Here is a 230,686-nt window from a genome sequence, read left to right on the forward strand (position 1 = left end):
CAAAGAGAAAGAACAGCGTGGTCAACAACCGAATAACCCTGAAACAGAGCAAGCAGAGCGTCGCAACCAAGCGTTTGATCGCTTCCTGCGCTGTGGTTTTGGTGAACTGACTGCTGAAGAGCGTCAAGCGGTAAAAGAAATCCGCGCTCAAGGCACCTCACCTGATGAAAAAGGGGGTTACACTGTTCCTACTCAGATGTTAAATAAGATTGTTGATCAAATGAAAGCCTATGGTGGTATCGCAAGTGTGGCTCAAATTTTATCAACTGCCACAGGTCAAGATATTACGTGGTCAACATCTGATGGTACTAATGAAGAAGGTGAATTACTGGGCGAAAATACCGCAGCAGGTGAGCAAGATGTTGAGTTTGGCACCGCCATTTTAGGAGCCAAAAAATTAACATCGAAAATCATCCGTGTATCCAATGAGCTACTGCAAGATAGTGGTGTGGATATTCAAGCGTATCTGGCTTCACGTATTGCTCAACGCATTGGTCGTGGGGAAGCAAAATACTTAATTAAAGGTACTGGCACAGGAACACCTCAACAACCTTCAGGTTTGGAAACTGCGGTGACAGGTACGGTTGAGGCATCAGGTGCGTCATTAAGCTGGAAAGATATTGCCGAATTAGAACATGCTATTGATCCTGCTTACCGCAATAGCCCTAAATTCCGTCTTGCCTTTAATGATGATACGTTGAAAAATCTAAAATTAATGGAAGATGCGCAAAAGCGTCCTTTATGGCTTCCGTCTATTTCAGGTGTTGCACCTGCTCAAATTTTAGGTATGCAGTATGTTGTGGATCAGGCCATCGACAAAATGGAAGCCGGTAAAAAATTTATCTTCTGTGGTGACTTTGACCGCTTCATTTTACGCCGTGTGACCTACATGACGTTAAAACGTTTGGTTGAACGTTATGCTGATTATGACCAAACTGCGTTCTTAGCCTTCCATCGTTTTGACTGTGTTCTTGAAGATACTTCTGCAATTAAAGCGCTGGTGGGTAAAAGCGCGACAAAATAGTTTTAAATAACACCGAGTCAATCAAGTACCGCTTAATTGCGGTTTTTTTGTGCCTGCGATCTGGATGGTCGCAGGTATTGGGGGATTTATGCCACTACCCACACTAGAAAAATTGAAGCGACAATGCCGCATTGATGATGATTACACGTTAGAAGATGAGTTATTAATACAATATCTTGGGGCATCGAAAAAACGCGCGGAAACCTATATCAATCGTACATTATACGAAAAAGATGTACCTGCAAATGATCCTGACGGTCTAATTATTACTTCTGATATTGAATTGGCATTAATGATTGCAGTGAGCTATTTCTATGAATACAGAGAAAGCGCATCGATACCTTCCGCATTCTATGCACTACTCGATCCTTACCGTTATATCAATTTATAAGGTGTGTTATGAAAATAGGTAAGCTTCGACATCGTATTACTTTTCAAAGATATGTATCAGAGCGATTACCATCAGGCCAACCTCACAATAAATGGATTGATATTGCGACAACGTGGTGCGAAGTAAAACATCTTTCTGGTCGTGAGCTGATATCCGCTAATGCTGAAATGTCAGAGGTTACTGTTAGAGTGTGGATGCGTTATCGACCCGACATTAACAGTACCTGCAGAATGGTTTGGCGTGAGCAAATTTATGACATTCAGTCAGTCATCCCTGATGAGAAATTGACTCGATTAGAATTGCTATGCAAACAAGGAGTTAAACAATCATGACTTTGGATTTCTCCGATCTACTCGACTTATCAAGAGAGTTAGATGTTTTAAGCCGAGCTGAAAGTCATCAAGCGATGCGAAAAGCAACCAATGCGGCCGCAACGTTATTACGTGATGAAATCAGAACGTCCGCACCACGAAATACGGGAAAATTAGCACGAAATATAGTGACCCGTAATCACAGAATGCGCAATAAAGGCGAGGTTTCTTCGGGCGTTTATGTTCGAGGAAGTAACGCATCAGGCACAAACAGTGATACCTCGATGAAAAGTGATCATCCTAACAATGCCTTTTATTGGCGCTTTCTTGAAGAGGGCACTTCTAAAATGGCGCCGAGGCCTTTTATACGTCCCACTTTTGATCGTGAATCGGATAAGGCAGCCAATTTAGCCATTAGCGAATTAAATAGAGCGATTGATGAGGCGCTAGGAAAATGACAGAGGCGGATATCTACGCAATTTTATCACCTGTTGTATTACCTGATAAAGTTTTTCCGTATGTTGCTCCACAATCAAACCCTGCAATAACAGCGCCTTGGTGTGTCTTCTCTTTGTACGATGTCAAAGGCGATGTACTGAAGGGGCAAGCCGAAACGATGACGAATATTCAGGTTGATGTTTATGCCGATACGATTGATGAGGCGAGAACGCTTCGCTTGTTATTTGCTAATTCATTAACAAAATTAAGCCCTGTTGAAATTTCAGAAAAACAAGGCTACGAGCCAGATACAGGATTGTTTAGAGCAACATTTGAATGCCAAGTTTGGCAATAGCATCGCCTTATTATTCACACTAAAGCCACCTTCGGGTGGTTTTTTTATGCCAATAGGAAATGATCATGTCTAGTAAATATGAAAAAACACAAGGCACTAAAATCAGTGTCTCGAAATTACCCGCAACAGAAGTTAACCCAGCTGATGCGGTATTTTTAGGGATTTCTTGTTCAACAAAAGAGATCAGTTATACCGGTGGGCAGAAATCAGATATTGATGTCACCACGCTCTGTTCTGAGGAGCAAGAAGTTACCAATGGATTATCTGCACCTGCAGAGCTCACCATTAATGGTAATTTCACCGATGATGAAGGCCAAGAAACATTACGTACCGCGTATGAAAATGATGAAGTTCATGCCTTTAAAGTGGAGTTCCCTTCGGGTATTGGCTATGCCTTTTTAGCCGAAGTGCGTCAAAACAGTTGGAGTGTTTCTACTTCGGGTGTGGTTTCCGCTTCATTTACCCTACGTTTAAAAGGTAAATCTAAGCCGATTAAAAACGGGACTGTTAATTTAAATAAAGGTAGCGAATAACCATGAAAAAACCGTCATTAAAGTCACTGGCTTTAAGTGAAAAGAATGCCTTTCGCACAAAGAAAGTGAATGTTGCTGAATGGGAAAATGCGGTCGTCATGCTTCGTGAGCCGTCATCACCTGCGTGGATGAAATGGCGTGAAATTATTCATCATGATAATGCAGAGGATGAACATTCGTTATCTGACATTGAAATTGCACAACGTAATTTACGTGCCGATGTTGTGATGTTTATTGATGTGTTGCGTGATGAAAACGGGGAGGTCGTTTTTGATGAATCAGACATCAACGATGTGATGGCTATTTATGGTCCAGTACATTCTCGTTTATTAAAACAAGCGCTCGATTTAACTATTTCGGTTGATGATGCAGAAAAAAAGTAGCCCAGCCTGATACTTTCTTTTTAATGACATTGGCGCTCCGCATGGGGCGCACTCTTGATGAACTCACTCGCCAAATGAGCTTGAGTGAACTTCGGATGTGGATGGCTTTTGATCGCATTAATCCCATCGGTGATATTCGTAGTGATATTCAAACAGCACATATCGTTTCTTCTATTTATCACTCTCAAGGCGGTAAATGCACGCTTTCTGATGTGCTTTTACGGTGGGATCCCAAAGCAACCCAAGAAAGTGATGATAGTTCTAATGGGTTAGAGAATTTCTTTCAGTCTATTTCAGAAAATTAATTATTTTTGCGAGGATAAAATGGCAAAACTGCGTGAACTGATTATTAAAATTTCTGCTAATTCTTCCTCGTTTCAATCTGAAATAGCGCGGGCTTCGCGTATGGGAGAAAACTATTATCGGATCATTGAGCAAGGCGGACGACGCGCCAGTGGCGCATCTCGTGAAATGCAACGCGCTATCCATGATCTAAATGGTGAATTATCGTCCATTAAAAATACCGTATCAGGCGTTGCGGGTGCATTTGCAGGGGCTTTTGCAACACAGCAACTTATCAATTATGCAGACACATGGAGTCAACTCAGCGGTCGATTAAAATTAGCGTCTACGTCGATGGAAGATTTTAAGCAAGCACAGCAAGAGTTAATGACGCTGAGCCAAAGAACGGGCACATCGATTGCAGCGAATACGAATCTATACAGCCGTGTTGCACAATCCATGCGTGATGCGGGGTATGCTTCAAGTGATGTTGCGAAAGTCACCGAAACCATTGCAACTTCATTAAAACTCTCTGGCGCCAGCGCTGAAGAAACCAGCTCTGTTATTACACAGCTAAGCCAAGCATTAGGTTCGGGTGTTCTTCGTGGTGAAGAGTTTAATGCTGTCATGGAGAATGGTGGTCGATTAGCAAAAATGCTGGCTGATGGTATGGGAACAACGATTGGTGGTCTGCGTGAAATGTCGCAAAGCGGACTACTCACGATGGATAAAATTGTTCCTATCCTGACGAATACGCAACAGTTACGAGCTGAGTTTGATCAATTACCAGCCACGGTAAGTGGGTCTGCACAGAAGATTGAAAATGCGTTCATAGCATGGATTGGCAATGTTAATGAAACATCAGGTGCTACTCGCACACTATCAACCGCAATGGAAGGGATCGCGAACAATATTGATGGTATAGCCTCTGTTTCTGGTGTGTTAATTGGTCTAGGTCTGGCGCGTTATTTTGGCGGGCTGACAACGAGTGTGGCGAATGCAACCATTGGGGTTGCGCGTGCAACAAAAAATGAAATCGCCTTAGCTCAAGCTCAGTTACAAGGTATTAAAATATCAACGGCTCGAGCAAGGGTAGCAGTCTATCGAGCACAGCAAGCTAGAGCTTCAGCACAAAGTGCCGAGCAACAAGCATTAGCTGAACGTCGATTAGCTTCCGCGCAGGCAACATTAAATCGAAATATATCAGCAAGGCGCACTGCTCAAGAGAATCTTAATCGAATCACCTCGACAGGATCTCGATTAATGAGTGGTGCCATGGGGCTAATAGGTGGGATACCCGGACTCGTGATGGCAGGTGCTTCTGCTTGGTACATTATGTATCAGAATCAAGAGGAAGCGAGGCGTTCTGCTCGTGAATATGCTGAAACTATTAATCAGGTACAAGAGAATTTAAGAAAGATGTCTCTTCCTGATGTATCTGACAATTACGATAAAACGAACGATTCACTCACTGAACAAAATAGGCTGGTTACAGAGCAAAAAGGTAAAGTTGATGATCTAGAGAAACAAATTAGAGGTTACCAGCAGATACTTGCATCACCTGGTCCTAAGATGGGTGATTTCATGATAAATCATTTAACTAGTGAAGCTGATGTTGTTAATCAATTAGCTGAAGCTGAAAAAGATCTTGCAGCAGAAAAAGAACGCCTCATTCAAATGCAAGAGAAATCGACAGGAATTCAGTCAGCATTAAAAAACATTGAAGAACAACGAGTATTTTTAATTCGACAACAGGCTTCAGAGCAAAATAAAGCCCATCAAGCCTTGTTGTTCATGAATGCTGAACAAACTAAATTCAATCAGATCATGAATATTGGTAACAACATGCTCGCTACTCGGCAGGCACTAGTCAATTTTCCTATGCGTATTCCTAATGCACCATTAGATGATAAACAGCAGACGCTAATAAATAACTCTGAGCGAGATAAAATTCTCTCTTCATTAACGGGTGAAGCTAGAGTTATTAAACAGGCCGAATTTTCTGCCGATGATGTGGGGTTAACCAACACGCCAGAACATGCCGAAAATCGCCAGAAATATATTAATAACCTAGTGACAGCTTTTCAAAATCGAGAAAAGCTAAATGAATCTCTTAAAACAGGAAAGGCAACACAAAGCGCCTATGAAAAAGCGCAAAAAGAAGCTGAAAGAACCGCAGAACAATATGAGCGGAAGATAGCAGATTTAAGTGTGGCAACAGAGGTTCAGAAGGTTAGGGCTTCACAAGGCGAAAAAGCCGCTTCTCTTTATGCAGCATCACATGAAAATGGGGCTAAATGGACTGATAAGCAAAGAGAAGCGATTGAACGTTCATCTGTCGCTCTCGCAGAATGGACGCAAAAAGCTGATGATGCCGTGAAAAAGCATCGTGATATGGAAGAGGCTCGTAAAAAACTGCAAGAAGCCACAGTCAAATTTAACGATGAAGCTACGTTAGCGACTCAAACCAATAGCATGAGTTCAAGAGAAAAAAGCTACTTTGAAGAAAGCCAGCAAATAGACCGTATCTACAATGAATCTGCGAAGAAAACAGAAGATATTGAAGCCAGATCTAAAGCATTAGATGCATTAGATCTTAAGTATCGAAATATAGCGCTCGCTGAATCTGACTGGACCGCAGGTATAACGCGAGGAATGAAAGATTGGGTTCAAGAAAGCGGTAACTACGCTGCTCAAACAGCCTCTGTCGTGCAAAATGCGATGGGAGGAATGGTTGACACAATCAGCGATAAATTAAATGGCAATAAAGCCAGTTGGAAAGATTGGTCTGTTAGCGTGTTGAATTCTATTCAGAATGTACTCATTAATGCGGCAATAGTGAATAGCCTGAATACAATGGCCGGTGCTGGTGGTTGGATGGGCGCTGTTGGTGGATTTTTAGGTGGTGTTGCTCATGCTAAAGGTGGGGTACATAGTTCAGAAAGTCTAGGTTCTTATAGTAATCAGATCGTTAGCTCACCCACTTATTTTGCCTTTGCTAAGGGGGGCGCGCCTAATCTCGGACTCATGGGTGAGGCAGGGAGTGAGGCTATAATGCCATTAACTCGAACTGCAGATGGCAACTTAGGGGTTAGAGTTGTTGGTGGTAATAATCAGGGCGCTCCTTCAGCACCTCAGGTTTACATTACCATTGATGGTAACGGTAATTCAGAAACTCAATCAACGAATGGATTCGAGCAGTTTGGTGCGGAGATTGGCCGATTTGTTGATAGCCGTTACCGAGAGTTAATGTCTAAAGATATTAGGCCGGGTGGTTTAATTTGGAATGCAACTCGAGGAGGCCGTTAAAAATGGAAACATTCACTTGGTGTCCACGTATAAACCCGACTGAAGATGTCTCTTACAACACAAGGAAAGTCAAGTTTGGGGATGGTTATGAACAAGTTTCTGGTAATGGTTTAAATTCACGCAGTCAGAAATGGTCAATGGAGTTTGTGGGGGATGAAGACTACATTTCAGTTATCCGTCACTTTATTGATAAACATGCAGGAATAAAGTCATTTTTCTGGAAACCGCCTCTTGAGCCACTTGGATTGTATCGTTGTGATGAACACAAACTCATTCCGAACGGTGCAGGAAATTACACCCTTTCTTTGGTTTTTATTCAGGCATTTAAATCATGATCACAGCCGATTATCAAAAATTAGAGCCGGGCAATACTGTCCGGCTTTTTGAAGTTGATGGTACAGAATTTGGTGTTCCTAATATTCTGAGATTCCATGCATACAATATTCCTATCACGGAAGAGGAAATGCAAAAAGCTAAAGGAGAAATAGAGGCTAAGTCCATTTGGTGGCAAGGGAATGAATATGGGGCATGGCCAGTTAAAATAGAAGGGTTAGAGTCCTCTACAACGGGATCTAGTGCTAATCCTAAACTATCAGTGGCTAATTTAGATAGCTCAATAACCGCATTATGTCTGCATTATGATGATATGTTGAAAGCAAAAGTGATTATTCACGATACCCTTTCTCATTATCTCGATGCGGAGAATTTTAGTGATGGGAATGCTTATGCAGATCCCACCCAAGAGCGAGTATCTGTCTTTTATATTGATAGTAAAAGTGCAGAAACAAATGAATTTGTTGAGTTTATACTGGCAAGTCCAATGGATTTACAAGGTGTAATGATACCTACTCGGCAACTACATTCAATGTGTACGTGGTGTTTACGAGGGCAATATAAATCGGGAGATGGGTGTGATTATGCAGGGCAAAATGGTTATTTTGATAAACAGGGTAATCCTGTTGACGATCCATCACTAGATAAGTGCAGTGGTTTATTGAAAACGGGGTGTGTGCCTCGATTCGGTAAAAATAATCCTCTTCCTTTTGGTGGTTTTGTCGGAACCTCGTTGTTACGGAAATAATAATGATGCAAAAGAAAATACGAGAGGCGATATTTTCTCATGCAAAAAAGGAATATCCCAAAGAAGCATGTGGCGTTATCGTACAAAAATCCAGAGTAAAGACGTATTTACCTTGTGTAAATGTAGCTACAACACCTCAAGAACACTTCGTTATTTCTCCTCAAGACTATGCATTATGTGAAGACCAAGGCGTCGTTATTGGTATTGTTCATAGTCATCCAGATGCCACAACTCAACCTTCTGAGTTAGATCAGGCTCAATGTGATGCACTGGGTATCCCTTGGTATATTGTCAGTTACCCCGAAGGGGATTTTCGTGAAATTCTTCCTAGAGGCGAACTTCCTCTTATTGGCCGTCCATTTGTGCTTGGTTTTACGGATTGTTGGGGGCTAATAATGAGTTATTTTAAGCAAACACATAATATTGTATTACCTGATTATCGTGTTGATTATCCATGGTGGGAGCAAGGTGAAGATCGCTATATGGATAATTGGCAAGAAGCGGGGTTTGTGAAAGTAGAAGGTGAACCACAAGCAGGCGATATGGTTGTTATGCAGGTTCAATCCAATGTTGCAAATCATGCCGGTATTATTCTGGATGATGGTATGTTGTTGCATCACCTTTATGGGCGATTAAGCCAACGAGTTCCTTATGGTGGTTATTGGCGAGATAGAACGGTTATTATTTTAAGAATTAATAAAAGTCTACATGAAGAGGGTTTATCGTGAAAAATCTATTATCATTTTTAATTATGACATTATTGGCACTACCTAGTTTTGTGTATGCACAAAAACAATCTGATGATAAAAAAATTGACTATCGTCCATTAACTCAAGAAGAAGAAATAACAATCAAAGCATGGGTATCCAATGGGTTAAAAGATGGGGAAAGCGCGAAATTCAAATTAAGCGAAAGAGTCATCTCTATTAATAATGAGCCTGAATATATATATTGCGGGTTAGTTAACGCAAAAAATTCTTATGGAGCATATTCTGGTTGGGTTGTTTTTAAAAGTTTTGTAACTAAAAATGCTTACAATAAATTAATTGCACTTACGGACGTAGGGCAAAAAATGGGCGTAGATCCAGCTATGCAAATAGGTGATGGTAAATTTTATGAACAGGTATTATTTGACACCTGTACATCTAAAGGATATTTCAAAGGAAACTATTTAAACGAAGATTTAATAGGAAGAAAGTAAGGAAGATATAACCTTATATTTCTTATGCCTACCCGCCAAGTGCGGGTTTTTTTGTGGAGTTTTTATGCAAGAAGAAAAGATGGTAACAATAGAGTTAAGCGGAATATTAGGAAAAACATTTGGTAAAACTCATCAGCGCATAATTACGACAACATCAGAAGCAATCAGAGCACTTTGTTGTACCTTAAATGGATTTGAACAGTATTTAAATACCAGTAAATCACGAGGATTAACATACGCCGTATTTAAAGGGAAAAAGAATATCGGTGTTGATGATCTTAATTTCCCAATATCAGAAGAAATTATTCGTATCGTTCCCATTGTGATGGGGAGCAAAAGAGGTGGTGTTTTTCAGACTATTTTTGGTGCCGTCCTTGTTGCTGCCGCTATATGGCTACCTTGGGGTTCCGCATTATGGGCCAGTAACCTTTTATTTGCTGTTGGCGCATCAGTAGCTATCGGCGGTGTTATCCAAATGCTTTCACCTCAGCCAAAAGGCCTTGCAATGCAAGATCAGGGTGAAAACAAACCTTCGTATGCATTTGGCTCTCCTACTAATACCGTTTCTCAAGGTTACCCTGTGCCAGTGCTTTATGGCGAAAGAACTATTGGTGGCGCCATCATTTCTGCAGGTATTTATGTAGAAGATCAGCAATAAATCTATTTGGAATAATCTAATGAGAAAAACAATTCACGGTCAAAAAGGGGGCGGTGGTAGTCCTCGTGTGCCTGTTGAGCAACCTGATGATTTGCAATCTATTGCTAAAGCAAAGTTACTCATTGCCTTGGGTGAGGGAGAATTTGCCGGAGAGTTAACGGCACAAAATATCTTCCTTGATGGCACACCGTTAGAAGACACTGAAGGAAATGCAAATTTTAGTGGTGTGACGTGGGATTTTAGACCAGGCACACAAGCACAGACTTATATTCAAGGATTACCTAGCGCTGAAAATGAGATCAATGTTGGCTCTACGATTTCGAGTAAAACACCATGGGTTCACACATTTACCAATTCACAATTATCGGCTATTCGAGTTCGTCTAAAGTGGCCCTCATTATTCAAGCAAGAAGATAATGGGGATTTGGTGGGTAATGAAGTTAAATACGCTATTGATTTACAAACCGACGGTGGTAGCTGGAAAACCGTTATTGACAGTGCTGTGAAAGGAAAAACGACATCAGGTTATGAGAGAGCGCACAGAATTGATTTACCTGAATCGACAACATCATGGTCACTACGTGTTAGAAAAGTCTCTAATGATGCTAATAGCAGTAAAATCGGTGATACGGTTGTTTTGCAAAGCTACACTGAAGTCATTGATGCTAAATTTACCTATCCTCATACAGCGTTACTTTATATTGAGTTCGACTCTAAACAATTCAACGGCTCTATTCCGCAAATAACGTGCAAACCGAAAGGGCGCATAATCCGAATACCCTCAAATTACAATCCTATTGATCGCACCTATACGGGTGTATGGGATGGTTCCTTTAAATGGGCATGGACCAATAACCCCGCATGGGTTTTCTACGATATTGTTATCTCTGATAGATTTGGTCTTGGACAACAAATAAATCAACAACAGATTGATAAATGGGAGTTATACCGTATAGCGCAGTATTGCGATCAATTGGTACCCGATGGGAAAGGTGGTGATGGCACAGAACCGCGTTATGTCTGTGATGTTTATGTGCAAGATAGAAATGAAGCATATAACGTGTTACGTGACTTTGCAGCCATCTTTCGAGGAATGACCTATTGGGGTGGCGGTCAGATTGTGACATTAGCGGATATGCCTCGTGATATTGATTATAGCTATACCAGAGCTAATGTGATTGATGGCAAATTTATTTATTCAAGCAGTAGCAGTAAAGAAAAGTATTCCACGGCATTGGTTTCGTATTCAGATCCGCAAAATGGATATGCTGATGCAATGGAGCCAGTGTTTGAACCTGATTTAGTTTCTCGGTTTGGGTTTAATCAATTAGAAGTTACCGCAATTGGTTGCACCCGACAAAGTGAAGCCAATAGAAAAGGGCGCTGGGGAATACTGACAAACAATAAAGACAGAATGGTGACATTCTCTGTCGGGTTAGATGGGAACATTCCGCAACCTGGTTATATTATTGCTGTTGCTGATGAACTATTGTCAGGAAAAGTCACTGGTGGTCGAGTAAGTGCCATCGATGGCAGAAATATCACGTTAGACCGTGTTTCAAGTGCTGTGAGTGGTGATCGATTAATTCTCAATCTTCCTTCAGGGCAATCGCAAGCAAGAACGATACAAACAGTATCAGGGAAGGTGATCACGGTTACAACGGAATACAGTGAGACACCAGAGACAGAATGTGTGTGGGTTGTTGAATCAGAAGAACTGTATGCACAACAATATCGCGTTGTTAGTGTCACTGAAAATGAATCGAATCAATTTACTATTACCGCCATTCAGCATGATCCCAATAAATATGAACATGTTGATTCTGGTGCGTTGATTGATGAAAGGCCCATTAGCGTTATTCCTCCTAATAATCAGCAAGCTCCGAAAAACATTGTCATTGATTCTTACTCAATCGTCAGTCAAGGCGTTAGCTTTGAAACAATGCGAGCACAGTGGCCACAAGTTGAAAACGCAATCTCTTATGAGGCGCAATGGCGTAGAAACGAAGGCAATTGGGTCAATATGCCTCGAAGCTCCATTAACTCTATTGAGGTTCCTAATGTTTATGCCGGTCGATATTTAGTCCGTGTTCGAGCTATTAATGCTTCTGAGATCTCAAGCGGATGGGGATATTCTGACGAAAAAACGTTAACCGGAAAAATGGGTAACCCACCCAAACCGGTTAACTTTAGAGCGTCGCCCTTAGTATTTGGCATTAAGCTAGACTGGGGGTTTGGTGAAAACACCAGTGATACGTTAAAAACTGAAATCCAGCACAGCAAAACCAATGATGGTGAAGGTCTGATGCTGTTATCTGATGTTCCTTATCCATCTAAAACCTATGAAATGGCAGGTTTATCCGCAGGCGTAGCATTTTATTTTAGAGCAAGGCTGGTGGATAAAACAGGTAATCAATCCGAGTGGACTGAGTTTATTCGGGGAGAATCTGAGTTTGATGTAGGTACGATATTACCAGAGCTTGATGGACACTTCATGTCATCAGAAGCTGGCCAGCAACTCGGTGAACGCTTGAATTGGAATGCTGAAACAGCGCTTCTTCTTAGTAACGCTGATTCTCAACTATCACGTAGTTTGTTAGTGAAACACGGTCAATCACAAGCTGGAATCAAAGAGCTATGGCAAGTACGTGCAACGGATAACGAAGCATGGGCACAGGAAGTTAAAGAAATTTACTCCGCGGTTGGTGACAACAAATCTGCAATTAAAGAGACCCAAACTTCAATTACTGAGTTAAATAAGGCGTTCGGTCAAACAACTACGGAGATCCGCACAGAGTTAAAAACAACTAACCAAAATTTAGCCGACACCAATCAGAAGTTAGGCAATACAGATAAGGAGCTTGTTCGTGTTGCTGCGGACGTGGTAACAAACAAAGAGGCGATATCTAAAACAGATAAAGCGCTCGCTAAATCAGAGGAACAAATTCAGGTTAAATTTGGCGAACAAGAAGGTTTGATTAAGCAGAAAATGCAGGCTGAATTTAGTCAGACCGGTGACGGTGTTGTCACGCACTCAATTAATATCACGATTGTTCATGACAAAGTTAAATATAACGCAGCAGGGCAAGTGATTAGTGCTCAAGTTAAGAATGGCAAGCTTGAATCATTCTTTGGTTACAATGCGAATAACTTCGCTTGGTATAACCCTGCAAATGGCAAGATGGAATTATTCATGTATGCCAAGAACGGGCAATTTTTTGTTCGAGATTTATTTATCGAAGACGGCTCGATTACAAATGCAAAAATAGGGAATGTTATTCAATCAAATAATTATGTGGCTGGAAAATCAGGCTGGATAATTAATAAAAATGGATATGCTGAATTTGAGAATGCAAAATTTAGAGGAGAAATTAAAGCCACTAAAGGCACAATGAATAATGTGATTATTGACAAGGATTGTGAAATTAAGGGCACTTTAAAAGTGGAGAATATCGAAGGTGACATAGTTAAGTTTTATTCTCTTGGTAATGGAGAAACAATTACGATACCGGCACAATCTTTTGACCGCATTATTCAAGTTGTCACCATAGCGACGACACATAATAGTAAGTGGTGTCGATTATGGCTAAATGATGATAAGTTCTTTGAAATTAAAAATGGTGGAAGTTATGAAGAATTTACTTATTGGAATTCTCCATCAACAACGTTAAAAGCGAATACACCAGGCGTATTTAGATATGACAGCGAAGATAGATATTTCAAAATAACACTATTAGCCTGCAAGCAATAAGGAAATAAATCATGATATACACAACAGGCACAGTTTCTACTGTGTCAGGGTCTGCTATTGTCCGCGGAACTGGCACTAAATTTAAAAATAATAATCCAGCCATTAATGTCGGAATGACTATTTTAATTAAATCAGGAAATACTAATATTCCGTATATGATTAAATCTGTTAATTCCAACACTGAATTAGTATTAGCACAGCCTGCATTAGCCACCACAACTAACACCATATTTTCAATTCATATTACTGAGCCAGATAATAATAGTGATGCAGCTAGAACCATGGTCGCCATAAATGCGTACACGCAATATTTTCTCGATGCGATGAATACATGGATGAGTGAAACAGGGCAAACAAAAATTGAAATGCCAAATGGTGAAGTTATCACACTCGATAGCATTAAGAAGATGCAAGGGGATATTGCTAATCGAGCTGATAAATCAACAAATACAGTTCAATTATTTTCTGGTGGCATCAAGGCTCAATTCGCTGATGCAGTAAGAGGAAATGATTATTTTGGTATTCGAGTGCATACAAATGGCACATCAGCTCTATATGGTTTTAAGAATGGCTCTGGATTTGATTATACATTTCCTACTTATACAGGGGAGGTTGTTTTAAAACAAGGAAGTTACATAGTTAATTATGCGACGAATGACTGGCCGGGGATAAGGCTTTATAAAGCCAGTGGTGAGTATGTCACTTTGGAAGGTAGCTCTTCTTCATCAACACTCGCTCAACTTGTTTATAGAAACTCTGGTGGTAACAACGTTGCTGTTGTAGATATACCCAAGAAAGCTGGCACAGTCATGCTTGTTGGGGATTATGGATTAGGTGGTAATCATTTATCTGGGGTGGGAAGACCAGCAAAATTATTAGGGGATTTACCATCTGGCTTTTATGGATACGTTACTCCACAAGATATTCCTGCTAATACAACTGTGTATGGAGATTTCATTCGTCTTAATTATAATTCGGGAAACTATCAAAATATATTAATGCCTAATTATGGCAATGACTTTATGGTAATACAAAGGGTCTCAGATTCTAGTGTTTCAAATGTTAAGGTAATGACGTCTAATATGTGGACTGTTGATAGCAATGGATTTTATAAACGTGCATCTCCTGTTATCAACATCAATACAGATGGCGCATTTACAACTAACGACGAATCAGAAGGCTCTACGGTTACTCGAGTAGCTCAGGGTGCATATCTCATTAAAGGGGTACTGGGCTTTAATGCCGATGCAGGCTGGGGCGGTGTCGATGGCGGTATTGAAATTCCACTCGATGTCAATAAACAGCCACTTATTTGGGTAGACTCTGAAATTAACAAAGACGGTTCTATTCTCGTCAAAACCTATCATCGCACTCATCCTAATGCACCTAAGTTCGCCCGTAATGATATTGACGGCTTCAACGATGGCGACCCGATTGATATCCCAGCCGGCCGTTTTATTTCCGTGCGTGTACAGATGCCAGAAGGCTCAATCTATAACGTGAGAATGCGTGAGATGGAAGAGGCGCAGAAAGCGGAAGAAGATTAGTAATCTACTAAATTAACTAAAATCGCTTACTATTCTAATAAAAAATAGAGCTCAATTATTTTTTAGTTCTGCATCATTTGTATTTTTAAGTAATTCATGATGCTCTATTTTTTCTGCATTATACCCAACAGTTATTTTGATTTTCTAACTTTAAGAAATAAATACCAAGGCGTTATGTTTAGGTTTATGTGTTTTAATAAACCTGATGGGCTGAGGATTAAGCGAATTCAATATACGGTGATTGACGATGCTACACAGGTTAGGTCTCATAAAACTTATGAGAGACATAATCAGGTTCATGCTATTGATTTTATCGATTATGTTATTAGTAAATTTTCCTTTAGGATTAAAACGGTTAGAACGGATATAGCACGAATTTCATCAATTAATTGATGAAAAAGATGATGTTGATTTACATGAAAATTTAGCTGAATGAGAGGCATTTTATAATTTTCATTGCCCCCCACTCAGTTCATGTTGGTAAAACACTGACGAAGTGTTAAAATAAGCTTGGTCTTTAAAATTAAACGTCAGCCAAGGTTTTGGATAACACAAATAAAAGTATCAATATTATAAATATTCTAACCAATTTTACTATGTATTTCGATTAACTTATTAATTAATGTTGAATGAAATGTAGATATATCAGAAATTCTTTTTTCCCGAGATTCTTCAGTGTGATTAAATACCCTCTCTTCTAAATCATCACAGATTTCTTCAAGCGTTTCAATACTATCATTCAGTAATTTAAAGCTATTAAATAAATATAATGAATCTCGTAACTCTCCTAGTTTAGGTAACAGAGAGTTACTTAAAGCGTCCTCAAACATATCAGAAGGCATTGATATTGACTCTTTAAATGTTTTAACGACATCAAATGCTAATCCATTTATTTTTGGCATAATAACTTCTCTTACCCAGTATCCTTCATTAATTGCTTCTTTACGTTCATTTTTATGTTGAATGTACGGAATACCAAAAGAAGAAGCTAATGCCACAATAGAAATGATGATTGAAAACCATTCAGGGCCATTTTCTGGCACTTTTATTACATTAAATATCTTTTGGGTTGTTGAGGGGAAATGATAAGAATTATCATTTTTCGATGAACTTTCATTTTCTAATAAAAATGATTTATCAAAGCGTATTTTTTCAAGTTCAGCTTTTGTCGAACTTTCATTTGAATTTAGCGTTATCACAATTGGATGTGATATCCTTTCGATTGTTGTATCTAATAACGGGAACTCATTATTAAATGGAGTATTGTTCGGATAATGGATAGATTCATTTTGAGAATCTGCTATAACGGAACATGCGTTTGAAAAAAAAAGAATGACAGATAGCACTGCCATTCTTAATGGAGAACTCATTTTAAAAGAAAGGTTCATTTTTATGCAAACCTCTCCTTACAGCACGATCTAATTCTGAAAGCATACCTTCTTTATATTCATTCCCATCTAGAAATATTTTACTATAAAATTCACTAGGAGAAGAATAATTCGGTAAAATAGTTTCAAGCATTCCTAAAAAATATGAACTTGAAATCACAATTCCCTTAGGGATTGATAGATAAAATTTGTCATACTGTGGTGATTTAAAGTTGTTGACACCAAAAAAATTAAATGCTTCGCGTCCATTCGAACGGCCTGCAAAGAGTTTTTTATTGCTATTTTTAACCAACTTATTGAAGTCTATAATGATATCTGACATTTTCATATACCTATTCCTCAAGTTCTCTGAGTCGCATTTTCTGGTAGAGGGAAGCGAATATTGATCATTACACCAGGGAATCGAGCGTTCTTCATACGCTTAAGATAGGTGCGATCAGGTTCAGATTCAAGTCCTATGTTGTTAAATGGATAAGTAAATATATCACTCTCATCATTATTTGCTAATTTTTGCTTTAATTTGTATGAGCCATCGAAGTTAATGTGAGTATTACCCGATACTAAGGTCATTCTTATACAACCTTTGATATCTTTTTTCATTTTTTTTAGACTATCGTGCATATCTTGGAATAGTTTAAGTAATTCTATAGTTCCAGTTCCCGAACTATCTGTTTCTTTTTCATTTTGACAACTTACTCGTCCCTGTAGTGCAGCAATAGTAACTAATCCTTCTCTAAACATTCCTTTTTTGTTTAAATGTTTGTTTACATATGGATTTACTTGTTTATTTAACGAATAATGCTCTTCTGGTAGCTCATCGAATGTTTCATCAATAGTTTTTCCAAAATTAAAAACAGCTATTTCACAGATAGGGCTGCGAAGATTATTGTTTACAAACCCTCTCAGATACCATCGAGGACGTTGTTTTAAAGCACAGTGTCTTTCGGCATTATCGAGTAGTTCCCCCATACATGAGGTTAAGTGTTTTTCGGCATCAAGAGTAAGCTTTAAGCTATGATCATTTAAGCATCTATTAATATATTTAGTGAATTTTTCTGCTGTAATATTCTTTGTATCCAGCGCAAACGCAGAAGCATTTTCTTTCCCAATACTATCAGCTGAAAAAATTCTTTGCTTGGGGTTGATTTTTTTTGATGATTCAGTTGCATCTAAGACTTTTCCGGGGTTCGTATTATTTATCTCTTTAACAAGACCAATATCTCTAATAATTTCAAGATACTGTTCATCTTTAGGGTAAACACCATTAATTAAGATCATAGAGTCTCTATAGTTAATGTTGTTATGGCGAGCAGCTGTTAATGCTACTCCAAGCAAGCATTCAAGTCCTAAACAGTGCGTTTTATTTCTTCTATAATTAAATAAATAGGATTTCTTTTCACCTCTTGCAACTAATTTTGTTGCTGCACTAATGAAAAGCAAAGAATTTTCTGGATTATCATATAGGTCAAAATATTTAGGAATTACTATTTTTTCTGCATTTTGACGCAAAATAGAGGAATCATATTCTTTAATGGTAGATATATCCTCAATGAATGATACGACCTGATTCTGAATAGGAATAGATTCATTTGCAAAACGTAGTTTCTTATTTTCACATGTTCTCGATTTTTTTTTATTCTTTCTTTTTACGCTAAAAATAAATCGTAGCCATCCACGCAAGAAGGCATCCCTTGAATTTTTTCTATTTTTTTTCTGCATTTTACAGTCTCAATATGATAGTCGGTATTTCGCTGATAGTATTAGTATACTTTCAGTTATTTTTTTTTCATCATAGAAATGAATAAAATAAAAGTCTTATCTGTCTTTTTATTAAAGATTTATATTGTGGCTGAAATATTTCTCATTTCCATCATGTTTTTAAAATAATCACACAATATATTAATAACTTTTCAGGATTTTATGCGTGTTTAATTTAAATACCTCAGTGGATTTATGTCTCGTTTGATATATCTAATAGCAAATATATTCTTTATCTCTTATACGAGCTTATATATTTAATCTATGGTTATCAAAACCAATAAAAGTATTATGGTAATCAACTAGTTATAAAAATGCATAATCACTGTCTTTTAAGTCTATTAAGAGTGAATATACCTTAATAAACAAATAGTTAATAATAGCGGTTTTATATAATGCTACGCCACATGGGCTGGACAGAAGCCGCTGATTTAATCATTAAAGGTATGGAAGGCGCAATTGCCGCTAAGACTGTAACTTATGATTTCGAACGTCAGTTAGAAGGTGCTAAACTGCTGAAATGTAGCGAGTTTGGTGACGCGATTATCAAACACATGTAATATAATTAGTGTTGTGAATTGATTACGGGAACTTAAGGGTTCCCGTTTTTGTTACAGGATTTTTTATGAGTGCGTGTAACGTGTTGATGCGTATTTTTGTATTAAAAGTAGCCTAATGTAGCAAAACCAAACAAACAATGAATAAAACGTAAGTGTTAAAATCAACACGTTAAAAGAGGCGATAAGGTTTTGTTTATGGCGAAATGGAAAAGAAAGAAAATAATCTGCAAACCGCATGATAAACGTGGCGAAAATTATCATTTGCAGATTATCTGATGAATTAAAATAAGGTCAGAAATAAGATTAACACGCGATGGTTATCCATTCTTTTCCACGAACATCATTATAACGGTCTGTCTGTGCTCGAGTGGCATGTCCTAATAACGCTTGCGTATCGATACCCTGTTTTCGATATAAACGTTCTGATAATGAACGTTGCTCATGAAAGGAAGCTGGCATTCCTTCACCCCAATCAATATTGGTTTTATTTCTTGCTTTGGTGAAATTCGTTGTCATCGTATTTGCGGTGACAGGGCCTCCTCGTTGCCCTTGTGATGTAGTCCGAAAATAGTGAATTAAATAGTGGCTTACCACGCGATCACGACAGCGGTCAACGATTTCTTTAAGTGAAACATTGATGGCTTGATTGCGTAAAGAAAGGGGAATGGCCACTTTAGCCCCCGTTTTTCCTTGAACAACATGTAAATGGTCATCCCAAATATCTTGAAAACGCATTCGTGAGATATCGCTAATGCGCTGACCTGTTACGAGAGCAAGGAGCATCGCATTACCCATATAACGATGTTGCTTGTCCGCTAAATCATAAATCTGATGCCACTCATCTAAAGTCAATCTTTGACGTTTTATCCGAGTTTTTGGCCTTTTGGTTGCCAATGCGGGGTTATAACCTGGTGGAACTTCACCCGCATGTTGTGCTTCTTTAAAAATATCACTAAAAACGGATCTAACGACCTGTGCCATTCTGTGCTGACCATTAGATTTATATTCATCCAGAATTTCAGCAATATCTCTGGCATCAACAGCGGGTAATGGTTTCATGGATAAGGCTTGCCTCATTAAATCTACCGGCTTCCTTTTTTGTTTATATGTATTCGGTTTTATATCACCTTCCTTTAAACGCTCTTCTTGAATAATCCAGTATTTATCCAACCAAGGAGCTTCGCTTTTTGCGGGGTTTTATTTTTTAATATATATTTTTAATTATTAATTAAAAAATTTGTTGGAAGTTTTTTGTTTTCATTGATTGTTTGTTTATATTTAAGATGAAATTTATTGTTATCCTATAAGAATAAATCTGCAGTATTTAACTAATAATTAAAATAATAAACAGGTATTCTTATCTCTACTATACTCATAATATTCAATTTATAGAGCGAGTATATATAATGATTGATTTGTTTAAATTAACGAAAAAAAGTTCTAGGCATATTGGTATAGCAATATACGTTGGTATTATAGCAGGTATCTTTTCAGCTTTAGTAAAATCTGGTTTTGAAGACCTAATTCCACCGAGAACACTTGAAACGACACCACCTCCGGTCGTCTTATTAGAAAAGCTAGGATTAAATATAGATACTATGACGTATCATTGGATGGGGTATAGTATTAATTGGGGCGGTAATGGTGTTCATATATTATTCTCAATAGTTATCGCTGTGATATATTGTGTTATTGCTGAATACTTACCAAAGGTTAAATTATTACACGGTATTTGTTTTGGTATTGGTGTTTCTGTTTTTGCTCATGGTTTAGTTGTACCATTATTAGGGTTATCTAGCTGGCTTTGGACAGCAGGTTATCAAGCATTAGTTTCTGAGTTTGTCGGAACCGCTTTTTGGATCTGGTCAATTGAAGCGATTAGACAAAATTTGCGTTATTGTTTAACTAAAGAAAAAGATGCTGAATAGATAAGGAAGTTCAACCTTAATCTGTTATAAATTTCTTAAAGATCGCCTAGGCGGTCTTTTTTATTATCTGCAACCTGTAAAGATTGCTTACGGGGTCACATGCTTGGTTATTCCGAATAAATCACAATCAATGCTAGTAGTTTAATGTTCATTTGAATTACTTATGTACATGACACAAATATGATAAAGATATTTGTAAAAAACTGGTTGTATATCCAGATGTTAGATATATCTATGGAGTATGTATGAATAGCCGAGTATCACTATCGAAAAAAAATGCTAAGGCATATAGTCAATTAATTACCATGAGTAATAATATTGATGAGCAAGCAATATTGGCTGGACTAGAAGAAGGCTTTATTCATCTGTTAAAGTTAAGGCTTTCACAAATAAATGGTTGTGCTTTCTGTGTAAGGCTTCATACACAGGATGCACAAAAATGTGGTGTAAGTATTGATAAAATAGCATTGGTTGCTACATGGAAGGAAACTGAGTATTTTTCAGAAAAAGAGAAATCTGCTTTGTCTTTAGCCGAGTCTGTGAACCTTATTCATAACGAGTATGTGCCTGATGATATCTATCAAGAATCTGCTAAATATTGGGATGAGGCACAATTAGCTTCAATTGAATGGATTTCAATAATTATAGGTGCGTTTAATAGAGTGGCGATTACTAGTCGTTATAGCGTTAAACCATAATCAATAAAATTACTTTCTAGATCTAAAGGCCACTTCTGTGGTCTTTTCTGTATATGCCGACTAACAGAATTAATCACAACACCTGACTTTCACAAGATCTGTGAGTCGGTACCTTTTAATAGGGTTTTATTTTCGATAGTATACAAGTGGTTTCATCGTTAAAAAATAAAGTTTGCTATCTGCATTTTTCTATGGCTTAATAGCGTCACTGGTTTGGAAGTACAGACCTATTTATGTTAGTAAGTTTAAAGTTGTTCCCGTTTAGCGTTATCCTCGATACCTCTTCATTGTGAATTCCTTCTAATTAATACCCATAAGTAAAAATACAAAACAAACCGCATATGCCTTATGGCAAATTAAATAAATTAAAGGAAATTCTATGTCTAATACAATGACTGGCACAGTAAAATGGTTCGATGAAGGTAAAGGTTTTGGTTTTATTACTCCAGCTGATGGTAGCAAAGATGTCTTCGTACATTTCTCTGCAATCCAAAGTGATAGCTTCAAAACATTAGCGGAAGGCCAACAAGTTTCATTCACCATGGAAAATGGTATGAAAGGCCCAGCAGCAGGCAACGTGGTGGCTCTCTAAAGGCGCTATTACTATTCGCCTCTATTTTAAATGCCCTTGTTGTAGTGGTTCACAATATAGAACATCACAATTTGATGTCACAGTGAACAATCCACACGGCGCAAAATGTATCTTTTGCAAAAGTGTGATGACAGCTCAAATGAGTTAAGCATTAAATAGTTGAATATACAAAACCTCGCTTCGGCGGGGTTTTTTGCTATCTACAATCTCATATTGGCTAAAGATAAAAAATTTAGGTTTTAAGGCTTGAAAAATACTTGCTCGTTCATATTTATATTTTGGGTAAATAAGATACCACCCATAATTCACTAAATACTGAAGGAGGAGTTATATGCCTAACATTAAACCTTTTTCATTATTCCCAACATTATCTGACAACTTACTTTCAAATCGTTTTGATCAGATAGATCGCCTGTTTAGTCAGTTAACAGGCAGTAAGCCAATTGCATCACCTGTACAGACTTATAACCTGAAACAGATTGATGATAACCACTATGAACTGACAGTGAGTGTGCCTGGATATCAAGAAAATGACTTATCGGTTTCATTAAAAGGAAGTCGTTTATTGATTGAAGGGAAAAAAGAAGAAAAATCAGAAGAAGACAATGATAAATGGATCCACCGAGGCATATCTCAAGGACAATTTACGTTGCAATTTGACCTCGGTAAAAATGTTAAAATAGAAAAAGCTGATTTATCAAGTGGACTTCTGACTATTGCTATTGAATATGAATTACCTGAAGAAGAAAAACGGCAAACAATAGCGATAGAAAATAAAGATAAAAAATAATTGGGTTAGATAACGTGAATAAGATTAAGGCTACGCATAATGTGTAGCCTTAATTGTTTTTGTCGGGGAATAATTGTATTTGGCCAGACTTGATTTAATGGGGTTAGTAGGTAAAACACAATTAGTTTTGAGCGAAGGCGGACACGTCAAGTATTAATACGAGTAGTAATATTCTTCGACTCTTGTCATATCGCTTGTCATAATAGCTTCACGAAATCCAACAATTTAGGGTTCGAAATATTTCAATGTTATTAGATTTCATTATTTAAAGGACAAGTTATGCTAATCATTTTCAGTGGTTTGCCTGGAAGCGGGAAAAGTACTATCGCTCAGGCTTTGGCAAAGCGGTTAAACGCTTTTTACTTGCGAATCGACACGATTGAGCAAGCCATACGCAAAGCCGATGAAGATGATCGCGAAATGGGGCCTGCTGGTTATTTTGTCGCTTACTCACTCGCCAGAGAGAATCTGCAATTAGGGGCAACAGTAATTGCTGACTCAGTGAATCCATTGGCGTTAACCCGTGATGCCTATCGAGATATAGCTTTATTCGCAAAAACTGGTTTTTTAGAAATTGAGATTGTGTGTTCCGATATAATTGAGCATCGTAAACGAGTTGAAACCAGAGTATCTGAAGTTGAGGGATTAACCTTGCCTGACTGGAAAGATGTCACAAACTTGACTTATGAACCATGGAACAGAGAACACCTTATTTTAGACTCATACAGTTTATCCAGTGATGAATGTGTCTCGCGGATCATTGACGTTCTTTCCCAATATTCGACACTTGAAAAAACTTCAAATGGAGGAAGTTAGTAAAGTCCGCTTCTGGCACTGAGCGGAATATCTAAATTGTAGGTATGAAAGAATTACCTAACACAAAATAAAAAAATGCCGATACGCTAGGAGTCATATCGGCATATAAAATAAACACAAGAAGCAATGTAAGTCATGTCGTATTAATTCGTATCAGCTCTGTCAAATTTGATACATGTGTAATGATAATTATTCTTATTTATATGTTCAACCCTAAATTAAATAAGGTTACTTTGTAGACTTTCCATCTGCGCCGACCACAGAATCAACACCCAATTATACCATTCATACAAGAGCTATGAGTCGGAACCTTATTAACTAAAATAAATCGGTAAATATTTATGTCAAAAGAGATAAGTGAATTACAGTTTAGTCTTCACTATGCTTCAGAAACAGACAGTGAAAAGAACACCTCTATCATTTTAACGGCCAATATCCATACGGCTGATGGTGAAACCCAACAACTGACGCAATTAATTTGCATGACATCTCCCGCAGGTAAAAAGCAATATCGAATCGGCTTGCAAAAAATTAGTGATGCTGGTGCTCCATTGCTGGTGGCGATGGAATCCTATTGGCGTAAAAACACACAGGAGAGTTGTGTTTATTTGTCAGAGAAAACGAAGCAATTTATTCAAGGGTACTTATAACAAACGAATACATGGATATGTATGGTCTTGTAATTGTTTCTAATGCGTCACTTAAAGAGTAGTTGCTTGAAGGTTTATTGAAGACACTTAAAAGTATCAATACCTACCTAATTTTTATCGTTTCACTTTTCACTCGCTCTCACTAATCATCAACGGACACTCCTCTGGGAGACTATGCATATGGATAAATTAACCAATGTTAGAACGGTATCGTAATTTAGGCATTAAAGATGGTTAGGTTCCGAATAATATTGAAGAGGTTTGTAATAATACTCATACAGCGATGCTAGAAGATTATAATATCAACGAAGGGACACAGCCTTTATATACACCAGAGGCTATCGAAGCATATGATAAATCTCAGGAGATAAGATAATGATTGATGTTGAAAGTATTTATAAAAACGAAAGCGTAGAGGATGTGCTTCTATATTTTTCCTCAAAAACGACGTACCCAAGCATTACTTGATTTTATTCTGAAGGACAAAAAGATCTCGTAAGTTATTTATCTTGTTATCTGCTCTAGATTATTATCCGACTCAAATATACTGAATGTAATTATCATTGTTTTATTGCTCTTAGTTGCATTCGTGATAGTTCATTGGTTCAGATAAATTCATTCCGCTATTAGCTTAACTGGGAGAGTATTGGGTTTTATTTAAATTAAAAATTGAGGTTCGATGCCTTGATTGCGACCTAATTAAATGTAAAGCCTCTCATCTATTTTTTATTTTGAATTTATTGCATTAATTATTAAATATTTTCAGTATAATTATCATTTTCCATTGTAATATTTTATTTACATCGCAATAACTGCGATAATTAGGTTAATTGTTGTTGAATATAAAAATACTCAGTTACTTATTGTTTACTCAGGAACGATACTGCTACTAGTTATTGAATTATATATTTCTAGTGCTGAAAGATTGAAACCTAATTAAAATTATAAAAGTAGTAAAAAAAGCATAATCTTACTAATATGAATACAGTTATGATCTACTATAATCAGATTATATGAATGTTTCATATGAGGTAGTAAGAATGTTTAACTCTGTTACAGATATTCACAAAAATAATTTTGTTGGTAAAAAAATTTTTGTAGGGATTAGCACTTGTTTATTAGGGAATAATGTTAGGTTTGATGGTGGTCATAAGCGCTTTCTTCTTGCCGTAGATGAACTATCTGATTATTTTGAATATCAATCGGCTTGTCCTGAGATGGCTATTGGTTTACCTACACCAAGGCCCGCACTAAGATTAGTTAAATCAAATTCAGGAGAAATTGCATTAAAATTTAGTAACGGGAGTGAAGGTGATTTAACTGAAAAGATGAATCGGTATTCTGTTGAGTATTTAGAGAAATTTAATCAGTTTAGTGGGTATATTGTTTGTGCAAAATCACCAAGTTGTGGATTAGAGCGTGTTCGTGTATATGATCCTATTGGTAATGGTAATCGGAAAGCAGGGACGGGTATTTTTACAGAAAATCTGAAAAAAATGATGCCTTGGTTACCAATAGAGGAAGATGGGCGATTGAATGATCCTCATATAAGAGAAAATTTTGTTATACGTGTATTTGCACTGGATGAGTTGAATGAATTGAGAATGGACGCATTTACTCGTCAGTCTTTAATCGATTTTCATACAAGATATAAACTGCTCTTATTGGCTCATTCTCAACCTCTTTATAGAGAGTTAGGTCGCTTTGTTGCTAATAATAAAGAATGGCATTCATTGGAAGCTTTTTTTGATGAATATCGAAATAGATTTATGACATTATTACAGCACCAAGCAACACGACGTAATCATACCAATGTTCTTATGCATATACAGGGGTATTTTAAGCGCTATTTAACACCAAATCAGCGACAAGCATTAAGTCAATTGATTTTAGAATATCGTCAAGGAATACAGCCTTTATTAGCACCTTTAACATTAATTAATCATTATCTATCAGAGTATCCTGATAATTATTTGAGTAAACAGAGATATTTTCATCCTTATCCTCAATCCTTAAGATTACGTTATGGATTATAATAAACTTATTGATAGGAGGAAAATATGATACGTTCTTTTGTCACTTTTTTAAGTTCATTTATTCTTACTGGATGCAATGTTATTCCTCCGAGTGATATTGAGCCTATTAATAATTTTGAACTATCACGTTATCTTGGGCAGTGGTATGAGGTCGCTAGAATAGATAATCGTTTTGAAAAAGGCTTAACGAAAGTTACCGCAAATTATTCATTACGAGATGATGGTGGTGTTAAGGTTATTAATCGAGGTTGGAGTCAAAATAAACATCGCTGGAAAGAAAGTATCGGTAAGGCTTATTTTGTTGGTTCATCTAATAAAGGTGCATTAAGAGTATCATTTTTTGGTCCGTTCTATGGTGGATATAATATCATCAAATTGGATAAAAATTATCAATATTCTTTGGTTGTAGGGCCAGATAAAGATTATTTATGGATATTATCACGTACACCGACCATGCCATCAAATTTGTTGAATGAATATATTAATTTTGCAACATCATATGGATTTGATAGTAACAGGATCATAGTATTTTAATAAAAAAGTATATAGCTGAATTTAAATACTATCTAATTTAATTATTATTTGAAGATGCTCATTAATATTATCCATTGTAATAACACTGGAAATAGTTATTTATACCTAAGAGCATGGGATTTATGAATTAGCGTTATCCAGACCAGTCATTTTGTTCTTATATGAGTAAATATGGTGTATTATTTTTTAATCAGGGTATTACCGAAGAATTAACACCTTATGAATCAGCCGTATTTTTAAAGAAGATAAAAACTAAGCCGGGATTAATTAAAGTTATCGAAGGTAATAATAACGCAGTGCCACTTATTTTTATTCGAGTTCTTGATTCCTCGAATCCATCATTAAGTGGGTTATCTGAAGTAATTTATGAGAACAATGCGTGGTGTGTGAATTTAATCGATACGATTCAAGGTAATTCAGCAGAATATGAACTCTATGTATTTGTGAAGTCTTCTTATCATATTTCACTTCATCCTCAAAAATGGGGAATTCAAATCTATCATAAAGGTGTTATTACACATGCCTCAAGCCAAAGACCACTTAATTTATTAGAGGGAAATAACTTTGTGCTCACAGGAAATAATTGGAGTGGCGTGGATGTTAGGTTTCCTTGTGCGGTATTAATCACAACAATAGGGCATATTGGGATGATGGATTCGATGGGAGGAAAAACAATTAGGGTAACTCTTTGTGGCCGAGGTAACCGTATTATCCCTCATTCCATGATAGTTTCAGGACAGATGTCAACAACCTCACTAGGAAAGCAGTGTTTTTATATTGATGTGAGGGAGTATGGTGGGTGATAGAAAACCACCATAACGAGTTGGGTATGTAAGGTCGCTAAAGCAAAAGTATAAATTTATTATCTATACAGTCTTTTTACTAATGGTTCTATGGATGATGAATAACAAAATTCTCTATTAATATTATCTATCAATTCAAAAACTTGATCTTCAACCTCATAGTAATCATTTCTGGGTAATCGTGGATGAGTAATTCCAAAATCTCGAAGCAAAGTCGTGATGTTTATTTGGTGCTTTACGTAAGAGAATGAACCTGATTTTGCATGTGAGCATGCATTATTTGACTCAGTAATAGCGCTATTTATTTTGATAATCAGATCGCGGTAGTCTTGAGAGATGGATGTAGAGCCAGAGCGGGACTTATTAAAAATAATGTTATACCATTTAAATATATCAAACGAAGATGGGGATAGACGATCTCTTTTATTGATTTCGTATGATAAGTACTCTTGAAATATCTTAAAGTGCGAAATATGGTTACCGAGAGCTGACACGCTAACACTATTAGTATACCCAAGTAAAGCAACAACTATACCACCGATGCTTGCTACTAATCCCAATAATATGAAAGTTGCTTGTAGTATTAATATGGACTGTGAATAACCTTTAGTGAAGTTTGAAATACAGGTATTATGGAAACAAAAATTTCGACTAAAAAAGCCTTCTTGTATCCCAGTAAAAAATAATGAAGTTATAAAAAGAATAATGCCTAGAGAAATAATAGTAATCAAACATAGGAGCAAGTATCTAAGAGGAGGAGAGTCTATTCTTTCTAGAAGGAAATATCTTTTAAAAAATTTTTTCATTACCTTAACCTAAAGATTATTGTATATAGCTTGGTTTTATAACTTTTGTTTTATCGCGAAATATAATAGCTTCTCGCACAAAGGTTCGTTGTAAGATGTTTATACGCTCATGCACTCTATGATATCTTTTCCAATACCAATAAGTATCATGCTTACCTTTATTAAAATCATCCTCAAGGTTGGCTAAGGAAATAGAAACTCTTTCAAGATCTTTTTTTGATGGTAAAGGAAGTAATTTCAACAGTCGATTTACTAAGTTCTTATATTGAGAGTGATTTACTCGCTTAAGCTTATTGACTCGGCCCATACATCTATTGAAGTCTTTTCTATACGCATGTGTTGTTCGATAATTTCTTTCCGAGGCTAAGCTTTCAATGTTGCGTACGGATGCTCTAATTAGTTTTGCCTCGTATGAAGGGAGCCTCGGTTCAGAAAATGAAACTCGCAACCCGTGAACTGTTAATGGAGTAGTCGATGTATAATACTGCTGAGTTTTTTTCAAGTTAACAGGTAAATCTTTTTCATGCAGCATATTGATAATTATATCTTTCGCATATGAAAAGTCATAATTAGATATAGTTGATGATACTGTGATATCGTCGACTAAACGAGTGTACCTTAAATTTTTTCGAGATAACCTATCAACAATTTTCCATTCAACGTCATATAAACATAAGCAAGATAAATAGCTTGACGTTAAAGCACCTTGTACTAAATGCCCTTCATAACAGCAGATATTCGTCAAAGCCTTTGATACATCATCACTAAAAAAGAAGAAATTGGAGAATATATTTTCAACATGTATTGCTTGAACATTATCGAAAAAGTTTTTAATGTCTACTTTTAGAAGACTTTTCGATTGGCAATGAACTCGTGCGCATGCAATGTAATCTTTTTGTTCAATATCTTCATCCAGAAATTGATTTGGAATTGAGCCAAAAAGATATGATGCCCAAATAATAGGAGGATTCTTTTTTTCTCGTCCTGTCGGAGTATATATATTAAATATTCTCCTGTTTATTCGACGTTGAATTTTTCTAATCGATGATTTTGGATTATAAACATTTCTTATACTACCATCACTTTTCTCAACTGCAGAAGGAGTGTATCTTTCTTTATCAGGAGTTGTTAAAACTGTTTCAAGTTCAGTTCTTGTTATACTCAGAGTAGAACATAATGAATCAATAGAGTTTATTGCGGAGACAGTATTCTTTTTGGTATGGCGTATTTGGAGAGACATAATAATCCTTTATACAATATAAGCTTGATCACCTCAAATAAAGAGGGCTGGAGGGTATGTTGCTTTTATCGGCTATAACTGACAACTGCCATACACCCCCATGATCAAGCTTACCGTCCAACTCTACTCTGCGTAGCCGAGAGAGGGGCCTGTGTGGGGCTTCTCCCGAATAGCTTAGTTAAACTAAGCGCCTTACGGCATTAGTCAATTGAAGATAAGTAATCTCAGCCGATTGTTGCAAAAAAGCGATTCGCTAATGCAAGTTTATATATACACTCATTTGATATAATTGTCAAAATATATCAAATGAGTGTATATAATAGTATCGTGAAAATTAATCTAATTCTTAATAGAAAAAAATCCCTAACTATTCCATTAAACCAGCGTGTTGCTTAAAGCTGACAATCAAACTTGAGATATTGCATAATAAATTGTTATTTTGTTTTTTTTAATATTCACTACATTAGTATAGTGAAAAATATTCAAATTAAATAAAAATCCCTAATTTATTTCCAGTATGAATTATTTTAATTAAATTTTCACTTTCTATTATTTAATATAAATACTAGGTTAGTATACTTGATAGTAAATTTAATAAGCTTTCGAACACTTTAAATTACTTCCACAAAACCACTCCAACCCGAACTAAAAATCAACCAGTTACATACAAACCAAGATCACATAAAAAATAAATTATCTCCTCAATAATTATAATTTATTTAATAAGTTACTTAATTATTATGGGTATAATGCTACGCTATATGGGTTGGACAGAAGCTGCTGATTTAATCATTAAAGGTATGGAAGGCGCAATTATCAAATATAGGTAATTGTTAATTTGATAAATAGTTAACGGGAGCTTATTAGTTTCCGGTTTTTATTGTGGGCATTAAAGCACAAATCTCAGCACATACAAAGTGGCTGTGTAAATACCATATCGTCTTTTCGCCGAAATATAGACGGAAAGTAATTTTTAATAAAATTCGTTCAAGTATAGGTGAGATCCTTCGAGACCTTTGTAAGTATAAAGGTGTGGAAATAATCGAAGGGCATCTTATGCCAAATAATGTTCATATGTTAGTGAGTATTCCATCGAAGATATGCGTATCAAGTTTCATGGGATATTTGAAAGGTAAAAGTTCGTTGATGATCTTTGATAGACATGCCAATCTCAAATATAAATTTGGCAACAGAAAGTTTTGGGCGGAAAGGTTCTATGACACAACAGTTGGACTCAATGAAGCCTCTATTCAAAAGTATATCAGAGAGCAAGAAAAGTCGGATTTAATCTTGGATAAATTGAGTAGTAAGAATATGAAAACCTCTTCAAGGGGTAAGTCAAAGTAGCAAAGACACTTAGCTTGAACGAAGAGAAAGCAGCGTCATTAAGGCGCAGTCGATAACAAACCCTTATAGGGCGAGAGCAAACCACCCGTTTTACGGGTGGTTATGATTACCTAAAAATATCATCGTTGATTAACTTTATGTAAAATAATTATTATATATCTTAAAGTGAAAAAGCTTTTCACTCCATATATCAAGTGTTTCTCGTTTGAGGGGGAGTCAATAAGTTTATCCACTCTGTTTTTAGAAAATAGTTTACATAAGTTAAATGAGGTTTAATAAGGTGGTAAGTAATATTATTAGCTTTAATCATAATTCATTTTACCTGTCCAATAACTTACTTTACCTTTGCATTCTTTGTCGCTTCCCCAGCCATCATTTACAAAGCTATTTGTTGTTAAATCAAAGATATTTATTATTCCTAAATTGTCGTCATATAAATCATAGTCATGACCTTCTTTAGGTATAAATCTATGTCGGTATGTTGTAATTGTTTGTGTGTATTGAGAACGGAATGTTACTGCTTTATATTCTAATTCAATCCGCTGATTAGCTTTTATTTTATATTCTAGAGCATCTAATCCTTGCATTTCTTTTGATGCGGGTAACATTCCAGGTATTTTTTTGTTATATGTTGATTTTATACCAAAAATATTAAATCCAGGCCCCAAACTTTTTGTATCAGTGTGTTTATAGCAGTCCCCGTCTTTCTCATAAATATTCATCGTAAGTGGGTATGCGTAATTTTTAGCCCTAATTCTTGAAAAATCAGATCCTTGGTAATCTTCTGGTGAGGATGCTAATCTAACTGCACAGCCAGAAAGTAAACATATTGATGTTGCTATAGTAATGATTAATTTCTTAGACATAAAAACTTTTCCTTTTTAAATATCTTAGAGAAAATAGCAATGGTGAGTTGTATATATAAATATGGAACTCTATGTATGTAACTTTGTGTTAGCATTTATTTAATCTTTTAAAAAAGATCAAAATATTCATATCGGTTTTTAATAAAAAAACCCCAAGTGAGTTGGGGGAAGTGAGTTATATAATGACATAGGAAAAAATATTGTAGGTATCATTTATAATAAAATAATTGTTAATTGCAATGCTTTTTTGGGGGATTTATTATTTTGAGATAAAAAAATACTAATTTAGTATCAGTTTTAATAGTAAGGTTTTTCTTCTTTTTGAAAGGAAGGTAAAAAAAATCCATCTTTTTAGATGGATTAAAGAAATGTATATATCAATCGTATAATGAAAATGACGAAATTTATCGAATAAAGCAAATTTAAATAAACGGATAATGTCTAATAACGTTGCTATTATTAATTAATATAATATAAAATAGCAATGATTATTTTTCATAAATGCATTTTTATTGTATAAAAATATCAAAAAAATATATTTTTCATGGTGAGAGTTGTTGTTAATTATTTGATGGTTAATATTTTTCTAAAAAATATTAAAATGAAACATTTAATATCGAATACTATATTTATATTATGAAAGAAATTGCAATTAGTACATCTGCTAGATCATATCGAGCAACAGAAGACCTTGTTTAAATGCCCTTGTTATCGCGGTTCACAATATAGAACATCACAATTCGATGTCTCAGTGAACAACCCGGGCGGCGCAAAATGTATCTTTTGCAAAAATGTGATGACAGCTCAAATGAGTTAAGCATTAAATAGTTGAATATACAAAACCTCGCTTCGGCGGGGTTTTTTGCTATCTACAATCTCATATTGGTTACAGATAAAAAAATTTAGGTTTTAGGGCTTGAAAAACTCTCGTTCGTTCATATTTATATTTAGGGTCAATAAGATACCGCCCATAATTTACTAAATACTGAAGGAGGAATTATGCCTAACATTAAACCTTTTTCATTATTCCCAACATTATCTGACAACTTAGTTTCAAATCGTTTTGATCAGATAGATCGCCTGTTTAGTCAGTTAACAGGCAGTAAGCCAATAGCATCACCTGTACAGACTTATAACCTGAAACAGATTGATGATAACCATTATGAACTGACAGTGAGTGTGCCTGGATATCAAGAAAATGACCTATCGGTTTCATTAAAAGGAAGTCGTTTATTGATTGAAGGGAAAAAAGAAGAAAAATCAGAAGAAGACAATGATAAATGGATCCACCGAGGTATATCTCAAGGACAATTTACATTGCAGTTTGACCTCGGTAAAAATGTTAAAATAGAAAAAGCCGATTTATCAAGTGGGCTTCTGACTATTGCTATTGAATATGAGTTGCCGGAAGAAGAAAAACGGCAAACAATAGCGATAGAAAACAAAGATAAAAGCTAATTGAGTTAGGTAACGTGAATAAGATTAAGGCTACGCATTATGTGTAGCCTTAATTGTTTTTGTCAGGGTTTTAAATTGGATTAATTTAAAACCGAGTTGATTGGTTTTATCGGTAGAAAACAGTTATTTTTTATTTTACTGTCCAAGCCTCTGAGAAATGGCGCTTTGAAAATAATTCAGCTAATCCACAGATTTGTTTTAAGCGTAATACTTCATCTTGTGACATACCTAGTTCATCACCAATTCGTTTATCGCTCCATCCTAATCGAGATAGATCTCTAACTATATCTGACATCGCTGCGACTTGATGTTGTCCTCTTGCTCGATTATGCCGAATAGTAGTTGCTATTTGATCTGACATTGTGTTGTTTTTAATATCAAGGATGGTGACGGGCAAATAATTATTAATCCGTTTTTTTAAGGCATTTTCTTTGCTTAATAAATAACGATGATAGCCATCAATGATTTGCCATTGCAATTGTTTAGTTTTATTTTGTTGTGCAGACAATACTACAACGGGTTGAGTATAACCGTCTTTTATTAATGAGGTTTTGAGTAATCTCTTTTCTGTAGGAGACATAACATTAGGATTGTAGTCATTTGCTACGACTTGATTTTGCTTTACCCAAAGAACACAATCTATAGGTTCATTTTTGAACGGGCTAATTTGATGAAGAAATAATTTAATTTTGTTTATCGCTTCGATTTTTTGTTCATCATTTAGTTTTAGCAAATAATCTTTTAGTGAAGAAAACACTGTTTCAATAGTCATATTTACCTCTTGTTAAATCAACTGCCAATTTTTACGTTTTTCCTGTATCCGTTTGCAATATCGGTCATAACAGTGTGATTTGGTAGGACTAAATGCTAATGTTCTACACCAAAAATCATTACGTAAAATAGTTTTACAGATCCGTCGCCAAGACGGGATTTGTTTACTGCTAGTATCACCGTCTTGTTCATCAGGTATTCCATTTGGGTAATCCCGTTCAGCATACCAATGAAGATAAACTGCGATTTTATTTCGGTAATGTTCGGCTGTTTGTTTTGGTAAGCTCGCTAGTAAAAAGTGGGCGTAAGATTTCCATGTATGATGGGTAGGTTTACTAATTTTACGTTGCCCAAAAAAACCTGATTTATTATGAGGGTGAGTGTATAACATACCTGCATCAGCACCGCTCACTCGTTCACAGGCGAGACTCCACGTCTCAGGTTCTAAAACATGGTATAACCATAGTCCTTTACGTTGTTCAGGACCAAATGGCTCACAAATGCGCATCTGACTTAAACTAACCCCAGCTTGGTGCATTAGATCATAAATAGAATTATAGGGGAGGTTAAAACGTGAAATGTATGTCCAAATATCTTTTACATGCCAGTCATAAATAGGATAGGCCATATAATAAAAACCTTCGGGTGATGCCGTTGTCCATGGTATATCATCAGCATAACGTAGTTTTTTGTTGTTATTGATAGCAATAAAGCGATTTAATGATTCATCGGCTCTGATCCCTAATAAAATAACTGAACTACGATGATTTCCTGTGATCCATTGATTAAATGCGGGTGTAAAGTCTTCAAAAATCATATTCGAATGATAAAAAGGGAAAAAGTTTGGATCAGTGATTGCATCTTCTGGAGGTTGTCTTACCCATTTTTTTTCAGGTTCCCAAGCCGTCCAAGTTGGTTCATATTGTGAGATCCCACTTTCTGTCGTTATAGGTAATGCTATCCAGTAAAATCGTTCCGTACAATCTGCATACAAAAGCTTCATTTTTGCAACATGGCTAATGGTAGCGGAGTATTGGACTTCCCAGTCAAGAAACATAACATTGAATTTTCGATGTCGCTTTCTTGCTTCTGCAGCAACAAGATGAAACAGAACAGTAGAATCTTTACCTCCAGAAAAGGAGAGAGAGATTTGTTCAAAAGTATCAAACAACCATTCAATTCGTGTTTGAGTAGCATCTAGCACATTAATTCCAAGAGGAATTTTGTATTTGCAAGACATAACTATCACCAGAATAAGTTAGTTAATAGTGATTATTACTTAATCATATTTAGATTATAAAGGTAAGTAATGGTTGCTGATTGTTACTGAAATTTACTTAAAATATAGAATAATAAATCATATGTCATTGTTATTATTGATAATTTTTAGTAATGAAAGCTTTCATTTATAATTAATAGAAATGAAGTAAGTGATTTAGTTAGTAGATGATATTTTAAAAATATTTCCTGATTTACTATTCGGTATTTCCAACTATTCATTCAAGAAATAAAAAATAAAATAGTCATTTTTTGATAGGGTATTGTATGACATTAAGTACACATGATGGAGCTAAAGTATATACACCAGTGTCATTGAAGCTATATGATTGGTGGGTGCTTAATATTTCTAATAGCTATGCATGGCAGTGTGATACGAATAAATATTTAATACCACATTTTAAAAATCATCTCGGCGATCGCCATATGGATATTGGTGTTGGAACGGGATTTTATTTAAAAAAATCTTTAAATTATATAAAAGAAATCTCATTGACTGATCTTAATTTACACAGTCTGAAACATACTAAAAAGTATGTACCTGATGATAAATTAATAAATTGTCTCCAGCATGATGTTTTTCAGCCTTTTTCTAATAAATTAAATGCATCTTATAATTCTATCTCCTTGTTTTATTTACTACATTGTTTACCAGGAACGATGGTTGATAAGAAAAAAGCGATAGAAAATATAAGTTATTTACTGACAGAAAAAGGGGTTTTATATGGCACAACGATTTTAGGGCAAGGAGTAAAACATAATATTTTTGGTAAAAAATTAATGTCTATTTACAACAAAAAAGGTATTTTTTGCAATTATTCTGATTCAGCGGACTCTTTGGAAGGAATGCTTTCCTCTTTATTCCATGACATCTCTATACATGTACAAGGTACTGTAGCTTTGTTCACAGCAAAGAATAAAAAATAATAAGAAATATTATTCTAATTAGAGGCTTTTTATCTTTATTTTATTAAGGAATAGTATGTTAGTGCGTAGTCTATTTTTTGCCTTTTCATTATTAACGCCAGCGGCATTTGCCACAGATACATTAAGTCATAATATTGAATATTATTCTAATGTTACGTTAACGGATTTTAATTCGGGAAAAATTGAAGATGGTCGGTATTTTTGTGTTAAAGCCATGAATCATGGTGGTGAAGTTATCGCCTGTGCAGTGTCTAACAAGTCAGATTGGGCTTCTTCTTATGAGCACTTTTTTCAGCAAGCACATTATTACTACACAACAGGTAAAAGCTTTAGATTATACGTTCAGCCCAATGTTTGGACTCATCCCAAATTTACTCGAGTATATTCAAATAAAGCGATAGCTGGATTCGCTAGTTGCCATAATAGTCGTTGCATGGGGCCAACAAAAGATAACTAATTGATTAATATTAAATGGTATAAATCCCATTAGAGTTTCAGATAGTTTTTTTAATGAGTGAAGAGTAAAAGAATACTCTATAAATGCTAACGTAATGGCATTTAGGAGGCTATATGAGATTTTTATTTAAAAGTATTTTTCTTGCCGTAGGTATTTTGTCTTCTAGTTTTGTTATGGCAGATAATGCTGAACTACATTAATCGTGTAGCTAAAGATATCGACGTTAGTGTAAACGCCCCCGAAGGGGGCGTTAAAGAATGGCTTGCAAAAAATGGTACGTCTTGATTTAAAAAGATTAATTATTGCTTTTTTAAGTTAACAGAGGCCTTTTAATGGGGGTTTTTATACGTTTAAAGCTATTATGTTGGATACAGATAAAGTGTTACTCATCTTTTAGTAACGAAAAATTTTTACACCACACATTACGTGAACCCTATTTTTTCTTAAATAATCATATCTGTCTTAATCCTTTTGAAAAAAAACAACTCTTTTAGGCTCAATAAACCAGTGAATGGTAGAGTTAAAAGTTAATAAAATAGAGAGGCAAATAGTTGATAGTGTCAGTAATATTATTACTAATGAATTATATTCTACATGGAAATAAGCTAGGATTTGTAAAAAAATAAAACAAATAATAGGATGGATTAAATAAACACCTAAAGCATTGTTTGATACTCTAGCATATTTATCAGTTGATAAAGCGAAATAAATTATACTAGAACCTAAAACGATACTTATAAAGAATTTTAAAATATACATAACAAAAAAAGGCGATAAAAAATCAACTTTGGTCATGTTTATAATTAAGCTTGTGATACTTTCCTTATGATAGAGTGCGACTATAGCTAAAGTTGTCGTGATTACAATTATCAAACAAGGCTTTTTTCTAAGTGAGGATATTTTTTCAGCACTAATAAAATAAGCAATTATAAAGAATGGGAAATATATAATAATAGAGAAAAATTTTGACGAGTTAATTAAATGATTTTGGGCTAAATAAGAAAGGAATAATGATCCTATCAAAATACAAAACAATATTAAGCTATTAGATTTTAATTTTTTTGGTAATAATAAGAAAAAAGCTTGCCAAACAGGAGTGGCTAAGAAAAACCATACTCCATTTTGAGGTTCAAAGATATAAGTATTTAAACTTAATTCGCCTGAGAAGTATAGCGGAATTGCATCAACTGTTTGAAATGTTAAGTAAATGATAAAAGATGAAAGTAAACTAAGTTTTAAAGATTTCCACGTGGTATTCTTCGTTACGAATGCAACTATAAATACAAACATAGGAATTAATGTTAAGTCAAAAATATCAATAAAAAATGAGACTTTATTTTTATCAGCTAAATTTAAGTAGAAATTAAAAACAATAAAAGAACTCAATATCAGCTTTAAAGTAGGCCAATATGGTTGGGTAATTTGATTTGATTCAGGCTTAATTTGTTGTTTCATATGGGCGCCCTATATAGAAATTAATTCATTGTACTGTATTGATATACTTATTTGAAATGAATTTATTGGAATTAACTAAGAAACAGTTTCAATTTACCTTGAATAAATGGTAGTTCTATAAATTTAGTTCAAATATATTATAACTGATTGTTTTATATTAATTAAATGATAAGTGGCATCAATAATGCAGGAGAAGAAAATAGTGTACCCATTCCTGATTAAATAGCAGATAAATTGTGTGATCAAAAATTTAAGAATTTCGATAAAGTTAGACAAAAATTATGGGAAGAAGTATTAAAATTCTGAGTGAAGCAAGAATTTTATACAAAGTAACAGAACTTGAATGCGAAATAGTTTGGCGCCTATACTAGGTAGAAATACAGTGTTGGTGGATAATTCGTTTGAGCTTAATTCTGATAAACTGATTAGTTAAGGTAGGGAGAGGGGATTATAATATAGGGAGTATTCTATATTCAAAGCTCGTTATGTTGGGTGTAGATAAAATGTCACTAATCTTGAAGTGAAGATGGCTTTTCACTCTACATATCAAGTGTTTTTCTCTTAAATAATTATATTTGTCATAATGCTTTTAATAAACGCCTAGTCTTTTGTGATTTTGTTCCATATCTCTTAACTTAGAACCAACTCCTATTTCGCCAGCTAATATTTTGAATACTTACCTAATCATGTTTATATCTCCAATATAAATTAAGAAAAGCTTAAAATAATCTCTTTATTATTCAATAAATCAATGGCGTTTTTTACAATTGGATAAATCTCATGGAAAAAAATATAAATTTTGATTAATTATATTAAATTAGTTAGTGATGTATTAGACGTATTTACCAAATAGTATTAGGAGATTATATGAAACTATTATTAAAAAGTTTTGCTTTTACGGTTAGCCTTTTATCTGCGGGTTTTGTTATGGCTGATAATGCAGATGAGGTAACGAAAGTATCTTATACATGTGAAAACAATAAAATAATGGAAGTTATTTATATAAATACAGAAAAGGATAGCTATGCAATTATTAATCAAATGAACGAAATGATACCAATGAAAATTATGAAAATGGCTTCTGGAGCAAACTATGAGGCAATAAATAAAAATTACACCTATAAGCTTTATACTAAAGGTGATAATGCCGATTTAGTTGAAGGAACAGACAAACCAGTATTGAGTGGTTGCAAAGCTAGCTAATAATTATTAGTTTTATTAAAAATTATTTAGCATTCTTATAAAGGTCACTTCGGTGACCTTTTTTGTTATTTTGTATTAAATTATTCAATAAAAAACCCCCAAGGTGAATTGGGGGAAATGGGTTATATTGTTATAATAAGAAAAAGATTATGAGTTTTCTTTATATTATAAAATAATTTAAATCTCCATGTTTTTTATTTAATTTTATTAATATGAGATAAAAAAATATTGTTTTTTTATAAAAATTAAATATTTTTATGGGTAAGGGAAAAGGTAAAAAAAATCCATCTGAGTGAGATGGATTAAAAAAGTAATAAAATATGCAGTAGGAAGGAATTAGAACACTTATTTGAAATAAGTATTCTAGAAATTAATCATTACACATTTGTATAAAAATTAATTCCGTTATTATTAATAAATTATTTTTTTATAACGGTCAATGTTTATGGTCGATAATTTTATTGATTCTGATCACAAAGTTTAATTTTTAATTTTTAATTTTCTAAATTAAAAGAATACTAAGAAAGGTTGTTTGAGTGAAAATTATCATTTAGAATTACAAAATTATCATTTTGATATTTATTTAATAAACAGAATTTTAAATCTAATGATATAGTTCACGCAATTTTACTTAATTGAAGTATCCTATTTTTTATATGGCTCTTCTTATTATTCAAATTATTCAAAGACAAAAAAAATCCATCTGGGGAAGATGGATTAAAAGGAAAATACTCATATCGTATAATGATGAGAACAGCATGTTAACTAAATGAACAACTTAGAATCTATAACCCTACAGCGTTAATGACATTATTATTAATAAACAAAATAAAATAAAAACTCAATAGCTATATCGCAATAATGATCTTTTGTAATATAAAAATATCAATATGTTTTATCTTGGGTGTTGTGAATCAGTTTATTACTAACTCAATATGCTTGGAATAATCTAACAGCAGAAAAATTCTGGCAGTGCAGAGTATGAATCAGTCACTTATTATAATAATTGGTTTAGTGAGACTTTTGTCAGTGCTGACTACAGAATCAACCCTATGATATTGTTAATTATTCTTTTTCTAGGAGTATTACTTATGGTAGTCGTGTAACTTGAAGGATATTCTGTGAAAAATTAATTGTTGAGGTCATAGATATGAGAACGCTTTCTAGAATAAGTAAATCGTTGCTGATAATTATAGGATTGTCAATGATATCTGTTTCTTCTTATGCTGATCCAAATAATGGGCATGGAAGAGGTCAAAATAAAGGATATCAAGGAGAGAAACCAAACAAATGGCATAATAAATCACAAAATAACCACTTTGATAATGAAACATCTTTCTCAATTTCGTTATCTTACAATGAGGCTAGAGCAATTGCTCTGAATGGTGGATTTACTGGATACTCATCGCTACCGCCAGGTATTGCTAAAAATTTAGTAAGAGGAAAGCCATTGCCTCCTGGTATTGCGAAGAAAATGGTTCCTGAAAAAATGCTTAGCCAATTACCTTACTATCCTGGCTACGAATGGCGCATTGTTGGAAATGATTTGGTGTTAATTGCATTAAGCACAGCAATAGTGGTTTCAATCATTAATAATGTTTTTGATTAAAATATTATAATGAATTAAATATAGTTGAACAATTGCTGAGTTTTAATCTATAACCATAACCTTGTGGGTTTAAGAGCCTTAAGAGTTGAACCTTCCTTTTTTCTTGCGAGAAAGGGGTTTCTGCTTCCGAAGCAGATTGTGCGGATATAGATTAAATGGCTAGTGTGATTTGATGCTGGTTTGCTAGTTACGCGACAACTTAACATAATACTTTTCCGCATATTTGTAATTTCTTTTAACTCTTTTACCTTTATTTATATTTGTATGGTTCTTATTATTAATGATGATCCATCTTAAATAAAACATCTATATAAAAATTAGAATGATTAAGCCAAGTTAAATAAATCCACCATAATGTATTGCTCGTCATCGTTAAATGATGATTTTGTAAAACAGTGTAAGTCAGACCGTTCTGTTACTGTTTTGTGTCAATATTTTCTTTTTACAAATGGGGAAATATTATGTCTACAATGAAAACAGAAGTTATTGTTATTCGTTTAACAAAAAAAGAACGTGCATTATTGGATTCAATAAAAACAGCACCATTACTTGCAGATTGGATGAAAGAATTAGCGCTTTCTAAATTACGAGAGCAAGATATTTCATCTAATAAATAGTAACTAATGCCGACAAGAGGGAATTAAGTCGGCATCTCTATTTTTATGATTTTTGTCGTAGGAGTTTATTGTTTTACCTGTTTTTTATTGTTTTACCTGTTTTTTATTGTATTAAATGAACGGTTGTAAAATTAGGCACGTTAATATAGTGAGATAAAAAATAGAGAAAAAATAAAAATATTGCTTAATGTAGTCGTTTGCATTGATTAAGTTACATTAAATCAAATGGTTTTAGTTTTTTAAAAAGTATTAGAGTAAAGTGAAAGAGATGTAATCTAGCTATAATCAGACATGCTACTAATACTAACCATTGCTAATAAAAAAGCCCAATGTGGCGGCATTGGGCTTAGTGACTCGAATAGATGGGTATAAAAAACTATTAGAGATCGATATAAATGTAGTGAATTTTCATTTTATAAATTAACAATAAATGCTTTTTTTTAGTAAAAAAGTGTTTTTATGCTTTATGTTGTCTAGTTTTAAGGCAAATTGGTGTTTTTTCATTCCCTATGAGCATCTGGTGTTACGTGGGTTTACTTGTTTTTACTTTTTGCTATGTGAATAGATGGCTCTATGTTCTCTTTTGGCGGTACTTAGTTGATAGCGATAAGTTGATTTTCCTATTGTGAGGAATATCGTGTGCAAAAGACAACTTTTATCAACTCTGTTTACAGAATATCTGGAAAGATGGCTACCTAAAGTAATAAATTATCTTTATCTACCAAAAGGATATAATTTATTATTGGTAGGGATGGATATGTTTGGTTTGAAGAGATAAATAAACACGTATTTTTCATTACGTTATGATTTTTAGATTAATTATATTTACATTTTTTATACGCTCTTGTGCATTGAATTTTATAACTATGTTGAAAGTGCACAATATAAGAATAATAGGTTATTTTAAAAAATAAAAATATTAATTGATATTGGTCTTGTTTTTAACATAAAGGCAATGACAGTCTACTCGGTTTGGGTAAATATTATAAGAGTATTTAATTCACAATTAATAAGGAAGGTAACTATTTATGTTTCCAGAATATCGTGATTTAATTTCAAAACTTCGCCAGACTGATCCCGATTTTCGTGCTCTTTTTGAACAACATAACGAACTTGACCATAGAATTGTTAGATTAGAGCATAAAGATAGAAGAGGGTATGGTGAAGAAGTTGTTGAGCTAAAAAAACAAAAATTGAAACTGAAAGAAAAAATTCATCAGATCCTCAAAAATCCACCGGAAGAAGAGTAAGTAGTAAAAATAATTACTCCATAAATTTATAAAGATACAAAACCATCTAACTAAAAAAGGATGGTTTTTGATTTTTAGAAAAATAATTTATTTTTGATTAAAAATCGTATAAATCACACCGTTTATTTATAAAGAAAAGGCTACTGATGTAGCCTTTTTACTGCCTAGGTTCTAAAAATGGTAATTTAGTTATGTACTATGTTAAAATTCATCTTTCCAAAGTACATCAAAATGATTTGAATTTATTTTATAAACAGCTCTAACATTATCATTAATATACTGTTTATAATTTTCATCGTCAGAAAAATAAATAGATATGGCTAGCTCACATTCTGATGATATTTTTCGCGGAGCATCAATAATTTTTGAGGAAAAATTATTTTGCTGGAGTTGTTGTTGAAGTTTTTTTACAGCGTATTGTTCATGAAAAAGAAATAAATAGTTATGCGTCATTTTTTCTAGTTCCATTATTATTTGCTTTACTTATATTAAGGGTATAAATGGTCGCAACAATGACAGCAAACAATAAACCAATAATAATAACTAGCTTACCATTATCCGTGACACCGGCTGGGCTCGAGGCATAATTGAAGTTATGAGCAAATGCAGCCCCGACTAACATCCCCATCACGCTTATTGCAGCGTCTGAGTTACCTTGACCAGCATTAGCTAGTTGTCGTAATGGGCAACCTGTAATGAGTACACCGCATAAGCCTACCAGTGTCATAGAGAGAAAATTCCATAATCCATCGCTGTGGGCTATGGGTTGATTTTCAAAACTAAAATTAAACTTGCCTAAATAGAGATTACCCATAAAAACAACGAGTGTTAATGCGATTACACCAAGCGCCATATTATAATTGCGTGATAGAAATACATGTTTGGCCATTCCAATAAAGCAGAATCTTGTTCGTTGAATAATAAAACCAATAATAAGCCCTGCAATGATAGACATCCATACTGGTGCATGACTTGATCCAGGTCCTTTTACACTGGCATTGAATATATCACTCTTCCATAAGAATAAAGCAAATAGGAATATACATATAGTAGGTAAAATAAAACCTTCTATAGGTGATTGGCTGTAATTTCTTGGGAGAGAAAATCCTTTTTTAACAAATAAACTGCCAATACCAATTCCTATAATTAATCCAATTAATCCTATTACAGCATTTAAATCACCGGCACCGATACGAAGTACCATTCTTAATGGACAACCTAAAAATACTAAGCAACCAACCATCATTAGAAAGCCCAGTGTAAAACGAATAATAGGTGCAGAACCTGCTTTTGATTGAAATTCTTTAAAGATAAGTGCGGCAATAAAAGAACCAAGAATAAAACCAAATATTTCAGGACGAAGATATTGTACCGTTTCGGTGTGATGTAAGCCCATACTTCCTGAGCTATCACGAATAAAGCAAGCTACACAAATCCCCATATTAGGTGGATTTCCGTTAATACCAAGAAGTAACGCAATAGCACCAATAATAAATCCAGATAAGATTAAAACCCATTTTATAGACATCAAATGCCTCCGTTGATGGGGGAGCCCCCCTGACTAATAGAACCTATTAAGTACGGAGCAACTATATATAAGAATAAAGCATGATTCTTTTAAATAGATCACGTCAAAATTAATAAACTAAAATTAATCATCATATTTTGATTGTGTTTGTAATAATAATCATTATTAGATTAGGCTTTGTTTTTTTAATTAAGATAATGCTTATCCTTATTTTATTATTATTTGAGATAATGCTGACGTAAGAAAATAATGGAAGTTACTTTTTAATGGTTAATAACACTTAAAGGATATTTATGAGAAAGCTTATTTTAGCATTGGGTTTGTTGTCAATTTCATCTATCGCTGTTTCTGCTGATTTATCTAAAGCATGTGAAGACTATTTTAAAGAAACTGACTCTTATGTTGAGTTAATGGCAAAAAATGATTCAACTAAAGCTCAAGCAGAAGCAATGAAAGCGCAATATGATCAAGCTAAAGAACAATTTGCAGCATTACCTAAAGATGTTCAGGAAAGTACTTGTAAGCAAGCTTTAGATTCTTTAGAGCAAATGAAAAAAATGTCAGCAGGCCAATAAATTTTATTCTATTACGATAAGCCTTATAATAATTAAAGTTATAAGGCTTTTTTTCTCATTATTTAAGTTAAGTTATTCTCTTATTTTGTATTACTAACCAGTTTATAGCTTAAATTATCTCTTATTATCATTTTATAAGTTGATTTTTTTATTTTTATATAAATGAAGAAATTTATTTTGTTGATGAAACGATTTTATGAAATAATTATTTTCTCCTATTTCTTATTGACATTCAGTTTATGCATTATTTTTTATTTTTATTACTTTCTGTATTTATAAGCACTGGTTGTACTACTAATAAAATAACTCAGGTTAAGTTAACGGAAACACGCTCAAATAATCCCAATATTGATAGTCACTTGATTAATAATAACTTGGCTTTTATGTTAGGAAAACAGTCTCGTTTTGAAGTGGAAGCCCAAGAAGAAAAACAAAGATTTGGACAAGTCTTTAAAGTTGGTTTAAACGATAAAAAACCATCAATAAATAATCAGTATTTAAATAATAATTCAACATTAAAGCCTATTCAAAAAATAAGCTTTACCATGCCTGTTCCTGAACCTATTTGGAATGAAGAAAAACAAACAGTTGAATTCAAATGGAAACAAAAGCCACATTATACTTTTGATGCCTATTAATATTTTAATATCAAATTAAAATTTATTTTATATGGAAAAATATGCGTATAGTAATCTTCTTATTATCTGTTCTTTTACTGGGTTGTACTACTGATAATGTTACTTTTAGTGCGGGTAATTCAGGGAGCCATAGAATAGGCAGCCCAGTGTGTTCTACATTAGTTTGTGGTAAGAATACTCGAACCCCCGGAGAACAAAAAGCAATTAATGAAGCCGTTCATGAACAACAACGGGCAATTATGCGAGGCGAAAAACCTGATTTGCAGATCATGGCTTCTTATTAAAATTTAACACTATTATCTATGCCAGTAATGACTACTGGCTGATAATAAATTTTTATATTTTATTAATAATAAAATTAGCTCTATCAGTTATACTTATTTTAGGTAGCTCTATTAAATTATAATTATATCTTTTATAAATAGCTACCATAGCTAAATAGGTTTCTTTTGCTTCTTTTTCTGTTTGTTTTCTTTCTTGATCTTGAGTATAAATTTCGGCCCATGGTGGTGCTATAAACACATTTGTGGAATAACGAAATAAGTTAATTGCCTTATCAATGTGTTTGGGAATAGCTAAACCACATAGTAGTAAATACCCTGCAATATCAGGGAGGCCTCTATCATAGAAATAAAGTTTTTTATTGTTGTTTGCTTCATGCCATGACCGTAACTCCCAAATTAGCATTGCTTGTGCAAAAACGTTAGGTTCTTCCCATGGTAATGCATTTCCTTCAATCACACTTTGGTCTTGAATAATGGCTCTTCCTGCTTCTAAAAAACAAGGATAACCTCTATTTTTAAGTTCATTTATTAGTGTGGTTTTTCCAGAGCCGGGGCCTCCAGTTAATATAATACGATCTGATTTTGCAGGCATGATAACTCCTATAAGTTTATATAATTAATTAAGAGAATGGTGATGATGTATAGAAGGCGTTAAGACTAAAGTTGTTAGAGGTTAAGTATACTTAAAAAGGAAACTAGAAAAGTGTATTAGCATTAAATGCTAATATAAATCTTAAGTGGCTTTATTTCACGAAGCTCAAAAAATAGCGTAATGATTACATTATTTTAGAATAAACGCAATGAATAAACATTAAGGAATGCAAGGCTCTAGGGCATCGTTGCTATTTTGGAAAGGATTTAGTAAATAACTACATTTTTTAATAAAGAACTTTTATTTTGATAAGAGTTGATAGTTTAAAATCAAATAGTATGAATTTATAAACACAGATAATTAACTATATAAAAATAAAAAGGTAATCTCATTATATTGAGTTTTATTTCCTCTTGTTCTTCTTATTTTTTATTTCGGCATTTTATGCCTATAACGATATCGAATAGCAATTGAAAGAAGATGAATTTAATTCTATTATAGAACGTATATGTTTTATAATGATATGTATATAAGGATTGACGTGGGTATTGTAAAAATTTCTGATGAGTTACATGAGTACTTGCGAAAAGCAAGTAGTGTGATGTCACGCTCTGTTAATGCTCAAGCAGAGTTTTGGATAAAAATTGGCATTCAAGCTGAATTAAATCCAGATAAAACGTTTCCAATGATTATCAATGAGATGCTGGAAAAAGAAGCCATCAAGCAAGAAGTAGAATAAGAGGAAAGAAGAGTGGATAAAATAACGATTAAAACAGCTGATGAAATTGAATTAATGCGTGAGTCAGGACGTTTATTGGCGAAAGTTTTTACAATGCTTGATGATTTTATTGTACCGGGTGTTTCTACACTAGAGATTAACGATAAAGTTGATGATTTTATTGTCAATGAACTCCAATCGAGACCAGCAAGTAAAGGTCAATATGGTTATGAGTATGTGCTAAATACATCTATCAACGAAGTTGTTTGTCATGGTGTGCCAAAAGCAGATGAACGCCTTAAAAGCAAAGATATTGTTAATGTTGATATTACACTAGAAAAAAATGGATTTATTGCTGACTCTAGTAAAATGTATATTATGCCAGAGGCATCTCCTATTGCGCGCAAATTAGCAAAAATAACGTATCAAGCAATGTGGGAAGGTATCAAGGAAGTAAAACCAGGTGCGACATTAGGTGATATTGGTCATGCTATTCAAAGTTTTGCACAAAGTCATGGGTATAGTGTAGTGAGAGAATACTGTGGACATGGAATAGGAAGAGAAATGCATGAAGCACCACAAGTGCTACATTATGGCATTAAAGGACAAGGTGTTGAATTAAAAGAAGGTATGACTTTTACGATTGAGCCAATGATAAATCAAGGTGGCGCTAAAATAAAAACCAAAAAAGATGGTTGGACAGTTGTGACAAGAGATAAAAAATTATCTGCTCAATCAGAGCATACTATTTTAGTAACAGCAACAGGATATGAAGTACTCACTTTGCGTCCTGAAGAAGTATTACCATAATTGCTACTCTTTTATATTTATAGCCATTTTAAGAGAAAATACTCTTTATAGTTTCAAAATGATTGAGTTTTTAATTAAAGTGGCTACTTATATCTTCTTTATTTTTCATTAGTATCAATGAATTAAGTTAAAAACTTAGTATATTTATAATCTTAGTTGTAAATTACACGTTATTTACTATATTAATATCAATGTTTATTAAGTTTTAATAAAGTTTTATTAAATGATTGTAGGACGCAATTATGACTTTATGGATAAATAAGGATGTTAATATGGAAAATATTTCAAAAGTTTTAGAAATGTGGGGAGCATGGATGGCTAATGATCAAAAAGCCATTAATCTATTGAATAATAAAAAAGAAATCATACCAGAACGCATAAGATTAAGAAAAAAATGTACGCATCATGATGCTAATATTATCAATGATTTAATGAAAAGATTGATGGTGAACAATAAAAAGGATTATCAGTTACTTATTAATTATTATGTTTTTGGTAAGACATTTATTCAGCTTGCAAAATATGAAAAATGTTCGGATACATATATTGGAAAAAAATTGAAAAAAGCGGAAGGTATAATTGAAGGTATGCTGATTTTTTCGGGGGTTAATTAAGATTATAAATAAATTAAAATAATGCTTTACGATCGTAAAATAGAGATTATGCTAATAATACTTAGAATAATTAAGGCATTGAAACACGATGTTTACTATAATTTTTGCGCTTCAAATATTGTGTTTTGATTTTTGTGCTCTAAATATTGTTCTAGAAATTGCTAATAGGATGTTTAGCAAATTAAATAGATTAACTTAAGCCCAAGGAATGGAAAATATGCCAACTACATATCCAATTGTTTTAGTTCATGGTCTATCTGGTTTTGATAATGTCGTCGGTTATCCTTATTTTTATGGCATCGCGGATGCCTTAGAAAAGGATGGTCATAAAGTTTTTACTGCCTCTCTTTCGGCATTTAACGCTAATGAAGTTCGTGGTGAACAACTTTGGGGATTTGTGCAAAAAGTTCTCAAAGAAACGAAAGCCAAAAAAGTAAATTTAATTGGCCATAGCCAAGGACCATTAGCTTGTCGTTATGTTGCTGCAAAACATGCAAAAAATATTGCTTCTGTTACCTCTATTAATGGTGTAAACCATGGTTCAGAGATTGCAGATTTGGTACGACGTATTGTACGTAAGGATAGTGTGCCAGAATATATTGCTGATGCAGTAATGAAAGCTATTGGTACTATTATCTCTACATTTTCAGGTCATCGCAGTAATCCACAAGATGCCGTTGCTGCATTGGAAGCATTAACAACTGAAAATGTAACTGAGTTTAATAAAAAGTACCCACAAGGGTTACCTGCCATTCGTGGTGGTGAAGGTAAAGAAGTTGTAAATGGCGTCTACTATTATTCATTTGGTAGTTATATTCAAGGTTTGATTGTTGGTGAGAAAGGCAATCTACTGGATCCTACTCATGCAGCAATGCGTGTATTAAGTGCATTCTTTACTGAACATGAAAATGATGGTTTGGTAGGTCGTACAAGTATGCGGTTAGGTAAACTGATTAAAGATGATTATGCTGAAGATCATCTGGATATGGTAAATCAGGTTGCTGGGTTAGTAGGGCGTGGTGAAGATATTGTTGCTATTTATACAAACCATGCGAATTTTTTAGCAAGTAAAAAGCTTTAATATCCTGCATACTTGTTGTGAAATAGTCTAGCACGAATGGCTCTAATCGATTTAGAGCCATTTTTATTTTAATTACTATTGTTTAATATCTTTATTAACGCTGACTGAAATAGCATAACCTAATAAATAAAGTGCTTGCTCTAGGCTATCTACTTTTGAGGTTTGATTAATTTCAAGTAAACGCTCTATTTGTGCGCTCGTTAAATTCATTTTTCTTGCAAGATCGGATTTTTTTGTTTTTGTTTCTAGCATCGCATTATGTAATGCAATTTTTAAACAGCTGATAAGGGGTAAGTAGACAATAAAATCACCAGCTTGTGCTTTAGATGGTGCAGGAATAGGCAGTTTACTCGCAATAAATTCTTCAAGGCCTACATGTAAAATATCAGAGGCTTCTAGTTCAATATCATCTTCTGTATAAGCAACTGCATGTATGTTATCAAAATCACGGTAGGTAATTTCGTAAGTTTCACTTTCTTCATCAAAATGAGCGATTGCTGGATAGTTGAACATAAATAACCTTTTATAAAGTTGAAAGCCGGATTTAAAACGAAATTACATAATATAATGTGTTTTCAAAATTCTTGTGTTGTGTATAGTACTAAAGTGAAATTTATTTATCTATTTGATATTAAATAGTATGTTAAAGATTAAAGCATATTTATCAAAATTTATCTTCATTTCTTTCTAATGTGAGAAAGGATCAAGTCGATAGTATATTGCTTGTTGGTTATTACGTATTTTACTGGAATTGATAATTAATATTAGATAGATCTTATAGCTAAGAAAACTATCTTATTGATGTTCATAAGGTGTTTTTAGGAAGGAGTTATTTATGTATCCCGTTGATTTACATGCTCATACTATTGCTAGTACACATGCTTACAGTACAGTTAGTGAATATTTCCAACAAGCTAAAAAACAGGGTATTCAATTATTTGCAATTACTGATCATGGCCCAGATATGGATGATGCTCCTCATGAATGGCATTTTTCTAACTTACCTGTGATCCCTCGTATTATTGATGGTGTGGGTATTCTTTACGGTATAGAAGCGAATATTAAAAATATTAAAGGTGAAACAGATTGTAGTGAGAAAATGAGCAAGAAATTAGATATTGTGCTTGCTGGTTTTCATGATCCTGTCATGGGGTCATTAGGCCTTGTTGATAATACAAAAGCATTAATTGCAACAATAGCAAGTGGTTGTGTTCAAATGATTACGCATCCAGGTAATCCAAAATATCCAATAGAGATTGCTGAAGTTGCAAAAGCCGCTGCTAGTTACAATGTTGCTTTAGAAATGAATAACTCATCATTTATTCATTCTAGAGTAGGAAGTGAGAAAAACTGTATAGAAATCGCTAAAGCTGTACGTGATGCGGGAGGATTAATTGCATTAGGTTCTGACTCACATATAGCTTCTTCTCTGGGAAAATTTGATCGAGTATTAAAAGTATTAGCCCAAATAGATTTTCCACAAGAGCGTATACTAAATGTAACCCCAAGAAGGGTGCTAGATTTTCTAAAATCACACGGTAAAAAAGAGATCCCTGAATTTAGCCATTTTTAACATTGGGTTAAATCATGAATAAAAAAGCTATCCTAAGATTAAGATAGCTTTTATGATATGAAGTGGCTTTAACATTTACTGATGAAAAACAGTTAGTTCTTGTTTCAGTCTATCTGATTGTGTTTGCAATGAATCTAATGAACTAACTAATTCTCGTGTCATTGTTGCGTTAGCTTGTGTGGTTTGATCTAATTGATTTATTGCATCTTCAATTTGAGCAATGCCATTACTTTGTTCATTTGTAGAAATAGAAATATCGTGGATCATTTCATTAATATTTTCAGTATGCTTAGAAATATCTATCATATTATCGTTTGCGTCAGCGGCTAGCTGAAAGCACTGATTTATTTTTTTACTTGAATTAGCGACAAGTATTTTTATCTCTTTTGATGCTAAATTACAGCTAATGGATAATTCTCTTACTTCTTTAGCAACAACAGCAAAACCTTTTCCGTGTTCTCCCACTCTTGCCGCTTCTACGGCAGCATTTAAAGCCAATAGGTTTGTTTGAAAGGCAATATTGTCGATCGTAGAAGTAATATCATTAATTTGTTCTGAGAACGTGACAACTTCATGCATATTTTCAACAACGTTAGCGAGCATTTCATTGCTTTGGTGGATCATCGTATCTGCTTTTGTTACTAGCTCACATGATGCTTGTGTATTTTCTGCATGCTGTTTTGATGTAACACTTAATTGTCGTATTCCTGCGGAAGTTTCGAGTACGGCTGCTGATTGTTGTTCAACTCGAATAGCAAGATTATTGTTCATAACAGCAATATCACTTAATTCTGAATTAATAAGACCTGAGCTATGATTGATATTATTGACTATCCGTTTTATCTGATCTCGCATTTTTTGAATATTAGCAGTGAGAATATTTATTTCATATAGACCTTTTGTGGTGACATCGGTTGCTAATTTTCCATTGCTAATATCTTCAATATTTTTCATTATTGCGTTTAAAGGTGAAATAAAGTTTTTTCGCAGTACAACTTGGACTAAGAAAGAAAAGATAACAATTAAAACTGAAATAACGATTAAACTATAAATAATTTTATCGTACAGCAACTCACCTTCATCCAATGAAGCTGTGTAATAGTTTTCTAGTTGTTGATGATAGGCTGTATAGGCTTGCTCAAAATTGTCTTGATAGGTTTGTGTTGGCTGATTTAAATACTCGTATGTTTTGCCTTGTTCTAGGAAGGCTAAAAATTCAATGAGTGCTACATTAAGTTCAGTATATTTTTGCTCTAATTGTTGCACATAACTTTGATCTTCAACGTTATGAGGAAAATTTTTGAAACTTTCCCATCCATTTTCAACGTGCTGTAGCTTTTCTTTAGTTTGTTGTAATAATGAAGAGATGTCAGTGTTAGCTGTAGCCATTTTATTAATAATTAATAAGTGGCGAGAGCTGGCTCTATTTAAGGTATTACGCGTTTGTAGTAAATCCTCCCAAGTACTATTTAATAGTGATTGTTCATGATAGATATTGTTTAATGTGTTTAAATTTCTCTTGTAATCATTAACTGAAGAGAGGAATAGAACACAGGCTAGACCAAGAAGTAAGATTAAAGAGCCTGTAATAAGCCAAACTAAAGTGGTGGTTTTTAAACCTGACATATTAAAAGAGACGTTTGGCAAATAACGTTGTTTTAAGTTGTTAAACATGTAATGTTATTTCCTTTTTCATAAAAATATAACTGTGTAATTTATTGATTTTTAAGTTTTATTTTTACTTCCTGTAACTGGTATAGACAAAGAATAAAAAAACACATGAAAATATGTTTTTAGGTCACTCTTTGATTTAATGCCATATATCCTTTTGATTTTTTCAAATACTAAAAAATAGTATCGGCATTTTATAAATATTCTTTATGCTTATTTATTGTTCTAATTAATAAATTTATCAAATGTATTTTATTGCTTCGTAATGCTTTGATTTTTAATTAATTTTTCTTAAATATTAAAAGTTAAAGATAAATAATAAAAATGATATAAAAGATACCTCCTTAGAGAATGGTAGTTAACCTGTTGATTTATTATTAATTTTATGTAATTAACTCATTTCTTTTTAAACAATTAGGTTTAAATAGTGTGAGTGTTTCTATTTATAAAATAAAAAAGTAATAATGATTAAAACAGCAATAAATTAAATTATTTTTTGTTTATTTAATAGAACAAATAAGAGACTCTAACGTTATAAGTGAGAGGGAAGCAAAAAGATCCCTAAAGAATGATAGCGTGAAGGGATAAATGTATTTATGATTTTAAGTTATTTAACATTAGTGTCTTATAGTTCTTTTTCTCAAGATTTTTATCTGTGAAGCCAAATTTTGCGGCTAAATGCCTTAGTTGGTCAATATAGAGTGGGAGTTTACTTGGGTCGTCAGTCATAATGGCAAACTCAGCAAATGAGCCTAATTTATCTAACTTATCAATAGTGATATGAAACTTATCTAGAAAATAAATTTCTCTTGATTTTGTATAATTGAGAATACAATGGTAGCCAAGAGTCGTAAATATAGAGACAGTTTTTTCTGCATCTTCGATACGAACTGCTTCACATTGCGATAAATCAGGACCTTTAACGATAAGAAGATTTATTCCTGCGGGATGCATTTTTCTTATACATAAACTGATAGTAGGAGCTGAAAATTCAGTATTATCATGTTCCATGTACCAATCTGTTTCTTTATTTTCAGGCGTAAATAATGTGGCACCTGCTTTTTTTAATTCATTAATAAAATTTTCTGAATTTTGAAGGTGATATTTTAGTTCAGCTTCAAATTTGCCTTGAAAATGTTCAGACATACGTTTTCCCCCAATTAGCGTTAATGAATTATAGCATTAACAATGAGTCCTTTTGGGATAAAAAACTTTTAATGCTATTTAATTATTTTATTTAAATTAGATAAAAGTGTTTAAATACAACAATAGATAACGTTATTATGAAATAAGGGCAGGGGATATAATGTTATTAATAAAGAAAAGAGTTAGAAAAAATAAAGGGGCATTACCCCCTTTATTATTACAGAACACCTTCAAATGGGTTCCAACTTTGATCATTTTTAGTTTCTTTTAAGTAATAGGCATAGTTGGCTGTTATAGCCCATAAAATGTTAACTGCAATACCCACCACATTGATAACACCATTATTTACAGGTAAAAAACCAATAATTGTAAAAATAGCAATATTAATAGCAAATAATGTTAATGCTTTGCGCCATAAACCTAAAATAAGAAAGTAAATAAAACCAAAGAAAAATGCCCAGATATTCATTCCAATAAGAATTCGTTTTCCAAAGGCTAGCTCTTTATAAGCTGCTTTAAATTCTGGTGTTTTAGGTGAACCATATTTGTCAAAAAATGAAAAACGCTCTTGCCACTTTTCAGAAAGTTCTTTATTCATTTTAATTCCTTTCACCCTATTGATTAAAGTTAGTCTTAATAGAAAAAGTATCTTTACATAATTTAACATTATGAACAATATAAATTTATTATGAGATGAATAAATATATTTGTTTATATAAAAAGCATTAAAGTGAATATGTTTGTGGTGTTTTTTAATAATTATCTTATTGTTTCAGAATATGTTTTTAATCATTACTCTTAAAGATAAGAACGATAAAATAAAATATCATTTTGAATGGATTTTATAGTGAAAAGAATAAGAAATCTGGCTTATGACAAATACCAGATTTCTTATGGAAGATGGGGTGAGCGATTAGCGCACGACTAATACAGATGATTCTGCATAACTGACCACAGAAGATGCGGTAGAACCTAGAAGATAAGTTTTCATACCAGGATTACGAGAACCAATGACAATTAGCTCTGCTTGAATTTTTTTTGCGGTTTCTAAAATTTTATCGCGAGGATTACCTATAGATACATAAAATTGAGTTGTACTATTGGGAATGTCAATATGCGATAAGTTTTCTTTTAGTGTGGATAATGCAATTTCAATCCGTTGTTTGTCACTTGCTAGTCTGTCTTGTCCTGCGAATGCAAATCCGACAAAAGACTCATAACTTGGAATGACTGATAAAAAATGAATATTCAATTTGTCAGCGACAGACAATGCTTTTAGATGAGACACAACCTTGTCCAATAAACCAAGCTCTGTAAAATCAACGGGTACTAACACTGTTTTTGTCATAGTGGCTCCTAATTAACCTTTTATTATGATTAGGGCTTTAATATTAATTTTTTGTGCATACAAATATGAGTTACCTACTAATCTTATCAGTCAAAATGAAAAACTGCACAAAAATTGAAATTATTTTTATTTTTTGAGAGTTATGTATTTTTTTATATGAAAAAAAGTGAAAAAGAATGGATGTCTGAGCAAACGAATATGTAGCAATATCAAATGGAAATTATAAAAAATAGCGAATAATAATAGCTAATGGATGGATGTTTTATTTTTCTAGTATTGATAGTTATAGATATTATTTTGTTGATATATGACAAAGATTATTTTTTATATTTTTCATAGGTAAGATATGATCTTTATTTAATATTAATTTGTATATTTTGGGTTATAAAGAAAAGTTTAATAAATATGAAAAATTGAAACTGAAAAATAATATTCATATATTTCAACTTGTTATGATTTTTTCTTTAATGGATAAATGCATATTTACTCTTAATGATAATAAGTGCTATTTAGCTTTCTAAGAGTATTAAAAACATATTACAAATGAGATTGGTTTTTATTTTTATTACAGGTAATTAATTGAAAAAAATAAATAAACCACACCTAAATCGCTATATTTTTATTTTTAACTGTGCATAATACCCATAATGTTAATTTTCATCGCAAAGGACGTAAAATATGTTACATCAAGATATGATCAATAAATTGAATGAACAGTTAAATTTAGAGTTTTACTCGGCAAATCTGTATTTGCAAATGAGTGCTTGGTGCGACGATAAAGGATTTGATGGTGCTGCTAAATTTTTAAAAGCTCACTCTCGTGAAGAAATGGAACATATGCACCGTTTATTTGATTACTTAAGTGATACAGGTGCAATGCCTTTACTTGGAGCGATTGAAGCTCCACCTGCTGAGTTTTCATCATTAGCTGAGTTGTTCGATAAAACTTACAAACATGAAAAGCATATTACATCTGAGATTAATAAATTAGCACATGTTGCAATGACAACTCAGGATTATTCGACATTTAACTTCTTACAATGGTATGTTGCAGAGCAACATGAAGAAGAAAAATTATTCAAATCAATCCTAGATAAATTAGCAATGGTTGGTGACAGTGGCAAAGCTTTATTCTTATTAGATAAAGATCTGAACACATTATCAGCATCTGCACATGTTTAATTTTTAGGCCTAAGCTAATAAATGACTTATTACGCTCTGCTGTGAACGAATAGCAGGGCGTTTTTTATTCTTCTGCATCGCCTTCCTTACTATTCTTATCTTTTATTTTTTCTCTTACTAATATTGTTTTTTTGCTCTTAAAAATACTTATTGAATGCTATTTATACAGGGGGATTATTTTACTTTTAGTTGTATTTGGCTATGTATTGAACTGTTTAGACTGTCAATAAGGGTATTATATTTTTTCGAAGTGTAAAAATGGGTGATATTTGAAACAGAAACTGCTCTAAATAACATATATTTTGAGTGCTAGTTCACAACCTTTTATTTCTAATATCAAGAAGCAAAGATCTTGACGTAAAATTGCTATAAAATATTTTCATAAATAAAAAAATCACCTGTAATTTAAGAGGTTATTATGTCATTAAATACACTTAAGACATCTTGGGGTAAATTATCGGCTATTGCTGTTTTATTCCTTGGTATGTCATACCAACAAGCATTAGCACATGCACACTTAAAATCACAGTTACCTGCTGAAGGTGCTGCTATTGAACAAGCACAAGCGCCTAAAGTTATCACGCTAGACTTTTCTGAAGGTATTGAATTAGCTTTTAGCAAAATCAAAGTCACTAATAGTGATGGCAAAGAAATCACCGTAGGAAAACTGAGTTTAGATCCTGTTAACAATACTAAATTATTATTGCCTTTAGAAAGTGATTTATCAGAAGGTGATTATTTAGTTAATTGGAATGTTGTTTCTGTTGATGGACACAAGACAAAAGGTTCTTATCAATTTAGTGTAAAATAATGACACCTGAAGACGTTTATATTTTATGCCGTTTTTTCCATTTCGTGGCAGTCATGTTTATGTTCGGACTGAGCTTCTCGGCTGCCATTCTTGCTAAAGATAAGTTCATTCCTCTTATTCAGGTTCGTTTGCGCCCCGCATTAGCTATTAGCACTGTTATCGTCTTTATTACGACTTATTTATGGATGATTGTGCAATCTGGTATTATGGGGGATGGTTGGGAAGATGCTTGGTCATTTGAAATATGGCGAGCCGTCTTAGGTACTTCGTTTGGTCAAATTTGGCAATGGCAATTGGTATTAGCAACCGCTGCATTGGCTATTTTATTTATACACCAACGCTATATTCGCAACTTTTCTTTATTAATTATTTCTTCAATTATGTTGATTTTACATGCATCAATTGGTCATGGTGCTATGTTTACAGGATCAGAAGCGATATTCTATAAAGTTAATCAAAGTATTCATCTTATTAGCGCAGCGTATTGGTTTGGTGGTTTATGGCCATTTGTCACTTGTTTGCAGTTTTTACGGAATAAAGATGAGCTTGCAGATGGGATGATCAGGCCTATCATTGGTACAATGAAGCAGTTTTCACTTTTTGGTCATCTTGCTGTTTTATTGGTGACGATTACCGGTATTATCAGTGCCATTATGTTAATTCCTGGATGGCCAGCAGTACAATTATCATCTGAATACCAAAGCATGTTATGGCTTAAAATTAGTTTAGTGTTGTTAATGCTTGGTTTAGCTGTAATCAATCGTTATGTCTTAGTTCCTCATATTCGTAAGAAAAATAACTTTCAATGGCTGCTAGTAAATAGTTGGCTTGAACTATTATTTGGAACAATGGTTATTTTTACCGTAGCCATCTTTGTGATTAACTCACCTGTATAGATTGCGATATAATTTAAAAAACCTAATTTCTTAAGTGAGATATCTACATGAAACGTTTCTTATTCGCGGGAATGTTAATGCTCTTTACTTTTCAAGCATTCTCGGCGGCACCTATTTCAACGGTCAGTAAGCTTCAATTTGGTGACGATTGGCCATTTACACGTGAAGAAGTGATGCTTAATTGTCGTGCTGATGGTGCTTGGTTTGTGATTAATCCAGCAACACTGATGCAGTATCCTCTTAATGAAATTGCAATGAAACAAATGGAAAGTGGCAAAGTAAAAGCGCAGCTAATTGATGTTATTTTGCTACCAGATCCTCATTCACCTGAAAAGAAAAAATCAGTAGAAGTGATACAGAGCGCGATTAAGTCGCTTTGTGAGAACAATTAATCAATTGATTGATAATATAGATAAGAATTTTTTATTTTTATCATGTTGATTTAAATAATAAAAATAAATAACAACGATTTTTTGAGTAGAAAATAGTGTGCTACTAGGTTGTTTACTGGATCTTTACATATTGTTAGCTAATATTTAACAGTAGGTTGTGAGATAGAAAAGTCTGAGAAAGTCTGAGTGAGTTCTCGATTTTTGTTTATGCCGTAAGCAACATTTTACTTTTTAGCGCACGGCTCAAAATGAGCCATTTCCCTAAGCCAGATAAATGATTTATCTGGCTTTTTTTATTTCGCTTTAGCATCCTCGTTATGCCACTTTTAAAATCCAGTGGTGATTATCTTTATCATAAGCATGGCGATAAAGCAGAATATTTTGATCTTTCAGTTGGGCTGGAATGCTGGTGTTTTCATCCCATCCATCTAATTGCATGCAAAATTCTTTGTCATAATCACATGGTATATGAATATAAGCTAATTGATTATCGGAAGAGTGTTTTAAAGTAATATCTTCAATTTCATAGCAAGCAATTTTCAACGTTATCTTTTTCATAATAAAACTCCGGTTTAAGCGATGTTGTGTTCCGTTATGTTTTGTTAGAGGCATTTATTTCAAAGAATGCTTTTTGACCAAACAGAATTAAGCATAGTATAAATGGAATCGATTTCCAAAATGTTTTTTGAAAATAAAAAAAGCGGATCATTTTTTGTGATCCGCTTTAAATAAATCTTCTGAAATAGGGCTGAATTATCTAATTTTTAAGGTTTAGGTATTGCCGTTCCCCATTCATTCCAATCTTTAGGTTCTTTATCATTTAAAATGAAATTCTGTTCCTGTTTTGCTTTTGCTTGTAATGGTGTGGACGGGGGGGTTGCAAAAGTGATCCCACCACGTATAAATTGCTTAAATGTTCCACTACGGATAACACCACCAGTTAAGCCAAACGAGAAGTTATATCCAGATGAGAGCCAAAACTCTGTATTATTTCGAACAAGGTATTGGTATTTTTTACTAATACGGATGTGAATTAATACTCTGTCAGACATGTTACCTAGTTCAAGGCCTGTTACGGCGCCGACTTCCAAACCACGGTAGTAAATTGGTGTACCAATTTGTACCGAGCCCGCTTCAGTGGCATTTAACACAAGGTTTAATCCATCAAGATAGCGTGAGTCTGTAATGTTGGATGTTTGTAATTCAAATTTACGATATACACCCCCATTGCCGGGCTCTGCTTTAATATATGGTTGTATAAGTGAATCTAAGTTATCTAATCCCGATGCTGTTAATTCAGGAGTAACAACAGCGAAGCGACTGCCTGATCTCGCAAAGGTTTTGACATAATCAGGATAGAGTACAGCAGATACAGTCACTGCTTTTCTATCAGGTGAAAGGATCAAGGATTCGACTTGCCCAATATCAATTCCTAAATAACGAATTGGCATTCCTTCAGAGAGTTTACTGGCATCATAGGTTTTTAAAGTAATCTGTGCACCGATAGCTCGTGCGCTAGTTTCTGATGGATAGAGTTTGTAACGTGAAACGTTACTATTGATATTTTCGAAATTATCAAAACTGATTGCGCCTTTTAATGCGCGATTTAATGGCGTTGCTTCGACAGTTAATCCTGAGCCATTAACAGATACTTTAGCAGCCCCTTCAGTCCAGAAGACACTTTTTTCTGTGAGTAGATGACGATATTGTTTAGAGATATATACATCAATATCAAATTCATCTATTAAAGGTCGAACATCAGTAATTTCACCGACTTGAAATTGATGATAAAGAACCACAGAACCTTTTTGTATCCCGGGAAGGCTTGATGCTTTTAAAGTGAGTGTTACAGGTAATTCATTGCCATTCACACTGGCTTTAGCAAAAAAGTCGTTACGATAAAGACGATACTGTTCTTTAGGTGAGCCTTTAGTACCTTGAATAAGATGAATGCCTCCTTCAAGCCATTCTTGAGGTGTCGCACCTTGAACTTCAATGCCATTTAGGCCCATGTTGACGTTAATTCGGCTATTGGCAACAAATTTGCTATTTTCATAAATATAATGCTTATATTCAGGGGCAATAATTGCATCAAAAATAACCCCGTCATCACTTATATTACGCTGAATGATTTGTCCAATAGTTATTCCTCTAAAAAGAATAGGTTGCCCTGCATCAACGCCCCAACTTTCTTCACTGGTTAGAGAAATAATTAATCCATCTTCGCCATATATCGCTTTACCCGCATCTACAGAGGTTGCTGATTGTAAAACGAATTGCTGGTTCTCTTGTGCTGGAGGACTATTTTCCGGGGAATCAAAAGCGATTGCACCATTGATTAAAGCAGAAACACTTTCCATTTTTACTGATACACCACTTTTTAAATTGAAATCACCTTGAAAGCCAGAGACGTTCCAGAAATGGCTATCTTGACGAATTAAGTGGGCATATTGTTTATCAATACTAAGTTCAATAAAAACACCCTGATTATCAGGACGAATTGCATAGCTATATACTTTACCAACAGGAACTTGACGATAATAAACTTGAGAGTCAACATTGAGTGAACCCAATTTATCTGCTGTTAACGTTATTAATTGCTGATTTTTATCTATATTAGCTTGAGGACGAACATCCTGAGCAATAAATTTAAATTGCTTTTCACCGTCCCCGGGTAACATGCTGATATAGTTACCACCAACTAAAGCATCTAGTCCAGATACACCGGAAAGACTAGCTTTAGGTGTAACCAACCAAAACTGTGTGTTTTGGCGTAGTGCTGTCGCAAGATCTTTGCGGATATCAGCCGTAACAATCACTTGGCGTAAGTCATCACTTAAAGTGACATCTTTAACAAGACCCACATCAACGCCTTGATAGCGAATAGGTGTCCTGCCAGAGACAATTCCTGATGCGGTTTGAAAATCAATCGTGATTTGTATACCTTTATCTTGCCAATGTTGGAAAAGCAACCAACTAGCAATAAACATGGCGATAACAGGGAGAAGCCAAAATGTCGAAATTTTACGCTTGCGGCGTATTTGGGCTTGTGTGTCCTGAACGTCGTTTTCTTCTTGTTGCATAAGTATCCCATAATAAACGACTATCCAACCATTCAACGGCAAGGATAGTAAGAATAACCGCAGTACCAAAATAAAAAGCCGCTGGCCCCATTGTAAAAGTCATCAATTGATCTCGATTAATCAATGACATCATCAGCCCAATCACAAAAAGATCAAGCATTGACCATCGTCCTATCCAAGAGACGAAACGGTATAGTTTCATTCGAAGTAAAGGGTCAATACTAGAATTTAAATGAATGCTTAATAATAAGCCCAGCATAATTATAATCTTGAAAAAAGGTACAAAAATACTGGCAATAAAAACAATAATCGCAATCGGGGTATTGCCTGAATTCACTAAGGAAAGTACACCTGAAAAAATAGTATCTTCACTGCGTTGACCATTTAAATAGAAAATAGAAATAGGTAATAAATTTGCCGGTATTAGCAGAATTATTGCTGAAATTAATGCTGCCCATGTTTTTTGTAAACTCATTGGCTGTCTTGGGGTATAGCAAGATTTACAACGTGGGCAGTGTGTTGATGGTGTTCTTTTAAAATGATAATGGCAAGAATGGCAAGTTGCAGGGCTGTTTTCTATTTCTTTTTGTGGATAAAAACGTTGCCAAAGTTGGTCCATATTAATGTTAATTAGCATTAATAAACTAAGTATCATTAAAGAAACAAAGGCAATTAGACCATTGCCAATATAGACGGTTGCATAATCGCCTAATTTTATTGTTGCAACACCAAGCCCAATTAAATAGACATCTAACATTACCCATTCTTTTAATTTTCCTAACATTAATAAGACAGGGCGAAGATTAAGGCGTAAGCGCGCTCCTAAATGGAGATATAAAATAGCGATAGGGAGGCTAAGAGGGGCTGCGATAGCACAAAAGGCGACCATTGTTGCGGTAAGAGGAGAACCTTGCTCTGACATCATGCGAATACCATCAACCACATTTGCAGTTATCATTGTGCCTAATAGGTGGATCTTAATTAATGGCTGAGTAAATGCTATGGATGCCAAAATAAGCATTGTAATAGAGAGAATAAGTAGGCGAGTTAATGACCAATGTCGATAAGATGCAAGTTTGGCTTGGCAACGCGGACAATAAGCATCCTCTCCACGCTTTAATGCAAGAGGTAGTGTCACGAGGTGGTCACACTCTTGACAGCGTATTGATTTCTTTTCCTTTGTTGCAATATTGTTCACTGTGTCGCTCGTTAATTCGCCTAAGTTGGTTTTCTGAAGAGTTATCGTTTGATTAAGCTAAAAAAAAGTACCTATACTCAATGGTTCACAAGTTATCATTTTTATTATATTTATGCCTTTCATTTTACAATACAAAGTGTCTGATTTTTTTTGTGGGTGTTAAGGGAATATTATCGTTTTTTTGCCCAATTCTTGAAAATGGAGTATTCAACCCCAAGATAAAATAGGCTAAATTATGAGTATGTTATCTATTTTAGTTACGTAAATAAGGTTTAATGATGCCAAAATCGCTTTTTTATCAGGAACTCACTGATAATTTGTCAGCCTTGTTGTCTGGTGAAAATGATCTTATCGCATCACTTGCTAATACCAGCGCGCTTCTTTACGAGAAGTTAGATACGATAAATTGGGTTGGATTTTATCTTAATGATGGTGACTCATTAGTTCTTGGCCCATTTCAAGGCAAAATTGCTTGTGTCAGAATAGGTTTTGGGAAAGGAGTTTGTGGAACCGCATACTCTGAAAATAGAATTTTAAGAGTAAGTGACGTTCATCAATTTAGTGGTCATATTGCTTGTGACAGTGCAAGTCAGTCTGAAATTGTTCTACCTTTAAAAGTAAATGGACAAATTATCGGCGTTCTCGATATTGATAGTCCTATTTTTGATCGTTTTGATAAAAAAGATGAAAATGGGCTTAAAGCGTTGTGTGACGTGCTCTGCGAGCATTTAAAAACTTGTCATACAGCAAAATATTGTGAATTTTGTGTAAGTTAACAGGCGTTTGCCATAGAAATTGTTGGCAACACTATTATAATGTCGCTTGTTCATGCCTGCGCTGGTTGGCAAAACCGTTGTAATCAGGAAATTTCATGGAAAATCAACCTAAGTTGAATAGTAGTAAAGAAATCATCGCTTTTTTAGCTGAACGTTTCCCTAAGTGTTTTATTGCTGAGGGTGAAGCTCGCCCTTTGAAAGTTGGCATTTTTCAAGATCTTGTTGAAGATCTAAAAGATGAAACTCAACTGAGCAAAACACAGTTACGTTCAGCATTACGCTTGTATACCTCAAGTTGGCGCTACCTTTATGGAGTTAAAGAAGGGGCAAAACGTGTCGATTTGAATGGTAATGACTGCGGCGAACTGGAAGCTGAGCATATTGAACATGCTCGTACACAATTAGCAGAAGCTAAGGCGCGCGTTCAAGCTCAAAGAGCAGAGCAACGTGCTAAGAAGCGCGAAGCTGAGGGTGATAAGGAGACCAGTAAACGTCCGGCAGCGAAAAAGCCAAATAATACGCGTCGTCAACCACCTAAAGAAGGTGAAAAACGACAGCCTCGTCCTCAAAAAGCGACTCAAGCACCTCGCAAAGCACCACCACGCCAAAATACTGAAAAGTTAATTCCAGTGAAAGACACGTCAGTTCTTACTGTTGGTCAATCGTTGAAAGTTAACGTTGGTAGTAGCGTGATGGACGCGACAGTGCTAGAGATAGCAAAAGAGGGTGTACGTGTACAATTGCCTAACGGTTTGGCAATGAATGTACGCACGGAACATTTAAAGTTCTGATACGGAGGCCAACCAGAGCATGAACAAACTTCTAAATGTGGCTTTTGCGATCGGATTAACGTTAATAGGCACTTCTGTTGTAATGGCTGAGAAACCAGCCACTCCAGCAATGGTAACTATTGATCAGTTACCTAAATTGAAGCAAGAGCCGCAGCATTCTACTGTGAGCGAGCGAGTAACCTCTCGTTTTGAACGCTCTCATTACCGTCAGTTTTCGCTAGATGCGAACTTTTCTGAAAAGATTTTTAATCGCTATCTTAATTTATTAGATTATAGCCACAATGTGTTGTTAGCATCAGATATTGCCCAATTTGATAAAGAAAAAACCAAAGTAGGTGAATATCTGAAAAAAGGTGAGCTTCAGCCCCTTTATGATCTCTTTAATTTAGCGCAAAAAAGACGTTTTGAACGTTTTCAATACGCCTTAAACCGCCTAGATAAACCCATAGATTTAACTGGCCAAGATAAGTTTGAGTTAGATAGAACAAAAGCACCATGGCCACAAACTCAAGCTGAGCTAGATAAACTTTGGGATGAAAAAGTAAAATATGATTGGTTAACACTGAAATTATCTGACAAAACAGATAGCGAAGTTAAAGAGACTTTAACTAAGCGTTATAAAGCAGCGCTACGTCGTCAAACGCAAAGCCAAAGTGAAGATGTTTTCCAAATCATTATGTCGGCATTCGCCCGCGAAATTGACCCTCATACAAGCTATCTATCACCAAGAAATACTGAAGCCTTTGATTCTGAAATGAGCTTATCCTTAGAAGGAATTGGTGCTGTATTACAGATGGATGATGATTATCCTATGATCAACTCTATGGTAACTGGTGGTCCAGCTGCAAAAAGTAAAGAGTTGAAAGTTGGTGATAAAATAATTGCAGTAGGACAACAAAATAAACCGATGGTTGATGTTGTCGGTTGGCGACTTGATGATATCGTTGCTTTGATTAAAGGGCCGAAAGGTAGTCAAGTAAGATTAGAAGTTATTTCTGATGAGAAAGGTGCCAAACCAAGAACAATCACTTTAGTCAGAGAGCAAATCCGTTTAGAAGACAGAGCTGTTAAGTTAACTGAAAAAGTAATTAACGGTGATAAAGTCGCCATTTTGGATATTCCAAGCTTCTATGTGGGTTTAACCAATGACGTAAAAACACAGTTACAAAAAGTGGCGAAAGATAATGTTTCATCTTTAGTCATTGATTTGCGCGGTAATGGTGGTGGTGCTTTAACAGAGGCGATTTCACTATCGGGATTATTTATTCCAAGTGGTCCCGTTGTGCAAGTCAGAGATAACAATGGTCGTGTTCGACAAGATTTCGATAAAGATGATGTCGTGTATTATAAAGGGCCACTAGTTGTTATCGTAAATCGCTTTAGTGCTTCTGCTTCTGAAATTTTTGCGGCCGCAATGCAAGACTACGGGCGAGCGTTAATTGTTGGTGAGCAAACGTTCGGTAAAGGAACGGTGCAACAATATCGCCCATTAACCCGAGTTTACGATCAAATGCTAAGCCCTGATTGGCCGGGTTTAGGTTCAGTGCAATACACTATTCAAAAATTCTATCGAATTAATGGTGGTAGTACTCAGCTTAAAGGTGTAACACCTGATTTGTTGTTACCAAGCTTTGATAGTGCTGAAATGGGGGAGAGTTTTGAAGATAACGCGTTGCCTTGGGATAGTATCTCTCCAGCAAACTATCAATTATCTGAATATTCAGACAAATTGAAAGCGACGTTAGTACCATTAACTGAACAACATACTAAGCGTATTGCAAATGACAGAGAATTTTCATACATCTTTGCTGATATTCAACGTTATAACGATGCTAAAGCAAAAGGTGAAGATAAATTTGTTGTTTTAAACTTCGCTGAAAGAGAGAAAGAAAACAAAGAGCTAGAAGCCATAAAATTAAATCGTATTAATGAGCGTTTTAAATTAGAAGGCAAACCAGCATTGAAGTCACTCGATGATTTACCTAAGGATTATGAAGGTCCGGATCCTTATTTAGATGAGACGGCTAAAATTGCAGTTGATCTTTCAAAAGTGCTTAAGCCTAAAAAATTATTAAATTAAGTTATCAGTTATAACAACAGGTACTTAAAGTCACCCCAATAGTTGGATAACCAATTATTGGGGTTTTTTATATTTATCTGAATCAAAATATAAAATTATTATTGCCAATCAATATTTATTAGGTTTTCTATTAAAAATTATTTAAGAAAACCAATAGTATCTTTTGGGATAGGAGTATTCATATTTTTAGTTATTCGCTATATCAAGTTACCAGTAATATAAATTTTTATTAATAATAAAGATATTTGAATTTAACTTATGTTACTTTGTTTTTAATTCGAAATATATCTTGAGTAAGTTTTGTTAGCTATAAAAGAGAATATTTGTCTAATTTTTAGATAAGAAGTGAGTTTTTATTTGATAAGTTGAATAAAAAGATAAAGCAGTTGATAATTGTGATTAAGATCTCTTTTAATGGTATGTGAATTGTAATAAATGTAACATATTGTGACAACGATCTCTTAAATTGACATAAGATTACTATAGTATACAGTTCATGAAATTCTTGCGTAATTTTGGAATATTGACAGATTAGCTAAAATCATTACCTAAATAATGAATCATTTTTACTCTATGAGTCCCAAATGTATTTTTAGAAAAATAATCATAGCTAAAATATTATATTTTCAGATTAGGGTTCTCTACGTAAGGGATAATGATTAAAGGCAAATAATTTATAATTTGCTTATCGGATTTTATTACGAAAAATAAGTAAATATAAATATGATGAGATATTCATATTCGATTTTTTGCGCCAAAAAATGACTCTGTTGCTTGAAGTTAGTGCAACTATAAATTTAATCAAAGGTTATTTTTTAGCTAAATAAAGAAAGGGTACTTTATTAAACTTGCTGAGTATAAATCAGCATAATTTAAATATTTATTAACCAGGTTGCATTAAGATGAAAGTAACAAAATTAGTATTGTTTATGCTGTCTCCTTGTTTCTTAGCTGTAAGCGCTGCTAATGCTGCGAATTGGGAAAATTCAATTAAAGAAAGTGCATTTATTTCAGATTCAGAACTTGAGCTTTCTACAATTAATATGTGGAAGTATTTGAAAACTGAAAACCGTTTTGATAAAGAAGAGCAACGTTACAGAAAGCAAGTTGCTAATGCTTGGGGGCAAAACTTCCAAGCTGATTTCAGATCAGGTTATTTAGGTGGCATTCTAGGGTTTGATGTTTCTTATTATGGTGGTATCAAATTAGGCGCAAGTAAAGACTTCGCTTCTCGTGCAATTTTATACAATGATGATGGTGAAGCAAAAGGCTATAACAAAATTGGTCAACGTTTCGCAAAAGTGAAATTTGATTTAGAGCCTGTGTTAATTAATGGTAAGGCAGGTTGGTTTACATTAAAAAATACCGGTATTTTTACGAACTCACAGCGCTTATCATTAAACAGTTATAATGGTTATGCAACTAATACAGCGATGGGTGATTGGAGCTTAGATTTATTGTTCCTTGACGGTAAAGTGATGCGTCGTGATAGCCCAAATATCGACAGAATGTATTTCAGCGATGGTAATGGCGTTAGACATAATATCGATCATGTTCTTACCGGCGGTATTAACTACAACACTAAACCGTTAAAAGTATTTTATTTCTATGGTCAAGCGGATGATGTATTTCGTCAGCATGGCTTAGAAGCAAAATATAAATTAACTTCAGATGTGACTGTGGGTGGTGTTGTTTATTATCATGATTATGGTAGTGATGGCAAACGTACATTAAGTGATGCCAATAAGGGTAAGCGTAACTTTGATCATGATGCATGGCACGTTGCAGGTACCCTGGAATGGCGTATTCCAGAGTCACCATGGACAATACGCACAGGTGTGACGTATACCGATGCTGAAAAAGCCAATGGTGTTGGGCAATTTGCTCGTAACCCAATTGGTAATACCCGTGGGCGCTTTAACTCACCAGCTTACGCAGATATCGACTATGTTCGTGATGGTGAGGTCATGGGAGCATTGGAAGCTGAATACAAAGTTAGTAAAGAACTGTCTGTTGGTGCGCGTACCAACTATAGTGAATTCAGCTATTCTGGTGAAAGATTAAAACAAGGACAGTTTGGTTTATTTAGCTACTGGAAACCAACCGCAAATCTTTCTGTTTCTTTAAGCGGTGGTATCGGCTGGCACCACCAGCAAGAAAACGACTATACCACACCAAAACTTTATGATGGTCACTCACAACGAGCTCATTCATTATCTGGCTCGATGACAACCACATATCGCTTCAAGATGTAATTTATAGCGGTAATTGAGTCCATTATTGCTGGTATAAAATGCACGGCTTGCATATGTTGTGAGTCGTGCATAAAAATAGAGATAGTTGCTCTATCGAGCATGGTAGATGGTGGTGTCTACATGTTACGGTGCTTTTTATGATAAACTTGTTGTCGTAATATTAAACGATACCAGTCTTTCCTAAATAATTCCCTTCCGTTTGAAAAAATAGAAAATTCATATCATCTATTATCAATCTTACTTTATACTTAAGTTCTAAATGATGCCTTATATTAGGCGTTCACTAACTATTTTCTATCAAAATGTAAAGTTATATCGTTTTTAATATTAAATAAGTTAAAAGGCTTGATAAAATCTAAAAAAGCCTTATTTATAAGACAGTTTTAGCAATGTGATAATTAGATAAAATAGGAACAGTATCAATATGATGAGAATTGCTTTATTCCTGTTAACAAACTTAGCCGTCATGTTTGTTTTTGGGATCATCTTATCTTTAACAGGCATACAAGGTCGTAGTGTTCAAGGCTTGATGATCATGGCGGGCTTATTTGGCTTTGGTGGTGCATTTATTTCACTATTAATGTCCAAATGGATGGCATTACGCTCAGTGGGTGGCCAAGTTATTGAAAACCCAACTTCAGAAGTAGAGCGTTGGTTATTAGATACGGTAAGACGCCAGTCTGAACAAGTCGGTATTAAAATGCCACAAGTCGCAATTTATGATGCGCCTGATATTAATGCGTTTGCAACAGGTGCTCGTCGTGATGCTTCGCTGGTGGCTGTAAGTACTGGTTTGTTAGCGAGTATGAGCCGTGATGAAGCAGAAGCAGTTATTGCCCATGAGATTAGCCATGTTGCTAATGGTGATATGGTAACCATGACTTTACTGCAAGGTGTTGTGAATACCTTTGTTATCTTTATTTCTCGTATCATCGCTCAATTTGTTGCTAATTTTGTCTCTAATGATGAAGAGAGTGAAAATAGTAATGGAAACCCATGGGTCTATATGGGGGTCTCAATGGTTCTGGAAATTTTATTCGGTATTCTTGCCAGCATTATAACAATGTGGTTTTCACGTTATCGTGAATTCCATGCGGATGCAGGTTCTGCAAAGCTTGTTGGTCGAGAGAAAATGATAGCTGCATTACAACGTTTGAAAACGAGTTATGAGCCACAAGAAGAAAGTAGCATGATGGCTTTTTGTATTAATGGTCGTAATAAGTCATTCAGCGAGTTATTTTTATCTCACCCGCCATTAGATAAGCGTATTGAAGCACTGCGCAATGGTGAGTATCTGAAATAAAGTTGAGAGTCTAATCGCGAATACTCAAATAAAAGCGCTCAATATGAAAGTATTGAGCGCTTTCTATGTATGAAGAATAGGGTGTTTAATCTAAATATTCGCCAAAGTATATTGCCACTTTTTCCTCATCAATTTTAAGATTGCCTTTCCAGCCTGCCCATGGCATTTCCATATCAGAGCGACCTTTGGTGTTATTAAGTTGATTTTCTGCAATGGTAATATCGCCGAAATTAGCCCAATGATCTAAAGATAATGGAATATAGGCATTAGGAATAACACCCACTAAGGCAAGTGAATGTAAAATACCGCGTTTGGTATATCTATCACCTGAAATTAACTTAGCCTCATTTAATCGTTTTTCAAATTTACCTGGAGTTTCATCTTCAGGAGCATGGCGTAATAAGTGGAGTAGTTGCTTAAAGCTCTCTTTATCTGCGGGGGTTGGACTGACAGGTGCAACAGTCAGTAGATGTTTTAAATTCAAGTAAGCATAAGTGGGATTGCTTGTATAAGAATTACCGTAATAGAGGCAATATTGAAAATAGCTGTCATTAATATGTTTTTGCTGATCCCCATCACTACAAATCCAACAACAGGCATATTGAGGCTTTTCTTTATAATTATGTAATGGCAAATTTTGTAATTTATGAAAAGCACCTAAAACAGATCGACCTCTAAGATAACTGCCTCCAATACCAGCAATAAATGCATCTAAGCAACGCTTTTGTGTGAGTGATGGATTGTTTTTTAAGCTATTTAATTTCGAAATAACATCAGAGTGATCAGCAAATTTTTCAATAACATTAGGTTGCCAATTGACTTCGGATAACAAGCCCCGTTCTTTTTCTGAAAGAATATCAAGATGATATAGTGACACTTGCCGTTCTGGATCATATTGACTGTTTTCATATCTATAGAGTTTACGCAAAACTCGCATAATTTTTTGCACGGTTTTACCTTGTTAGTTTTATAGGGTTTTAATTGATTTTGGGGATAACATAAATAGAAAATAGGTAACTTAATATAGATACAAAAAAAAGCCAGCTCAAATTGAACTGGCTTTATCAATAGACGTAGATAAAGTTTATTTTACTGTAAGTTCAGTTTCTTCATCTTGATTGAATACAGCTTTGTCCGTTTGTCCCATAATTTGGCTGGTGATCGTACCCGCTGTCATTGAGCCACTCACGTTTAATGCCGTACGTCCCATATCAATTAATGGCTCTACTGAGATTAACAGAGCAACTAATGTTACGGGTAAGCCCATTGCAGGTAAAACGATAAGGGCTGCAAATGTTGCACCGCCACCAACACCAGCAACACCGGCCGAGCTAACAGTCACAATAGCAACTAAAGTTGCAATCCACATTGGATCTAATGGGTTAATACCCACTGTAGGCGCAACCATAACGGCTAACATCGCAGGGTAAATACCCGCACAACCATTTTGACCAATCGTTGTACCAAAAGATGATGAGAAGCTTGCGATAGATTCTGGTACACCCACACGCTTAATTTGTGTTTCAATATTTAACGGAATACTTGCAGCGCTTGAACGACTTGTAAATGCAAATGCTAATAAAGGTCCCGCTTTTTTGAAGAATTTAATAGGATTTAACCCCGTAAAGCTGACCAGTAATCCATGAACCACAAACATTAAGCCAATAGCAACATAAGAGGCGACAACAAAGCTTCCTAATTGAATAATGTCGTGCATATTTGAGCTTGCAACAACCTTAGTCATCAGAGCCATTACACCATAAGGCGTTAACATCATAACGATGCGAACCAGTTTCATGATCCATGATTGCAAGCAATCAATTGCAACTAAAACTTTCTCGCCTCGGGGTTGGTCTTCTTTAAGTAGCTTCAGTGCAGCCATACCTAAGAAAGTAGCAAAAATTACCACGCTAATAATTGATGTTGAGCTCGCACCTGTTAAATCAGCAAATGGATTTTTAGGAATAAATGACAAAATAAGTTGTGGCATCGTTAAATCAGAAACTTTGCCCATGTAATTTTGTTCAAGTGCAATTAAGCGCTGTGCTTCTTGTTCACCTTGTACTAGGCCTTCTGCTGTTAAGCCAAATAAATTAGCAATAACAATACCTATTAAGGCAGAAATGGCAGTGGTAAATAATAGTGTGCCAATAGTGAGACCACTAATTTTTCCTAGGGATGAAGCTTGATGCAAACGAGCTACAGCACTAAGAATAGAGGCAAATACTAATGGCATAATAATCATTTGTAACAGTTGTACATAGCCATTACCCACGATATTAAACCAAAGAATAGATTCTTTAATAATAGGATCGTGTGAGTCATAGAATGCGTGTAATGCTAGTCCAAAAGCAACACCAAAAACTAAACCAACAAGAACTTTCTTTGAAAGGCTCCACTGACGTTGACTTAATTTAGCCAAGATGAGTAATAGCACAACAAAGACGAGTACGTTAATGATTAACGGAAAATTCATCTTAACTCTCCAACGAGATCTTTATTTATATCATTTCGACGATTGTATGCGATATGAGTTCTTAGGCAATAAGAAAGGATATAACAGCACCAATTCGATATAGGGTAACAGAATTGTTAATAACTTTTTATAATTAATTATTATTTTATATAATCATTTGGTTATAAAAACAAGGAAAGTTGGCATAAAAAGAAGTAAGAATTTATAAATAAATAGAGAAGAGTAGAGTTTTGTCTGAGTGTGTTAAAAATTAGTACGTTTGTTGTGGTACATCTGTAGCCAGTCGTTAACTTGTAAAGGTAGCGTAAGGGTAAGGTGTGGGGGTAAAAAAAGTGCGCCAACAAGGATCAAAACAGAGATAAATCTTTCACCTTTTTTATTATTCTTTTTGCCTAAAATAGGTAATGCAAAACGCATTTTTAAAGGCCATAGGAAAGGAACGCCAGCGGGAGTTAACATATCTGCAATAAGGTGGCTAAGATAACCTAATAAAAGGGCATGAAAGATATCGGCAGAAATATCCCACCGTGGTGAAACTTGGGTTTCCCATAAAATAGCTAAACCACAAAACGCAAGTAGACTATGTGTAAAACCTCGATGACCACAGAGTTTTGATAGAGGCAGAGAGATAATACGGAATAACCGCCCGAGAATAGAGCCAGGGTGGTCTAAGTCAGGTAGGAGTGAGCCTAATAAGACAGCAGGGATCATGTGAAACCAATCACCATGAGCAAGAGCTGGCGTTATTTCAAGTTTCTGCGCTAATACAAGTGTTGCTACAGAAAAAAGTAGATGTCCTTCTGCTGTCATTCCATGTCTGTTTATTTGCTGTTCATTTATACAGTAATAAAGTATAAAAGGTTTTGATGATAACTAACAGACAAAAAAGATAAAAATTGTCTTAAATATTAAGGAATAACAGGAATATTTTATTTGATTGATTTAAAAATGATCGAATTTAGGATAAGAAACCAAAAAGTAAGATCACGGCGAGAGGAAATAAAAGGAATATACAAGAGGAATACTTAAAAATAGAAAAGAGGTCGGTGGGGTTATGCTCATTAAAAACCGAACAAAAAGGATATCTTACACAGTAGGATATCCTTTTTATTTATGGAAATTAGCCTAATAAATGTAGTTGAGTTAGTTCATTGAGTGACGCAATTTTTACATCAGCTAATCCCCATTGTTTATCATTAAATTGTTCTATTGCAGGGACAACGATAGATCGCATTCTTGCGCCTTTACAAGCAATCATACCATTGCGAGAATCTTCTAATGAAACACAGTGGATAGGGTCAAGATTAAGCGCTTTAGCTGCATTTAGATAAACTTCAGGGTGTGGTTTACTGTGTGGTAGTTCATCTGCAGACACAACAGCTGAGAAGTAATGACGAATATTAAACAATTCAAGGACACGCTCAAGCATAAAATCAGGAGATGCTGATGCTAGCGCAATTTTTAACCCTGATGATTTGCAAAGCTCTAAGGCATGTTCAACACCTGGTAATAGAGGCTTTGTTTCTTCAACTAATTTGACAACACGAGAAACCATTTTTTGTTTTGCTTCTTGTTTTGAAACGCCTTGCCAAGGTGATGCTCTATACCATAAATCAATAACTTCGTTTATTCTTAATCCAACCATATCGGGCATTGCCGATGCTAGAGATAAATCGACGCCTAATTCAGCAAAGACCTCATGTTCTGCTTGCTGCCAAAATGGTTCAGAGTCGATTAATAAACCATCCATATCAAATATTGCAGCTTCAATAGGGAATTTAAAAGACATGTTACTCTCCATAAATAAGGTCTATGTTGTCGAGTGGCGATTGTAGCAAGAGTTACAGGGAAAATCTTTTTAATCAGTTTCTTATTTATTTTGTAAAATAAATAGAGAGAATAGCTACTATTAATTTATTGTCGTATTCGCCGTTAATTAGACTACGATAAACAGATAAATATTGACGAATTCAACTAGTGAGGATGTGATGAGTTATCAATATGCAGGATTATATGCCATTTTAAAGCGTGTACTTGGCTGGCTTATTTTTATTCCTGCCTTTATTTCGACAGCTGTATCATTGATAGGATTGGCTGCAATTCAACGCCCAAGTGGTGATGGTGTAAATGCCGTAATTAATGATTTTTTTCGTGTATTAGCGGAAATGGTGCAATTTAACACACCTTTTTTAGATTTTTTCTGGCGAAATTCACCTATTCCCAATACACAAATGGGATTTAGCCAAGAAAATATCACTTTTTTTGTTATCTTTCTTTTTATGTTTATAGGCTTAGCATTCAGCGCATCAGGATTACGAATTTATCGTCAAGTGAAATATTTGAAAGAAAATATACAAGATCAGCTTATTATCGAACGAGCAATGAAAAGTGGTGTAACGGCTGAAGAATTGCAACAAAATATCAAATTACCGCGACATACTATCTTTACTCAAATTATGGTGCTTTATTTATCACCTCTGATTGTCATTGCAATAGGCTATTTCTTAATGAAATTTTTAGGGTGGTAACACTGCTTTAAAGTGAACGAGGAGTGTTTACTTATTTATATTAACTGAAAGGAAAAATAAACCTCGCATCACTGAATCTGGCGAGGTTATATTTTTAAGTTTTTTATTATCTCTATACTATTTCGCTTTATTCCTATTAAGGTGTTGCTAATAGATCATCAATGATTTTTCTGACTTCTAAATAATTTTCTTCACCCCCAAATAAATTACAACGGTTAAGGAAGAAATAGAGTTGGTAAATCGGTTGACGAGATAAAAACTTATCTGATAGTGGCCAAACACTTTGATAGCCATCGAAAATATTTGCGGGTACTGCAGTGCAAAGCGGTAACATCGCGATATCACACTCTCGATCCCCCCAATAACAAGCAGGATCAAACACGGTACCTTCTGATTGACCAATCGCAGCACAGTTTTTAGGCCATAGATTGCCGTGAAGCAAAGAGGGTTGTGGATTATGATCAGCGAGGCGATGAGTGATAATTTGAGTGATCTCGTCGATATCTCCAAAAACCATACCCTTTTCAGAAGCTAGTTGTAGCTGAAAACCAATACGTTTTTCAGAATAAAAGTGATTCCAGCGTTTTTCCCAGCTATTGAGTTGAGGTGTTGTATCGATTTGGGTATCGAAATCAAAGCCATAACTAGGTTGTTCTTCCCACTGATGTAGTCTTGCTAATTGTTGTCCAAAACAGTAGGCGCTATGAGGTGTAAATGGTTGAACAGGCAAAAATTCAAGGAGTAGAAAGCTGGCATCTTTACTATTACCGATACCAAGAATTCGAGGAGTTCGAATTGTTTGGCTTTTTGCTAACATTTCGAGTTGTTCTGCCTCATTTTTAAAATTAGGCAGAAATTCGCGCAAGTTAGATTTCACAAAAATAGGCGTATCACCATAATAAATTTTCCATGTATGATGAATATCACCGCTAGAAAGGTGAATTTTTTCGTTTATCTTTGCTGAAAATCCTAAGTTTGATTCCAGTAAACGACCTATATTCTGCCACATACTTACACCTCGCAAAGTTGTTTACTTAGTAGACCCAAATAAAATAATAACGAGCGATGTTTATACTATGACAATAACACTTTCATTAAATCAATAAAGTATAAAACTAAAAAACGGGATGATTATCCCGTTTTTGCTAAGATAAAGAATATTATCAGGCGTTAGCGGGTTTTGTTTGTCGCTTTATTTTTGCCAATTTAATCTGATTACAGAGTAGCGCAATAATAAAGAACACCGCTTGCGTTAGCACAATACATGGGCCTGTTGCTCCATCAATATGGAAACTAATAAATGTTCCTATAACGCTAGATACGACAGAAAATACAATTGCTAACATAATCATGCGTGAAAAACTGCGTGTTAATAAATATGCAGTTATCCCCGGTGAAATAAGCATGGCAACAACTAAAATAATCCCAACAGCCTGCATTGAGGCAACAATGGTTAATGCCAAAATAGACAGTAAGCCATAGTGCAATAATGTGACGGGTAAACCAACAATTCTGGCTTGGTTAGGGTCGAAGCAATAAAGCATAAAATCTTTTTGCTTAATAAGCATAATCGTGATGGTGATGACACAGATAATACTAATTTGAGTTAATACATCAGGAGTAATACCTAAAATATTACCAAATAAAATATGCATTAAATGTTGATCTGTATCGACACTGGCAAAAATAACCAAACCCACCGCAAACATACCTGAGAATACAATCCCCATCACGGTATCTTCTTTAATGCGACTGTGATCTTTTAAATAACCTGTGGCAAAAGAACAAAATAGTCCAGAAAGAAAGGCGCCTACCGTTAACGGGATTGCGGTGACATAAGCAAGAACAACGCCAGGTAAAACGGCGTGAGAGATTGCATCTCCCATTAAAGACCACCCTTTTAATACCATATAACAAGATAAAATAGCACAGGCGATACCTATAATAATGGCTGCAACAATAGCGCGTTGCATAAACGGATATTGAAAAGGCTCAATGAAAAATTCCATCAACTCATTCATAGTTTCACCTCTTCTGATTTTGTTGATCCTTTATGCTGATGAGATTGCGTGATCAACTGCTGTGAACTGTAACGAGCACGGCGACGAGCGGCTAACATACCGTGTTTAGGGGCAAATAAGAAAGCCAACAGAAAGAGTGATGTTTGCATTGTGACAATTACGCCACCCGTTGCACCATTAAAGAAGTAGCTAAGATAAGCGCCTACAGCACTTGTGATTGTGCCGATACAGATAGCGATAATTGCCAGTCGTTTAAATTGGTCTGTCAGTAAATAGGCAGTTGCGCCAGGGGTCACTACCATTGCAATGACAAGAATGGCCCCAACAGTTTGAAGAGCCGCAACAGTACATGCGCTCAAAAGAGTAAAGAAGATAATTTTTAATTTTAGTGGTGATAAGCCGATTGATTTTGCGTGAACTTCATCAAAGAAAACCACCAGCAAGTCTTTCCAAATACAAAATAAGACTAAGAAAGAAACAGCAGTAATAATAACTACTTGCCATACATCTTCATCAGCAATACCTAAAATATTTCCCAGAATGATGGTTTGAACGTTGACGGCTGTTGGTTTAAGAGAAACCAGCAACAGGCCAAAGGCAAAAAAGGTGGAAAAAATAAAACCAATCACAGCATCTTCACGAAGGCGTGTGATATGACGAATAAATGTCATTGATAATGCAGCGAGCAAACCCGTAAAAAAAGCACCGACTGCATAAGGTAAACCTAATATATAAGCCCCAGCAACACCAGGAACAACTGAGTGGGAAAGGGCATCTCCCATTAACGACCAGCCTTTTAAAATAAGATAGGATGAAAGAAAAGCGCAGACAGCACCGACTAAGGCACTGACCCAAATTGCTTTCACCATATAGTTATATTCAAAAGGTTGTAGGAGTAAATCTAGCATTGCTACTCTCCTTGTTTGCGCTGGCTTTGGTGCGCTGGAGTGTGTTCTTTTTGATGACCATAGAAGACGGCGGCACGTTCATCATCAGTAATAACAGTGAGTGAACGTGGATCGTCATCATCATGGAGATCAGAACCTGATAAGCTTATGTGACGTAACACGCCACCAAATGCGTGTTCTAAATTCTTTTGTGTAAATGTTGTTTCGGTTGGACCACTGTCTAACACTGTTCTATTGATTAAAATAACGTGGTCACAAAATTCAGGTACACTTCCTAAGTTATGCGTTGAAACTAAAACTAAATGGCCTTCTTCACGTAAATTGCGTAAAAGTTCAATAATGGCATTTTCTGTTTTAACATCGACACCTGTAAAAGGTTCATCAAGTAATAAAACAGTACCTTCTTGAGCCATTGCTCGTGCTAAGAAAACACGTTTTTTCTGACCACCAGATAGCTCACCAATTTGGCGGTGTCCTAAACCTGATAAGCCAACGCGTTCTAATGATGCTTCAACTACTTCATGATCGCGTTTTGAAGGAATACGAAAAAAGCCCATTTTTCCATAACGCCCCATCATCACCACATCAGAAACGAGAACGGGAAAGTTCCAGTCAACCTCTTCTGTTTGTGGAACATAGGCGATCATATTTTGTTTTAACGCCAATTGGATAGGGTTGTCGTTTAATGTAACTTTACCTTTAGAGGGTTTTACAAGCCCCATAATGGTCTTAAATAGTGTGGATTTGCCACTGCCATTGATCCCCACTAGGGCACAAATAGTGCCACCAGTGATAGAGAAACTTGCATCGAAAATAGCCGTATGACCGTTATTGTAAGTAACTGTAGCATTATCAACGGTCAATGTAGGATTCGCTTTTATATTGCTCATTGCCCAAATCCTTTCGCAATTGTATCTACTGTAATCGTAATTAAATCAATATAAGTAGGAACTTCGCCACCTTCGGTAGAAAGTGAGTCAACATAAAGAACACCACCGTATTTTGCGCCAGTTTCTTTGCTGACTTGTTTAGCGGGTTTATCTGAAATGGTACTTTCACTAAAGACAACAGGGATCTTATGTTCTCTAACGGTATCAATCACATATTTAACCTGTTGCGGTGTACCTTGCTCTTCTGCATTAATTGGCCATAGATAAACTTCTTTAAACCCATAGTCATGAGTTAAATAGCTGAATGCACCTTCACTGGTCACTAACCAACGCTCTTCTTGTGGGATACGAGATAATCTTTCTCTTAATGGGGCATCAAGTTGTTTAATTTTTTCTGCGTAGCGTGCTGCATTTTGATTATAAATAGCGGCATTATCTGGATCATGTTCAACAAGTGCCTTGCGAATATTTTCAATATAAATTAATGCATTATTCGGTGACATCCATGCATGTGGGTTAGGGTTGTTTTTGTAAGCACCTTCACTAATTGGCATTGGTGTGATGCCTTCAGTGACAACAACAGCGGGTACGTTACGCAATTCATTAAAAAAGCGTTCAAACCAACGTTCAAGGTTTAAGCCATTCCATAATATAAGATCAGCTTTTTGAGCTTTTACAATATCTTTAGGTGTAGGTTGATAATCGTGAATTTCAGCACCGGGTTTTGTGATTGATTCAACAATTGCAGCATCTCCAGCTACATTTTGAGCGATATCTTGAATAATAGTAAACGTAGTGACGACTTTTAGTTTATCTTTTGCTTGTGTAGGTGCTGTTAAAAATACAGATGCCATAAGGCATAAAGCTGTAAGTGAAAGTTTGTTTGCAGAGCGAAATATATCCATATTATTATTGCCTTTTATAGTTGCAGAGTTGTTTTCTTAATTGATAATGATTATCAATATCATTTCAAAAAAGTCAAGTTATCTCTGTGTAAAAGCTTCATTTGATAACTGCCATAAATAAGATAACAACATGTATTCCAATAAATGTTAAGTAGATTGTCGAGTTTTGTCACAAAAATTAACAATAGTTCGTAACTATTTGTGTAAGAGATGATTTTTATTACGCATAAAAATGCACTTTCTCCCTTATGAATTCAACGTCGGTTATGCCGCTACGATTTTATCGCGATCTCTCAATCTCTTTTTTACATTGCACTAATGCATACCATTTATTCAAAAATAAGTAATAACACGATATAAACTTGTTATGGCAGATTCTATTCTGATTAATACATTTGGGGGGCAATCATAGTGAATGGGATAGATTTGAGATAAAACACACACTAGAAGTAGTAATAGATTGATTTATTTTTCACGTTTTGCCATATTTTAGCATGCATTTTTGAGTGAAAATAGAATAACCATCTATAACTTATTGATGTATAAATATGTCTTTGTACAACCCTGTATGCAGAAGGATAAAACGTGAAAGTAAAAATCATCTTTTCTTTGGCAATTTTGCTTCTTGCTGGTTGTGCTGATAATGTTCGTCAACCTGTTCAAAAAGAAACATCGCGCTTCTTAAGTCAAAAACCAGTAGAGAATCGAATTAATAATGCTTCAATTTCAACGGCACAATGGAAATCAACACCTTTTGATACCCATATACAGCAAGCATCAAGCCGTTACGATGTTGATGAAACATTAATTAAAGCGATTATCCAAGTTGAATCAAACTTTAGACCTGAAGTTATTAGTAAATCAAATGCAGTTGGATTAATGCAAATTAAAGCGTCAACTGCGGGAAGAGATGTCTACCAAAATAGAGGTAAGGCAGGACAGCCAACGACGGCTCAACTAAAAGATCCTGCCATTAATATTGATTTGGGCACAGCTTATATTCAATTATTAAGAGAGCGCCACCTTGTGGGTATTGCCGATCCTGAAACTCTTTATTACGCGACTATTCTTGCTTATGTGAATGGCGCTGGCGCTCTTTTAAGAACATTTGATAAAAATAGAGATAATGCTATTGCTAAAATTAATTCAATGAGTGCGGATGATTTTTATCGTTATGTCGAAAAAAATCATCCGGCTTCTCAAGCGCCACGTTATTTGGCAAAAGTGAGAGCTGCTTACCACGCAGCAGATAATTAATCAGGCAAATTAGCGGCTGCTTGAGCCTGTTTTAATAAAGCAGGCAAATCAGCAATAATTTCAAGAACGCCATTGATCATAAATTGAACGCCCATACAGATTAATAAAAATCCCATTACGCGAGAAATAGCATCAATACCACTGTGGCCTAAATATTTCATAATGCGGGTAGAACCGCGAAGTGAAACCCAAACAATAACGCTAATTAAAAAGAAACTTGTTACAGGAGCAACATACAATACCCATTGTGCGATATCAGTGCGTGAGGGGATTGAAGCGGCTGTACTGATTATCATTGCAATCGTCCCGGGGCCTGCTGTACTTGGCATTGCTAAAGGAACAAAAGCAATATTAGGCTCTTTGGGATTATGGTGTGGGTTGTTATCGTCTGAAATAGGATCATCGACATTAGGTGTGTTTGGAAACAACATGCTAAAGCCAATAAAGGCAACTATCATTCCACCTGCAATACGAAGACCGGGGATAGAAATACCAAAGGTTGTCATTATGATCCGTCCCGCATAGAACGCGATGGTCATAATGAGGAAAATATACACACACGCCATTAAGGATTGTTGATTACGTTGTTCTTTGGTCATATTGCCTGAAAGGCCAAGCCAAAGAGCAACAGTCGTTAATGGATTGGTTAAAGGTAAAAGCAAAATAAGACCAAGACCGATAGCCTGAAAAAACTGGTAAACAGAATGCATGGAATATAACGGCTCCCGATAACAGGTAATTAAGGAGTAATTATGATAACAAATTAAACGAGATAAAAAGTCATTTTCATCATAATAATCTTAAGGTGTATTAGTATTTTTTCATAAGCCATTCTAAATGTAGTTTCACCGATCCCCAGTCATAATCAGTAATGCTATAAACGCAAGTATCCCTTTTTTGCCCCGTCGTTGTTAATCTATGATTACGCAAAATGCCATCTAGTTTTGCACCCAGTCGTTCAATTGCTCTACGGCTAGTTTGATTTAATATGTGAGTACGAAATTCAACAGCAATACATTGCAAGTCTTCTAAGGCATATTTAAGTAAGAGATATTTAGTTTCTGTGTTTATTCCTGTTCTTTGTACTTCTTTTGTATACCAGGTTGAACCAATTTCTAATCTTGGTGTTTGGCTATCAATATTCATAAAGGTTGTTATGCCAACGACACGGTTATTAGCTTTAGAAATAATGGAAAAAGGCAACATTAACCCTTTTTGTTGCAATTGAAGTTTATGCTCAATATCACGTTGTAACTCTGTTACAGAAGGAACGCTGGTATACCAAAGCTCATCAAGTTTATCTTTTTCAATGAGTTCATGAAGTTCTGAATAGTGCTCCATACTGAGAGGAACTAAACGCACAAGTTTTCCTTCCAAAGTTGCCCATTCTGTTATTTTTTTCATAATAAATATTCTCTGGGGTTATCAATAGGAATATTTTTTATACATAACAAAATTATGAATTGATATGATTATTTTAAATGTTATTAAAAATAGGCAAAATTCAGAATAATGAGGATCAGAGAAAAAAGAGTGTGAGTGATTCTTTCTCAACAGAGAATGACTGCCTCACCATAGGTGAGCCAGAATAATGCATGTTAATCTAACATTCAGTAATAAACTGTAAACACAATAGATTGGTAAAAAGATGACAGATTTAATTGAATGGGATGATTTTTTACGTGTAGAAATGAGAGTGGGAACGATTATTAGTGCAGAAGTAAATAAGAAAGCTAATAAACCTGCTTATGTTATGGAAGTTGATTTGGGCGAATTAGGCATAAAACGTTCAAGTGCTCAAATTACGGTAAACTATACGCATGAAGAGCTTGTTGGACGCCGTATCTTATGTGTATGTAATTTCCCAGTTAAGCGCATTGCAGGTATAAAATCTGAAGTCTTAATTACGGGGGCACCAGATGAAACGGGAGCAATTGTATTGGCTGAATTTAACTTGCCTTTACCAAATGGTTCACGTTTAGCATAAATAAGTATCTTGATAAGACACTCTTAAATAGTGATGTTCTGCTGAATTTTGATATAGTTATTATTTAATAGCAGGATGGGGATAAAGGAGTGTCTTTTGTTATTACCTCAATTGCATTTTCGATGTTATACACAAGAGACGGTATCTCATCAGCATGATAATTTATGGCAGATTATTTTCGGGCTTTCGGGGTCAATGGAAGTTAATTTCAATCGAGAAGATTTTTTGGTTTCTAATCAAAATTGCTTGATCATCCCTCCAACTATTCATCATGCCTTTTCAGGAAATATAGATAATAAAAATCTTATTCTAGAACTCCCTGCAACCTCACAGTGGCAAATAAGTGAGAAAGGTGGGCAATTTGCATTATCACCAGCAGTTATTGGTTTATTAGAGTGGTTGCATCAATATCCTCAACTCCCAGATCAATATTCAACGATAACACGCCTATTACTTGCTCAAATGAAAATACAAAAAGGGTGGCGCGATAGTTTGGATGTTTGGTTAGCGAATAAATTACATACGCCATTAACAACACATGATATTGCTTTCGCCTTTAATATATCAGCGAGTACGTTACAACGAAAAATGAAAGCAGAGGTGGGGATGTCTGTGATGCAATATGTTACTCAACAACGACTTAGCAAAGCGACTGAATTATTAAAATACACACCACTAAATATTGAAAATATTGCTTTAGCAGTGGGATATGACTCTCATTCTGCATTTAGTCAGGCATTTCGCCAATACTTTAATAAAAGCCCTACTGAGTATCGGCAGGATTAAGCCACTACACTACTTTATTTCTGCTGAATAAACTCGGGGACATAATTTATCGAAGGCAAGCGTGAATAAATAAGTATAGATAAAGAAGAAAACTAATATAGTTATTTCCATACTTATTGCTTTGATAAAACCTACGTTATACCACCACATATAAAGTGGAATGGTAAAGAAAAACAGACCTAATTCAAAACTTATTGCATGAGTTAGTCGTACTATGACAGTCCGTTTTTTTATTGTTAGTTTTGACTCAATTAATTCAAAGAAAGAATTAAAAATATAATTCCAAATCAAGGCAATAACAGAGACAGCGATTGCAACAGGTAGTGAGTTATTTGATTGGCTTTGACTTAATATTGCAAGTAAAACAGCGCTTAATAAAATAGCGAGAGTTTCAAAAGTAATAGCATAAACTAATTTACGAGGGCGGGGTTTTAGATAAAACATGTATATACCTTTTATAATAAAAATCTGGACCGCCCCAGAATAAGTTTTTTAAAGCCACGGTTTCCGCTTGTTTATTATGGTAGACAAATTAAATAAAAATTTCTATCTAGGAACATATTATTGGGAGGCAAGGATCCAATTATTGTCAAAGAAATGGAAATAGCTGATGAGGGTAAAAAGCTATTAGTAAACGAGTGTATAAATGAATGGTTAAAAAGCCCTCACGCGCAGAAGTTAGTAAAACATGATTTCTGGAAGAGGGCGTTACATCGTCACGTATCCACTAGTGTTGGTAAAATGATTGCTGAAGATATGGTTATAGCTCATTGGCAGCCTGTTTTTAAGAAAATGAGAGATAACAGATTGCCAACAATGGCAACCGAGATTCTTTCAAAGATGAAGCAGATATTTTCATACAGTATTCGTTCTGGAAAGCTGGCTGCTAATCCACTTTCTGAATTAAGAGCTGATGATGTTGGGATGAAACCAAAGGCAGGTAGGCGATATTTTAGTGATAAAGAGATTGGTATGTTTTGGCGGGCTGTCGATAACACCAATATGACTAAGCAAAGTAAGCTATTTATTAAGTAAGTTTTATTAACAGGATAAAGTTAGATAAATCGTTTATCCATTAAGGAAAGTGAGCACTATCTTGACTGTTAGGCATAGGCTAGAAGTGGCTTTGCAGTGTATCGCTAAGCTGCGAAATCTACACATTTCATCGCTCATTAACAGGGCAATTCTAAAACGTCGAATCCAATCACTTGAATACTTACATTGTGGCAGAAGTGATGATGGGCGGATAATTGCCGAAATCGTCGAGTGTGAATTAGGTAAGCTAGTCAACAAGCAGAAAACCAAATAGAGGCGCTAATAGTCTTTTTACTTTACTTGAGAATCTTCTCTTTCTGCAAATGTCTGTAACTCCCTAACATACCTATGCCATTGTTTTCCTTTTGATTCTTGCGCATATTCATGGATAGGAATGGTTCGGTCATGAATTATAGATTGGTCTATGCGAGACATTTCAAATATGACCACTGTGTCAGCGTTAACTAAATAGGTGTAAATATTTTCACCTTGTTCAATCATTTCGTAAATGCAAAATACCGACTTTAGTTCGGTAGGATGAATTACTTTCCTCAAATAAGGCACAAATACATCTCTCTGCATCTTGAGAAACTTCGTCATATAATTTTGGTTATCATGTTTATCTCTCATTATTGAGCTCCTATATCTGTTTTTATTTTAGATAAAAATATACCAGCATTCCGTCTAGCGTGAGTTTTTTATTAGGGGGAATATGTCAGAAAAATATCACGTAATAGTGGCTAAGACTAAGAAAGATAGTACAACCTATGAAGAGATGATGACCACTAAAGAACCTCGTGTGACTATGGGCTAATCGGTAGCACAAAAATAGAATACTAAATAAATTAGACCCAAAATAGCGTGTTTTGGGCGTTCTTCAGGCATGCGAGGATAAATAAAGATGAGCAATTAAGCTCTATTGCAGTTGTTCATTTCATGAAAGCACCAACCAAAATCTTGTCCAAAGATAGCCGAACGGTAAATTTGAGTCGTTTTTTGGGTAATGTTACTTTGTCTTCTGCTGGTAAATCAGGAAAAGATTTCTTTGTTGAAATGGTCACGACCACTTGCCCAAAACATGAGTAATCACTCTGCTTTCAAATACTGCACCGAATTCCCATCCGGCAACTTCTTACTTCTCTCACGATAAAACGCTAGTCGTTCATTAAAGTATGCTCTTAAATGTGCTGGTTGTTGTCTTTCAACTTCGGACGCAACAACTGGCATATTGAGGCGTTCTTTATATGCGATACCCGAGGCAGCCAAATCGACATTGATTTTGTCTTTTTCTTCTTGAGTTAGGTTTGCGAGGTTCATAGTAGATCCGGTTAGTTTTTGGAGAGTATAGCAGGGTGTGGAATTAAGATGCTGATGCAACTAACGATATATAATTTTTTTTCACTATGATACTATCGCGTCCGAGTTAGAGCAGTGCACCAACACATTTTGAGGTACTTTTGCTAAATGTGTACACAATGGTGTACATAACTTGCAGTGTGAAGCAAGTGCATGCTACTAACGTATTAAATTTTAAAGAAAAATGATGTTTGCATGTGATCTTGCGTATGGGTCACCACTGTAAATAAGGATTTTAAATGCCAATTATTACTCTTCCTGACGGAAGCCAACGTCAATTTGAAAATGCAGTTTCTGTCATGGATGTCGCTGCAGATATCGGGCCTGGACTTGCGAAAGCATGTATTGCAGGCCGTGTTAATGGTGAGCTGGTGGATGCTTGTGAATTAATCGAACATGATGCAAATCTAGCGATTATCACCGCAAAAGATGATGAAGGTCTTGAAATTATTCGTCACTCTTGTGCCCACTTATTGGGACATGCTATTAAACAATTATGGCCACACACCAAAATGGCGATTGGTCCTGTTATTGAAAATGGATTCTACTATGATGTGGATTTAGACCATTCTCTAACACAGGAAGATTTAGATACTCTAGAAAAGCGTATGCTAGAGTTGGCGAAAACAGATTATGACGTTATTAAAAAACGCGTAAGCTGGGCTGAAGCTCGTGAAACTTTTGTTTCTCGTGGTGAAGACTATAAAGTAGCTATTCTTGACGAAAATATTAGCCAAGATTCTCAACCAGGTCTTTATCATCATCAAGAATATATTGATATGTGCCGTGGGCCACATGTTCCAAATATGCGTTTCTGTCATAATTTTAAATTGCAGAAAATCGCAGGTGCATATTGGCGCGGTAACAGCGATAATAAAATGTTACAGCGTATTTATGGTACAGCTTGGGCTGATAAGAAACAGTTAAAAGCTTACTTAGATCGCTTAGAAGAAGCCGCTAAACGTGACCACCGCAAAATTGGTAAACAGCTTGACTTATATCATATGCAAGAAGAAGCGCCGGGTATGGCTTTCTGGCATAATGATGGCTGGACTATTTTCCGTGAGTTAGAAACATTTGTACGTTGTAAATTAAAAGAATATGATTACCAAGAGGTAAAAGGTCCATTTATGATGGATCGTGTTCTTTGGGAAAAAACAGGTCACTGGGAAAACTACAAAGAAAACATGTTCACAACATCATCAGAGAATCGTGAATATTGTATTAAACCAATGAACTGCCCAGGTCACGTACAGATCTTCAAACAAGGTCTACGTTCTTACCGTGATTTGCCATTACGTATGGCTGAATTTGGTAGTTGCCATCGTAATGAGCCATCAGGTGCATTACATGGTTTAATGCGTGTTCGTGGCTTTACACAAGACGATGCGCATATCTTCTGTACAGAAGAACAAATTTTAAGTGAAGTAAATGACTGCATCAAATTGATTTATGATGTATATTCTACTTTTGGATTTGAAAAAATCGTTGTTAAGCTGTCTACTCGCCCAGAAAAACGTATCGGTGAAGATGCATTATGGGATGTTGCTGAAGCAGACTTAGCCAAAGCCTTAACTGATAACAATATTGAATTTGAATATCAGCCAGGCGAAGGGGCGTTTTATGGCCCTAAAATTGAATTTACACTTTACGATTGTTTAGATCGTGCATGGCAGTGTGGTACAGTACAATTAGACTTCTCACTACCAGGTCGTTTAGGCGCATCTTATGTTGCTGAAAACAACGAGCGTAAAGTACCTGTTATGTTACACCGAGCAGTGCTAGGATCCTTAGAACGTTTTATTGGTATTCTGACAGAAGAATACGCAGGATTCTTCCCAACTTGGTTAGCACCACAGCAGGTTGTCGTGATGAATATCACGGATGGACAGGCTGATTATGTACAAAAACTCGTCAAAGAATTGCAAGATGCCGGAATTCGTGCAAAAGCAGACTTGAGAAATGAGAAGATTGGCTTTAAAATTCGTGAACATACTTTACGTCGTGTTCCGTACATGCTTGTCTGTGGAGATAAAGAAGTTGAATCAGGCAAAGTGGCGGTTCGTACTCGTCGAGGAAAAGACCTTGGCAGTATCGACGTTAACGAATTTAAAGAAAAGCTTCTGCAAGAAATTAGAAGCAGAAGTCTTCATCAGTTGGAGGAATAAGGTATTAAAGGCGGAAAAAGAATTCAATCAACGCGTCAGAATCGCATCAATGGTGAGATTCGCGCTCATGAAGTTCGTTTAACAGGTTTAGATGGCGAACAGATTGGAGTTGTTAGTCTGAAAGAGGCTCTTGAGAAAGCCGAGGAAGCAGGTGCTGATTTAGTTGAAATTAGTCCTAATGCCGAGCCGCCAGTTTGTCGTATTATGGACTACGGCAAATTCCTCTATGAGAAAAGTAAGACTCTCAAAGAACAGAAAAAGAAACAAAAAGTTATTCAGGTTAAGGAAGTTAAATTCCGTCCTGGTACAGATGAAGGCGACTATCAGGTCAAACTACGCAACCTGATTCGTTTTCTTGAAGATGGCGATAAAGCTAAAGTCACACTGCGTTTCCGTGGTCGTGAAATGGCACACCAACAAATCGGAATGGAGATGCTTAACCGCATCCGTGAAGATTTAGATGAACTGGCTGCTGTTGAATCTTTCCCTAATAAGATTGAAGGGCGTCAGATGATCATGGTGTTAGCGCCGAAGAAGAAATAGTCGGGCAATTCAAGTAATAGCGTCAGCCTTTAAAGGCTGATTGCTATTCGCCTTATTATTTTATGTTATTAACAATGCGAAGTGGATTATAGAAATGCCAAAGATTAAAACAGTACGCGGCGCAGCTAAGCGCTTTAAAAAAACTGCTGGTGGTGGCTTCAAGCGCAAACATGCTAACCTCCGTCACATTCTGACTAAAAAATCAACTAAGCGTAAACGTCATTTACGTCCAAAAGGCATGGTCTCTAAAGGAGATTTAGGTCTGGTCGTAGCTTGCTTACCATACGCATAAGTATCACTTTTTTAACAGAATATAGACATTTAGGAGTTTAATATGGCTCGTGCTAAACGTGGTGTTATCGCCCGTGCTCGTCACAAGAAAATTTTAAAGCAAGCTAAAGGTTATTACGGTGCACGTTCACGTGTATATCGTGTAGCTTTCCAGGCTGTAATCAAAGCTGGTCAATATGCGTACCGTGACCGTCGTCAGAAAAAACGTCAGTTCCGTCAGCTGTGGATCGCGCGTATCAACGCAGCAGCTCGTCAGAACGGTATGTCTTATAGCCGTTTCATCAATGGTCTGAAAAAAGCATCCATTGAAATCGACCGTAAGATTCTGGCTGACATCGCTGTATTCGACAAAGTAGCATTCGCTGCTTTAGTTGAAAAAGCGAAAGGTGCTCTGGCTTAATTATTTATTAAGCAATGGAAGAGGGAGTTTTCTCCCTCTTTTATTTTGTCTAAATTTGTGGCTTAATGATATAAATTCAATAAGTTAATATTTTAAGAGACATTACTAATGTTAAATATCGCTTTTTTCCGTTTCTTTTTTTACTTTAGCGCCTAATTCAAGGAGGCTTTTGCGCGTAAGAAAAGAAACGAAAAGTAGCGCCTGAGCCTCCAATATGGAGGCTTTTTTGTTTTCAGATCCCTATACTGGGTTAGAAACCAAAAAGGGCAATTTTATTCGTCATCATTGATAACAACTAATAGACCTCACAGGTCAAAGGAAGAGGAAACGATGCCACATCTCGCTGAACTCGTTGCTCAAGCTAAAGCAGCTATCGAAGAGGCACAGGATGTTGCTGCGCTGGATTCGGTTCGTGTTGAATACTTGGGGAAAAAAGGTCATTTAACGCTTCAGATGTCCACGCTGCGCGACTTACCCGCGGAAGATCGTCCAGCTGCAGGGGCTGTCATTAATCAGGCTAAACAAGATGTTCAGCAAGCGCTGAATAGTCGTAAAGATTATCTTGAATCAGCATTATTAAACGAACGCTTGTCTGCTGAGAAAATCGATGTATCTTTGCCTGGTCGCCGTATTGAAAACGGTGGTCTACACCCAGTAACTCGTACAATTGAACGTATTGAAACTTTCTTTGGCGAATTAGGGTTTTCTGTAGAATCTGGCCCTGAAATCGAAGATGATTATCATAACTTTGATGCGTTGAATATTCCTGCACATCACCCAGCAAGAGCTGACCACGACACATTCTGGTTTGATGCAAAACGTTTACTACGTACACAAACGTCAGGTGTACAAATTCGTACTATGCAAGATAAACAGCCACCTATTCGTATCATCGCACCAGGTCGCGTATATCGTAATGATTACGATCAGACTCACACACCAATGTTTCACCAAATTGAAGGCTTAATTGTTGATAAAGACATTAGCTTTACCAATTTAAAAGGAACACTACACGATTTTCTGAAAAACTTTTTTGAAGAAGATATGGAAATTCGTTTCCGTCCTTCTTATTTCCCATTTACAGAGCCTTCTGCAGAAGTCGATGTAATGGGTAAGAATGGAAAATGGTTAGAAGTGTTGGGTTGCGGTATGGTTCACCCAAATGTATTACGTAATGTAGGTATCGATCCTGAAGTGTATTCAGGTTTTGCGTTCGGTATGGGTATGGAACGCTTAACTATGTTACGTTACGGTGTCACCGATCTGCGTTCATTCTTCGAAAACGATCTTCGTTTCCTCAAACAGTTTAAATAAGGTGGGATTATCTCATGAAATTCAGTGAACTTTGGTTACGTGAGTGGGTAAACCCAGCGATTAGTAGCGAAGCACTTTCTGAACAATTAACAATGGCTGGGCTTGAAGTTGATGGCGTTGAAGCGGTTGCCGGTGATTTTCATGGTGTGTTTGTAGGTGAAGTTGTTGAATGTGGACAACATCCTAATGCCGATAAATTACGTGTAACAAAAGTTAACGTAGGTGGTGACAGATTACTCGATATCGTTTGTGGTGCACCTAACTGCCGTCAAGGCCTAAAAGTAGCGGTTGCAACAGTCGGGGCTGTATTACCAGGCGATTTCAAAATTAAAGCAGCAAAACTACGTGGTGAACCCTCTGAAGGTATGCTGTGCTCATTTTCTGAATTAGCTATTTCAGAAAACCATGAAGGTATTATTGAATTACCTGCCGATGCACCTATTGGTATGGATATTCGTGAATACTTAAAATTAAATGATAATGCGATCGAAATTAGTGTTACACCAAATCGTGCAGATTGTTTAGGTATTTTAGGTGTTGCTCGTGATATCGCGGTTATCAATAAAATGGAATGCCAAGTCCCTGATATGTCGCCTGTTGTGGCAACATCTTCAGCAACATTCCCTGTACGTGTTGAAGCGCCAGAAGCGTGTCCCCGTTATTTAGGCCGTGTTTTCACTAATATGAATGTGAAAGCAAAAACACCTTTATGGATACAAGAAAAGTTACGCCGTGGTGGCATTCGTTCTATTGACCCAATTGTTGATATTACCAACTTAATTCTACTTGAAATGGGGCAACCACTACATGCGTTCGATCTTGATCGCGTTGAAGGTGCTGTTGTTGTTCGTATGGGTAAAGAAGGTGAAAAACTGACTTTACTTGATGGCAATGAAATTACATTAAAAGAAGATGTATTAGTTATTGCTGACGAAAAACAGGCATTAGGTATGGCTGGCATTTTCGGTGGTGAATCATCAGGTGTTAATGAAGAAACGAAAAATGTCTTCTTAGAGTGTGCATTTTTCTCTCCATTATCTATTACAGGCCGTGCACGTCGTTATGGCTTGCATACCGATGCTTCTCATCGCTTTGAACGTGGCGTTGATTCTGAGCTGCAATATAATGCAATTGAGCGTGCAACTAAGTTGCTATTAGAAATTTGCGGTGGTGAAGTTGGTGAAGTAATTGATGTCACCAATAAAGCACATTTACCGAATATTGCACCGGTCAAATTAACACGTAAAAAATTAGACCGTTTATTAGGTCATGTGATTGATGATGCACAAGTTCTGGATTCATTAACTCGTTTAGGGTTCAAAGTTTCTGTTGAAAGCGATGGCTGGTTAGCAATAGTTCCTTCATGGCGTTTCGATGTTCGAATCGAAGAAGACCTGATTGAAGAGGTTGCTCGTATTTATGGTTACAACAATATTCCAGATGTCCCATTACGAGCTGATTTGGTGATGACCAATCATCGCGAAGCGAACTTGTCATTAAAACGTGTTAAAACAATGCTAGTAGATAATGGCTTCCAAGAAGCAATTACTTATAGCTTTGTTGATCCTAAGATCCAATCTTTATTACATCCAAATGAAGAGGCATTGATTCTGCCTAATCCGATTTCAGCAGATATGTCAGCAATGAGACTGTCTCTATTAACCGGATTATTGACGACTACTGTTTATAATCAGAACCGTCAACAGTCTAGAGTTAGGTTATTTGAAGCAGGTCTGCGTTTTGTTCCTGATAATCAAGCAGAATATGGAATACGCCAAGAACTTATGTTAGCTGGTGTGATCGCGGGCAACCGTTATGAAGAACATTGGAGTTTAGAGAAGCAAACTGTTGATTTCTTTGATTTGAAAGGTAATATTGAATCAATTCTGGAATTGACAGGCCAGCTAGATGAAATTACATTTAAACCAGCTAATCATTCAGCACTTCATCCGGGACAAAGTGCTGGGATTTATCTGAGAAATGAATATATTGGCTGTATTGGCGTTGTTCATCCAGAGCTTGAACGTAAACTTGACTTAAACGGCCGTACGGTAGTATTCGAAATACGTTGGAATGCAATTGCAAATCGCAGTTTACCACAAGCAAAAGCAATTTCTCGTTACCCTTCGAATCGTAGAGATATCGCTGTAGTTGTTCCGAATGATGTTGCTGCAGAAGATATTTTAGCTGAATGTAAGAAAGTTGGCGGAAATCAAATAGTTGGCATAAACTTATTTGACGTGTATTGTGGTAAGGGAGTAGCAGAGGGCTATAAAAGCCTCGCTATTAGCATAATCTTGCAGGATATCGAGCATACACTGGAAGAAGATGAGATTGCTGCAACAGTGAGTAACTGTGTAGCAGCATTGAAACAGCGATTCCAAGCATCCTTGAGGGACTAGACCTATGGCGCTTACAAAAGCTGAAATGGCAGAAAATCTGTTTGAAAAACTTGGTGTTAGCAAACGCGATGCAAAAGACCTTGTAGAATCCTTTTTTGAGGAAGTGCGTCGTTCTCTTGAAAACGGGGAACAGGTGAAGCTGTCTGGATTCGGAAACTTTGACCTACGTGATAAAAATCAGCGCCCAGGTCGTAATCCGAAAACTGGGGAAGACATTCCTATTACAGCTCGCCGTGTTGTTACTTTCCGCCCAGGACAAAAGTTAAAAAGCCGGGTTGAGAGCGCAACACCAAAAGAATAAGTTTTAAAAAACATCCAAAACGGCTTTCTTTGAAAGCCGTTTTTTTATCATGATTATCTGTATTTAATATTGATAATAAACGCACGTGGATGTTTATATTTATCAATATAGTCTGAATGGATATTTCTATTTGGATGGGATCTTTTTATTATCTTTCTTTCTATTCTTATTTTGACTCTTTCTTTTTATCACTTATCTGCATCAACATTGTGATAGTTAATCTCAATTTTTTCTTCATTGTTAGAGACCATCTTACATGTTCTAAATTTAGTTTTTCATCATTGAATGAGAACATGTTATGTTGCTAAAAAATTATATTATAAATAAAAAACAGTAAGAGCCATTGCTACATGGATAGGAAATAAAATGAATAAAGACATTAATCCTCTGATTAAATTTACTAAAAAACAACGCATTGACGACAGAAAAAAGCTGTTTCTAATGGTGTTAGTATTATGTTTCTTGTTTATTTTTTCCCTTTCTGTTGGTGAGATTTCGTTATTTCCAGATCAATGGCTAACGGATGAAGCCCATTTATTTGTTTGGCAGATCCGGTTACCCAGAATACTTGCAGTAGTGACAGTTGGAGCCAGCTTAGCCATTGCAGGTGCTATTATGCAGGCTTTATTCCAAAATCCACTCGCAGAGCCGGGGCTATTAGGCGTAAGCAGTGGTGCTGGTGTGTGTGTTGTATTGCTTATTGTTTTGCAAATTAATTTAAGTCCTTGGTTAATAAGCAGTGTCGCGATATTCGGTGCATTAGGTATTACTCTCTTATTAATGTTTTTTACTCGAATAAAAAAGTTATCTAATGCTCAGTTACTATTAATTGGTGTGGCATTAGGCGTTATGGCAAGTGCGATAATGACTTGGTTGGTTTATTTCAGTTCAGCTTTAGATTTAAGACAATTAATGTATTGGTTGATGGGGAGTTTTAGCGGCATTGATTGGCGTCATCAAATCTTATTTTGGGCTCTTATACCCATTGTTTTAATTCTTATTCTACAAGCCGATATTCTTAATTATTTATCTCTAGGTTCATTTAGAGCAAAGCAATTAGGTATATCCGTTAATCAATGGCGAAATTGGTTTATTTTAGCCGTTGGGTTATTGATAGGGCTCAGTGTTGCTTTAGCGGGCGCTATAAGCTTTGTAGGGCTTGTTGTACCACATTTATTGAGACTATGTGGATTAACGCATTATAAAACCTTACTACCAGCGTGTGCGCTTGCTGGAGGCGGATTGCTATTGCTTGCTGATTCACTATCTCGATTGATTTTAAATGGTGCAGAAGTTCCGATAGGGGTGATTACAGCAACGCTTGGTGCGCCTTTATTTATTTGGTTATTGGCAACAAAAGAGATAGGGCGTTTGTAATATGGCGTTACTTAAACTTAATAATTTAAGTGTTAATGATCGACTTCGCTTATTTACAGAGCAAGTAAACTATGGCGAGCGTGTCCACTTAATTGGCGCTAATGGTGCGGGAAAAAGCACACTTTTAATGGCGATTGCGGGAGAGCTTCCGTTTAGTGGAGAAATTATTCTAAACGAAACTTCAATAAGACATTATAAATATGATGATCTTTCTAGAATGCAGAGCATTGTTATACAACAATTGGAAGCTTTGTCATTTATGCCCGTTTTTCATTATCTCTCGTTATACCATCAATTGTCGAAAATGGATGCTCAGCAATTAAATATGCTGTTAAATGATTTTAAAATTGACAAATTATTGTCAAAAAACATTCATCATTTATCTGGAGGTGAATGGCAGAGGGTTAGAATTGTTGGCGCATTTATCCAATTATGGTCGAGTGATGATTTAAAAGGAAAATTAATGTTACTTGATGAACCAACGAATAATCTAGATGTCGTACAGTTGGCTATTTTGGATAAGTGGGTTGATAAATTTTGCCAATTAGGCGGTGCTGTTATTATGAGTACACATAATTTGAATCATTCCTATCAAAAAGCAGACAGAGTTTTGCTTATAAAAAATGGATACTTGGTTAATTCTGGCGCATCTGCACTTTTATTGGACGAAATTTTATTATCAACTACATTTAATACAAATATCAAGTGCATCAATGATGTTGATCATATTGATTGGCTAGTTTTACAATAATATGGCTATTGTTAAGCTTATCTCTGAGTAATTATTAAGGTTTTTTTAATGTTTTCTTAATAAGACTGATGCCGGTGAACAATAGTTTGTATATAATTGTTTTTTATTCATTCATTAATTAGGCTACATTTTTTATGAGTCACTTCCTTCCTTTCTCTCGCCCTGCGATTGGCGATGAAGAAATCAAAGCCGTTGAAGATGTACTGCGTTCAGGTTGGATTACAACAGGCCCTCAAAATCACCAATTAGAGCAAGATTTTTGTGAAAAATTTGGTAGCAAACATGCTATTGCAATTTGCTCTGCCACTGCAGGTATGCATGTTGTTTTAATGGCGATGGGAATTGGCGCTGGTGATGAAGTTATCACGCCATCACAAACTTGGGTTTCAACGATGAATATCATTACGTTACTTGGTGCGGAGCCAGTGATGATTGATGTTGATCGTGATACCTTGATGGTAAGTGCAGAAGATGTCAAAAAAGCAATCACGCCTAGAACGAAAGCGATTATTCCGGTTCATTATGCTGGTGCACCTTGTGATCTTGATGCATTAAGAAAAGTTGCACAAGATGCAGGAATTCCTCTTATTGAAGATGCCGCGCATGCTATAGGGACTCGCTATAAAAATGAATGGATTGGTGAAAAAGGCACTGCCATTTTTTCTTTTCACGCAATTAAGAATGTAACTTGTGCAGAAGGTGGATTGGTTGTCACTGATAATGACGAGTTGGCCAATAGAGTGCGTTGCTTAAAATTCCACGGTTTAGGGGTAGATGCCTTTGATAGACAAATTCAAGGTCGTAAACCTCAAGCCGAAGTTGTTGAGCCTGGCTACAAATACAATTTATCTGATATTCATGCGGCAATTGCGGTGGTGCAATTAAGACGTTTAGATGAAATGAATGCTAAACGAGCCGAGTTAGTTGCTCTGTATCGTGAAAAACTTAAAGACTCTCCATTAAAAATGTTGAGTGTCCCTGAATATTCACATTTACATGCAAATCACCTATTTATGGTGAGAGTTGATAAAAATACCTGTGGTATTGATCGTGATGCTTTTATGGAGAAATTAAAGCAGAAAGATATCGGTACAGGGTTACATTTCCGTGCAGCGCACACACAAAAATATTATCGTGAGCGCTATCCTTCTTTATCCCTTCCTCAATCAGAATGGAACTCTGCAACGTTATGCTCGCTGCCGCTGTTTCCTGATATGAGTAATGAAGATGTTATTCGTGTTGTAGATGCGATCAATGAAATTCTTTCGGAGCATATTTAAGTGTCAACATTTGATGAAATCAAGAAAGTATCGGTTGTCATTCCCGTTTATAACGAGGAAGAGAGCCTTCCTCAGCTTTTAGAACGTACAATTAAAAGCTGTAAACAATTAGAACAAGAATATGAACTGATCCTTGTTGATGATGGTAGTAGTGACAATTCAGCTAAGATGTTAGAAGAAGCAGCTGCAATTGAAGAAAATCACGTTATTGCAATTATTTTAAACCGTAATTACGGTCAACATTCCGCAATTATGGCTGGTTTTAATCAGGCTGATGGTGATTTAGTTATTACATTGGATGCTGATTTACAAAACCCACCAGAAGAGATCCCAAGACTTGTTGCGACTGCTGAAGAGGGGTATGACGTTGTTGGAACTCGTCGTCGTAACCGTCAGGATTCATGGTTTCGCAAAACCGCTTCAAAAATGATCAATTCAATGATCACTAAAGCAACAGGCCGCTCTATGGGAGACTATGGCTGTATGTTGCGTGCTTATCGTCGCCATATTGTTGACGCAATGTTACAGTGTCACGAAAGAAGTACATTTATTCCTATTCTTGCGAACACATTCGCTCGTCGTACTATTGAAATTGATGTCGCACACGCGGAGCGTGAATATGGCGATTCAAAATACAGCTTTCTAAAGCTTATTAATTTAATGTACGACCTATTAACTTGTCTTACTACGGCACCATTACGTTTATTAAGCATCGTCGGCAGTGTGATCGCTGTATCAGGTTTTGTTTTAGCCTTACTGCTGATTATTTTACGTATCATTTTTGGCGCAATGTGGGCCGCTGAAGGTGTATTTACACTTTTCGCAATCTTATTTATGTTTATCGGAGCGCAGTTCGTTGCAATGGGCTTATTAGGTGAATATATAGGCCGAATTTATAATGATGTAAGAGCGCGTCCTCGGTATTTTATCCAAAAAGTGGTTGGCGTTAATAAACCCAACGAAGATCAGGAAAAAGACTAATGAAAGCAATAGTATTTGCCTATCACGATATTGGCTGTGTCGGTTTAAAAGCACTTGAAAAAGCAGGTTATGATATTCAGGCAGTATTTACCCACACTGACGATCCTAATGAAAATCATTTCTTCTCATCTGTTGCTCGTGTGAGTGCAGAAATGGGATTGACTGTATTTGCACCAGAAAATGTCAATCACCCATTGTGGATTGAACGCATTCGTGAAATGAAACCTGATGTCATTTTTTCTTTCTATTATCGTCACATGTTAAGTGATGAAATCCTGAATTTGGCACCTAAAGGCGCATTTAATTTACATGGTTCTTTATTACCAAAATATCGTGGTCGTGCACCAATTAATTGGGCGATTGTGAATGGTGAAACAGAAACGGGTGTTACTCTGCATAAAATGACAGCGAAAGCTGATGCGGGTGATATCGTTGCTCAAGAAAAAGTCACCATTGCAGATAATGATACTTCTCTGATTTTACATGAAAAAGTAAGAGAAGCCGCTAATAAGTTACTTTCTGGTGCATTACCACATATTGCTTCAGGCAATTATTCAACAACTGCACAAGATGAAAGCCAAGCAACTTATTTTGGTCGCCGTTGTGCTGATGATGGTTTAATCGACTGGAATGCAGATGCTAAAACAGTTCACAACTTAGTGCGTGCTGTTACAGAACCATACCCAGGTGCATTCACTTTCTTAGGTGAACGTAAAATGATTATCTGGCGTTCACGCGCTGTTGCTGATAATCAAGGCAAACGTCCTGGTACTGTTATCTCAACAGAACCTTTAGTCATTGCGTGTGCGAAAGGTGCAATCGAAGTCGTTACTGGTCAAAGTGAAAATGGTCTTTATGTTCAAGGAAGTCGTTTAGCGACTGAAATGGGCATCGTGACGGATGTTCGTGTTGGACCAAAAGCAACGGCACAAGTTAAACGTCGTAAACGTGTTCTTATTTTAGGTGTAAATGGTTTTATTGGTAACCATTTGACCGAGCGTCTATTGAAAGATGACAACTATGATATCTATGGTATGGATATTGGTTCTTCTGCAATTGAACGCTTTATCGGTAATCCACGTTTCCACTTTATTGAAGGTGACGTGAGCATTCATACTGAATGGATTGAATACCACATTAAAAAATGTGACGTTATTCTGCCATTAGTGGCTATTGCAACACCAATTGAATATACCCGTAATCCATTACGTGTATTTGAATTAGACTTTGAAGAAAACTTAAAAATTGTACGTTATTGCGTTAAGTATAATAAACGTATTATTTTCCCATCCACATCAGAAGTTTATGGTATGTGTGATGATAAAGAATTTGACGAAGACAACTCTCGTTTGATTGTTGGTCCAATCAATAAACAACGTTGGATTTATTCTGTATCTAAACAGTTATTAGACCGCGTTATATGGGCTTATGGCGCCAAAGAAGGTCTGAAATTTACGTTATTCCGTCCATTTAACTGGATGGGACCTCGTTTAGATAACTTAAACTCAGCGCGTATCGGTAGTTCTCGTGCAATCACACAATTAATTCTGAATTTAGTTGAAGGTTCACCAATTAAACTGGTTGATGGTGGCGAGCAAAAACGTTGTTTCACTGATATTAATGACGGTATTGAAGCTTTATTCCGTATTATTGAAAACCGTGATAACAAATGTGATGGTCAAATTATCAATATTGGTAACCCAACTAACGAAGCAAGTATTCGTGAATTAGCAGAAATGCTGTTAGATTGCTTTGAAAAACATGAGTTGCGTGGTCATTTCCCTCCATTTGCAGGCTTCAAAAAGATCGAAAGTAGCAGTTATTATGGTAAAGGCTACCAAGATGTTGAACACCGTAAGCCAAGTATCAAAAACGCAGAGCGTTTATTGGATTGGAAACCAAGTATTGAGACTCGCCAAACAGTAGAAGAAACATTAGATTTCTTCTTACGTGGCGCAGTTGAAGAATTAGGCACTAAATAGGAATAAATAATGAAGAAAGTTGGTTTGAGAGTTGATGTGGATACTTATCAAGGAACGAAACAAGGTATTCCACAACTGCTGGATGTATTTGCCAGACATAACATTCATGCCAGCTTCTTCTTTAGTGTGGGACCAGATAATATGGGGCGCCATTTATGGCGCCTTTTAAAGCCTAAATTTTTATGGAAAATGCTGAGATCTAATGCTGCATCGCTGTATGGCTTAGATATTTTATTAGCAGGAACTGCATGGCCGGGCAAAAAAATAGCTAAAAATTTAGGTTATTTGATGAAAGAAACCCAAGATGCGGGGCATGAAGTTGGCTTGCACTCATGGGATCATCAAAGTTGGCAAGCAAAAGTCGGACGCTGGTCAACAGAAGAATTAATGCAACAAGTTCGTTTAGGTGTTGAAGCACTGGAAAAAGTACTTGAAAACCCTGTAAAATGTTCGGCAGTTGCTGGATGGCGTGCAGATGAACGCGTATTAACAGTTAAAGAAAATTTTCAATTCGATTACAATAGCGATTGTCGAGGAACGCATCCTTTTAGGCCTATTTTAGAAAATGGTTCTATCGGTACGGTGCAAATTCCAGTAACATTACCAACTTATGATGAAGTTGTTGGTACAAAAGTAAAGGATGAAGATTTTAATCGATTTATTATTGATGAAATCAAAAAAGATAGTGGAATACCTGTTTATACTATCCACACTGAAGTTGAAGGAATGTCAAAAGCCGCTCAATTTGAGCAGCTACTGGCAATGATTGCAAATGAAGGCATCGAATTCTGTCCGTTAAGCGATTTATTACCACAAGATAAAGAAACGCTTCCGATGGGTAAAGTTGTTCGATCTGACTTTCCAGGTCGAGAAGGCTGGTTAGGGTGCCAACAAGAGGTTTAACGAAACTATGTTGAATAACCGGGCGAGTAAAATCGGGGCCATCCTCTTGGCTCTTTTTTTTGTTCTTACCTACTTATTTCCATTGAACAGCCGGTTATTATGGCAACCAGATGAAACTCGTTATGCGGAAATTAGCCGAGAAATGGTAGTGAGCGGGAACTGGATTGTTCCTCATATGCTCGACATTCGCTATTTTGAGAAGCCCATAGCCGGTTATTGGATCAATAATGTTAGCCAATTAATTTTTGGTCACACCAATTTTGCTGTGCGTTTTGGCTCAGTTATTTCCATTCTTTTAAGCACATTACTTGTCTATTTATTGGCAAGAATGATGTGGCGTAATCGTCAAGTCGCTTTTGTTTCTAGTTTAATCTATTTATCTATGTTCTTAGTGTTTAGCGTAGGCACTTACAGTGTATTAGATCCTATGTTGGCGCTTTGGATTACCGCGAGTATGGTTTGCTGTTTTTGGGCGCTTAAAGCTACCACAGTAAAAACACGAATATTAGCGTGGATAACTTTAGGGCTTGCATGTGGTATGGCATTTATGACCAAAGGATTTTTAGCATTAGCTATTCCGGTCATTGTTATGATACCTATAACGTTGCATCAAAAACAATTTACGCAAATGTTGCTCTATGGCTTACTTGCTGTATTTAGTGCTGCATTAATTAGTTTGCCGTGGGCATTGGCTATTGCAAAAGCAGAACCTGATTATTGGCACTACTTCTTTTGGGTTGAACATATCCAACGTTTTTCGGGTGAAGATGCTCAACATAGTTCTCCATTTTGGTACTATATCCCAATTGTCTTATTAGGTGTGATCCCTTGGCTTGGATTACTTCCTGGCGCATTAATTGGCGCTTGGAAAAAAAGACGTAAACGTCCTGAATTATTCTTTTTATTCTGTTGGTTTGTTATTCCATTCTTATTTTTTAGTATTGCAAAAGGTAAGTTACCGACTTATATGTTGCCATTTATGGCACCACTAGCAATGCTAATGGCGAAATATGGCGTAGATTGTGCACGCAAATTTAGAATGAAAGCGCTACGTATTAACGGCTATATCAATATTTTTATTGGTGTTGCTGCTGTTATCGCTATTTTAGTTATCCAACTTGTCTCTTCAAAACCTATTTATATGCCATATGAATGGTCTAAATGGGTATTAGCTATAGTGGCCTTTTCATTATGGGGCATTATTGGCTACCTTTGTTCTACTCTTAATGGTAAACACTGGTTGTGGGCGGCGTCTTGTTCATTAGGTGTAAGCTTATGTATCGGTCAGGCTATACCAAATAGCAGCGTGGATGGAAAATTACCTCAAGAATTTATTCGCCAAAATATAGCGACATTAAACGCTAGCAAATACATTGTGAGTAATAGTGTTGGTGTTGGTGCGGGATTAGCGTGGGAATTACAGCGTAGCGATATCTATCTTTATGAAAGAACAGGCGAATTGACTTATGGTGTTGAAGAGTACCCAGATTCTTATCATAAATTAATTAAACCTGATAATTTTGCTCAATGGTTAGAAGAAGCAAGAAAAGAAGGGAATGTTTCAGTTGTTATTGCTTTTAAAGATCCTAAGAAGTTAGCACAATTGCCAAGACCTGAAGAGTTGGTGACCAACCATCGAGTTGCAATTTTAACTTATGAGAAGCGTGATTAATGTCATTTGTTTTATTGCTAATCGTGAGCTTTTTGACCTGCATAGGACAAGTATGTCAAAAACAAGCGGTGGTTAGCTGGCAAAGTGACTCATTAACAAAAGCCAGAAAAACGATTTTCTGGCTTTTTATTGCCATTGCAATGCTTGGTTTGGGGATGTTATTTTGGTTACGGTTATTACAAATCCTTCCTCTAAGTATTGCTTATCCGATGTTAAGTATTAATTTTATAGTGGTGACATTAATTGGCCAGTTTATTTATAAAGAGCCAGTTAATATAAAACATTGGATTGGCATCGCGTCAATTATGATTGGTATTGTATTGATGAGTATGCAAGCATGAAAGGCTATCTATGGGCAATTGGAAGCGCACTATTAGTGACGATAGCTCAATTGTTGTTAAAGTTTGGTATGTCTGAACTACCAGATTTACAGCTCGAAAAACAGTGGCTAGATTTCTCATGGTTATGGGCCAATGTAACGCCACTCGCTATTGTGTTTGCTGGCCTTGTCGGTTATGTCCTTTCTATGGTTTGCTGGCTATTTACTTTGCGTACTATTCCTTTAAATAAAGCCTATCCGCTGATCAGCTTAAGTTATGTGTTTGTTTATATTCTTGCAGTGATATTACCTTGGTTTCAAGAAACCCCATCATGGACAAAAACATTGGGTGTAGCATTTATCATGGTTGGAGTGTGGTTAATAAGCCAAAAAACGCAAGAGGTGGAATCACACTAACTGAATGATTGTAGAATTTATTTTCTGATCATTGTTGTTAATTGTGCGATTTATACTACCAATTATCACTCAGGCATCTTCAATAACTTGTTTTTGCTTAAAAAAGCAGATAGATTTTAACATCTATGGTAACAATAATGGTGGATGCAATGAGAAAGTCTATTTTTTATCCTTTCTTGCTCTGTATTATTCTGCTGGCTGGGTGTTCATCTAGTCCGTCTAAGCGTATTCCACCTGCGCCCCCTTTAAAAACACAACTTTCCGACCCTATCATGGTGATAGTGCAATTAAAATCGCAACTTGAGCAATGGTATGGTACGCCATATAGCTATGGTGGAATGACACCTTCTGGTATTGATTGTTCAGGCTTTGTGTACAAAACTTATAGTGATCGTTTTGATATAAAACTTCCTCGAATGACTATTGATCAAACCAAATATGGTACACAAATCAGTAAAAGTGATTTAATGCCTGGGGATTTGGTTTTTTTCAAAACTGGTGGTGGTGAGAATGGGCTTCATGTCGGTATTTATGATACTGACAATACATTTATCCATGCATCAACTAGCAAAGGGGTAACTCGTTCATCCCTTGATAATGTCTATTGGAAAAAGACATTCTGGCAAGCTCGCCGATTGTAGTTTCGTGCCATTTAACAGCTTAATATATTGAGAGTTATGGTATCTTATACCTTATTTTCTTCATATAGGTATTCCTTATGTCTGGCAGATTGCGTCTGTTAATTTCTGAGTCTTATGATCCTTGGTTTAACCTTGCTGTTGAAGAGTGTATTTTTAGACAAATGCCTGCAGATCAACGCGTACTTTTTCTTTGGCGTAACGATAATACGGTCGTCATTGGTCGAGCACAAAATCCATGGAAAGAGTGTAATACTCGTAAAATGGATGAAGATGGTGTGAAATTAGCTCGCCGTTCGAGTGGTGGTGGTGCTGTTTTCCATGATCTTGGCAATACTTGTTTTACCTTTATGGCAGGAAAGCCAGAATATAATAAAACGATTTCAACTCAAATTATTCTTGATGGATTATTAAAAGCGGGTATTAATGCGACGGCATCAGGACGTAATGATTTAGTGGTTCCTCAAGATGATGGTGAAAGAAAGGTTTCTGGATCAGCCTATAAAGAGACTAAAGATCGCGGTTTTCATCATGGTACATTATTAATAAATGCTAATTTATCTAGATTAGCTAATTACCTCAATCCAGATCCGAAAAAACTTCAAGCCAAAGGTATTACATCTGTACGCTCTCGAGTGGCTAACTTGGTTGAACTCAAGCCTGACATCACTCATGAAAAACTTTGTGAAGCAATTACTGAAAGCTTTTTTGAATATTATGGCGAGCGAGTAGAGGCTGAGATTATTTCACCGCAAAAATTACCTGATTTACCCGGCTTTGAAGAAACATTCACTAAACAAAGTAGTTGGGAATGGAATTTTGGGCAAGCACCTGCATTTTCACATCTTTTAGACAATCGTTTTAAATGGGGTGGGGTTGAGCTACATTTTGATATTGAGCGTGGCAATGTTATTAGAAGTCAAATATATACAGACAGTTTAGATCCTGCACCATTAGAAACATTATCCGAGATGTTGGTAGGGCAACGTTATACACCTGAGTCTCTGAAAGGGCTTATTGGGCAACTTATTCAGCGTTATCCTAATAATAAAATAGAGCTTAATGAGCTGCAAGAATGGCTTGTAACAGCGATAGCGTAATTTTTAGCGATGTTAGAAAATAATAAAAAACAAAAAACCAGCTCAAAGGCTGGTTTTTTCATCAAGAATAATGTGATGCGAAATTGATTAGTGATTTTCACATGACATAAAGCAATGAGTGTCTGGCATTTTGCCATTCTCTCTAAATTTAGCGGGTGTAGTATTGAAATGCTTTTTAAATATACGTGTAAATGTTGCTTGAGAGCTAAAACCATACATTAAAGCAATGTCTAAAATAGACATGTCTTTTTCTTGTAATGATTTAGCGGCTTCTAATAAGCGACGTTTGCGAACATATTCGCCTAATGTACAACCTTTGAAATCTTTAAAAATACGTTGCAAGTGCCACTTGGAGTAGCCGCTTTTATTTGCAATCGTATCGATTTTTATACCTTCGTTACGTTGTAACTGGGTTTCTAACCATTTCAGAATATCATTAACGACATTTTCAGCCATAAAACCTCCCACAAAAATGGTGGGGACACAATGCCCAAGTAAATAGAATAGTAACGTATGTTATTTGTAATCTATTTTAAGCATGGGGAGAATAACTGGTAGGCAAAAAGTGCTTTTCGTGATTGATAATCATTATCATAGCGATAGGTGTAATTTATAGAGTTCAAATAAGGTTTAGATTACTGAATCTTTCTGATTAAAAATGTTATTTTGTATTAGTTTTACTTTATTGAATTTATTGATTTATTTTTTATCTTAATCGTTCTGTTATGCCTTTTATTTTTATCACTGTTATGTTTTTTTGTGCGAAATATACTCTAATCATTGATTAAGGTGTGTTTTGAATTCAATTTATTTGACTAAGTACCAAAAAATTAAAATAAGATTTATTAATTAATTTTGGAGTGTTACCTTCGCTGTTTTATTTTCAATAGATAAGCTTATTGAGAATATATTTACTAAGCCACTCTTTAGAAAATCATGTTAAAAGGTGGCTTGATAACAAAAATTTAGACAGTGTCCTTTTTAGGGGCGTAGAAATACTTGAGGATATAAATGTTCTGGATGAGTATTAACACTCACATCTGCACCATACCATTTTTGAATATTCTCTGTTGTGAGTACGCTGTGTGGTGTACCTTCACAAACTAACTTTCCTTGATGCAGTAATAAAATTCTATCAGCATAAAGAGACGCTAAATTAAGATCATGTAAAACACAACACACCATAAGATTTTGTGTTTTTGCCAATTGTTTTAATAAACGTAAGCTGTGTTGCTGGTGGTAAAGATCAAGTGCGGAGGTTGGTTCATCAAGGAACAAGAGCGCTTCTTGTGGTGTAGGGTGCCATAATTGCGCTAATACTCTAGCCAGTTGTACCCGTTGTTGTTCTCCACCCGATAATTGACGATAGTCTCTATCCTTAAACTTTAAACAATCTGTTTGGAGTAGTGCGGTTTCGATTGCAATTTTTTTATGTTGCTGTCCATGAGGTGTTCTTCCCATGGCAACTACTTCCTCGACTGAAAATGAGAATGAGAGTTGACTATTTTGTCGCATAACGGCGCGGTTTTGCGCTAATTGTTGACTATTCCATTGTGAATAGTCTTTTTGTTTAAAATAACACTGGCCTTGTGTTGGAGTTGTATAACCAGTTAATAAACGTAATAGTGATGATTTTCCTGCACCATTAGGGCCGATAATGCTAATTAACTCTCCAGCATTAAGTGAAAGTGATACATCATCAATAATGGTCTTATTGTCAATTCGGTAAGTTAAATTCTTTCCATAGAGTAATGATGCTTTTTGTTTTTCAATCATGACATTCTTCCTGCGGGTTGTCGTAAGATAAGCCAAAGGAAATAAGGGCCACCAATTAATCCTGTAATGAGCCCCACAGGGATTTCTGCTGGAGATACCAGTGTTCGTGATAATGTGTCAGCCGCGAGTAATAGTGTTGAGCCACCTAAAATAGTGGCAGGTAATAGCCATATATGATTACTTCCAATACGCATACGAATAAGGTGGGGAACGACAAGTCCAATAAATCCAATAACACCACTTAGTGCGACAGCACAGCCAATTAAGGTAGCGCTAAGAAGTAACAAGATAAATTTGGTTTTTCTTACATTTAGTCCTAAATAATGTGCTTCTTCATCACCAAGTTGTAATAGGTTTAATTTATGGCTTTGCCAACATGCTAAGGTACTGACAGGAATGATCACTAGGGTTGCAATAGATAGGGTTTTCCAGTCAATCTGGCTTAATGAGCCCATCATCCACAGTGAGAACTGCCGTAATTGTTGGTCAGTACTGATGTAACTTAATACACCAATAAAAGACATACACAGTGCATTGATAGCAATACCAGCAAGTAATAACCGTGCTAAATTGCCATCACTCAATTGATGTAATGAGAAAATAATCATAGCCACAATTAAACCGCCAATAAAAGCGGCAACAATATGACTGTAGAATGCAAAGATGGGTGAAAAAGAGAAGGGTAGAATAATGACAATAGCGACCATTAGTGCTGCACCGCTACTAATACCAAGTAAACCAGGATCAGCTAATGAGTTTCTAAATAAGCCCTGCATTATCGCACCCGATATTGCTAAAGCACCGCCAACAAGAATCGCTAATAAAACGCGAGGTAGACGGATATCTAACCAAACTTGCCATTCCATATCATCAAAAGAACTATTCCATAATGTATGAAACGAAAGGGCTAATGCACCGCTATTCACAGAAATTAATGTAACAGTGGTGAGTAAAAAGAGTAAAACAAAAATACTCATCCACGGTGAACGAAAACGAGACATTATTGCTCCAATGCTTGACGAATTTGATGCATGACTTCTGGTGTTGAAAGTGTAAAGCCTAATAATCCCATATCATCAACAACAACATAATGTTTGTTTTTACCCGCTGGTGTGTATTTTATGCCAGGTAAATCCCACAGTTTTTCAATTCCACCAATGCCTTTAATACCTTCTTTGGTGACTAACAAAATATCAGGTTGGCTTGCAATAACACCTTCTTGAGAAAGTGGACGATAACTTGTAAAACCTTGCATGGCATTTTTACCACCAACTAATGAAATAATGGTATCGGCTGCTGTATCTTGACCTGCTGCCATTGGAACAACGCCACCATGACTCATGATATATATGATTTTTTTATCGATAGGTGTGGTTGAAATTTGCTTGAAAGAGAGGGTAAGTTTCTCTTTTAGTTGGTTTCCTTCTTGTTCCTTATTTAAAACGGTCGCAATAGTGTCTATTTTTTCATTAATGGCTTCTAATGAATGTGTACCTGTAATCGTTTTAACTGCGACTCCAGCCTCTTTAATACGACGTAATGCTAAAGAAGGGCGAGCTAATTCGCTGGTAATGATCAACGTTGGTTTGACAGATAAGATCCCTTCAGGGTTTAGCATTCGCATATACCCCACATCAGGAAGTGCTTTCACGCGTTCAGGAACTAAGCTAGTACTGTCTCTTGCAATAACCTGCTCACCTGCACCTAATGCGAAAACAATTTCTGTAATATCACCACCAATAGTAACGATACGTTCATTGGCCGAAGTGATGAACGACATGACACTACACAGGATCAAAAGAAGCCATTTTTTCATTAATTCATTCTCCGATTAGGCTATTTTAGTGAGGGTATTCACTTGTTCGCGCCACTGTTGTTGCTCTGGGGTACCCTCAGTGCGTTGTCCATAAAGTTGAGCAATTTGTTGTCCCTTGCTATCAAAGATTTCAAGGCTAGTCACAAACCCATCTTGAGTTGGTTTACGTGTTACCCAACTTTCGGCAATTTCGCTTTCAATTAAATGAAGTGTAAAAGCAGGATTGAAAACGTTGATCCAAACTTGCTCACTATTTTCAAATTGATGAGGTACTAGGCGATCAATTTGGCCTGTGAAGATTTGTACACAACCACGGCTACCGACAAATATCATGATCTCGTTTTGTGCTTCTTTTGCGAGCTCTAATAAGGTTTTCAACGCGCTGTTATCGACCTGATAAGCAAGGTCGTCAGGAACAGCTTTAAAGGCTTGTTGGCGACTTAAGTTATTTTCTTTTAGTAATTTGAAGAACTGGTGAACATCAGTCATTGAACGCCATTGTTGTTCAAGTTGTGTCGCTAATTCATCACTAACAGGCGTGTTTGAGTATGGTTCAACAGGGGTGATATCCAGAGCAGGATTTTCTTCCAATATAAATGATTGAATAAGCGTATTCCATTCATCCATATTTGTGTTCTCTGTCGCATAGACTTTATGTAATGCATCACCATGCATATCAAAGAATTGAATGCTATAACGTGTTCCTTTTGATGTCTCTTCGGCAAGTGCAAAAATGCTTGACCAATAAGCGAAGAAAAAACGTAAATCCATTGCACGTGGATTCAATATTAAACCTGCATGATCGTTAAAACGTGCATTGGTATATTTACCAAGGTGTTCATGAACAGCAATATCATTTCGAGTAATCGCTTTGACTTCACCAACTTTGCTTAATGCTTTTAATAATTCTTGTACATCATTGCGTAGACGTTTTGCATCATGTCCTACACGGGCATAAGTGAGTTCAGCTTCACTGACATTTAAGTAAGCAGCGAGATCACGCGCATATGATGCTTTTTTATCCGCTTTAGCCTGCAGGTAGCTCTCATAAAGAGGTTTATTCACAGAAACTCCTATTATATCGTTGATTTTATTGTTGATTACCATTGATAACTCACAAGTACTTTTGCATTTCGGCCTTCTTGAGGAATACCAGCAGAAGAATAATAAGTTTTATCAAATGCGTTACTTAGTACAAATGAGGTTGTTAGCCCCTTTAATGAGGCATGACCTTCATAGCGAAGATAAAAATCATTAACGCCGTAACCTGCTTGTTGTTGATTGATTGGGCGATTAAAACGGTTATGTTTGGTAAAATCCGTTTTTTTGGTAAATTGACCAACCCAGCCGACAGAAAAATCGGTACTTGGTACAGGTACATCAAAGCGACTGGTTAATGTATCTGGCTCAATTGAGGTAATTGAGGCATTAGTCGCATTATCTTTCCCTTTGGTATGGTTGTAGGCTAAATCCCAATTAAAGAATTTCGATTGGTAATTCATAGAAACATCCCATCCCCAAATAGTTGCTCTTGAAATATTAGTTGATTGTGTATATCCCTGAAAAATAGCAACATCTGCATCAATATAATCTTTTGTGCGAGTATTGAAATGGGCAGCTTTAATTTTCAGATTATCATTATTAGATAATAAGTCGTCGAATTGGAAACCAAATCCATATTCAGTTGTTGAATTGGTTTCGGGTTTTAAATTAGGATTTGGACGCCAATAGTTTGTTGGTGCGCCGGGGAGCGGTGAATCAAAATGTTTTGCATCGTTATACATCTCACCTAAAGTTGGTGCTCTAAATGCCTGTGAGTAAGAGGTGTAAAGCATTGACCAATCCGTCGGTGTGATACTGATAGCTCCTTTTGATGACCATTTATCCGCAGTAATGTCATCATAACGATCGTTTTGGCTTTTATATTTGTCAAAACGCGTTCCTAAAATTAAAGAGACAGGTAAATCACGTAAAGTGATCTCATCTTGCACCCAACCTGACATAAACCGGATATCGGCTTGTGGGAAGCTTTCTGTGTTTTGGCTTGGCGATTGTTTTTGTTTATAAACCTCGCCACCATAAGTTAATCCATGTGATGCAAAACTGTATGTGCCCATTTGTGAGCGGTTTTCGAGTTTTACACCATAGGTTTTTTGCTCTCGGCCCTCAAATCCTTTTTGTATCGTTTTAGCATTAATATCAACTTCACTGTAATAAGCCTGTGTTTTCAAATTAATCCACTGCTGATCTGAAGGTGCAAATTGATAGGTTAACTGAATATCTTTTTGTGTCGTGGTACGATCAGTTTCGACATTAGCAGATGTGGGATTTGAGGGAACTTGAGGGTTTTTGGGCTGATTTGTATTGTTATGGTAGTAGCGGAACTGCCCACTTAACGTGTTGCTATCATCAATTAACCAGCGTCCTTTAGAAAGGAGATTAATAATGGTTTCGTCATTTTGTGCGCGATAACCGCCACCATAACGGGTATCACCTTTATCGCGGGCAGATAATGCGACGAGTCCATCAAGATTATCATGTCTACCAAAAGCCGTAACACCGAAACCTTGGCTATGTTGAGCGGTATTACCCAGTCCAGTAATACGTACGCCACCTTGTTCGTTTTTTAAAAGTAGATCGTTTGCATTAACAGTATCGTAAGCGATTACACCACCAAGAGCACCACTACCATATAAAAGTGCAGAAGGACCACGAATAACTTCAACTTGTTTTATAAGTAGAGGGTCAATAAATACACTGTCTATATGGCCAGTATCTGTTCCTTGGCGCACGCCATCTACAAGTGTTAGTATTCCATTTTTACTGTATCCACGCATACTGATGGTTTCACCATTAGTACGGCCTGCTCCCGAAATAGAAATCCCAGGTATATGACGAAGTAATTCAGAAGCACTTCCTGCGGTTGCTGACAACGCATTGTTGTTTTTTATAACCGTTGATATCATTGGTAATGTGAAGCTATCGCGTTCATTACCTGTTGAATAAACCGTAAGTACCTCTGTTTTTCTTCTCTCATCAGTTTGTGTTTTCTCTTGTGCTGACGCACAGGCAGAAGAGACCGCAATAGCCAGCAAACTAAACTTAATTAATAAAGATGACTGAGACATGTAGATAGATCTCCGGTATTTAATGGGCTGGTAAACAGCCCTTTGTTATATAAATCATTGCTCCTTATCTACCAGCGATAACTGACGGACATTTTGATATTTCTGCCTTCTTGTGGAACACCTAATGCTGAGAAATATTCTCGATTAAAGGCATTTGCGAGCACTAATGCGGCTTGAATATCTTTATTGTTTTTAGATTGATAAGTGATTGAAAAATCATGAATGCCATAGCCTGGATATTGAGTAATAAGCTCTTGCATTCGATTTGTTGTTTGGCCTTTTACGTGAGGTGCTCGCCCTTTATGTGTACCTTTATTTTCTGTTGCGCTGGCAAATTTGCCTGACCACCCTAATGAGAAAGGCGTTTTAACAATAGGAAGTTGAATAAAGGTTGTGAGCACTTCGGGGCGAACCGGTGAAATAGTTTCATGGGTAGTTAATTCAAGAGTTTGAGTACGGTTATAGCCTAACCCAATAGAAATTAATGGATGTGCATAACGTAAGCTAAGATCTACGCCTTCAATAAGCGCCATAGGAATATTAATAGCTTGCAAATGAAGCTTTTTCGTTAATACTCGGGCGTCCCAAATGTCATATGTAATATAGTCTATTGCTTTTGTATCAAAATAAACTGCATTCAGAGAAAACTCATCATCAGAGGTTAATAAGTGTGAAAAAGTCAGTTTTCCACCATATTCCCAAGTTCGATTTTTCTCTGGGTTAAGATTAGGGTTTGGGATCCAAAATCCTTTTGCAGTACGACCCCAAATAGCCGGTATTTCAAAATGAAGTGAATCGTTAAACATTTCATTGAGTGTTGGTACTCTCATATTGGTTGAATATGAGGTATAGAGTTGTAACCATTGTGTTGGTGTAAAGGTTAGCGCAATATTTTTACTGATATTGCTTTCACTTGTTTGATGAAAATCGGGTTTATGCTGTTTAAATTCCGCTAAAAGTGAATTTAATTCACTCTGAGGTTTATTTTTATAATAGTGATAACGTAAACCTGTTGTTAATGCTAAAGGTAAATGTGGTGTTGATAACTGACTTTCTATCCAGCCAGCGGCATAAAACATTTTTGCGAGAGGAAAGTTTTTAGCTGCTTGGTTAGAAACCATTTTTTGTTGATAAGCTTCTGAACCTAAAGTAATTGTTTGGTTTAATTTATCTGAATAAGAAAGTTGAGAGTTATTCTCAATTTTTAATCCATGAGTAAATTGTGTCCGATCTTCATTTCTACCTATTTTCCCTTGTTGGTTTTTTCGGCGTTGATAATCAGAAAGGGAGGTATCCGTTAAAAATATTTGATTGATATTGAATTGTGAATAATACAAATGGCTGGTTAAATTAACCAAATTGTGTGTTTCTGGCTCATAATGATAAGTGATTGAATAATTTTTTTGTTCAGATTTACGTTCTACTTGGTTGCTTTCATTTTTTCCAAACCCACCCATGCGATGTAAAACTTCTCGCTGAGTGCCTTTATTCTCATAATGTCGCGCTGAAAAAATAAAGGTCTGATTTTCTGTTGGATAAAGATAAGCTTTAGCAAAAAAGTTATTAATGTGTTCGTGGTTTTCGAGCTTATCACCATTCGCTAAGCGAATAGGGCCGCGTTGACGTTGACTGTAAGCAAATAAACCCTCAATAAGATCGTGTCGTCCCGCAATAATCCCCCCATAAGTGAAGTGTCTATCTGCGGATGAAAGTGAGGTAAATAATTTAGCGCTGAGTTTTTCATCTCTCTTTAGTAAGCTATGAGGATCAAGTGTTTGAAATGAAACAACGCCACCCATAGCACCATTGCCATGTAATACAGGGGATGAACCATGTTTTATATCAATACGTTTAACTAATGAAGGATCGAGAAAAATCCCACCTAAATTGTTGATAGTATTTTCTAAAGGTTGATCGATACCATCGACTAAGATCTTAACGCCTTTTTGATCATAACCACGCATAAGGATATTCGCGCCATTCGTAACACCTGTTCCTGATATGGTTGCACCAGCGACTTTATTTAGCATTTCACCAGTTGTTGATGCGATTTGTGCTTGAGGTGTTGAATTATCAAGAATGGAATGAAAATCATGAGTTGTTTTATCAATGTAATGACCGACAACCGTGAGAGCGTCCGTCTCTGTATTGTCTGATTGTGCAGAGGCGATAGAGGGGCACAACAAATAAAGTGCTGTTGTTATACCAGAATATTTGAAATATTTTTTCAGCATACACATACCATAAATGTCCATAAAAAATCCTTGTATATGGAGTTATTTAGCTGGCTGCCTAGCTGAGGTAATAGGTGGCTTGCAAGTTATTGTCGAAAATGATTATTTAGTCAGGATTAATTTTCCTGCTTTTGTTTGACGTAGTTGATACAACTCTCCGTTGTGTTGAATGTAAACCACGCCATCTTTACCCAATAATTCAATACTATTAATGGATTGAATTATTGAAGAGTGAGAGTTCTGATGGATTGAAGAACTATTTAAATTATGAGCTTTTTTATTCATAACATACTAAGAGTAATAAGCGTTATCATTATGATAATCATTATCGTTAACTAGAATATTTAGACAAGCTTTTTTTAACGTAAAGACGTAAAATTAAGTCATATTGTGAATAATAAAGCGTGATGCGATGAGAATTAGAACAGTGGAATAAAGGTGAGGTTATATTTTTATCAAAATAGAGTGAGAGGAAAATAAAAAGGGGATAGAAATACCCCCTTTAGCATAATGTGGTTATTTAAATCGACTCTCAACGGCTTGTGCTAATAATTCAATAAGTTGTTCTGTATCATTCCAGCTTAAACAAGGATCAGTGATCGATTGTCCATAATTAAGCGGTTTATTTTGCACGACTTTTTGTGAGCCTTCTTGTAAAAAGCTTTCAGCCATCACGCCAACAATCGCTTGTGATCCATCTTTAATTTGTTGAGCAACATTTCTGGCTACTTCTAATTGGCGACGATGAATTTTTTCACAGTTACCATGGCTAAAATCGATAATAAGATGTTCTGGTAAATCTACTTGTTTTAGTGCATCAACCGCATCAGCAATATCACTTGCGTGATAATTCGGTTTTTTGCCGCCACGTAGAATGATATGACCATAAGGATTACCACTGGTTTGGTAAATCGTCATACGACCATTTTTATCTGGTGATAAGAACGTATGACCCACTCGAGAAGCGCGAATAGCATCAATTGCGATACGGGTATTACCATCAGTGCCATTTTTAAAGCCGACAGGGCAAGAGAGTGCGGATGCCATTTCACGATGAACTTGGCTTTCTGTTGTTCTGGCACCAATGGCACCCCAACTAATTAAATCTGCAATATATTGGCCTGTGACCATATCGAGAAATTCAGTTGCAGTGGGCAAACCTAATGCATTTATTTCAATTAATAGTTTTCTTGCAAGGCGAATACCTTCGTTGACATTGCAAGAGTTATCAAGGTAAGGATCAGAGATTAAACCTTTCCAGCCAATGACCGTACGTGGCTTTTCAAAGTAGGTTCTCATGACGATTTCTAGGCAGTCTTGATAACGGTCTTTTAACTGATTAAGCTTAGTTGCGTACTCTTTAGCAGCTTTAGGATCATGAATAGAGCAAGGCCCTACAATCACTAATAATCGCTGGTCTTCACCGGTGAGGATCGCTTCAATTCGTTTACGTGCTGATGTGATATTTTGGATTATCTCATCAGAAATGGGGAACTCTTTTGCTAAGGTTTCTGGCGTTACCAGACTGTCTAAAGCCTTAGTCCGTAGTTCGTCTGTCTTTAACATAATTTATCTCAATAAATATACAGGGTAAGTCTACCCAGTGATTAAGATCACAATAAACGAAATTCAGCTAATTTCACAGTCTTCTCAGTGAAAAACCAATAAAAAAATGACGAAAATGCGTTAGAACATTCTTCTTGCTAATCCCATAGAATCAATCACCTTGGTTGAAATTTCTTCAACCGAATAATTGGTTGTATTGAGATAAGGGATATTGTTTTTTCTAAAAAGCGCTTCTACTTCTGCTAATTCAATTCTACATTGGCGAATTGAAGCATAACGGCTATTTTCACGACGTTCACCACGAATAGCTGCAAGCCGTTCTGGCGCAATGGTTAATCCAAATAATTTATTCTGATACTCTTTTAATTCTTTAGGTAATTTTAAGAAATCCATATCATCCGCAGTAAATGGGTAGTTGGCAGCTTGAATACCGAATTGCATTGCTAAATAGAGGCTGGTGGGAGTTTTTCCACAACGAGAAACACCAATTAAGATCACTTGAGCTTGGTCAAGATTACGTAATGATATGCCATCATCATGGGAAAGGGTGTATTCGATGGCAGCAATACGAGCATCGTATTTACTAAGATTTTTTTCAGTTAATCCATGGGTTTTATTTAATTTTGGTGATGCGTTGATCCCCATTTCTTTTTCAAGTGGTATTACGAGAGATTGCACAATATCCTGACAAAAACCCTCACTGCTATTTATTATCTGTTTAACTTCAGGACTGATAATCGAATAAAAAACAAGAGGCTTAGCACCACTCTTTTTATAAATTTCAGAGATTTTCTGTTTTATTTCTTCAGCTCTTTCCACAGTAGAAACAAAAGGTAATGTATAACTTTTCATTTTTAATGGAAATTGAGAAAGTACCGCATGACCTAATACTTCGGCAGTAATCGCTGTACCATCCGAGATAAAAAAGACTGTTCTATCAATAGGTTCATTATTATCACAATTAATAGAATTTAAGCTTAATATCATAACGCGCACCTTTTTTTAGCTGAATTAGCAAATCAAACAATATTATCTAAAGCATTTTTAGTGATTATAAAGGATAAAAAAATAAAGTTTTCTGGTTGATCGATTCACCTTTCTATATTCAGCATCACATTGTGATACGCTTATTTACGTTGTCATTTTGACAGCGGGTTTTTCTTTTTTTCTCTCTCTCATAATTGTTTAAAAAAGGATTGTTCTCAATGTCCAGCAATAGCCTCACCCCGTGCAATGTGCTTTGGTATAACCAATTGGGTATGAATGACGTTGATCGTGTTGGTGGGAAAAATGCTTCCCTCGGTGAAATGATCACAAACCTAGCGGAACTGGGTGTTTCTGTTCCTAATGGGTTTGCTACCACAGCGCAAGCGTTTAATGATTTTCTGGAACAGAGCGGTATCAATCAGCGTATTTATGAATTGCTTGATAGTGTTGATGTTGATGATGTTAATCAACTGGCTCAAGCAGGTAATCAAATTCGCCAGTGGGTAATTGATACACCTTTTACGCCTCAGTTTGAAAAAGATATTCGTGACGCTTATCTCACATTAAGTGAAGGTGAATCTGAAGCTTCATTTGCCGTTCGTTCATCTGCAACTGCAGAAGATATGCCTGATGCTTCTTTTGCAGGCCAACAAGAGACGTTTTTAAACGTTCAAGGTATTGATGCCATACTTGTTGCAATCAAACATGTGTTTGCTTCGTTGTTTAACGACCGTGCAATCTCTTATCGTGTTCACCAAGGTTATGATCACCGAGGTGTTGCGTTATCTGCGGGTGTTCAACGTATGGTGCGTTCTGATCTTGCTTCTTCGGGTGTGATGTTTACTATCGATACTGAATCAGGCTTTGATCAAGTTGTCTTTATTACATCAGCTTATGGTTTAGGTGAAATGGTTGTACAGGGTGCAGTTAACCCAGATGAGTTCTATGTACACAAGCCAACTTTAGCAAAAGGTTTACCTTCTATTGTTCGTCGTAATCTTGGTTCTAAAAAGATCCAAATGGTTTATGCAGACAGTGTTGAACATGGTAAACAAGTTCGTATCGAAGATACACCAGAGTCACTGCGCAATCGTTTCTCTTTGACTGATCATGAAGTTCAAGAGTTGGCTAAACAAGCTGTATTGATTGAACGTCACTATGGTCGTCCAATGGATATCGAATGGGCTAAAGATGGTCATAATGGTCGTTTATACATTGTTCAGGCTCGCCCAGAAACAGTTCGTTCTAACCAACAAGTTATGGAACGCTATCAATTAAATGAAAGTGGTTCTGTTATTATTGAAGGCCGTGCTATTGGTCATCGTATTGGTACGGGTACCGTTAAAGTTATTCATAACTTAAGTGAGATGGATAGAATTGAAGCGGGTGATGTGCTGGTTACTGACATGACAGACCCAGATTGGGAACCTATCATGAAAAAAGCCTCCGCGATTGTGACTAACCGTGGTGGTAGAACATGTCATGCTGCAATTATTGCTCGTGAGTTAGGTATTCCAGCTGTTGTTGGTTGTGGTGATGCAACAGAATGTATTACTGAAGGACAAGTTGTAACCGTTTCTTGTGCTGAAGGTGACACAGGATTTGTTTACGATGGCAAACTTGATTTTTCCATTCAGAGCTCCGCAATCGATAATATGCCTGAATTAGGGCTCAAAATCATGATGAACGTCGGCAATCCTGATCGTGCATTTGATTTTGCAGGTTTACCAAATGATGGTGTTGGTCTTGCGCGTTTGGAATTTATTATTAATCGCATGATTGGTGTGCATCCTCGTGCATTATTAGAGTATGACGACCAAACTGAAGCACTGAAAGCCGAAATCAATGAAATGATGGCAGGTTATGAGTCTCCTGTTGAGTATTACATCAGTAAATTAACAGAAGGGATTGCAACATTAGCCGCCGCATTCTGGCCTAAACGCGTTATTGTTCGTTTATCTGACTTTAAATCTAACGAATATGCCAACTTAGTGGGGGGCGATCGTTATGAGCCAGATGAAGAGAACCCAATGTTAGGATTCCGTGGTGCGGGTCGTTATGTTTCTGATGATTTCCGTCGTTGTTTCGCGCTTGAATGTGAAGCGGTAAAACGTGTTCGTAATGATATGGGTTTAGATAATGTTGAAGTCATGATCCCATTTGTGCGTACTGTCCGCCAAGCTGAAGAGGTGATTGACGAATTAGCGGCAAATGGTTTAAAACGAGGTGAGAATGGCTTAAAAGTCATTATGATGTGTGAAATTCCATCAAATGCCTTATTAGCCGATAAATTCTTAGAACACTTTGATGGTTTCTCTATCGGCTCTAACGATATGACCCAATTAACATTAGGTCTTGACCGTGATTCAGGTGTGGTTTCTTCACTGTTTGATGAACGCAATGATGCAGTGAAAGCACTATTATCAATGGCAATCCAAGCTGCAAAACGTAATGGAAAATATGTGGGTATCTGTGGTCAAGGACCATCTGATCATGAAGATTTTGCACAATGGTTAATGGAAGAAGGAATTGATAGTTTATCTTTAAACCCAGATACTGTAATTAAAACTTGGGTAAAATTAGCGCAATAGAATTAATATCATCGCTATAAATAAAAAGCTCACAATATAATGTGAGCTTTTTTTATACAATTATATAAATAATAGGTAAAAAAAAAGCCTATCATGGGCTGACAGGCAAAGACTACACACAGCAATATTTTATATTCTTTAATTCCGCCAATTAATTTATTAATATGTACGGCGAAATTATTAATTTGATGAAACATTTGTTTCGTTGATATTTATATTAAGAGAAATGCGTTAATTATGCTCTAAGAATTATCTCAATAAAAAGATTATTGGTTTATTTAAAAGTGAATATAACTTGCTGGTAACAAACAGGTTTAAAAAAATGTAATTTGTTTCAGAATGTAAGTTTTAATATAAAAATATAATGGTTTATTCCTAAATTGATAATCTTTATTAAACTTTGCTCTGTTATTTTAGAGCATGTAAGTAGCTACACTTACATGCTCCATTATTATTTATTCTTTTTCAATAAAGTTTTTATTCATAAATTCTACTGTTTCTGTTAAATCAGGATTAGGTTTTGGTACTTCATTAATCCATGCATTTAATAAGCTATGAGCAACAGCAAGAACAACAGGGCCAATAAATAATCCAATCATACCTAATGTTAAAATTCCTCCAATAACACCCGTGAGAATTAATACCATAGGTAAATCAGCTCCCATTTTGATTAAATAAGGTCGTAATACACCATCCATTGTTGCAACAGCGCCACCCCAAATCACCATGACAATGCCCCATGTTGTATCACCCGTCCAAAATAACCATAAAACTGAAGGGATCAATACTAATAAAGGACCTATTTGAGCAAGGCAGCAAATAAACATAATCACGGTTAATACCGTAGCATAAGGCACACCAGATACAGCAAGACCGATACCACCGACAATAGCTTGAATTAAGGCGGTTAAAACCACACCTAATGCGACTGCGCGAATAGACATGGATGCAAGTAAGATTGCCGCATCACCACGTTGACCCGCTAAGCGAATAGCAAAATGGCGCAACCAAGATACGACATTTTCACCTTGTAAAAACAGTAAGCCTGAAAATAACAACATCACACCCAAATGTAGGGCAAATCGACCAATATTTAAGGCTTGTGCAAAAAACCAGTTTGCAGCTTGTCCGACATAAGGCTGAATTTTTGAGATTAACGCATTGCCCCCAGTGACAAGAATAGAGTGCCATGTATCATAAAGCGTGCTACCTATCATAGGGATATCGTTAAGCCATAATAATTGAGGTGGTTGAATATTCGAAGGTGATTTTGCTAATTCAATTAAAGGGGCACTATTATCAATGACGCTACTAATTAATAAGATAATAGGAATAACGAAGATCAGTAATATCAAAATCATCATGATCATGGTTGATAGCCAACGATACTTTACTCGCTTTTCAAGAATAAGAAGTAAAGGCCACGTTGCTACAACAATCATTCCAGCCCAAATGAAACCCACAATAAAGGGATTTAGGATCCAAAAACTGGCGATAATAAAAAAAGAAATAAAAAGAACAGTGAATAAAATTTTGGGTATATCTGTATGGATCTGCGGTTTTTCCATGGTTTTAAATCCCTACACGAATAAAAATGCTAGAAGCAGATGAATAAACATTGCAAATATCACGTTGTTTATATCACTGCTCAATTTGCCAGAATTGTATGATAAGGTGAACAGGTATCGGTCTGAAAGTACAAAATGAGGCAAAGTACCTCTTAGTATACATTTCAACATCTAAAATTAAGCAATGTGGACTATTAGATTAAAGAGCTATAACAAATGATCCCACGTATATCGCAAGCACCGCAAGTCAGTGAACTCACAACAGAATTTCTTGATACTCTTCGAAAAAACGGTTTCACCGGTGATATCTCCAGTAGTTATGCTGATAGACTCACTATGGCAACAGATAATAGTATTTACCAGTTATTACCTCAGGCGGTTGTTTTTCCTCGCTCAACAGCTGATGTAACTATTATTGCTCGCTTAGTTGATGAACCTCGATTTCATTCGCTCTCCCTGACTCCAAGAGGAGGAGGAACAGGTACCAATGGGCAGGCTTTAACAGATGGTATCGTTGTCGATTTATCTCGCTATATGAAACGCATCATTGAGATAAATCCAGAAGAACGTTGGGTGAAAGTGGAAGCAGGAGTGATAAAAGATGAACTTAATCTCTTTTTAAAACCTTACGGCTTCTTTTTTGCACCAGAACTTTCTACCAGTAACCGCGCTACATTAGGTGGAATGATTAATACCGATGCATCAGGGCAAGGTTCGATGGTTTATGGTAAAACCTCTGATCACGTTCTTGGTGTTAGGGCGGTTTTGTTAGGTGGTGAACTGCTTGAAACACGAGCTATGGATACCGCACTAGCAGAAAATATTGCCCAAGAGAGTTCTGCAATCGGTAAAGTTTATCGTACCGTTTTATCCCGTTGCAAAGAGCAACGAAAGCTTATTCTTGAAAAATTCCCGAAATTAAATCGCTTTTTAACCGGGTATGATTTGCGTCATGTCTTTAGTGATGACATGAAACGATTTGATTTAACGAGAATTTTAACCGGCTCTGAAGGAACGTTAGCTTTTATTACTGAAGCGACACTTGATATCACACCAATTCCTAAACAGCGTAGCTTAGTCAACGTGAAATACGACTCTTTTGACTCAGCATTACGTAATGCGCCTTTTTTAGTTAAAGCAAATGCACTGTCTGTTGAAACTGTTGATTCCAAAGTATTAAATCTCGCTCGTGAAGATATTGTTTGGCACTCCGTTAAAGAGTTGATTACTGACATACCTGATAAAGATATGCAAGGCCTTAATATTGTTGAATTTGCGGGTGATGATAAAAATCTTATCACTTCACAAGTTGCATCATTATGCCAGCGCTTAGATTCATTAATGAAAGAGGGTCAGGGTGGTGTGATCGGTTATCAAGTCTGCGAAGATTTGGCGGATATTAACCGTATTTATGCCATGCGCAAAAAAGCGGTTGGTTTATTAGGTAACGCTAAAGGGCAAGCAAAGCCAATTCCTTTTGTCGAGGATACCTGTGTACCACCAGAGCATCTTGCTGATTATATTACAGAATTTAGAGCATTGCTTGACAGCCATCAGCTCAATTATGGCATGTTTGGCCATGTTGATGCTGGTGTATTACACGTAAGACCTGCTCTTGATATGTGCGATCCACAACAAGAACTATTGATGAAATCTATCTCAGACGACATTGTCACGTTAACAGCCAAATATGGTGGGTTACTCTGGGGTGAGCATGGAAAAGGCTTTAGAGCGCAATATAGCCCCGAATTTTTCGGAGAAACACTCTATCATGAGCTGCGTCAAATCAAAACGGTGTTCGATCCTCGAAATAGATTAAATCCTGGGAAAATATGTCCACCTTTAGCGGTCGATGAGCCGATGAAGCAAGTTGATGCGATCAAACGAGGTACCTTTGACCGCACAATTCCTTTATCTGTGCGTCAAGATTTCAAAGGTGCATTAGATTGTAATGGTAATGGACTTTGCTTTAACTTTGATGCCAAAAGCCCAATGTGTCCTTCAATGAAAATTAGCGGACAACGCATTCATTCTCCTAAAGGACGAGCTGCACTCGTAAGAGAGTGGCTGCGCTTATTAACAGAGCAAGGCGTTAGCCCAAAACAACTTAGATCTAGCCTTGAAAATAATAAACCTAGCTTAAGAGGTTTAATTGAGAAAACACGTAATACTTGGAAAGCCAAACGTGGTGAATATGACTTTTCTCATGAAGTTAAAGAGGCTATGAATGGTTGTTTGGCTTGTAAAGCTTGTTCAACACAATGTCCGATTAAAATTGATGTACCATCGTTTCGTTCTAAGTTTACTGAGCTTTATCACCAGCGTTATTTACGTCCGTTAAAAGATCATATTGTCGCTAATGTTGAATTAACAACGCCGATTATGGCGAAAGCACCTAGATTCTTTAATTTTTTTATGAAACAACCGCTGGTGCAAACATTAAGTAAGCACACGATAGGGATGGTCGATTTACCTTTGCTGTCATCACCTACATTGAGACAGCAATTGGCTGGGCACAACGCGTTAGATATGACGCTAGAAGATTTAGAACATTTATCAGAAAAGCAACGTAGTCATCATGTGCTGGTGGTACAAGATCCTTTCACCAGTTATTACGATGCAAAAGTGGTTGCCGATTTTATCAAGCTAATTGAAAAGATTGGGTTTAAACCTGTCTTGTTGCCATTTTCACCTAATGGTAAAGCGCAACATATTAAAGGTTTTTTACAGCAATTTAGTAAAACGGCGCAAAAAACGTCAATCATGCTTAATCGTGTTGCAAAATTAGGCATCCCTATGGTGGGAGTTGATCCTGCATTAGTACTTTGTTATCGCGATGAATATCGTGAAATACTGGGTGATAAGCGTGGGGATTTCAATGTTCAACTTGTTCATGAATGGTTAAGTCAATTGGTATCTGAGCCAATAGCTGTTCGTGATGATGCCGAAAAATGGTATCTTTTCGGGCATTGTACAGAAGTGACGGCGCTACCACAAAGTATGAAACAGTGGCAGGCTATTTTCCAACGTTATGGGCAGCAACTCGAATTTGTGAGCACTGGATGTTGTGGAATGGCAGGTACTTATGGACATGAACTAAATAATTACGAAAACTCGTTGGGAATTTATCAACTCTCATGGGGTAATGCATTAAAAACATTACCAACAATGCGTTGTTTAAGTACTGGTTATTCTTGTCGTAGTCAGGTGAAACGTATTGATAATATTGAGTTAAAACACCCACTACAGGCACTTTTGGAGATTATGCCATGATATGGAAACGTGAAACGACAATTGAGCATCTTAATCATATCGGACAAAATAATATGATGAGCCATTTGGGCATTGAATTAACATGTCTTGGAGATGATTATCTTGAAGGAACAATGCCTGTTGACCATCGTACTAAGCAGCCTTTAGGACTTTTACATGGTGGTGCTTCTGTTGTTTTAGCTGAAACATTAGGTTCTGTTGCGGGTTATCTTTGTACTGAAGGTGAACAAAAGATTGTTGGGCTAGAAATCAATGCGAATCATATTCGTTCAGCGAGAGAAGGTAAGGTAAGAGGTGTATGCAAACCTATTCATTTAGGACGTTCACACCAAGTCTGGTCAATAGAAATATTTGATGATGAAGGTCGTCAAGTGTGTATTTCCAGATTAACAACATCTGTTATTTCTTAAGGAATAAAAGACATATGCACAAAGTGAAATACTCGCTTTGTGCGTTTTTTTACATTTATAGATAATATCAAAAAGAATAAAAATAGAGAGAGAAAATAAAATTATTTCTTTATTTAGATTTTATTTTTAATGATAATCATTATCTTCATAATAAAAGATAAGACGATCAATAATGTTAACTATTTCTAAATTCAACACCACAGTATTATTAATTGCAGGTTTATTAATCAGTGGATGTGATAATAATTCTACCTCTAAAACGAGTAACGATATAAGTAATATTCCAGTACAAACTGTTTCTGGCTTTAATATAGCTTATCCCACTTCATTTACAATGAGCAGAGAAGATACTGAAAATTATTTTAAATCATTACCAGATAATGTTCAGGATGTCACAACAGAAATGATGGTTTATAAATCAGAACCTATTTGTGATTTGGCAGAGGTTCGTTTGGTTTATTTTAAAATGAACGATGCAATGAGTTACGATGTGGATGCAGGAGCACAAGGCATCGTTGATAATATTGCGATAATAGATGGCATGAATGAAATATCCACATCAATAAAAACATTGACTATCCCAAGCGTGGAAAGTCGACATGTCTTTTTTGAAGGAAAATATGCAAAAGAAAATGTGAGTTATGAAGGGGTTTTAGCAGCTGATATTAAAACGAATCGAGTATGGCAACTGCAATTGATTAGTAACTTCAATAGCCAATCAAACAAGCAAAAAAATAGTCAATCCCTTGAATGTACAAATAAATATATCCAAACCATCACTATTAGTAAATAAGTTCGAAGAGCACACAATCCAATAAGAGGTCACCACATAAGTGGTGCTATCTTGTCCCTTATTATAAGCATAGAAATAAATGTAAATGGAGCTAGTAAGCTGTATGTAAAAATACATTTTTATGCTTTTTTCTCTAAATTTCAGTGATAACATATAAAGTGCATTTATATTGCAACTTATATGCGTATTGTGCGAAATATAAGAAAAATTAAAAGTTTTATTTTTTGTAATCGACAAACATAAAAGTGTTATATTACATAATGTTAACATTATTTATTAACATAAAAACTGCAAAAATAGAACAAAAAATACACATATATAGAATATCCTTTCAAAAGACATGGTTGAAGTGATAAGGGTTATCATTACCATTAGTGTCAGGAAAGATATCAATCTCCTTTCGAAATGAGGTCAGAAATGACAAACAACGTTGAAACTTTTTCTCTTAATGACACAGCTTGGCAAGGCATTGTATTAACGGATAGTGCGGCAAAGCATATTTGCCATTTAATTGAGAAAAATCCTGAAAAACAAGGGCTTTCCTTAAGTATTAAACCCTCTGGTTGTACGGGGTATGGTTATGTTATTGAACTCGCTACTGCCCCAAATGACGATGATCTTGTTTATGAACATAATGGAGCAAAACTTTTTGTTTCATTAAAAGCAATGCCATTTATCGATGGGTTGGTTGTTGATTATGTTCGTGAAGGACTTAATCAAATGTTTAAATTTAATAATCCTAAAGCTCAAAACGTCTGCGGATGTGGTGAGAGCTTCGGGGTATAACATAGTGAAGTTAGATTATGTCTCAGAGCAATGTTGAAATTGGTGATGAAGTTCAGGGATGGTTAAGCGATCATCACTATAAAGAAGGTTTTTATACTGATATCTCAACCGATACCTTAGAAAAAGGATTAAATGAAGCGGTTGTCCGTGCAATATCGGCAAAAAGAAATGAACCAGAGTGGATGCTGGAATTTCGTTTAGATGCTTATCGCCATTGGTTAGAAATGGAAGAGCCTCATTGGTTAAAAGCAGATTATCCATCACTTAATTATCAAGATTATAGCTATTATTCAGCGCCATCTTGCAGTTCATGTTGTGCCAATGGTAGTTGCGCTGGTGGCACAAATGAGGCGGTAGTGAGTGATAAACAAGCCTCGCAAGATTATTTAACCCAAGAAGTTGAAGATGCCTTTAACCAACTTGGTGTGCCTGTAAGAGAAGGGCAAGCCGTTGCTGTTGATGCCATTTTTGACTCGGTTTCTGTTTCTACAACATATCGCGAAGAGCTCGCTGAACATGGCATTATTTTTTGTTCATTTAGCGAAGCTATTCAAGAATATCCTGATTTAGTGCGCCAATATTTAGGCACCGTTGTATCAAGCCATGATAACTACTTTGCTGCACTAAACGCTGCGGTCGCATCTGATGGTACTTTTGTCTATATTCCCAAAGGGGTTCGTTGCCCAATGGAATTATCGACTTATTTTCGTATTAATGCGGCTCAAACAGGTCAATTTGAACGAACTATTCTGGTTGCAGATGAAGGCAGTTATGTCAGTTATATTGAAGGCTGTTCAGCACCTGTTCGTGATAGTTATCAGCTTCATGCTGCTGTGGTTGAAGTCATTATCCATAAAGATGCCGAAGTAAAATACTCGACTGTACAGAACTGGTTCTCTGGTGGCGATAGTGAAGGCGGTATTCTTAATTTTGTGACTAAACGGGCTATCTGCGAAGGCGAAAATGCCAAAATGTCATGGACACAATCAGAAACAGGTTCTGCGATCACCTGGAAATATCCAAGTGTGATTTTAAAAGGAGATAATTCGACTGCTGAATTTTTCTCGGTTGCTTTAACGAATGGCAACCAACAAGCAGATACAGGTACTAAGATGATCCATATCGGCAAAAATACCAAATCAACCATTATCTCTAAAGGTATTTCTGCGGGTAAAAGTCAAAACAGTTATCGTGGACTCGTAAAAGTACTCCCTGGTGCGCAAAATGCTCGTAACTTTACCCAATGTGATTCCATGTTAATTGGTACGCAGTGTGGTGCGCATACTTTCCCTTACGTTGAGGTAATGAATAACTCAGCGCAGCTTGAACACGAAGCGACAACGTCACGTATTGGTGAGGACCAATTGTTCTATTGTCGTCAACGTGGGTTAAGTGAAGATGATGCAATCTCAATGATTGTAAACGGATTTTGTAAAGATGTGTTCTCAGAATTACCGCTGGAATTTGCTGTGGAAGCACAAAAATTATTAGCAATCAGCTTAGAGCATAGCGTCGGTTAACGATTATTAACCAAATTCTGAGTATAAAAATACCGAAGGCATATATTATGTTAGAGATTAAAGATTTACATGTCAGTGTTGAAGGCAATGAGATCCTTAAAGGATTAGATTTGCAAGTTCGTGCAGGTGAAGTTCACGCAATTATGGGGCCAAATGGTTCGGGTAAAAGTACCTTATCGGCAACACTTGCTGGTCGTGATGAATATGAAGTTGATGAAGGTTCAATCACCTTTAAAAATAAAGATTTATTAGAATTAGAACCGGAAGAACGCGCAGGTGAAGGTATTTTTATGGCGTTTCAATATCCTGTTGAAATACCCGGTGTCAGCAATCAATTTTTCTTACAATCTTCAGTGAATGCGGTGAGAGAATATCGTGGTCAAGCGCCACTAGATCGCTTTGATTTTGAAGATTTTATTGAAGATAAAATCAAATTATTGGATATGCCACAAGATTTATTAACACGTTCAGTTAATGTGGGATTTTCTGGTGGTGAGAAAAAACGTAACGATATTTTGCAAATGGCTGCATTAGAGCCTGAATTATGTATTTTAGATGAAACGGATTCAGGCCTTGATATCGATGCATTAAAAATCGTTTCTAATGGTGTTAACAGTTTGCGTGATGGCAAACGTGCTTTTATTGTTGTAACACACTACCAACGTATTCTTGATTATATTAAACCTGATTTTGTACATGTGCTTTATCAGGGAAAAATCATTAAATCAGGTGATTTTTCATTGGCGCAAAAATTGGAGGAACAAGGTTATGGCTGGCTTATTGACCCTCAATGAAAAGCGTGAAAAACAGCGCCAAGTTGAACTGCGTAATCAACAAGCACTAAAGATGTTTTCAGCGTTATATCATCAACGTAAAGGTGACGATAATCTCAATGCTCGTAATCATTGGTTGCAAGTCGAGAAAGTCGGTTTCCCTGTTTTCCGCCATGAAGATTGGCATTATACGCCATTAGAAGAGACGTTAAGCCAGCACTATCAACAGTTGCCACCTTTTGATGTGCAAAGTTTAATGGCCAAACACGCATTATCTTTTGATTGCTACCGTATTGTTATGGTGAATGGCACATTTTCACCGATAGAAAGCAGCAAAGACTTTGGCCCTTATCAAGTCACTTTACTTGATAACCAAAGTGAATTACCCAAAGCAGTAAATGGTGAAATTTTCTTGCATTTAGTGGAAAGTTTAGCGCCACATCCTTTGCTTATTACCCTGAAATCAGGTGTTATTGCGGATAAACCACTTTATATCCTCAATATTACTCAAGGGGAGCAAGGCACAGAGGTAAATAGTGCAAATTATCGTTTTCACCTTGATGTTGGTGCGAATACTCAGATGCAAGTGGTAGAGCACTATATTAGCAGTAACAACGAAAATCGTCATTTTACAGGGGCAAGATTAACCGCAACGATTGGTGATAATGCCTCGTTTAACCATATCAAATTAAGTTTTGAGAATAGCGTAAGTCAGCATTTTGCTCATAACGATCTGATGATAGGTCGTGATGCTAGAGTCAATAGTTATGCATTTTTATTAGGCGCTAAACTTAGTCGTCATCACACGAGCTCGGCACTAAAAGGTGAAAATACAGCGCTTTCGATGAATAGCGTTGTATTACCTAAAGCAGGCGAAATAGCGGATACCCGTACATGGTTGGTTCATGGTGAAAAAAATTGCCAGAGTCGTCAACTGCATAAAAGTATTGCGATGGATGCAGGGAAAGCCGTATTTAACGGGATGATCACCGTGACACCTCAGGCATTAAAAACAGATGGTCAAATGACTAATAACAATCTGTTGCTGGGTGAAAAAGCGCAAATCGATACTAAACCACAGCTTGAGATCTATGCTGATGATGTGAAATGTAGTCATGGTGCCACTGTAGGGCGAATTGATGATGAACAACTATTTTATTTGCGTTCACGCGGTATTGCTTTAAATGACGCCCGTAAAATGATCATCCATGCATTTGCGGCTGAATTAACTGAATCGCTAGAAAATAGTGTGATCAAGGCGCAGGTATTAGACAGAATTAATCAGCGCTTATTAGAGGTATAAAATAAGGCATTATGACGCATTCCATTGAAAAAGCGCGAGATGATTTTCCAATTCTTTTACAACAAGTAAAAGGAAAACCATTGATTTATCTCGATAGTGCCGCAAGTGCTCAGAAACCGGCTTGCGTCATTGAACATGAAAAGCAATTTGCCTTAACACAGTATGCCGCGGTTCACCGCGGCATTCATACGTTAAGTGCAAATGCGACAACATTAGTTGAAAATGTCCGTAAAAAAGCCAGTCATTTTTTAGGAGCCCATAGCGAAGAAGAGATTATTTTTGTTAAGGGAACAACGGAAGGGATCAACTTACTCGCAAATGTTTATAGCCAACGATTTTTAAATGATGGTGACAATATCATCATTACGGAAATGGAACATCACGCAAATATTGTTCCTTGGTATATGTTGGCAAAACAGTATGGCTTTAATGTTCGTGTATTACCGCTATTACAAGATGGTACACTCGATTTAGCTCAATTACCTCGCTTAATCGACAAAAGAACCAAATTACTCAGCCTTACACATCAATCAAATGTATTGGGCACAGTGAATCCTATCGTTCAAATTATTCGTGATGCTCGCCAATATGCTATTGAGCAAGGAGGGGAGTTACATATATTGGTTGATGGTGCTCAAAGTGTAATGCATCAGACAATTAATGTTTCACAACTTGATTGTGACTTTTTTGTTTGTAGCGGCCATAAACTTTATGGACCTACTGGTATTGGCTTGTTGTATGGTAAAAAAGAGATACTGGATGAATTACCGCCTTGGGAAGGCGGTGGCGCGATGATAAAGCATGTTCACATTAATGGTGATATTACCTATGTTGATGCACCTTGGCGCTTTGAGGCAGGAACACCGAATATAGTGGGAATGATTGGTTTAGGTGCTGCATTAGATTATCTTTCACAATTAGGCATGAATAATATTGCTGAGTATGAAAATCATATAATGAAGTATGCCCAAGAACAGTTGCAAAAAGTAAAATCTTTAACACTTTATGGCAATGATTCTCGACAAGGTGTGATAGCGTTTAATTTAGGTAAACATCACGCTTATGATGTTGGCGCATTTCTTGATAATTATGGTATTGCTATTCGTACAGGGCATCATTGTGCGATGCCAATTATGGATTATTACCAAGTTCCTGCAATGTGTCGTGCATCTCTTGGCTTATATACCAATAAAAGTGATATCGATGCATTGGTTAATGCGCTATTACGTGTTGAAATGTTATTAGGTTAATGATTAAAAAAAGAGGTTATTCATGGCAGTTGCTAATTTGCCAGATGAAGCAAAACTATTACGCAATTTTTCTCGTTGCCAAGATTGGGAACAGCGTTATCTTTATATGATGGAATTAGGTGAGCGTCTTCCGTCGCTAACAGATGAACAGCGCATTTCAGCTAACTTTATTGAAGGTTGCCAAAGCCAAGTATGGATTGCGGTTTCTCTTGATGAGAATAAACAATTGGTACTGGCTGGCGATAGTGATGCAGGTATTGTGAAAGGGCTTGTTGCTTTAGTCATTATCTTATTTCAAGGTAAAACAATTGAGCAAGCTTTAGCGACGGATGTAAAACATTATTTTTCATCATTAGCATTAGAAAGCCACTTAACACCTTCTCGTACGCAGGGGTTACATGCGATGGTTACGACGCTCATTAAGCGCTTTTCAGAATACGCTGTAGCATAAATGTTACCTGATCCCGCATTAATGTTCTAAACTGACTTATTATATGAAAGCATAACAATGATAATGTTATCATCATAATAGTCAGTTTATTTTATTTCTAACACACGGGATAAACGATGAAAAAATGGTTAACTCTTTTGGGGGTATCGCTGTTAGGGATGAGTAGTCACTTATCTTATGCGACAGAATATCTACTACCTGCTGATGACCAGCGTATTATTGGTGAAAATTTTTCATATATAGTTCCCGATGATAAACGCTCACTAGAAGCTATTGCGTCCGAATACCAAGTGGGATTGCTCAATATGATGGAAGCCAATCCTGGTATTGATCCTCTTTTACCTGATGCGGGTAAAACATTAACTATTCCATTACAGATGATTTTGCCTGACACAGTACGAAAAGGTATTGTAATCAATCTTGCAGAATTACGCCTTTATTATTACCCCAAAGAAGGGGGTACAGTTGATGTTTACCCTATTGGTATTGGTCAATTAGGGCGAGAAACACCTGAAATGGTGACATCTATATCTCAATTAATTAAAGATCCAACTTGGACACCGACGGCGAATATTCGCAAAAACTATGCGGCTAAAGGGATCACACTACCGGCTGTTGTTCCTGCTGGTCCTGAAAATCCAATGGGAGCATATGCCTTAAGATTGGCACATAGTCGAGGTGAATACCTTATTCATGGTACTAATGCTGATTTTGGTATTGGCTTAAGAGTGAGTTCTGGCTGTATCCGTTTAAGACCAAATGATATTGAGACATTATTTAATGTAGTGCCTAAAGGAAGTCGAGTTCAGGTTATCAATAAACCGATTAAATTTACTGAAACTGCAGACGGTAGACAATTTATTGAAGTTCATCAACCACTATCACGCAATGAAGATGACGATCCGCAAACCATGCCTTTTACATTTACGAAGCAATTTAATGCTTGGTATGAAAGTGGCAAAGTCAATAAAGATAAAGTTGATGCAGAGCTTATTCGACGATCTGGCATTCCTGTAGAGGTTACAGCTTACTAGTCAGTTTGGATGATATGATCAAAAATAAAATAGGTGCTTCAGGCACCTGTTTTGTTTTGAGTTTCACAAAAATAACAAAAGACTTCTTTATAAAATCAATAGCGTTAAAAATGCCTTACTATCAAAATGTTTTCTATTAATAGTAAGGTATTTTAATGAGAGTTTCATCTAGTAATGAACATTTGATAAAGGGAAATAACAATATCACTTCTAACGTTAGCGTGGGGGGAGGTTTAGAGAGGCTATTTAATAATTTATCTCAGGTGAAAAATAGCGGCAAAACGTTTTTAGTTGGAGATAAAAAGCTAAAAAGTGAAAATATTCAATTAATGTGCAATGAGATCCTTCAACGAGTCATTCCCAAAGATGGATCTAGGAAATATGAGTTAATTGGAATAGAGGTTTTGCCTGATATGGCTAGCTCTAGAGTATCCTACACAAAATCTTCAAAGTCAGTGACTGAGCTGTTTAATATTCTAGAGAATGAACTCAAAAAAGTAAGTGATATGGAGTATTCTGTACTAACAATAGCTCAACAAAAAAATGTTGATAAAATTAGGGATACATTTAGTCAGATATCTATTCAAGCTGATAAAAATATCAAATACAACTTACATTTAGCTACGAATCTTAATTTAAAGGAACGTATAAAAGCTCTGGGTATCGATAAACTTCACAATAATTAATAACCTTTTAAAACCAAAGCCCTAACAATGTTAGGGCTTTGTGATTAATGCTTATCTAAAGCTTTTGAGCTTATCAGTGAGTTAAATTACTTTTTATAAGTAGTGACTTGGTTATCTAAACGCTGATTTGCACGAGCTGCTTCGTCGTAAGCTGATTTAGCTTCAGCGCGAGCAGATTGTACATCACCACTTAGTTGCTGAACTTGAGTATTCAGACGGCTTACATCAGAAGAGATTTGATCTAATTGTGCATTATTACTAGAAGAACAACCTGCTAATAAGCCTGAAGCCAGAATTACCGCACCTAGTACAAGTTTCGCTTTCATAGTTACAACCTCTATTATTAGTTTGTGTAAAGGAACAAGTAGCATTTATATGAAACCATTAATAAGTATGGCACATATATAGGAAAATGCTGGATTTATTTACCGCATTCTACTGAACCCATTAGTTGAACAATAGGAAAAATAACACCTAAAACGCAAATTTTCAGTACAAAAAATGCGTGTTATTTCACAAAAGATTTTTATTCATAATAGTCTGATAGAAAAACATTTTATCTGTATTGTTTTATTGTTACTTATCTTTATCGCTATAAAGCGCCACCTAAATTTACTTTTATGAAGATAGGTTCTACCTCATTTTTAAACGATTCAAGTGTAAATTTTTGGAAATTAAGATCGTTATACCCTCTAAAGAAGAGTATTCCTCGTTCTAAATCGGTGAGTGTTGTCCATACTGAAAATTCACTGGTATGAAGTGCTTTTAATGTGTTATGACCCAGTAAAGGATCGATTGTAGAATTTTTAGGGCGATCAAAACGGTTCATAATATGAGCCAATTCAACAAGTTGTGTGTCCTGATCAAAAACTTGGTGATAATACGTTGTGTAATAGACAGCACGAATAAATCTATCAACAGAAGTATCAGAGCTTGGCAATGTTGCTAACGCAATTCCACTATCCGGTTGTTTTACCTTAATATGTCCCAGTGTGCTGGTGGAAATATTAATATTAGAAAGATGAGTATAATTATTTAAGTTGGTCAGATGCCATGGAAATAATGGACCATTGGTCATGCAATAAGTCGGATTATCATAAATATGCAATTTCCCTTCTGAAACTTCAACAACAATGCAGGCTCCCGTTTTATCATAAAAAGCATAATGGAAAGGGCTGGGTAAATTGTGTAATAGAAATAACTTTTGTGACCAAAATGCCGTTTTAGGGATGTTTTGTTTTAATTCTTCAACGGTTGCGTATTGTGCTAAAGCCCATTCACCAATTGCTGCTATAGGCACTGAAGTTGCGTAGTTTTCAGGGCTAATGTCATCGAGTTTTGAATCAGGAAGCATGTTCAAGCTAAAAGAGAGTCCTTCTGTATTGACTCCTTCAAGTACATCTTTTGTTCCTTCTAAATTAATTGGCGCTGTAATGGCGATAAAAGGGTATTTAACGGCATATTTTAACCCGGGGGTACCATCGGGGGCATTTTGTTGGAAGGTATGAGCTTTAGGATAATATGCAAATATTGAGGCAGGTTTATCGACTGAAAACTCCATTGTTCTACCATGATAAATGCGATTTTTCTTATCTTTAATAGCAAGGGTAGTACAAGCAAAAGCATGGGTATTTATTGTGTCATCAGACATTTTACATCCTTATTTCACTTACATTAATAAAATAGTTTATTAAAAGCATAGAAGAAATGAGGACAATAAGAGAGGAAAAATTAGCAGAATAGAAGAAAATATAGGAAGAAAAGAAAAAACGCCACGATAACCGTGGCGTTTGAGCTATTGACGTACTATTAAATTTACAGAACGTGAACAGATGAAGTATTTGTTGTACCGCTATCAACTAGGGCACCAGTAACCATAACAACACGCTCACCAGCGTGAGCTAAACCACTTGCTAATGCTGCTTCTTTACCAATACGGTAGAAGTCGTCAGTAGAAGCGATTTCGTTAACTAATTGTGTTGTTACACCTTTAACTAATAGTAACTGACGAGCTGTTTCTTCGTTGTTTGTTAATGCTAAGATTGGTGCGGTTGGGAAATATTTACGGATAGAACGAGCTGATTTACCACCGAAAGTTGCAACAACAATCAGAGGTGCATCTAAGTTTTCAGCCATTTCTACGGCACCACGACACACTGCTTCTGTTACGCGTAATTTCGCCGCTGTTTGTTTGTAATCAAGACGAGATTGCATGATACGGTCTGTACGATCACAAATAGTTGCCATGATAGTCACAGCTTCTACCGGGTATTTACCTTTCGCACTTTCACCTGACAACATAACAGCATCAGTACCATCTAAGATAGCATTTGCAACGTCACCAGCTTCAGCACGAGTAGGGCGTGGATTTTTGATCATGGAATCTAACATTTGCGTCGCAGTGATAACCACTTTACGCGCAGCGTTACATTTTTCGATCATCATTTTTTGTGCGAAGATAACTTCTTCAACAGGGATCTCAACACCTAAGTCACCACGAGCAACCATGATACCGTCAGAGGCTTCTAAGATTTCATCAAAATTGTTTAAACCTTCTTGGTTTTCAATTTTTGAGATGATCATAATGTTTTCGCCACCATGTGCTTTTAAGTGAGCACGCATCTCTTCAACGTCAGAACGCTTACGAATAAATGATGCAGCAACGAAATCAACGCCTTGTTCGCAACCAAAGATGAGGTCTTGTTTATCTTTTTCAGCTAATGCAGGTAAACCAATAGAAACGCCAGGTAAGTTAACACCTTTGTTTTCACCTAGATCACCGTTATTTAAAACTTCACAAACAACTTCTGTATCAGTTACAGCAGTTACTTTCATGCCGATAAGACCATCATCAACTAAAACGGTGTTACCAACAGTTAAATCTTTAGCGAAACCTTCATAAGTGACGGCAACGCGGTCTTTGTTACCAACAACAGTTTTGTCTGTAGTAAAAGTGAAAGTTTGACCAGCAACTAAAGTCACATCATTACCACCTTCTAATTTGATGGTACGGATTTCTGGTCCTTTAGTATCTAATAAGATAGCGGCTTTTTTGCCAGTTTTAGCGCAAATGTTACGCAGGTTTTTAATACGGTTGCCATGCTCTTCATAGTCACCGTGAGAGAAGTTTAGACGCATTACGTTCATGCCTGCGTCTAGTAATTGATTCAGTTTTTCTTCAGATTCGGTTTTTGGCCCGATGGTGCAAACAATTTTTGTCTTTTTCATGGCAGTCTATTTAATGGTTGTATTGTAATGGATGAATAAGGATTAATGTCGCTGTTTTCTATTAACAGTATCAGCGTTGCAAAACAGGATGTACAAACTCACCTCTAATAGATAAGTTGCGCAACATGTTAATGATTCAGCAACATCATAAAAATCTTGTCACTATTTTGTATCAAAGGTTGGCAGACATCTTTCATTATAGTCTATCATGATTCATTTGTTCTGTTTTCTAAAGATGCCCGTAAATCAACACGCTGAAACCTTTCAACAAATTTATGTTTCGTATTATAGAGGTTAATTTCTATGAAGAAAATCGAAAAAAGGTAAATTTCAGTGATATAATCAAAATACAGTGCTGACTGCTTGTTTTTTAAGCATTTTGTTGCGCAATAAAATATTGCAAGCTAAATTAATGGTTTTGTAGGGTAGTAAGATAAGTAAAAATAAGAATATAGAGAAAGAGAAATGGTGCGTCCAAGTGGACTCGAACCACCGACCCCCACCATGTCAAGGTGGTGCTCTAACCAACTGAGCTATGGACGCACTGTATTGAGATGTTGTCGAAAAATAAATGGTGCGTCCAAGTGGACTCGAACCACCGACCCCCACCATGTCAAGGTGGTGCTCTAACCAACTGAGCTATGGACGCACTGTATTGAGATGTTGTCGAAAAATAAATGGTGCGTCCAAGTGGACTCGAACCACCGACCCCCACCATGTCAAGGTGGTGCTCTAACCAACTGAGCTATGGACGCACTGTATTGAGATGTTGTCGAAAAATAAATGGTGCGTCCAAGTGGACTCGAACCACCGACCCCCACCATGTCAAGGTGGTGCTCTAACCAACTGAGCTATGGACGCATTATCTATTAGGTGACAACGGGGACGAATATTAACGAGATGATTCGATTCTGGCAAGAGGAAAAACACAAAATTATATTCAACTGCTCGTATTTAAAGCTATTTGTTGATATTTGTGTCGTTCCTTTGCCTAAATAACCGTTTTTCTTTAACGCTCTGAGCGTAATAACACCACTTCATCAGATTGACGCTGGATCCACCAAATACGGGAACCCATCATAATTGCTGAGGCAGTTAAACCTAGAATAAAGCCGATCCAGAAACCAGCTGGCCCCATTGCTTCAACAAAGTAATTAGTACGTCCTAATATATAACCAGAAGGCAATCCAATTACCCAGTAGGCAATAAAAGTAATGAAAAAGATAGAACGGGTATCTTTATAGCCACGTAATACACCAGAACCAATGACTTGCACAGAGTCTGATAACTGATAAAGCGCAGCGAATAACATAAGATGAGACGCTAATGTTACCACTTCAATATTATCGTTATACATTAATGCAATTTTTTCTCTAAAGATGATAGAGAAAATCGCGGTACAACTTGCCAACATTAACCCAACAGCAAGTGCTGTAATCGCTGAAGTACGGGCTTGTTCTGTAGATCGTTGACCTAAGTTATGACCAACACGGATTGTTGCTGCTATTCCCAATGAAAGCGGGAACATAAACATCAGGGAGCTAAAGTTAAGTGCTATCTGGTGACTTGCAACTGCAGTAACACCTAAAGGTGAAACTAATAATGCAACAACGGCAAATAGTGTTACCTCAAAGAATAAGGCTAGGCCAACGGGTAAGCCTAAAATTGTAATACGTTTTATCGTGTGGAAATCAGGACTTACTAAACGTTTCTTTGGCATAACGTCACGTTGTGTCGGTGCTCGACGCACGTAATAACGCATCATTAAGAACATCGCCCAGAATACAGAGGCTGTTGCAACACCGCAACCAATTCCCCCTAATTGTGGTGCACCAAACTTACCGTAAATAAAGGCATAGTTAACAGGGATATTAATCAATAATCCAATAAAACCAATGATCATGCCAGGTTTTGTTTTCGATAATCCCTCACATTGACTTCTCAGTACCTGATAATAGAGGCAACCAGGGGCACCCCACATAATGGCATGTATAAATCCAATGGCCTTTTCGGCTAATTCGGGCTCGATATCATGTTGCGCTTCAATAATAAAACGGCAGTTATAAAGAATAGCAATTACCATGATTGATAAGAAAGTGGCGAGCCAAAAACCTTGCTGTGTACGATTAGCAATGTGTTTTCGTTGTCCTGAACCATTTAATTGTGCAACGATTGGTGTTAAAGCCATTAATATGCCTTGACCTAATAAAATCGTTGGTAACCAAATAGACGTACCTACTGCGACTGCCGACATCTCTGTGGCATTTACAGCACCCGCCATGACAGTATCAACCACTCCCATTGCTGTTTGGGAAAATTGCGCGATGATAACGGGGATACCGAGAGCAAGTAAGCTACGCGCTTCTTTTATATACTTCTGCACGCATACACCTTTATTTATTATAAGAAAACGAGAAAGGGAGAGAACAAACGTCGCGTTGTTAAAATGACGTAAAGAGATCCTCAAGACCGCTTATTCTAATGATAAAAGTTTAATTAGCAACGAAAGAAGTTAGGCTTTTTAAACACAGAATTTTGATAATTTATTAGGGGTTTTTACGCTATATTGAACGGTAATAATCAATAAGGAATAAATACGGTAATTGTTCCTTTGGATTAATCCGAGCTATGTTATCCTGAATAGCATAAAACCTAAATTGAGTTTACCAGTTTATCGACCCAAGGAGATGTAAGATGTTTACAGGTATTGTTCAGGGAAAAGGGCGGGTTATTGCTATCGAAGATAAAGGCGATTTTCGTACCCATATCATTGAATTACCCAACGAGTTAGTCAGCAATTTAGAAACAGGTGCTTCTGTTGCAAATAATGGTTGCTGTTTAACGGTTACTAAAATTGAAGGTACACATATTAGCTTTGATTTAGTGAAAGAGACATTACGTTTAACTAACCTTGGTGAATTAAAAGTCGGCTCTGAAGTAAATATTGAGCGAGCGGCTAAATATGGTGATGAAATTGGTGGGCATGTGATGTCTGGTCATATTGTGACAACGGCTGAAGTCGCCAAAATTATTACGTCAGAGAATAACTTACAAATCTGGTTCCGTATTTTTGATAAAGCATTAATGAAATATATTTTACACAAAGGTTTTATCGGTATTGATGGGATCAGCTTAACTGTTGGCGATGTGGTTAATAACCGTTTTTGTGTACATTTGATTCCTGAAACGCGTGATAGAACAACATTAGGTTGTAAACGTCTTGGTGACAAGGTCAATATTGAACTTGATCCGCAAACTCAGGCGATTGTCGATACGGTAGAACGCGTTATGGCACAGCAGAAAGCTTTATTAGTGGCAACCGAACAAAATGAAAATAAGGAATGAAACACATAATTAACTATTAATGTGTTGCGCTAAAAATGGCACTAAAAAAGCCAGTTTAATCAATAAACTGGCTTTTTCTTTTTAAGAAAAATCAACGTGGAATTTGTAAGCCACCAATATGTCCTTTAGGGCTTAACATGATTTGCCATAATTGAATATCTCTAGCTCTAAATGCACCTGCACACGCATTTAGGTAATAGCTAAACATGCGTTTAAAACGCGGTGTATAATTTGACTCAATATCTGGCCAGCAGGCTAAAAATCGTTGATACCATGCCATTAAGGTTTTATCGTAATCAGCACCGAAATTGTGCCAATCTTCCATGACGAACTTACCATCTATCGCATTTGCAATTTTTTGAATTGAGGGTAAACAACCATTAGGAAATATATATTTACTAATCCAACTATCTACATTCACTTTATCTTGGTTAGAGCCGATAGTGTGTAATAAAAATAGGCCTTCTTCCTTTAAGTTACGGCGAGCTACATCAAAATAGGTTTCATAGTTTTTAGGTCCTACATGCTCAAACATACCGACTGAAACGATACGATCAAATTGTTCATGTAAATCGCGGTAGTCTTCTAAAATAATATTAACATCAAGTCCTTGGCATCGTTCTTGTGCCAATTTCTGTTGTTCAATAGAAATGGTAACCCCAGTGACAGAAACACCAAAATGTTTTGCCGCATAAGCAGAAAGTCCTCCCCAACCACAGCCAATATCTAGTAAGGTCATTCCAGGTTTTAGATCTAATTTTCGGCAAATTAAATCTAATTTATGTTCTTGGGCTTGGGCAAGATTATCGGCCTGTTTCCAGTATCCACAGGAATATTGCATATTAGGATCAAGCATGGCGATAAATAAATCATTACCGAGATCGTAATGTTCTTTACCTACCATCCATGCTCGTTTTTGTGTTTGTAAATTGAAAAGGCGTGCTGTCGCAATTCTGAAAATATCATGTAGATTTTTGGGAAGCTTGTTTTCAAGGCCTGCACGTAAAACTTTATGAAAAAATATATCCAGTCGTTCACAATCCCACCAGCCATCCATATAGCTTTCACCGAGTCCAAGCGAACCTTGCTGTAATACTCTTTTATAAAAATTTTGATTATGAACCTGAATATCATAAGGTTCTGAACCATTAACGCGAATATCAGCATGGGTTAATAGTTCGATAGCAATCCTTTTATAAGGATCATTGGAGGTCTTTCGGCCTTCTTCTACACAAGATGTACTCATAAACTCTCCGGCGTAAACTAAGCGGGTTTAGAGACATAAACTAAGAAAGAATGTGCGTAGATAGATATTATTAAAATAGTATTGTGTTCAATATGAATTGAACGGATAGAATTAATAAGACAACTAATCTCACATAATCAGCTAATAATTTGTTTAATGCCTCAAAATCCGAAAGGAAAATAGATAAAGCGCTGTTAAGCGTTTAGAGTAAGTATAGATATGTGAATTATTTTTCTCTATAAAATAAATCGGCCATTTTTTATAAAATAGCCGTTTTGAGAATTCTCTTAAAATAGAGGGGGGATTATTCAGTTGCTTGAACTGTGTGTTTGGTAACAGATTTATTACGCTGAATAAAGTAGCCAACTGCCATTGGGATCGCTGTTAACGCCATAATTGCAGTAGTGTTAATCAGGGGATGCTGGCTGATAAATGCAGATACAATAAAGCTAGCTAGACTACAAAGGCCAAGTTGAAGTGCATTTTGTAATGCAGCCGCTTTACCGCTAATTTCAGGATAAGCAGACAAAGCATTAGATACTGCAATTGGATACGATGCGCCATTCATTGCAGCCATAATACAGAACGGAATTAAAATAGTTGTTAATGTCGGTTCAGTAAATTTAGCAACAAGGTATAACGCAGTCATACTGACAGCATAACCAATTAATAACAGTGGTAGTAGCGTTTTACCTGTCATTTTTGACAGTAAAATGCGACAACCATAACCACCCACCATAAATGCAATAGTCTGTGGAATATAACTTAAACCGATATCCTGCGGAGAGTAGCCCATCTTTTCAAGAATGATGGGGGAGCCAGCTAACCAAGCAAAGAAACCTGCACTACAAGACGCGTAAACTAATACGTTACCAGTGTAGAGCGGGGATTTTAATAAAGTCATAAATGAAGCAGAAGATTGGTTTGCATCTGTGACGGATTTTTGTTTAATGTTTTTTAGCATTAACGTCGGTAACATCAGAACTAATGTTACTGCCATTAACAGCATAAAAATCATACGCCAGCCACCGTGGTTTAATAATGATGCACCGATTAAAGGCGCAAGTGCTGGTGATAATGCAACCAGTGGCATAATTAACGCAAAAACGCGCTGAGCGCGAGATTCATCAAAACGGTCGATGACAAGAGCTTGCCAAATAACAGCTGCAGAGCAGACGCCGAAAGCTTGTAGGAAGCGCATAGCAAGTAAGCCAGTTGCACTTTCGACCCACAGCATACCAAGACAGCCTAAAGAGAAAAGGCTTAAACCAACCAGAAGAATAGGTTTTCGACCGACTTTGTCTGAAAGTGGTCCCCAAAGTAATTGAGCAACAGCAAAGCCAAATAAAAAGATACTTAAGCTATTACTAATAGCACCTTCGCTGATAGAGAGTTCACGTTGCATCATACCAAACGCAGGTAAGTACATATCAATAGCTAAGTAACCTAGCATACTCAAACCTGCTAGGTACACCATAAAGCTCATAGGTGTTTTTGATTGTGTGGAAGTTTTAGAATTCATTTTATTTTCTATGCTATGTAATGTAGAACATTTTATGTATTGTAACTAAGACCTATTTTACTTGTGAAACGGGAATATTTGGTTAATGCTGTGAAAAATTTTCAAAGGAATAAACTCTATGTGGTCAGAATACTCTTTAGAAGTTGTTGATGCAGTCGCAAGAACAGGAAGTTTTAGCTCGGCTGCTCAAGAATTGCACAGAGTGCCATCCGCCGTTAGTTATACTGTTAGGCAACTAGAGGAATGGCTTGCTGTTCCTCTGTTTGAGCGTCGTCACCGTGATGTAGAATTAACCGATGCAGGTAAAATTTTCATCAAAGAAGCACGATCTGTTATCAAAAAAATGAATGACACTCGGCATCTTTGTCAACAAGTTTCTAATGGATGGCGTGGTCAATTCAGTATAGCCGTTGATGGCATTGTTAAACCTGAAAGAACACAACAACTTATTCTCGATTTCTACCGTCATTTTCCGGATATTGAACTGTATGTCTACCCTGAAGTGTTTAATGGTGTATGGGATTCTTTAGTTAATGGTCGTGTCGATTTAGCTATTGGTGCAACAAGAGCTTCACCCATTGGTGAACGTTATAGTTTTCGAGATATGGGATTTATGCCTTGGCGTTGTGTTTGTCATGTTGATCACCCTTTAGCGAAAGCACAACATCCACTAACGGATGATGAAATGCGACCTTATCCAAGTTTATGCTTAGAAGATACATCACGTAGTTTACCAAAGCGTGACACATGGGCGCTAAATAATCAACGTAGAATGGTTGTACCGACATGGGATATGGGGCTTGAATGCTTATTAGCTGGATTATGCGTAGGAATGGTACCTTGGCACCGTGCTGAACCTTTAATTGAACAAGGTACACTGGTTACTTTACAACTGGCACAGCCATTGCCAGACAGCCCATGCTGCCTGACGTGGGTCGATAAAAGTGAATCGCCTGCTTTGACATGGTTGTTAGATTATCTTGGAGATAGCCAAACCTTAAATGAGGAATGGCTTCGCTAGAAATCAGATAAGTGGATAAATAAGAATTAACGGCGGTAGTCGATAAAAGGGCCATCGGCAACTGAACGGCGCTCAACTAATCGCGGATGAACTTCGATTGTTTGGGCGTCTTCGCGTTTATTGACGATGCGATCAAGCAACATTGATAATGCCATTTGACCTAAACGCTCTTTTGGCTGATGGACGGTTGTTAGCGCTGGTGTAAAATAACGTGCATTGCGAATATTGTCGTAACCCACAATGGAAATATCTAAAGGAACACGCAGACCAAGTTCATCTGCAGCGCAAATTGCGCCCATTGCCATGACATCACCACCACAAAAAACAGCAGTAGGGCGATGTTTTTGATTTAGCATTTGGTACATAGCTTTATAACCAGATTCTGGTTCAAAGTCACCTTGTACAATCCATTCATCTTTTACTGTGATTTTTGCTTCTTCCATGGCTTTTAAGAAACCTTGTAAGCGACCACCACCTGTATTCCGTTCTAATGGACCAGGGATAATACCAATATCACGATGACCTCGCTCAATAAGGTAACGACCTGCGATATAACCACCATGGAAAGCGTTATCGATAATGGTATCTGTAAAGTCACCACGCGCTTTGCCCCAATCCATGACAACCATTGGAATATTACGATAGCCTTCTAAAAGAGTCAGAAGGTGATCGGGATATTCAGAACACATGACTAATAATCCATCAACACGTTTTTGTGCCAGCATGGCTAAATACGCTTTTTGCTTATCAAGATTGTTATGTGAGTTACATAAAATCAGGGTATAGCCTTTGCTATAACAACTATTTTCAACTGCTTCAATCACTTCAGCAAAGTAAGGAGCTTCACTGGACGTGGCTAACAGGCCTATAGATTTTGTGTGATTGACTTTTAAGCTACGCGCAACGGCACTTGGCGAATAATTTAATTCTTTTATAGCGGCCCAAACTGCTGCTCGTGTGTTCTCAGCAACAAAACGGGTTTTGTTGATCACATGAGAAACAGTCGTGGTTGATACGCCTGCGCGTTTTGCCACGTCTTTTATTGTTGCCATGGTGTGGAAAACTCCTGACCTTCATTGGTCTCTTTTATCTAATTTTATGGTTTAACTGCCAGTATAGTCATACATAGGGCAAACACTGGCAATAATTTAGCGATTAGCTGTGAATTTTGTATGATCTAGCTCAAAAGTGAAAGTATTAATCAATGTTATAAATTGTGCACTAGTCGCTATTTTAACAAATTCTGATATGTAATAATAATTAACCATGACAAGGTTATGGTTAATTATGTGTATTATAATCATTTTGAGGGAGAATAGATGGATACGGATCTGAAATTTGGTTTGAGTACAGCAATAGCAGCGCTGGTTATGATTGTTATTTTTTCTACTCTGCTTTTCTAATCATGTTTTAATAAGTACTCGATTAATTTAAGTAATAGATTATCGAATACTGAATATAACAAAGGGCTCAAGGCCCTTTGTTATTATGTCATCAAAAATGAATTTTACTCATTCACCTTCGATTATCACACTAAATTAAGCAAGGTTAGCTTCAACAAATGACCAGTTAACCAATGCCCAGAACTCTTCTAAATATTTAACGCGTGCATTGCGGTAGTCGATATAGTAAGCATGTTCCCATACGTCTACAGTTAACAGAGGTTTGTCTGTGCCTGAAACAGGTGTTGCAGCATTTGATGTGTTAACAATCGCAACTGAACCGTCAGCTTTTTTAACTAACCAAGTCCAACCTGAACCGAAGTTTTTTGCTGCAGCATCATTAAATTGCTTTTTGAATTCTTCAAAAGAGCCAAATGCTTTGTTGATAGCTTCAGCAATTTTACCTGTTGGTGCGCCACCTGCATTTGGTGCTAAGCAGTTCCAGTAGAAAGTGTGGTTCCATACTTGTGCAGCGTTATTGAAAACACCACCATCAGTAGACTTGATGATTTCTTCTAAAGATTTACTTTCTAAATCAGTACCTTTAACTAGGTTATTTAAATTAGTTACATAGGTTTGGTGGTGTTTGCCGTAGTGATATTCTAAAGTTTCTTTAGAGATGTGTGGTTCAAGAGCATCTAACGCATAAGGTAATTTTGGTAATTCGAAAGACATTGCGTACTCCTTTAAACTATCTATTTCGGGTTTTGTGCCTGAAATCATTCCATCAAAATTATTTGAATCGATAGAATGAGGCAAATGAATAACTAAGTTGTTACTATTTTGCTAATTATTTTAACAAAAATCTGCTGAAATAACAGCTAAATATCTTTTATCTATAATTATAAGCTATATAGATTAATTATACTCATAAGAGTATATCCCTCTTGCCTACACGTAAAGTAGCAAAATGGCATTTATAATGAGAGAAGTAAAAAGTACAAATTTCATTCTGTTATGTGGTTATTAGACTGGCAAATAAAATGGGGGGCAGTTCTGGATTGGCAACAAGACATGGTTTTTAAAGCTAAAAATTGTAACTAAAATAAAATATTTATAGTTATGTTAGGCTGTTATTATGTTGTAATTATGATTTCTCCTTTGAAAAGAGTTGGTTTAACTAGGAATTACCTTTATTTTAATTAGCATAGGCCTTGTTTGTAATTCCTAGAAATTATCCTCAAAAAGCTTATTTCATTAACAAGTTATTATTCCATAATAAGCGTATATATCATTTTCACCACGACTAAGAATAGAAATAATGCAAATATTTGGCGAACTCTTGGGATAGGAAGTCGATAAGCGACTTTCACACCGATAGGTGCGAAGAGAATGCTGGTAATACTTATTCCGATAAAGGCAGGTAAATAGATAAAGCCTAAGTAATAGTCATTAATATTTGTTTGACCCCACCCATAAATAATACCCATTATAGTCCCGATAGAGGCAATAATAACGCCGATCATTGATGATGTCGCAATGCATTTACGGGTATTAAATCCCCAATGACTTAAAAGAGGAATGGTGATCGTACCACCTGCAATACCAATAAAACTGGATATAAAGCCAATCAAAGAGCCACCACTTGTTAACGCTGGTTTTGAAACAGTAGGATCTTTCACGTTTTCAATACGTTCCGCTTCTTTCTTTTTAGTTAATAATCCATAGATGGTATATACCATGAAAATACAGAACACGATTTGTAATATCGTATTTGACATTTTTTGTACCAGAAATGTCCCAACAAGCATACCGATGATAGTGCCGATAGATAATAGAGGAAATTGCTGCCATAAAATGGCTTTGTGTTTGTTATGAGAATACGCTGAAGATGCTGTAGAAAATATAATGACAGAGAAGGAGGTAGATAAGGCAATTTTCATCACCATATCTATTGGAATAGCTTGTTGACTCACAACATACATTACTACCGGAACAATGATTGCACCGCCTCCTATGCCAAGTAGCCCAGCAAAAAAGCCAGTGATACATCCTACTAAAAGAAATAGCAAAATCATGTCCATAATAGTTAATACTCATCAGGTTTTATAACAAACCTATCTATATACATTATATCCTTTTAAGAAGGTAGCGTTTTATCTTAATGTATAAATTATGAAATCTAATGTATTGGTTTTGATGTAAAAGTTGCTTTTTTTCTTCTTTAATATAAAGGATAGTTAGTGATTATGTCGGCGGTAAGATGAAGCACAGTCATAACCATCTGTAACGTATTGATTTATTTTTTATGTATCATGCGTGTTTTTTTATCAGTAATTTCATAGTTTAATACCAACTTATTGTTTTATATCGATAACTAAACTTATATAGAGGTTTCTAATATAAAGTGGTATTCTTCTTTCATGTTTTCCCCTATAAAGCATATCGAATATAAAAGGTTGTAAGGACTTACAAATGACGACTATTGAAAAAATTGAACGCCAGATCAATGAAAACCCAATTATTTTATACATGAAAGGTTCACCAAAATTACCAAGTTGTGGTTTTTCTGCTCAGGCAGTTCAAGCTATCTCTGCTTGTGGTGAGCGTTTTGCGTATGTTGATATCCTGCAAAACCCAGATATTCGTGCAGAATTACCAAAGTATGCACACTGGCCAACCTTCCCACAATTATGGGTAGATGGTGAATTAGTCGGTGGATGTGACATTATTTTAGAAATGTATCAGCGCGGTGAATTACAGAAGTTACTAAAAGAGACTGCTGATAAATATCGTGGTGAAGAAGAAGCACAGTAATTAATTTTTTATCGTTTCGCTATTGAAACGTATAAAAATAATCAGTTCTTCAAGAAAAAGCCAGTTCATTAGTGTGAACTGGCTTTTTCTATTATTCATATATGTATCAGCAAAATTATGGCTTCAAGGTGTAGGCAATGGCCATCCACCAAGCTTTTTCCAGCGGTTAACTAATTCACAAAAAAGTAATGATGTGCGATTAGTATCATATAACGCACCATGTGCTAATTTGCTATCAAAGGGAATACCAGCAGTGATACAGGCTTTAGCTAAAATTGTCTGTCCTAATACTAATCCACTTAAAGCCGCAGTATCAAAGGTGGCAAAAGGGTGAAAAGGGTTACGTTTTAATCCAGCACGTTCAGCTGCTGCCATTACAAAGCTGTGATCAAAATTTGCATTATGAGCCACAATAATGGCGCGATTACAATCTGCATCCTTCATTCCTTTACGCACCATTTTAAAAATGGCATGAAAAGCTTCATATTCACTGACTGCGCCACGTAAAGGGTTGGTTGGATCAATACCTGTAAATTCTAAGGCTGCCGGCTCTAAGTTAGCCCCTTCAAAAGGTTCAACATGAAAATGTAATGTGTTATCAGGTTTTAGCCAACCTTGTTCATCCATTTTTAATGTAATAGCGGCGATTTCAAGCAAACCATCTGTTTTCGCATTAAATCCACCTGTTTCAACATCAATAACTACAGGGTAGTAACCCCGAAAACGGTTACAAAGCTTATTGGGATTATTTATATCAGGCATTAAGTTGTACTTATCCGATAAAAATAAAATATCGGAAATTGATAATCAGTAAGGCCAGAAAGATAACATCTGTATCTTTCTGGTTTTAATAAAATTAGTTACCTAGAGCGTGACTTGCACTTTTATTTTCGATGAGCTCGATTTTATATCCATCAGGATCTTCAACAAAAGCAATAATTGTTGAGCCACCTTTTACTGGGCCTGCATCACGGGTAACATTACCGCCAGCTTGGCGAATGGCTTCACAGGTTGCGGCAACATCATCTACACCTAATGCCACATGCCCAAAAGCGGTTCCCATTTCGTAGCTATTTACACCCCAGTTATAGGTTAATTCGATAACTGCACCAGTGCTTTCATCACCATAACCAACAAAAGCTAACGAGTATTTATATTCCTCATTCTCGCTAGTGCGTAGAAGTTGCATACCTAAAACCTTGGTATAAAAGTCGATAGAACGTTGTAAGTCGCCCACACGGATCATGGTATGAAGTACTCGCATATAAACCTCTTGTGTTTTTTAATGATTAAACCCTACAGATAAACTGATGGCGGGGTACTATAACGCGTTAAAGCCCTAAAGTTCAATTTTACTACGCCTTTAACAGTTCAATAAACTATGTTGTGCAGTTAATATCTCTATTAACTATACTCTATTGTAACAAACAATAGGGAGGGAAAATCAAATGCAGGAACAATTAGAATTTTTTGATATTCCTAGCCCTTGTATTGGGCGTTGTGAAATGAATATGCAAGGATATTGTGTTGGCTGCTATCGCAGCCGTCAAGAGCGGTTTAATTGGTCAACAATGAATCAACAACAGAAAAGAAATATATTACGGCTTTGTCAGCAACGTTATTTAAGGTCATTAAAAAAAGTGGGTTCTGCAATTGAAAAAGAAAATAAACAACTCAATTTATTTTAAATGTTCTATTTATTTTTTAATATTAAAATAATAATTAACTATCTTTTTAATTCATTATTGTTATTTATTGTAGTCATGTGGTTTATTATTTTTTCTTTATTAATTTAAGGTTGCAATTTTAACTTATTACCAGACCACACTACTTTTAATTGGCTGATTATCAATGTGTTTTTTTTGTTTCGGATGTTGTCTGTAAAATAATAATTATTATTATGTAAAAAAATATAGATTAGTTTTTATAACAAGGTTATTCTTTATGAACTTTCGTGGCTAGAAAGAAATGGTTTAATTATGTCTGGAAAATAATTACTTATCTAATAAATAGGATATATAACTACATTAGTTATTAAAGGTAATGTTTTAATTAAAAAGAATAGGTAAATACTGTATTAAAAATGAATATCTAAACTTTGTAATAAGTTGACTGAAAATGCTAATTAAGGAGAGATAAGTGGAATCAACATTAGGAGCTGATTTAGCGCGTTTAGTTCGATTATGGCGTGCTTTAATTGATCATCGTCTCAAACCATTAAAATTAACTCAAACCCATTGGGTTACTTTGTACAATATCAGCCAATTACCTCCAGAGCAGTCACAAATCCAATTGGCAAAAGCAATAGGAATCGAACAACCATCTTTAGTAAGAACCTTAGATCAACTGGAAGAGAAAAAACTGATATGTCGGCATACATGTGCAAATGATCGTAGAGCAAAACGTATAAAATTAACAAAAGAATCTGAGCCTTTTATTAATGAGGTTTATGCTGTTATAGAAAAAACGAGACGAGAAATATTAGGTGGTATTCAACTAGAGGAAATAGAAAGACTAATAAGTACAATCCAAAAACTAGAAAAAAATATAAATAGGTTACATGACTAACAATTTCAAGTTTAATATATATTCTATTTAAATAATATTAATTATATGATGATAACTATACTCTCAATAATCCAATATTCAGCTAGATAACAAGTGAATGAGTCACTAGGAGCAAAATATGTAACTAGTGCGAGTAAACGATATCAATAATACTGAAGTTTGACGAGTATATAACAAAAATCATTATATATTCCTAATTATAGGAACTAGATTATATATTCGTTCTCTCTTTAGATTACTTATTATTGGATCATAAAATAAAACAGGCAACTTTAATGTTGCCTGTTTTTTGTTGCTAATTAGCGAGGAGAAACAGTTAAGTTATTTCCGTTACCGATAACTGCAACACGTTGACCTTGACGATACACGGTATTATCTGCTTTTTGAACGATAGCGACGGTTTTACCACTATCTAAACGAACTTCAATTTGAACACCTTTAGTCGTATTTAAAGCACCTTGTGCTTGTTGTCCTGCCATACCACCTGCAATTGCACCAGCGGCTGTTGCTAAGTTACGACCTGTTCCTCCGCCAACAGTGTTACCTAACATACCGCCAAGAACGGCACCACCGATAGCACCTAAAATATTTTCATCGCTACCCGCTTGAATATTCACTGCACGTACAGAAACCACTGTACCATAAGTAATATTTTGAGCTTGTTTGGCTTGGCTTGCAGTATAAGTGTCACCGGATAGTGAATTTGTATTCACACAACCAGTAAGTACAGTCATTGTGAAAAGGCCAATAAGTAAATGCTTAAACATAGTCACTCCTAAAGAAAACCTGAGGTAAATTGCTCAGATTATACCAATGTTATCTATTATCAGTTATAGCTTGTTTTTTGCGTATGTCGAGACTGATTTTAATAATATATAGCTTACTATATAGTAAAGGCCGATAGTAAAAACAGAAGAGATTTCTGAAAAAAGAGAATATAACATTATATGTTAAAAATTTGCATCATCTTGATTATAAGGAAAAGAACATGATAGCAGGGCGGTACATTGGCGTGATGTCTGGCACAAGCTTAGATGGTGTTGATGTTGTATTAGCTGCAATCAATAATAAGTTTGTTGCACAACAAGAAAATCATTTTCTGCCTTATCCACAAAATCTACGCCAACGAATTTTAGCTGTTTGCCAAGGGCAACCGACTACCTTGCATGAAATCGGCTTATTAGATGCTCAATTAGGTGAGCTTTATGCGCAAGCGATCATAGAGTTACTTGCAAAAGCGAAACTTAGCGCGAGTGATATTACGGCGATAGGGTGTCATGGGCAAACTGTTTGGCATGAGCCAGAAAGTGATATGCCATTTACTATGCAAATTGGTGACAATAACCGTGTTGCTACACTAACAGGAATTACGACAGTCGGTGATTTTCGTCGTAGAGATATCGCTTACGGCGGACAAGGCGCACCTTTAGTACCGGCTTTTCATCTTGCTGTATTAGGACATCCTGTTGAAAAACGTATTATTTTAAATATTGGTGGTATTGCCAATATCTCATTGTTATTACCCGGTATTGCAGTTAAAGGCTACGATACGGGACCAGGAAATATGCTATTAGATAGCTGGAATTGGATCCACAATCAAACACCATATGATGATAATGGCAAATGGGCTGCGACTGGCACTGTAAACCCAACTTTATTAAAAGATATGCTTTCGGATCCTTACTTTTCGCGTTCAGCACCTAAAAGTACAGGGCGAGAATATTTCAATACACAATGGTTAAATTACCATTTAGAAAGAGTACCTAATGTTTTTCCTGAAGATGTACAAGCAACGCTAGTTGAATTAACCGCGATAAGTATTGTGCAACAGATACAATTAAACGGTGGATGTGAACGTTTACTCGTTTGTGGTGGGGGGGCGCGAAATGAGCAAATTATGCATCGTTTAGCTTCATTATTATCCGGCACAGAAGTCACAACAACGGATAAATATGGTTTAAGTGGTGATGATATGGAGGCACTGGCATTTGCTTGGTTAGCAGCGCGCACTATTGCAAATGAATCAGGGAATTTACCTTCTGTAACAGGGGCATCGAGAGAAACCGTTTTAGGGGCGATTTACCCTACAAATCCTCGTTAAGCGTGATATGCTGAATGTAGTTTCTCAAAAGAGAGAGTGAAAAATGACACAACTTGATTTTATTGATGTTGCTGATTTACGCCGCGAATATATGAACGGTGGGCTACGACGTCATGAATTAACTGAACAGCCATTAGTTTTGTTTGAAAAATGGTTAAAGCAGGCTTGTGAAGCGCGTTTGAGTGATCCTACTGCAATGTGTGTTGCAACTGTTGATGAAAATGGTCAACCTTACCAACGCATTGTGTTATTAAAACATTTCGATGAACATGGCTTAGTCTTTTATACCAATTTAGGCAGTCGCAAAGCGAGTCATTTAGAGCACAATCAACGCGTCAGTTTATTATTCCCTTGGTATCCATTAGAAAGACAAGTTTGTTTTTTAGGGAAAGCCGAAAAACTATCTCCTATTGAAGTTATTAAATATTTCCATAGTCGCCCTAAAGATAGTCAAATTGCAGCGTGGGCTTCTCGACAGTCTTCCCGCATTTCCGCAAGAGGCGTGTTAGAAAGTAAGTTTCTAGAATTAAAGCAGAAATTCCAAAATGGGGAAGTGCCATTACCGAGTTTCTGGGGGGGATATCGTGTGATATTTGATTCTGTTGAATTTTGGCAAGGACGAGAAAATCGGCTACACGATCGCTTTATCTATCAAAAATCACCACAAGGATGGGACATTGAGCGGTTAGCACCTTAATAGCGTGTTAATAAATTTACCTCAAAAAGTCTTTTTCTACTGGTACTTAATGTAGTGGCGCTTTATGCTATACCACTCGTGTTTCACTTATATTTTAAATAGACAAAAAACAATAAACCGATGGAGTCATTGATGTCTAGCAAGAACCTAATCACACAATTGCAGGAGCGTGGGCTAATCGCTCAGGTCACGGATGAGGCAGCTTTAGTAGAGCGTTTGGAGCAAGGTCCTATCGCTCTCTATTGTGGCTTCGATCCTACCGCTGATAGCCTGCATTTGGGGCATTTGGTTCCTTTGCTGTGTTTAAAACGATTCCAACTAGCCGGGCATAAGCCTGTGGCGTTGGTGGGTGGTGCAACGGGTCTAATTGGTGATCCTAGTTTTAAAGCCACCGAGCGCAAACTGAATACCCAAGATACTGTTCACGAATGGGTAGAAAAAATTCGTAAACAAGTGTCACCTTTTTTAGATTTCAACAGTGGTGAAAACAGTGCGGAATTAGCAAACAACTATGACTGGTTCGGTCAAATGGATGTGCTGACATTCCTGCGTGATATCGGTAAACACTTCTCTGTGAACCAAATGATCAACAAAGAAGCGGTTAAACAACGTTTAAACCGTGACGATGTGGGTATCTCTTTTACTGAATTCGCCTATAACCTATTACAAGCTTATGACTTTGCGTCATTAAATACGCATTTAGGTGTTGAATTGCAAATCGGTGGCTCTGATCAGTGGGGTAATATTACTTCAGGTATCGATTTAACCCGTCGTTTCAACCAGAAACAAGTATTTGGTATGACTGTACCATTAATTACTAAATCTGATGGAACTAAATTCGGTAAGACAGAAGGTGGTGCGGTTTGGTTAGATCCTAAGAAAACAAGCCCATACAAATTCTACCAGTTCTGGATCAATACAGCAGATGCTGACGTTTATCGCTTCTTAAAATTCTTCACATTTATGAGCATCGAAGAAATTAATGCACTTGAAGAAGAAGATAAAAATAGCGGTCAAGCGCCTCGTGCTCAACGTGTATTGGCAGAACTTGTTACTGGTTTGGTTCATGGTGAAGAAGGTTTAATCGCCGCTAAACGTATTACAGAAAGCTTATTCTCTGGTGCAATTGCAGACTTAACACAAGCTGACCTTGAACAATTAGCACAAGATGGTATGCCAACAATTGAGTTAGAAAAAGGCAGTGATTTGCAACAAGCGCTGGTTAACGCAGAATTAGTTCCTTCTCGCGGTCAGGCTCGTACAATGATTGGCTCTAACGCAGTTTCAATTAATGGCGAAAAACAAGATAATCCTGAATACATCTTTGAAGAAAAAGATTTCTTATTTGGTCATTACTCTATTTTACGCCGTGGTAAAAAACATTACTGCCTCGTTATCTGGAAATAATTGACAGTAAAGGGCAGCCGGTGAGTTGCCCTTTTTCTTAATAACAATAAATAAATGTATATACCTCGCCTATGATGATAAAGCTTGGGTGTTGTGTGTATTCACAATAATCGGTTTATGTCATGAAAAATATACTCTCTATTCAGTCACATGTTGTTTTTGGTCATGCCGGTAACAGTGCCTCTGAGTTTCCAATGCGTCGTATGGGGGTGAATGTTTGGCCTCTAAATACAGTGCAGTTTTCAAATCACACTCAATATCCAGAAAAATGGACTGGCTGTGTCATGTCAGCAGAACATATTACGGAGATTGTTGATGGTATTGCCACAATCGGTAAACTTTCACAATGTGATGCAGTACTAAGTGGTTATTTAGGATCGGCTGAGCAGGGGTTGCGTATTGTTGATATCGTTAAAAAAGTAAAACAAGCGAATCCTAACGCATGGTATTTTTGTGATCCTGTAATGGGGCATCCTGAAAAAGGATGTATTGTTCCTCCTGCTGTTTCTGGTGTGCTATGTGAAGAAGCATTACCTATTAGTGATATCATTGCACCTAATTTATTAGAGCTTGAAACATTAAGTGGTGGTAAAGCCCTTCATAATGTTGATGAGTGCGTAAATGCCGCTCGTGAATTATGTAAACAAGGTCCTAAGGTTGTATTAGTAAAACATTTATCACGTGCTGGATATCGACATGATCGTTTTGAAATGCTGTTAGTAACCGCAGAACATAGTTGGCATGTTAGTCGTCCACTAGTTGATTTTGGTGAACGTCAACCCGTGGGGGTGGGGGATTTAACAAGTGGTTTAATGCTGGTGGATTTACTCAAAGGTGTTGAATTACAAACCGCATTAGAGCACGTTGCCTCAGCAGTTTATGAAGTGATGCTAAAAACAAAAGAGATGAATGAGTACGAACTGCAACTCGTTGCAGCTCAAGATCAAATGGTGCATCCAACACACAGATTCTGCGCAACACAACTAGATTAAATTAATCGACTTTAAGAGAAGAAAAAGCGGATATTAATGTGATATCCGCTTTTTTATTGAGTTTTAATTTACTCTTTAATTAACCCTTCAGTGACCAGTGCACTATGTACATTAGGTCGTTGTGCAATGCGTTTTAGGTAGTTTTGTAGGTGTGTTAAATCTGTTAAATCTAAACCAACATGCGGTGCCCATTGGCTTAATGTAAATAAATAGGCATCAATAACCGTAAAATGATCACCACATGCACATTTTTGTTTGCTCAATACATCATTAATATAAGCGAATTTGCTTTTTAATTTAGTTTTAACAATAGGTACATAGCTTTCAGGTGTATCTGGTGAAAATAGAGGGCCATAGCCTTTATGCACTTCACTTGCAAGAAAGTTTAACCATTCAATTTGATGATAACGTTCTAGCGATTTTGGCGATGCAATTAAATTTCTATCAGGTTTTAAGTCAGCAAGGTATTGAACAATTGCAACGCCTTCAGTCAAAATATCACCATTATCTAATTGAAGAACAGGAACTTGGCCTTTTGGATTGATGGTTAGAAAATCTTTTCCCGATTCTGTTTTCTTAGCACGTAAGTCGATTCGCTCTATTGAGAAATCTAAACCGGTCTCACGTAAAACGATATGAGGGGAAAGCGAGCAACTACCGGGCGTGTAGTACAATTTCATATTGAATAGCTCCCTATCAATGAGGTGGTGAATTAACTTACAGATATTAGAATATCTTCACTAATATAAGATGATAAGAGGTTCTAAGAAATTAGCAAACTCAAATGGTGCTAATAAAACAGGCTTTTGTAAATTTGTGAACAAAACGATTAATTGATGAAAACACTCGAAAGTAAATGAGTCTTATATTTATAATATATAAGGCGTATTTTATTACGACTCTTCAAATGAAGGTAAAAATGAAATATCAAGGTAATAAATTTTCGGGTTTCTTTTATCAATATAGACTGTAACAAGTTCTCTATTAATATAGGGCGTAGGATCGAAGAAGATATAATTACTTTTATAACGAATTAATCGATTGTTTAATGTATCATGATAATCAGCAATAATTTGATAGGGAGAACGGTGATTAAAACGAATATTATTATTAATAATAATTTCAGATATTTTTACATTAATAGGCATTCCATCGCGTTTTAGTCGTTGATCTCTTGTGGATCTTCTTCTGATGAAATATAAAGGGATAAGCCCTGTTGATGCAAATACTAATCCAAAAATACTTAATATAGTACCCGCGCCATATAAGCCTAAAAAGTTGTTTATTGTTGCTCTTTGGGGATCACTTGGAAGATAAATAACATTAATCTTTTCACCAAGATAAAATCGGGATTGACTACTACCTTCTGGAGAGCGAAACACTATTTTTCTATTATCTTCTGTATCGAACTGAATTATAGGGTGATACAAATAGCTACCATTAGAAGATTTACTGATACTTTGATCAATAACAACCCCTATTGTTTCGACTCCATTTCTTACTAAATTTAATTCAGACTTAATAACAAATAAAGCTACAATAAAAATAATCGCACCAATAAGGGCAAAAATATAAAACAGAAATCTAAATTTCTTCATACATTAAATCCTTTTATTAATATGTGATTATTTTATCGCTAATATAAAAAAAGGATTATAGGAATAAACTAAAAAAATGAAATTGATCTAACGAGCTATAATATTCAAAATAGAAGAAAAAAGAGAAATGCTAGATAAAAACGCGATAGTTAATAGCGTTAAGAGTAAAAATAGTAGTAATGATATATAAAAGCCGGTCTTAACAGTAAGACTGGCTTTTATTTTTTGAAATAGAATTATTTTAGTTCTAATTCATTCATTGCAGCGATGCTGAAACCACCATCTACATGAACGATTTCACCTGTAATACCACCAGATAAGTCAGAGCATAGGAATGCTGCTGTATTACCAACATCTTCGGTTGTTACAGTGCGACGCAGAGGGGTTACAGACTCGCAATGGCTTAACATTTTACGGAAATCTTTGATACCAGATGCCGCTAATGTACGGATTGGACCAGCAGAGATACCGTTAACACGAATACCTTCAGGACCCATAGCATTTGCCATATAACGAACGTTAGCTTCTAAAGAGGCTTTCGCCAGACCCATAACGTTATAGTTAGGGATTGCACGTTCAGCGCCTAAATAAGTCAGAGTTAATAGAGCTGAATTTGGATTTAGCATTTCACGGCTTGCTTTTGCCATGGCAACGAAGCTGTATGCGCTGATGTCGTGAGCAATTTTAAAACCTTCACGAGTTACTGCATTAACGTAATCGCCATCTAATTGGTCAGCAGGAGCAAAACCGATAGAGTGAACAAAGCCATCATACTTTGGCCAAACTTTTGCAAGTTCTGCGTACATAGTATCGATGCTTTCATCTTTTGACACATCACACTCTAATACGATATTTGAGTCTAATGATGCTGCAAATTCTTCAACGCGTGGTTTCAGTTTTTCATTTTGGTAAGTAAATGCAAGTTCTGCACCTTGGTCACGCATAGCTTTGGCAATACCATAAGCAATTGATAATTTACTCGCAACACCAGTAATAAGAATGCGTTTGCCGGTCATAAAGCCCATAGCTGTATCCTTGTTTTTTCGTAAATCGCGATAATAACATCATTCACAGTTTTATTTATCTGTTAGGTTATCACGCTTATTGTTAATAAACGTGGCTGATTCTACCACGACATTTGTAAATTTGTTTAATTTCCCTAGCACCTCCGAGGAGTTAAGGGAAAAGGGCGAAATAATGTGCAATCAACATTATGCTTATATTGTTTACATTTAAGTCAAATCTTGGCGCCAAGCTTCTGCTGTTAAGGCTTCACCAAAGTGACTTGCTACCAATCTTCGAGTGACTTCATGTAATGGTGATGCAAGGACTTCTGCTGTATTACCACGTTCAACGACTTCACCATTATCCATCACAATGACTTTATCGCTAATATGTTTTGTCATACCTAAATTTTGTGTCACATAAATGTAGGCAATATCATGTGTTTCTTGCAGTTCTAGCATCAAGTTTATAATTTGTGATCGTAAAGACATATCCAGCGAAGCTATTGCCTCATCAGCAATAATCACTTGAGGTTGTAAAATTAATGCTCGTGCAAGCGCAATTCGTTGGCGCTGGCCTGATGCAAACATATGAGGATAATAATTTGCATGTTCAGGTAAAAGACCCACTTGACGTAATGTTTGATAAATTCGTTTCTCACGCTCAATAGCGCTCAACTCTGTATTCAGGCGTAAAGGGATCTCTAATGTTTGACCGATACGCTGGCGTGGGTTTAATGAGTTAGTGGGATCTTGAAATATCATTCTAATTCGCTGACTACGATAAGAATAATCACCAAAAGTCAGTTGATGCCCATCAATAAAAATATCGCCACCTGTAGGCTCAGTTACTCCTGATAACATTCTTGCTAGTGTAGATTTTCCTGAACCATTAGCGCCAATAATAGCTAAAGTTTGCTTGGGTTCTAGCGTAAAACTCACTGGTTTTACCGCTTCTAACTGCTGGCGCCGAAATAATCCAGTACGATAGCGAAATGTTTTTGATAGATTTTTTACCTCAAGCAGTTTATCGAACATCAGTTGGCTCCACATTTAACGGAAAATGACAAGCCACGGCGTGGTTTTTAAATAAACGTAACCGAGGTGCCTCAATACATTGTCGTTGTGCATAAGGGCAGCGAGGCCCTAACCGGCAACCTACAGGTAAATGCTCAAGAGAGGGAATTGCGCCAGGTAATGTATTTAAACGGCTTTTATGTGCTAATGAGTTGGTAAAATCGGGAATAGAGCGGATTAAAGCTTGAGTATAAGGATGATAAGGTGTCACTAATAACTCGTCAGGGGATGCGGTTTCGACAGTTTGTCCACAATACATAACCGTAATTTTATTTGCTAATTTACTCATCCATTGCAAATCATGACTAATCAACAAAATGGTCATATTGTTATTTTGATTGAGTCGAGTCAGCAAACGAAAGATTTGGGTTTGTGTTGCAGGCTCCATAGCGTTAGTAGGTTCATCCGCAATCAGTAATCGAGGCTGATTTGCAATAGCAATAGCAATCATCACCTTTTGGCATTCACCTTCAGTTAATTCATATGGGTAACTGCGCATAATGTCTTTATGATCTTTAATACCTACACGATGCAATAGTTCAATTGCGCGACGTTTTCGCCAATGAAAGCGCTGCCACCAATGACCTTTAAAAGTCCATCGGGGAATTGCCTGTATAAGCTGTTGCTCAATTTTTGTAGCAGGATCAAGACAAGATTGTGGCTCTTGGAAAATCATTGAGACATTATGACCAATGACACGGCGTCGTGCTTTGGGTGATAATTTAAGTAAGTCGATATCATCAAAACGGAAACGATCGGCTGTCACACTGATATTATCCTTTGTTACGCCACAAATCGCTTTTGCAATTAAGCTTTTACCTGATCCTGATTCACCAACAAGGCCTCTCACTTCACCTTCATTTAAGGTTATAGAAATACGATCTACCGCTTTTACTGGGCCATCAGGTGTCATAAATTCAATGGTTAAATTGCGTATATCTAATAAAGGCATTATTCCACTCCCTCATTTATTGCACGCTGTAAACCATCACCTAAAAGGTTTACCAGTAAAACACTTATCATAATAGTGGCGCCCGGAATTAAGACTGTCCAAGGGGCAACATAAATTAACTCTAAAGAATCACCTAACATAGCTCCCCATTCTGGTGAAGGAAGTTGGGCTCCTAAATTGAGAAAACCTAATGCTGTAATATCAAGAATAGCAATTGAGAAAGCGCGTGTTAATTCAGAAACTAATACAGGCGTAATATTAGGCAGTACGGTGTACCATAAAATAGAGATGTTCGATGCGCCATCAAGTCGAGAAGCAATAACATACTCTTTGTTTAATTCATCATTAACAGCAGAGTAAATCATTCTGACTAAACGAGGTAATAGTGCTAGCCAAATTGCTATCATCGCGTGACCAAGGCTTGTTCCTACGAAAGCCACAACAATAATAGCAAGTAGTAAGGATGGAATTGATAACAGCGTGTCTAATATATGATTGAGAATGGCGGATTTTAAGCCGTGGGTCATACCTGCAAAACAGCCAATAATTAATCCCATTAATGTCGCTGCAAAAGTGACAATAAATGCACCACCAAAGGTCATGCTTGTACCAATTAAAATTCGGCTAAACACATCACGCCCTAAATCATCTGTACCAAAGAAATAGGAGACATTGCCGTTTTGATACCAAGATGGAGGAGTCAGCTGATGACCGAAAAATTGTTGGTCGAGTGCATAAGGCGCAATATAAGGACCTATTATACTGAGCACTAAGAGAAAAAGGACGCCATAAAAGCCGACCATTGAGATAACGTCTTTAGAAAAACATTGCCAAATTACCGCTGCGGGTGTGGGCGTTTTTTTCTCTTTATAAAATTGGCTATCTAAAGGCATATCCCACCTTGTGTTTCATTGGGTTACTCATTGCGCCCACAATATCTGATAAGACGTTAACAATAATGACCATTGAACCCACTAACATGACACCAGCTGAAATAGCAGAGTAATCTTGTTGGCGGATTGCTGTAACTAACCAACGACCAAGTCCAGGCCAGTTAAACACGATTTCTGTCACCATCGTTAGTGTCAGCATGGTGGAGAACTGTAAGCCTAATTTAGGAATGATAGGGGGTAAAGCATTATGAAGAATATGGCGACGAATAATTGTAAAACGTGAGAGGCCTCGAGTTGCAGCCGCTTTCACGTAGTTCTCTGACATGATTTCTTCCGTACTATTTCGCATTAATCGAATAACTTCGGTTGTTGGTGCAATCGCCAGAGTTATTATGGGTAAAATCAAATGCTGTAATACGTTAATGATCATTTGCTGGCGATAAGGAGAATCAGAAAGCCATGCATCCACTAATGCAATGCCTGTAATAGGTTGTAAGTTATAAAGCAAATCAATACGGCCTGAAACAGGTAGCCAACCCAATTTTAGTGAGAAAAAAAGAGTTAACAGCAATGCAAGCCCAAATACAGGCACAGAGAAACCTAAGAGTGCGAAATTACTGATAATAATATCGGCGGATTTATTACGCCAAACTCCCGCAATAATACCAGCGGGAATACCTACAATAAGGGCAAAAAGAAACGCTAAGATACAAAGCTCCATGGTTGCTGGAAGTGCTTCTACCAATTGCGATTTGATAGGTTCACCATTGATAGAGGAAATACCAAAATCAAAATGGATCATATTATGGGCATAAAAAAAGTAGGCATCGGTGAGTGATGCACCACTTAATGGAGCATTTGGTGTGTAATAACTTAGGCTAAAGCTTACTAGCGACAAAAAGAACAGTGTCACAAGTAATAAAAGTAATCGACGTATTGAATAAATAATCATGGATTATTTTACAGCCTCTTTCTTGTGATTTTGTTCGTCTACTTCTGCCTCTCGATAAACACCAGCAAAAGACGCATTACCAAAGGTACTCAACACTAATCCTTTAATATCATAACGATATGCTTGCATACGTAAAGAGTTTGCCAAAGGTAACACAGGTAACTCTTGAGCAAGTATATCTTGCGCTTTATGATAATAATCCATTCTTGAAGCAAGTTGCTGACTATAAAGCGCTTTTTTTAAAATATCATCAAAGTTAGGTAAGCACCAATGACTTAAGTTAGTTTGTGAACTAATGGCTGCACAACTAAAGAGAGGGCGGAAAAAACTATCAGGATCGTTACTGTCAGTTGACCAACCAGATAAGGTCATATCATGAGTGCGATCCATCATGCTTGTCTCTTGATATCGCCCTTCGATAGGACGAATATTCATTTGAATACCCACTTGTGCTAAGTCTGCTTGAATAAGTTCTGCCATTTTTAATGGACTTGGATTATAAGATTGTGAGGCGCTAGGCACCCAAAGATTTAATTTCAACCCATCAAGGCCTAATTCTTTAAGAATGTGTTTCGATTTTTCAGGATTGTATTCTGTGATTTTTGCTCGGTTATCATAAGCCCAAGATGCACGAGGAAGCACGGAAGCTGCCGTTTCGGCTGTACCATAATAAATAGATTCCATTAAACGTTCATTGTTAATGGCATAAGCAATAGCTTGACGAACTTTAAGATCATTTAATGGTGGTTTACTGGTGTTAAAGGCTAAATAAGCGATATTCATACCGGAACGTAATGTTAATCTTAATCGTGGATCGTCACGTAACACTTTTAATTGGCTTGCGGCAGGGTAGGCTAAAACATCACATTCACCAGTGAGTAATTTAGATATACGACCGGTACCACCTGCACCCATATCAATAACAACCTGTTGCATCTTTGGTTGCCCTTTCCAGTAATCATTATTTCTAAATAAACGAACAAATTGTCCTGGCTGATATTCATCTAGAAAGAAAGGGCCTGTTCCTACTGGTTTCCAATCAAGTTGTGTTTGATCGCCTGTTTTTTCTAAATTTTGAGCGTATTCAGCAGAAAGAATAGGAGCGTAATGTGTTGCTAGATGCCATAAAAAAGAGGCATCAGGTTCTTTCAAGCTAAATTCTACTGTGTATTGACCAAGTTTTTTGATCGATTGGATATTATTGGCAAAACTTAAACTGTCAAAATAGGGATATTTTCCACCATTAATTTGATTGAAAGGATTTTGTGGATTAATCATCCTTTCAAAACTAAAAATAACATCATCAGCGGTAAGTTTACGTGTTGGTGTAAACCAAGATGTTTGTTGAAAAGAGACATTTTTACGTAAATAAAAGCGGTATGTTGCACCGTTATCTAATGTTTCCCAGCGAGCTGCGATTTCAGGGATCAGACGATAAGTGTAAGGGTCAACATCTAAAAGACGGTCATAAAGCTGTGCAGCTAGGGGATCAATAATTAATCCACTACTTGATAACTGTGGATTGAAAGTATTTACACTGCCATCAACACAGTAAACAAAACCATTTTGATTAATTGGAGTTGGTTCAAGCGTTATAGATGGTGCTTGTGTTTTTGGTGCTACATCCGCGATACAAGTTGCGCTTGTAACCGTGAGTAACAAAGTACCAATAAATAAAATAGGGCGCATAAATAATGTCTTTTAGAGAAACGATTTTGCCATTGTAACTTAAAAAACTTTCTATCCCCAAATAGTCAAAAAAAACAAAGTGAGAAAAATTCTCAACAAAGTGCTTTACAAATGCTAATGATAAATATTATCATCCGTATTGTCCTTCAGCGGTAAGAGGTTTTCCGCGGAAGGCACGACATTGCTCACATTGCTTCCAGTATTTTTTTACTAGCCAGCTCGGGTGCTGGCTTTTTTTTTGCCTATTGTCTATAACTCTCTTCTTAATATTTTAAAAATTATATTTATCAATACATTAAGTCGCTATTTGATGTTTTTTAATTAGCCCTCTAAATTGATCATAGCTTAGTGATAACTTTTCTGCGGCCTCTTTTTGGTTATATAAGCTCTCTTTTAATGCATTATTCACTAATTTTTTTTCTACATCGTTTTGCCATTGGCGTAAATCCAACGGTAATGCAGGTAGTGAAAAATTTTCTTTAGACGATGCCTTTAATGCAGGGGTTTTTGATGTCTGAAAACCAGCGAAGGGGTCAATAATAATATTATTGAGTGTGTTGTCACTGGTTCCATGACGATAAACTGAGCGTTCCACAACGTTTTTGAGTTCACGAATATTACCTGGCCATGAGTAATCTAAAAGCACTTGGCACGCACTATGACTAAAACCAGGGAAAAAAGGCAAACCTAATTCTTGGCACATTGAGATAGCGAAATTTTCAGCAAGCAACATAATATCTGCGCGTCGCTCTCTTAATGGTGGAAGCCTAATCACATCAAACGCTAATCTATCCAGTAAATCGGCACGAAACTTACCTTCTTCTGCCATTGCGGGTAAATCTGCGTTTGTTGCGCAAATAAGCCTAACATCAACATGCAGAGATTGACTGCCTCCAACGCGTTCTAAATGACCGTACTCAATGACACGTAGAAGTTTTTCTTGCACAAGCATGGGCGCAGTCGCCAGTTCATCAAGGAAAAGAGAACCTCCATCTGCACGTTCAAAACGCCCTTGATGACGATTTTTAGCGCCAGTAAAAGCGCCCGCTTCATGACCAAAAAGCTCAGAATCAAGTAAATTATCATTGAGCGCAGAACAGTTGATCGAAATAAAAGGCCCTTGCCACCAGGGAGCGAGGTAGTGTAATCGATGAGCAATTAACTCTTTACCTGTACCTCGTTCACCAATAATTAATACAGGCTTTTTTAATTGAGCAAGTGCTGAGGTTTGTTCCAATACATCAATAAATTGGTTATCAACGCCGATTATTGTCTCTAAATTCTCATTCATTGGTCAAACTCACCATTTAAAGGTATTTTTTACCAGTTTATCAGGTGTTCGAAAAATAGGCGAATAATATAAGTCGCCTATTATTAATGAGTTAAGTGAATTTTAAAAGTTGGCACGCAAATTGTATTAATTAGATTATGCGGGCGTTACGACAGTGCGCCATTATTGAGATAATTTCACGTTACTAATTAGCATAGCTATTAAGGATAACATCATGGGTATATTTTCACGTTTTGCTGACATTATTAATGCCAACATCGCTTCTTTATTAGATAAAGCGGAAGATCCTGAAAAAATGATCCGCCTAATGATCCAAGAAATGGAAGATATGTTAGTTGAAATCCGTACAACTTCTGCACGCACTTTAGCTGAAAAGAAAGGATTAGAGCGCCGTATCGAACAAGCTGAAAAACAGATGAAAGATTGGCAGGATAAAGCAGAGTTGGCTCTTATTAAGGAAAAAGAAGATTTAGCTCGTGCAGCATTAATCGAAAAACAACGTGTAGCGTCAGTAAATGATACATTGAAACACGAATTGATTATTATTGATGAAACGCTAACGCGTTTAAAAGGCGAAATTAGCGAGTTAGAAAATAAGTTAACTGAAACACGCGCAAAACAGCAGTCTTTAGTTGTGCGTCATCAAGCTGCAAACTCATCTCGCCAAGTTCGTCGTCAATTGGATAGTGGAAAAATGGATGCAGCAATGGCGCGTTTTGAACAGTTTGAACGCCGTATTGATCATATGGAAGGTGAAGCTCAAAGTTACGGGTTAGGTAAAGAGAAATCATTAGACCAACAGTTTGCTGAATTAAAAGCTGATGATGAAATTAGCGCGCAATTAGCGGCATTAAAAGCTAAAATCAATATCAACAAAGAGTAACAGCAAGCGTAATAACCATCTTATAAAGGATATGTAATGGGCTATATATTTCTGGGAATACCACTGACAATTTTCGTTTTATTTATTCTCCCTATTTGGTTGTGGTTGCACTATAACAGTCAAAAAGGTGGAGGTAATGTTCAGTTAACCCATCAAGAAATGCAGCGACTGAGCGCGCTGGTGGATAAAGCTCAGCAAATGCAGGAGCGCATTAAGGCATTAGAACAAATACTTGATGCAGAACATCCTAACTGGAGGCAATCACAATGACGATGCAGAGCAAACAATTGTATCGCTTGCCACAAGAGGGCGTGATCCGTGGCGTATGCGCAGGCCTAGCCCATTATTTTAATATTCCTGTTTTGCTTATCAGGGTTATTGCTGTGATTGCGCTGTTTGCTGGCTTTTTTGGTTTAACTATAGTTGCTTATTTTGTCTTAAGTTTGTTTATGGAGCCAGCTCCAGCTAATTACCAGAAAGATGAAGATCAGCAAGAGAGCTTAAAAGAGATATTAAGCGGAGTAGATAATCAATTGATGCAAGGTGAAAAACGTTTACAACAAATGGAACGTTATATTACCTCTTCTACTTATCAGTTAAATAAACGCTTTCGAGATTTGTAATATTTTTTGTCATTTAATCTGATAAGACGCTCCATTTAGGAGCGTCTTTCTTTCAACCCGTATATCTTTTTCAACATTTGTATTGAGAGAGTAAAATGTCTGATTGAGGAGTGTATTGTGAATTCCAATCAAGTATTCGTTTCTTTAAAAACAAATAAACTCGCCCAATTAGCCAAAAAAGGGGTAACATTTGGGTTAATGTTATTTACTTTATTTGGGCCAGCAGCAATCACCGGCGGTATATTAAAACGAGTAAGTAGCAAACCGTTACGTTGGCTGGTTCTATTGATAGCTGAACCTATTATCAAAGTAGGTTTGAATAAGCTATCGCGTCAAATGTCTTGGGAGAAACATGAAACGCCTACAAAATGAACTTACAGCTTTTATTAATCGTGGTGTTGATAGGCATCTTCGTTTGGCCGTCACTGGATTAAGTCGAAGCGGTAAAACAGCATTTATTACCTCTTTAGTTAATCAACTTATTAATGTGCATACTGGTGCGCGTTTACCGTTATTTTCGGCAGCACGAAATAAGCAATTACTAGGTGTAAAACGTATTCCTCAACACAATTTAAATATTCCTCGTTTTACTTATGATGAAGGAATGGACGCTCTTTATCATACACCGCCAAGTTGGCCCGTTCCTACAAAAGGGGTCAGCGAAATTCGTTTGCAGCTACGTTATCGCTCTAATGAATCTTTAACTCGTTTTATAAAAGAAACATCTTCTCTTTATTTAGAAATTGTTGATTACCCCGGCGAATGGCTATTAGATTTACCTATGCTTGAGCAAGACTATTTTGAATGGTCAGAGCAAATGAATAAGGTCAATCGCCAAAGAACATCACCAGAACAACATTGGCAATTACTCCTTAAAAAATGTGATCCTTTTGCACAGGCTGATGAAACATTACTAGCTGATATTGCCTCTGCTTACACTGACTATTTATTAGCATGTAAAAATGAAGGTCTTCATTTTATTCAGCCAGGACGTTTTGTATTACCCGGTGAATTAGCTGGAGCGCCTGTTTTGCAGTTTTTCCCATGGGCTGATTTACAAAAATACGATATTGCTAAATTAAAGAACGCAGATAAACGTACTAATATTGGTATGTTAAAACAGCGCTATGAATATTATGGACAGCATGTTGTAAAAGGTTTTTATCGTGATCATTTTCAAGGGTTTGATAGACAAATTGTTTTGGTTGATTGTTTACAACCTTTAAATCAAGGTGCAGATGTGTTTAATGATATGCGTCAAGCATTAACACAATTAATGCGTAGTTTTCATTATGGAAAAAGAACCTTACTTAGACGCTTATTTTCACCTTGTATCGATAAGCTTCTTTTTGCAGCCACAAAAGCTGATCACATCACGGTTGATCAACATGAAAATTTAGTGTCATTACTTCAACAGCTTATTCAAGATGCTAAACAAAATGCTATTTTTGAAGGGATCAGTATTGATTGCATGGGACTTGCTTCTATTGCGGCAACTGAAAGTGGAATTGTTGATCATCATGGTGAAAAAATACCAGCCTTAAAAGGCTTTCGTTTAAGCGATAACACACCATTAGTCTATTTCCCTGGAGAGGTTCCTAAGCGATTACCTGAAAAAGAGTTTTGGGAAAAACAAGGGTTTAGTTTCGAATCTTTTAGACCGCAACAAATATCAAGAGATAGTGCGGTACCTCATATTCGAATGGATAGTGCAATGGAGTTCTTGCTAGGGGATAAATTAAAATGAATGAGCCATTAAAATCGCGAATTGATTTTAAAGAGCCCATACTTCAAGAAGAAGTTACCTTGAAAAAAGGTATTGGCTTTAATGAAAATGAGCAGTTTTTACCGATTGATCCACCGTTGGATGAAGAGAATGAAGGACAATTGGAAGGTGATGTTCAATCAATTTTAAAACCTAAAAAAAGTGTCTGGAAACGTTTATTAACGATTGCGAGTACCCTTTTAGGGATCAGTGTTATTGCCCAAACTGGACAATGGATTTATGACTCATGGATAAACTCTGACTGGATTGCATTGGGGGCAGCTAGTGCTGGTGGCTTAATTGTTGTTGCTGGTATTGGATCAGTGATAACAGAGTGGCGCCGTATTTATCGTTTACGCCAACGTGCAGATGAAAGAGATAAAGCCAAAGAATTACTATATAGCCATGCGATGGGAAATGGTCGAGCATTTTGTGAAAAACTTGCAAAACAAGCGGGTATTGGTTCACAACATCCCGCATTAATTCGTTGGCAAAGTGCATTGCATGACACACATAATGATAAAGAAGTATTAGAACTTTATAGCCAACTTGTTCAGCCTGTTTTGGATAAACAAGCAAGAGCTGAAATTAGTCGTTCTGCTGCAGAGTCAACCTTAATGATCGCAGTCAGTCCGCTGGCAATGGTTGATATGGCCTTTATTGGTTGGCGCAATATTCGTTTAATTAATCGTATTGCAGAAATTTACGGTATTGAATTAGGCTATTATAGTCGTTTAAAACTCTTTCGACTTGTTCTCGTCAATATTGCATTTGCTGGGGCGACAGAACTCGTTAGAGAAGTCGGAATGGACTGGCTTTCACAAGATCTTGCTGCACGATTATCAACAAGAGCTGCTCAAGGTATTGGTGCTGGGTTATTAACCGCACGATTAGGAATAAAAGCAATGGAATTATGTCGTCCTTTACCTTGGATAGACGATAATAAACCTAAATTAGGTGATTTTAGAAAAGAGCTAATCGGAAAATTAAAAAATACCATTGGTAGTAAGAAGAAAGAATAAATGATTATCTTTTAATTATTTCAAATAAAAACCGCAGAGTTTATTCTGCGGTTTTTTTATATAAAGCCTGATAAAGTATTATTTATATAAAATAGCCCTAATGACGAAGATAATAAGATATTATTATTAAAATAATGCACTGAGTGCTATAAAGTATTTTTATAATTTTATTACCAATGATGTTATTATTTTAAAATAAAACTACTTTGATATACTTCTTAAAAAGAGTAAGTTAGTGATAAAACAAAAGGTACTATAACTTATTGTATATAAAGGTTAATGTGTGTTTTCCTGGTGAAATATTTGTAATTTTAATCAAAATATTCTTTTTTTGACAGAAAATAGTATTGATTTTAGTGTGATAAATGGCGTTAAATATCACTCAAAGGTAATTATTATAAGCATGTATATTTGATATATCTACTTTTTAATTAATTTACTATTCAAGAAATAGTGATGATTTTTATTTTAAAAAATAGAGAAAATAAATAATATTTTCAATAAGGTGAAAAAATGAAAGGAATACAAATATCAGTAATAAAGAAACTTTCAAAAAAAAGACGTGAACTTTATTTAAAATCTACATTAAATATCGAAAATATTGATAGTCAATTAAGTATTTTAATTCCAATCCTTAGCGAAACGACGAGTGAGATTAAGAAGAGACAATACCAAAAGCAATCTAAGCCATTTCAAATAAAAGAGATATCCCAATTTTTTGAATATTTGACTGAATCAGATAAGAAAGAAAAGGCAATAAATGCACTGGAATTTTTGCTTTTTTGTTTTGAAAATGGATGTAAAACCATCAAAAAAGTAATCAGTCAGGAATTAACTCCTTTGGTGAAGGATATCGAATATCTTATAGATTTTGAACTGAAAAAAATAATTAAAACCTCTTCTTTTTCATTATTTGGTTTTTTTAAGGCATAAATAATCTAGGTTAAAAATCAAGTTATTAGTTTAATTGTGTAAAAATAAATGCTAATGGTGTCAACCTTTACTGACAATCTTCTTTATTTCGTTGATATTTATGTATAATATCTAGAATTAGTTCAGGGTCACTCAGTATTAAGAAGGTTCATAATGCGTTTAGAGGTCACTTGTAAAGATCGCATCGGGTTAACCCGTGAATTATTAGATCTGCTGGTATTAAAAAATATTGATTTACGTGGAATTGAAATATTTCCAATCGGTTTGATTTACCTGAATTTTTCACAGATTGATTTTGATATTTTTCAACCATTAATGGCAGAAATTCGTAGAATAAACGGTGTTATTGATGTACGTACAGTTGCATTTATGCCTTCAGAGCAAGAGCATCGTGCAATTTGGACATTATTAGAATCTGTACCAGTACCTGTTTTTTCTATAGATACAAAAGGTAAGGTTAAATTATTAAATCCTGCAACAAGGTTACTATTTGGTATATCTCCAGATGATAATTCTGAGAAAACGTTTAACCAATTGATTCCAAATTTTAATATCCACCGTTTTTTAGAGCAAAAAGAGCATTTTATTCAGATGGTGCCAATTACGCTGAAAAAACAAGATTTTGAAATGGAAATAGTCCCAATAAAACTTACTGATGATAATCAATATAATCATTGTGTTGGCGCTTTTGTTTTATTGAAATACCATACTATTATTTATGATCACCCTAAATTAGTTGCTAATGATCAAAGTGGTTTTAATCAAATAATTGCAGTTACTCCCAAAATGAAGCAAGTTATTGCTAGAGCAAAAAAAATGGCAATTATGGATGATCCATTGTTGTTAGTGGGGGAAACTGGCACAGGTAAGGATTTATTAGCAAAAGCCTGTCATTTATTGAGTAACCGTTTAAGGTATCCATTTCTTGGATTAAATTGTGCATCAATGCCTGATGATGTTGTGGAAAGTGAGTTATTTGGCTATGCTGCAGGTGCTTATCCTAATGCAGTAGAAGGAAAAAAAGGATTTTTTGAACAAGCTAATGGTGGCACTGTATTACTTGATGAAATTGGTGAAATGTCACCGCAAATGCAGATTAAGCTTTTACGTTTTTTAAATGATGGAACGTTCCGTAGAGTAGGCGAAGAAGAAGAAGTTAATGTTGATGTGCGTATTATTTGTGCTACTCAGAAAAACTTGTGGGAATTAGTGCAAAAAGGTCTATTTAGGGAAGATCTTTATTATCGACTGAATGTATTAACACTTACTTTGCCTCCATTAAGAGAAAGAAGGGACGATATAATTCCGCTAGCAACTCATTTTATTAATCAATATTGTCAAGAACAGAAGATGGGCGTACCGTCTATTTCTGCTGATTTCTCAAATTATTTAAAACAATATTCTTGGCCTGGTAATATTCGTCAATTACGAAATATCGTTTATCAAGCAATGGCGCAATTAAGTGGAAATACGTTACGAGTCCAAGATATTGCTTTACCTGAACATACAGAAGAAACGATGTTTGATGAGAATTTATTAGAAGGCTCATTAGATGAAATGACAAAACGTTTTGAAGCTTCTATTTTGGCTCGTTTATATCGTGATTATCCAAGTACACGTAAATTAGCAAAACGCTTAGGGATCTCACATACAGCGATTGCGAACAAACTAAGAGAATATAATTTGACAAATAATAAGAATGACAAATCATAAGATTTAATGTCATGATGATTTTTTCTATCCAATAAAAAATAGACGAGCCAGATGCTCGTCTATTTTTTTATGAACAATATTATTTCAATGCATTTAATGCATCATCATAATTTGGTTCTGTTGTGATCTCATCAACTAATTGGGTATAGATAACGGTATTATTTTCATCTAAAACAATCACAGCACGGCTAGTTAAACCAGCTAACGGTCCTGATGTAATTGCAACACCGTAATTTTCTTTAAATTCAGCGCCACGCATTGTTGATAATGTTACTACATTATCTAAGCCTTCAGCACCGCAAAAACGTGCTTGAGCAAAAGGTAAGTCAGCAGAAATACATAAAACAACAGTGTTATTTAATTCATTTGCAACTTTATTGAACTGACGAACACTTGCAGCACAAACCCCTGTATCGACACTTGGGAAAATGTTTAAAACTTTACGTTTACCTGCAAAATTCGCTAAAGAAACATCATTAAGATCTTTACCAACGAGAGAGAAATCTGCAGCTTTTTGACCTACTGTTGGGAAATTACCCGCAAGTGCCACTGAATTTCCTTGTAAAGTAACTTGATGTGCCATTGTTGTTCTCCTTTATTAGTTGTCAGACTAATTGTTATTAATACTCATTATTAACGATAATTATCGTTAATGCTTAACCATTATAAAAATTTGCCATTATTGGCATATTCACCACTAAAAACATAAAAATTTATAAAATATTTGTAATCAGTGATTGTGCCTTTTTATCAGGCTCTTATAATTGTGCAGTTCATTCCCATACAGATTACAGGACGAAACAGACATGCGCAAAATATTCGTCATCTCATGTGCACTTGTCGTTCAAGGATTAATCATGTCGCAGGTAAATGCGGCAGTAGTCCCTGCAGGAACGATACTCGATAAAAAGCAAGAAGTAGTTCGGCATTTAAAAGATGAGCCTGCATCACTTGATCCTATTAATGCAGTAGGGTTAACAGAAGCTCAAGTGCAACGTGATTTATTTGAAGGGTTGACGATAGAAGATGAGCATGGACGTCCTATTCCGGGTGTCGCTCAAAGTTGGCGTACAGAAGATAATCGTGTATGGATCTTCACTTTACGTGATAATGCAAAATGGTCTAATGGTGAAAAAGTAACAGCTACAGATTTTGTCTATAGTTGGCAAAGGCTAGTTGACCCTAAGAATCTTTCACCTTTTGCATGGTATGCATCACTTGCATCTATTGAAAATGCACAAAAGATTATTGATGGAAAATTAAAACCAACATCATTAGGTGTAGAAGCGATAGATGAAAAAACACTAAAAGTGACATTAGAGAGGCCGGTTTCTTATTTTCCAAGTTTAACGACTAATTTTTCACTATATCCAGTGCCTCGTCATCATGTTGAAAAATATGGTTCAGAATGGATCAACGTTGGTAATTTAGTGGGCAATGGCGCCTTTGTATTAAAAGATAGAGTGGTTAATGAAAAAATTGTATTGACGCCAAATCCTTATTATTGGGATCATAAAAATACAGTATTAACCAAGGTCACTTTTGTGCCAATTAATCATGAATCACATGCGACTAAACGTTATTTAGCTGGTGATATTGATATTACAGAGTCGTTCCCGAAAAATTTATATCATAAATTAATGAAAGATATTCCTAATGAGGTATACATTCCAGACCAGTTAGGAACTTATTATTACGCTTTTAATACCCAATCAGGACCAACAAAAGATATTCGTGTACGTAAAGCGTTAGCGATGGCAATAGATAGAAAAATTATCACTGATAAAGTATTAGGAACAGGGGAAAAATCAGCAAACCGTTTTACACCTGATGTAACGGCGGGATTTATTCCTGAACCAACAATTTATGATGAATACAATCAAGATGAATTAGATAGTCAAGCTAAGATCTTATTAGCTGCTGCTGGTTATGGCCCTCATAATCCATTAACCCTCTCATTGCTATACAATAATTCAGAGAATCATCAGAAAATTGCTATTGCTGTTGCTTCTATGTGGAAGAAAAAGCTAGGGGTGAAAGTCCAATTACGTAATCAAGAATGGAAAACATATATTGATAGCCGAAACTCGGGGGATTTTGATGTTATAAGAGCATCTTGGGTCGGTGATTATAATGAGCCTTCTACTTTTTTAAGTTTATTGAGCTCTAAACATGCAGGTAATATTTCGAGATATCAAAATGAACAATATGATGAAATATTAGCATTCGCAAGCATGGCTATCGATTCAAATGAAAGAAATAATTTGTATAATCGAGCAGAGCAAATGATTGCTGAAGATGCGCCAATCGCACCTATTTATCAATATACGAATGGACGCTTAATAAAACCATGGTTAAAAGGGTATCCCATTGAGAACCCTGAAGATGTTGCTTATAGTCATACGTTTTATATTCTTAAGCATTAATGTAAATACTAAATTAGAAGCTTAAAACTAAACTAATATAAAATTATTGATTATAAATTATACCTCAAAGTTAAAATTTATTTTGAGGTATTTTTTTATACTATTATCAATAGTAAAAGTGAAAATTTTTTAATTTATAAGTTGATATATATTGTTAGTAGGTAAGCTAAGAAAATAAAAAAAGTATAAAAAAGAACCCCTTTTAAAAAGGGGCGTAGCAAAATAAAGCAGGATGAATTATTGTCTAAATATAAATTATATTTTTTATGCCTATATTGCACGCTTTTAATTGTATCTAACTGTTACAATGATTAATAAGATATTTATAAAAAAAATCCCTCTGTTATAAAAACAGAAGGAGACTCAAAAGGAATAAACATTGCAGATGATATGTTAATACATTTTTATGGTATTGTTTTGACTAATTGTGCAATGTGCTTGATGTTAAATATTATGTATTGTTTTATTTATAGATATAAATACTTAGTTATAATAATATTTAATATATTAATTATGGTGCATGAAGAATTCATAATCTGAATTATCTATTTGTTTTCCTTTATTATTAAATGAAATTACCGATTTGCAATAATTATTAGAAAATCATTTAAAAACGGTAGCCTAGAGATAATTGTAAAACATTTAATTCAAGATGTCGTTTATTTGCTGTCGTATCTGAGTAAAGATAGCCGATGCTAAATGATATATCCTTAACAGGATTATAATCGATGCCAACTTGACCAATTACACTAGTTGTATTAACAGTGTGGGAATCGGTTGTATTTATTTTAGGGTGATATTTATCCTCTTGGTGTTTTAATTTATTAGGCCCCATTTGAGCATAAACAGAAATTTCAGGTGTTATCCTATAAGTAGGACCGATTAATAGGCCTGTCGTTTTAGTCCGGTACCTTACTGTTGAAGGTGTGGTAAAACGAGGATCAATAAAATATTCTTTACGGTTGGCATTTAAATTCAGTAGGGAAATTAATATCCCCCAAGTGTTTTCTGTTTCATAACGATAATTGATTATTTCTCCTTTTGCAGTGTCACCTTTTATTTTACCATAAAGATAGCCAATAGAGAGGGTATGACTTTTATCATAGGCGTGTAATGTAGAGGAATAAGATAAAGTTAAGCTAATTAAAACAAGAGCTAATTTATTCATTATAGAGTTTCTATGTTGATATGTAGAGCACTATTTTTAGTAAAATAAGTGTTGATTTCAATATTAATTGATTGAAATTACTCTTAAAAAAAGTTTGAGTGCTAATTTTTAGACTAAATAAAAAATCAAACTATCATAAATAGCTAATCATTAATTAATATAAAATTTATTAATGATTTTAATGATGATGTAATAATGAGATATTATTTAAATAGGAGAAAATAGAATAGGTGGGAATACTCACAATAAGCGTTAACACCTATTGTGAGCCAGATTTTAGTGCGGTGTTCTATTTTTTATCTACAACTTCAATCAGTGTATATTTTACACTTGATGCATCTGCTGGAGGGTTAGGGATATTTGTAACATTAACCTTTAAGGTGTATTCAGTGCCTGCTTTATATTCAAAGCCATCAATGTTTTGATAGAACAGCGACCATTCACCAGAAGGTAACTCTTTCACCTTCATACACTTCATTGGTGCGACACCAACACAATCATACAGTTGTGAATCGACGAGAAGTGTTTTTGTTGTTCCCGTAGATGGTGTTGTATTTGCACTTTCAGTTGAAGTTGTGTCATTGCATCCAGCTAAAAGCAAAAATAAAGGAATAGCGATAAATTTTTTCATATTGATGACCTTATTTTTAGGGTGCAATAAATATATTAAAGAATATTTAGTATACACTAGGCAAATAGTTATTATAAATTACAGCAGGTAATTTTTTTCCTACAAATAAAATAAGTTACCTGTTGTTGTTTTAAGTATTACTATCTTAACGTAACTATCAGTATTCAATTTAGTGTAATAATCCTAAAGTAATGAAGATAAATAGAAACTTTGGATGAATTAAACAAAAATAGTGTTGATATACAGTTAGCTAGCCAAAAAGTATAGAATGGCGTTTCAAAACATAGCGTTATAAAATGAAGGTAGATTAATCCTATTTGTTAATTGAGCATTGAATTCAAGTATTACATTTAAGGCAAAAGTTATGGAGGAAGCTCAGTGAAAACAATTAATGACTCTGTTATACAAGATTCAGATGCTATTTATATGACTCAACTTGATGGGCATGGAGGAGCAACAGAAATTACGGCAGAGACTGTTGCAACAAATGAAAAACCCTATTGGGTGCACTTAGATTACCGCAAACCACGAAGTGCTCAATGGATACAAGAGACAGAATTACTTCCTCCTGTTGCGAAAGATATATTACTTGCAGAGAACGTTAGGCCAAAAGCACAGCGCATTGGTGAAGGTGTCGTCATTAATTTGCAAACAATTAATAATAATCCTAATGATCGTCCTGATGAGCTTGTTGCTTTTAGAATTTATATTAACGGTCAAACAATTGTTTCAAGTCGTCACCGTCGAGTCAATTCAGTAGATTCTGTTATTCATACTTTAGAGCTAGGTAATGGGCCTGAAAGTAGTGGTGATTGGTTAATTACAATGGCTGATGCAGTAACCGATGAAATAGGTGAATTTGTTGAGACGCTACATGACCAATTAATTGAATTGGAAGATATGATCCTCGACCAACAAATACCAGCAAGAGGTGAACTTGCATTATTAAGAAAACAGTTAATTGTTTTACGGCGTTATATGGCGCCTCAGCGAGATGTATTCTCAAGACTCTCTATTGAAAAATTACCGTGGATGAGTGATAGCGATAGGGTTACGATGCTAGAAATCTCAGAAAGACTTTCTCGACGTTTAGAGGATTTGGACAGTAGTATTTCTCGTACTGCGGTGATTGCTGATGAAATAACATCAATGATGGCTGATGCAATGAATAGACGTACTTATACTATGTCACTAATGGCGATGTTATTTTTACCAACAACATTTCTAACTGGGCTATTTGGTGTCAATTTAGGTGGAATACCGGGAAATGAGTTTCCTTATGGTTTTACCATTTTTTGTTTATCTCTTTTTATTTTGATTGTGATTGTTACTTGGTGGTTAAAACGTAGCAGGTGGTTGTAAATTTTCAGCAAATTAATCGTAACTAAATGGATTTAAAAAAGAATTCTCTAACCCTGTTTGAGATATATCAATTTTTTAAAATAGAACATCTGGCATTATAACTCTCGCAGGTGAATACAACGTTGAGCGATGAACGTTGTGCTCCATAATTGTAGTTTTTCTCATATTGAGTTCTTAATACAGAATAATTGACCATTATTACACCGATGTTTATTAACATCGGTTTTTTTTTGCTTACACTTATTATTGGCGATTATTTGGTCATGAAAATCCTAAACCTTGAATACAAGGCTTAGGAGATAGTGCATTATTTCACTTCAACAATATCGAGTTTGTTTTGGCTAAAATCAGGACGTTCATCATCTTCTTCTTGGAACATCACTGGAACAGCTGGAATATCGTCTTTATCAAAAGCTAAGTCACCACCATTAATGACTTCATCACCATGTTTGATATTCGCAAAATCAAATAATTGAGTATCACATAAGTGTGATGGGACAATATTTTGTGTTGCTCTAAACATAGTCTCAATACGACCAGGATAACGTTTATCCCAATCTCTTAGCATCTCTTTAATAACTTGACGCTGCAGATTAGGTTGTGAGCCACAAAGATTACATGGAATAATTGGGAATTGTTTAGCTTGTGCAAAACGCTCAATATCTTTTTCACGAGCATAAGCAAGAGGGCGAATAACGATTTGTTTGCCATCGTCACTCATCAATTTAGGAGGCATACCTTTAAGCTTGCCACCGTAGAACATATTTAAAAACAATGTTTCTAAAATATCATCACGATGGTGGCCTAAAGCGATTTTAGTTGCACCAAGTTCTGTCGCTGTGCGATATAAAATACCACGGCGTAAACGTGAGCATAAAGAGCAGGTTGTTTTACCTTCAGGAATAATATCTTTAACGATCCCATAGGTATTCTCTTCAACAATTTTATATTCCACACCAAGTTCATTTAAATACTCAGGTAAAATATGCTCAGGGAATCCGGGTTGTTTTTGGTCTAAATTGACCGCAATAAGTGAAAAATTGATTGGCGCACTTTTTTGCAGATTCATTAAGATAGAAAGTAGCGTGTAGCTATCTTTACCACCAGAAAGGCAGACCATGATTTTGTCGCCATCTTCAATCATATTAAAGTCAGCGATAGCTTGCCCAACATCACGGCGTAAGCGTTTTTGTAGTTTGTTGAAATTATACTGCTCTTTTGGGATGCTCATTTTTTACGGTTCTATATCGTTGCTGATTATTCTGTAACTTGCTAACCAAGGCTTTGTTCTTCGGTGTTTTGATATCTTAACAATATGATAAATAAATAAAATATTTTATAGATTCAAATAATAAGTTGTGTGAAAAACAAAGTTATTTATGGCAAGAAAATGGATAAGTCGCCAATGATACCAGATGGTAGGGTAGTTTCGATATAGATAACTACAGTTAAGCGCTTTCAAGGTGGTAAAAAGTAAGAAGTAATAGCCTTATAACTTGAGTAAGGCTATTAAACTATAAAATCATGATGATAATGTTGCTAATTTAGTCGCGAATCCCATAAAGAAAAGCCCGATAACACCATTACCTAATTTAGCGATATTTTTACGTGAGCCAAAGAAACGGGCAAGGGCTACACCACCAAATATTAGAAAAGAGAGATAGATAAAACTAAATGCTTCAAGCATGGAGGCGAGGATTAAATAAGATAATCCAGTATGTGCATAATTAAAATCGATAAATTGAACAAAAAATGAAATATAAAACAGAATCGCTTTGGGATTGGTCATACTTAATGTAAGTGCTTTTCTAAAAACGTGTTTCTGTACTGTTGTTGTTTGTTCTGAATGTACTTTTTTGGAGAAAAAAGTGGCATGGATAATTTTTATTCCTAAATAAAGGAGATAAAAAGCACCTAAAAAACGAACAATAGTAAAGAGTACAGGAGAGGCTTTTATAACAGATGCGACACCAATAAAGGCGAGAAAAATCAAAATAGCATCACCTAAAAACACACCAAATGCAGCACGATACCCGTCGCGAACACCGCCAGATGCGCTTGTTTTTAGCACATAGAGTGTATTAGGGCCAGGAACGAGGATAATAAAAAACATGCCTGCAAGGTATGTCCAGATATTGAGTACACCAAATTGTTCAAGCCACACGTTAACCCCCAATACTATTTTCTCTGTGTTACTTAATGAGTTTCTATTATATAAAGAGAATCAGCATTATTTAAACGCATATTTTCACTCAGATAGAAGATAAATAAGTCATTGCTGAAGATTTTATTAAAACAGAAGCGATAGAAATTGTTTTATCTCTTTATCGTGGACTTGTTGAAGTGACTAAGAAAGAGTCTCTGTCTATTGATGAAAAACAAAAGTCATGAAACTCGGCTCATTTATAGTGAGTACATTAGATAAGAAGAAGTAAAACAAGAGAGAAGGTGATGTTAGCGAAGTATATATCTCAAATTGTAAATCAAGAAGATAGCTATCAAATTTTAAGTACCCAGAATTTTGTAGATCACTTAACAGAAATAACCAGAGCAACTTGTACTTGGTTATTTCCTGATGGTGTCATCTTGAAATGCACAGAAGAGATAGAAACAGAACACTATGATAATGACGCTCAATGTCCAGAATGTTGGATCACTTGGGAAATTGTAGAGTCAAATAACAAACCGATTTCTCCTTGTAGAAAAGAATTTTTTAATTTATGCCAGCAAAGTTTTTGGTTAAAAATGCAACTTGCTAATAATATATAAAAGGAAAAGCCACTTTATAAGTGGCTTTTTTATACACATTAATATTAATAAGGTTATTTATCTTAAATTCCAGATTAGAAATATACTTAAATATTAGTCAATGTTATATAGATTAAGACAAATTAATTTTACTTAGTGAGTATCTTTTATTTTACTGATTAATAACCAATAGAATTTCAATTGAACTTTTAATCATGTTTAAACAGCGCTGAAACTAAAGAATAATTGGTATTACCTCTTTTTTCATAACGTTATGAACTTAATATTTCTTTAGTAATAGTGAAAAATAAGGTAAGTTTATTGTTGAGACAAATGGTGTTTTAATTATTATTTAAATCATAAGGTTTTCTTTATTAAATATTATTAATAACGTATTATTAATAAATAAAAATTATCGAGTGTTACACTCGATTTAATAAGAGAGCTAAATTTTAATTTAGTTCCATTTGTCTATCCTTTTTTACATAGAGAACAAAGATGCGTCGTAATATATTTCTTTCTACTTCATTGTTAGCTATTTCTACATTTTCTTTTAATGCACAAGCTGCATTAGATAATACTTTGTCAGTAGGTTATGCACAGAGTTCAATTAAAGTGAGTGAAGATAAATTCGATAATAACCCTAAAGGATTTAACTTTAAATATAATCATGAGTTTGATAATGATTGGGGCGTTATTGGATCACTGACATACACAAAATTAACTTATAATTATTATAGTCGTTGGGGAAAAGTGGGTTCAACTGAAATCGATTATGTTTCATTAACGGCAGGGCCTAGCTATCGTTTTAATGACTATTTTAGTGCTTATGGTTTAATCGGCTTTGGTCATGTTAACCAAGATGATGAGTACTATTATGTTAATGACGAATACAGTAAAACCTCTATGGCTTATGGATTAGGCTTACAAATTAATCCAATCCCAAACGTAGCAATTGATGCATCTTATGAGTATTCAAAATTTGACGATGCAAAATTTGGTACTTGGGTATTAGGCATCGGTTATCGTTTTTAATTTTAAGCTGATAAATAATATTTTCAAAAGGTCACGTAATGTGACCTTTTTGTTAATTTAAGTATAAACATAAATATTTATTACTATATTTGAGATGTCACTTATCAAAATGTATTTAATATACACTAAATGTGTGTTTTTTATTCGGGACACTTGACTGTCAATAAAGAATATTTAAGATCTCATATTTTATGGAGAAGAAATTATGTTAACTGTAATAAAAGCAGAACCTTCGCACTATGATGAAATGATTGAAGTTTGGGAATCGTCAGTTAGAGCGACACATACATTTTTATCTGAAGATATCATCTTATCGCTTAAAAAAGATATTGTAGAACACTATTTTCCTATGCTTAATACCTATATTGCAATAGACAATAATAATGTCATTCATGGAATTTTAGGTACGGCGGAAAATAAGTTAGAAATGCTTTTTGTCGATGCTAATTCTAGAGGGCATGGTTGTGGTAAATTGCTTACAACTTTTGCGATAAATACACTGCATATTGATGAGTTAGATGTCAATGAACAAAATCCTCAAGCGATTGGCTTTTATCTTTATATTGGATTTGAGCAAGTAGGGCGTTCAGAATTAGATGGGCAAGGAAATCCTTTTCCATTGTTACATTTAAGATTAAATAAAAATAAGTATAAATACTAAATAAAAAGATGTTAAAGATATAAAATAGGAAGAAAAGTAAGAACTCTCTTTATTTATCTTATGCAAGTAATAATTATCCACTCAAACTTGATTTATATCGTAATAACTTACCTACTTTAATGAAATAATTTTTTCATAATTAAATAAATCGAACACAACAGTGGAATAGTTATGAAAAAAACCTTAATTGTTATTTTTTCTTTATTTTTATTACCCTCTTGCTCTGAATCACAAGAAAATAAAGTTATTGAATATTGTATGGACACATTAAATATCTATAGTCATGTGAGTAAAGATCAATGTTTGTGTTTTTATAATGAAGCAAGTGATAAATTTTCTTCAACTGAAATAGATAGAATGGTCAAATCACCACCAATAAAACAAAACAGTACACTGACAAGAGAAGGCACCATGTTTTTAACTATCGCGCATTCATCTAAATGCTTCGAGTAACAGATATTAAGTGAAACAATATGGCTGTTCCTCGCCCATATTAGGCGAGGGTCTACAGCGGATTTTGCTAAAACATCAGCAGGTGAAGAGAAAAGTGATTATAATTTCCAAATGATATGGAACATAGGTTGTAGTGGATCACGACTAATTAGAACTCGACCAAAAATATCATCGATATCAGAATCATCATCTGGAGCAAGACCAATAATCACTTCGCTAAAACGGGCTGATGTGACAGGCAAACCAACAATAAATTGCCAATCATTACCTAATGGAACCACTTCAGCTGCGCCTCGTTCTTCAAATTGCAGGTTAAATAATAATTGATCTGCAACATCTAAATTATCAGCTGCTTGGGCTAAAAATAGATCATAAGCTTGTTCTAAAGCGTCGTCTTCACTGATTAAGGTTGGTTCATTCATGGTAATGCCTGTGTCTATTGTTCCAATAATTATCGCGTTATTTTTATCGCGTTTTGACTAATGTAGCACCGTTATATCTTACCCGTTCTTAGTCGTCTATCGATTATAACATTTCTGTTATAACAGAGGGCTAAAGAAATAGCAGATACGCTCTAATACACGATTTAAGAAGGGGCGTTTTTCCCATTCATCCATGGTTAATTCTGTCGAGCGGGCAATATAATCATATTGAACAATGCTTAAATCACTTCCAAAACCTTCATCATCAATGACAACTGTAATTTCAAAGTTTAACCATAGGCTACGCATATCAAGGTTAACTGAACCTACCATGCTGAGTTGTCCATCAACCATTACACTTTTGGTATGTAATAAACCATCTTCAAATTGAAATATTTTTACACCTGCTTCTAGCATTTCTGTAAAGAAAGAACGGCTTGCCCAACGCACAAGGAAAGAGTCATTACTGCGAGGAATAATAATACTGACATTAACCCCTCGCATCGCAGCCGTTGAGATTGCATGAGCTAGATCATCGCTAGGTACAAAATAAGGAGTTGTCAGTACCAATTCTTTTCTTGCGGAGTAAATTGCTGTAATAAGTGATTGCTGAATTAGCTCATCAGGAAACCCTGGGCCTGAGGCGATGACTTGTGTTGTATGACCACTTTCTTGCTCACAAGGCATAATATTATCATCAGGAGGAGGTGGCAGATGGCGCTCACCCGTTTCCATTTCCCAGTCAAAGGCATAAATCATACCTAATGTAGTAGAAACAGGGCCTTCCATTCTTACCATAATATCAACCCATTGACCCACACCGGAATCTTGCTTGAAATAACGAGGATCAACCATATTCATACTTCCTGTGTAGGAAATGTAATTGTCGATCAATACGATTTTTCGATGTTGACGCAAATCCATACGGCGTAAGAAGAAACGAAATAAATTAACATGCAGTGATTCAACGAATTCAATACCAGCGGCTCTCATTACTTCTGGGCCATTAGTACGGAAGAAATTCCAACTACCCGCGGAATCAACCATGACTCGGCATTTTACACCACGTTTAGCTGCTCTGATTAAGGCCTCGGTGACTTCGTCAACTAAACCACCTGATTGCCAAATATAGAAGACCATTTCAATATTATCACGAGCGTTATTAATATCTCGTGTAATTGAATTTAGTGAATCGTCACAGGTAGTTAGAAGTTCAATTTTGTTACCCTTAACACCTCTAATACCCTGGCGTTTAGCGGTTAATTGGAAAAGAGGGGTTGCAATATCGCTCGTACTTGTAGCAAAGATATGTTTACATTTTCTCAAGTCTTCAAGCCACGCAACAACAGAAGGCCACATCTGTTTAGCATGTTCAACGCGTCGTTTCCCTAGGTGTAATTCACCAAAAGCAAAATACGCAATAACTCCGACTAATGGCAGAATATAGATGATTAATAACCATGTCATTGTTGATGTAACAGGTCGTCGGTGCATTAGGACACGAAATGTGACCCCTGCAATTAATAGCCAATAGAAGAAAAAGGTTAGCCAACTTAATACAGTATAAAATGTTGTCATAGTAGAGCTATTTTCCGTTGAAAATGAATTGCATGGAGAAGCTAAAGGCAATTTACTAAAAATAGTTCATTATTTTTGTTATTTGCCGAATGTTGTTATTAAATCAGGATTATTATCTCTGTCAAATCTCTTTCTTAAGAGATAAGCATTAAATAAGTAATAAGATACAATTCTTTATTCATTTTTTCTTTGTGAGAAATGCTTAAATACTGGATGAAATTTAAGCAAATCATAAATCCCCCCTTGGATCACAAAATGAACGTCTTATAATAGTCCACTTATTCGAAAAAATAGGTGCTGATAGTATGAGACACAGTAGGACTGAAGTAGCTCGTTGGCGAATGATGAGACAAGCTATACGTAAACGACGTCGATGGTTAGAAGGGCAATCTCGCCGTAATTTCCGAATTTATAAACTGCGTAAACTTGATACTTCTAGAAAACATAGAGCACTTTTATTTGTACAACACATAGAATGGAACTCATAGTTTCACTTTTTAACAGTTAATATCAATCATTTTGCTAAACGTTATTGAATATGATTGCTATTTGCATTTAAACTAGAGGCATATTTTTTCTTTAGGTGAAATAAGATCAGTTATGCGTTGGAAGCTTTGGGTACTCATATCACTTTGTCTACATGCCTCACTTGTTGCGGCTGCGATGTTATATGTTGTAGAAGATAAGCCCGTTACACCTGAGCCTATCTCTATACAGATGTTGGCATTTGCAGCAGATGAGCCTGCAGGCGAACCAGAGCCTGTAGTTGAAGAAGTTACTCCGCCAGAGCCAGAGCCAGTTGTTGAGCCTGAACCTGAGCCAGAACCTATTCCTGATGTAAAACCTGTTATCGAAAAACCAATTGAGAAAAAGCCTGAACCAAAACCGAAACCTAAGCCAAAACCAGTGGACAAACCCAAACCGCCTGTTGAGCGACTACAACCTTTAGTTGTTAATAAAGGTAATGATCTCAAAAATCTTAACCCGACGGCAAAGCCAAGCGATAAAGGTGATGAAAAGCCAGTTGCAGTGGCAAGCAGTGGTGAAGGCAAAGTCCCTAATGTAGTACGCCAAGGTTTACCTGAATACCCTTCGCGAGCAAAAGCTGTGGGAATTGAAGGCTCTATAAAAGTACGTTTTGATGTTGATGCTGATGGGCGAGTGGACAATGTAGAAATTATTTCTGCTGATCCAAAAAATGTGTTTGAACGTGAAGTAAAAAGAGCTATGCGCCAGTGGCGTTATGAAAAAATTCCTTATAAAGGAAAAGTGGTTCTTATTGAGTTTAAAATGACAGGGATATCCACAAGCTAATTTTTATAACGTTAGCCGTTACACAACGCGATATCATTATTTAATACCAGATAAATAAAAGGCACTTTTAATAAGTGCCTTTTTTAGTATTTCAACTTACATACTTTTCGTTAATTTGGTAATGGTGTTTTATTCCATTGTGCTTGTTAACGTAAAGTGAGCTTTACCTTCAGGTAATCGACGAGCTGAATTATTCTCATCAACGGCAACGTAGGTAAACACCGCTTCTGTTGCACGATAGCGTTGGCCAACAGGTTCTGTGGCAACTTTCTTAACCCAGACTTCAATATTAACAGTAATTGAAGAGTTACCTGTTTTTAAGCAACGTGCATAGCAACAAACGACATCGCCAACAGCAACAGGTTTAAGAAAGGTAATGCCTGTTACGCTTACAGTAACGACACGACCTAACGCAATTTCTTTTGCTAAAATTGCACCACCGATGTCCATTTGAGACATTAACCAGCCACCGAAAATATCACCATTAGCGTTAGTATCAGCAGGCATGGCAAGGGTACGTAAAACGAGCTCACCATTAGGCAAAGATTGTTGTTCAGTCATGGGGAATAATGTATCTGTAAATAATGTTGAAACCAAGGAGATGTTTACTCGTCATACTTCAAGTTTACTCGTCATACTTCAAGCTGTAGCGTTGTTGACTTCGCTCATTCGCACTAGTCACATACTGATGTATGCTCCTAGCGTCTCCTTCACTCGTCGCCTAGCTACACCTCGACTTATTTAGAGTAAGAGTCTCGTCATACTTCAAGATGTAGCGTTGTTGACTTCGCTCATTCGCACTAGGCACATACGGATGTATGCTCCTAGCGTCTCATTCACTCGTCGCCTAGCTACACCTCGAATTATTTAGAGTAAGAGTCTCGTCATACTTCAAGCTGTAACGTTGTTGGTTACATTTTGAATTATTTAGAGCACACATCTCCCAATAAAATAAAAATGATTATTCAGATTTTGAATGAGCATCATGTGATGTCGGTTTAGATACTCGTTTTACCCTATCATCTGATAATTCGTGTTCACTATTTTCTGCCGTTTCGTCTTTAGTTTGTTCTTCTGGTAAACGGTTATTCCAGATATAAACCACACTGGCGATCGTAAAGATAAAGGTTAAAATAGTTAAGCCAAAGACTTTAAAATTAACCCAAGTCTCTTCCGCTAAAGAAAATGCCACATAAATATTACCAAGAGCACAAGCAAAAAAGAAAATCACCCATGCAATATTGAGTTTTTTCCAATTTGCAGGTGGCATAGCGAGCTCTTTACCTAGCATTCTTTCCATTAACGTTTTTGGCGTAAATAACTGCATACCAATTAAAACGATAGCAAAAATGGCATAAATAGCTGTCACTTTCCATTTAATAAAATCAGCAGAATGGAAGAAGATCGTTAATGAGCCAAAAATAGTGACCACGATGGCAGTTATGAGCGGAGCTTTCTCAACTTTATGGAAAATAAGCCATGTCAAACCGACTGAGATCCACGTCGCGATAATTAATGCACCTGAAGCATAGAAAATATCTTGCCATTTATAGAAGATAAAAAACACTAATAGTGGAGCAAAATCAAGTAATTGTTTTAGCCAGCCATTTTTCATAACAGATAGGAACCTATGGTAATTAAATTCATAAACTTGGCTATTCTAATGCAAAGCGACAGAAAATGGGTAAACAATTGCATATCTTTAACGACAGAGTGTTAATTTATACAAAAAACGCGATTTTTATCTGAAATAACTCAATGAAAAATAAACGTAATTGTATTTATGTAAAATTAAAACTCAAGCTTGAGTTATGAAAGAGGATTTAAACATTGCTCTAGTATATGATTTGATTACTCATCATTATCACCCGCCACTTTTTGATGAATGCATAAATAAAAAGTATTTCTGATAAGAGGAAATCAATGAACGGAAAAAGAATAATAAAATGGATGCCAGGATTAGGCTTATTATTTAACTATAAGCGTGAATATTTTGGCTATGACTTAAAAGCAGGGCTTTCGGTTGCTGCCGTCGCGCTACCTGTTGCCATTGCTTATACTGAATTATTAGGCATTAATGCTATTGTTGGATTGTATGCCTGTATTTTCCCCATGATTATTTATGCATTATTTGGTACTTCTCGCCAATTAATTACGGGGCCAGATGCAGCAACGTGTGCCGTTATTGCTGCAGTCGTTATTCCATTATCTGCTGGTGATGAAAATACACGATGGCAACTTGCCATTATTATGACTGCAATGACGGGGTTTTGGTGTATTTTAGCTAGCCATTTTCGATTAGGGGCTTTCACTGATTTTTTGTCTCGTCCTATTCTTCAAGGGTTATTAAATGGTGTCGCGATCACCATTATGGTCGGGCAAATTAGTAAAGTATTTGGTTTTGATACTTCTCCCGATCACTTAATTGAAAAACTTATTGAAGTTCCATTTCGATTAATGGATGCGCATTTACCTACGGTATTGATGTCAGCGGTAACTCTCGCCTTATTATTAGGTATTCGTTATTTTCGTAGCCGATGGCCTGCACCACTAATTGCCATGGTTGTGATGACTTATCTTAGCTGGCAATTCGATTTAGCAAGTTATGGTATTGCTATTGTGAATAAAGAGGCAGGAAATGTTGACCTATTTCTGCCAGTCGTGTCGATGAGTGGATTTCATCCTAGTGTATTACGAGAATTATTGGTTCCATCTATAAACTTGGCTGTCATTAGCTTTGTGAGTTTTATGATGACAGCTCGTAGTTTTGCCAGCAAAAATGGTTATGATGTCGATGCAGATCAAGAATTAAAAGCATTAGGTATTGCCAATATTGCGGCAGCACTTTCACAAGGATTTGCTGTAAGTGCAGCAAGTAGCCGTACCGCAGTCAATGATTCTGTCGGCGGTAAAACGCAATTAGTTTCTATTATTGCAGCACTGGTTATTCTGCTGGTGCTATTATTTATGACAGATTTTCTCGCCTATATTCCATTATCTTCGCTCGGAATTGTGTTGATCGTCTCATCATGGTCATTGCTGAGTATTCGTCATATTTGGTCTTATCGTAAACGTAATAAACAAGCATTTACATTGGCATCATTTACTTTATTAGCAGTGTTATTAGCAGGGTTGATTAATGGTATAGGCTTTGCGGTCTTATTAGGCTTATTACAATTTTTACGTATTGTTTTTCGACCAAGTGATCAACTATTAGGTGTTGACGAACAAGGAATGGTTCACTCAATGAATAAGGATAATGGTATTGAGCCTATCGATGGCTTAATGATGTACCGTTTTAATTCACCACTGACTTATTTTAATGTGGGTTATTTTAAAAAACGGGTACTTCAACTTGTTGATAGTGCACCTCAACGTCCAGCTTGGTTAGCGGTAGATGCGGCTGTAAGCTTTACCTATGATGATGTCAGTGTATTTGCCGCTATTGATGAACTAATACGAGAGTTGCGAATAAAAGGCGTTAAGTTGGTTTTAGCTGGACGCAGAACAGAGTTAAATCGTTGGATTGAACGTAACAGAATTTCGCTCAATGAAGATGACTTGATTATTGCTCCTGATCTCTATTTTGTGATCCGACTTTATCAAAGCCGACAGCAGATCAAAGAAAAACAGAAAGAAGCAAGAAAAGAAGCGTTAAAGCAAGAAGCTGAAAGCCAAGAAGCCGAGAGTAACAAAGCATCGATATCAGAAGTACCAATAGAGAGCCAGACCTCAACACCTTAAGTATTTCAGCTAATTTTATGAGTGGTAATCAATAAATAGTAAAATCCCGTGATAAGTCGTTAGCTTATACACGGGATTTTTTATCGGTAAATTTGATGGAAAGCTATGCTTTGAATAAATTAGCGCGTTTGTTGCGTTATGTATTTGTTTTCAACCAACATAAACAAACGAAATAGGTAAATAATCATCCATGCTGAAGCCATGTTTTTCAGAAGATAGAATAAGAAGTTATGGATAAGATCAGGTAGTTGAATAGTCAGATTACTCACAAATCCGATGCCAAATTGCAATAAAATCCAAATACCTAAAGCTGGAATAAGTGAGCCAGATTCACTAAACCCAATTTTCCAACCTAAACGTATTGCACTTCCCATATTTTGTTGGCGTACTAAAACAACCGGTGCTAATGCAAAACCAATGAGCAAAATAATACCGGGAATAATCATCACCATAAAACCTGCGCTAATTAAAATAGAGCACAGTACAATCAATAAAAACATTTTTGGCAAGCGAGATAAGCATGCGTTAAATGTTTGTCCTAGAGTCACATTGTGACCAGCAGAGATTGCCATAGCGAACATCAATAAGGTGAGAACCAAAATGCTTTGTTGTAATGTTTCAAATGCATACAGTGATAATACTTTTTTGGCAATACCCACGACACTGTTTGACATTGCTTCTAACTCAGCAGGAGAAGCAGAGGAAAGTTGCGTATTTTTAAAATTAGCCACAAATTCAATCATCAATTGGTATTCTTGAGGATTGGGGCCAATTAAGACATGAACTATCGCTAAAATAGCAGCAAGGATAGCGGAAAGGGTAACAATGCTACGTCGTTCATTCTTATAAAAATTCAGACTGTCTCGGTAGATTGTGCGTGCCGTGGTAGGCATGAAACTGCTCCTATAAAAATAGACTGTGTCAATGCGCGCTATTGTACCTTCTACAACAACAAAATGGGATATTTTCTCTTACTTCTCTTATTTGGTTTTTTTCTTACTATCAATAATTAGAATATACTTATTATTTAAAATAAATAAAACATTCTTTTAACATAAAGGTAACCTTATTTTTAAATACATTTTTTAGGGTATTTTTTATTCAAAAATTATTAATAAAAATAAATTTAATTATAAGAAAAAATTGTATTAATCTGTAATTTGATGCAGATCAATTATAAATAATCGCATTGATAAATAATAATAAGAGAAATAACACTTTCTGCAAAAATAATTCCAAAGTTGTGATCGGTATTAGATCATAATTATCAATAAATGGTTATATTTTTAGCGGAGATTTTACTTATTACAGGAATGGGTTAAATAATGAAAAAACTTTCTGCGCTTATTTTAGCGGCTGCAACTCTTGCGCCTTCTATTTCTTTTGCTCACCAAGCAGGTGATTTCTTATTCCGTGCAGGTACAGCAACAGTTCGTCCTAATGCGGGTTCTGATAATGTATTAGGTATTGGACATTTTGAAGCTAATAATAATACTCAATTAGGTTTAACCTTTGGGTATATGATCACTGATAATATTGGTGTTGAGTTATTAGCAGCGACTCCTTTTGAGCATAAAGTATCATTAACAAACTTTGGTGAGATTGCGACTGTTAAACATTTACCACCAACATTAATGGCACAATATTACTTCGGTAATGGTGAAGACAAACTACGTCCTTATTTAGGTGCAGGTCTTAACTTTACTACATTCTTTGATGAGAAATTTAATTCAGCTGGTAAAGGCGCTGGTTTATCTGACTTAGATCTCAAGGATTCATGGGGCTTTGCAGCACAAGCAGGTTTAGATTACAACCTTGATAAAAACTGGATGCTGAATGCGTCTGTTTGGTGGATGAATATTGAAACAGATGTTAAGTTTAAAGATGGTGCTGGTAATAATTATAAAGTTGATACACGTCTAGACCCATTTGTATTTATGTTTGGTGTGGGCTACCGTTTCTAATTCTTCTTTCTTTAAAAGAATATCTCATAATGAAAAAGCGAGGTTTATCTTCGCTTTTTTTATCTTTTAAATTTGCACAGAACCTTTCTTTTTTAGATTATATAAAGTTTCTATTTTATTGTTAAATACATCATTTATGAGCAATTGAAAATAGAGATAAATAGAAAAGATATATTTTAAATATAACATTTAATATTAAGATAATAATTAAGATGCATTTAATACGCATCTTTTGTTTTTACCTTCTTAATAAGATAAAAAAGTGTATTTTTATTTATTAAAAACCAATGTTCTTTTTATAAATAAAATAGGGTATTACATAGGTATATTTTAAATGCAACTTTAATTTGGTTTTAGTGAAAGTGCTTTGTGTATCAAGAGATAGAAAGAAATAAAAAAAGAATAAAAGAGGGTTAAGAGAAGCAATATTCATAAAAATAAGAAGGTTGGTTTTTAACCATAAAATGATTAATTATTCTTTTCAATTATTCTCTTTACGAACATTTTTTTAAGTCGGAGTGAAAACACCTTTTTTTAATCTATTGGCGTTTTTTATAAAAATTGATCTGAATTATGATAAAAGGAAGATTGAGAATACCGTGATGGCTAAAAAAAGACCACCGCAAGGGTGGTCTAAGAAGTAAGGCTAAAGGAAGACTAGAATAAAGAAGGGATCAGCGAATAACCATTGAGTTGATAACACCTTTTACGCCAGTCACTTTACGGGTTGTTTCAATGGCACGGTTGGCGTCTGCTTGGGAAGAGACGAAACCACTTAATTGCACTTTGCCTTTAAATGTCTCGACGCTAATTTGTGTTGAGTTAAGATTTTTTTCACCTATTAATGCCGTTTTTACTTTAGTCGTGATCACGGAGTCATCAAAATAACCCCCAGTACCTTCTGATGTTGCCGTGGGTGAACATGCAGATAAAGTAAACGCCATAAGTAATGCCACCATAACAGCGGAGATCTTTGCCCATAGTTTCATCATCAAACTCCTTTTAATCACATTATTGATTGAGTATTTCTGAAAAGAAAATATAAAGCGCTTTATGAAGTATGTGCAAAAAATAAAATTTTGCCAAATTTTTATCAGTGCGGTTCAAGTCTGTTGAAATAAGAGAAGAGAGAATACAGCACCATTTTATGCGGGTTAGCAGAAAAATAAGCAATAAAAAGTGTGAGTTAAGCGGTGTGGATTTCAGAGTAATCCGCTTAGAAAAATAGCAAACTATTCTTCTAAAGCGGATCAAAAAGGGTGATTAAGCGATAGTTGCCACTTTCATTTCTTTAACAAATTGAGTCAATGTTTTCAGCATTACATCGGGCTGATGTAAGTTTTTCTCAATAATCTGAACAACTGCCGAGCCTGAAATTGCGCCAGCTGCACCATTTGCAATTGCTTCTTTCACTTGTTTTGGTTCTGAAATCCCAAATCCTTGTAATGCTGGGGGCGCATTATAGGTTTTTAGCTTGTCAGTAAGATGTGTGAGTGATTGTTCTGCGCGTTTATCTGTGCCAGTTACACCTGCTCTTGATAGTAAATAGGTATAACCTTCACCTGATGTTGCTAACTCTTGTAAAAGTTCATCATCGGCATTAGGGGGACAAATAAAGATAGGATTGATATTTGCGCGTTGTGCTGCTTCACGGAACGCTTTTGATTCGCGTAAAGGCACATCACCAATTAAGACAGAATCCACACCTGCTTGTTCACATTTATTATAAAAATTATCAATGCCATTACTAAAAACAAGGTTGGCATAAACTAATAGGCCAATAGGAATATTAGGATGTTTTTTGCGTACATTGGCTAAAAGTGCAAAGCAATCCGAGGGGGTTACATCTGCATTCAATGCTCGTAAATTAGCGCCTTGAATAGTCGGGCCATCAGCAAGAGGATCGGAAAATGGAATACCAATCTCTAATGCATCTGCGCCACCTTCAATTAGCGCATCAATAATTTGTAATGACAGTTCAGGAGAAGGATCACCTAATGTGACAAAAGGAACGAATGCGCCTTGCTGTTTTTGTGCTAATGCCTCAAAGCATACTTGATAACGGCTCATTAGATTTCTCCTCTTGCTGCTAAAATATCGTTTACAGTAAAAATATCTTTATCACCACGGCCTGATAAGTTCACAATTAATAGTTGCTCTTTGTCAGGATTTTGTGCAATTAATTTCAGTGCATAAGCCAAAGCATGAGAAGATTCTAAGGCTGGAATAATTCCTTCTCGGCGAGAAAGTGCTTTAAATGCTTCTATGGCTTCGTCATCGGTAACAGAAACATAATCAGCACGACCAATACTATTTAAATGTGCGTGTTGTGGTCCAACTGATGGGAAATCGAGGCCCGCTGAAATTGAATATGACTCTTCAATTTGCCCTTCATCCGTCTGCATAATGGGGGATTTCATCCCAAAATAGATCCCTAATTTTCCATGTTTCAGTGGTGCGCCATGTTCACCTGTTTCAATTCCTTTACCCGCAGGTTCAACGCCAATCAGTTGCACAGACGTTTCTGGAATAAAAGAAGCAAATAAACCGATAGCGTTAGAACCACCACCAATACAAGCGATAACGGCATCAGGCAGGCGACCTTCACGCTCTAGGATTTGTGCTTTGGCTTCATCACCAATCATACGTTGAAACTCACGGACAATGGTTGGATAGGGATGAGGACCGGCTGCTGTTCCTAATAAGTAATGCGCGCGATCGTAACAGCCAGACCAGTCACGTAATGCCTCATTACAGGCATCTTTTAAGGTAGATGAACCACTGTGAACAGGAATAACTTCGGCACCCATTAAGCGCATACGAAATACATTAGGCGATTGGCGTTCGACATCTTTAGCACCCATATAGATACGACATTTCATATTAAGCAGTGCACAGGCTAAAGCAGTTGCAACACCATGCTGACCCGCACCAGTTTCTGCAATAATTTCAGTTTTACCCATACGTTTTGCTAACAAAGCTTGCCCTAATACTTGGTTAGTTTTATGAGCGCCACCATGCAGTAAATCCTCACGTTTTAGATATAAACGAGTTCGTGTGCCTTCTGTTAAATTACGACAAAGGGTTAATGCCGTTGGTCTGCCTGCATAATTTTTTAATAAATCTTGGAATTCTTGCTGAAAAGAGGGATCGTTTTGTGCATCAATAAACGCTTGTTCGAGTTGATCCAATGCAGGAATTAATATTTCAGGTACATATTGGCCACCAAATTCGCCAAAGTAAGGGTTAAGTTTTCTCATTGTGATGTCATCCTATTTAAAATTTTATTTTTGTGAAATTTAGTTTAGCTTTAATTGTGCAAAGATTTGATTCAGCCGTTGTGCATCTTTTATGCCAGGAGCCGATTCTACACCGGAGTTAAAATCAAGTCCGATACAGCCTGTTTTAACGGCATCTAAACAGTTTTCACTGTTAAGACCACCTGCAAGTAATGCTTTTTCACGTAATGTATTCGGAATTTTTTGCCAATTAAATGTGGCTCCTGTGCCACCAGTGCCATTATCAAGTACATATTTATTAACGTGTGAAACGGGAAGAATATCCGAGTGGATTGCCATATTTATGGCTTGCCAAATCTCACAATTAGGTTGAATTTTTTGTCTAAGCTGTGCAATAAACTCAGCATCTTCCTGTCCGTGTAATTGAATGGCAGATAAATTAAGTTTTTCTGCATAGTCACAAATAAGTTCAATAGGTTGGTTTTGAAAAACACCCACAAATGCTAAGGGAGCTTGTGTTATCAATTCTTGTGCTTGTGACAACGTCACTTTTCGAGGCGATTTCTCTGCGAAAATCAACCCAGCATAATAAGCGCCTGCTTGGTAAACCGCTTTTACATCTTGTGTACGAGTTAACCCGCACACTTTATGCTTTCCCAAAACCAGCGCTCTCACAGCTTGGTCAATATTTTCTTGTGACATTAATGCGCTACCTACTAGAAAACCATTAGCATATTGGCTTAACTCTTGAACTTGCTGGTGGGTATGAATACCTGATTCACTGATCACGATTGCATCTTTAGGTAATCCTTGGCTTAACTGCTGGGTACGAACTAAATCGATAGAGAGATCTCGCAAATCACGATTGTTAATACCGATAACTTTAGCATTGAGATTAATAGCACGTTGACGCTCTTCTTCGGTGCTTACTTCGGTTAATACACCCATATTTAATTGATGAGCAACGGCTGACAGTGCACGATATTGCTCATCATTTAAGACAGAGAGCATTAATAAAATGGCATCTGCTTGATAAAGACGCGCTAAATAGATTTGGTATTCATCAATAATAAAATCTTTGCACAAAACGGGTTGATGCACGGCTTGACTAACTTGACGTAAATAATCAAAGTTTCCTTGAAAATATTTCTCATCAGTTAATACTGAAATTGCAGAAGCATAAGGCTGATAAATTTTTGCGATCGTAGCGGGATCAAAATCAGCACGAATTAAACCTTTTGAGGGCGATGCTTTTTTACATTCTAAAATAAAAACGGTATTAGGCTGAGTTAATGCCTGATAAAACGAGCGCGTTGATGGCACTATTTGCTGCACAAATTCTGATAACGGTTGGCTTGCTTTACGTGCAATTAGATATTCAGCTTTATCTTTTACAATGGCGTTTAATACAGTCATGCTCTTATCCTCTCGCTGCTAATGCAGTTACACGATTTATTGCTTTACCGCTATAAATGGCGTGCATAGCAACTTCAGTATTTACTTTTAAATCTTCTTGCCCATGTAAACGCATTAATAAAGCGACATTAGCTGCAACAGATTCGGTATGTGCTCTTTTCCCTTCACCTTGTAGTAAATCTGCTAATAATTGACGGTTTACTTCAGGTGTACCACCTTCTAAATCAGTAATAGCACAAGGACGAAGACCAAAATCACTGGGAGTCAGTTCATAACGTGTGATTTCACCATGATGTAATTCAGCGACTTGAGTCGGTGCATGCAGTGAAACTTCATCCATTCCACCACTGTGAACAACAGCTGCACGCTCATAACCTAGAACTTTTAATGTGTCTGCAATAGGCATCAATAACTCTGGGCTATATACTCCGATTAATGCTAATGGCGGACGAGCTGGGTTAATCAACGGGCCTAATACATTAAATAGCGTGCGTGTTTTTAGTTGTTGGCGAACTGGTGCTGCAAAACGAAAACCGCTGTGATACTGAGGCGCAAATAAAAAGCATAAACCTACCTCATCCAGTAATTGGCGTGCATCATCAGCACTTCTATCTAAAGGGATACCAAATGCAGCTAATAAATCGGAAGAGCCAGAGCGACTGGATACGCTACGATTACCATGTTTCGCAACTTTGATCCCAACTTCAGCTGCAACAAATGCGCTTGCTGTTGAAATATTGATACTATTGGCACCATCTCCACCCGTGCCGACGATATCGCAAAAAGTGTAATCAGGGCGAGGAAAGGGTTGTGCATTATCTAGCAATGCGCGTGCTGCACCCGCGATTTCTTGAGGGTGCTCACCACGCATTTTCATGCTGATCAAAACAGCTGCTAATTGTGATTCCGTTAACTCACCGCGGATAATGGCGCTAAACAGAGTTTGGCTTTCTTCTAATGTTAACTGTTGTGCACTAAATAATTTGTTGAAGATAGTTTCCATTTTATTCGTCTCCTTTAGGAGTTAATGCCCATGCGATTGTTTGTTCTAAAAGTTGCGCGCCTTTTGTGGTTAAAATTGATTCGGGGTGAAACTGAAAACCACACGTTTTATGTTGACGGTGACGCACCGCCATAACAGTGTTATCGCACCAAGCATTAATAATGAGTTGTTCTGGAACTTGTTCTCCTGAAAGCGAATGATAACGAGCAACGGGTAAAGGGTTAGGTAAATTCACAAACATTTCGCTGTTATCATGTTTAGCTAATGTCGCTTTACCGTGTAAGATCTCTCCACATGAAGAAACTTTGCCACCGTAAGCTTCAATAATGGCCTGATGGCCTAAACAAATACCAATCACCGGTAATGTGCCTAATACACGTTTTAACAATTCAGGCATACAACCTGCTTGTGACGGTGCGCCAGGCCCCGGAGATAACAGTAGAATAGGGTTATCGAGTTCACGTAATTTTTGTTCAATAAAATCGGCGGTGACACTATTGCGATAAATCACCACGTTATTACCAAGGCTACGTAATTGATCCACAAGGTTATAAGTAAATGAGTCAATGTTATCGAGCAGTAAGATAGTCGCCATTAGCAAGCCTCCTGCTGTTGTGTATCTGTATGTGCTTGTAAAATAGCGTTGATTACAGCTTGTGATTTATTGCGTGTTTCTTCAGCTTCCATTTGAGGATCTGAATCAAGCACAATTCCAGCACCAACTTGAATAGTGGCAATATTATTTTCAACATAAGCAGAGCGAATAACTATGCAAGTATCAAAATCTCCTGCGCCAGTAAAATAGCCGATAGCCCCACCGTAACTGCCACGTTTTGTTTTTTCATAATGAGCAATTAATTGCATTGCACTGACTTTAGGCGCACCCGATAACGTTCCCATATTCATACAAGCTTGATACGCATGAAAAATATCTAAGTCATCACGTAGTTTACCCACGACTCTTGAGACTAAGTGCATGACAAAAGCATAACGGTCAACTTTTGTTAATTCCGCGACATAACGGCTACCTGCTTGGCAAATGCGCGCTAAATCATTACGCGCTAAATCAACGAGCATTAAATGTTCAGAAAGCTCTTTTGTATCAGTGCGCATTTCAAGTTCAATTCGGCTGTCTAAATCTGCATTGATCGAACCATCTGCGTTACGTCCTCTTGGACGAGTTCCTGCAATTGGGTAGATTTCAATTTGGCGATCGCTAGTTTGATATTTCAATGCACTTTCTGGTGATGCGCCAAATACTGTGAATGAAGCATCTTGCATATAGAATAAATAAGGGCTTGGATTTTTCTCTTTTAACACTTGATAAGCAGCAAGTGGTGAAGGGCAAGCAACTTGAAAGCGACGAGATGGAACAACTTGGAAAATATCACCACGACGAATATAAGTTTTCATTGCCTCAACGATATCGCCATAACCTTTATCATCCATATTGCCTTGTATTGTTGACTCTGTTGCTGTTAAAGCGCGACGAATAGGATGTTTTAAGGGTTGTTTAGCTAGCGAAATTAACTCATTTTGTCGAACAGTGAGACGCTGACATTCTGTTTTATCGTCAGTAAAAGCAATAGAAATTAACTGACTATCTTCATTTTGATGGTCGATCACAACTAATTGTTCTGCTAAGTAAAAGCAGTAATCAGGGCATGAAAAAATAGTGTCTAATTCAGGAATGGGTTCGAATCCACTGACTAAGTCATAAGCAAATAAGCCACCAACAAAAATGGCATTAGCATCTTTCGTCTCTTTGTTAGCAAGAAAAAAGCGTAAAGCGTCAAATACACTAGCTGATTTTAATTTGCTTTCTTCATCAATATCTTGGGCGGGTGCTGAGAAAGTAAAAACACATTGTTTATCGCTCTCTTGCATTAAGATAGCTTTTTCTTTTAGTGCGATTTTTAATGCTGGTAATAACGCTTGCCCATTAACGCTTAATGCATCAATAGTGACTTGATTTTTTACTGCACTGATGCGTAATGCACTATCAACAATTAACAAACTTTTTAAGTTCGCTTTAGTGTCAATTTGTGCAGATTCTAACAGCAATGTGTGATGTTTATTTCCACATAATGTATTGAAAAGTAAAGCAGGTTCTCTATGGTAAGGCAGTGGCGTTGCCTTGGTATTAAATGAGAATGCAATTGATGTATTCATTATTATCGCTCTATATTATTTTTTACTAACTGTTTTTAGTGCATAAAAAAACCCGCGTAGGCGGGTTTTAGATATCACTGACGTAAAGCCGGAGATCAAACCGCCCATAAAAGAGTATTGCGCCACCAAAGAGCGATAAGATGTTGATTAGTATTCATAAGATCTCCTTACAGCTAACGACAGATAATGTTTAATAGACTAGCTCGTGTTGTGTACTAGTAAACTGGATTGCGTTAGGTTCGTCAAGTACTTTATGGCATACTCTTTAAAATTTATTATCTTGCTAAGATGAAAAGGGAGAAGCGATGACTGAAGTGCTATCTGATTTAAGAGTGATTTATGATTTGCACAGCCACACTACCGCGTCAGATGGCGAGCTTTCACCAGAAGAATTGGTTGAGAGAGCGATAGAGCGTCAAATTAATGTCTTAGCAATTACTGACCACGATACAACGGCGGCGATTACCCCTGCTAATGAATATATTGCAGAAAAAAAGTTGCCTCTTACTTTGATATCAGGTGTCGAAATATCGACTTTGTGGGAGAATATAGAAATCCATATCGTTGGATTGAATATTGATATCAACCATAACGCAATAAAGACGCTTCTTTTGTCACAAAGTCAATGTCGTGAAACACGTGCGATAATGATAGGTGAGCGATTAGAAAAAGCGGGTATTGTCAATGCATTTGAAGGGGCAAAAGCCTTAGCCCAGGGGGGGCAAGTTACAAGAGGACATTTTGCTCGTTTTCTTGTCAATGAAGGGCATGTTGCTTCGGTTAATAAAGTGTTTAAACGTTATTTAGCAAAAGGTAAAACAGGTTATGTGCCACCACAATGGTGCTCAATAGGTGACGCTGTCACTGCAATTCATGAGGCTGGTGGTGTTGCAGTATTAGCGCATCCGGGACGATATGGTCTATCCTCTAAATGGTTAAAACGTTTAACGCTCTATTTTAAACAACTCAGTGGTGATGCAATCGAAGTGGCACAATGCCAACAACCACCACAAGAACGAGAACAACACGCAGCCTTAGCGCAATTTTATGGGTTAAAAGCTTCGTTAGGTTCTGATTTTCATCGCCCTTGTTCGTGGATAGAATTAGGGCGTAATTTATGGTTACCCAGTGGCGTAGAACCTGTTTGGTCGCTATGGCAAGAGTAACTTTAGAAATTTGTTGAGGGATATATGAGCCAACTTTTTTATATTCACCCAGATAATCCGCAGGCTCGTTTAATTGAACAAAGTGCTGATATTTTACGCAAGGGCGGTGTGGTGATTTATCCAACAGACTCTGGTTATGCTATTGGCTGTTGTTTAGAAAATAAAGATGCAATGACGCGAATTTGTCGTATTCGCCAATTAGATAAAAAACACAATTTTACCCTGATGTGCCGTGATTTATCAGAAATTGCTAATTACGCTTATGTTGATAATGTCGTGTTTCGTTTAATAAAAAATAACACGCCAGGTAATTACACCTTTATCTTAAAAGCGACTAAAGATGTACCAAAGCGTTTGATGAATGATAAACGTAAAACCATAGGTTTACGTGTTCCTTCTAACCCTATTGCATTGGCATTATTAGAAAATATTGGTGAGCCATTAATGTCAACAAGCCTGATTTTACCGGGCAATGATTTTGCTGAGTCTGATCCGGAAGAAATCGAAGATTTATTAAGCAAACAAGTTGATTTGGTGATCCACGGTGGTTATTTAGGGCAAAAACCGACAACGGTAATTGATTTAACAGAAGATACCCCTGTCATTGTGCGCGAAGGTACAGGTGATATTACGCCATTTCAGTAAATTATTGAGTTGATTAAACGGGATTAGAAGCAAATGGCGCGATAGTGAAGAGATTTATCACGAGATAAAGAGATAAAAGGTGAAGGGATTTATCGCTTGTGTTAAATTTATACATTGCGATAAAAATCACGGTGTTTGTTTTTGAAATCGGTTATATCAACGCGTATTTTAAACGCTAAATACAATAACTCGATTTGCAGACAAACGGCTAATTGTCGTTAGGTTTTTACCGACATCGCTTTGTCGCCACTATTTATCACACTGTTGATGTGAAAAAGCGTCAATATTGTTCACTATTGAATCAATAAACCTGTGTTTATTTCTTATATTAATAAACATGGGTTATTTTTATTTGATTGATTTTTAAAAATTAATTCTATTTTATGACGCCTGTGAAGGCGACACATGAGGTTGTTTCATGAGCGATAAATCGCAACGCACTGAAAAATTACAAAAAATCCTTGCTCGTTCTGGTCACGGTTCTCGCCGTGAAATTGAAGGTTATCTTCAAGAGGGACGTATCAGCATTGATGGCACAAAAGCGAAATTAGGTGATCGTATTGATGTCACCACTACAGCAAAAATCCGCTTAGATGGTCGCATTCTAAATATTCGTGAAGCACAAAAAGATGTCTGTCGTGTGCTTGCTTATTATAAACCTGAAGGGGAACTGTGTACTCGCAGTGATCCACAAGGTCGTCCAACTGTTTTCCAACGTCTTCCTCGCCTTAACAGTGCTCGCTGGATTGCTGTTGGTCGTCTTGATGTCAATACTAGTGGATTACTGTTATTTACAACAGATGGTGAATTAGCTAACCGTTTAATGCACCCTAGCCGTGAAGTTGAGCGTGAATACGCAGTTCGTGTTTTTGGTGAAATCGATGATGCGAAAATTCGTCAATTAACGCGAGGTGTACAATTAGAAGATGGTCCTGCTTCATTCCGTTCGGTTTCTTACCGTGGTGGGGAAGGGATTAATCAATGGTACAATGTTTCACTTACTGAAGGACGTAACCGTGAAGTTCGTCGTATGTGGGAAGCTGTTGGTGTACAAGTTAGCCGTCTTATTCGTGTTCGTTATGGTGATATTGATTTGCCAAAAGGTTTACCGCGTGGTGGCTGGGTTGAACTGGGGTTAGCTCAAATCAACTATTTACGTCAGTTAGTTGAATTAAACGACGAAACAGTAACAAAAGTTGCAGTGGAAAAAGATCAGCGTCGCATCAAAGCGAATCAGATCCGTCGTGCGGTTAAGCGTCATACTAAAATCTCAACACGCACTTCAACATCACCTGCTAAAAGAGCATCAAGTCGTCGTCAATCAGCAGGAAATAAAAAATAATAAACGAATAATTATTTATTATTTTAAATTAAAATATCATTTTTAAAATAATCGCCCTATTTTAATAGGGCGATTATTTTTTTGACTACTTTCTTTTTTTTATAAATCTATTTATGATGACACTATTAGGACGTATTTATTAATAACTTTATATTTAACGATAAGGTATTCAAAATAATATGTATCGTTATTTTTATTTAATTACTGTGTTATATATAACCTCTTTAGTAACAGGATGTGATTATCCTGCAATAAGAGAAAAACAAAATGGTGTTTTCTACATCAACAATAATCAATTGGAACCTTTAGAGTTTAAAATTGATAATACTAAATTTGTGATGGGGAAAGGTGAAGTAAAAAAAATTAAACTTAATAATGGCGAACATATACTTGTTGATAGTCAAGGTAAACAAAGTATATTTATGGTTTATCCCGGAAACCGTGGAGGAATAATTAATCCCAATAGAGATATCTATTATAGTTTCACCACGTTATTTAAACAAGAATATCCTCCATCTGAGGAAATCCGTATAGATGAACGTACTGTATGGGTAAATGGTATTCTTTTAAAAGGTGCGATTAATAGTTCTGATTCTCTCTTTATTGATAATAATATTTTTAGTTGTGATATTCCAATCGATGAACCACTACCTACTTATTTATCTGATTGGGAAGGTAATGAAAAAGTAAGTACATTGACCAAATGTTTTACAAAAGATGATTTTTACCAATATATCATTAAATTTCCCTATGGTATTAAATTTTATTCTGAGCATGATTTATTAACTCAATATATAGCAGAAGATAATTTTAATTGGATCGATGAAAATAATACACGAACAGATAATTTATCTCCGTTAGAAGATAACTTTAGCTTCAATGATGAAAAATTGATGAAAGAAGCGATAAGCATTCAGGAGGTAGTTAAAAAATATTTAACCTCAAGAGATCCTTCAGAAAGAAAATTATTTTATAGTGAGTATCATAAACATATCATGAAAATGGCAATACTTTATGATCAACAAATAAGACGTCAGATTTTTGTTGATAGAGAGATGTATTTAGATTTTATTAAAAAAAATGGGCGTATATTTGGTGCCGGTATTTTAGGGGAGCCCATTCTTATTTAATATTCGAGTTCTTTACATAGTGGTTACCAATCTATGCCTTTTTGTGCTTTTATCCCACTATCAAAAGCGTGTTTAATAGGACGCATTTCTGTCACTGTATCTGCCAACTCGATTAATTTTCTATGGCAGCCTCTTCCGGTAATAATGACATTTTGATGGGCAGGGCGAGAACTAAGAGCTGAAATAACTTCATCTAATGGTAAATAGTTAAAGGTAATCATATAAGTAATTTCATCGAGAATAACTAGATCATATTCTGGGTCATTAAGTAGTTTGAGTGCATATTGCCAAGTATTTAAACAGGCAACTGTATCTGTACTTTTATCTTGAGTTTCCCAAGTAAATCCGGTTTCCATCACATAGAAAGGTACACCAAACTGTTCCAGTAGATTACGTTCACCGTTTTCCCACGTACCTTTAATAAATTGCACAACACCGACCTTTTTTTGATGACCTACTGCACGTGTCGCTGTGCCCATTGCTGCAGTTGTTTTTCCTTTACCATTACCGGTAAAAATTATCACAATGCCTTGTTCTCGCTGAGCTTGCTCAATTCGGGTATCGACTTTTTCTTTTAAACGTTGTTGGCGTTTTTGGTGTTGTGCATTATTCATTGTGCTACCTTAAACTTAAATTACGTTATTCAGCGGGACCCGCTTTACGACCGGGTTGTGCATCTAAAGATTGTCCTTTCACATCAATACTGTCATCACTCATTAAATAGAGATATAACGGCATCAAATCTTTAGGTGTTTTTAGTTTTTGTGCATTTTCATCAGGGAATGCACTTGCCCGCATTGCGGTACGAGTGCCACCAGGATTAATACAGTTAATACGTAAGGTACTTTCGTTATATTCTTCATTAAGTATTTGCATAAAGCCTTCTGTAGCGAATTTAGAAACAGAATAAGCTCCCCAGCCATAGCGGCCTCGGCGACCAACGCTGGATGTAGTAAGAATAAGGCTTGCATGAGGTGCCTTGAGCATCAATGGTAATAGTGCTTTCGTGAGCATAAAAGTTGCATTGACGTTGACTTGCATCACATCATGCCAAAGGTTACTTGGTTGATTAATAATAGGCTCAATAACGCCTAATAAGCCTGCGTTTTGTAATACACCATCGAGATGGGGGAAACGCTTAACGAGCGTGTCAGCAAACTGTTGAAAGTCGTTCTCTGTTGCTGTAAGTAGATCAAGTGGATATAACATGGGTTGTTGACCACCTGATGTGATGATTTCTTCTTGAACATCTTCCAGTTTTGATAGAGTACGTCCTAATAAGATAAGTGTTGCGCCATATTGCGCATAAGTTAGTGCGGCTTCTTTTCCTATACCATCACCAGCACCTGTTACTAGAATAATTTTATCTTTTAGCACGCTATGATCGGGTTGATATTGCAACATATTGATATCCTGTCTAGTAAAAAGTAAATAAAGTGTAACGTCTTATTTGCCTAGCGACCAGTTTTGCTAGATTTTTTGTTTACAATTTATGGCTATTTTCTTTATGGTATTAAACATAATCATGCCTTTGTTGCTGGCGCTAAAGCAGAATTTCGTTAAACTAGGCATATTGGTTTTAGTCAGTGTTATTAACCTTAAAAAGAGGTCTTTGTGGAGTATATTTTGCAATATGGGTTGTTTTTAGCAGAAATTGTCACTGTTGTGGTGGCGATTATCGCTATCGTGTTGTTTTTCGTTGTGATTGGAAATAAAAAACAAAATCGTAAAGGGACGTTAAGAGTTACAGATCTTGCTGAAGCTTACGAAGAAAAACAGCGTGTTATGCAACAAGCAAAAATGGACGATGCTGAATTAAAAGTCTGGTATAAAGCGTTTAAAAAACAGCAGAAAAAAGAGAATAAACAGAGTAAAAACAATGCAAAAGAAGGTAAAAAAGGCGTTGTAAAACCTTGTTTATATGTGCTTGATTTTAACGGTAGTATGGATGCACACGAAGTGGGGGCATTACGTGAAGAAATTAGTGCCATTCTTTCTGTTGCACAAGCAAATGATGAAGTGTTACTGCGTTTAGAAAGTCCGGGTGGTATGGTTCACGGATATGGATTAGCCGCAGCTCAATTAACACGTTTAAAAGAAAAAGGGATTAAACTGACCGCAGTTGTCGATAAAGTGGCTGCTAGCGGGGGATATATGATGGCATGCGTGGCAGATAAAATTGTTGCTGCGCCATTTGCGATTATTGGTTCGATTGGTGTTGTCGCTCAGATCCCTAACATTCACCGTTTACTTAAGAAAAATGATATTGATGTTGAGTTACATACTGCTGGCGAATATAAGCGTACATTAACCTTGTTAGGTGAAAATACCGAAGAAGGCCGTGAAAAATTTAAGCAAGATTTAAATGAAACGCATCTATTGTTTAAATCATTTGTGCATAAATATCGCCCACAACTTGATATCGATAGTGTTGCAACTGGAGAATATTGGTACGGCTCAGAAGCGCTAAATAGAGGTTTAATTGATGAGGTTGGCGTGAGTGATGATTGGTTGATCAATCATATTAATGACTTTGAAGTTCTCTCTGTCCAATATGTTACCAAAAAGAAAATGGTTGAGCGCGTTACAAGTGGTGCAATGGAAAGCATTGATAAATTGATGATGCGTTGGGTACAAAGAAGCAAAAAACCACTTCTATAAGCCAAATAAATATGTAATACATGATATCAGTGATACAAATTATCGCTGATATCATCCTTCCTGACTTAAATACGATCCCTAAACTTGCCGAATAAATATTCTTACTTTTATTTCGCTAAGGCAAAAAAAAAGCCAGTGAAAATGTCACTGGCAATCAGAGAAATAATTGATATTACTTATAAAAACAGGATAAATATTTCCTCTTTCTAGGCGCATTCAATATAGCTGTAAACAGAAAATAAAAATAATTGATATTACTGATTGTATTGATAGGTAAGTGTAATCGTGAATTAAGATATGACAGACAATACCACCTTACGATAAAAGTGAGTTTTTATTCTTTTATTTCGTTTAATTATGCCAGTTATTGGTATCTAGATGAAGGCAATAACTGGCAAGCAAAGTCTCTTTTTTGTTATCAATAAAGAGTAAGTTTATCTACTTTAGTCAATAAAAAATAATCACGAAGATGACTTATGCTAAATGATATTTTTCAGATAACACATGAGCTAAATGCTTAAACATATTGAATGCTGCGGTACTTTTTGCTGTAGGTAAACCTTGTTCATCTAAAAAAAATTCGCCTTTAAATACGAGGACATTACCTTTCTGTTCAACTGAATCAGCACGCATACCTTGTAAATAATCTTCATGTTCACATATGATTTTATTCGCTTTTTCAAGTAGCATCTCTGTTGTAATCGGTGTAGTTTGTGTTGACATAATATGTGCTCCTTAGAAAAATAATTTGTTGCGCCTCACTTTTTATCAGGTAGAGTGTGGCATTTTTAAAAGCTTAGCTACTCTATATGTAGCAAACAATGATTTGCCTGTTCCTGATCAAAGCTGTGAGGTGATTAAAATACCTCAAAAAAAGTCATGAGTTTTGAGCTCAAACAAAAGCTTTGAATAAAAACAGGTTGATATATTGCAAAACTAACGCAATATAAAAAAGAGATTTTAAACATTTTCTTAGTTGAGGGTATTAAACAATACCGTCATAACAAAGTTTAATTAGGTAAAGGTAATTATGGGTAAAGCTCTTGTTATCGTGGAGTCCCCGGCTAAAGCCAAAACGATCAATAAATATCTTGGCAATGACTACGTGGTTAAATCTAGCGTGGGTCACATTCGTGATTTGCCAAAGAGTGGTTCTGGCAGCCAGAAGAGCGAAAACTCATCCGCCACGAAAGGCGTGAAAAAAGTTAAAAAGGATGAGAAATCAGCCTTAGTCAGCCGTATGGGGGTTGACCCCTATAATGGATGGAATGCGAACTATCAAATTCTACCCGGCAAAGAAAAAGTCGTGGCTGAACTAAAAGCATTGGCTGAGAAAGCTGATCATGTCTATCTCGCAACGGACCTTGACCGCGAAGGAGAAGCTATCGCGTGGCATTTACGCGAAGTTATCGGCGGTGATGATGAACGATTTAGTCGAGTGGTTTTTAACGAAATCACTAAAAATGCCATTACACAAGCTTTCCAAACTCCAGGTGAGTTAAATATAGATCGCGTTAACGCGCAACAAGCACGTCGCTTTATGGATCGTGTTGTGGGCTATATGGTTTCACCTTTACTTTGGAAAAAAGTGGCTCGTGGATTATCTGCGGGTCGAGTGCAATCAGTTGCTGTGCGTCTTTTAGTTGAACGTGAGCGTGAAATTAAAGCCTTTGTTCCTGAAGAATACTGGCAATTACATGCATCACTGTTAACGCCTGACGAACAGCCATTGCGTATGGAAGTCACGCATTATCATGATAAAGCCTTCAACCCGGTTTCATCTGATGAAACTCAGGTTGCGGTTAAGGCATTACAAAATGCGGCCTTCACGGTAAAAGATCGTGAAGATAGACCAACATCAAGTAAACCAAGTGCACCGCTTATCACATCAACCTTACAGCAAGCGGCAAGTACGCGTTTAAGCTTTGGTGTGAAAAAGACGATGATGCTTGCTCAACGCCTTTATGAAGCAGGTTATATAACCTATATGCGTACTGACTCAACAAACTTAAGTCAGGATGCCATTCAAATGGCGCGTGATTATATCAATGAGAATTTTGGCGCTAAATATTTGCCGAAAGAGCCAAATATTTATTCAAGCAAAGAAAATTCTCAAGAAGCGCATGAAGCTATCCGTCCTTCTGATATCAACGTTATCGCAGAATCTTTAAAAGATATGGATAACGATGCCAAACGTTTATACCAACTGATTTGGAATCAATTTGTTGCTTGTCAAATGACACCAGCAAAATATGATTCAACGACATTAACCGTCGAAGCAGGTGATTATAAACTCCGTGCTAAAGGTCGCACTTTGCGTTTTGCCGGTTGGACGAAAGTCATGCCAGCGATGCGTAATAAAGATGAAGATAAAACTTTGCCTGCAGTTGATGTAGGGGCAAAACTGGCTTTAGCTGAGTTAGAACCTACTCAGCACTTTACTAAGCCACCAGCACGTTTTAGCGAAGCGACGTTAGTTAAAGAATTAGAAAAACGTGGTATTGGCCGTCCTTCAACATATGCATCTATCATCTCCACCATTCAAGATCGTGGTTATGTGAAAGTTGAAAACCGTCGTTTTTATGCAGAAAAAATGGGTGAAATTGTAACCGATCGCTTAGAAGAGAATTTTAGCGATTTAATGAATTACGATTTTACTGCGCAAATGGAAGACCACCTCGACCATGTTGCCAATAATGAAGAAAACTGGAAAGAAGTATTAGATGCGTTCTTCACCGATTTTAGTCAGCAGCTAGAGGTTGCTGAAAAAGATCCTGAAGAAGGTGGAATGCGACCAAATCCAATGGTGATCACGTCGATTGAATGCCCAACTTGTTCTCGTCATATGGGAATTAGAACGGCAACAACAGGCGTATTCTTAGGATGTTCGGGTTATGCTTTACCACCTAAAGAGCGTTGTAAACAAACCATTAATCTGATCCCAGAAGATGAATTATTAAATATTCTTGAAGGGGAAGATGCAGAAACTAACGCATTACGTGCACGTCGTCGTTGCCCGAAATGTGGCACTGCAATGGATAGTTACCTGATTGATACACATCGTAAATTACATGTTTGTGGTAATAACCCTGCATGTGATGGTTATGAAGTTGAAGAAGGTGAATTCCGCTTAAAGGGTTATGAAGGTCCAGTTATTGAGTGCGATAAATGTGGCTCTGAAATGCACCTAAAAATGGGGCGTTTTGGTAAATACATGGGTTGTACTAATGACGACTGTAAAAATACTCGCAAGATCTTAAAAAGCGGTGAAATTGCACCACCTAAGGAAGATCCAGTTCCACTTCCTGAATTACCATGTGAAAAATCAGATGCTTATTTTGTCTTACGAGACGGCGCTGCGGGTGTATTCTTAGCGGCGAACACGTTTCCTAAATCAAGAGAAACGCGAGCACCAAAAGTAGAAGAACTGGTGCGCTTTAAAGACCGTTTAGCAGAGAAAATGCGTTATCTAGCAGAAGCCCCAGTGGCTGATCCTGAAGGAAACCCAACTATTGTACGTTTTAGTCGTAAAACAAAACAGCAATATGTTTCTTCAGAGAAAGAAGGTAAGGCAACAGGTTGGTCCGCATTTTATGTCGATGGCAAGTGGGTTGAAAAAACCAAATAACATTGACATTACGTGGTGAATAAAAAAGCGACTAATGAGAGTTAGTCGCTTTTTTGTATTAAGAAGGTATGCTAATTAAATACACCAAAACAGTATTAATGGTTAATTTCTATTTGTCTGATGTTTTACTTTGCTAATAATAAGACGGAGATACTATGAAACTGATGCCTTTGTTACTATCTAGCTTACTCTTCACTTCTGTGGCAAGTGCTGCAACGTTAGATGTTACGTTAAAAGAAGCTTTACCGACAGGTGCAGGCAACGATATTGGCGTTGTAACTATCACTGAAACTGATTATGGGCTGTTATTTACACCTAAACTCACTGGATTAACACCGGGCATTCATGGCTTTCATATTCATGCTAATGGTTCTTGTGAGCCAGATATGAAAGATGGCAAACCTGTGCCGGCTTTAAAAGCAGGAGGGCATTTAGATCCTGAAAAAGTCGGTGTTCATTTGGGGCCTTATAATAAAGATGGGCATCTAGGTGATTTACCAGGATTAGTTGTAAATGACAAAGGTGTAGCTGATTACGCAGTATTAGCCCCAAAACTTACTAAGCTTGAGCAAGTGAAAGATAAAGCAATCATGGTGCATGTGGGAGGCGACAATTATTCTGATGCTCCTGAGGCTCTTGGCGGTGGTGGCGCAAGAATGGCATGTGGTGTGATTAAATAATTTAGTGCCACTATTATGGAATAAAAGCTGACAACTAAGGTCGGCTTTTTTTATTCTTATTTATAGCTTATAACTATTTGATATAACAAAATCTAAATAACGCTATTAATTACGTTAGACCGAAATGAAATAAATGATATAGTGGTTATAAATTACATCTTTATTATTCTTTTTAGTTATATGAATATAAATAGAATAACGGAATAATAAGTCTTTTGTTGAAGGGATAGCCTCTCCATGAAATTACAACAGTTGCGTTATATCGTTGAAGTGGTGAATAACGATTTAAATGTTTCGACCACGGCAGAGCGTTTGTATACATCTCAACCGGGAATAAGTAAACAAATTCGCATGTTAGAGGATGAGTTAGGTATACAAATATTTTCTCGTAGTGGTAAGCATTTAACGCATGTGACACCGGCGGGTGAAGAAATTGTAAGGCTGTCCCGAGAGATTTTATCAAAAACGGAAGCTATTCGCTCAGCTGCGGGTGAACACACTTACCCTGATAGAGGTTCACTATCGATTGCAACAACGCATACGCAAGCTCGTTATGTATTACCTCCTGTAATAAAAGGATTTATTGAGCGCTATCCAGATGTTTCATTGCATATGAACCAAGGTTCGCCAACGCAAATTGCTGAAGATGTATGCAGAGGTAAAAGTGATTTTGCGATAGCGACAGAATCACTGCATCTTTATAACGATTTAGTGATGCTACCTTGTTATCGTTGGAACCGTATTGTAGTGGTGTCAAAAGATCATCCATTGGCACAAAAACGAGAAGTGACACTAAAAGAACTTGCGGATTACGATATCGTTACTTATACCCAAGGTTTTACAGGACGTTCAGATCTTGATGATGCGTTCGGTAAAGTAGGGTTAAAACCTAAAATAGTGTTCACTGCGACTGATGCGGATGTCATTAAAACTTATGTGAGACTGCATTTAGGTATTGGTGTGATTGCCAGTATGGCATTTGATCCCGTGCTCGATAGTGATTTAGTTGCTATTGATATGCGTGATAAGTTTAGTTATAGCACCACTAAAATTGCATTTCGTCGTAGTGGTTTCTTACGTGGTTATATGTATGATTTTATGTGGCGTTTTGCTCCTCATCTTACACGTAATTTGATTGAGCAAGCTGTTGCGTTACGAACTAATGAAGAGATTGAAGAGTTATTTAAAGATATTGAATTACCATTAGTGTAATACTGAAAGGCGGGTTATTCCCGCCTTCAAGCGTGTTCATAAACCTAATTGTTGTGATGACTCATTTCAAATAAAAATCCCCACTAAAAAAAGCGTCTGACTTTGCAATACTTAGCTGACGATACTTATTCAGAAAATCATAAAACTGCTGATTAATCAGCGGATCATCAAGAGCACTCATATCAAAAATAGAGGTAATGGTGGTGTACTCTAAAGAGAGAGTAAATTTACTACCTATACAACTGGCGAGAAGCATTTTCGCTGATTGATAAGAAAAACGTAGACTCAAAATTTTCAGCTTTGGAACAAAAATAAGATGATTATTATGATTGAGGATCTCCGTGATCCCCGCAACAGTTATTGTTTGATAGCTGTCTAATGACTTTCGTAAGCCGATTTCTATTTTTTGTCCTTGAGTTCGTAAAAAATCAATAAATTCTCCAAATGCAGGAGAAGTGGCATTGATTGCAGCTCCTAGTAATAATTGAATAAATGCTTGAGCAACAGAAAAATCAAAGGTTTGTTTATGAAGTTTCTTAGTCTCAACTTTATTGTGTCCTAGTAGTGGTAAATGGTTGAGAGTATCTAACCAATGTTCGGGGCGATAATAGGCTTCATTATCTTCTTTTTTTAATGCGGCAAGGTGGTTTGCCATAATAGAAATGAGTCCAATTTGAATATTTTTGAGTTGTGACATTTTTTCTATTTCGGAAGGCTCAAAAGGTTTTGGTGATGCGATGATAAATTGCACTAAACCTTCTGTATCTTTTATATTTTGAGAGTGCAATGTATTCATAGATAAGGTTTGTGGAAAAGGAGGAGTAACCGGCTCCGCAAAATAGTGATCAGCATTCATAATGTTTTTGAGTAAATCAGATTGCTTATTATTCATAAATATTATCCTTACGTCGTTATACCTCCTTCATTAAAACTTAATTAAGTGAAAATCTAGAGACCAAAATTTATTAACAACATGATAGCAATAACATCATGTTAACAAATTGTGTGGTCTTTAAGCGAAATTCAGCGTTATATGGTATGTTTAATAAATAACCTTACCTATCTTGATAGTTTAAACATGCTGTCAGTATAAAAATAAGAAGGAGGAGCTATGTCGTTACGTTTGAAAAAAGAGAGTCATTCCACGCTCTTAGTCGGATCTCAAAAATATGAGTACTACCGTCTTTCAGAAGTTGCCCGCCAATTAGGTGATATTACCCGCCTTCCTAAATCTCTGAAGGTGTTATTAGAAAACTTAGTGCGTTATCTCGACGGTGATACAGTTGTTGACGAAGATATTAAAGCACTAGTTGAGTGGCAAAAAACAGCTCATGCATCACGTGAAATTGCGTATCGACCGGCAAGAGTATTGATGCAAGATTTTACCGGTGTACCCGCAGTTGTTGATTTAGCGGCTATGCGTGAAGCTGTGAAATCTTTGGGTGGACAAGTGGATAAAGTGAATCCATTATCACCTGTTGATTTAGTGATAGACCACTCAGTTATGGTTGATGAATATGCCAGTAAAAATGCGTTTGCTGAAAACGTAGAGATTGAAATGGAGCGTAACTATGAACGCTACCTTTTTTTACGTTGGGGACAACAATCCTTTGAACGCTTTCGGGTTGTGCCACCAGGGACAGGAATTTGTCATCAGGTAAATCTTGAGTATTTAGGCAAAGCTGTTTGGTCTGAAATGCAAAATGGACATCATGTGGCTTACCCTGATACTTTAGTCGGTACGGACTCTCATACCACCATGATCAATGGCCTTGGTGTATTAGGTTGGGGGGTGGGAGGCATTGAAGCAGAAGCCGCAATGTTAGGCCAACCTATCTCTATGCTCATTCCAGATGTTGTTGGCTTTAAACTGACAGGGAAATTACGTGAAGGGATCACCGCTACTGATCTGGTATTAACTGTCACGCAGATGTTACGTACCCATGGTGTTGTGGGTAAATTTGTGGAGTTTTATGGTGATGGTCTAGCATCATTACCTTTAGCCGACCGTGCAACAATCGCGAATATGTCACCAGAGTATGGTGCGACCTGCGGATTCTTTCCAATAGATGATATCACTCTTGATTATCTGCGTTTAACAGGACGTGAAGAGCAAGAGATTGCACTTGTTGAAGCGTATAGCAAAGAGCAAGGTCTATGGAGACATGCTGGTGATGAACCTATCTTTACATCAACATTATCGCTAGATATGGGAACCGTCGAGGCAAGCCTTGCTGGGCCTAAACGTCCTCAAGATAGAGTTAATTTACCGAGCGTACCTAAGGCATTTAAAGCTGCACTCGATCTTGAAACCAACAAGAAACCACTGGCGCAATTTCCACAAATAAAAATTGATGATTATCCAGCCTTTGAGTTAACTGATGGTGCTGTCGTTATTGCAGCAATCACATCATGTACCAATACATCAAACCCTAATGTATTAATGGCCGCCGGATTACTGGCTAAAAATGCGGTAGAAAAAGGATTACAGCGTAAACCTTGGGTTAAGTCTTCTTTGGCTCCAGGCTCTAAAGTGGTTACGGATTATCTTAATTTAGCAGGACTAACACCTTATCTTGATAAATTAGGGTTTAATCTTGTGGGGTATGGTTGCACAACATGTATTGGTAACTCAGGACCTTTATTAGCACCGATTGAAAGTGCGATTAAGGATAATGACTTAACTATTGCGGCTGTATTATCTGGTAACCGTAACTTTGAAGGTCGAATTCATCCCTTAGTGAAAACCAACTGGTTAGCATCGCCACCTTTAGTGGTCGCTTATGCCTTATCAGGAAATATGAATATCGATCTTACTAAAGAGCCATTAGGTAAAGATAAACAGGGTGAGCCTGTTTATTTGAAAGATATTTGGCCAGACAGTAAGGCGATTGCGGATGCTGTCGAAAAAGTGAAAACAGAAATGTTCCATAAAGAGTACTCCGCCGTGTTTGAAGGTGATGAGACATGGAAATCACTGCAAATACAAGATACTCCTGTTTATGATTGGCAACCAGATTCTACCTATATTCGACATCCTCCTTTCTTTAAAGGAATGTCAAAAACGCCGGCTCCGATTAAAGATATTCATCAAGCCAGTATTCTGGCTATTTTAGGTGATTCAGTGACAACTGATCATATTTCACCCGCAGGTAATATTAAGGCGGATAGTCCTGCAGGACGTTATTTACGTGAACATGGTGTTGAGCCGAAAGATTTTAACTCTTATGGATCAAGACGCGGTAATCATGAGGTAATGATGCGAGGCACATTTGCCAATATTCGTATTCGTAACGAGATGGTACCAGGCGTTGAAGGTGGTTTTACCAAGCATATTCCAACAGGCGAAACACTGGCTATTTATGATGCGGCCATGCGTTATCAGCAAGAAAATACGCCACTGGTGATTATAGCTGGTAGTGAATATGGTTCTGGCTCTAGCCGAGATTGGGCGGCGAAGGGAACGCGTTTATTAGGCGTGCGAGCTGTCATCGCAGGCTCTTTTGAGCGTATTCACCGTTCTAACTTAATTGGTATGGGGGTATTACCTTTAGAGTTTCCTAAAGGGGTATCTCGTCAAACATTAGGCTTAAAAGGGAATGAGAAAATTGAGATAACAGGTCTTAACTCACTAACACCGGGTCAAGATGTTGCTGTAAATATCACTTTTGCAGATGATCGCCGTGAAACTATCATGGCTCGTTGCCGTATTGATACACAAACAGAGTTAGCTTATTTTGAACATGGTGGGATCTTGCATTATGTTATTCGTAATATGCTATAAAATAATTTAGTAGATATTAATTAGTTGGCGAAGAATGATGAATTAATTCTTCGCCTTCTTTTTTAATAGAATATTTTTATATTTAATAATATCGACAAATGACTTCATTTAATACTATAAACTAATCATTAAATGCTAAACGTATTTTTAATGAGCGTTAAGTTAATATAACAATATTAACAGATTTTTATTATCGAGGTATTTATGAAGAAATATAAAATAACGAATGAAAAAAAAGAATATAATGGTGTTACTTTATATAGAATTAGAAGAGTATATACGGATAGTCCAGGAGGATGGATAGAAAATGAAAGTAATTTAAGTAGAGAAGATAACTGTTTTATTTTTGATAATGTTATGGTATTTGGTAATGCTAAAGTCACTGGTAATGCAATTATCAGGAATAATGTGAAGATCCACGGTAATGCAATAATTAAGGGAAATAGTAAAGTAAAAGACAATGCAGAGATTTATGGTAATGTGTTAGTGGAAGATAATGTGACAATATCTGATAACGCTGTGATATATGATAATGCTGTTATTAAAGATAATGCTAAAGTATCAGGATTGGCTATTGTTCGTGGTGATGCAATAATTGAAAAAAACAGTTGGGTGACTGGTTATGCGACTATTGAGGGCAGTACGATTGTATCGGAAGATGAGTTTATTGATAGCCAACCTGGCTCTTGGGATGATATTGATAGCCTAAGAGCGTTTTATATTTATATTAATAAATATGATGAAATAGCGACTGCATATGTTAATGGTAGACATCAGGTGCCTATTACTATTTATATAGAAGCTTTAGATAAAAATGGTCGTATCATAAAAATACCCAAAGAAGATATTTATAGAAATGTACATATTGTAAATGAAAAAAACCTTCCTATTATTAACAATAATAATATTTCTTTATCTGATAAAGATAATGGGTTTGTATTTCCAAGCAGTAAAGAAGTAATAATGAACTCCCCAGATGCATCCACTTGTGTTATTTATCTTTCTGTTAATAAAGTGATAGACACCTTTAATGTATGCGCACAAACTCACATTAAAGGAAAAGAATATACTACAGCATTTAAAAATAATTACAGCGATTATTTAAACTTTATCACGCTGGATGTCGCACCCAAAAAAATATTTACAGAAGCAGATGTAGACATAAATCCGTTGGTAAATCCTAAAATAGAAAAAAATGTAGAAACATCAGGTGATGTCTTGACGAAATATTATCTAAGGTTTAACGGCAATAATAAAACGGTAACTAAGAGTGTAGAATGTGAAGAAAATAAATCTTTTCATTATTTTCAAAAAGGTAATTATCAGATAATTAGCACTTCGACTGATAATCATATTAAAGAAATTCCATTAGCGCCTTATTATTACACTAAGGAATTTCATTTTAAACCTGATACTTTAATTCCAGTCACATCAGAAAAAAATGAGAGTGGGTTATGTTTCTGGAGCTATAGTGTAGAATATGGGAAAGCATTTACATCCAGTAGGGAAGATAAAGAAATGAATTGTATTATATATGATCAATATGGTAATGATCTTAAAGTATCAATTAAAGCAGATGAAAATAATAAATTAAAGTTTTATTTTGGGGCATAACTATTAAATAAAGAGGTCACTGATTATAAGTGACCTGATAAATTATAAGTCGCGTTTACCACCCCTGAATAGCACCACCTTTAAAAATAGTCTCAGCGGCTGTTGCCACTTCGGGGGATTGATAAGCTTTAATAAAATCACGTACATTGTCAGCGTCTTTATTGTCTTCTCTTGCCACAATAATATTGGTGTAAGGAGAGTTTTTATCTTCAATAAAAATACTGTCTTTTGTCGGAGATAAGTTAATTTGTTGGATGTACGTGGTACTAATAATTGCAACGGTAACTTTAGGATCGTTTAAAACACGTGGTAATTGAGCACCTTCTAATTCCATAATGTTTAATTTAAGCGGATTATCAATGATATCGATAGCGGTAGGTAATAAACCACTATTGGGCTTTAATGTGATCAGTTTTTCTTTATCTAATAATAGTAAGGCACGACCTAAGTTAGTTGGATCATTAGGTACTGCAATGGTATCGCCGGATTTTAACTCCGAAGGATGTTTAATTTTAGTTGAATAGCCCGCCATAGGAAAAACAAAGGTATTACCGACATCCACTAAATTATAACCGCGAGATTGATTATCTTGGGCAAGAAAAGGGCGATGTTGAAAAACATTGGCATCAAGCTCTTTATTTGCAGTGGGATCATTAGGCAATAAAGAACCACTAAAACTTACCAATTCAACCTCTAAGCCATATTTTTCTTTTGCGACTTTTTTGGCGATTTCAGCCACATCTTGTTCTGCTCCATTAATGACACCAACTTTGATTGAATAGTTGTTTTTATCGCTATTATCACACCCTGTTAATAATGTTCCAGCTAATAATAGTGCGCCTAAAATCCTACCTGAAAAATGTAATAGCATATAATGTATTCCTATAAAAATTTATTTATTAATAAATAACTTAGGAACTGATGGGGAGTCAATGAAATTGCATATGACAAATTTTCACATGATATAATTTAATGATAAAAAAGACCTAAAAATAAGATATAAGAAAATAGATAGTGAATATATTTACAAGGTTTAGAATAAAAGGCACATATAAAAATCCGAGCAACTCAGGCTCGGATTTGAAAATAATGAATGTCGTGCAGTTACTGTATTACTGTGCTTTTTTAAATAAAAGATGACCCATCTTATCGGCTTTAGTATCAAGATAATGTGCATTACTTGGATTACGTCCGACAATCAAAGGTACTCTTTCAATAACATTAATTCCCGCCGCTTTCATGATTTCAATTTTCTTCGGATTATTGGTTAATAATCGAACTTCATGAATACCTAATAGGTTATACATATCAGCACAAAGGGTAAAATCGCGTTCATCAGCTTTAAACCCTAACTCGATGTTTGCTTCAACGGTATCTAAGCCTTTATCTTGTAACGCATAAGCGCGTATTTTATTTAGTAACCCAATATTTCGGCCTTCTTGACGATGATAAAGTAATACGCCACGACCTGTTTTGCTTATTTGTGAAAGTGCGGCTTCAAGTTGGAAACCACAATCACAACGTAAGCTAAATAAAGCATCACCCGTTAAACATTCTGAATGAATACGAGATAATACAGGCTCTGAGCCTGAAATATCGCCATAAACAAGGGCGACATGATCTTTACCTGTTGCGATTTCTTCAAAACCAACCATTAAAAACTCACCAAAAGGAGTAGGTAGTTTTGCTTCTGCGATACGTCTTAATTTCATTATTTTTGACTCATAATTTCAGGTGAAACTCTCGTTCAAGATTATACACTTTATAACGAGAACAAAGAGAAATAAAACACTGAAATGCTTCCATGTCTGATAGGCAAGGAAATGGGATAACACACACTTATAAATTCACACCCGTACAAATTATCAGATTTTGTGCCTTCTTGCATAATGATTTATTGCTAAACTTGCATCGTTTATACTGATAACCTTTAGCTGTAAGCAGAAGATAACATTTGTATTTAAGAAGGGACAATGTATTGAGCAAGCAAATAACAAAGTTGATTCTATTAGGTAGTATGTTGCTCTTAATCATACCAAGTGTAGTGTTGATATTGGGTTGGAAATGGCAACCTACCGATCACCCTTTAGGTGGCATAAGTACATTATGGATAGCAGATAGTGCTGCGAAACCTTGGGGAGCTGTGACGGTTATTGTTTTTTTGGCGTTACTCTTTATCGCCTTGAAATTAAAACGTAATCATTTTATTCAATTGGCAGTGATAATAATTGTTACATTATCTATTGGCCAATTAATTAAGGTTGCGGTTAAAAATACAGTAAAAGAACCTCGTCCTTATGTTGTTTGGGTGAGTGAAAATTTGCACATTAGCGCTGAGGATTTTTATCAAGTATCAAGACCTGAGCGAGCACAATTACTCCAAAATGGATTAGTTAACTCATCGGTGATCCCTGAATGGCAACTTCAATATTGGAAAGCTGAAACGGGTTATGCTTTCCCATCTGGTCATAGTTTATTTTCAGCCACCCTCGCATTATTTGTTTTTGTCCTTTTTATGTTGTGCCGTCATTATTTTTTAGCGTCACTCGGGTTATTATGGGGGATAGATGTCACGGTAGGGCGTATTGTATTAGGAATGCACTGGGCATCTGATGTGATTGTCGGTATTCTTATCAGCACAGTGCTGGTTTGGTGTGCATTTAAGGTGATTGAGCGACGTTTATTGCTCAAATCCTGACGATAGCCCTTATTTTTGAGATACAGAATGTCTTTTTCGGTATTTATGTGAAAAAATATACGAAAATCAGATGATTCTAAGAAATGACTTTCTTTATGCGCAGTGAAAATGCTACCTTTATCTGTCTACTAAAGAAAAGAGAATAAAAAAGGAAATAATGTGAAAAAAGTCCTACTTTTTATTTTGGTTATTCTTGTTCTTGCCATCGTGGTGATTGCCATGACTTTAGGCTCAAATAACGATCAGGTAGTCACATTTAATTACCTTATTGCTCAAGGTGAATATCGTATTTCTACCTTGTTAGCTACCCTATTTGGTGTGGGCTTTGTACTTGGTTGGATTGTAAGTGGTGTTTTTTATCTACGTGTGCGCTTATCACTAGGCCGAGCAAAGCGTAAAATTAAACGTCTTGAAAGCGCCCAAACAAAACAAGAAAGCCAAGAAAGTCGCCCAACGGTTGCTTCTGCTACGAAATAAGGACGATAGCTGATGCTAGAATTGCTGTTTCTGTTATTACCTGTCGCGGCGGCTTACGGCTGGTATATGGGGCGTCGTGGCGCTCAACAGGACAAACAGCAGAATGCCGATCGCCTGTCACGTGAGTATGTGGCAGGTGTTAACTTTTTACTCTCTGATCAACAAGATAAAGCAGTTGATCTTTTCCTTGAAATGCTTAAAGAAGATAGTTCTGCTTTTGAAGCACATCTTACTTTAGGTAATCTTTTCCGCTCTCGTGGCGAAGTCGAACGCGCTATTCGTATTCACCAATCGTTAATGGAAAGTGCTGCGCTTTCCTTTGATCAACGTCTACTTGCTGTTCAACAGTTAGGTCGTGACTATGTGGCGGCGGGTGTTTACGATCGTGCTGAAAATATGTTTCAGCAACTTATAGATGAACAAGAATTTCGCCAAAGTGCTCTACAATCCTTGTTGGCTATTTATCAGTTAACCAGTGATTGGGGAAAAGCTATAGAAACGGCTGAAAAACTGGTTAAATTAGGTCAGCATGAATTAAAAGAGCAAATTTCACATTTTTATTGTGAATTGGCACTTCAAGAAATGAGCAGTGATAATCTTGATAGTGCGCTTAATTTGTTGCAAAAAGCAGGGCAAATGGATCCTCTTTGTGCCCGGGTTTCAATTATGTATGGTCGTATCTATATTGCTCGTGATGATAAACAAAAAGCTATTGATGTTTTAATGAAAGTTATTGAGCAAGATAAAGAGATGGTCAGTGAAACCTTACCTATGCTTTTTGAATGTTTCCAAGCCCAAGGTGATACTTCTCGTTGGGAAACTTATTTACGTCAATGTGTAGATAGTAATTGTGGCGCAATTGCGGAGCTTTACCTTGCTGACATTATTGAAGCTAAAGAAGGTATTGAAGCGGCCCAGTTATACATTAATCGCCAATTAGAACGTCATCCAACCATGCGCCTATTCTATCGTTTAATGCGTTACCATTTAGCTGAAGCGGAAGAAGGACGAGCCAAAGAGAGTCTTATCTTATTGCGCTATATGGTGGGGGAACAAATTCGCACGAAACCAGATTATCGTTGCCATAAATGTGGTTTTACCTCTCATGCATTATATTGGCATTGTCCATCCTGTCGTTCATGGGATACCGTTAAACCTATTCGCGGTTTAGATGGTCAGTGACGATGTCACTTTTTTAATAGTCTCTCTATAAATAAAGGCCCTAAAATGTCATTTCATTGTGATAAAAAATCGCCCGAGCTTACCTGCGCGCCCGTAATTGTGGCACTAGACTATGAAGACCAAAAAAGTGCATTAGATTTTGCACAGCGTATTGATCCCTCATCTTGTCGTTTAAAAATTGGTAAAGAGATGTTTACTCGTTTTGGACCTCAATTTGTGACTCAATTACAAAAAGAAGGGTTTGATATTTTCTTAGATTTAAAATTTCATGATATTCCAAATACCGTTGCAAGAGCTGTCGCCGCCGCTGCTGATTTAGGTGTATGGATGGTCAATGTTCATGCAAGTGGTGGCAGTCGTATGATGCGTGCCGCCAAAGAGAGTCTTGTGACATTTGGTAAAGATGCACCACTTTTAACCGCAGTGACAGTACTTACCAGTATGGATCAATCTGATTTAATTGAATTGGGAATAACATTAACGCCTGCTGAGCAAGCAGAGCGTTTAGCGTTACTGACCAAATCTTGTGGTCTTGATGGTGTTGTCTGCTCTGCACATGAAGCAACACGTTTTAAACAAGTTTGTGGTGATGATTTCTTATTAGTGACTCCGGGTATTCGCCCAGCAGGAAGTGATGTTGGTGATCAGCGTCGTGTAATGACGCCAGAGCAAGCGATTAAAGCGGGCGTTGACTATATGGTGATTGGTAGACCGATCACACGTAGTGATAATCCTCTTGAAACATTGCGACAAATTAATCGTTCTATACAAGGTATGTAAATGGATAATAACTCTCGTTTGGTTTATTCCACAGATACAGGTCGCATAAAAGAAGAAGCGCAAAAGCCAGTACGACCTGCTGGTGATGGTATTGTGCGTATTCAGCGCCAAACTAGTGGACGTAAAGGCAAAGGGGTTTGTGTCGTTTCAGGTATTGATCTGGATGATGCAGAGTTAGCCAAACTAGCGGCTGAACTGAAGAAAAAATGTGGCTGTGGTGGTAGTGTCAAAGACGGTTTAATTGAGATCCAAGGTGATAAGCGTGATTTAATTAAATCGCTATTAGAAGCCAAAGGAATGAAAGTTAAACTTGCTGGTGGTTAATTTATAGTAAAACAGTGCGTCCATCAATAAGATTATAGGTGACATTGTCACCTATTTTTTTGCATTTCATTTTATTCTTTTTCATCAATTTTTAGATATTTTACTGGCACTGAAAGTGTTAGCCAAACACCATTATCTGCTTGATAAAATTCAAAACCTTCACTGAACATTTGTTCACTATCAATGGTTAAAACAACAACTTTTCCATGACGATTACCGACATTCACGGCTGTTTTATAATCTTGTGAAAGGTGAACATATTGACGACCGTTAGGGATCAAGCCTTGATTAAAAATACTTTCGATAAAGCGCGTTGCTGTGCCGTGAAAAAGTTTTTTAGGGGGAGTAATAGCTTGATAATTAATGGTGGTTTTAAGCGAGTGACCTTGAACTGCACGAATAAAAAATCCATCTTCTGAAATAGCAAAACGCTTTTTATCATTGGTATCTACAACGTCTTTAATTAATTCAAGAGTTAGCGGGGTGCCATTTTTCTGTGCTAATGAGATTAATTTTGATATTTCACCCCATCCTTGATCATCCAAGGTTAAACCGATACTTTCAGGGGCATGACGTAAGATATAACTTAAAAAACGACTAATTTGTACATTGTCTTTCATTGATGTAATCCATTTATTATTTATTAAATTTATGACACAAGAGAAAATAGCGATGTATCATAAAAACATTCCTTTTTTTAAGGTTCTTCTTTTATCACTAGTTTGACCAGAAATTAAAGATATAAAAAAGCTGATAGTTCTAAGAGAACTATCAGCTATATTGTATACCGATTAAAGTCCTATTAGATAGGACGAGCGACGATATTACGAGTTTCTAGTTTTACATCTTCAATGCGAACAGGAATGATATCATTGAGTTTATAAGCAGTTTCACCTTTTATAATGACGGTGCCTGTTTCTTGGCTACATTGGATTTCATCACGTACCGCATGGAAGAATGGTGCAGGAATAAAGGCAACTGCGCCATTTTCAACTAGACGGACACGAACACCACCACGCGTAATATCAATAATTTCTGCATTAAATGATGTTTCAGTGCCAGCAAACGGTTTTAAGAAACGTGCATATAACCAATCACCCACATCACGTTCAGCCATACGATTAGCACGACGACGTTCTGCAATACGAATACCATCTTCATCCTGTGGCTTTTCAGCGGGTTCTTTGCTGATAATCGCTTTGAGTAAACGGTGATTTAAAATATCACTGTATTTACGAATTGGTGAAGTCCATGTTGCATAAGCTTCTAATCCTAAACCAAAATGAGGGCCTGGCTCAGCTTTGATTTCTGCAAAGTTTTGGAAGCGGCGAATACGGCTATCAAGGAATTGATTGGGTTGATTATCAAGTTCACGACGTAATTGGCAGAAACCTTCAAGCGTTAATAAACGTTCAGATGTCGTTTCAATACCGTTATCTTTTAAGGTTTGTACAACTTGATCGATATAGAGAGGATCAAAGCCTGTATGAACATTGTAAACACCAAAACCTAAGTTTTTCGCCAAAACTTTTGCGGCACAGATATTGGCTGTGATCATTGCTTCTTCAACAATGCGGTTTGCGATACGGCGTTTTTCTGCAACGATATCTAAAACATTACCGCCTTCATCAAGAATAAAACGATAATCAGGACGTTCTTTAAAGACTAATGCATGTTTTTCACGCCATTCATGACGTTTTTCACACATCTCTTTTAATAACATCACTTGCTCATGAACCATTTCATTTTCAGGTTGCCATGGTGAGTTTTCACCTTCTAACCAATCTGAAATGTTGTCATAAACCAGTTTAGCTTTTGATTCTACCCAAGCAGAGTAGAAGTGAATGTCTTCAAGTAGAGCACCTTCTTCGGTGATATTGACTTGGCAAACTAATGCAGGGCGTTTTTCATTAGGACGTAATGAGCAGATGTTATCTGACAGTTCACGAGGCAACATCGGGATATTAAAGCCGGGTAGATAATTAGTGAGCGCGCGTTGCGCTGCAATTTTATCTAGTTCACTATTTGGCAGTATATAAGCGGTTGGATCAGCGATTGCGATAAATAGTGTTAATTGACCGTTCTCTTCTTTACGAATAAAGAGCGCGTCATCCATATCTTCTGTTGATGCACTATCAATAGTGACAAAGGAGAGTGAGGTCAGATCTTCGCGAGGTAAAGCGTCATGTAATGTTAGCGCTTCGTTACCCATTTCAGGCGCATCACGTTCAAGTTGATGACGCATTAAGGTCACCCACCAAGGCGCAAAATGATCATCTTTATCCGTGATATAGTCGGTTATCTCTGCCTGAAAACCTTTATCACCCTTATTAAGTGGGTGACGACGCATTACGGCAACAGCCCAATCTTGATCAACAAATTTATGTGTTAAGCCTTGAGCTGGGCGGCAAGGAATAGCGTCTTTTAAAAGCGGGTGGTCTGGAATGATCCACAGGCGGTTATCACCTTCTTTTTTCTGAATACGACCGACAAAACGCGTTAAGAAAGGTTCGACTAATTCCTCGGGTTCAACCGACTCTTTATCGCCATTTGTATGAACGGCAGCAATAACTCGGTCGCCGTGCATCACTTTTTTCATTTGCGGAGGGGGAATAAAATAGCTTTTCTGACCATCAACTTCAAGGAAGCCAAAGCCTTTATCTGTTCCCTTTACAAGGCCTTCCACGCGCGGTGTCTGGGCATGGAGTTGCTGTTTTAGCTGTGCAAGCAGCGGATTGTCTTGAAACATATTTTTCCGGAAAGTCGGCAGTTTTAATAATAAAAGTGGGCAATAGTTTTATTCGATTGTGTGTAGTGACGCAAGTAATATTGCATCAGAAAAACAGACAAATCGGCAAAAAATTATTCAGGATCTGTTTTTTCTTTAAACTCACAAAGATCTTCAATAATACAAGAGCCACACCGTGGTTTTCGTGCAATACAGGTATAACGACCATGAAGAATAAGCCAATGGTGACAATCAACTTTAAATTCTGCCGGAACAACCTTTAACAGTTTTTGTTCAACTTCATTGACATTTTTACCTGGGGCGAAACCTGTGCGATTACTCACTCTAAAGATATGGGTATCGACAGCGATTGTCGGCCAGCCAAATGCCGTGTTTAAAACGACATTTGCTGTTTTGCGACCGACGCCGGGTAAGGCTTCTAGGGCTTCTCTGTTTTCAGGAACTTCACTGTTATGTTTATCGACTAAGATTTGACATGTCTTAATCACATTTTCAGCTTTAGTATTATATAGGCCAATGGTTTTAATATATTTCTTAAGACCATCAACGCCTAAAGTCAGTATCGCTTGTGGCGTATTGGCAACAGGATAAAGTTTAGCTGTTGCCTTATTAACACTCACATCGGTAGCTTGTGCAGAGAGTAATACGGAGATCAATAGTTCAAACGGAGAGTCAAATTTTAGCTCTGTCGTTGGATGCGGATTGTTATCACGCAACCGAGTTAGAATTTCAATACGTTTTGCTTGATTCATTATGCTCACAAATTAATTTTTAACGATATGACTACCACAGCCTTGTTCTTTTTCGTAAGTTTTCGTTGGCGAAGCGCTGCGCTTTTTCTGTCTTTCATCAATTAGGTATTTTGCTGCTAACATAAAGCCTAAGCCAATGAAAGCACCCGGTGGCAAAATAGCAAGTAAGAAGGGAGAGTCTAAATGTACGATCTCAATTCTCAATACTTGTGCCCATTCACCTAATAGTAAATCAGCGCCATCGAATAATGTACCGTTACCTAATATTTCACGTATAGCACCTAAAACAAAGAGTGCGGCCGTTGCACCTAATCCCATTGCTAGACCATCAATAGCAGAAGGAAAAACTTCATTTTTAGCTGCAAAAGCTTCAGCACGACCAATAACAATACAGTTAGTTACGATCAATGGAATGAAGATCCCCAAAGATTGATATAAGCCATAGGCATATGCATTGATCAGTAATTGCACAGCGCTGACGACAGACGCAATTATCATAACATAAATTGGGATACGAATTTCAGAGGGAACCCAACGACGTAAGCTAGAAACGGCCACATTTGTGCAAAATAGAACTAATGTTGTCGCAATACCCAAGCCTAAAGCGTTTGTTGCTGTTGAGGAAACAGCAAGTAAAGGGCACAACCCAAGTAATTGCACTAAAGCCGAGTTATTTTTCCATAATCCTTGAGAAAAGAGCTCTTTAATTGAGTTCATATTAATTTGCCTCACAGACAGAGAGTGTATCAAGTTTCTCTGGTAAAGATTGTATTAACCATGCAGTACGCTTTGATGAGTTAACGACAGCACGAGGGGTGATCGTCGCACCAGTAAATTGATCAAAATCTCCGCCATCTTTTTTTACTGCCCAGTGCGGATCGTTTTCACTGGAAATGAATTTATTACTCAGTGTTGTGATCCAATCCGAAATCCGTGTTTCAATTTTATCCCCCAATCCTGGCGTTTCATTATGAGCCGTCACACGCACTCCAAGGACATTTCCTTTAAAATCAGCTCCCACAAGAAGCTCAATTGCTCCTGAATATCCATCTGGCGCAGTCGATTCTAATGCAGCTGCAACAGGTTTACCGTCTAAACGAGCAACATAAAGTTTATGAGGTTTGGTATTACCTAATTCAGGCGCGGTAAGAAGATAACAATCTTTGGAAAGCGAGTTGTTATATATCGTTTGGGGGATCACTTGATCTAATAATTTTTGTTTCTCTAAGGCAACTTGTTCTGCAATGGTATTTTCAGTGAGGTGATAGACCACAGCGGTTAAACCCGTAGTACAAGCTGCAAAGATAGCTAATGTGAGCCCATGGCGCTTTAAGATTTCGATCATTATTTTCTCCTTGGTATTAATGTCCGTAAACACGAGGACGTGTATAGCTATCAATAAGAGGTACAGCAATATTGGCTAGTAATACAGAGAAAGCAACGGCATCTGGGTATCCGCCATAAACACGTATAATCCAAACTAATAAACCAATCATCCCAGCATAAATTAAACGACCTTTAGGTGTTGTTGAGGCGCTAACGGGATCAGTGGCAATAAAAAATGCGCCTAACATTGTGGCTCCAGAGAAAAGTTGTAATAGCGGTTGTGAGTAGCGAGTAGGATCGATACCCCAGCTAATAACCGAACATAGCGCTAATACAGAAATCATCGCAACAGGGATATGCCAGCTAATAATGCGTTTATAAAGTAGAATTAATCCACCAACTAAATAAGCCACATTTACCCATTGCCAGCCAATACCGGCAAATTCACCTTGTAAGATAGGTGTCGCTAAAACTTCATCAATAGAATGAGTGAGTAAGCCCGTTTTAAAACTATCAAGTGGGGTTGCTTGTGTAATGCCATCGACAGAGCGTCTTAAATCTTCCAGTGTTAAGCCAGATGGTGTCTGTCCAGTAAAGAAGATGCTTAAACTATCCATTACATTGTAAGAGACAGTTTGTAATTCAACAGGGGGCATCCAAGATGTCATTTGTACTGGGAATGAGATCAGTAAAACCACATAACCTACCATTGCTGGGTTAAATGGATTTTGTCCTAAGCCACCATAAATATGTTTTGCGATAACAATCGCAACAAAAGTGCCTAACACAATGATCCACCAAGGCGCTAAAGGCGGAATACTAATGGCGAGTAATACACCTGTCAGTAGCGCTGAATTGTCTTTCAGATAAAGTAAGGGATCTTCTTTTTTGAGTTTTACACAGAGTGTTTCAGTGACAAGCGCCACAATAATAGCTAACACAATTTGGTAAATAGTTCCTAAGCCAAAGAAATAGATCTGGCTTAAGATCCCCGGCAGTGCCGCTAATGTTACCCATAGCATAACCTGGCTGGTGGATTGTTGATTATGCGTAAAAGGGGAGCTCGCAATTTTTAATTTACTACTGTTTGTTTGTATCGGTCTGAATTTCATCTGTGATTAATCCAAGGTAACTTCTTCTTTAGCTCGACGTTGTTCGGCTTCTTTTTTCGCTTTAACTCTGGCAATAGCGGCAGCAACAGCAGCTTTACGCGGATCGACTTCTTCCGCTTTAGCATGTTGCTCAGGTGCTTCATCAACTGTTGATTGGGTTTGTTGAGCTTCTTTTTTCGCTTTATCACTGGCAATAGCGGCAGCAACAGCAGCTTTACGTGGATCGACTTCTTCCGCTTTAGCATGTTGCTCAGGTGCTTCATCAACTGTTGATTGGGTTTGTTGAGCTTCTTTTTTCGCTTTAACTCTGGCAATAGCGGCAGCAACAGCAGCTTTACGTGGATCGACTTCTTCCGCTTTAGCATGTTGCTCAGGTGCTTCATCAACTGTTGATTGGCTTTGTTGAGCTTCTTTTTTCGCTTTCACTCTGGCAATAGCGGCAGCCACAGCAGCTTTGCGCGGATCGACTTCTTCCGCTGCAGTATTTTGTGCAGGTGCTACATTAGTTGTTGCTTCTGTTTGCGCTTGCTGTGCTTTCTTGGCTTTAACTCGAGCTAATGCGGCAGCAACAGCAGCTTTACGTGGATCGACTTCTTCCGCTTTAGCATGTTGCTCAGGTGCTTCATCAACTGTTGATTGGATTTGTTGAGCTTCTTTTTTTGCTTTTACTCTGGCAATAGCGGCAGCAACAGCAGCTTTGCGCGGATCGACTTCTTCCGCTTTAGCATGTTGCTCAGGTGCTTCATCAACTGTTGATTGGGTTTGTTGAGCTTCTTTTTTTGCTTTTACTCTGGCAAGAGCCGCAGCAAAAGCAGCTTTAAGTGGATCGACTTCTTCCGCTTCAGTATTTTGTGCAGGTACTACATTAGTTGTTGCTTCTGTTTGCGCTTGCTGTGCTTTCTTGGCTTTAACTCGAGCTAATGCGGCAGCAACAGCAGCTTTGCGCGGATCGACTTCTTCCGCTTTAGCATGTTGCTCAGGTGCTTCATCAACTGTTGATTGGGTTTGTTGAGCTTCTTTTTTTGCTTTTACTCTGGCAATAGCGGCAGCAACAGCAGCTTTACGTGGATCGACTTCTTCCGCTTCAGTATTTTGTGCAGGTGCTACATTAGTTGTTGCTTCTGTTTGCGCTTGCTGTGCTTTCTTGGCTTTAACTCGAGCTAATGCGGCAGCAACAGCAGCTTTACGTGGATCGACTTCTTCCGCTTTAGCATGTTGCTCAGGTGCTTCATCAACTGTTGCTTGGATTTGTTGAGCTTCTTTTTTTGCTTTTACTCTGGCAATAGCGGCAGGAACAGCAGCTTTACGTGGATCGCCTTCTTCCGCTTCAGTATTTTGTGCAGGTGCTACATTAGTTGTTGCTTCTGTTTGCGCTTGCTGTGCTTTCTTGGCTTTAACTCGAGCTAATGCGGCAGCAACAGCAGCTTTGCGCGGATCGACTTCTTCCACTTCAGTATTTTGCACAGGTGTTTCATTAGTTGTTGCTTCTGTTTGCGCTTGCTGTGCTTTCTTGGCTTTAACTCGAGCTAATGCGGCAGCAACAGCAGCTGTGCGCGGATCGACTTCTTCCCCTTCAGTATTTTGCACCGGTGTTTCCTTAGTTGTTGCTTCTGTTTGCGCTTGCTGTGCTTTCTTGGCTTTAACTCGAGCTAATGCGGCAGCAACAGCAGCTTTACGCGGATCAGCATCTTCGTTCTTGCTTGCTACATTCTCACTTGAGGTTTCTAGTGCTTTTTGTTGTGCTAGTTTAGCCGCTTGTTTTGCTCTGACTTCTTCTTTGCGTTTTTTACGTGCGGCAATAGCAGCTGCGTTATCAGGCTCTTCTCCCGCTTTAACAGAAATAATTTTGCCGATACTTTGTTTCGCTTTTACACGAGAAAGTGCTGATTGAACTTCACCGTGATCTTTATCATCAAGTTTAACTGCTGCGCGTTGATGTCTTGCTTCACGCTCAAGTTTTTCACGCTCCATACGTATTTTCTTCGCTT

223 protein-coding genes, 4 tRNA genes, 8 pseudogenes and 1 other annotated feature (1 of these 236 cut by a window edge) are annotated in these 230,686 nt (G+C 36.3%); of the genes and pseudogenes, 135 read left to right on the forward strand and 100 right to left on the reverse strand.

All coding sequences use genetic code 11. The features are described 5' to 3' along the window. The 17 genes and pseudogenes from DK858_RS09500 to DK858_RS18565 all read left to right on the forward strand — a co-directional run. Positions 1–1,024, forward strand: a 1,024-nt coding sequence (locus DK858_RS09500) for a phage major capsid protein (protein ID WP_109397196.1), incomplete at its 5' end; no start/stop codon positions are given. A gap of 88 nt (positions 1,025–1,112) precedes the next feature. Beyond that, complete coding sequence (locus DK858_RS09505) at positions 1,113–1,415, forward strand: head-tail connector protein (protein ID WP_109397690.1); 303 nt, start codon at positions 1,113–1,115, stop codon at positions 1,413–1,415. 8 nt (positions 1,416–1,423) lie between these two features. Then, positions 1,424–1,747, forward strand: coding sequence for a phage head closure protein (locus DK858_RS09510; RefSeq protein WP_109397197.1), 324 nt, complete (start codon positions 1,424–1,426; stop codon positions 1,745–1,747). Continuing rightward, on the forward strand, positions 1,744–2,184 hold the full coding sequence (locus DK858_RS09515; protein ID WP_109397198.1) for an HK97-gp10 family putative phage morphogenesis protein: 441 nt from the start codon (positions 1,744–1,746) through the stop codon (positions 2,182–2,184). Before DK858_RS09510 ends, DK858_RS09515 begins: the two co-directional genes overlap by 4 nt. After that, positions 2,181–2,519: a hypothetical protein gene (locus DK858_RS09520; RefSeq protein WP_109397199.1), complete on the forward strand. Its 339-nt coding sequence runs from the start codon at positions 2,181–2,183 to the stop codon at positions 2,517–2,519. Before DK858_RS09515 ends, DK858_RS09520 begins: the two co-directional genes overlap by 4 nt. Before the next feature lie 65 nt (positions 2,520–2,584). Next, the gene (locus DK858_RS09525; RefSeq protein WP_036913331.1) at positions 2,585–3,052 is read left to right on the forward strand and encodes a phage tail tube protein; all 468 of its coding nucleotides are present in this window, start codon (positions 2,585–2,587) and stop codon (positions 3,050–3,052) included. 2 nt (positions 3,053–3,054) lie between these two features. Beyond that, positions 3,055–3,435, forward strand: a complete 381-nt coding sequence (locus tag DK858_RS09530; protein WP_023582506.1) for a phage tail assembly chaperone — start codon at positions 3,055–3,057, stop codon at positions 3,433–3,435. 41 nt (positions 3,436–3,476) lie between these two features. After that, positions 3,477–3,740: a phage tail assembly protein T gene (locus tag DK858_RS09535; protein ID WP_227335946.1), complete on the forward strand. Its 264-nt coding sequence runs from the start codon at positions 3,477–3,479 to the stop codon at positions 3,738–3,740. Between the two features lie 19 nt (positions 3,741–3,759). Continuing rightward, positions 3,760–7,026: a phage tail tape measure protein gene (locus DK858_RS09540; RefSeq protein WP_109397200.1), complete on the forward strand. Its 3,267-nt coding sequence runs from the start codon at positions 3,760–3,762 to the stop codon at positions 7,024–7,026. A 2-nt stretch (positions 7,027–7,028) separates the two neighbouring features. Further along, positions 7,029–7,361, forward strand: coding sequence for a phage tail protein (locus tag DK858_RS09545; protein WP_109397201.1), 333 nt, complete (start codon positions 7,029–7,031; stop codon positions 7,359–7,361). Further along, positions 7,358–8,107 (forward strand): phage minor tail protein L, encoded by a 750-nt coding sequence (locus tag DK858_RS09550; RefSeq protein ID WP_109397202.1) that lies wholly within the window; start codon positions 7,358–7,360, stop codon positions 8,105–8,107. Before DK858_RS09545 ends, DK858_RS09550 begins: the two co-directional genes overlap by 4 nt. 5 nt (positions 8,108–8,112) lie before the next feature. Further along, on the forward strand, positions 8,113–8,835 hold the full coding sequence (locus DK858_RS09555) for a C40 family peptidase (RefSeq protein WP_109397691.1): 723 nt from the start codon (positions 8,113–8,115) through the stop codon (positions 8,833–8,835). Then, positions 8,832–9,308 carry a hypothetical protein gene (locus DK858_RS09560; protein ID WP_069366997.1) on the forward strand — a complete coding sequence of 159 codons (477 nt, stop codon included), beginning with the start codon at positions 8,832–8,834 and terminating at the stop codon, positions 9,306–9,308. The genes DK858_RS09555 and DK858_RS09560 overlap by 4 nt, the downstream gene beginning before the upstream one ends. Positions 9,309–9,372: 64 nt before the next feature. Continuing rightward, complete coding sequence (locus tag DK858_RS09565) at positions 9,373–9,966, forward strand: tail assembly protein (RefSeq protein ID WP_023582499.1); 594 nt, start codon at positions 9,373–9,375, stop codon at positions 9,964–9,966. Positions 9,967–9,985: 19 nt separating this feature from the next. Then, the gene (gene gpJ / locus DK858_RS09570) at positions 9,986–13,717 is read left to right on the forward strand and encodes a TipJ family phage tail tip protein (RefSeq protein WP_109397203.1); all 3,732 of its coding nucleotides are present in this window, start codon (positions 9,986–9,988) and stop codon (positions 13,715–13,717) included. 11 nt (positions 13,718–13,728) lie between these two features. Beyond that, positions 13,729–15,264 (forward strand): phage tail fiber protein, encoded by a 1,536-nt coding sequence (locus tag DK858_RS18150; RefSeq protein ID WP_194294835.1) that lies wholly within the window; start codon positions 13,729–13,731, stop codon positions 15,262–15,264. A gap of 180 nt (positions 15,265–15,444) precedes the next feature. After that, positions 15,445–15,840 (forward strand): annotated as a pseudogene (locus DK858_RS18565) (IS481 family transposase); the annotation flags it as partial. A gap of 5 nt (positions 15,841–15,845) precedes the next feature. Here the strand turns inward: DK858_RS18565 and DK858_RS09585 are convergent. From DK858_RS09585 to DK858_RS09595, 3 genes are read right to left on the reverse strand one after another with little or no spacing between them, the layout of a single operon-like run. After that, positions 15,846–16,652, reverse strand: a complete 807-nt coding sequence (locus DK858_RS09585) for a hypothetical protein (protein WP_109397205.1) — start codon at positions 16,650–16,652, stop codon at positions 15,846–15,848. After that, positions 16,636–16,980, reverse strand: a complete 345-nt coding sequence (locus tag DK858_RS09590) for a hypothetical protein (protein WP_109397206.1) — start codon at positions 16,978–16,980, stop codon at positions 16,636–16,638. Before DK858_RS09590 ends, DK858_RS09585 begins: the two co-directional genes overlap by 17 nt. A gap of 11 nt (positions 16,981–16,991) precedes the next feature. After that, positions 16,992–18,371 carry a hypothetical protein gene (locus DK858_RS09595; protein WP_109397207.1) on the reverse strand — a complete coding sequence of 460 codons (1,380 nt, stop codon included), beginning with the start codon at positions 18,369–18,371 and terminating at the stop codon, positions 16,992–16,994. 431 nt (positions 18,372–18,802) lie between these two features. On the opposite strand from DK858_RS09595, the pseudogene DK858_RS09600 reads away from it, so the two are divergent. After that, positions 18,803–18,970 (forward strand): annotated as a pseudogene (locus tag DK858_RS09600) (isocitrate/isopropylmalate family dehydrogenase); the annotation flags it as partial. Between the two features lie 303 nt (positions 18,971–19,273). Here the strand turns inward: DK858_RS09600 and DK858_RS09605 are convergent. Continuing rightward, a pseudogene (locus DK858_RS09605) lies at positions 19,274–20,143 on the reverse strand (tyrosine-type recombinase/integrase); the annotation flags it as partial. Between the two features lie 233 nt (positions 20,144–20,376). On the opposite strand from DK858_RS09605, the gene DK858_RS09610 reads away from it, so the two are divergent. The 11 genes and pseudogenes from DK858_RS09610 to DK858_RS09665 all read left to right on the forward strand — a co-directional run bounded on the left by DK858_RS09610 (position 20,377) and on the right by DK858_RS09665 (position 27,817). Further along, entirely contained in the window at positions 20,377–20,898 is a 522-nt protein-coding gene (locus tag DK858_RS09610) for a YagU family protein (protein WP_072062621.1), read from the forward strand. A 245-nt stretch (positions 20,899–21,143) separates the two neighbouring features. After that, positions 21,144–21,596 carry a carboxymuconolactone decarboxylase family protein gene (locus DK858_RS09615; protein WP_109397209.1) on the forward strand — a complete coding sequence of 151 codons (453 nt, stop codon included), beginning with the start codon at positions 21,144–21,146 and terminating at the stop codon, positions 21,594–21,596. A gap of 379 nt (positions 21,597–21,975) precedes the next feature. Then, the gene (gene cspE, locus DK858_RS09620) at positions 21,976–22,188 is read left to right on the forward strand and encodes a transcription antiterminator/RNA stability regulator CspE (RefSeq protein WP_004244726.1); all 213 of its coding nucleotides are present in this window, start codon (positions 21,976–21,978) and stop codon (positions 22,186–22,188) included. Between the two features lie 7 nt (positions 22,189–22,195). Continuing rightward, positions 22,196–22,336, forward strand: a complete 141-nt coding sequence (gene ymcF, locus DK858_RS18570; protein WP_418312483.1) for a cold shock small protein YmcF — start codon at positions 22,196–22,198, stop codon at positions 22,334–22,336. A 183-nt stretch (positions 22,337–22,519) separates the two neighbouring features. Continuing rightward, a complete protein-coding gene (locus DK858_RS09625) occupies positions 22,520–22,978 on the forward strand; it encodes an Hsp20 family protein (RefSeq protein ID WP_023582443.1) in 459 nt (152 codons plus the stop codon). A 279-nt stretch (positions 22,979–23,257) separates the two neighbouring features. Next, positions 23,258–23,794, forward strand: a complete 537-nt coding sequence (locus tag DK858_RS09630; RefSeq protein ID WP_109397210.1) for an AAA family ATPase — start codon at positions 23,258–23,260, stop codon at positions 23,792–23,794. Positions 23,795–24,135: 341 nt separating this feature from the next. After that, a complete protein-coding gene (locus DK858_RS09635; protein ID WP_228407279.1) occupies positions 24,136–24,444 on the forward strand; it encodes a hypothetical protein in 309 nt (102 codons plus the stop codon). 727 nt (positions 24,445–25,171) lie between these two features. Beyond that, positions 25,172–25,384 (forward strand): annotated as a pseudogene (locus tag DK858_RS18325) (phosphate-starvation-inducible PsiE family protein); the annotation flags it as partial. Between the two features lie 100 nt (positions 25,385–25,484). Beyond that, positions 25,485–26,480 carry a YbgA family protein gene (locus DK858_RS09655; protein WP_109397211.1) on the forward strand — a complete coding sequence of 332 codons (996 nt, stop codon included), beginning with the start codon at positions 25,485–25,487 and terminating at the stop codon, positions 26,478–26,480. Between the two features lie 24 nt (positions 26,481–26,504). After that, a complete protein-coding gene (locus tag DK858_RS09660) occupies positions 26,505–27,014 on the forward strand; it encodes a lipocalin family protein (RefSeq protein WP_109397212.1) in 510 nt (169 codons plus the stop codon). 161 nt (positions 27,015–27,175) lie between these two features. Beyond that, positions 27,176–27,817, forward strand: a complete 642-nt coding sequence (locus tag DK858_RS09665) for a hypothetical protein (RefSeq protein ID WP_109397213.1) — start codon at positions 27,176–27,178, stop codon at positions 27,815–27,817. Between the two features lie 59 nt (positions 27,818–27,876). On the opposite strand, the gene DK858_RS09670 is transcribed toward DK858_RS09665, so the two are convergent. Then, a complete protein-coding gene (locus tag DK858_RS09670; RefSeq protein ID WP_109397214.1) occupies positions 27,877–28,623 on the reverse strand; it encodes a retron Ec48 family effector membrane protein in 747 nt (248 codons plus the stop codon). Between the two features lie 16 nt (positions 28,624–28,639). Continuing rightward, the gene (locus DK858_RS09675) at positions 28,640–29,863 is read right to left on the reverse strand and encodes a reverse transcriptase family protein (protein WP_109397215.1); all 1,224 of its coding nucleotides are present in this window, start codon (positions 29,861–29,863) and stop codon (positions 28,640–28,642) included. Between the two features lie 746 nt (positions 29,864–30,609). Here DK858_RS09675 and DK858_RS09680 point away from each other — a divergent pair. Both DK858_RS09680 and tnpA read left to right on the forward strand, forming a co-directional pair. Then, positions 30,610–30,678, forward strand: a pseudogene (locus DK858_RS09680) (hypothetical protein); the annotation flags it as partial. A gap of 67 nt (positions 30,679–30,745) precedes the next feature. Then, positions 30,746–31,210, forward strand: coding sequence for an IS200/IS605 family transposase (gene tnpA / locus DK858_RS09685; protein ID WP_109397216.1), 465 nt, complete (start codon positions 30,746–30,748; stop codon positions 31,208–31,210). A 302-nt stretch (positions 31,211–31,512) separates the two neighbouring features. On the opposite strand, the gene DK858_RS09690 is transcribed toward tnpA, so the two are convergent. Beyond that, entirely contained in the window at positions 31,513–32,076 is a 564-nt protein-coding gene (locus tag DK858_RS09690) for a hypothetical protein (protein ID WP_109397217.1), read from the reverse strand. A gap of 661 nt (positions 32,077–32,737) precedes the next feature. Here DK858_RS09690 and ymcF (DK858_RS18330) point away from each other — a divergent pair. Continuing rightward, positions 32,738–32,875, forward strand: a pseudogene (gene ymcF, locus DK858_RS18330) (cold shock small protein YmcF); the annotation flags it as partial. A 200-nt stretch (positions 32,876–33,075) separates the two neighbouring features. Next, complete coding sequence (locus tag DK858_RS09695) at positions 33,076–33,534, forward strand: Hsp20 family protein (protein WP_109397218.1); 459 nt, start codon at positions 33,076–33,078, stop codon at positions 33,532–33,534. A gap of 130 nt (positions 33,535–33,664) precedes the next feature. Here the strand turns inward: DK858_RS09695 and DK858_RS09700 are convergent, their stop codons facing one another. Both DK858_RS09700 and DK858_RS09705 read right to left on the reverse strand, forming a co-directional pair. Continuing rightward, a complete protein-coding gene (locus DK858_RS09700) occupies positions 33,665–34,306 on the reverse strand; it encodes an IbrB-like domain-containing protein (RefSeq protein ID WP_109397219.1) in 642 nt (213 codons plus the stop codon). 12 nt (positions 34,307–34,318) lie between these two features. After that, positions 34,319–35,545, reverse strand: coding sequence for a phosphoadenosine phosphosulfate reductase (locus DK858_RS09705; RefSeq protein WP_109397220.1), 1,227 nt, complete (start codon positions 35,543–35,545; stop codon positions 34,319–34,321). Positions 35,546–35,850: 305 nt separating this feature from the next. On the opposite strand from DK858_RS09705, the gene DK858_RS09710 reads away from it, so the two are divergent. Both DK858_RS09710 and DK858_RS09715 read left to right on the forward strand, forming a co-directional pair. Further along, positions 35,851–36,510 carry a class I SAM-dependent methyltransferase gene (locus tag DK858_RS09710; protein ID WP_109397221.1) on the forward strand — a complete coding sequence of 220 codons (660 nt, stop codon included), beginning with the start codon at positions 35,851–35,853 and terminating at the stop codon, positions 36,508–36,510. Between the two features lie 55 nt (positions 36,511–36,565). After that, a complete protein-coding gene (locus DK858_RS09715; RefSeq protein ID WP_072062617.1) occupies positions 36,566–36,967 on the forward strand; it encodes a subtilase family AB5 toxin binding subunit in 402 nt (133 codons plus the stop codon). Between the two features lie 462 nt (positions 36,968–37,429). On the opposite strand, the gene DK858_RS09720 is transcribed toward DK858_RS09715, so the two are convergent. Next, entirely contained in the window at positions 37,430–38,422 is a 993-nt protein-coding gene (locus DK858_RS09720) for an acetyltransferase (protein ID WP_109397222.1), read from the reverse strand. Between the two features lie 867 nt (positions 38,423–39,289). On the opposite strand from DK858_RS09720, the gene DK858_RS09730 reads away from it, so the two are divergent. The 4 genes from DK858_RS09730 to DK858_RS09740 all read left to right on the forward strand — a co-directional run bounded on the left by DK858_RS09730 (position 39,290) and on the right by DK858_RS09740 (position 43,101). Continuing rightward, positions 39,290–39,625: a c-type lysozyme inhibitor gene (locus DK858_RS09730; RefSeq protein ID WP_109397223.1), complete on the forward strand. Its 336-nt coding sequence runs from the start codon at positions 39,290–39,292 to the stop codon at positions 39,623–39,625. A 1,150-nt stretch (positions 39,626–40,775) separates the two neighbouring features. Beyond that, entirely contained in the window at positions 40,776–41,234 is a 459-nt protein-coding gene (locus DK858_RS09735) for an anti-virulence regulator CigR family protein (protein ID WP_109397224.1), read from the forward strand. 461 nt (positions 41,235–41,695) lie between these two features. Next, on the forward strand, positions 41,696–41,851 hold the full coding sequence (locus DK858_RS18155) for a hypothetical protein (RefSeq protein ID WP_185900850.1): 156 nt from the start codon (positions 41,696–41,698) through the stop codon (positions 41,849–41,851). A 1,028-nt stretch (positions 41,852–42,879) separates the two neighbouring features. Next, complete coding sequence (locus DK858_RS09740; protein ID WP_109397225.1) at positions 42,880–43,101, forward strand: DUF465 domain-containing protein; 222 nt, start codon at positions 42,880–42,882, stop codon at positions 43,099–43,101. A 201-nt stretch (positions 43,102–43,302) separates the two neighbouring features. On the opposite strand, the gene DK858_RS09745 is transcribed toward DK858_RS09740, so the two are convergent. Both DK858_RS09745 and yedE read right to left on the reverse strand, forming a co-directional pair. Beyond that, positions 43,303–43,569 (reverse strand): putative Se/S carrier-like protein, encoded by a 267-nt coding sequence (locus DK858_RS09745; protein ID WP_109397226.1) that lies wholly within the window; start codon positions 43,567–43,569, stop codon positions 43,303–43,305. Further along, positions 43,544–44,629, reverse strand: a complete 1,086-nt coding sequence (gene yedE / locus DK858_RS09750; protein WP_228407281.1) for a YedE family putative selenium transporter — start codon at positions 44,627–44,629, stop codon at positions 43,544–43,546. Before yedE ends, DK858_RS09745 begins: the two co-directional genes overlap by 26 nt. 293 nt (positions 44,630–44,922) lie before the next feature. Between yedE and DK858_RS09755 the strand changes: the two genes are divergently transcribed. From DK858_RS09755 to DK858_RS09765, 3 genes are all read left to right on the forward strand, one after another. Further along, positions 44,923–45,204, forward strand: coding sequence for a DUF5339 domain-containing protein (locus tag DK858_RS09755; protein ID WP_109397228.1), 282 nt, complete (start codon positions 44,923–44,925; stop codon positions 45,202–45,204). 239 nt (positions 45,205–45,443) lie between these two features. Next, positions 45,444–45,842 carry a hypothetical protein gene (locus DK858_RS09760; RefSeq protein ID WP_109397229.1) on the forward strand — a complete coding sequence of 133 codons (399 nt, stop codon included), beginning with the start codon at positions 45,444–45,446 and terminating at the stop codon, positions 45,840–45,842. A 41-nt stretch (positions 45,843–45,883) separates the two neighbouring features. After that, positions 45,884–46,126: a hypothetical protein gene (locus DK858_RS09765; protein WP_109397230.1), complete on the forward strand. Its 243-nt coding sequence runs from the start codon at positions 45,884–45,886 to the stop codon at positions 46,124–46,126. A 52-nt stretch (positions 46,127–46,178) separates the two neighbouring features. Here the strand turns inward: DK858_RS09765 and DK858_RS09770 are convergent, their stop codons facing one another. Beyond that, entirely contained in the window at positions 46,179–46,718 is a 540-nt protein-coding gene (locus tag DK858_RS09770) for an AAA family ATPase (protein WP_109397231.1), read from the reverse strand. A gap of 541 nt (positions 46,719–47,259) precedes the next feature. Here DK858_RS09770 and DK858_RS09775 point away from each other — a divergent pair. The 4 genes from DK858_RS09775 (at position 47,260) to DK858_RS09790 (ending at position 49,941) form a co-directional block, all read left to right on the forward strand. Then, entirely contained in the window at positions 47,260–47,457 is a 198-nt protein-coding gene (locus DK858_RS09775) for a ParD-like family protein (protein WP_109397232.1), read from the forward strand. 12 nt (positions 47,458–47,469) lie between these two features. Then, complete coding sequence (map, locus tag DK858_RS09780; RefSeq protein WP_109397233.1) at positions 47,470–48,246, forward strand: type I methionyl aminopeptidase; 777 nt, start codon at positions 47,470–47,472, stop codon at positions 48,244–48,246. 272 nt (positions 48,247–48,518) lie between these two features. Then, complete coding sequence (locus tag DK858_RS09785) at positions 48,519–48,860, forward strand: antiterminator Q family protein (protein ID WP_109397234.1); 342 nt, start codon at positions 48,519–48,521, stop codon at positions 48,858–48,860. A gap of 217 nt (positions 48,861–49,077) precedes the next feature. Next, positions 49,078–49,941: a lipase family alpha/beta hydrolase gene (locus tag DK858_RS09790; protein WP_109397235.1), complete on the forward strand. Its 864-nt coding sequence runs from the start codon at positions 49,078–49,080 to the stop codon at positions 49,939–49,941. A 75-nt stretch (positions 49,942–50,016) separates the two neighbouring features. Here DK858_RS09790 and DK858_RS09795 read toward each other — a convergent pair whose 3' ends face one another. Then, on the reverse strand, positions 50,017–50,454 hold the full coding sequence (locus tag DK858_RS09795) for a type II toxin-antitoxin system HicB family antitoxin (protein WP_109397236.1): 438 nt from the start codon (positions 50,452–50,454) through the stop codon (positions 50,017–50,019). Between the two features lie 322 nt (positions 50,455–50,776). Between DK858_RS09795 and DK858_RS09800 the strand changes: the two genes are divergently transcribed. Next, a complete protein-coding gene (locus DK858_RS09800; protein ID WP_109397237.1) occupies positions 50,777–51,514 on the forward strand; it encodes a phosphatase in 738 nt (245 codons plus the stop codon). A 75-nt stretch (positions 51,515–51,589) separates the two neighbouring features. Here DK858_RS09800 and DK858_RS09805 read toward each other — a convergent pair whose 3' ends face one another. The 4 genes from DK858_RS09805 to DK858_RS09820 all read right to left on the reverse strand — a co-directional run bounded on the left by DK858_RS09805 (position 51,590) and on the right by DK858_RS09820 (position 55,679). Beyond that, entirely contained in the window at positions 51,590–53,188 is a 1,599-nt protein-coding gene (locus tag DK858_RS09805; protein ID WP_194294836.1) for a methyl-accepting chemotaxis protein, read from the reverse strand. Positions 53,189–53,779: 591 nt separating this feature from the next. Continuing rightward, entirely contained in the window at positions 53,780–54,331 is a 552-nt protein-coding gene (cyaB, locus tag DK858_RS09810) for a class IV adenylate cyclase (RefSeq protein ID WP_109397238.1), read from the reverse strand. Positions 54,332–54,548: 217 nt separating this feature from the next. Continuing rightward, complete coding sequence (locus tag DK858_RS09815; RefSeq protein WP_109397239.1) at positions 54,549–54,929, reverse strand: DUF2628 domain-containing protein; 381 nt, start codon at positions 54,927–54,929, stop codon at positions 54,549–54,551. Between the two features lie 315 nt (positions 54,930–55,244). Further along, on the reverse strand, positions 55,245–55,679 hold the full coding sequence (locus DK858_RS09820; protein WP_072062602.1) for a universal stress protein: 435 nt from the start codon (positions 55,677–55,679) through the stop codon (positions 55,245–55,247). Between the two features lie 678 nt (positions 55,680–56,357). Here DK858_RS09820 and ftnA point away from each other — a divergent pair. From ftnA to DK858_RS09840, 4 genes are all read left to right on the forward strand, one after another. Continuing rightward, positions 56,358–56,861 carry a non-heme ferritin gene (gene ftnA / locus DK858_RS09825; protein WP_006537159.1) on the forward strand — a complete coding sequence of 168 codons (504 nt, stop codon included), beginning with the start codon at positions 56,358–56,360 and terminating at the stop codon, positions 56,859–56,861. A gap of 418 nt (positions 56,862–57,279) precedes the next feature. Further along, a complete protein-coding gene (gene copC, locus DK858_RS09830) occupies positions 57,280–57,672 on the forward strand; it encodes a copper homeostasis periplasmic binding protein CopC (RefSeq protein WP_006537158.1) in 393 nt (130 codons plus the stop codon). After that, the gene (copD, locus tag DK858_RS09835; RefSeq protein WP_109397240.1) at positions 57,672–58,568 is read left to right on the forward strand and encodes a copper homeostasis membrane protein CopD; all 897 of its coding nucleotides are present in this window, start codon (positions 57,672–57,674) and stop codon (positions 58,566–58,568) included. The genes copC and copD overlap by 1 nt, the downstream gene beginning before the upstream one ends. A gap of 47 nt (positions 58,569–58,615) precedes the next feature. Further along, complete coding sequence (locus tag DK858_RS09840) at positions 58,616–58,960, forward strand: YebY family protein (protein WP_109397241.1); 345 nt, start codon at positions 58,616–58,618, stop codon at positions 58,958–58,960. A gap of 315 nt (positions 58,961–59,275) precedes the next feature. Here the strand turns inward: DK858_RS09840 and DK858_RS09845 are convergent, their stop codons facing one another. The 3 genes from DK858_RS09845 to yebS form a co-directional block, all read right to left on the reverse strand. Further along, complete coding sequence (locus DK858_RS09845; RefSeq protein WP_109397242.1) at positions 59,276–59,518, reverse strand: DUF1480 family protein; 243 nt, start codon at positions 59,516–59,518, stop codon at positions 59,276–59,278. 206 nt (positions 59,519–59,724) lie between these two features. Beyond that, positions 59,725–62,043 (reverse strand): PqiB family protein, encoded by a 2,319-nt coding sequence (locus tag DK858_RS09850; protein ID WP_109397243.1) that lies wholly within the window; start codon positions 62,041–62,043, stop codon positions 59,725–59,727. Next, entirely contained in the window at positions 61,985–63,241 is a 1,257-nt protein-coding gene (yebS, locus tag DK858_RS09855) for a membrane integrity lipid transport subunit YebS (RefSeq protein ID WP_109397244.1), read from the reverse strand. Before yebS ends, DK858_RS09850 begins: the two co-directional genes overlap by 59 nt. A 278-nt stretch (positions 63,242–63,519) precedes the next feature. Between yebS and DK858_RS09860 the strand changes: the two genes are divergently transcribed. From DK858_RS09860 to htpX, 5 genes are all read left to right on the forward strand, one after another. Beyond that, complete coding sequence (locus tag DK858_RS09860; RefSeq protein WP_109397245.1) at positions 63,520–64,017, forward strand: GAF domain-containing protein; 498 nt, start codon at positions 63,520–63,522, stop codon at positions 64,015–64,017. A gap of 95 nt (positions 64,018–64,112) precedes the next feature. After that, complete coding sequence (gene proQ / locus DK858_RS09865) at positions 64,113–64,808, forward strand: RNA chaperone ProQ (protein WP_023582406.1); 696 nt, start codon at positions 64,113–64,115, stop codon at positions 64,806–64,808. 19 nt (positions 64,809–64,827) lie between these two features. Beyond that, on the forward strand, positions 64,828–66,888 hold the full coding sequence (gene prc / locus DK858_RS09870) for a carboxy terminal-processing peptidase (RefSeq protein ID WP_109397246.1): 2,061 nt from the start codon (positions 64,828–64,830) through the stop codon (positions 66,886–66,888). A 902-nt stretch (positions 66,889–67,790) separates the two neighbouring features. After that, entirely contained in the window at positions 67,791–69,143 is a 1,353-nt protein-coding gene (locus tag DK858_RS09875; RefSeq protein ID WP_109397247.1) for an OprD family outer membrane porin, read from the forward strand. A gap of 424 nt (positions 69,144–69,567) precedes the next feature. Then, on the forward strand, positions 69,568–70,446 hold the full coding sequence (htpX, locus tag DK858_RS09880; protein WP_109397248.1) for a protease HtpX: 879 nt from the start codon (positions 69,568–69,570) through the stop codon (positions 70,444–70,446). A gap of 85 nt (positions 70,447–70,531) precedes the next feature. Here the strand turns inward: htpX and DK858_RS09885 are convergent, their stop codons facing one another. The 4 genes from DK858_RS09885 to hxpB form a co-directional block, all read right to left on the reverse strand. Beyond that, on the reverse strand, positions 70,532–71,395 hold the full coding sequence (locus DK858_RS09885) for a hypothetical protein (RefSeq protein WP_228407283.1): 864 nt from the start codon (positions 71,393–71,395) through the stop codon (positions 70,532–70,534). A gap of 135 nt (positions 71,396–71,530) precedes the next feature. Next, entirely contained in the window at positions 71,531–72,922 is a 1,392-nt protein-coding gene (locus tag DK858_RS09890) for an L-cystine transporter (RefSeq protein ID WP_023582401.1), read from the reverse strand. A gap of 243 nt (positions 72,923–73,165) precedes the next feature. Beyond that, positions 73,166–73,732: a metal-dependent hydrolase gene (locus DK858_RS09895; RefSeq protein ID WP_109397249.1), complete on the reverse strand. Its 567-nt coding sequence runs from the start codon at positions 73,730–73,732 to the stop codon at positions 73,166–73,168. A gap of 310 nt (positions 73,733–74,042) precedes the next feature. Next, complete coding sequence (hxpB, locus tag DK858_RS09900) at positions 74,043–74,711, reverse strand: hexitol phosphatase HxpB (protein WP_072062592.1); 669 nt, start codon at positions 74,709–74,711, stop codon at positions 74,043–74,045. Between the two features lie 199 nt (positions 74,712–74,910). On the opposite strand from hxpB, the gene DK858_RS09905 reads away from it, so the two are divergent. After that, on the forward strand, positions 74,911–75,450 hold the full coding sequence (locus tag DK858_RS09905) for a YniB family protein (protein WP_109397250.1): 540 nt from the start codon (positions 74,911–74,913) through the stop codon (positions 75,448–75,450). A 136-nt stretch (positions 75,451–75,586) separates the two neighbouring features. Here the strand turns inward: DK858_RS09905 and DK858_RS09910 are convergent, their stop codons facing one another. The 5 genes from DK858_RS09910 to DK858_RS09930 form a co-directional block, all read right to left on the reverse strand. Further along, entirely contained in the window at positions 75,587–76,459 is an 873-nt protein-coding gene (locus DK858_RS09910; protein ID WP_109397251.1) for a fructosamine kinase family protein, read from the reverse strand. Positions 76,460–76,613: 154 nt separating this feature from the next. After that, on the reverse strand, positions 76,614–77,471 hold the full coding sequence (locus tag DK858_RS09915; RefSeq protein WP_109397252.1) for a metal ABC transporter permease: 858 nt from the start codon (positions 77,469–77,471) through the stop codon (positions 76,614–76,616). Further along, a complete protein-coding gene (locus DK858_RS09920) occupies positions 77,468–78,379 on the reverse strand; it encodes a metal ABC transporter permease (RefSeq protein WP_109397253.1) in 912 nt (303 codons plus the stop codon). Before DK858_RS09920 ends, DK858_RS09915 begins: the two co-directional genes overlap by 4 nt. A gap of 2 nt (positions 78,380–78,381) precedes the next feature. After that, positions 78,382–79,269: a manganese/iron ABC transporter ATP-binding protein gene (locus DK858_RS09925; RefSeq protein WP_109397254.1), complete on the reverse strand. Its 888-nt coding sequence runs from the start codon at positions 79,267–79,269 to the stop codon at positions 78,382–78,384. Next, positions 79,266–80,123 (reverse strand): metal ABC transporter substrate-binding protein, encoded by an 858-nt coding sequence (locus DK858_RS09930; RefSeq protein ID WP_228407306.1) that lies wholly within the window; start codon positions 80,121–80,123, stop codon positions 79,266–79,268. Before DK858_RS09930 ends, DK858_RS09925 begins: the two co-directional genes overlap by 4 nt. A 636-nt stretch (positions 80,124–80,759) precedes the next feature. On the opposite strand from DK858_RS09930, the gene DK858_RS09935 reads away from it, so the two are divergent. Then, the gene (locus DK858_RS09935) at positions 80,760–81,431 is read left to right on the forward strand and encodes a transglycosylase SLT domain-containing protein (protein ID WP_109397256.1); all 672 of its coding nucleotides are present in this window, start codon (positions 80,760–80,762) and stop codon (positions 81,429–81,431) included. Here DK858_RS09935 and DK858_RS09940 read toward each other — a convergent pair. After that, positions 81,428–82,141 (reverse strand): MarC family NAAT transporter, encoded by a 714-nt coding sequence (locus DK858_RS09940; RefSeq protein ID WP_109397257.1) that lies wholly within the window; start codon positions 82,139–82,141, stop codon positions 81,428–81,430. The two genes, DK858_RS09935 and DK858_RS09940, sit on opposite strands and share 4 nt — an antisense overlap. 100 nt (positions 82,142–82,241) lie before the next feature. Further along, a complete protein-coding gene (locus DK858_RS09945; RefSeq protein ID WP_109397258.1) occupies positions 82,242–82,835 on the reverse strand; it encodes a GNAT family N-acetyltransferase in 594 nt (197 codons plus the stop codon). 244 nt (positions 82,836–83,079) lie between these two features. Between DK858_RS09945 and DK858_RS09950 the strand changes: the two genes are divergently transcribed. Both DK858_RS09950 and DK858_RS09955 read left to right on the forward strand, forming a co-directional pair. Next, complete coding sequence (locus tag DK858_RS09950) at positions 83,080–83,418, forward strand: tRNA-binding protein (RefSeq protein WP_109397259.1); 339 nt, start codon at positions 83,080–83,082, stop codon at positions 83,416–83,418. A gap of 96 nt (positions 83,419–83,514) precedes the next feature. After that, positions 83,515–84,204 carry an AraC family transcriptional regulator gene (locus tag DK858_RS09955; protein ID WP_109397260.1) on the forward strand — a complete coding sequence of 230 codons (690 nt, stop codon included), beginning with the start codon at positions 83,515–83,517 and terminating at the stop codon, positions 84,202–84,204. Between the two features lie 9 nt (positions 84,205–84,213). Here the strand turns inward: DK858_RS09955 and DK858_RS09960 are convergent, their stop codons facing one another. Beyond that, entirely contained in the window at positions 84,214–84,648 is a 435-nt protein-coding gene (locus DK858_RS09960; RefSeq protein WP_109397261.1) for a PACE efflux transporter, read from the reverse strand. Positions 84,649–84,768: 120 nt separating this feature from the next. Between DK858_RS09960 and DK858_RS09965 the strand changes: the two genes are divergently transcribed. Beyond that, complete coding sequence (locus DK858_RS09965; protein ID WP_109397262.1) at positions 84,769–85,239, forward strand: phage integrase central domain-containing protein; 471 nt, start codon at positions 84,769–84,771, stop codon at positions 85,237–85,239. A 291-nt stretch (positions 85,240–85,530) separates the two neighbouring features. On the opposite strand, the gene DK858_RS09975 is transcribed toward DK858_RS09965, so the two are convergent. Continuing rightward, positions 85,531–85,869, reverse strand: a complete 339-nt coding sequence (locus DK858_RS09975; RefSeq protein WP_109397264.1) for a hypothetical protein — start codon at positions 85,867–85,869, stop codon at positions 85,531–85,533. Positions 85,870–86,325: 456 nt separating this feature from the next. Next, a complete protein-coding gene (locus tag DK858_RS09980; RefSeq protein ID WP_109397265.1) occupies positions 86,326–86,556 on the reverse strand; it encodes a DNA polymerase III subunit theta in 231 nt (76 codons plus the stop codon). A 278-nt stretch (positions 86,557–86,834) separates the two neighbouring features. Between DK858_RS09980 and thrS the strand changes: the two genes are divergently transcribed. The 19 genes from thrS (at position 86,835) to DK858_RS10070 (ending at position 105,434) form a co-directional block, all read left to right on the forward strand. Continuing rightward, entirely contained in the window at positions 86,835–88,763 is a 1,929-nt protein-coding gene (gene thrS, locus DK858_RS09985) for a threonine--tRNA ligase (RefSeq protein WP_109397266.1), read from the forward strand. A gap of 3 nt (positions 88,764–88,766) precedes the next feature. Beyond that, a complete protein-coding gene (infC, locus tag DK858_RS09990; protein ID WP_036937410.1) occupies positions 88,767–89,306 on the forward strand; it encodes a translation initiation factor IF-3 in 540 nt (179 codons plus the stop codon). A 94-nt stretch (positions 89,307–89,400) separates the two neighbouring features. Further along, positions 89,401–89,598, forward strand: coding sequence for a 50S ribosomal protein L35 (gene rpmI, locus DK858_RS09995; protein ID WP_004263702.1), 198 nt, complete (start codon positions 89,401–89,403; stop codon positions 89,596–89,598). Between the two features lie 42 nt (positions 89,599–89,640). Beyond that, a complete protein-coding gene (rplT, locus tag DK858_RS10000; protein WP_006537111.1) occupies positions 89,641–89,997 on the forward strand; it encodes a 50S ribosomal protein L20 in 357 nt (118 codons plus the stop codon). A 107-nt stretch (positions 89,998–90,104) separates the two neighbouring features. After that, positions 90,105–90,228 (forward strand) — a sequence feature (Phe leader region). Next, a complete protein-coding gene (gene pheM, locus DK858_RS18500) occupies positions 90,106–90,153 on the forward strand; it encodes a pheST operon leader peptide PheM (protein ID WP_120655563.1) in 48 nt (15 codons plus the stop codon). Its footprint overlaps the feature before it by 48 nt. Before the next feature lie 99 nt (positions 90,229–90,327). Continuing rightward, entirely contained in the window at positions 90,328–91,311 is a 984-nt protein-coding gene (pheS, locus tag DK858_RS10005; RefSeq protein WP_109397267.1) for a phenylalanine--tRNA ligase subunit alpha, read from the forward strand. Between the two features lie 14 nt (positions 91,312–91,325). Beyond that, on the forward strand, positions 91,326–93,713 hold the full coding sequence (pheT, locus tag DK858_RS10010) for a phenylalanine--tRNA ligase subunit beta (RefSeq protein ID WP_109397268.1): 2,388 nt from the start codon (positions 91,326–91,328) through the stop codon (positions 93,711–93,713). Positions 93,714–93,717: 4 nt separating this feature from the next. Continuing rightward, positions 93,718–94,014 carry an integration host factor subunit alpha gene (ihfA, locus tag DK858_RS10015; RefSeq protein WP_023582381.1) on the forward strand — a complete coding sequence of 99 codons (297 nt, stop codon included), beginning with the start codon at positions 93,718–93,720 and terminating at the stop codon, positions 94,012–94,014. Between the two features lie 366 nt (positions 94,015–94,380). Continuing rightward, positions 94,381–95,391, forward strand: coding sequence for a vitamin B12 ABC transporter permease BtuC (gene btuC, locus DK858_RS10020; RefSeq protein WP_109397269.1), 1,011 nt, complete (start codon positions 94,381–94,383; stop codon positions 95,389–95,391). 1 nt (position 95,392) lies between these two features. Next, the gene (locus tag DK858_RS10025) at positions 95,393–96,142 is read left to right on the forward strand and encodes a vitamin B12 ABC transporter ATP-binding protein BtuD (RefSeq protein ID WP_109397270.1); all 750 of its coding nucleotides are present in this window, start codon (positions 95,393–95,395) and stop codon (positions 96,140–96,142) included. 134 nt (positions 96,143–96,276) lie between these two features. After that, positions 96,277–97,422 carry a UDP-4-amino-4-deoxy-L-arabinose aminotransferase gene (arnB, locus tag DK858_RS10030; protein ID WP_109397271.1) on the forward strand — a complete coding sequence of 382 codons (1,146 nt, stop codon included), beginning with the start codon at positions 96,277–96,279 and terminating at the stop codon, positions 97,420–97,422. After that, positions 97,423–98,403, forward strand: a complete 981-nt coding sequence (gene arnC, locus DK858_RS10035; RefSeq protein WP_072062577.1) for an undecaprenyl-phosphate 4-deoxy-4-formamido-L-arabinose transferase — start codon at positions 97,423–97,425, stop codon at positions 98,401–98,403. Next, positions 98,403–100,385 (forward strand): bifunctional UDP-4-amino-4-deoxy-L-arabinose formyltransferase/UDP-glucuronic acid oxidase ArnA, encoded by a 1,983-nt coding sequence (gene arnA, locus DK858_RS10040; protein ID WP_109397272.1) that lies wholly within the window; start codon positions 98,403–98,405, stop codon positions 100,383–100,385. Before arnC ends, arnA begins: the two co-directional genes overlap by 1 nt. 9 nt (positions 100,386–100,394) lie before the next feature. Then, complete coding sequence (gene arnD, locus DK858_RS10045) at positions 100,395–101,288, forward strand: 4-deoxy-4-formamido-L-arabinose-phosphoundecaprenol deformylase (protein ID WP_109397273.1); 894 nt, start codon at positions 100,395–100,397, stop codon at positions 101,286–101,288. 7 nt (positions 101,289–101,295) lie between these two features. Further along, the gene (gene arnT, locus DK858_RS10050) at positions 101,296–102,960 is read left to right on the forward strand and encodes a lipid IV(A) 4-amino-4-deoxy-L-arabinosyltransferase (protein ID WP_109397274.1); all 1,665 of its coding nucleotides are present in this window, start codon (positions 101,296–101,298) and stop codon (positions 102,958–102,960) included. After that, positions 102,960–103,301, forward strand: coding sequence for a 4-amino-4-deoxy-L-arabinose-phosphoundecaprenol flippase subunit ArnE (gene arnE / locus DK858_RS10055; protein ID WP_109397275.1), 342 nt, complete (start codon positions 102,960–102,962; stop codon positions 103,299–103,301). Before arnT ends, arnE begins: the two co-directional genes overlap by 1 nt. Beyond that, a complete protein-coding gene (gene arnF / locus DK858_RS10060) occupies positions 103,298–103,696 on the forward strand; it encodes a 4-amino-4-deoxy-L-arabinose-phosphoundecaprenol flippase subunit ArnF (RefSeq protein WP_109397276.1) in 399 nt (132 codons plus the stop codon). Before arnE ends, arnF begins: the two co-directional genes overlap by 4 nt. Before the next feature lie 149 nt (positions 103,697–103,845). Continuing rightward, positions 103,846–104,337, forward strand: a complete 492-nt coding sequence (locus tag DK858_RS10065; protein WP_109397694.1) for a C40 family peptidase — start codon at positions 103,846–103,848, stop codon at positions 104,335–104,337. 77 nt (positions 104,338–104,414) lie between these two features. Next, positions 104,415–105,434: a lipoate--protein ligase A gene (locus tag DK858_RS10070; protein WP_109397277.1), complete on the forward strand. Its 1,020-nt coding sequence runs from the start codon at positions 104,415–104,417 to the stop codon at positions 105,432–105,434. 87 nt (positions 105,435–105,521) lie between these two features. On the opposite strand, the gene DK858_RS10075 is transcribed toward DK858_RS10070, so the two are convergent. The 10 genes from DK858_RS10075 to ppsR all read right to left on the reverse strand — a co-directional run bounded on the left by DK858_RS10075 (position 105,522) and on the right by ppsR (position 116,941). Beyond that, a complete protein-coding gene (locus tag DK858_RS10075; protein ID WP_069369334.1) occupies positions 105,522–105,890 on the reverse strand; it encodes a helix-turn-helix domain-containing protein in 369 nt (122 codons plus the stop codon). A 525-nt stretch (positions 105,891–106,415) separates the two neighbouring features. Continuing rightward, complete coding sequence (locus DK858_RS10080; RefSeq protein ID WP_109397278.1) at positions 106,416–107,210, reverse strand: heme ABC transporter ATP-binding protein; 795 nt, start codon at positions 107,208–107,210, stop codon at positions 106,416–106,418. Next, the gene (locus DK858_RS10085; protein WP_109397279.1) at positions 107,207–108,211 is read right to left on the reverse strand and encodes a FecCD family ABC transporter permease; all 1,005 of its coding nucleotides are present in this window, start codon (positions 108,209–108,211) and stop codon (positions 107,207–107,209) included. The genes DK858_RS10080 and DK858_RS10085 overlap by 4 nt, the downstream gene beginning before the upstream one ends. Then, positions 108,211–109,026: a heme/hemin ABC transporter substrate-binding protein gene (locus DK858_RS10090; RefSeq protein WP_109397280.1), complete on the reverse strand. Its 816-nt coding sequence runs from the start codon at positions 109,024–109,026 to the stop codon at positions 108,211–108,213. Before DK858_RS10090 ends, DK858_RS10085 begins: the two co-directional genes overlap by 1 nt. 15 nt (positions 109,027–109,041) lie before the next feature. After that, a complete protein-coding gene (locus tag DK858_RS10095) occupies positions 109,042–110,091 on the reverse strand; it encodes a hemin-degrading factor (protein ID WP_194294837.1) in 1,050 nt (349 codons plus the stop codon). A gap of 35 nt (positions 110,092–110,126) precedes the next feature. Continuing rightward, positions 110,127–112,154, reverse strand: a complete 2,028-nt coding sequence (locus tag DK858_RS10100; RefSeq protein ID WP_109397282.1) for a TonB-dependent hemoglobin/transferrin/lactoferrin family receptor — start codon at positions 112,152–112,154, stop codon at positions 110,127–110,129. A 68-nt stretch (positions 112,155–112,222) separates the two neighbouring features. After that, positions 112,223–114,409, reverse strand: a complete 2,187-nt coding sequence (locus DK858_RS10105) for a TonB-dependent receptor domain-containing protein (protein WP_109397283.1) — start codon at positions 114,407–114,409, stop codon at positions 112,223–112,225. A gap of 81 nt (positions 114,410–114,490) precedes the next feature. Then, positions 114,491–114,673, reverse strand: coding sequence for a hemin uptake protein HemP (gene hemP, locus DK858_RS10110; protein WP_109397284.1), 183 nt, complete (start codon positions 114,671–114,673; stop codon positions 114,491–114,493). 231 nt (positions 114,674–114,904) lie between these two features. Next, a complete protein-coding gene (locus tag DK858_RS10115) occupies positions 114,905–115,954 on the reverse strand; it encodes a 3-deoxy-7-phosphoheptulonate synthase (RefSeq protein ID WP_109397285.1) in 1,050 nt (349 codons plus the stop codon). A gap of 120 nt (positions 115,955–116,074) precedes the next feature. Beyond that, complete coding sequence (ppsR, locus tag DK858_RS10120) at positions 116,075–116,941, reverse strand: posphoenolpyruvate synthetase regulatory kinase/phosphorylase PpsR (protein ID WP_109397286.1); 867 nt, start codon at positions 116,939–116,941, stop codon at positions 116,075–116,077. A gap of 218 nt (positions 116,942–117,159) precedes the next feature. On the opposite strand from ppsR, the gene ppsA reads away from it, so the two are divergent. Continuing rightward, a complete protein-coding gene (gene ppsA / locus DK858_RS10125; RefSeq protein ID WP_109397287.1) occupies positions 117,160–119,532 on the forward strand; it encodes a phosphoenolpyruvate synthase in 2,373 nt (790 codons plus the stop codon). A 455-nt stretch (positions 119,533–119,987) separates the two neighbouring features. Here the strand turns inward: ppsA and ydiK are convergent, their stop codons facing one another. Next, a complete protein-coding gene (gene ydiK / locus DK858_RS10130) occupies positions 119,988–121,100 on the reverse strand; it encodes an AI-2E family transporter YdiK (protein ID WP_109397288.1) in 1,113 nt (370 codons plus the stop codon). A gap of 216 nt (positions 121,101–121,316) precedes the next feature. Here ydiK and ydiJ point away from each other — a divergent pair, with 216 nt between their 5' ends. The 11 genes from ydiJ (at position 121,317) to DK858_RS10185 (ending at position 133,379) form a co-directional block, all read left to right on the forward strand. Next, positions 121,317–124,373 (forward strand): D-2-hydroxyglutarate dehydrogenase YdiJ, encoded by a 3,057-nt coding sequence (gene ydiJ, locus DK858_RS10135; RefSeq protein ID WP_109397289.1) that lies wholly within the window; start codon positions 121,317–121,319, stop codon positions 124,371–124,373. Further along, positions 124,370–124,783 (forward strand): 1,4-dihydroxy-2-naphthoyl-CoA hydrolase, encoded by a 414-nt coding sequence (gene menI, locus DK858_RS10140; RefSeq protein ID WP_006537067.1) that lies wholly within the window; start codon positions 124,370–124,372, stop codon positions 124,781–124,783. The genes ydiJ and menI overlap by 4 nt, the downstream gene beginning before the upstream one ends. A gap of 172 nt (positions 124,784–124,955) precedes the next feature. Further along, positions 124,956–125,576 carry a hypothetical protein gene (locus DK858_RS10145; RefSeq protein ID WP_109397290.1) on the forward strand — a complete coding sequence of 207 codons (621 nt, stop codon included), beginning with the start codon at positions 124,956–124,958 and terminating at the stop codon, positions 125,574–125,576. A gap of 417 nt (positions 125,577–125,993) precedes the next feature. Further along, positions 125,994–126,362, forward strand: a complete 369-nt coding sequence (gene sufA, locus DK858_RS10150; protein ID WP_109397291.1) for a Fe-S cluster assembly scaffold SufA — start codon at positions 125,994–125,996, stop codon at positions 126,360–126,362. 17 nt (positions 126,363–126,379) lie between these two features. Beyond that, positions 126,380–127,882 carry a Fe-S cluster assembly protein SufB gene (gene sufB, locus DK858_RS10155; RefSeq protein WP_109397292.1) on the forward strand — a complete coding sequence of 501 codons (1,503 nt, stop codon included), beginning with the start codon at positions 126,380–126,382 and terminating at the stop codon, positions 127,880–127,882. 47 nt (positions 127,883–127,929) lie between these two features. Continuing rightward, the gene (sufC, locus tag DK858_RS10160; protein ID WP_109397293.1) at positions 127,930–128,676 is read left to right on the forward strand and encodes a Fe-S cluster assembly ATPase SufC; all 747 of its coding nucleotides are present in this window, start codon (positions 127,930–127,932) and stop codon (positions 128,674–128,676) included. Continuing rightward, on the forward strand, positions 128,651–129,958 hold the full coding sequence (sufD, locus tag DK858_RS10165) for a Fe-S cluster assembly protein SufD (protein WP_109397294.1): 1,308 nt from the start codon (positions 128,651–128,653) through the stop codon (positions 129,956–129,958). The genes sufC and sufD overlap by 26 nt, the downstream gene beginning before the upstream one ends. Positions 129,959–129,969: 11 nt before the next feature. Continuing rightward, entirely contained in the window at positions 129,970–131,208 is a 1,239-nt protein-coding gene (sufS, locus tag DK858_RS10170) for a cysteine desulfurase SufS (protein ID WP_194294838.1), read from the forward strand. Positions 131,209–131,230: 22 nt separating this feature from the next. Next, a complete protein-coding gene (gene sufE / locus DK858_RS10175; RefSeq protein WP_109397296.1) occupies positions 131,231–131,659 on the forward strand; it encodes a cysteine desulfuration protein SufE in 429 nt (142 codons plus the stop codon). A gap of 116 nt (positions 131,660–131,775) precedes the next feature. Further along, complete coding sequence (locus DK858_RS10180; protein WP_109397297.1) at positions 131,776–132,693, forward strand: L,D-transpeptidase family protein; 918 nt, start codon at positions 131,776–131,778, stop codon at positions 132,691–132,693. A 155-nt stretch (positions 132,694–132,848) separates the two neighbouring features. Then, the gene (locus DK858_RS10185) at positions 132,849–133,379 is read left to right on the forward strand and encodes a hypothetical protein (protein WP_109397298.1); all 531 of its coding nucleotides are present in this window, start codon (positions 132,849–132,851) and stop codon (positions 133,377–133,379) included. Between the two features lie 86 nt (positions 133,380–133,465). On the opposite strand, the gene DK858_RS10190 is transcribed toward DK858_RS10185, so the two are convergent. From DK858_RS10190 to DK858_RS10225, 8 genes are all read right to left on the reverse strand, one after another. Continuing rightward, complete coding sequence (locus tag DK858_RS10190; RefSeq protein WP_036913221.1) at positions 133,466–133,705, reverse strand: Lpp/OprI family alanine-zipper lipoprotein; 240 nt, start codon at positions 133,703–133,705, stop codon at positions 133,466–133,468. A gap of 266 nt (positions 133,706–133,971) precedes the next feature. Next, entirely contained in the window at positions 133,972–135,030 is a 1,059-nt protein-coding gene (locus DK858_RS10195) for a linear amide C-N hydrolase (protein ID WP_109397299.1), read from the reverse strand. A gap of 164 nt (positions 135,031–135,194) precedes the next feature. Next, positions 135,195–136,607, reverse strand: coding sequence for a pyruvate kinase PykF (gene pykF, locus DK858_RS10200; RefSeq protein ID WP_109397300.1), 1,413 nt, complete (start codon positions 136,605–136,607; stop codon positions 135,195–135,197). A gap of 466 nt (positions 136,608–137,073) precedes the next feature. Beyond that, positions 137,074–137,150: transfer RNA gene (locus DK858_RS10205), tRNA-Val, on the reverse strand. Between the two features lie 29 nt (positions 137,151–137,179). Further along, positions 137,180–137,256, reverse strand: a tRNA-Val gene (locus DK858_RS10210). 29 nt (positions 137,257–137,285) lie between these two features. After that, positions 137,286–137,362: transfer RNA gene (locus tag DK858_RS10215), tRNA-Val, on the reverse strand. A 29-nt stretch (positions 137,363–137,391) separates the two neighbouring features. Continuing rightward, a tRNA-Val gene (locus tag DK858_RS10220) sits at positions 137,392–137,468 on the reverse strand. Between the two features lie 148 nt (positions 137,469–137,616). Further along, positions 137,617–138,990 (reverse strand): MATE family efflux transporter, encoded by a 1,374-nt coding sequence (locus tag DK858_RS10225; RefSeq protein WP_109397301.1) that lies wholly within the window; start codon positions 138,988–138,990, stop codon positions 137,617–137,619. 311 nt (positions 138,991–139,301) lie between these two features. Here DK858_RS10225 and DK858_RS10230 point away from each other — a divergent pair, with 311 nt between their 5' ends. Next, on the forward strand, positions 139,302–139,952 hold the full coding sequence (locus tag DK858_RS10230; protein WP_109397302.1) for a riboflavin synthase subunit alpha: 651 nt from the start codon (positions 139,302–139,304) through the stop codon (positions 139,950–139,952). Between the two features lie 91 nt (positions 139,953–140,043). On the opposite strand, the gene cfa is transcribed toward DK858_RS10230, so the two are convergent. Both cfa and punC read right to left on the reverse strand, forming a co-directional pair. Beyond that, entirely contained in the window at positions 140,044–141,198 is a 1,155-nt protein-coding gene (cfa, locus tag DK858_RS10235; protein ID WP_109397303.1) for a cyclopropane fatty acyl phospholipid synthase, read from the reverse strand. A gap of 304 nt (positions 141,199–141,502) precedes the next feature. Continuing rightward, positions 141,503–142,720, reverse strand: coding sequence for a purine nucleoside transporter PunC (gene punC / locus DK858_RS10240; protein WP_109397304.1), 1,218 nt, complete (start codon positions 142,718–142,720; stop codon positions 141,503–141,505). Positions 142,721–142,838: 118 nt separating this feature from the next. Between punC and punR the strand changes: the two genes are divergently transcribed. After that, positions 142,839–143,741 carry a DNA-binding transcriptional activator PunR gene (punR, locus tag DK858_RS10245; RefSeq protein ID WP_109397305.1) on the forward strand — a complete coding sequence of 301 codons (903 nt, stop codon included), beginning with the start codon at positions 142,839–142,841 and terminating at the stop codon, positions 143,739–143,741. Positions 143,742–143,767: 26 nt separating this feature from the next. On the opposite strand, the gene purR is transcribed toward punR, so the two are convergent. Beyond that, positions 143,768–144,793, reverse strand: coding sequence for an HTH-type transcriptional repressor PurR (gene purR / locus DK858_RS10250; protein WP_075673235.1), 1,026 nt, complete (start codon positions 144,791–144,793; stop codon positions 143,768–143,770). A 267-nt stretch (positions 144,794–145,060) separates the two neighbouring features. On the opposite strand from purR, the gene cydH reads away from it, so the two are divergent. After that, positions 145,061–145,144 carry a cytochrome bd-I oxidase subunit CydH gene (cydH, locus tag DK858_RS18505; RefSeq protein ID WP_109397306.1) on the forward strand — a complete coding sequence of 28 codons (84 nt, stop codon included), beginning with the start codon at positions 145,061–145,063 and terminating at the stop codon, positions 145,142–145,144. Positions 145,145–145,279: 135 nt separating this feature from the next. Here the strand turns inward: cydH and sodB are convergent, their stop codons facing one another. Next, positions 145,280–145,858 carry a superoxide dismutase [Fe] gene (gene sodB / locus DK858_RS10260; protein ID WP_109397307.1) on the reverse strand — a complete coding sequence of 193 codons (579 nt, stop codon included), beginning with the start codon at positions 145,856–145,858 and terminating at the stop codon, positions 145,280–145,282. A gap of 533 nt (positions 145,859–146,391) precedes the next feature. Then, positions 146,392–147,207: a sulfite exporter TauE/SafE family protein gene (locus DK858_RS10265; RefSeq protein WP_109397308.1), complete on the reverse strand. Its 816-nt coding sequence runs from the start codon at positions 147,205–147,207 to the stop codon at positions 146,392–146,394. A gap of 391 nt (positions 147,208–147,598) precedes the next feature. Between DK858_RS10265 and DK858_RS10270 the strand changes: the two genes are divergently transcribed. Further along, on the forward strand, positions 147,599–147,940 hold the full coding sequence (locus tag DK858_RS10270; protein ID WP_006537039.1) for a Grx4 family monothiol glutaredoxin: 342 nt from the start codon (positions 147,599–147,601) through the stop codon (positions 147,938–147,940). Between the two features lie 123 nt (positions 147,941–148,063). On the opposite strand, the gene rnt is transcribed toward DK858_RS10270, so the two are convergent. Continuing rightward, the gene (rnt, locus tag DK858_RS10275; RefSeq protein ID WP_075673239.1) at positions 148,064–148,702 is read right to left on the reverse strand and encodes a ribonuclease T; all 639 of its coding nucleotides are present in this window, start codon (positions 148,700–148,702) and stop codon (positions 148,064–148,066) included. Positions 148,703–148,796: 94 nt separating this feature from the next. Continuing rightward, positions 148,797–149,204: a lactoylglutathione lyase gene (gene gloA, locus DK858_RS10280; protein WP_036937247.1), complete on the reverse strand. Its 408-nt coding sequence runs from the start codon at positions 149,202–149,204 to the stop codon at positions 148,797–148,799. Positions 149,205–149,388: 184 nt separating this feature from the next. Here gloA and DK858_RS10285 point away from each other — a divergent pair, with 184 nt between their 5' ends. Both DK858_RS10285 and slyA read left to right on the forward strand, forming a co-directional pair. Then, entirely contained in the window at positions 149,389–149,628 is a 240-nt protein-coding gene (locus DK858_RS10285) for a DUF1289 domain-containing protein (RefSeq protein ID WP_109397309.1), read from the forward strand. 451 nt (positions 149,629–150,079) lie between these two features. After that, a complete protein-coding gene (gene slyA, locus DK858_RS10290; RefSeq protein ID WP_109397310.1) occupies positions 150,080–150,508 on the forward strand; it encodes a transcriptional regulator SlyA in 429 nt (142 codons plus the stop codon). Between the two features lie 299 nt (positions 150,509–150,807). Here slyA and DK858_RS10295 read toward each other — a convergent pair whose 3' ends face one another. Continuing rightward, a complete protein-coding gene (locus DK858_RS10295; RefSeq protein ID WP_109397311.1) occupies positions 150,808–151,275 on the reverse strand; it encodes an outer membrane lipoprotein in 468 nt (155 codons plus the stop codon). A 221-nt stretch (positions 151,276–151,496) separates the two neighbouring features. Between DK858_RS10295 and anmK the strand changes: the two genes are divergently transcribed. From anmK to pdxY, 4 genes are all read left to right on the forward strand, one after another. Beyond that, positions 151,497–152,609, forward strand: coding sequence for an anhydro-N-acetylmuramic acid kinase (gene anmK, locus DK858_RS10300; RefSeq protein ID WP_109397312.1), 1,113 nt, complete (start codon positions 151,497–151,499; stop codon positions 152,607–152,609). Between the two features lie 43 nt (positions 152,610–152,652). Next, positions 152,653–153,306, forward strand: coding sequence for a pyridoxamine 5'-phosphate oxidase (gene pdxH / locus DK858_RS10305; protein ID WP_109397313.1), 654 nt, complete (start codon positions 152,653–152,655; stop codon positions 153,304–153,306). Positions 153,307–153,438: 132 nt separating this feature from the next. Beyond that, positions 153,439–154,713, forward strand: a complete 1,275-nt coding sequence (tyrS, locus tag DK858_RS10310) for a tyrosine--tRNA ligase (RefSeq protein WP_109397314.1) — start codon at positions 153,439–153,441, stop codon at positions 154,711–154,713. 122 nt (positions 154,714–154,835) lie between these two features. Further along, the gene (gene pdxY, locus DK858_RS10315) at positions 154,836–155,705 is read left to right on the forward strand and encodes a pyridoxal kinase PdxY (protein ID WP_109397315.1); all 870 of its coding nucleotides are present in this window, start codon (positions 154,836–154,838) and stop codon (positions 155,703–155,705) included. A gap of 68 nt (positions 155,706–155,773) precedes the next feature. On the opposite strand, the gene gstA is transcribed toward pdxY, so the two are convergent. From gstA to pspF, 9 genes are all read right to left on the reverse strand, one after another. After that, a complete protein-coding gene (gstA, locus tag DK858_RS10320; RefSeq protein ID WP_109397316.1) occupies positions 155,774–156,385 on the reverse strand; it encodes a glutathione transferase GstA in 612 nt (203 codons plus the stop codon). Between the two features lie 213 nt (positions 156,386–156,598). After that, complete coding sequence (locus DK858_RS10325) at positions 156,599–157,303, reverse strand: DUF3592 domain-containing protein (RefSeq protein ID WP_109397317.1); 705 nt, start codon at positions 157,301–157,303, stop codon at positions 156,599–156,601. 236 nt (positions 157,304–157,539) lie between these two features. Further along, positions 157,540–158,328: an enoyl-ACP reductase FabI gene (gene fabI / locus DK858_RS10330; RefSeq protein ID WP_006537026.1), complete on the reverse strand. Its 789-nt coding sequence runs from the start codon at positions 158,326–158,328 to the stop codon at positions 157,540–157,542. 207 nt (positions 158,329–158,535) lie between these two features. Continuing rightward, a complete protein-coding gene (gene sapF / locus DK858_RS10335; protein WP_109397318.1) occupies positions 158,536–159,345 on the reverse strand; it encodes a putrescine export ABC transporter ATP-binding protein SapF in 810 nt (269 codons plus the stop codon). After that, entirely contained in the window at positions 159,335–160,336 is a 1,002-nt protein-coding gene (gene sapD / locus DK858_RS10340; RefSeq protein ID WP_109397319.1) for a putrescine export ABC transporter ATP-binding protein SapD, read from the reverse strand. Before sapD ends, sapF begins: the two co-directional genes overlap by 11 nt. Further along, positions 160,336–161,229 (reverse strand): putrescine export ABC transporter permease SapC, encoded by an 894-nt coding sequence (gene sapC, locus DK858_RS10345; protein ID WP_023582324.1) that lies wholly within the window; start codon positions 161,227–161,229, stop codon positions 160,336–160,338. Before sapC ends, sapD begins: the two co-directional genes overlap by 1 nt. After that, positions 161,216–162,181, reverse strand: coding sequence for a putrescine export ABC transporter permease SapB (sapB, locus tag DK858_RS10350; RefSeq protein ID WP_109397320.1), 966 nt, complete (start codon positions 162,179–162,181; stop codon positions 161,216–161,218). Before sapB ends, sapC begins: the two co-directional genes overlap by 14 nt. 3 nt (positions 162,182–162,184) lie before the next feature. Further along, positions 162,185–163,870: an ABC transporter substrate-binding protein SapA gene (gene sapA / locus DK858_RS10355; RefSeq protein ID WP_109397321.1), complete on the reverse strand. Its 1,686-nt coding sequence runs from the start codon at positions 163,868–163,870 to the stop codon at positions 162,185–162,187. Between the two features lie 295 nt (positions 163,871–164,165). Beyond that, positions 164,166–165,161, reverse strand: coding sequence for a phage shock protein operon transcriptional activator (gene pspF, locus DK858_RS10360; protein ID WP_109397322.1), 996 nt, complete (start codon positions 165,159–165,161; stop codon positions 164,166–164,168). Positions 165,162–165,375: 214 nt separating this feature from the next. Between pspF and pspA the strand changes: the two genes are divergently transcribed. The 8 genes from pspA to tyrR all read left to right on the forward strand — a co-directional run bounded on the left by pspA (position 165,376) and on the right by tyrR (position 172,100). After that, positions 165,376–166,044 (forward strand): phage shock protein PspA, encoded by a 669-nt coding sequence (gene pspA, locus DK858_RS10365; RefSeq protein WP_072062534.1) that lies wholly within the window; start codon positions 165,376–165,378, stop codon positions 166,042–166,044. A 36-nt stretch (positions 166,045–166,080) separates the two neighbouring features. Beyond that, positions 166,081–166,314, forward strand: coding sequence for an envelope stress response membrane protein PspB (gene pspB / locus DK858_RS10370; RefSeq protein ID WP_109397323.1), 234 nt, complete (start codon positions 166,081–166,083; stop codon positions 166,312–166,314). Continuing rightward, the gene (gene pspC, locus DK858_RS10375) at positions 166,311–166,667 is read left to right on the forward strand and encodes an envelope stress response membrane protein PspC (RefSeq protein ID WP_109397324.1); all 357 of its coding nucleotides are present in this window, start codon (positions 166,311–166,313) and stop codon (positions 166,665–166,667) included. The genes pspB and pspC overlap by 4 nt, the downstream gene beginning before the upstream one ends. Positions 166,668–166,784: 117 nt before the next feature. Further along, positions 166,785–167,039: a peptide permease gene (locus DK858_RS10380; protein WP_228407286.1), complete on the forward strand. Its 255-nt coding sequence runs from the start codon at positions 166,785–166,787 to the stop codon at positions 167,037–167,039. Continuing rightward, positions 167,020–168,414 carry a YcjX family GTP-binding protein gene (locus DK858_RS10385; protein ID WP_109397326.1) on the forward strand — a complete coding sequence of 465 codons (1,395 nt, stop codon included), beginning with the start codon at positions 167,020–167,022 and terminating at the stop codon, positions 168,412–168,414. Before DK858_RS10380 ends, DK858_RS10385 begins: the two co-directional genes overlap by 20 nt. Further along, positions 168,411–169,454 carry a YcjF family protein gene (locus DK858_RS10390; protein ID WP_109397327.1) on the forward strand — a complete coding sequence of 348 codons (1,044 nt, stop codon included), beginning with the start codon at positions 168,411–168,413 and terminating at the stop codon, positions 169,452–169,454. The genes DK858_RS10385 and DK858_RS10390 overlap by 4 nt, the downstream gene beginning before the upstream one ends. Positions 169,455–169,967: 513 nt before the next feature. Beyond that, positions 169,968–170,387: a hypothetical protein gene (locus tag DK858_RS10395; protein ID WP_228407287.1), complete on the forward strand. Its 420-nt coding sequence runs from the start codon at positions 169,968–169,970 to the stop codon at positions 170,385–170,387. A gap of 153 nt (positions 170,388–170,540) precedes the next feature. Further along, a complete protein-coding gene (gene tyrR / locus DK858_RS10400) occupies positions 170,541–172,100 on the forward strand; it encodes a transcriptional regulator TyrR (protein ID WP_109397328.1) in 1,560 nt (519 codons plus the stop codon). A 79-nt stretch (positions 172,101–172,179) separates the two neighbouring features. Here the strand turns inward: tyrR and tpx are convergent, their stop codons facing one another. After that, positions 172,180–172,683, reverse strand: coding sequence for a thiol peroxidase (gene tpx, locus DK858_RS10405; RefSeq protein WP_109397329.1), 504 nt, complete (start codon positions 172,681–172,683; stop codon positions 172,180–172,182). A gap of 274 nt (positions 172,684–172,957) precedes the next feature. Here tpx and DK858_RS10410 point away from each other — a divergent pair, with 274 nt between their 5' ends. After that, a complete protein-coding gene (locus tag DK858_RS10410) occupies positions 172,958–174,526 on the forward strand; it encodes a peptide ABC transporter substrate-binding protein (RefSeq protein WP_228407289.1) in 1,569 nt (522 codons plus the stop codon). Positions 174,527–175,133: 607 nt separating this feature from the next. On the opposite strand, the gene DK858_RS10415 is transcribed toward DK858_RS10410, so the two are convergent. Together DK858_RS10415 and DK858_RS10420 are read right to left on the reverse strand one after the other, a co-directional pair. Next, a complete protein-coding gene (locus tag DK858_RS10415; RefSeq protein ID WP_109397331.1) occupies positions 175,134–175,694 on the reverse strand; it encodes an Ail/Lom family outer membrane beta-barrel protein in 561 nt (186 codons plus the stop codon). A 289-nt stretch (positions 175,695–175,983) separates the two neighbouring features. Then, positions 175,984–176,325, reverse strand: coding sequence for a DUF4377 domain-containing protein (locus DK858_RS10420; protein ID WP_109397332.1), 342 nt, complete (start codon positions 176,323–176,325; stop codon positions 175,984–175,986). Between the two features lie 378 nt (positions 176,326–176,703). Here DK858_RS10420 and zntB point away from each other — a divergent pair, with 378 nt between their 5' ends. Beyond that, positions 176,704–177,687, forward strand: coding sequence for a zinc transporter ZntB (zntB, locus tag DK858_RS10425; protein ID WP_109397333.1), 984 nt, complete (start codon positions 176,704–176,706; stop codon positions 177,685–177,687). A gap of 307 nt (positions 177,688–177,994) precedes the next feature. On the opposite strand, the gene ttcA is transcribed toward zntB, so the two are convergent. Both ttcA and leuE read right to left on the reverse strand, forming a co-directional pair. After that, positions 177,995–178,918, reverse strand: coding sequence for a tRNA 2-thiocytidine(32) synthetase TtcA (gene ttcA, locus DK858_RS10430; protein ID WP_109397334.1), 924 nt, complete (start codon positions 178,916–178,918; stop codon positions 177,995–177,997). Between the two features lie 291 nt (positions 178,919–179,209). Next, positions 179,210–179,851 (reverse strand): leucine efflux protein LeuE, encoded by a 642-nt coding sequence (gene leuE / locus DK858_RS10435; RefSeq protein ID WP_036913180.1) that lies wholly within the window; start codon positions 179,849–179,851, stop codon positions 179,210–179,212. A 287-nt stretch (positions 179,852–180,138) separates the two neighbouring features. On the opposite strand from leuE, the gene DK858_RS10445 reads away from it, so the two are divergent. The 4 genes from DK858_RS10445 (at position 180,139) to DK858_RS10460 (ending at position 182,584) form a co-directional block, all read left to right on the forward strand. Then, positions 180,139–180,456, forward strand: coding sequence for a hypothetical protein (locus tag DK858_RS10445; RefSeq protein ID WP_109397335.1), 318 nt, complete (start codon positions 180,139–180,141; stop codon positions 180,454–180,456). Positions 180,457–180,933: 477 nt separating this feature from the next. After that, positions 180,934–181,470, forward strand: a complete 537-nt coding sequence (locus DK858_RS10450; protein ID WP_109397336.1) for an Ail/Lom family outer membrane beta-barrel protein — start codon at positions 180,934–180,936, stop codon at positions 181,468–181,470. 205 nt (positions 181,471–181,675) lie between these two features. Beyond that, positions 181,676–182,131, forward strand: coding sequence for a GNAT family N-acetyltransferase (locus tag DK858_RS10455; protein ID WP_109397337.1), 456 nt, complete (start codon positions 181,676–181,678; stop codon positions 182,129–182,131). Positions 182,132–182,302: 171 nt separating this feature from the next. Beyond that, on the forward strand, positions 182,303–182,584 hold the full coding sequence (locus DK858_RS10460; protein ID WP_109397338.1) for a hypothetical protein: 282 nt from the start codon (positions 182,303–182,305) through the stop codon (positions 182,582–182,584). Between the two features lie 98 nt (positions 182,585–182,682). Here DK858_RS10460 and DK858_RS10465 read toward each other — a convergent pair whose 3' ends face one another. Beyond that, positions 182,683–183,006 carry an HI1450 family dsDNA-mimic protein gene (locus DK858_RS10465; RefSeq protein WP_109397339.1) on the reverse strand — a complete coding sequence of 108 codons (324 nt, stop codon included), beginning with the start codon at positions 183,004–183,006 and terminating at the stop codon, positions 182,683–182,685. Between the two features lie 117 nt (positions 183,007–183,123). Continuing rightward, on the reverse strand, positions 183,124–184,584 hold the full coding sequence (gene cls / locus DK858_RS10470) for a cardiolipin synthase (RefSeq protein WP_109397340.1): 1,461 nt from the start codon (positions 184,582–184,584) through the stop codon (positions 183,124–183,126). A 305-nt stretch (positions 184,585–184,889) separates the two neighbouring features. Here cls and DK858_RS10475 point away from each other — a divergent pair, with 305 nt between their 5' ends. Further along, positions 184,890–185,072: a YciY family protein gene (locus tag DK858_RS10475; RefSeq protein WP_036913581.1), complete on the forward strand. Its 183-nt coding sequence runs from the start codon at positions 184,890–184,892 to the stop codon at positions 185,070–185,072. Between the two features lie 112 nt (positions 185,073–185,184). Further along, on the forward strand, positions 185,185–185,898 hold the full coding sequence (gene tonB / locus DK858_RS10480) for a TonB system transport protein TonB (protein WP_109397341.1): 714 nt from the start codon (positions 185,185–185,187) through the stop codon (positions 185,896–185,898). A 129-nt stretch (positions 185,899–186,027) separates the two neighbouring features. On the opposite strand, the gene yciA is transcribed toward tonB, so the two are convergent. Further along, positions 186,028–186,459: an acyl-CoA thioester hydrolase YciA gene (gene yciA / locus DK858_RS10485; RefSeq protein ID WP_006536988.1), complete on the reverse strand. Its 432-nt coding sequence runs from the start codon at positions 186,457–186,459 to the stop codon at positions 186,028–186,030. 499 nt (positions 186,460–186,958) lie between these two features. Continuing rightward, positions 186,959–187,513: pseudogene (locus DK858_RS10490) on the reverse strand (septation protein A); the annotation flags it as partial. Positions 187,514–187,821: 308 nt separating this feature from the next. Here DK858_RS10490 and DK858_RS10495 point away from each other — a divergent pair. Continuing rightward, on the forward strand, positions 187,822–189,642 hold the full coding sequence (locus DK858_RS10495; RefSeq protein ID WP_109397343.1) for a SulP family inorganic anion transporter: 1,821 nt from the start codon (positions 187,822–187,824) through the stop codon (positions 189,640–189,642). A gap of 119 nt (positions 189,643–189,761) precedes the next feature. On the opposite strand, the gene DK858_RS10500 is transcribed toward DK858_RS10495, so the two are convergent. Further along, positions 189,762–190,535 (reverse strand): YciC family protein, encoded by a 774-nt coding sequence (locus tag DK858_RS10500; protein ID WP_109397344.1) that lies wholly within the window; start codon positions 190,533–190,535, stop codon positions 189,762–189,764. A gap of 432 nt (positions 190,536–190,967) precedes the next feature. Between DK858_RS10500 and ompW the strand changes: the two genes are divergently transcribed. Next, positions 190,968–191,606 carry an outer membrane protein OmpW gene (gene ompW, locus DK858_RS10505; protein ID WP_109397345.1) on the forward strand — a complete coding sequence of 213 codons (639 nt, stop codon included), beginning with the start codon at positions 190,968–190,970 and terminating at the stop codon, positions 191,604–191,606. A 674-nt stretch (positions 191,607–192,280) separates the two neighbouring features. Here ompW and DK858_RS10510 read toward each other — a convergent pair. The 6 genes and pseudogenes from DK858_RS10510 to DK858_RS10540 all read right to left on the reverse strand — a co-directional run bounded on the left by DK858_RS10510 (position 192,281) and on the right by DK858_RS10540 (position 199,436). Next, complete coding sequence (locus DK858_RS10510; protein WP_109397346.1) at positions 192,281–192,595, reverse strand: BON domain-containing protein; 315 nt, start codon at positions 192,593–192,595, stop codon at positions 192,281–192,283. 274 nt (positions 192,596–192,869) lie between these two features. Beyond that, positions 192,870–193,676, reverse strand: coding sequence for a tryptophan synthase subunit alpha (gene trpA / locus DK858_RS10515; protein WP_109397347.1), 807 nt, complete (start codon positions 193,674–193,676; stop codon positions 192,870–192,872). Further along, positions 193,676–194,866 (reverse strand): tryptophan synthase subunit beta, encoded by a 1,191-nt coding sequence (gene trpB, locus DK858_RS10520; RefSeq protein ID WP_069369250.1) that lies wholly within the window; start codon positions 194,864–194,866, stop codon positions 193,676–193,678. Before trpB ends, trpA begins: the two co-directional genes overlap by 1 nt. A 39-nt stretch (positions 194,867–194,905) precedes the next feature. Next, positions 194,906–196,261 (reverse strand): bifunctional indole-3-glycerol-phosphate synthase TrpC/phosphoribosylanthranilate isomerase TrpF, encoded by a 1,356-nt coding sequence (trpCF, locus tag DK858_RS10525; protein ID WP_109397348.1) that lies wholly within the window; start codon positions 196,259–196,261, stop codon positions 194,906–194,908. A 4-nt stretch (positions 196,262–196,265) separates the two neighbouring features. Then, positions 196,266–197,859, reverse strand: a pseudogene (gene trpD, locus DK858_RS18340) (bifunctional anthranilate synthase glutamate amidotransferase component TrpG/anthranilate phosphoribosyltransferase TrpD). Beyond that, positions 197,859–199,436: an anthranilate synthase component 1 gene (locus DK858_RS10540; RefSeq protein ID WP_109397351.1), complete on the reverse strand. Its 1,578-nt coding sequence runs from the start codon at positions 199,434–199,436 to the stop codon at positions 197,859–197,861. The pseudogene trpD and the gene DK858_RS10540 overlap by 1 nt, the downstream one beginning before the upstream one ends. 305 nt (positions 199,437–199,741) lie before the next feature. On the opposite strand from DK858_RS10540, the gene rnm reads away from it, so the two are divergent. From rnm to DK858_RS10560, 4 genes are all read left to right on the forward strand, one after another. Then, the gene (gene rnm, locus DK858_RS10545; protein ID WP_109397352.1) at positions 199,742–200,602 is read left to right on the forward strand and encodes an RNase RNM; all 861 of its coding nucleotides are present in this window, start codon (positions 199,742–199,744) and stop codon (positions 200,600–200,602) included. 24 nt (positions 200,603–200,626) lie between these two features. Continuing rightward, entirely contained in the window at positions 200,627–201,247 is a 621-nt protein-coding gene (locus DK858_RS10550; protein ID WP_072062510.1) for an L-threonylcarbamoyladenylate synthase, read from the forward strand. Between the two features lie 418 nt (positions 201,248–201,665). Next, on the forward strand, positions 201,666–202,589 hold the full coding sequence (gene rluB / locus DK858_RS10555; protein WP_109397353.1) for a 23S rRNA pseudouridine(2605) synthase RluB: 924 nt from the start codon (positions 201,666–201,668) through the stop codon (positions 202,587–202,589). Positions 202,590–202,768: 179 nt separating this feature from the next. Next, entirely contained in the window at positions 202,769–203,719 is a 951-nt protein-coding gene (locus DK858_RS10560; RefSeq protein ID WP_109397354.1) for a hypothetical protein, read from the forward strand. A 23-nt stretch (positions 203,720–203,742) separates the two neighbouring features. Here DK858_RS10560 and cobO read toward each other — a convergent pair whose 3' ends face one another. Both cobO and DK858_RS10570 read right to left on the reverse strand, forming a co-directional pair. Beyond that, positions 203,743–204,333 (reverse strand): cob(I)yrinic acid a,c-diamide adenosyltransferase, encoded by a 591-nt coding sequence (gene cobO, locus DK858_RS10565; protein ID WP_109397355.1) that lies wholly within the window; start codon positions 204,331–204,333, stop codon positions 203,743–203,745. 25 nt (positions 204,334–204,358) lie between these two features. Next, positions 204,359–205,120 carry a YciK family oxidoreductase gene (locus DK858_RS10570; RefSeq protein WP_194294846.1) on the reverse strand — a complete coding sequence of 254 codons (762 nt, stop codon included), beginning with the start codon at positions 205,118–205,120 and terminating at the stop codon, positions 204,359–204,361. A gap of 213 nt (positions 205,121–205,333) precedes the next feature. Here DK858_RS10570 and sohB point away from each other — a divergent pair, with 213 nt between their 5' ends. Further along, complete coding sequence (gene sohB / locus DK858_RS10575; protein ID WP_109397357.1) at positions 205,334–206,380, forward strand: protease SohB; 1,047 nt, start codon at positions 205,334–205,336, stop codon at positions 206,378–206,380. Between the two features lie 474 nt (positions 206,381–206,854). Here sohB and DK858_RS10580 read toward each other — a convergent pair whose 3' ends face one another. Then, complete coding sequence (locus DK858_RS10580; RefSeq protein WP_109397358.1) at positions 206,855–207,103, reverse strand: YciN family protein; 249 nt, start codon at positions 207,101–207,103, stop codon at positions 206,855–206,857. A 307-nt stretch (positions 207,104–207,410) separates the two neighbouring features. Between DK858_RS10580 and topA the strand changes: the two genes are divergently transcribed. The 3 genes from topA (at position 207,411) to cysB (ending at position 211,900) form a co-directional block, all read left to right on the forward strand. Then, complete coding sequence (topA, locus tag DK858_RS10585) at positions 207,411–210,008, forward strand: type I DNA topoisomerase (protein ID WP_109397359.1); 2,598 nt, start codon at positions 207,411–207,413, stop codon at positions 210,006–210,008. Between the two features lie 155 nt (positions 210,009–210,163). Next, entirely contained in the window at positions 210,164–210,688 is a 525-nt protein-coding gene (gene sodC, locus DK858_RS10590) for a superoxide dismutase family protein (RefSeq protein ID WP_109397360.1), read from the forward strand. A 237-nt stretch (positions 210,689–210,925) separates the two neighbouring features. Next, positions 210,926–211,900 carry an HTH-type transcriptional regulator CysB gene (gene cysB / locus DK858_RS10595; RefSeq protein ID WP_006536954.1) on the forward strand — a complete coding sequence of 325 codons (975 nt, stop codon included), beginning with the start codon at positions 210,926–210,928 and terminating at the stop codon, positions 211,898–211,900. Positions 211,901–211,961: 61 nt separating this feature from the next. Here cysB and DK858_RS10600 read toward each other — a convergent pair whose 3' ends face one another. Then, positions 211,962–212,792 (reverse strand): hypothetical protein, encoded by an 831-nt coding sequence (locus DK858_RS10600; RefSeq protein WP_109397361.1) that lies wholly within the window; start codon positions 212,790–212,792, stop codon positions 211,962–211,964. A gap of 219 nt (positions 212,793–213,011) precedes the next feature. On the opposite strand from DK858_RS10600, the gene acnA reads away from it, so the two are divergent. Beyond that, on the forward strand, positions 213,012–215,684 hold the full coding sequence (gene acnA / locus DK858_RS10605) for an aconitate hydratase AcnA (protein WP_109397362.1): 2,673 nt from the start codon (positions 213,012–213,014) through the stop codon (positions 215,682–215,684). Positions 215,685–215,888: 204 nt separating this feature from the next. Further along, the gene (locus DK858_RS10610; protein WP_109397363.1) at positions 215,889–217,298 is read left to right on the forward strand and encodes an LbetaH domain-containing protein; all 1,410 of its coding nucleotides are present in this window, start codon (positions 215,889–215,891) and stop codon (positions 217,296–217,298) included. A 55-nt stretch (positions 217,299–217,353) separates the two neighbouring features. Here DK858_RS10610 and DK858_RS10615 read toward each other — a convergent pair whose 3' ends face one another. Next, the gene (locus DK858_RS10615) at positions 217,354–218,169 is read right to left on the reverse strand and encodes a MetQ/NlpA family lipoprotein (protein ID WP_109397364.1); all 816 of its coding nucleotides are present in this window, start codon (positions 218,167–218,169) and stop codon (positions 217,354–217,356) included. 241 nt (positions 218,170–218,410) lie between these two features. Further along, on the reverse strand, positions 218,411–219,010 hold the full coding sequence (ribA, locus tag DK858_RS10620; RefSeq protein ID WP_109397365.1) for a GTP cyclohydrolase II: 600 nt from the start codon (positions 219,008–219,010) through the stop codon (positions 218,411–218,413). Positions 219,011–219,276: 266 nt separating this feature from the next. On the opposite strand from ribA, the gene pgpB reads away from it, so the two are divergent. From pgpB to yciH, 5 genes are all read left to right on the forward strand, one after another. Beyond that, positions 219,277–219,996, forward strand: coding sequence for a phosphatidylglycerophosphatase B (gene pgpB / locus DK858_RS10625; RefSeq protein ID WP_109397366.1), 720 nt, complete (start codon positions 219,277–219,279; stop codon positions 219,994–219,996). Positions 219,997–220,215: 219 nt separating this feature from the next. Beyond that, on the forward strand, positions 220,216–220,473 hold the full coding sequence (locus tag DK858_RS10630) for a LapA family protein (protein ID WP_268842906.1): 258 nt from the start codon (positions 220,216–220,218) through the stop codon (positions 220,471–220,473). A 12-nt stretch (positions 220,474–220,485) separates the two neighbouring features. Continuing rightward, positions 220,486–221,655 carry a lipopolysaccharide assembly protein LapB gene (gene lapB, locus DK858_RS10635; RefSeq protein ID WP_109397368.1) on the forward strand — a complete coding sequence of 390 codons (1,170 nt, stop codon included), beginning with the start codon at positions 220,486–220,488 and terminating at the stop codon, positions 221,653–221,655. Between the two features lie 45 nt (positions 221,656–221,700). After that, positions 221,701–222,435: an orotidine-5'-phosphate decarboxylase gene (gene pyrF / locus DK858_RS10640; protein WP_109397369.1), complete on the forward strand. Its 735-nt coding sequence runs from the start codon at positions 221,701–221,703 to the stop codon at positions 222,433–222,435. Further along, positions 222,436–222,759, forward strand: coding sequence for a stress response translation initiation inhibitor YciH (gene yciH / locus DK858_RS10645; protein WP_109397370.1), 324 nt, complete (start codon positions 222,436–222,438; stop codon positions 222,757–222,759). It abuts the gene before it with no gap. A 71-nt stretch (positions 222,760–222,830) separates the two neighbouring features. Here yciH and DK858_RS10650 read toward each other — a convergent pair whose 3' ends face one another. From DK858_RS10650 to rsxC, 7 genes are all read right to left on the reverse strand, one after another. After that, positions 222,831–223,379, reverse strand: coding sequence for an RNA 2'-phosphotransferase (locus tag DK858_RS10650; RefSeq protein WP_109397371.1), 549 nt, complete (start codon positions 223,377–223,379; stop codon positions 222,831–222,833). Between the two features lie 182 nt (positions 223,380–223,561). Continuing rightward, positions 223,562–225,508 (reverse strand): exoribonuclease II, encoded by a 1,947-nt coding sequence (locus tag DK858_RS10655; protein ID WP_109397372.1) that lies wholly within the window; start codon positions 225,506–225,508, stop codon positions 223,562–223,564. Positions 225,509–225,621: 113 nt separating this feature from the next. After that, positions 225,622–226,260, reverse strand: coding sequence for an endonuclease III (gene nth, locus DK858_RS10660; RefSeq protein ID WP_109397373.1), 639 nt, complete (start codon positions 226,258–226,260; stop codon positions 225,622–225,624). A gap of 12 nt (positions 226,261–226,272) precedes the next feature. Then, positions 226,273–226,977 (reverse strand): electron transport complex subunit E, encoded by a 705-nt coding sequence (locus tag DK858_RS10665; protein WP_109397374.1) that lies wholly within the window; start codon positions 226,975–226,977, stop codon positions 226,273–226,275. A gap of 1 nt (position 226,978) precedes the next feature. Continuing rightward, the gene (rsxG, locus tag DK858_RS10670; protein WP_109397375.1) at positions 226,979–227,605 is read right to left on the reverse strand and encodes an electron transport complex subunit RsxG; all 627 of its coding nucleotides are present in this window, start codon (positions 227,603–227,605) and stop codon (positions 226,979–226,981) included. A gap of 16 nt (positions 227,606–227,621) precedes the next feature. Continuing rightward, complete coding sequence (rsxD, locus tag DK858_RS10675) at positions 227,622–228,698, reverse strand: electron transport complex subunit RsxD (protein ID WP_109397376.1); 1,077 nt, start codon at positions 228,696–228,698, stop codon at positions 227,622–227,624. Positions 228,699–228,704: 6 nt separating this feature from the next. Then, a protein-coding gene (gene rsxC, locus DK858_RS10680) for an electron transport complex subunit RsxC (RefSeq protein WP_410110867.1) crosses the window boundary here: on the reverse strand, positions 228,705–230,686 show its 3' portion. It continues 1,390 nt past the right edge of the window; 1,982 of the gene's 3,372 nt are visible here — the last part of the coding sequence; its start codon lies off the right edge, out of view; its stop codon occupies positions 228,705–228,707.

The sequence above is a fragment of the Proteus faecis genome, assembly GCF_003144395.1.
GTDB classification, from domain to species: Bacteria; Pseudomonadota; Gammaproteobacteria; order Enterobacterales; family Enterobacteriaceae; genus Proteus; species Proteus faecis.

Bases quoted from the DNA above. Each gene is read 5' to 3' on its own strand.
- sapC (WP_023582324.1), bottom strand. From the start codon at position 161,229: ATGCCTTTAGATAGCCAATTTTATAAAGAGAAAAAAACGCCCACACCC.
- btuC (WP_109397269.1), top strand. From the start codon at position 94,381: ATGAATAAAGACATTAATCCTCTGATTAAATTTACTAAAAAACAACGC.
- sapF (WP_109397318.1), bottom strand. From the start codon at position 159,345: ATGTTCGATAAACTGCTTGAGGTAAAAAATCTATCAAAAACATTTCGC.
- DK858_RS09875 (WP_109397247.1), top strand. From the start codon at position 67,791: ATGAAAGTAACAAAATTAGTATTGTTTATGCTGTCTCCTTGTTTCTTA.
- DK858_RS10230 (WP_109397302.1), top strand. From the start codon at position 139,302: ATGTTTACAGGTATTGTTCAGGGAAAAGGGCGGGTTATTGCTATCGAA.
- DK858_RS10450 (WP_109397336.1), top strand. From the start codon at position 180,934: ATGCGTCGTAATATATTTCTTTCTACTTCATTGTTAGCTATTTCTACA.
- DK858_RS18150 (WP_194294835.1), top strand. From the start codon at position 13,729: ATGATATACACAACAGGCACAGTTTCTACTGTGTCAGGGTCTGCTATT.
- cspE (WP_004244726.1), top strand. From the start codon at position 21,976: ATGTCTAATACAATGACTGGCACAGTAAAATGGTTCGATGAAGGTAAA.
- DK858_RS10180 (WP_109397297.1), top strand. From the start codon at position 131,776: ATGAAAAAATGGTTAACTCTTTTGGGGGTATCGCTGTTAGGGATGAGT.
- DK858_RS09520 (WP_109397199.1), top strand. From the start codon at position 2,181: ATGACAGAGGCGGATATCTACGCAATTTTATCACCTGTTGTATTACCT.
- hemP (WP_109397284.1), bottom strand. From the start codon at position 114,673: ATGAATAAAAAAGCTCATAATTTAAATAGTTCTTCAATCCATCAGAAC.
- proQ (WP_023582406.1), top strand. From the start codon at position 64,113: ATGGAAAATCAACCTAAGTTGAATAGTAGTAAAGAAATCATCGCTTTT.
- DK858_RS09730 (WP_109397223.1), top strand. From the start codon at position 39,290: ATGAAACTATTATTAAAAAGTTTTGCTTTTACGGTTAGCCTTTTATCT.
- DK858_RS09910 (WP_109397251.1), bottom strand. From the start codon at position 76,459: ATGTGGCAGAATATAGGTCGTTTACTGGAATCAAACTTAGGATTTTCA.
- trpA (WP_109397347.1), bottom strand. From the start codon at position 193,676: ATGAGCCGTTATCAAGTATGCTTTGAGGCATTAGCACAAAAACAGCAA.
- DK858_RS09790 (WP_109397235.1), top strand. From the start codon at position 49,078: ATGCCAACTACATATCCAATTGTTTTAGTTCATGGTCTATCTGGTTTT.
- DK858_RS09665 (WP_109397213.1), top strand. From the start codon at position 27,176: ATGAGTAAATATGGTGTATTATTTTTTAATCAGGGTATTACCGAAGAA.
- pyrF (WP_109397369.1), top strand. From the start codon at position 221,701: ATGTCATTTCATTGTGATAAAAAATCGCCCGAGCTTACCTGCGCGCCC.
- tyrS (WP_109397314.1), top strand. From the start codon at position 153,439: ATGTCTAGCAAGAACCTAATCACACAATTGCAGGAGCGTGGGCTAATC.
- pdxH (WP_109397313.1), top strand. From the start codon at position 152,653: ATGACACAACTTGATTTTATTGATGTTGCTGATTTACGCCGCGAATAT.
- DK858_RS09845 (WP_109397242.1), bottom strand. From the start codon at position 59,518: ATGAAAAAGATAACGTTGAAAATTGCTTGCTATGAAATTGAAGATATT.
- pheT (WP_109397268.1), top strand. From the start codon at position 91,326: ATGAAATTCAGTGAACTTTGGTTACGTGAGTGGGTAAACCCAGCGATT.
- arnD (WP_109397273.1), top strand. From the start codon at position 100,395: ATGAAGAAAGTTGGTTTGAGAGTTGATGTGGATACTTATCAAGGAACG.
- DK858_RS10475 (WP_036913581.1), top strand. From the start codon at position 184,890: ATGAGACACAGTAGGACTGAAGTAGCTCGTTGGCGAATGATGAGACAA.
- DK858_RS09980 (WP_109397265.1), bottom strand. From the start codon at position 86,556: ATGAACCTCGCAAACCTAACTCAAGAAGAAAAAGACAAAATCAATGTC.
- gloA (WP_036937247.1), bottom strand. From the start codon at position 149,204: ATGCGAGTACTTCATACCATGATCCGTGTGGGCGACTTACAACGTTCT.
- DK858_RS09545 (WP_109397201.1), top strand. From the start codon at position 7,029: ATGGAAACATTCACTTGGTGTCCACGTATAAACCCGACTGAAGATGTC.
- trpCF (WP_109397348.1), bottom strand. From the start codon at position 196,261: ATGACTGTATTAAACGCCATTGTAAAAGATAAAGCTGAATATCTAATT.
- DK858_RS10465 (WP_109397339.1), bottom strand. From the start codon at position 183,006: ATGAATGAACCAACCTTAATCAGTGAAGACGACGCTTTAGAACAAGCT.
- DK858_RS09760 (WP_109397229.1), top strand. From the start codon at position 45,444: ATGCATTATTTTTTATTTTTATTACTTTCTGTATTTATAAGCACTGGT.
- htpX (WP_109397248.1), top strand. From the start codon at position 69,568: ATGATGAGAATTGCTTTATTCCTGTTAACAAACTTAGCCGTCATGTTT.
- fabI (WP_006537026.1), bottom strand. From the start codon at position 158,328: ATGGGCTTTATGACCGGCAAACGCATTCTTATTACTGGTGTTGCGAGT.
- DK858_RS09595 (WP_109397207.1), bottom strand. From the start codon at position 18,371: ATGCAGAAAAAAAATAGAAAAAATTCAAGGGATGCCTTCTTGCGTGGA.
- DK858_RS10460 (WP_109397338.1), top strand. From the start codon at position 182,303: ATGAAAAAAACCTTAATTGTTATTTTTTCTTTATTTTTATTACCCTCT.
- DK858_RS09815 (WP_109397239.1), bottom strand. From the start codon at position 54,929: ATGAATAAAGAACTTTCTGAAAAGTGGCAAGAGCGTTTTTCATTTTTT.
- DK858_RS10415 (WP_109397331.1), bottom strand. From the start codon at position 175,694: ATGAATAAATTAGCTCTTGTTTTAATTAGCTTAACTTTATCTTATTCC.
- DK858_RS10325 (WP_109397317.1), bottom strand. From the start codon at position 157,303: ATGAAGAAATTTAGATTTCTGTTTTATATTTTTGCCCTTATTGGTGCG.
- prc (WP_109397246.1), top strand. From the start codon at position 64,828: ATGAACAAACTTCTAAATGTGGCTTTTGCGATCGGATTAACGTTAATA.
- DK858_RS09905 (WP_109397250.1), top strand. From the start codon at position 74,911: ATGAGTTATCAATATGCAGGATTATATGCCATTTTAAAGCGTGTACTT.
- ppsA (WP_109397287.1), top strand. From the start codon at position 117,160: ATGTCCAGCAATAGCCTCACCCCGTGCAATGTGCTTTGGTATAACCAA.
- DK858_RS10495 (WP_109397343.1), top strand. From the start codon at position 187,822: ATGAACGGAAAAAGAATAATAAAATGGATGCCAGGATTAGGCTTATTA.
- DK858_RS09805 (WP_194294836.1), bottom strand. From the start codon at position 53,188: ATGTTTAACAACTTAAAACAACGTTATTTGCCAAACGTCTCTTTTAAT.
- trpB (WP_069369250.1), bottom strand. From the start codon at position 194,866: ATGAGAAAACTTAACCCTTACTTTGGCGAATTTGGTGGCCAATATGTA.
- DK858_RS09890 (WP_023582401.1), bottom strand. From the start codon at position 72,922: ATGAATTTTCCGTTAATCATTAACGTACTCGTCTTTGTTGTGCTATTA.
- pspB (WP_109397323.1), top strand. From the start codon at position 166,081: ATGGGCTATATATTTCTGGGAATACCACTGACAATTTTCGTTTTATTT.
- DK858_RS10115 (WP_109397285.1), bottom strand. From the start codon at position 115,954: ATGTTAAAGACAGACGAACTACGGACTAAGGCTTTAGACAGTCTGGTA.
- cyaB (WP_109397238.1), bottom strand. From the start codon at position 54,331: ATGTCTGAACATTTTCAAGGCAAATTTGAAGCTGAACTAAAATATCAC.
- DK858_RS09925 (WP_109397254.1), bottom strand. From the start codon at position 79,269: ATGAGCAATATAAAAGCGAATCCTACATTGACCGTTGATAATGCTACA.
- DK858_RS10185 (WP_109397298.1), top strand. From the start codon at position 132,849: ATGAGAGTTTCATCTAGTAATGAACATTTGATAAAGGGAAATAACAAT.
- DK858_RS10630 (WP_268842906.1), top strand. From the start codon at position 220,216: ATGACTTTAGGCTCAAATAACGATCAGGTAGTCACATTTAATTACCTT.
- rnm (WP_109397352.1), top strand. From the start codon at position 199,742: ATGACTGAAGTGCTATCTGATTTAAGAGTGATTTATGATTTGCACAGC.
- DK858_RS09950 (WP_109397259.1), top strand. From the start codon at position 83,080: ATGACAGATTTAATTGAATGGGATGATTTTTTACGTGTAGAAATGAGA.
- DK858_RS10265 (WP_109397308.1), bottom strand. From the start codon at position 147,207: ATGGACATGATTTTGCTATTTCTTTTAGTAGGATGTATCACTGGCTTT.
- DK858_RS10600 (WP_109397361.1), bottom strand. From the start codon at position 212,792: ATGAATAATAAGCAATCTGATTTACTCAAAAACATTATGAATGCTGAT.
- DK858_RS09625 (WP_023582443.1), top strand. From the start codon at position 22,520: ATGCCTAACATTAAACCTTTTTCATTATTCCCAACATTATCTGACAAC.
- yedE (WP_228407281.1), bottom strand. From the start codon at position 44,629: ATGTCTATAAAATGGGTTTTAATCTTATCTGGATTTATTATTGGTGCT.
- DK858_RS09915 (WP_109397252.1), bottom strand. From the start codon at position 77,471: ATGAATGAGTTGATGGAATTTTTCATTGAGCCTTTTCAATATCCGTTT.
- gpJ (WP_109397203.1), top strand. From the start codon at position 9,986: ATGAGAAAAACAATTCACGGTCAAAAAGGGGGCGGTGGTAGTCCTCGT.
- hxpB (WP_072062592.1), bottom strand. From the start codon at position 74,711: ATGTCTTTTAAATTCCCTATTGAAGCTGCAATATTTGATATGGATGGT.
- DK858_RS10190 (WP_036913221.1), bottom strand. From the start codon at position 133,705: ATGAAAGCGAAACTTGTACTAGGTGCGGTAATTCTGGCTTCAGGCTTA.
- ppsR (WP_109397286.1), bottom strand. From the start codon at position 116,941: ATGATATTAAGCTTAAATTCTATTAATTGTGATAATAATGAACCTATT.
- DK858_RS09660 (WP_109397212.1), top strand. From the start codon at position 26,505: ATGATACGTTCTTTTGTCACTTTTTTAAGTTCATTTATTCTTACTGGA.
- pspA (WP_072062534.1), top strand. From the start codon at position 165,376: ATGGGTATATTTTCACGTTTTGCTGACATTATTAATGCCAACATCGCT.
- DK858_RS10540 (WP_109397351.1), bottom strand. From the start codon at position 199,436: ATGAATACATCAATTGCATTCTCATTTAATACCAAGGCAACGCCACTG.
- DK858_RS10395 (WP_228407287.1), top strand. From the start codon at position 169,968: ATGAAAGGAATACAAATATCAGTAATAAAGAAACTTTCAAAAAAAAGA.
- sapA (WP_109397321.1), bottom strand. From the start codon at position 163,870: ATGCGCCCTATTTTATTTATTGGTACTTTGTTACTCACGGTTACAAGC.
- DK858_RS10420 (WP_109397332.1), bottom strand. From the start codon at position 176,325: ATGAAAAAATTTATCGCTATTCCTTTATTTTTGCTTTTAGCTGGATGC.
- sufD (WP_109397294.1), top strand. From the start codon at position 128,651: ATGGCTGGCTTATTGACCCTCAATGAAAAGCGTGAAAAACAGCGCCAA.
- DK858_RS09695 (WP_109397218.1), top strand. From the start codon at position 33,076: ATGCCTAACATTAAACCTTTTTCATTATTCCCAACATTATCTGACAAC.
- DK858_RS10385 (WP_109397326.1), top strand. From the start codon at position 167,020: ATGAAACGCCTACAAAATGAACTTACAGCTTTTATTAATCGTGGTGTT.
- DK858_RS10610 (WP_109397363.1), top strand. From the start codon at position 215,889: ATGAAGAAATATAAAATAACGAATGAAAAAAAAGAATATAATGGTGTT.
- arnE (WP_109397275.1), top strand. From the start codon at position 102,960: ATGTCATTTGTTTTATTGCTAATCGTGAGCTTTTTGACCTGCATAGGA.
- DK858_RS09505 (WP_109397690.1), top strand. From the start codon at position 1,113: ATGCCACTACCCACACTAGAAAAATTGAAGCGACAATGCCGCATTGAT.
- cfa (WP_109397303.1), bottom strand. From the start codon at position 141,198: ATGAGTACATCTTGTGTAGAAGAAGGCCGAAAGACCTCCAATGATCCT.
- anmK (WP_109397312.1), top strand. From the start codon at position 151,497: ATGATAGCAGGGCGGTACATTGGCGTGATGTCTGGCACAAGCTTAGAT.
- DK858_RS10295 (WP_109397311.1), bottom strand. From the start codon at position 151,275: ATGTTTAAGCATTTACTTATTGGCCTTTTCACAATGACTGTACTTACT.
- DK858_RS10615 (WP_109397364.1), bottom strand. From the start codon at position 218,169: ATGCTATTACATTTTTCAGGTAGGATTTTAGGCGCACTATTATTAGCT.
- rsxD (WP_109397376.1), bottom strand. From the start codon at position 228,698: ATGAAATTCAGACCGATACAAACAAACAGTAGTAAATTAAAAATTGCG.
- pspC (WP_109397324.1), top strand. From the start codon at position 166,311: ATGACGATGCAGAGCAAACAATTGTATCGCTTGCCACAAGAGGGCGTG.
- DK858_RS09655 (WP_109397211.1), top strand. From the start codon at position 25,485: ATGTTTAACTCTGTTACAGATATTCACAAAAATAATTTTGTTGGTAAA.
- DK858_RS09770 (WP_109397231.1), bottom strand. From the start codon at position 46,718: ATGCCTGCAAAATCAGATCGTATTATATTAACTGGAGGCCCCGGCTCT.
- DK858_RS09745 (WP_109397226.1), bottom strand. From the start codon at position 43,569: ATGGAACTAGAAAAAATGACGCATAACTATTTATTTCTTTTTCATGAA.
- DK858_RS09515 (WP_109397198.1), top strand. From the start codon at position 1,744: ATGACTTTGGATTTCTCCGATCTACTCGACTTATCAAGAGAGTTAGAT.
- DK858_RS09960 (WP_109397261.1), bottom strand. From the start codon at position 84,648: ATGTTTTATCTAAAACCCCGCCCTCGTAAATTAGTTTATGCTATTACT.
- rluB (WP_109397353.1), top strand. From the start codon at position 201,666: ATGAGCGATAAATCGCAACGCACTGAAAAATTACAAAAAATCCTTGCT.
- DK858_RS10100 (WP_109397282.1), bottom strand. From the start codon at position 112,154: ATGTCTCAGTCATCTTTATTAATTAAGTTTAGTTTGCTGGCTATTGCG.
- DK858_RS10445 (WP_109397335.1), top strand. From the start codon at position 180,139: ATGTTAGCGAAGTATATATCTCAAATTGTAAATCAAGAAGATAGCTAT.
- DK858_RS09510 (WP_109397197.1), top strand. From the start codon at position 1,424: ATGAAAATAGGTAAGCTTCGACATCGTATTACTTTTCAAAGATATGTA.
- thrS (WP_109397266.1), top strand. From the start codon at position 86,835: ATGCCAATTATTACTCTTCCTGACGGAAGCCAACGTCAATTTGAAAAT.
- sapB (WP_109397320.1), bottom strand. From the start codon at position 162,181: ATGATTATTTATTCAATACGTCGATTACTTTTATTACTTGTGACACTG.
- DK858_RS10580 (WP_109397358.1), bottom strand. From the start codon at position 207,103: ATGTCAACACAAACTACACCGATTACAACAGAGATGCTACTTGAAAAA.
- arnT (WP_109397274.1), top strand. From the start codon at position 101,296: ATGTTGAATAACCGGGCGAGTAAAATCGGGGCCATCCTCTTGGCTCTT.
- cobO (WP_109397355.1), bottom strand. From the start codon at position 204,333: ATGAATAATGCACAACACCAAAAACGCCAACAACGTTTAAAAGAAAAA.
- DK858_RS10665 (WP_109397374.1), bottom strand. From the start codon at position 226,977: ATGAACTCAATTAAAGAGCTCTTTTCTCAAGGATTATGGAAAAATAAC.
- DK858_RS10080 (WP_109397278.1), bottom strand. From the start codon at position 107,210: ATGATTGAAAAACAAAAAGCATCATTACTCTATGGAAAGAATTTAACT.
- DK858_RS09565 (WP_023582499.1), top strand. From the start codon at position 9,373: ATGCAAGAAGAAAAGATGGTAACAATAGAGTTAAGCGGAATATTAGGA.
- DK858_RS10025 (WP_109397270.1), top strand. From the start codon at position 95,393: ATGGCGTTACTTAAACTTAATAATTTAAGTGTTAATGATCGACTTCGC.
- sapD (WP_109397319.1), bottom strand. From the start codon at position 160,336: ATGCCTTTATTAGATATACGCAATTTAACCATTGAATTTATGACACCT.
- DK858_RS09740 (WP_109397225.1), top strand. From the start codon at position 42,880: ATGTTTCCAGAATATCGTGATTTAATTTCAAAACTTCGCCAGACTGAT.
- copD (WP_109397240.1), top strand. From the start codon at position 57,672: ATGACACCTGAAGACGTTTATATTTTATGCCGTTTTTTCCATTTCGTG.
- DK858_RS10065 (WP_109397694.1), top strand. From the start codon at position 103,846: ATGAGAAAGTCTATTTTTTATCCTTTCTTGCTCTGTATTATTCTGCTG.
- ihfA (WP_023582381.1), top strand. From the start codon at position 93,718: ATGGCGCTTACAAAAGCTGAAATGGCAGAAAATCTGTTTGAAAAACTT.
- gstA (WP_109397316.1), bottom strand. From the start codon at position 156,385: ATGAAATTGTACTACACGCCCGGTAGTTGCTCGCTTTCCCCTCATATC.
- DK858_RS10655 (WP_109397372.1), bottom strand. From the start codon at position 225,508: ATGTTTCAAGACAATCCGCTGCTTGCACAGCTAAAACAGCAACTCCAT.
- DK858_RS09590 (WP_109397206.1), bottom strand. From the start codon at position 16,980: ATGAAAATGTCAGATATCATTATAGACTTCAATAAGTTGGTTAAAAAT.
- DK858_RS09585 (WP_109397205.1), bottom strand. From the start codon at position 16,652: ATGAACCTTTCTTTTAAAATGAGTTCTCCATTAAGAATGGCAGTGCTA.
- DK858_RS09715 (WP_072062617.1), top strand. From the start codon at position 36,566: ATGTTAGTGCGTAGTCTATTTTTTGCCTTTTCATTATTAACGCCAGCG.
- DK858_RS09945 (WP_109397258.1), bottom strand. From the start codon at position 82,835: ATGAAAAAAATAACAGAATGGGCAACTTTGGAAGGAAAACTTGTGCGT.
- DK858_RS09635 (WP_228407279.1), top strand. From the start codon at position 24,136: ATGTCAAAAGAGATAAGTGAATTACAGTTTAGTCTTCACTATGCTTCA.
- sufC (WP_109397293.1), top strand. From the start codon at position 127,930: ATGTTAGAGATTAAAGATTTACATGTCAGTGTTGAAGGCAATGAGATC.
- DK858_RS09555 (WP_109397691.1), top strand. From the start codon at position 8,113: ATGCAAAAGAAAATACGAGAGGCGATATTTTCTCATGCAAAAAAGGAA.
- sodB (WP_109397307.1), bottom strand. From the start codon at position 145,858: ATGTCTTTCGAATTACCAAAATTACCTTATGCGTTAGATGCTCTTGAA.
- DK858_RS10285 (WP_109397309.1), top strand. From the start codon at position 149,389: ATGCAGGAACAATTAGAATTTTTTGATATTCCTAGCCCTTGTATTGGG.
- DK858_RS09850 (WP_109397243.1), bottom strand. From the start codon at position 62,043: ATGCAACAAGAAGAAAACGACGTTCAGGACACACAAGCCCAAATACGC.
- DK858_RS09940 (WP_109397257.1), bottom strand. From the start codon at position 82,141: ATGCATTCTGTTTACCAGTTTTTTCAGGCTATCGGTCTTGGTCTTATT.
- DK858_RS10650 (WP_109397371.1), bottom strand. From the start codon at position 223,379: ATGAAAGACAATGTACAAATTAGTCGTTTTTTAAGTTATATCTTACGT.
- arnA (WP_109397272.1), top strand. From the start codon at position 98,403: ATGAAAGCAATAGTATTTGCCTATCACGATATTGGCTGTGTCGGTTTA.
- DK858_RS10270 (WP_006537039.1), top strand. From the start codon at position 147,599: ATGACGACTATTGAAAAAATTGAACGCCAGATCAATGAAAACCCAATT.
- DK858_RS09860 (WP_109397245.1), top strand. From the start codon at position 63,520: ATGCCAAAATCGCTTTTTTATCAGGAACTCACTGATAATTTGTCAGCC.
- DK858_RS09765 (WP_109397230.1), top strand. From the start codon at position 45,884: ATGCGTATAGTAATCTTCTTATTATCTGTTCTTTTACTGGGTTGTACT.
- sufA (WP_109397291.1), top strand. From the start codon at position 125,994: ATGACAAACAACGTTGAAACTTTTTCTCTTAATGACACAGCTTGGCAA.
- arnB (WP_109397271.1), top strand. From the start codon at position 96,277: ATGAGTCACTTCCTTCCTTTCTCTCGCCCTGCGATTGGCGATGAAGAA.
- DK858_RS09920 (WP_109397253.1), bottom strand. From the start codon at position 78,379: ATGCTAGATTTACTCCTACAACCTTTTGAATATAACTATATGGTGAAA.
- DK858_RS09735 (WP_109397224.1), top strand. From the start codon at position 40,776: ATGAGAACGCTTTCTAGAATAAGTAAATCGTTGCTGATAATTATAGGA.
- DK858_RS09535 (WP_227335946.1), top strand. From the start codon at position 3,477: ATGGGGCGCACTCTTGATGAACTCACTCGCCAAATGAGCTTGAGTGAA.
- punR (WP_109397305.1), top strand. From the start codon at position 142,839: ATGTGGTCAGAATACTCTTTAGAAGTTGTTGATGCAGTCGCAAGAACA.
- cls (WP_109397340.1), bottom strand. From the start codon at position 184,584: ATGACAACATTTTATACTGTATTAAGTTGGCTAACCTTTTTCTTCTAT.
- menI (WP_006537067.1), top strand. From the start codon at position 124,370: ATGATATGGAAACGTGAAACGACAATTGAGCATCTTAATCATATCGGA.
- DK858_RS09755 (WP_109397228.1), top strand. From the start codon at position 44,923: ATGAGAAAGCTTATTTTAGCATTGGGTTTGTTGTCAATTTCATCTATC.
- DK858_RS09610 (WP_072062621.1), top strand. From the start codon at position 20,377: ATGATTGATTTGTTTAAATTAACGAAAAAAAGTTCTAGGCATATTGGT.
- DK858_RS10105 (WP_109397283.1), bottom strand. From the start codon at position 114,409: ATGGACATTTATGGTATGTGTATGCTGAAAAAATATTTCAAATATTCT.
- rnt (WP_075673239.1), bottom strand. From the start codon at position 148,702: ATGCCTGATATAAATAATCCCAATAAGCTTTGTAACCGTTTTCGGGGT.
- DK858_RS09525 (WP_036913331.1), top strand. From the start codon at position 2,585: ATGTCTAGTAAATATGAAAAAACACAAGGCACTAAAATCAGTGTCTCG.
- rplT (WP_006537111.1), top strand. From the start codon at position 89,641: ATGGCTCGTGCTAAACGTGGTGTTATCGCCCGTGCTCGTCACAAGAAA.
- DK858_RS09690 (WP_109397217.1), bottom strand. From the start codon at position 32,076: ATGTCTAAGAAATTAATCATTACTATAGCAACATCAATATGTTTACTT.
- DK858_RS10195 (WP_109397299.1), bottom strand. From the start codon at position 135,030: ATGTCTGATGACACAATAAATACCCATGCTTTTGCTTGTACTACCCTT.
- DK858_RS09800 (WP_109397237.1), top strand. From the start codon at position 50,777: ATGTATCCCGTTGATTTACATGCTCATACTATTGCTAGTACACATGCT.
- rpmI (WP_004263702.1), top strand. From the start codon at position 89,401: ATGCCAAAGATTAAAACAGTACGCGGCGCAGCTAAGCGCTTTAAAAAA.
- DK858_RS09720 (WP_109397222.1), bottom strand. From the start codon at position 38,422: ATGAAACAACAAATTAAGCCTGAATCAAATCAAATTACCCAACCATAT.
- cysB (WP_006536954.1), top strand. From the start codon at position 210,926: ATGAAATTACAACAGTTGCGTTATATCGTTGAAGTGGTGAATAACGAT.
- DK858_RS09820 (WP_072062602.1), bottom strand. From the start codon at position 55,679: ATGACAAAAACAGTGTTAGTACCCGTTGATTTTACAGAGCTTGGTTTA.
- DK858_RS10410 (WP_228407289.1), top strand. From the start codon at position 172,958: ATGTCGCAGGTAAATGCGGCAGTAGTCCCTGCAGGAACGATACTCGAT.
- DK858_RS09670 (WP_109397214.1), bottom strand. From the start codon at position 28,623: ATGAAAAAATTTTTTAAAAGATATTTCCTTCTAGAAAGAATAGACTCT.
- ydiJ (WP_109397289.1), top strand. From the start codon at position 121,317: ATGATCCCACGTATATCGCAAGCACCGCAAGTCAGTGAACTCACAACA.
- DK858_RS09710 (WP_109397221.1), top strand. From the start codon at position 35,851: ATGACATTAAGTACACATGATGGAGCTAAAGTATATACACCAGTGTCA.
- cydH (WP_109397306.1), top strand. From the start codon at position 145,061: ATGGATACGGATCTGAAATTTGGTTTGAGTACAGCAATAGCAGCGCTG.
- tpx (WP_109397329.1), bottom strand. From the start codon at position 172,683: ATGGCACATCAAGTTACTTTACAAGGAAATTCAGTGGCACTTGCGGGT.
- DK858_RS18155 (WP_185900850.1), top strand. From the start codon at position 41,696: ATGTCTACAATGAAAACAGAAGTTATTGTTATTCGTTTAACAAAAAAA.
- DK858_RS10085 (WP_109397279.1), bottom strand. From the start codon at position 108,211: ATGTCTCGTTTTCGTTCACCGTGGATGAGTATTTTTGTTTTACTCTTT.
- DK858_RS10455 (WP_109397337.1), top strand. From the start codon at position 181,676: ATGTTAACTGTAATAAAAGCAGAACCTTCGCACTATGATGAAATGATT.
- arnF (WP_109397276.1), top strand. From the start codon at position 103,298: ATGAAAGGCTATCTATGGGCAATTGGAAGCGCACTATTAGTGACGATA.
- DK858_RS09530 (WP_023582506.1), top strand. From the start codon at position 3,055: ATGAAAAAACCGTCATTAAAGTCACTGGCTTTAAGTGAAAAGAATGCC.
- acnA (WP_109397362.1), top strand. From the start codon at position 213,012: ATGTCGTTACGTTTGAAAAAAGAGAGTCATTCCACGCTCTTAGTCGGA.
- DK858_RS09895 (WP_109397249.1), bottom strand. From the start codon at position 73,732: ATGACAGCAGAAGGACATCTACTTTTTTCTGTAGCAACACTTGTATTA.
- tonB (WP_109397341.1), top strand. From the start codon at position 185,185: ATGCGTTGGAAGCTTTGGGTACTCATATCACTTTGTCTACATGCCTCA.
- ttcA (WP_109397334.1), bottom strand. From the start codon at position 178,918: ATGAGCATCCCAAAAGAGCAGTATAATTTCAACAAACTACAAAAACGC.
- DK858_RS09795 (WP_109397236.1), bottom strand. From the start codon at position 50,454: ATGTTCAACTATCCAGCAATCGCTCATTTTGATGAAGAAAGTGAAACT.
- ydiK (WP_109397288.1), bottom strand. From the start codon at position 121,100: ATGGAAAAACCGCAGATCCATACAGATATACCCAAAATTTTATTCACT.
- DK858_RS10560 (WP_109397354.1), top strand. From the start codon at position 202,769: ATGTATCGTTATTTTTATTTAATTACTGTGTTATATATAACCTCTTTA.
- DK858_RS09785 (WP_109397234.1), top strand. From the start codon at position 48,519: ATGGAAAATATTTCAAAAGTTTTAGAAATGTGGGGAGCATGGATGGCT.
- DK858_RS09705 (WP_109397220.1), bottom strand. From the start codon at position 35,545: ATGTCTTGCAAATACAAAATTCCTCTTGGAATTAATGTGCTAGATGCT.
- DK858_RS09630 (WP_109397210.1), top strand. From the start codon at position 23,258: ATGCTAATCATTTTCAGTGGTTTGCCTGGAAGCGGGAAAAGTACTATC.
- punC (WP_109397304.1), bottom strand. From the start codon at position 142,720: ATGAATTCTAAAACTTCCACACAATCAAAAACACCTATGAGCTTTATG.
- DK858_RS09550 (WP_109397202.1), top strand. From the start codon at position 7,358: ATGATCACAGCCGATTATCAAAAATTAGAGCCGGGCAATACTGTCCGG.
- DK858_RS10390 (WP_109397327.1), top strand. From the start codon at position 168,411: ATGAATGAGCCATTAAAATCGCGAATTGATTTTAAAGAGCCCATACTT.
- ribA (WP_109397365.1), bottom strand. From the start codon at position 219,010: ATGAAATTAAGACGTATCGCAGAAGCAAAACTACCTACTCCTTTTGGT.
- ompW (WP_109397345.1), top strand. From the start codon at position 190,968: ATGAAAAAACTTTCTGCGCTTATTTTAGCGGCTGCAACTCTTGCGCCT.
- pdxY (WP_109397315.1), top strand. From the start codon at position 154,836: ATGAAAAATATACTCTCTATTCAGTCACATGTTGTTTTTGGTCATGCC.
- pspF (WP_109397322.1), bottom strand. From the start codon at position 165,161: ATGAATGAGAATTTAGAGACAATAATCGGCGTTGATAACCAATTTATT.
- DK858_RS09540 (WP_109397200.1), top strand. From the start codon at position 3,760: ATGGCAAAACTGCGTGAACTGATTATTAAAATTTCTGCTAATTCTTCC.
- sufB (WP_109397292.1), top strand. From the start codon at position 126,380: ATGTCTCAGAGCAATGTTGAAATTGGTGATGAAGTTCAGGGATGGTTA.
- sodC (WP_109397360.1), top strand. From the start codon at position 210,164: ATGAAACTGATGCCTTTGTTACTATCTAGCTTACTCTTCACTTCTGTG.
- pykF (WP_109397300.1), bottom strand. From the start codon at position 136,607: ATGAAAAAGACAAAAATTGTTTGCACCATCGGGCCAAAAACCGAATCT.
- DK858_RS09700 (WP_109397219.1), bottom strand. From the start codon at position 34,306: ATGACTATTGAAACAGTGTTTTCTTCACTAAAAGATTATTTGCTAAAA.
- DK858_RS10070 (WP_109397277.1), top strand. From the start codon at position 104,415: ATGTCTGGCAGATTGCGTCTGTTAATTTCTGAGTCTTATGATCCTTGG.
- DK858_RS10500 (WP_109397344.1), bottom strand. From the start codon at position 190,535: ATGCCTACCACGGCACGCACAATCTACCGAGACAGTCTGAATTTTTAT.
- copC (WP_006537158.1), top strand. From the start codon at position 57,280: ATGTCATTAAATACACTTAAGACATCTTGGGGTAAATTATCGGCTATT.
- nth (WP_109397373.1), bottom strand. From the start codon at position 226,260: ATGAATCAAGCAAAACGTATTGAAATTCTAACTCGGTTGCGTGATAAC.
- DK858_RS10090 (WP_109397280.1), bottom strand. From the start codon at position 109,026: ATGAAAAAATGGCTTCTTTTGATCCTGTGTAGTGTCATGTCGTTCATC.
- DK858_RS10145 (WP_109397290.1), top strand. From the start codon at position 124,956: ATGTTAACTATTTCTAAATTCAACACCACAGTATTATTAATTGCAGGT.
- topA (WP_109397359.1), top strand. From the start codon at position 207,411: ATGGGTAAAGCTCTTGTTATCGTGGAGTCCCCGGCTAAAGCCAAAACG.
- pheS (WP_109397267.1), top strand. From the start codon at position 90,328: ATGCCACATCTCGCTGAACTCGTTGCTCAAGCTAAAGCAGCTATCGAA.
- sufE (WP_109397296.1), top strand. From the start codon at position 131,231: ATGGCAGTTGCTAATTTGCCAGATGAAGCAAAACTATTACGCAATTTT.
- DK858_RS10550 (WP_072062510.1), top strand. From the start codon at position 200,627: ATGAGCCAACTTTTTTATATTCACCCAGATAATCCGCAGGCTCGTTTA.
- DK858_RS09840 (WP_109397241.1), top strand. From the start codon at position 58,616: ATGAAACGTTTCTTATTCGCGGGAATGTTAATGCTCTTTACTTTTCAA.
- lapB (WP_109397368.1), top strand. From the start codon at position 220,486: ATGCTAGAATTGCTGTTTCTGTTATTACCTGTCGCGGCGGCTTACGGC.
- yciA (WP_006536988.1), bottom strand. From the start codon at position 186,459: ATGACTGAACAACAATCTTTGCCTAATGGTGAGCTCGTTTTACGTACC.
- DK858_RS10075 (WP_069369334.1), bottom strand. From the start codon at position 105,890: ATGGCTGAAAATGTCGTTAATGATATTCTGAAATGGTTAGAAACCCAG.
- DK858_RS10510 (WP_109397346.1), bottom strand. From the start codon at position 192,595: ATGAAACTATGGGCAAAGATCTCCGCTGTTATGGTGGCATTACTTATG.
- yciH (WP_109397370.1), top strand. From the start codon at position 222,436: ATGGATAATAACTCTCGTTTGGTTTATTCCACAGATACAGGTCGCATA.
- DK858_RS09615 (WP_109397209.1), top strand. From the start codon at position 21,144: ATGAATAGCCGAGTATCACTATCGAAAAAAAATGCTAAGGCATATAGT.
- tyrR (WP_109397328.1), top strand. From the start codon at position 170,541: ATGCGTTTAGAGGTCACTTGTAAAGATCGCATCGGGTTAACCCGTGAA.
- DK858_RS09675 (WP_109397215.1), bottom strand. From the start codon at position 29,863: ATGTCTCTCCAAATACGCCATACCAAAAAGAATACTGTCTCCGCAATA.
- sufS (WP_194294838.1), top strand. From the start codon at position 129,970: ATGACGCATTCCATTGAAAAAGCGCGAGATGATTTTCCAATTCTTTTA.
- purR (WP_075673235.1), bottom strand. From the start codon at position 144,793: ATGGCAACAATAAAAGACGTGGCAAAACGCGCAGGCGTATCAACCACG.
- ftnA (WP_006537159.1), top strand. From the start codon at position 56,358: ATGTTACATCAAGATATGATCAATAAATTGAATGAACAGTTAAATTTA.
- rsxG (WP_109397375.1), bottom strand. From the start codon at position 227,605: ATGATCGAAATCTTAAAGCGCCATGGGCTCACATTAGCTATCTTTGCA.
- DK858_RS09930 (WP_228407306.1), bottom strand. From the start codon at position 80,123: ATGGCATCTGTATTTTTAACAGCACCTACACAAGCAAAAGATAAACTA.
- DK858_RS09975 (WP_109397264.1), bottom strand. From the start codon at position 85,869: ATGAGAGATAAACATGATAACCAAAATTATATGACGAAGTTTCTCAAG.